Below are 174,945 nucleotides of genomic sequence, written 5' to 3'. Positions count from 1 at the left end.
TTGAGGCGTTCGATGTGTTCGAGCATGTGCCGCGAGTTCGGCTTGACCGGTGACTGGCGTAGCCAGGCCAGCCAGGTCGTCTTGCCGTTGTCCCGGCGCTTGAGCAAGTCGTCGAGACGGCGGCGATGTGCGTCCGACAGCGGTTCGGCCAAGGAATCGTAGATGCGCCGGTTGGCGCGGGTGATCGCCTCGGCGCTCGCCCGCTCGATAGCGTTGAGCGCGGGCAGAATGATCGACTGCCGCCGTAGATGTTCGACCAAGGCGCTGGCCAGCACAATACCCTTGTCGGTTTGCATGGCCAGCTCGGTCAGCGTGTGGACGGCCTGCCGGTAGTGGCTCATGGTGAAGGGCTGGAAGCCGAATACCGTTTGCAGTTCGACCAGATGCTCGCGCCGGGTCTGCTCCCGCTGCCCGTACTCGCCCCAGCTTTCAATGCCGACCTTGAGCTGGTCGGCGACCAGTTTCAGCAAGGGCGGAAACGGCGCCTCATCGACACCAAGAATGACGCCAGGAAAGCGCAGGTAGCAAAGCTGCACGGCGAAGCCCAGGCGGTTGGCCGGGCCGCGCCGCTGCCGGATGATGGCGAAGTCGGTATCGCTGAATGTGTAATGTCGGATCAGGTCGTCCTTGGTGTCCGGCAACGCCAACAGGCTTTCGCGCTCGGCGGCGGACAGGATCGATCGGCGGGGCATCGTCAGGCATCTTTCAGGTATTGGTACAGGGTTTCCCGACTGACGCCGAACTCACGGGCCAGCTTCGATTTCTGTTCGCCAGCCTCGGCGCGATGACGCAATTCGGAGGCGCGCTCAGGGGACAGTGCTTTCTTGCGTCCACGATACGCGCCCCGCTGCTTGGCCAACGCAATGCCCTCGCGTTGCCGCTCACGGATTAAGGCGCGCTCGAACTCGGCGAACGCGCCCATCACCGACAACATCAGATTCGCCATCGGCGAGTCCTCGCCGGTGAAGGTCAAGCACTCCTTGACGAATTCGATCCGTACCCCGCGCTTGGTGAGCGTCTGCACCATACGGCGTAGGTCATCGAGGTTGCGCGCCAGACGATCCATGCTATGCACCACCACCGTGTCGCCCTCGCGGGCGAAGGCCAGCAGGGCTTCCAGTTCTGGGCGCTGGATGTCCTTGCCCGATGCCTTGTCGGTGAACACCTTGTCCACCTGTGTCTGCTCAAGCTGGCGTTCCGGGTTCTGATCGAAGCTGCTGACCCGGACGTACCCGATCCGTTGTCCCTTCAAGATGCTCTCCCGTGCAAAATGTCAGAAAAGAATCTATGACCCTTTGTTGATCGTGTCAACAAATATCAAAACTCACTCTATCCTGACGGATTTCGGGAGCAATCATTGACGCCAGATTAGGGTATAGCTCAGACTGACATTATTATTGCTGCGCCGCCGCAAAGAAGGTAAAATACCCCTTCCAAAAAATCAGCAAGCCAACTATCGGAGTTCCTACCCGTGTAAGCCTCTTTCTCGCTGCGAGCCAGCTTCAACCACTCACCACGCTCGCACGAGGCTGCACGTCCGATTCACTGCGTCTTGCTGGCCCCGGATCACTCGGGGTTCGTTCTCTATTCCGCTGGCCGGGAAGACGCGCTTGCGCTCGCCCCAACTGCCACCACTGGCTGGCAACCACAACGGAATAGAAGAATGATGAAATCCTTACGCCAGGACTGGCTTTCCAATGTCCGAAACGACCTACTAGCGGGCATCGTCGTCGCGCTGGCACTGATCCCCGAGGCGATTGCCTTCTCGATCATTGCGGGCGTCGATCCCAAGGTCGGCCTTTACGCCTCATTCAGCATTGCCGCAATCATTGCCTTTGCCGGTGGTCGCCCTGGCATGGTGTCTGGGGCCACAGGTGCAATGGCGCTGCTGATGGTGACCTTGGTCAAAGACCACGGCCTGCAATATCTGCTGGCTGCCACCGTGCTGACCGGCGTGCTGCAAATTCTCGCGGGCTGGCTCAAGCTCGGCGCATTGATGCGCTTTGTCTCTCGCTCGGTCATCACGGGCTTTGTCAACGCGCTGGCCATCCTGATCTTCATGGCTCAGTTGCCCGAGCTGACCAACGTGACGTGGCATGTCTATGCCATGACGGCGGCAGGTCTGGGCATCATCTACGGCTTCCCCTACATCACAAAGGCGGTGCCGTCGCCGCTGGTCGCCATCGTCGTACTGACTGCCGTAGCGATCTTCCTCGGTCTCGACATTCGCACCGTGGGCGACATGGGCAAGCTGCCCGACAGCCTGCCGGTGTTCCTGCTGCCTGATGTGCCGTTGAACCTCGAAACGCTCAAGATCATCTTCCCTGTCTCGGCCACCTTGGCAGTCGTCGGCCTGCTGGAATCCATGATGACGGCTTCCATCGTCGATGATCTGACCGACTCCAACAGCAACAAGAACCGTGAATGCGTGGGCCAGGGTGTCGCCAATATCGCCTCCGGCTTCCTCGGTGGCATGGCCGGTTGCGCCATGATTGGCCAGTCGGTCATTAACGTGAAATCCGGCGGCCGTGGCCGACTCTCCACGCTGGCCGCTGGCGTGTTCCTGCTGCTGATGGTGGTGTTCATCGGTGACTGGGTGGCCCGCATTCCGATGGCCGCACTGGTCGCGGTGATGATCATGGTGTCCATCGGCACCTTCAACTGGGCCTCGATCCGCAATCTGCGCGAGCACCCCAAAAGCTCCAGCGTGGTGATGCTGGCCACCGTGGTGGTGACGGTCGGCACCCACGACTTGGCCAAGGGCGTGCTGGTCGGCGTGTTGTTGTCAGGCTTTTTCTTCGCGCACAAGGTGGGCCAGATTCTGCGCGTCACCTCTCGCACTGAGGACGAAGGCCGCGTGCGCACCTACACCATCACCGGCCAGGTGTTCTTCGCCTCGTCGGAACGCTTCATCAATGCCTTCGACTACAAGGAGGTCATCGAGAAGGTGCGCATTGACGTGAGCCGTGCCCACTTCTGGGACATCACCGCTGTCAGTGCCTTGGACAAGGTGGTCATCAAGTTCCGCCGTGAAGCCACCGAGGTAGAAGTCATCGGCTTGAACGAGGCTAGCGCCACGCTAGTGGACAAGTTCGCCGTGCATGACAAAGACGGTGCCGACGACATGCTGATGGGCCACTGAGAGGAAACAGGATCATGAAGAACGAAAACAAAGTGCTGGCCTGCGTGGATCAATCCCACTTCGCCGAATACGTGGCTGACTACGCCGCATGGGCCGCTCGCCGCATGGACGCGCCGCTGGAGTTCCTACACGTCATCGACCGCCACCCCGAGCAGGGATCAGGCGAAGATCACAGCGGGGCCATCGGCATCGACGCCCAAGAAAACCTGCTGACCAAGCTCTCCGCAGAAGACGAGGCCCGCACCAAGAATGCTCGTGAACAAGGCCGCATCTTCCTGAACCGCCTGCGCGAACGGGCCACCGCTGCCGGTGCCGCGCTGGTCGATGTTCGCCAGCGTCATGGTGAGCTGGAAGCCACGCTGGCCGAACAGGAAGACGGCGTGCGCCTGCTGGTACTCGGACGCCGTGGCGAAGCCGCAGAAACGACACAGCGCGACTTGGGCCGCAATGTGGAACAGGTAGTGCGGTCCCTGCACAAACCGATCCTGACCGTGACCGAAGGCTTCAAAGAGCCGCAGCGCGTGATGATCGCCTTCGACGGTAGTACCGTGACCCGGCGTGGCGTCGAAATGGTCGCAGGCAGCCCGCTGTTCCGTGGCTTGCCAATCACCCTGCTGATGTCGGGAAAGGAAAGCCAGGACGCACCCAAGCAGCTTGATTGGGCCAAGACCACCTTGGAGGCCTCTGGCTTCAATGTGACCGCCTCGCTGATCCCCGGCGATGCGGAAAACATCATCGCCAAGACGGTCAAGGAGCAGTCCATCGACATGCTCATCATGGGCGCATTCGGTCACTCGCCGCTGCGCACTTTGATGTTCGGCAGCAAGACCGCTGACCTGCTGCGTTCCTCGACCGTCCCCACGCTTCTACTGCGATAGCGAAGGAGTCGCCTCAATGGACATGGAACAGTTCCGCGCTCGACTGCTGATCGAGCAAAGGGAAACCGTTGAGGCAATCCAGCAGGCTCAACAGTCCGCCGCGCCGGTCGAGCTGGATCAATCCTGTGTCGGTAGGGTGTCGCGTATCGACGCCCTCCAACAGCAGGCTCTCGCCCAAGGATTGCGGGAGCGGCTGACCATTCGCAAGCGCAAGGTCGAAGCTGCGCTGGCCCGCCTCGACTCTGGCACCTATGGGCTGTGCTGCGCCTGTCACAGTGATTTGGAGCCGGAACGGTTGAACGCCGATCCTGCTGTTGTGTTCTGCCAGGAATGCGCAACAGAGCGTCAATGACAAAGCCGTATTGATGCCCAACGGTGGAGCCGTTTTGCCTTAACGTGCTTTATTTTCCGTTTTCTGAGACGACCCCAGGGCGCGCAAGCTCGATTGCCTGTCCTGACGCTATCGCTCAAAGGAGCATATTTCGAGGCCATCCGGGACGGTTCAAAGCATGAGGAATATCGGCTGGCCAAGCCCTACTGGTCAAAGCGTCTGGAGGGGCGCTCCTACGCTCAAATCGTGCTGACCCTGGGCTACCCCGCCGCAGACGACCATGAGCGCCGCCTGGTGCTTCCTTGGCGTGGGTACACACGGAAAACTATCACGCACCCTCATTTCGGGCCAGATCCGGTAGATGTCTATGCCATCGATGTGAGCGCGATATCGTAATCCACACAATAGAGCCAGCTCAAGCAGGCAACCAGGCCCGACAACCAGCAAATCCCAACTCACAGAAAGACCTTTATGGAAAACAAGCAACCGAAGATTGTTCAGATCGCGCCTGCAGGAGACTGGTGCTATGAATACAGGCCTGATCCCAATGAGAACTGGAAAACAACGATCCCAGTCGTGCTCTGGGCGCTCTATGAAGATGGCAGCGTGAAAGGGCTTAGAGGTCCAGAAGCTCCAGATGGTCTGACGGTGGAGCTGAAGCCTATCGGGGCAACAAACACCACGGGCCGCTTTGTGACCAAGGCCTGTCCAGAAGGGTCTGGCACTTCGCGCTAAACCGCGCCAGCTCAAAAGAAAAAGCCCGCTTGGCATGCCAGCGGGCTTTTGTATTGGTGCGACAGGTAGATCTAAGGGTGCGGCTTCGGACCTAGAGCGTTAGCTGTTGTAGCGCGCCTCTTCAGCTTGGCTCCACAGAATCTGACAGTTAGATCTGCCATCACGAGGACTTACCGGGTTAGGTACGTAGCGAGATGGATAGCGCCTGCGCCACTCTGTCTGCAGCGTGTTCAGAAACTCACCTGCATGATGGCTGTCTGCATAGCAGAAGTCGCGGTTAGCGTAGTCGCGCCAGAGGTTGAATTGCGTGACCAAATCGTTATCGTCAATTTCCATTTCAGCTCATTTCGTTGTGGTGGTGTCGCACAAAGCTATATCGTCAAAGCAGCACAAAGCTGAAATCAGTGGTGAATCATGTTGGGAAGATCTCGGCCCAATCGACCGCCTACTTTGTCAGGGTAAAAGAGTTCGTCATGCTGGATGGTTCGCATAGCGGGGTTAACTATGCATCTGGCGACTGCGCACAGATCACTCGTGTGGAGCATGAAGGTCACGCAGTCCTTGCGTTCAGGATGTTGGCTAGGGGAAAGATCTGGCCTATCCGGTGGCGCTGTCCAGGCCTCAAAGACGTGCGCCACCATCGGGGAATACTGCAGCATGGCATGGCGCAATCCTGGCACATCCTCCAAGCGGCGAATGACTGTGGGGTAGAGGCGATCAAGCAGACCGTTATCGAAATGCATGCCTATGAGCGTATTGGGGAATCCACCTTTGGAGGTGTAGACCTGCTCGACTTGTTCATACAGGAACTTGTATGCAATGTTGAAAGGGTCATTGCCCAGCATGTTGGCGCGCATGGCCTCGGTTAGTACAGAGCGGCCAGAGTTCTTGGCCTTCGCTTGTCCCATGGAGTTCTTTCAGGAAGTGAGTACGCTTCTAGTCTCCTGGTAGTTCAGAAAATGCAACCCTCTCCAGTAGGCTCAGGACGGGCAGGCTCAGCCTCGGGGCGCAAAAAAAACCTGCACTTGGCAGGTTTCTTGAAGTGGCGCTGGATTGTTCAGTCCTGAGACGCGGTGCTGAGTTCAAGCGCCCCCCGGTAGGTAATCTCAAAGTCGATCTATTTCTTGTTCTATCGAGCTGTGCGCCGCGCGCGAGAAACGCCGTCGATGACTTCAGCAAGTGTGAAATCTACAGTATCGCCATCCTTCAGATGTGCAAACTTTGCCGTCATAGCTTCGCTCACGTCCTGTCCGTACATGCGACGTAATTTGGCAGCATGGATGAAGCCAATCAAAGTTGGAGAGCCGAAATACGCGAAGAAGGAACCGATGATGATTGCGGAATAACGGATGCTCCTGGTGGACTCGAAGAACACATCAGCTGCTGTGGTTCCGTAGAACAAGCCAACAGTGAAAATGAAGAGGAGAGGCCAGAGCGAACTGCATGTGTGCAGTCCAAAGAGACGATAGGCGTGAAATTTTGCTTTGAAGTTCATAGCGGCTCCCTCATATTCCTTGATGTGTTGTTCGATTCTTGCTTAATGGTTGTCACAACGTGGCTTCAGCCAACCAGTTGAAATCCACTTTAAGGGTGCCTCATAAATTGCAACCCTTTCCAGGACCTGAAAGTAGGCAGCGCCAGCAATAGCGTAAAAAAACCTGCCCAAGGCAGGTCGTTCGGGAAGGGAGCACCTGGTTCTAGGCCCGATCGGTAGGGCGCTCGCCCTTTCGCATGCTCCTGAAAATGTCATATCCGAAGAGCAACAGCATCAAAACGATTGTTCCGTACATAGTGACCGTGGACTGCCAGGGCAAGCCATCGCTCTCAACATAGACCAGTCCACCAATTTGTTCTTTCGGGATGATCCTGACCTCGCCAACGCTCGACGGAGAGTCGATTCGATAGTCCCCAGTCAGGATATCGCGGCTCATGCGGCCTTCGAAGACTTGGCCGCTCTTATCGATAAGCTTGGCCTGCTCGTGGACCTGCAGCCGCGCTGCGAGGTTGAGGCCTGTGTAGAAGACAAAGAGGGCGAGAGCAAAAGTAAGAAGGGAACGCATGGATCTATCAGGGGGCACGTTTTCGAGGCTTCTGGGCTGTGCGCTGCACTTTGGCAGCATTCATGGCGTCCTCAGCAGCGCTGTACTCGTCAGGGGTTAGTAGCTTGTCACCAGGACACAGGAACCAGCCCTTGATGCAAGAAAGATCGTGGACCGCGAGCTGGAGGTGTGTGTCATCGAAGATCGCGCTTGATGGGTCAACTTGCTTGCCTTGTTCAAACGCACCCCGCGAAGCTTGAAATGGTGCAGTGTTGACTATCTGAAGTGTGGCTTCTTCCAGTAGCTTCATCTGTGCAGTGGTCAACATAGGTGAACCGCTCACATTCAACCCGAGCGATTGAGAAATCTGCGCGGCCAGGGCAATCGCCTCGGTATTCGCATGCCTGCGTAAGGCATGAACCATCTTGCACACTTCTCGGTCAAAGGCCCTGTGAAGATTCTCAGTGTCGCCCTCAAAGGAGGGCTTATTCTTGGGAGGATCTTCTCCATCGACTTCATAGGCCTTGACCATGATTTCCGCCGCAGAAGAGAAGTTCTCGATACCGCTTTGTGTGGTCAGGTCAAACAGGCGATCAATCTCAATAATTGCCCCAACTACAGCAGGCGTAGCTATGGGGTTGCGAGTGAGCTTGTGTTGAGGCCGCGTGCTGGATGCTGTAGCAAGTTTCAAGGCGCGGGCCGAGTCGCCTTCGAAAAAGTACATCCCATCGTAGAGCCAGTCATAGGAATTGGACGAGGGTAAGGGATTCTTTCGCCTTGCCACGAGCGAATCGCGCACCGTTGCGTCACAACCGTGATACGCAATAAGGATCTGACCCATCAGTTTTTGGACTTGGCAGTCTTCGCGTGAGACAGAGCAAATCCGCCGACGCTGCGCATGAAGTGCAATGCCTCTTGGCCCGTCAACTTGGGCACAACAAAACCGAGGTGGCTGTTCACGGATGCTTTGCGCGCGGCAGCCATTTTCTTCTCGAAACTGCGTGCGACGACATCGGCGTTGTGAGCCTTCTCAGCGGATTGAACGACCACGCTACCGCCAGCGCGGCTCGTGCCCGCTTTTGCTTTGGAGGAAGTGTGTGCTTTTGCCATGTTCATAGTTTGCCACATACGAAAAAAAAGGACAGCTGAATGGCTTGGACAAGCCTACGTTGCGTGTTGCGGCTCTCATGCGACCAGCGCCAGCAGAGCGCGAACGCGGTCCAGCTCTTCTGGGGTGTGGACAGAACCACCGGCATTGATTCTCAGGTAGTGGTTGAGCAGATCTGCGCGCGAATTGAATTCGTAGATGCAGAACTGAAGCGTGAAGCGACGTGGGTCAAAGGGAGTGCCCTTGAGATCCTGTGCTTTGTACTTTCCGAACACTGCGAACTCACCAGCCATAAATTTCCGGCAAGCGGTCAGGCGTTGCAGGCCGTCGATGCACTGGAATTCGTTGTCGTTGATGTCGCCAGCCGTGGTGGACTCGCGTGTCCAGCCGGGGCAGTTGAACATGATTCGGTTGGGCGCGGTCTTTCGAAAAATCGCCTCCACATAGGCAACCTGCTGGGCCTGGGACCAGACATGGCCACGCTGAAAGTCCGGTTCCAGCTCAAAGCAGCCGCTAGGCGTATCGGTGCAGTCTCGCTCAATGGTGGCCAGGGTCTTTTCAATTGAAGCGATGGCACAGTCCATGGTGTATGCCGCATCAGGCAGAGGATGGATGAGGGCGTACATCTCCTGGTGCTCGGGTGGCAGGTTGGCGACAAAGCGGTTTTGGGCGGTGGTCATATGGCACTCGTGTTCACGGCGTTTTGATTGAGCTTACGTGGGGTTGCCAAAATGCAAGTTCGCCGGGAGTGCCGAAGCGACTAGAAGATCTACAGACCCACCAATGGTGCAGGTCGAGTGAATTTGAACTGCAGTCACCAAAGAAAAACAAAGGGCCATTGCGGCCCTCTTGTAACGAACGAGCAGGCTAGACCTCCCCGCCCTCCAGAGCAGTGATCGCGCGTCTTAGTTGTTCTAAGGCCTTCTGCTTAGCTTCAGCTTGCATTGCAGATATCGAATCTTGGTATTTGACCCAGACAGACACATCCACTTCTGTGCCGCGACCGTCAATTTCTTCGTGGAGGTTCACCTTGACTGCCAGTTGTCCATGATAGGGTTCCTTGAAAATCGTGATTTCCATTGCCATTCCTTTAAGTTGCGCTCATGTAAATAGGATTACCTCACAGAATGCTCCGCTAGAGCAGCGGCTTACCTTCTGTCTCACTGGCAGTGATTTCACGCCCAGCTCAGGCAGAATACTAGCTTGTGAGGCATGTTTGACGCGACCGTGCAGCTTCCCTGGTCAGAGAGGCGGGCATAGAAGTTCGTCGTCATCTGTTTTGCAGCTATGCAGCGTATTTCGTATGGATTGAACATAGTGTCTGGTTCCAACTGGGTGTACTGATTGTCGTTCCTAACCCTCCCAATTGGGTTTTATCTGTATTAGTGCTGATATTTTATAAAGATGAATGAAGATAAGTTGAATAAATTCCTAGATATTGGCTTGAAGATATATCGTGTAATAAAACCGAGCTTTCATAATAAAATCACATGGGTTTTGATTTTCTTTGGAATCTCGCTGATGACCTCTAGTTTGCTAGAGGACATTGTTAATCATGTATTAAAAAAACAGTTTGACTTTACCGTCACCGGCGAGAAAGACGTTTTCTGGGGATTCATGCTATGTCTCATAGCACTGATCTACAACATCATCCTGAACATCATCGGTGCCTACAACGAGAAGGCAAACAGGCAGGAAAGGAAAGAGCAACAAGATCTGCTATTGGAGCATGATAGAAAGCTTTACCAGAAATTGGAGCCTAGATTAAAAGAGCAATACTTGCATAATATTATTGTAAATACCGCCACCGATCACGCAATCTATTCGAATCAAGTGACTACCCTGGAAGCATTCGTAAATGCTAACAAAGAGGCTGGCAACAAATTTTTATCACCAGAAATTTCAAGTGCGACACTGAAATTAGTAGAGGATATTGACAACTACTTAAAATTTCAGTAAGAACATTTTGACGCATACCCGTATCATCAGAGAGAGCAAAACTACAGGCTCTGTTTGGCACCTCAATGGAACGTTGATCGAGCAGGGCAGTGGGAGGATGGTGACAAATATGATCCTCTTGCAGACGAAATGCTAAGGTTGCTGAGGACTATGGGAAGTGCTTACGCATCTTGGCGCGCAGCAGTGAAAAAAGTACTCTTCATCTAAATTTGACTGCGGGATAAGCTTAAAGCTACTGCAGCGATTGAACATCCGAAACGGCCAATGAGCAGACGATCAAGAGTGTGACTATTTTGACATTTGAAAAATAACGAGCTGAGGTAATCTCTAAGGTTCATCCCCAGAAGGGGCCTTCAATAGAAATAGTAGAGACATGAAATCTTTAATCATCGCCTTAGGGGCCGCAGTTTTACTTTGTGCATGTGCGTCACAACCCCGTTATGCTTACATCAAAGAGGGCGCATCGGCTCATGCTACGCAGTCGGCACTGGCCAAGTGCGAGTATCAGATCAAGGTTCAAAAGACACCAATTGCTGAACAAGCAGGGCTAAAAAGGCTTTGCATGGAAGGTGAAGGCTACCGCTACAAACGAGTAGGCTAAAACCATCAAGAAAGCGCCCTGAGGGGCGCTTTTTACTTCTCATCGTCAATGAGGATTATGAATTCACAAGCGGATCTTTTAGGCTTATCAAGTCCTCTAGGTGCGGCGTGACATTGGCATCAAGGTATGCATGCATCTTTCTGCTTAGATGATGCTCGCCAGGAAGAACAATGTCCTGCTGAGACGCCCACTCACGAAGCACGCCAACCAACACCATGTTGACATGATGTGCGTCTTCCAAGAACTGGATCAGGAAAGTCAAAAGCCTTTCCCTGCCTACGTCCGAATGCAGGTCCAAACCTCCGGGGGTGTCGTGCAGCCGATGAGCAATGACATTGCGATTTTCGAGAAAGCGATCCAGTTGCACACCGAACTCGGGGAGCAGATCAACCCGCTGACGCAGGACACTGAGAAGTTTCCCCAGGGTGGCTTTCGAGTGCAGACCAAGCAGAGCTTTAACCTGTTCCTCTGTCTGTAGAGGCTGTCCATGAAATGGGAATCGCAAGCATGTTTGCAACAGACGCTCGACGCCTTGTCCAGCGATTACCGCAAGGCCAATCGTCTTCAGAACCTCATCCTGTACAGGCTTGTAGCCTGATTGCATTTCGTCTTTCATTACCTCTCAACCTTATCTAGATTACTTGGCCACTCTGTATTGGCGGAGTGCTGCCATTCGCACATTCGCAAATGCAAGAATCAGGCTGTCGATGCCCCGCGTCAGGGCTTGGCGATCAGCTTGAGCACCATGCTAGTCACCCGATCAGCCATTGCAGTCAGAGCATGAAATCTCTCTGTAGGCTTGAACTACCAATTTCCTATCACACTGAAACTGTGTATTAGTGTCTAGGTTGACCCACTGAGAATGAACAGGTCCGTAGGCTCTTATACGCGATGTATTGGGAGGATCTTGACCATCTATTATTGATTCGAAACTCACTTCATAGCATTTACCGCTTTCCGGCGCGAATGCGGAGCCGGTAATGAAAGGCGAACCGTTCTGCTTAGATGATCTGGGCACATGGCCCACTTGGGTTGGTATTCCGGTTAGTTGAGTGAAAGTGCTCATATATTCTCCTTAGGTCTAACTTGGACTGGAAGACATGCTATTGCATGTTCAGTTCGTCTTTGACGGGTTGAGTTTAGAGGATGATTGATAGAAATGCTGCTTATGTGCAAAGGTGCCGTAACCACCGTGGTTGAGGCCCCTCTGCTTTCAGACAGATCCTTGGTTTGAAGCCATTGGCAAACGGATAGCTTCTGCACTCAGTTCATCGTGAGCGATGCCCACAATAAAAGGAAAGGCCGTCACAGGGACGGCCAGCTAAGATTGGCTCTTCAGGTCAGAGTCGAATTGCGACGATCAGGGCATCAATGTGCCATGGATTCCTCAAGAACCGGAACGTCGATGACTTGCTGGGCTTCTATATCCAAGGTGTTGTCCGCCCAAAGGTTCTGTTCGATGTGGGCCAGGGCCAGCTCCAGGGTGCCATGCGCTATGCGTTCGACAGCGCTGCAGAGCACTTGCTTCACGAGCTGGCAGTTGCCGCGCGCCGGGGAGTACCACAGCTCCCATGCGCAATCGCTTTCATGGCAGGACACGCCGAACTTGACCCATCCGCCCTTGGCTTTGCGTATGAACGGGGCAAACAATCGGATGCCGCTGGCCACAAGCTCAATGGCACCGACTTTATGGCGCGACATGGCAATGGATAGCGCGGTCTGCTTTGTGTCGATCCATTCGCCATTCACTGAAAGGCCCTTATCGCTGGCCAGGGCCGACAGATAGTTGTAGTAGACGTAAGAGCAGCGGGGCTGCAGAAGCACAGCAATATCGGGCTTATCTCCCCAGCTTTGGATTGTCAGCGCCGCGATCTTGGCTTTGATACCGTTGACTTTTTCATCGGCAAGATCTTCCTTGCGTTCAGCTGCACGAAGGCATGCGACGGCTGCGGTGTGCTTGGCCTGGGCCAGGGCGAGCTGGCGATTGAGAAGGTCAAGTTCAGTTGTGATCGTCATGTCATGCTCTCCTGTACTTCTGGAGTAAGGATGTCGTCGATGTCAATGAGCAACTGCGAGCTGTCCCCTTCAGTGGCTACAAAGGCAACTGAGTCGAGCAGGGCGCGCGTGCGTGCCAGCACTGCGCAGGCTTGGCTGGCTCCTGTCTCATTGACATCGCGGCCCCGGATGGCTTCGACCGTGGCAATGGGGTCATAGCCGAGCGCGGCGATACGGTCCGCTTCGGGCCATTCCATCACGTAACCGCACATCAGCTCCGGTCGAGCTAGGGCATAGTCATACAAGCGTAGGGCATCGAAGGCGTTGCGCAGGCCAAATGACAGGGACTCTTCTTCATCACCGAGCCAGTCAGCGATGGCTATGAGTTGTTCTCGCGTATTCATGGATGGTGTGGCTTTCTAGTCGGCTTCGACATGCAACCCGTTAGGGGTGGGGGAGAGGACTTCCGCACCGACAAGACGCGCATGAACCAGGCGGGCGTGCTTGTCGATCACTTCGAATAAAGCTGGCAACTCGGCGTCAGTGGCCCCAAGGGTCTTGGGATGGCCAGTGAGTCCGCGCACGTAGGTGTCGAGAGCATCGAGCACTGCATCACGAGCGCCGTTGACGAACTGGTCTTGGGATATGACCTGGGTGGTTTTGATGGTGGTGATGGGCATGCCCATGCCTTTTTGAGTGGATGACTCTTTAAGCCTAAGAGCCACCTCAAAAATGCAACCCACCGTTGAGGCGATCAGAAGCAACGTTGCAAATGGCCACTACGGGGCAGAAAAGGCGACCAGGACAAGAGCGGCCAACAATAACCAGAGAATTTTCAATGCAGACGAGTTTTCGTTCGGAAGGCGATCAGCGTACATCCTGAGCCAACTGTGCACCCGAGCCTTCAGCAGGTTATCTCATTGATCTGCGACCGGCTTCAATATATCGAAAGAATCAATATTCCAAGTGGTAGGAGACAAACGGCAACCGTAGGCTGTTAGGTTAGGATAAAGTCCAAGATATTCCTGCAATACATCTGCCACAGCACTGGAAGATTGAAGCAAGGGATGTCTCATGCCAAAATAAATCTCCTTAATCGATTCTTCTGGGAGTTCGTAGCAGAAGAGAGTTTTATTTCCCGCTGGAATTTCTTTAAAAGTGCCGCTTGGATTAGTGCCATTCTCATCTCTGTCCGATAAGCACTTCACTACCCTAACCTCTTCTTCGTAAGCCCAGCAGGCAGGCTTTTGGAGAAATGTACGTTGCAACTTCTCTTCGTGGCCAGCTGGATAGTGATGCGTGTGGCCAACTAGAATTGGCATCCCTTTAAACGGTAGCATGGAGTGCGTTGGTCGCGTATGTGTATAGATGATATTGCCGTATTGTGCGGGAACAATACAACGTTGAGAATCAAGAAAACCAGATTTATCTACATCTATGCCTAGCACTACACCGCGATGTTCATCGCCGTAGTGTGCCCACATTAAGGGGTTCAATGGATTTCGCGTTAGACACAGAACCCCGTGATTCTCAGACCAGATGGACTGCTTGGCCCACGATTGAACACTATCGAAAAAAGAAGGAATAGGAAGATCAACCTGCGGTGGATAAGCCGCTGTCAACTCAAAAGGGTCATTAAAAGTATGGGGATTAGAAAACCCAATTGATCGGCCTGCAAGTATTGCTTTGGCTGCATCCGCGCTCATGTACTTATATAAGATCAATCTAGCACTCCCCGCAATTCTTAGAAAAGCCCCATAAGGCTTACTTCATCAGACTCAACTATAGATGACAAACTCCCGGCAAATTGTGCAACCGCGTTAGGTTCGGTCCAGCTTGAATGCTTGTGTTTGAGAGTCAAGGTTTGTCTGTGCAGAAAATTCGCCCGATGTCGATGACAGCGGCAACGGCTAGTAGCACTGGGAGTCCGTACTGGCCGATTTTGCAAACGATGGACCAGATGCTGCCCCTGAAGATGCCCATGTATCCACTGGCTGGGGCTTCATTACTGGAAGGGATCATGAGTTGGGGCGGTTCAGCCAGGTAGGCAAAGAGATAGTAGGCCAGTACAGCCAGCAGCAGATTGGTCCACCAGGGCCAGCTGGCGATGGCCAATGGCACAGCGACGATGAGAGGCTTGTTGGTGTTGGACATGGGCACCTATTTACGGTCTGTTGAGGAATCCAGACTCTAGGAGCGCCGCCATTGCAACCTTCACTGCTGATTTGCCCAAACTGGACAAGTCCGCATTCCTGGTTGATGAAGTGCCAGCAGTAGATTTTTGGCAGATCAACAAGGGGATGGTGATGATCCAGCTCACGGCCAAAAATCTTCATGAATTGCTCACCGAATTGCGCACTATGGACTACCAGGTGCGTTCAAAGGTTGACTTCGGACAGTTGCCGACCTTTGGGGGTGAATGTCCCAAGTACACAGGCAAGGTTTGGAGCTGGGACGAGTCGCAGATCCTGATCGGGACAGGCGTGGGCAGTGGCGATTTCGCTGGAGATCTGAAAATCGTGTCCAGAGCAGAGTTTGAAGGGCATTGAACTATGCAGAGCACTTCAAATTCTCGCGGTCGTACATTCCGTGCGCTTCGACTGGCGAGCAAATCATTCGTGCGAGGCTTTCTTGCTTGGCAAGCGCGGCCTAAGGCGTTTTGGAAGCAGCCATCTATAGCTTGGCCCCGGCGGCTGGACCATCTGGAGCTGGCCGAGTTGGTGTGCCACCGTGGTGGTGTTGTGAACTACAAAGCACTGATGGTGATGGAGGCCGTGATTGTGGAGAACGCTCTTCGAGGCTATGAAACCATGAGCGAGCAAGACTGCGCAGCTGTGCTTTCAGACCAGATTCTGCATAGGGCGCTCAAGCGGCATGTGGGCCGGCAGGCTGTACGGTCGATACATTTCATGCTCCAGCGGGTGCGCTTTGATACTGCGTGTCGGTACTCATATTCCGGTGTGAGTTTTGAGCTGCAGAACCTCTCAAGGCGTGATCAGACCTGAATGATTTCAGCGCTTGCCATCTTTGCCCGCACTTGCGGGCTTTTTTGTGCCAAGTGACAGCGCCCCGTTTGATGCTGCCTGAGGAGTAATAAATTGAACATTGGTCTTCCGAATACATGGCTTTGGGCCAGCTGGATTCGGTCGGATACAGTGCGGGCATGCACGCATTCATCACAGACACATCATTTGACAGCCGCCTTCGATCAACCATTTCGGCAGCATGGGCCGTCTTCGCGCGAAAGGTTGGCAGCACCCTTATTCCCATCAATAAGGAAGCTTCAATGCAGCTTCAGTACGCCTTTGTGCTGAAGCAGCTCTTGCCTATGGCACTTCAACACCCGGATGAACGCGCGGAGATAGAGCTTGAGCCAGGCGTCAACATGGGTACTGGCTCAAACAACATCGATATCCTCGTCCACGGCGCGTCCTCGAACGGTGAGACGAAGATTGCCATAGAGATGAAGTGCTATCGAAAGATAGCCGCATCGGGTCGCACGCGTGGTGCACACGACATATTCATGAAAGATGTCTATGAAGATCTACATGTACTGGAGCAGTATGTAGCTCAAGGTGTCGCATCGCGCGGCGTCGCCCTAGTGATGAACGACCTGGAACGGTTTGTCAATCCAAAAGCCAAAGATGGTAAGTGCTGGACTTATGACACATCGCACGGGCACACTTTTCAGGGGGGACATTTCACTGTGCCAGTTGGAGGGAAGGACGTAAACATCCAGCTTGCGCGGTCCTACACCTTCAATTGGGAAAAGTTCGGTCGGTTCTGGTTCTGTGAACTGGAGGGCAGATGTCCGCAAGAACTGCCCCGGCCTCACATGTCGAGCGTTGAAAGACGCTATCCCATACCTGGAAACGGTAACTATGGGGCGATAGCAGCTGCTGATCAGGCAGGCAGTTAGGTCATCACGTAGCGGAATGATGGCCGTTGATGGCCAACACCCCATCCCCGCTAACCATTCATCTCCCCTGTGTTTCCTGCATAACACCTAAGCGGAAGTTGCCCAAACCGATTTTTCGAACTCGAAAGCAGGAGTGGGCGTAACGCCCCACTCACGTTTTGCAAGTCCGAGATCTTCTGGTCCCAGGAAGAGTGCAACATTCCAACCACTTCGATGTACGGTACTACGGTATGCAACACCATCCAGTGCACCGTCTACGAATTCATAGTCACGAAAGTACTCGGTGACGACTTGAGAGGGAAGATAGTCAATTTGTACTTTATCGCTTCGCTGTACGGGCTTCATGATGTCGTTCGTGAAGTCGTGCAAGAAGCTCAAAGTTTGGGCTAGTTCTGGCGGTTCATCAGAGAATATTCCAGGAATATCCGGCAAGGATCGTAGATCCAGTACTCGAATTGGGCGGGCCGAGCGCCATAGTCCCACTTTCCCTTTGTCTTCGCGTGTTTCCTTTAGTGCTGTTGTGGTGGAAGACGCGAGATAGAACATTGGAATCCCAGATGGGTTCAGGCGATTGCTCTGAAGCGCGAATTGGGGCGGAGGAGGCCCAAAATCGGTCGCTGTCACACGCTTGTGTTTGGGTATATCTGTTCTTGCGCGCCAAAGGCGAATATCAACTGGTAGCTCTGTAATCAATTCGTGAAAATCAATTGAACGAGCAATTTTATTCAGCAGGGATGCTGGGGTGTAGGAGTCTCTATCATCGCTACCTGTAGCATGAAAGAAAAACCTCCGTTTGTGTTTCACTGTCGAGCAAAATGACTCCCAGCTGCTCCACAGGGCATCGTCAAGATCAAGTGTGGCAACGTCCTTATCAGTCCATGGTTCGTCAGTCATGGAACTCGCAATATCCGAGCGCAGGCTGCCTGTATAGTCTCTTGGAAAATCTAGGCCAATCTTGTCGAGCATGTCCCAAGAATCCCAATGTGGACCTAAGTAGCCACCTTCAGCTGAGCAATATGGAAGCTGGTCAACTGCTCTGCCATAGTAGCGCCTTAGGCGCTCCTCAATGTAATCCACAAGAACGTCAAAACCCACGGTAGGGGAGTCATATTTACGACATGCGTTGCATCCGCGAGGACCATTGTTCTCACGTATCCAGCTACGCAAGTCTTTGTCGGAAAAGCAAGAGGAGCAGACACGATTTGTACTCATATGAAAATAGTTTCTTAGAATAAAAGATCACAGCGGACATGGATCTTCCTTATGTATTTCTGAGAGATCCAGAAGGTAACTGCGAAGAGCAATTCAAGGCATCGTTTATCGAAACTTACTTATCGAGGTTTGGAGAATGCTTTGCCATATTTTGACGCCTGTTCAAGCCATACCATTTTATTCTGGTCATAAATTGCGAAAGCGCCATTGGGATTGATGAAGAGTTCAAGTCGAATTAGTTGGTAGGAGCAAGAACCATCTCGTAGATTCTTCTTGCTTTTTCTTTCAAGTACCCACTGTACTGGTGCTAACTCACTTAGTTCTTCAAGAGCTATATCGATTTTGCGCTCTGTATCTTCAATTGAATCTGAGCTTATTCCTTTGAGAAGCCCTTCAAGAATAATCAGAGCATCATCTCTGTAATTAATACGCAGCTGATTTAGATATCTATCATAGATTTCTAGTTTAGAATAATCTCTGGGTGGCTCTAACTTCGTGAATGCGACAGCATCCTCGATTGATGTCGGAAACTTATCAGCTTGAACTGGCATTAAATATATGTCTGTAAATTGGTTCTGAAAGTACGATTAGCTATTCAGCACCCAGGCGACGATAGCGAGCATGAAGCATGTAGCCCAAAAAACTGCTTTATGTGCAGAGTTCGTGTTATTGATGGATTCTTGTGTCTGAAATGTACCTACGTGTCTCTCGTAATTCTTGTGTTCTATTTCGCCGCGAAGTTCACAAGAGCGTTGGGTGGCTTGCGACATTGCACGCGCGGTATTAGAAGTCTTAACCCTGCTCGCTATCGTTGTAGGTGACAGTGTAGAGTTAGTCTTTTCAGAGGCTCCATAGATTGAATTGTGTCGGCTCATGTGATCCCCCGATTAGCTGGACAAGGATTCATATTCTCTCAAAGCTTTTCTAAACTTCGTGAGTATCTTCGCACGAGTCCGCAATTTTGCAAACGTCTTCTCGGCGTCAGCGACAACAGCTTGCACCCATGCTGGTTCACGCTGGAATGAAGACATGTCGTAGGAATCAGACTTTCCCTTTTTTATATGCTTCGAGAGAACTCGAATACTAGATTTTGATTTTTCTTTAGGAATTACGTTATTTCGATGCCAGGAGATCTCCAAAGAGCTATCTTTTATACGGACACGACAGCCCAAATAAGTTTGCTGCTCCTTGGGCATTTCCTTTCGGGCAGTTAGCGAAGTTTGATGGAAGTTGGCAGCAATCACATCTGCTTCAAGAGCAAGAAGTAGCAGCTGCGCTTCCACACCTTCCGCAGTGCTGAGCATGAAGGTCTTGGCTGCGGCCTCAAAGTCGATGTCTACGCGATGCTCCCAGGGCTTCTCAAGTTCAGTTCGGAGGTGTTCGATATGAGCGCTGGGCGGCAGTGAGTTGAAAGAGGGCATAGAGGTTGTTGGGAAAAAAATGTGTCCCTTCCCAAGATACTATCTTCTATGGGCTGGGAGAGCTATTTCCCATAGAAGAGGGCCGGTGCAAGAAAACTACCCTGCAAACGGCTTCTAGTAGATCACCGAGAAGGTCCTAGACTACGTGCCTGGTGCCGGTGTGTTCAGCTTTGCACGAACACTCAAAGAGTGGGAAAAACTTTCTGTTCTCCATATTCTATGGGGAGTGACCAAGCATGGCTGTAATTGATTGGATGCATTGAGTTGAACATCTATAGGCATCTGAGCAAATCTAAGAGGTCCAATGTGGGAAAGAACTCAGTTGTTCCCTTTTTATATGGGAAGCATAGAAAAAATCCCGATCTACTAACAGGGCCTTGAGTCCGCCTCAGGCGCGAAGAATTCGAGCCTAGCAGGAGGGGAGCAGAGATACAGGCCATGATCCTCCAGGCAACTAACGGACTTCAAAGCGACTTTGAAAAGAAAATTTTCCGTTGATAGTTCCATTTTATGCATCTGTGATGCTATGATGCCAAGCGTTACAAGTCGTTTTGAAGTCGTATCAACAGGAGGGAACATGGCGAAAAAAGGTACTGAAGCAGTGGAGAATTCTGAATTTATCCTCGGTATGGATATTGGCTATTCGAATTTCAAGCTGGCCTTTGGCCATCGTGAATCGGATATGACGACATTAGTCCGCCCAGTCGGGGCTGCCCCTCTGTCGCTGATGCCTCAGAAAATTGGAGGCGGCCACGGCTCCGACTTTGTACAGGTCCTGGTGAACAATGAGCAATGGGCTGCTTGTGTTGAACCAGGACGCATCCAAGGCTGGGAGCGGGAATTGCACGCAGACTATCCCAGCACGAACCAATATAAGGCATTGTTCTATGCAGCACTGGCTCTGACAGAGCAACCAGTGATTGATGTGCTTGTGACAGGTCTGCCAGTAGATCAATTTAAAGATGAAAACACCCGTAAAAGACTGAAAGATAAGCTGACGGGTAATCATCAGATTGCAAATCAAACAACGATTGAAGTTAAAAAAGTAGTTGTTGTTCCTCAGCCTGCTGGAGCCTATATGGACATCAGCGAAAGCGTGCAGGAAGATGAAATCGAAGCTGTCATCAATCAGGGCCGTACAGTAGTGATTGATCCTGGATTCTTCTCAGTTGACTGGGTATCTATCGCTGCAGGTGAAATGCGCTATAACTCATCTGGTACATCACTTAAAGCGATGTCTGTACTTTTGGATGATGCGGCAAGCCGAATCAAAGAAGAGTTCGGAGGTCAACTGAGTGTTGAAAAGCTAGAATCTGCAATTGTCTCTGGTAAGAATGAAATCCCTTTGTATGGGAAGATGGTCCCTATCAAGAGCTATGTTGAAGAGGCCATCAAGAAGATCCCAGACCTCGCGCTAACTTCAATGAAGAAGTCCATGCGAGAAGAGGGACTAGATGCTGACGTTATTCTTTTGGCTGGTGGCGGGGCAACCTTTTATAAAGAGGCTGCCAAGCGGATTTTTCCAAAGGCGCACATCATCATGAGTGCGAATCCCGAGTTGGCCAACGCTCGCGGCTTCTGGATGCTGGGTTAAAAGGAGTTGATAGTGTCTAAAGCAGATCAAAATGATTGGGATGGGAAACTATCAAATATTAAGGTTTCCAAGTTCTCGCATCCCGAGCTTTACGGGGACTTGGTAAAAGTCAATCAACGCGACAGAGGGGAAAGATTGCGCACTTTGGCAATGCTTGGCCTTCAATCGTTGAACCTCTCGGCCTTGGTAACTGGTGAACCATTAGCTGTACCCAGAAATGTGGAGCCGGAGAAGAATGGTGATGCTGGTTCAGCTGAGAAAAATGTGCAAGCAACTGAAGAAACCAATCAGCCTCCATCAGATCGAACCGTGGGGAGAGTGAGCGTAAATAAAAGCCGCCGTGACGCATTACTAGGCTCAATGTGATGATGAGGATCAGCGTGTTAGCTAGTCTTGCATGTGCTTTTCTGCCACTGCAGGTAAATGCACAAAATTGGTCTGAGACTGGAAAAGTCATCTACGTTGACGATGGAGATACAGTTGTACTGCTTCGCTCAGATAACTCACGGCTAAAGATACGACTGAGTGATATTGATGCTCCCGAGTCGATGCATGGGCACAAGCGGCCAGGGCAACCGCTCAGTCAAAAGGCTACAGACTATTTGAAGTCATTGGTACATGGGAAGATCGTCAATGCTCACTGTTATGAGTATGACCGTTATAAAAGAGGCGTGTGCACCATCACCATTAGTGGTCAGTCAGTTAACTTAAAAATGGTAGATGCAGGCCTCGCGTGGGCGAATAGAGCCAACCCAAGGTATGTACGTGACACCCGTGTATATGAGGCGGAGGTAGTCGCTAAGAAGCAGGCAGTGGGGGTTTGGAGTCTGCCAAATCAAGTTGCCCCTTGGAGGTGGCGTAAAGACTGCTGGAATGATGCTGCCTGTGAAGGAGCTGAGCAATAAAAAAGAGCGCTAGAAAATCTAGCGCTCTTTTTTTTATGACTTGATCAGGCTGCAATCATTTTTGCTGATTCATTCATCGGGAGACGAGCTGCATCATGGCAAAACGGACACTCAATGTATGTGCGCTGATTGACGCTGGTGAAGTAGGAGCATTTGCAGGAATTACATACTGAAAGAGAAGCCATTTCACTACGAAGTTCAGAGGCCAAGCACCAGGCATCCGTGATCGTGAAAGATGGCCAGCGCCCGTTCTTCATGCTGGGAATTTCATTGCGCAGGGTGTGATAGAGGCGGAACGCTTTGACCAGCTCAGGGATCTGTACAGAGATAGTCACATCGTCCCCTCCCAGGTTGTAGTACAGCTGCATGAGCAAAGATGCCTGGATCTTTGTCGCGCTGTTGTGGATCAGTGTCGTGCCGCTCCGCATGGTGCCGTGGTTTTTTCTTGCTCCAGTACCTTCATCTTGCTCAAAACCACTATAGATGCGGCGCAGTTGTTTGTGCGTAAGGCCGGTTTCGATCATGATGATCTTCGTAATGAATCCAGCTTTAGTCATCTGCCGAGCGAGAAGCAACTGCGTCAGCGACGCCATCTGCGCTTTAGGTGCTATCTGTGTGGTTCTGGACATGTCTTCCTCTTATGCAGTTATCGATTGTTGAATTTTTTTCAGCAGGATGTACTGAAGGTTTCGTCTCCCGGAAATGATTTCGGCAATGATTGATTCGTCGAAACGAAGAGCAAAACTCACTGCGAAATTTGTGGAAATACCGGAAAGCTGAATCAGCGTGGCGTTAGAACACGCACGCACCAGGTTCAGGCCAACGCCAAAGGTCTGTGAAGCTGTTTCCACATCTTTTCGTGCCTGTACGCCCAACTGCACCCAGTAGAGATCTGTGCAATTGCTGGTGTCAGTGATTTCAAATGTCTGCTTGTAGTCTCTGTCTTCTATCCACTGGCAGATCTCGTGTTGGTTGGCGACGAGCTTGAAGCTCAGAACTGTGCCTGATGAAAGGTTTGAAATTGCTTCATCGGACAACTGGGCAGCGAGTTCTACAGTGTGGCTTTTCAGGTTAAAGAGCTTGCCAGCCAGGTCTGGGTTCTGAATGGACACCTTTCTCAGGATGCCCCACAGCGAGGCATCCAGCTCTTTGACTGAAGGATCAGACTCACCATAGGTCAAATCCTCAGCTCGGTCATCCAGCTCTTGAATTATGTTCGTTTGAAACATCAACATGTCATTAACCCAGTCGTTTCAAGTTTCTGTAGATGGCCAAGACCCGCGCGCCGTAGTTACGCGCGCGTTCAGGCTCAGTCCAGTTGTGATAACGGCCAATGCCCAGCTCGATGTCGTCGGGTGACGATTTCAGGGATTCGATGAGAATTTGATTTGCGACCCGCAGATTCGTTGGGGGGTCGAGCAGATCGGCAGCTTGCTTGACGCGGTGCCCATGCCAGAACAAATTCGTTTGGCACATCCCTATATCGATCCTGCGGCCATAAGCCTCAATCCATTCCGCCAGCTTCATTTCTGCTTCTGCTTTGGTCTTGGCGTAATGGGATTGGGTAGAGCGCAGAGTCCATGGCCAGGGGCTGATGTTTCCCTTGCCCCGCCCAAAACCGGATTCAACGAGGGCAATCGTGTAGAGCAGAAGAGGGTCAGTGCCTGTGCTGTTTCCTTGTTGCTCAAATAACGACCCTCGCAACGAATCTGCAACTGAAGAAGTGTTGGTAGACGCGAGAACAGCACCAGCAGAGCTGGCCAGGGGAAAAGTCAGAAGTGAAAGGATATGGCGACGACTGGGCAGGGAGGAGGTCGGTCGGCACAAGTGCAGAGACTGGGGCATGAATGCAGGTTATCCAAAATGCGTTTAGAAGTTCATTTTCCGATACTGTAAAATCGTATCAGAATGTCAAATCCTTGTAATGCAACAGTTAGTCTTTTTTGGGATAGACGTTTTGTTACGAAGGTACACAGTTGCCCGTACCCGAGGCGATGAAAGGCGCGATTCGGCTGAATCGAGATGTCAGATGTGAAAGATGCGCAGGAGAAAGCAGCAAGGAAGGCGACATGGCCAACGATGCGAGGCTGGTGGCAGCAAGGCCACAGATTGATCCCTACCCAGTAGGGAAGCCTTTTCGGCAGAGAGAACCTGCAATGCAGGTGATGTGTGGCACTAGGCCTTGAGGGACTGCACTTCGGCAGTAGCAGCCAGTTGAGCTGAGCAAGCAGCGTGAGGTGGCTGTGAGATCATTATAAGCACAGATGGCCCTAAATGGGCAAGTGGCTTTTGTGGTCAGATTCATGTAATGAAGTTCTGCAAAGCGGCTCCCGAAGTTGCATTTTCTGAACCTGTAGTAAATTAGATGTACATAAAGAGAGAGAGGAACCAATGCTGAATTTCAACAAGATCTTCTTGGTGTATGTCCCCGGAATTGCTTTGCTGTCGCTACCTGTAGCTCCCCTGTTGAGTGTGTACGCGCTGGGTGCATGTGCTCTGTATCTGGCTTTCTTGCTGTTGAAGTTCATCAACAAGTCGATGGTCGCCACGATTCTGATGTGGGTCGGAGCCTCTTACTTCATCGGTGGATTCTTGGCATTGTTCGGCTTCGCAATAATGCGAGGGATATTTGCAACGCTTAAAGGTGGTGTTTCTTCCAGCGATCTGGACTTGCTAGATCCTGTAGTCGCAAATCCACACTTGAGGAAAAGAATATTTCCAGGTCAATAAAAAAAGCCGCTTCTAGAACAGAAGCGGCTTTTTTATAGGTAATTACTTGCCGGGAGTATTCTGAGTTGCGTTCCAGGCCTTCACATCTTTAAGAATAGGTCCCGATTGCCCATCTTTCGATCCTTGGTGCACACCCGCATTGTATATATCCTTATACATGCTGAGTGCGAATCGGTTGTCCTTTTCTGACAAGATTGCTTCACCGCTCGAATTTCTGAGGATTTCTCCTGATGAATCCCTTTGCGCCAAGCTTTCACGAAGACCCTTATAACCGGCATCAAGTCCGGCTTGATCATTGAACTTCGCAGAAGCGAAAATCTCAGCCTGATATCCTGGTAAACCGTGCTTCTCTTGGGCAAAGCGTTTCGTAAGACCTTTCATCTCCGATTTATGATCGTCCAAGAACCTTGCTGCAGTAGTAGCGCCGCCTGAGTACGCTTGGGCGAGGCCTTGAGCCATGAATGCACCCGTTTCCTCAATACTCATATTCTTAGTGTGATCTGAGAAACTTGACTTCCCGGTTCGCCATTCATTGAAAGCATTAGTCGCCTTCGCTGAGACACCCAGCAAGGTATTGCCGAGATAGCCTACGGCTCTTTCGCCTGTACTGCGATTCTTGAAGTCTTCTTGGAACTGTTTGATTCCTTCGCCCTTAGGATCGGCAAGTATCCGGTCATTCTGATCATTCGATGTTTGTATATTGGAAGCAGTGCTCTTCCCGAACTCCATAAATGAACTGCTCAGATCCTTGATTTGATCAAGTGTTCCCATATCGCGTTGAGCAAAACTTGTGGAGCTTGATTTATTTATAATTTGATCTTTAATAAAATCACTTTGTTCATTGGCAACCCCCTCAAGAGCACGGTTTCCGTTTTTAACCAATGTGCCTGTCCTACTTTGATGGTCTGCAACGACGGAGCTTGGCCCACCTGGCTGTCTTTGAGCTTGTGTTGTAACTGAAGACAACTTCCCATCATTAAATTCAGGGGCACCGGCTACTCGTGATCTGATCTCATCAGTATTGACACCTGTGGGTGTTTGTTCTTTGAGGCCGGAATTTCTGTTCGGATCACCGGTGAAATCAAGACTCCTACCAGTAGCTTGACCGATGATACGCATGCCTTCAGCTAATCCAGCGCTGCCATTTCCATTCGCATAGTTGCTTGAGTTTGTCAGTGCTTGAAGCTGTGCTGCGTTGCGGGCTACATTTCTGTCCATGTTGTAGCTATTCGCAAATCTATTCTCCAATGCAATTGCTTCCTGCCTTACGGCTTGAGGTGCATTTTGCACTGCATTGTTCAGCCTGCTCTCAGCTTCAGGAGATGCAGATATTGCACCGCCAAGAGTTTTCATGTCTGTACTGGTTTGCTGCCCCAGTGAACTTTGCATGCTTTGGAGAGAGGTAAGACTTTCAGTTGCAGCGATACTTTCCTGTGCTGATTTAGCAACAAGATTTGATGAACTATCAGACCATGATTTTGTGAATGAGTTACTACCTGAATCTACCGCCTGATGTGTGAGGCCACTTGTCAGGGCTTGAGAATCGGAAGTGGAGAATGTTGCCCCTTGTACAGCCCTCATAACGCTATCTAATCGTCCACCTTCGCTCGCAGTGTTAGATTTATCTGCTGAGAGAGCTGCGCTTAAAGCACCCTGTAGACCTGTACCCTTTGCACCCGCCCCGCCCATTGCAGATAGAGTAAGAGCACCTTTAATAGCGTCTATCGTGGATTCACTTAAACCGTACTGCTTACCAATTTCTCTGGCCTTGCTATCGATCATTTGGCTCTGTTTAGTGCCCATCGATGAGACTGAGCGCCCTAAGGATTGCAGTCTCTGGGACTGTTGCTGCGTGCTTCCGCCTTCGGTTACGCCACGAGAAACTTCTTGCTTGAATGCATCAGACTTCGATTGCTGAATTGCAGAAGCTGAAGAGATTCCGCTTGAAACAGCATCACCAAAATTCATACTTGAATTTAGGTTCTCTGTACCAGTTTTCTGTATTCCACTGAAGGAATTCCCGCTATGCATCGGCATCATGCTAACAAGTGGGCCACTTTGCAACGCATCGGGACTCGATAACTTCTCGTTAATATGATCGCTTCCGTTCACACGACCAGCAAGGCTTGTAAACGCATATGTGCTTCCAGTGACGATGAAGAGAGAAATAATTGGTGTAGAGGCAGCAAGCATGCCGCCAGTCGCAATCCAGTTCTGCAGAATTTCACCGGCTGTGTTTATGGCATAGAATGAATCAAGTCCTGGTAGATTAAGTTGAGCTATCTTATTTGTCGATATCACATGAATGTAGAGATTGACGACTGCGAGGACAGGCATCCAAAGCTGAATCCATAAAACAGTCAGGAAATACTTAATCAGCAAGCCCATACCGAAGCTTCCCATCACCATGAGCATGGCCATTATGGGTGTGAGCGAGTACACGAAACCCTCAAAGAACGCCATCATTGGCCGCGCTACCGTAACGAACATTGACTGCTCAGTAGCCCATTGGGTATTACGTTGTTGTATAGCTTGGTTCACCATTACCGCTGAGCCGAAGTCAAGCATGTCCTTGTATTTTCCAACAACAGCATCGTTGTACAGTGGCTCCAATATAGATGCCTTCAGATATTCGTTTGCAGATGTAGACGCTTGCCCAAGTGCCTGGATAGAGTCTTGAATGCGCGAAGTCGCTTGTCCAATATCAGGTCTGTTCAAGCCGATTGCTGCAGAGATAGCCTGTTGAACACGCATATCTGATATGGAGTCTAATGATGCACTTAGATAAAACCACCCTTCAGAGCAGGTATATTCTTCCCCATCTATTTCCCCAGGATTTAAATAGATTCTTGTTCCGTAGAGTGATGACATGAAAGGAAGAACCTCCGTCACCTTGCCCGTCATCATCGATTCGACGGAAACTAATCCTAAGTCAATTTTTGTAAGAGTACATTCGCGGATATAGTTGTCCCAGCTCTTTCTAATATCCACAGAACCACCGCCCATAGCATCATTCATTGCGACATAAATTCCCGATTTATCAAGATTTCGTCGGGTGTCATTGAGCAGTTTTAAAGATTCTGCAAACTCCGTTCTTGTAATGCTCGGTGCGATTATGCTAAATCCGGTCGTGAATAGATCTGTGACTGTGTACCCGACATTGGAAATTACTCCTCCTGTGAATCCAATTCCTAACGGGACGTTGGCAACTACGCGCACATTCCCATCGTATGCATCTTCAATTGTCACGACTGTAGCGGGACCGAAGAAGCACATGTAGCAAACCCAGCAAACAAAAACTTGCTGAAATTCGGTTTGCTTAGCACCTTGCAATAGCGACTTGACACAAATTATTAGAACGCCGAAAAGCATCCCAATCATGACGGCCTTTTCCAGATCGCCTGCACCTGTGATCATTGCAATGCCAATAAGTATTTGCTCTAGGAACGTCGAGTCACCTATTGAGTAAATCGTGAATGACATCATGATGTTTATGGCTTCGGAGCGGAGGTTAATGTGGAGAGTGCATACTTTTGCTTTCTTGAAATCTCCAGAATTGAGCGATATCGGTCAATAATTTTTGATAAGTCACCGTATTCGCCACGTAGGGCCGAATAGTCACTGTCAAACTTGCTTTTGGAAATATTAATTTCGTCAAGTAGTTGCTTTTTGTTAGCGGAGTCTGAAGAGCTAATTACAGCGAGCGCAACTCTGAAGAAATCATCGACAACCTTCTTCATCATTACTAATGAAATTGCGTCTGCCGAATCATTGGCGAACAAGACCGCAGAGTCATAAGAAACTATTGATAGGTTTCTTATGATCGCACCCATACCACTAGGCATGGAAGTTGTGAATGCTTTCTCAGTTTCAGAAAGAACGCCACTATTGGTTGCATACTTGTAGATTACGCCTGGAGTTGTGCCCCCTCCGTGAAGCAAATCAACAATCTTGGTTCTCATACCTTTGATGGTTACTCTCTTGGTGGTAGGGGAGTAGCATTGATCATCACCATTGCAAGTATAAATTTCAAGATTTCCACCTTGGATAAGGTCTTTAAGAGTAATGAGTCCGCCTGGGAGCGTAATGATCGGGTTGGTATTTTCCTCGCCGGATGAAGTCCCCGTTTTGTCATTCACCATGTCACCAACAACAATCGAGCCTGTCATAGACATGATGGTTTCTAGCAACTCTGTATCGCCGTATGTAAACCAAGAGCTGGCATAATTCTGTTTCATGGTTTTCCACAGAATATTACCAGTCATTCTTTTATAAACTTCAGGCGATTGATCCCTGATTTCCTTAATTGGTGTTTTTCCGCCTGTTTCTTGCTTTGTCGAGAAGAAGTCTTCAAATAGACCATTGGCAGAACCCATGAGCGAAGCATCTGTTTTGTTCTTGAGATCCATGCCGGAAGTCAGGTCATTAACAAACCCTTGCGCAAGTTGGCAAGAATTACCAAGATGCTGGTTGAGTTCCTGAATCTTCTTCTGGAAGGATTCAATCCATTTCGCCCCATCAGGAAATACATTGTCTAGTGCTAATTGGAATGCGTAGCCTTTGGCATTGGCTGCAACCGCTCTCAATAGTTGGACCAACTGCTCTGCATTAATAAAGCTGAATGATCCACCAAATAAATCAACGCCTCCACATCCGGCTTTCCATGATGGGGGTGTGAACGCAACCAAATTCGTATCGTAGATCTTTGATTTGGTAGTGAATCTCCCACCCGAAAGAACGCCGCGACGTTGTGATTCATAAACACCAGGAGGGGTCACATTCGTCATCTGGCCGAAGACGCCATCAAGCTGTGACTGCAGGCCACCAGCGTTTAACAGAGTAGGGGATAGCGATAGAGCAACAGCTGCAACAGATAATTTGAGTTTCATGATATTAATTACTTGGTATTCAGGCGGGTTCTGATGTATTCCATCAGTTTGCTTGGTTCAACAAAATTGGATTTGCCATTTGTCTTTTGCTGAATCCTTTCTAAGTCTTTACCAAAAATCGATGGATCTAGTTTCTCTGCAATGTTGTTATCTGTCGTGTAGATTGGTTTCGTCTTTTTATATTCTTCTTCAGAAACCCAGCCATTCCGTTTTGCAGCAATAATAATTCTGTGCTTCATCTCAGGAAGAGAGAGTGCCCCTTGCCCAATTGGCTCAAATTTCCCACTTGGTGAAACTAAGAACGTTGCAGGAAAATTGACGATATTTAGAGTTTTAGCATGGCCACTATCCGTCTTGAAGTTTGGGAATATGTTGTCTTTGAGTGGTCGTCCAGTTACCGAGATTGGAACGATAGTGAATCCTTGAGCCTCTAGCATCTTCACAATAGAGGCTTGAAGGTTGCTATATTCGTCATCTTTAAAGAAGAAAAAGATGCCAGCACGTTGAGCAATAGAGTCGATGAGGGCACTTTTCTCTTTACCTGCTTCAACATCTAGCTTTTGAGATGCAAATGTCGCTGCAGGACGCCGTGAAATTTCATCCAGATATGGATCACCCAGTACGGCCATCTCAGTAGCATTTGAAAACTGCTCCGACCTATCGATTGCAAATCGCTGGAGATACATGAATGCGCGAACGTTCTCCACTGTCGGGTTGTCCCAGGCCGCATCCTTGTACTTGGGGAGGTTTTCGCGCACCCACGCGGCTGAGAAAGGTGCTGGCCCTTTCTCCAGTGCTGGAGGAACAGATGCAGGCTTTGCAGGTGGTGACTGTGTTGGTGCCGCCTGAGGCTTGGGTGGTGGCTTTGGAGGCTCTTCTTCTTCATCCTCAGGCTCTGGGGCATACCAGAACCATCCTTCGCTCTTGCGGTCGTAGAAGCGAACAGGGGTCTCTTCGATCTGCTGTGCGTATGCTTGCCCAACCCCCATACAGATCGCGTTGGCCAGGGCAATCAGAATGCAGCTACGTTGAAATGCAGTGGTTTTCATCAGTCACAATTCCTCTTGTGACTGATCGTATGGATATGGCTATCTAGGCATGCATCAGCCTCTGCCCTTATAGGGCTGTGCAAGCGCCATAGCTATTCTGAGTGAACCCCTTTAGGCTCAAACCAGATATCTACGCTATTGCTACCTCGGCAGTGGTGATGATCGTGTACTTTTTCGCATGCGAAAAATCATGCTATCTCCATCTCGATTTTTGCCCGTGCTCGCCGTCTTTGAGCGACTTGGTTGAGGATGATTTCAATGATTCCGTTGATGATCAGCACTCGCATGGCGCGAGAAGAGCCAACGTACAACAAATTGATTTCGTCTTCACGAGCCTCTGGCTCCATATCTGGATCGAAGATATCTGGGTAGTCATCAGTCAGTTGAACAGTGTCCCATTCCAGACCTTTACTCCTATGCGCTGTGGTGACAGTGATTGAGGCCTCCATTTCTTCCTCAACAGTGAGGCTCTTGAGGTGATCAATCATTGCAGGGATGTCTTCGGCCGCGTATGTTTCCAGAATTCGCACTGACCGTTGCATCTCATGGTCTTTGGTCTGCTCTGCGGCTTCCTTATATTCCTCATAATCCTTGTAGTCGGCTTTGAGCTTCTTGTTCTTTACGTTTCCGAGTTCACCACGGCTAAAGTGGTGCAGATCTAGGAGATCCTGCACTTTGTAGTTTTCAATGCCTCCGACCCAAAAGATTGATTCGCCGCGAGCTGCAGCTGCAAGAGCGGATTCGAGCACGCCCATCACTGTTCTGGAGACTAAGCATCGATGTTCAGTGCCCATAGGAACGTGGAAAGTAACCGTGTCTGCTTGTCCACGGCCAACCACAGGAACTGTTTCGCCCTTCAGCTCAAGCAGCGCATTCGCAACGATAGCGACGTTGGGGCCGAACCGGAAACTATTGGTCAAGTACAGGCGCGGGACATCATTGAGAAGAGGGTGGTCGAGGGCGTTCACCGCGCCGCGATATCTGAAAATCTGCTGGTGTTCATCGCCCACAAGGGTGAGTTTGCAGCTCTGAGAAAGGACAATCTGGCTTGTGACGGGGTTCGCGTCCTGAGCCTCATCAAAAAGTATGCGCTTGTATTGAAGGCTGAGGTCTGGCATCGAAAGCTGATAGAGCTTCAGATAGCAGTCGTGAACTGTTGGAAATGAGTCGTCAGGGTCGCACATCCGAACCCAAACTCTCTCAGCTGCATCAACCACTTCCGCCTGGTACTGAACCATCTTGGTGGTGAGGTTGGGCTTACCGTTGAATCGAGTGAAATGATCGCTGTAGAACTTCATGTCAGCACTGCACATGAAATTTGTCAGGACATCCAAGACATCCTTCACGAATGCCCAGTTGCTTGTGTCCAGAGCGTTGGCCAGCTCGCGTAAGGGAATGTTCCCGTGATGTGAGATCTTGTGCTTTAGCAGCTTTCCGAACTTGGGGAAGGCAAGCTGATGTGATGTCTTGCAGTCAACCTGTCGCTTTGGGAAGCGCTGTGCAGCTGCATCGCGGATAGCGCGGCTATACGCCAAGTAGAGCATACGCTCGCGGGGGTAAGCTTGGGCGATCTGGAAAAATGTTGTCGTCTTGCCAGATCCTGCCCTCGCTTTCACGACAAGGCGCGAGCCGGAGAACTGAATAATGCGCGCTTGTTCAGCGGTTGGTCTGATTACCATCGGTTTTCTTCCTAGGCGTCTTTGTAGTAGCCGGGAAGAGGGTGCCTTGCCTGAGTCTCAGAATCAAAGATTCGATATCGCGGTTGCGCTTCTGTTCTTCACTCAGCATGTGCTCTAGCATGCCGATCTGCTTGTCCTTGAGGCTCAACTGGCCATTGGCATAGCTAAGCTTATCGAGTGCATCACGCACTTCACCCTTCAGCACCAGCGATTCATCACGAAGCTCAGCAGCCCGCTCTTCCTGGGCCTTGATAGTCGTTTCCAGCTCGATAGTCTGCCTGCGTAAGGCATCGATCTGCGACTGCGAAGAGGCACCGTTTTGGGCTGCTTGGTCATATTTGTCTTGGAGAGCAAGCTGGTCATGTTCCACCATTTGAAGTGCGCGCTCTTTAGCTTGAAGATCTTGTTCAAGCTTCTCTGTCTCTTCTTTGCACTTTGCCAGCTGGTCTTCTAGTTGATCGATTTTCTCGCTGTTGCTGTTGGCCATGTCTATGGCCTGCTGCATGTCTTCATTGATAACTGCCTCGCGGCTCCGCAGCTGCTCGCGCTCGGACTGGACCCGCATTTCGGCTCCGTCCAGCGCTGTGCGCCATAGCTTGCGGACGAGAAAATCGGCTTCCGAAGCCATGAAATCTGGCAAGACCATTTCCTCAGTTGGTGCTTCCTGCAGATTTGCGCTCTCCCACTCCTTCAGAAAGTTGGAGATAGTTGTGTAGCTGCCACCGCCGATGATTTGATGAACAGCCGTGATACGCGGAAGCTTGCCAGCTTTCACAAGCTCATTTTCAGCGGTGAATACGTCCTCTTTCGTAGCTATTCGTCTGGCCATGTCAATCCCCATTGTTTGTAATACCGTATTACCATAATTATCGTATTACGATAGAAAATCGCAACAGAATTTTCAGCAGCTAGTAAATGCGCAACAAAAAAGCACCCCGGAGGGTGCTAAGAAATTTGGAGCTGCTTCAAAGGTAATCGATGACTTCACTGGCCTTGCGTCTGCGCTCATCAGATCTTTTGTCGTAACGCTGTGTCGTTGTAATGCTGGCGTGGCCTAGGTTGTCTTTGACAGTGATGATGTCGATCCCTTTTTCAAAAAGAGTCGTTGCATAGGTTCTTCGAAGGTCATGGGGTGCGACATTCTCAATCCCGGCCTGCAAACTGCGCTCATGCAAGATGTGATAGACGGATTGACTCGACATCCTTTCGGAAGTCATGGCACCGTGGCGACGAATACGGGTGAACATCGGGCCGTCTTGAATGTCAGCAACATCCAACCAGGCAGTGAGGCGGGTCCAAGCTCCTGCTGGGATAAAGGCGATTCGTTCCTTATTTCCCTTGCCAATGACTTTGAGAATTCGATCCTTCCTCACGAGGCTGGTCACATCGAGGTTGACGATCTCCGCTCTACGTAATCCGCAACCCGCCAAGATGGCCAGCATCGCGCCGTCACGAAGGCCAAGCTTTTTTTCATCTTCATCGCAGGCTTGCAACAAAAGCCGAACTTCCTCAGGCCGAAGTGCACGCCCCTTAGGAAGCCGTGAGCCACTGTCACCCTTGACTTCTTTGATTTGCTGGTAGTCCTCAACATTGAGCTGGTGAAGGAACCAGGCTTCCTTGCACACGCCTTTGATGCCTGCCAGATAGGTGTTTACAGTTGCTGGAGCCTTGCCTTTCCTTTGATCAATGTCACTACCGTTTTCGTCAGGCTTGCTGCTGAGCAACGACACTATGGCTAGAACGTGGTGGCGTCGCAGGCTACCCCATGGACAGGAGTGCAGATCAGAAAAGCCAATGATTCTGGCCACGTTGTTGAGAAAGGATTGCATCGTGACCTTGCTCTGGTCCGATTTGAGGGAAAGCAAGTATCTGACCGCAGCGTTCTGTCCTACATCCGGGCGTCCAGGCAAGGCTAAAAATTCATTTTGAAGAGAATCCTCACGAAGGCCGCCAGGAGGCTCTATAGCGAATTTTTTCATTTTTACATCCGACTGCATTGGGTGCTCCATGATGTGCGCTTGTAGGGCTTTCTGACAAGCCCATTTTTTTTGATCACTTCTACTTTTCAAAAGATCTATTTTAATAAGTAGAGCTGTATTTCAAAAGCTCACTGTTATCGTGAGCTATCGGCCATGCGATTTGGTCATGAGCGCACATTCATTCTGTCGCGCCATCACAGAATGCATCAAGTCTGTGCGCTTGGTACAGAGTAAGACTTAGATTGTGGGAGCGCAATAGATTCATACGTTGCTGGCGCGCTTGAACAGTGTGGCCAGGATCTTCATTCCAGTCTTGGCATCCGTGATGACCACATATCTATGGACAGATGAATCGTGCCCCCAGATTTCAACCTCATTGTCAGGTCCATACTTTCTGCGCTTATGCTCGATAACGCGGGGATCGAGTGGGATCTTGTGAAGATCTTCATGCTGCATCCTGTTGATGAGGGAAGCCCATGGGTTCTTCATATCAGCTGCTGAGTGATACTGAACATATCGATCAACGGCATGTTCGGTGATGACCAATTCACCAATCCTGGGTGTCTGAACAATCTCCTGAATACGATACTCTTTGGGATTTATCGTGATCTTTGTGAGTTTAGCGCCATCATCGTGATTGATTGGTGACTCAGATTTGATATTAATTTTGGCACCAGCGAAACGCCCCCCTTCCTGCATGAATGCTGCAAACTTGAGCAGATGCTTCTTATCGGATCTATTGAGGGAGAGCTTCTTTATGGCACCTTTGGATACATTGAGTTCAAATGCTTTTCCGCTATCAGGAATGCGGTCAAAGACAGCTTGATTGAATACCAGATGACGAATAGCTACTAACTCAGCGGCCAACTCGATGTCCTCAATCGGGTGCGTAAACTCTACAGTTAGTACACCGAAGTTACTTATACCTACTCGCCACAAAACAAAAACAGAGCGTTCATCGCTCTGTTTTTGGGAGTAAGTAGTCAAGCGCATCATGGCGACTACCCTTTTGCTTTAGGCTTTATCGTTCGAACTTTTGTCGATCAGCAGATCATCGAGATTGCCGCCTGCAGCGATATGTTCTTTCACCCAGCTAGGCTGCATGCCGCGACCCGTCCAGGTTTTTCCATCCTTGGCATATTTATCCGCGACCTTCCCGCGAGGCTTTCCTGCCGAAGATCCACGAGACTTTGACTGGAGATCTTCGATGGTGATGCCGTAGTCTTCCATCTTGGCTTTGATGTCAGAAATCACGCCCTGCACTTCCTTCAGGCGCATTTCTTCTGCTTGGCGAGAGAGTTCTTCAGCTTGAGCCAGGAGTTCTTTGTACGTTGCCATAAGTATTACCCTTCAGGTTGTGAATTACAGGGCAGAATACTAACTCAAAAAATGATACTGTCAAAGTTAAATTCAAGTAAAGTTGCTCAGAACCAAAAAAAAGCCTTCAACCCCTGTGAGGGCTGAAGGCTTTCTATTAGATAGTGGCGAAAGATCTAGCTATAAAGCTCTTCAAGTTCGCAACCCTAGGGAACCCTAAGATACCTTGCGAGAGCAAGACATCATTCCAGTCAACCCCTTTAGCTTTCGCTGGTATTGGCATCGATGGCATAAGTATGTGAACGTTCAGCCCGAGTGCTTTCGCACGCTGGTACAACACGTTTGCAGCAATTTCGCCACGAACAGACTTATCCTTGTCAGCCCATATCAGCAAGGTATGAACAGACTCAGGAATCTCAAAAGTTTCCATGAGCTGAGCATTGACGGACGACCAAGTAGGTATCTTTGTCGCTCGATATGCAGAGAGTGCCGTCTCCAGTCCTTCAGCTATACCCAGTACTCCCCCGCAAGAAGGATCACCGAGTCTTACTGCAGATCCGTTGACATCCATATCGTCAGGGATGCTCATCATCTTCTTCACCTTCTCTACCTTATGACGCTGGCCAACTGAATCCTTATAGGACACTGCGAGCTTTTTGCCATCCTTATTCAGGTAGGTTCGATGGAGAGTAACAATTTCCCCCTCTGCATTGCGGATAGCACAAACAATCGCTGGAAAAGATCCCAACAGAGTATTCTTGTTATCCACTTCTTCATAGTAGTCCAGGGCAGGATGAAAGCGCATGTCGGCCGCAGCACCTTTGGCCAGCTCATTGAAGAGCACGCCACGGGACTGCAGGTAGAGACGCATGGGTTCAGCGGTCGCAGATGGGAACGCCACACACTGATTCCAGACCTTCTCTATCTTCTCGCTCGCATAAGCCTTCCCTGCCGCTTTCGCGGCCAGCACGTTTGCTGCACGCTGCTGCGCTTCTTGCAACCAACCAGGCGCGGCCAGAGCCTTGTTGATGGGCACGACCTTCTGATGGGCTGCAATTGGCTCAGCACTGACTTCATCCGCAGTTTCTACGGCTTGTTTCGCAGAGGTTACGGCCACAGGTGAACCGTTGCTAACCTGAACATGCTTCACAACGCTGCTTGAAGCCTGGGTGCTTTTCAGACGAGTTTCCCCGATGCGAATCACTTCCCAAGTATTGCGATGAGTCTTGATCTCCTCTTCCGTAATCACACCGTCCTTGTCTTTTTTCTCGACAACAATAGTGACGGGGACGCGCCCCAGATTACTCAAAGTGATACTGTCACCGTAAGTGGCTCCGCTCTCTGCCAGGGCACGCTCAATGTCCACACCCCAAAGGGTACGTTCAAGATTGTTCCTGTAACGCAGAATTGCGTAGAAGCTCAGCTCATTTTCATCCTTGAACTGATACCGCTCTTTACCGAAGGCAATCAAAATTCCATCATAGAACTTTGCTTTCTTTGGGTCATGAGCGGCCACTAATTCAAGTCGCTTTGTTTGAGTTGGTTTTGCAGTTGGAAGCCCCAATGCTTGACCCACTTCATCAATAGTTTCGGAAAATGACCAGTTGCGTAACCACATCAGAACTTCAAATCCATTCGATAAGAAACGGATACTTGGATCATTGTGGAATGCAGCTCCAGTCACGTCAGCATCAGGCATTAGGCGGAATCCATCAGTGCCCCCTTTTATTGGGCAGGGAACATGACGGCCAACTCGCTGAATTGCGTGGCGCAGCTCAGGAGCTAGGTTTGCGAAAATAGCCAGCCAATTTTCATCAGCAGCCTTTTTGACAACTTCTTTATCGTAGTTAGCCATTGTTAGTCCTTAGAAAATTAACTGGAATTGAGGCTTCATTAAAGCCCTGTACAGGGATTTAATGAAACCCCCACACCAGTGGAACCAAGGAGTAGTCCCGCAAGGGACTTATCCCTGGCAGGGTTTTGATTTAGTTCAGGTAGCCAAGCTTACGCATGACAACTTGAACTCCTTCACGGATGCGGTCAGGGGACAGCATTTCTTCACGGCAGAGTACGAGGAACGAAAACGGATGTATTTCGTCTGACATTAGCCATTCGTAGTTCTCTTGCCTGGTTTCAGGGCTTGTCCGCCCATCACCTAGCAATCGAATATTTTCATCAAAAAACGCTGTGCGCAATTTATCGATGTCATCATCAGACCATACGAATTTCTCCGTATTGTCTAAGTTCTCTTCATCGACTTCATCGTGCTCTGAGGTTTCTTGAACATAAGCCCCTGTCTCTGGTGCGCAGATATCGAAATCAAGCGACAAGCTATTTATGAGGCTTTCAACATTCTTATTGCAGGTCTTCAAGGACAAATATGATTTGCCATGTTCACTGTATGAATATTGCTGAGAAGTCATCGTTTGATCCAGAAAATCAAACGACATTTGCCCCAGTTCCGGTTTGTGGATTGAGGGAATCATTGCCATGGCCACACTCCAAAAATGAAGGCCATGCCCCCGTTAGGAGGCATAGCCCCCTTAGGGTAGAAAAATTCACAAGGCTAGCTTGTAAACACCAGTTTCCAGACGTTCGAAGTATTTTGCGTCTTGCAATACCTGTCGGACTTTCGCCCTCCAATGTACGTTCTCTCTGAACTGTGCAAATGGCTCAATAGCTTCGTAAATCTGGTTTAAATCCATAGAGGGTTTCCCTTGCAGGACTCTACGAACAGCTGCTTTCCATGTAGTGGCAATCATATTGACTGCTTTTCGATGGAAATTTGATAGCAGGATCAACGAGTGACTTGCATCACGACGAAAAACTAAAAGCTTTTCGTGCGCAATAAGAACAATGTTGCCTGAATATTGTCGTGAATCACTAATGCAGTTGTGCTGCACTTTGATGATTTCATCGACCAGTTTGCCTGGAGCGATACGCTCCACAAGACTTGAGAGATTGTAGTAATCCCCGTTTCTGCGGAGATTGCCCATCAATATCCCATAGTGTCCTTTTACTTCGCAGGCATCATGAATGTTCATGACAGCAAGCTCTAACGACTCAACAAATTCATTTAGCTTCATGCGGCTCATGTCCCATTTGTGTGGTTCATTGCCCCATTGACTTCCTGAATACTGAATCATGTCCCAGTAAGCTGGGTGCCACCAGATCAGATTCGCTTTCTCTCCCAAGAAGGAAGAGAAGTCATCAGTCAGCAAATTAAAGCCCTGATGAAGGTCTGTGCCCTTGAAGCGCACTCCAAGTGAAGCGGCTACATCGGCGCTCGTTCCGCCTCCAATGCTTGGATCTGCAACGAGGCCATTCTGATCTTTTAGATAGGACTCGATGAAGTCCTTTATGACGTACCCTGAGCAGTTGCCACGGTACTTGTTGTCACCATAGTTTCCCCGGTTTGGGTAGGAACAAATCGAGTTTGAAAACATGCGTGCCTTAATCAATTGAGGGCACGCCACCCATGGGAGTGCATGCACCCCAAGGGTTGATAAAATGCTGTTTGTTTAAGGAAGCCAGCTACTTCACTTTTCGTTCCAAGAAGGAACAAAACCACATTACTAATACCAATGCGGGCATTGGTAATGGGTCTTAGGTCTAGTGGGCCAATTCCGGTTCTTGAACTGGAGTGACGTTCGATTTGACGATCAAGGTTTCGCGTTTCGCCGTTTTGGGATGCTTACGATGCCTAAAATGATGGCCGTTGCTGTCACTTCCCATGTAGTGCCAGCAATCACCAGTTTCTTGGTTCTCGCAAACATGATCGCCAGAATTCAATTCTGCCTCGGATAACCCTCCCCACATCGCTTGCCATTGCTCCGTGTTGCGTTCAATGAAGAACGGGACTTCCTTCATCAGTTCTCTCCTGTCTTTGCTGTATCGCGTAAGTGCATTGTCTGCATAGACAGGAAAAGGCATCACCATGAAGCTGCCCTATTTGGGCAGACCTAAAAAATAGATCAAGCTATTACTGAGTAGCCTTCAGGCAGGCTACTGGACTGGAAACGGGTTGCGTTCATCCCTTGGGGCATTGAAGTCGTAGGTTGGTCGTCTATCGATTTCGAATAGGCTGCGGTCCTTGCCATCTATCCATCTTGGTGGCTTGCCGCGACCGCTCCAAGACTGGCCAGTGTCTGGGTCGTAGTACCTGGCCACGGGTTCCTTCTTAGCTGGCTGCGGGAGTGGGAACACTTGATGCACTGTGAAGCCGAAAGACTGGACCAGCTCTCTTACCTGGATAAGAGCGTCAGTCTCTTCCGAGGCGCGAGCTTGTGCAATTTGCTTGTCTAGCTGGGCAAGCTCAGCTTTCAGTTGACTGTAGGATTTCATGAGAGTGTATGTATGCCCGAGATGGTGATCGACGTGCACTGTGAGCGCAGGCTCTTCATGCATGGGCAAGTCGGTTCAGAAATAAGAAAGGCCACTCCCAAGAGAGTGGCCAGTCTTTTTTGCTGCGTAACGTCAACTACGCTTTATTTTTTACCTTCACGCTTCTCTTCATCGATCTGACGCTGAGCGCCGATCGATCCAACAATCAGGAACACTCCAATGCAGAGCATGCTGATGGCGAGGGGACTGAAGAGGTGATTCATGGTGTGACCTTTCGTAGATGGGTTGTCAGCTACGGCTTATGAAGCCATTTTCTCACGAGTTTTGAGAACTGTCACTGCACCCTCAAGCATCACTGCAAAGGCGATGATGTCACCGATGGCAGTCGCAGTGTCTCCAGCTGCGAAAGAGTCAACAACGGCTTGGGCTACTTCGATGGCGTAGTAAGGAACCACGACACCGGTTACAAGGAAAGTCAGACGAAGCGAAGACGCAATGGCCTTCACCGTCATCGTTACCAGTTGGAAAGTTCCTGCAAGCAGGATGAAGATGTATGGCAGCAGAAGCAGTGCCACATTGATTTTTAGCATAGGCGAATCTCCGTAGAAATTGCCAAGGCGCACCCGCTAGGGTGGCTAAACCCTGGCGGATTGTTGAAAGACACTCATTGATCGAGCATCAAGTTGTCGTCGCAACTCGCAAGACTGAAGCGTCATGGACGCTATAGTTTTTGAGTTGAGATCGGACCTGGTACAAGTCAGCTCGACCGTGAAGCAAGTTCACGAGGCTGACATATGTTGCCGGGATGCGATGGGAGATCGCATTCAGCGTTAAGTGGTGTCTCGGTCATGCCGAGCACTAGAGATGCTGTTTATTTATGGAGGCCAGTTACCTCACACATTGCCCACGAGGGACAAAAAAAGCGCAGATGCAAAGCTTGGCTTGCTGCCTTGCATCTGTGCTCTTCTTCGGGAGTCTAGTGGTGATCGCTGTTCAACGACGTGGCTCAAGTTGCCCTCTTTGGGCGCTGTGACGAAATTTCACCAGAGCGCTTGTGAGCGCCTGGTGTAATTTCTTTAGTTCACTGACAGAGCTTCGGCTGCAGCAGCCTTCTGTCGCCATGGGTAGAGACATAGCGTGTAGTTCTCGCCATCGTCGCTTTTCAGCTCGACGGTATTCCCTGCTATGCGTGCTTTCGAGATGGTTTCCTCTTCAAAGAAGAGCCAGCCGTGGGGTTCGTCAGAGACATCGATTCGCAAGTGCCGCGAGAGGCTGCGATTGTTCTTGATGCCCGTACCGATCCCCTTGGTGATTGCCATCTGTCCGTTCAAGCGCACGATACGTGCATTCTTGATCATTCGGTAGAGTCGTTCGATTTGCATGGTGTCCTCGTATACGGGGCCAACATCCCCAAGGGGCTGTTAGCCCCTGATGGGTTGATTTATGCCGCCAATAGATCCAGCTGCTCGGCCTGCCCCATTGCTGGTGCGGGCAAAGCTGCGACGGTCTGTACCTCAGCGGGTGCTTGGAGGATCGGGCCACACTCCATCCCTGCCTGCGCAAGAACTTCATCTATGGCTTTTTCCATCCGCTCGGCAACGTTTTCCGAATCGCGTCCTGAAGTCAGTGCGTAGACCGGATTGCGTTCGTAGTAGCTATGGCTTTTGCCTCTGCTAAAAGCTTTGAGATAGTCATCAGAATATTTCTCAGCTTGTTCATATTGCTTCTTGAAATGCTCATTTGCATCACCCATGTCCTGGGGAAGCCATTGGCGTATGCGGCCAACGAAGCGATTCAAGCGATCAACAACTTCGTCACTCTTGGGGAAGAAGTGCAGCGTGCCGGTTCCCTTGTAGTAACGATATTCAAAGAACTCTGACGTAAACCGTTCAGAGGTATTGACATTATTTTGTTTAAATGATTGGCGAAGTCCGTAGTAATTACCGGAAATACCGTTCAGATATCCGAATACTTTGTCAATGTCTCCCAGGAACTGTTCGCATTCATAATGCAGAGTTCCACTACTCCACGTATTGAAACGCGGAATAATGAAGCGCTTCTTACGAATACGCATTCCTACCTTGTGCTTCTGGTTAGACTTCCACGACTTGTAAAACACAACGTTGTCAGAGCTGCGTTCAATAATCGTATCAAACAATCCCAGAACCATATCGGTGTAGATAGATCCCATCGACTGAATCATTCCAGCGAGGAACCCGTGAACATTCGATATCGAAAACTCAAGTGCGTATATTGTCTCAGCATCCGCTTCGAGCTTACGTCTTGCGTGGTTCGACAATTTTTCAGTTAAAAGTGTTGATCTGATAATCTGTGCCCAAGCTTTCCGCTTGAGATCTTCATACCTCTTCGAAAATAGCTCCATAGCTTTTTTTCGAATATCAATCGGATCTGGTCTGAAGTCAGACCCTACCCCCTTTGACTGCATTTCGTCTAGCGTCACTCCCAATTTATCTGATGCGTGCTCGAAGATGGCTTCAAACTCAGATGATTGTCGCGCTGCTTCGATAGCCGCGCTAAAGTGATAGTAGGTGTTCTCGATGAAGTTAGCTGGAAGAGCGAGAGTTTTGCAGATATGAGGGTCAAATTCATGACGACTCAAGTTATCTCCCACTTTTAGCCTCTTCAGAATATTGTCCACATCAGCAAATGCTTCCGGGACTTTATTCAAATAGACAATAGCTACCTCAACATCGGTTTTACGTTCCACATCATCAACGAATTGATCTTGATGGAATGACACACTGCCATGCTTCTCGATCAGCTCCACCAAGCGTTTACGCTCGCGCGTGTATGGATTCTTGATGGTCTGAGCATTGATGCACGCACTGATCTCAGCGTCGTAAACCAGATCCCAAGCATGAAGAACATGTTCCGCACCCTGGTTAAAGGGTGGGTTCATGATCACTTGTGTGACGGAGGCCAGAGACTGAACTTCTAAGAAGTCATGTCCTAGAACCGTTACACCCAGCTCGCGCAAGCTCGCATGGTGCTTGATATCGATTTCGACAGCCGATTTCTTTCGGGACGAAGATTTGTATTTGTCGCGCTGGTCATAGGACCAACGACGACGATCAAAGCGCTCTTCCAGGCTTGGATCGAACCAAGGAACTTCAGTGCCTTCCGGCAGTTCCTCGAACCCGTTCTCAGCGTGTCGAAACAACGCACCCTTACCTGCACTGGGATCACACACATGGACGATGGGCCGTTGGAATTGATGCCACAGCAAAGCCGTTGTGTATGCGCCTGTTGGGTAGTACTGAAAATCCATGATCTGCCTCTTGATTGAGAGACAGTCGCCCCAGATGGGGCGAGCTGCCCCAATGGGTGATTAGCTGACGATGAGGTCCATCTGCAGCTGTTGAAATGCAGCCACCTGAGATCCAGGCGTTGCAATGGGCTTAACTTGAATGCTTCGGGTTTGAGCCGTCTGCACATGCTTCCTGCGCACCTTGGCCAAGCCCTTGGTAATGGGCTGACTGATGGGGTGCAGGAGCTTCTTGCCCTCTTCCTTGAGCCAACGTGCATCCCCGCCCACAGAATGAGGGAGGCGCATATCAAGCTTCTTTTTGACGTACACGGTGGCATTCCCGTGGACTGACCATCCATCTTTATCGTTCCAGTAGCCCGCTCCGGTAAGAGCGTTTTCGTTGGCCGAGTAAATGACGAAAGTGCTCATGGCTGCTCCAAAACGTGCTGGAGCAGCGCCCTACCGGGTGTGCCCCGGCTGGGTTGATGGAAGACAAAACCCCACACCCTTTAGGGCGTGAGGTCAGTCACATGGCTGCGATTCAGTAAACAGTTCCCGCGATGAGTTCTGCGCCTGGGTAGGCGTCGAGAGCTTCAGCACGAGCTGCTTTCAGATCCGTGGCCATGGTGTAGTGGAAAGTGAGATCGCGCTCACCCTTTTGAAGCAGAGAAACGCAATACGACTCCTTGACTTCAAAAGCACTAGCCAGCTCGCAACCCCAATCTGCTTCAGCAATAGCCTGAGCGTTGTTGTCTTGAGCGATAGTGATGACGTTTTGCATGTGGGAACTCCGAAATTTTGCGGAGCGCCCCCCTACCGGGGGTGCGACCCCGCTAGGGTTGAAATTGCTGGGTTTCCCCAGCGGCTGAAATGCACTCTTTCGAGCACATAAGGTTGGCCACCTTCAGTCCACGGCAGTCAATGACTTTTCCATGAGCTTGAAGAGTGTTTTCTGCAAGTCTTCGACCGCATCAATGCAAATGCTCCGTGAGAACAAAGTTGCCGGTGCGTTCGTTTGGATGCCGATACCAATGACATCGATTCCGCTACGTTCGCAGAGGTCGATCACTTCCTTTGTGGCTTTAGAGCTGTTCGGCTCACCATCCGTAAGGACGATCAACATCTTGCGGTCTTCGCGTGTTTTGCTCAGTTCGTAGGCTGCATACCAAATGGCTTCAGCCATCGGTGTGCCACCTGAGGGTTCCACTGGAAACCTGCCTGTATTGGCCTGAACTGATTGCCCATGCTTCACAGCACAGACAACAGGAGACTCCGAAGAGTTTGAGAAAAAGGTCACTGCAGGATTCACATGGGCTATCGCATCGAGCGCGAGCGCCAATGCAATGCATGCTTCATCTGTAACATCGGCCAGCGAACGCGAGCTGTCGGACCTAGTAGGACGGGTCATGGACCCGCTTTTATCGCCAAGTATGTGGACCGCTGTATTCGGCTTTCGCTTTTCCTGCGGCTTTGCAAAAACTCGTGTATCACCCGAGACTACGCGATGCAGTCGGTTGATATCCAGGCGTTTGCCACTGCGGGTCGATTGCTTCGCACAACGCAGACTGGCTTGCACCAGGCCGAACAGTTGATTGCGAATTTTCGATGTTGCAGGCCGGACCCGGTTCATCAGCTCAAGGCCTTTGGCCTTGTCATCTGATGCATCAGTTCCCTTGCGAATGGTCTGGTAGGAGGGGTTGCCCTCTTTCCGCGCCACCTGTGACAGCTCCTGCTTCAGAGAATTGCGTGCGCGATCCCCATCCACATCCCCAGCGCCAGCTGAGAGAGCTTGCGTAAGTGCATCCAACTTTTCCTTTGCAGTGCGCGAGGCAATACCAGAATCGTTTTCAGCTCCCTGTTCGGCACCAGCCATGGATCGTTGACCTTGACCTTCACCTGAATCATCGCCCTCATTGGATTGGCCTGGGCCTTTCCCCTGTTGGGAGTCTTCGTGTGTTGAGTCTTGCTGGCCATCAGCTTCATCGGAGTCATCGCCTTCGCCGGAGGACTGTTCGTTCGGAACATTCTGAGGCTGTTGGCTTTGATCCTGATTCTGCTGATCCTGCTGTTGCTGCTCTTCTTCCTTTTCCTTCTCTTCCTCGATCATAGAAATGACCTGATCTGCCAGGTAGCAGATGTCGGAAGTCGATTCAGCATCCACCACCTTGCGGAGAATGGTACTTAATCGAGTGATAACGCCCTGCGGGAAAGTGCGCTCCAGAACAGGCTGCGCAGTCGCCAGATAAGACGCCATCACAGGTTGACCTACGGCCCTCGCTTGCAGCCAGTAGAGGCAGTAACCCACCAGGATCTGAGCTGGATGCTCATCGTCTCTAAGATGGGAGTAGTGACCGACCTTTGCCATGTAGTTCGCAACCTCGTTGAGCGTCGTGGCAGTACCTGGGTACAAGTCCATCATCGCCCGCTCGATGCGGCAATCTTCGAAAGCGTTGGTCAGTTCGGCATGCAGACCTGCGCGGCGCGGTGCACTGAAATCAGTGAATCGCACATGAGCGGCTTCATGCGCTGTGTAGCCCCACACAACATCCATGTTCGGATAATCGTGAGGAACGTTCGGGATAACAATCGTTTTCCCATCCGTATAGGCCACGTCTTGGCCTATACGGACTTTCACACCAAACTTGTCTCCATATGCAGTTGCCACGATGGGCAATGCGGTATAGATCGTATTTCGGTTCTGTTTGGCCATGGGTCTTCCCTCAAGAGGTATGGGGAACCCAGCCCCAAGGGGCTAGGATTCCCCTTGGGTTAAAAATGATGCGCTTAGGACTGCTTAGAAAAAGCCGTCTTCGTCGTCATCACCAATGGTGGCAAGCTGGAAAGAGGCATCGTTGTTGCTGTTTCCAGCTTCAACTTCTGCTTGCTCCTCCTCAACTCCCACTACAACTGCCTGCTGGCCCTCAGTCTGTGCTTGCGCAACAGAATCAGTAGGGACAAAAGTGGCTTCAACGTCGATAACCACTGAGCCTTGTGCAGGCTCGATGGCTTCTGACGAAGTTCCTGCAGGAGCTTCAAGCACTTCCACATCGACACGATGAACCACCTCTGCAGCCTGGGGCTGAATCGATGTCTCTGTGCGCGCGTTCGTGCCAAAGAAGCGGTCGAGGTCGGCAATAAACGCATCAGCTGGATTGCTGGACGCTTGTGCCGGTGCTAGTGCGCTGTCTACGGAGGTAAACAGATCACCCTCTGCAGATTGCGGTTGCATCTCCGCAGTTGAAGAGTCAGAGGCGTAGCTTCGATTCTGGGAGGCTGAGGCCTCCAGAGTCGCCGCTTCTGCCTTGACTGAAATCGCTCCGTTGAGATATTGCTCAATTCGCGCCTTGCTGCTCAGGATGAGCATTGTGGCGGTCAGCTGATGGAAAAACGGACCTGTGACATCGCGGCCAACAGCATACGTTTTGTACCCATTCAACGTTTCATTGAGAAGATCGACAAGCGGTTTGATTTTTGAGTTGAGGAACGACAGCCCATCGAGCTTGTCTCGCAGGTTCTGCAAAGTCTGCTTGGTGCCAATGCCGCATTTGTCGCGGCCCAGCAAGCGGTCTTCATAGAACTTATCTGCTTCCTCTATCAGTTCGTTGATGAGGTCATCGCCCAGGCCATGAACTTTTTCTTCAAGGCGAGTGCTCAGCTCTGCATCATCAGTAGGCGCGATCTTGAAGATCTGGAAATCGAACCCGAGGCGCTTTTCCACAACGGATTGTGGAAGCGCGCCTGAGCGGATTGCCGTCTCATATTGAGGATTTTCCTTGCACCAACTATCTATCGCAGCGTTGTAGTTTGCGATGAAAGTGGTGCGCAGTGCATCGAACTCAGTTTGCACTTCGCCCATTTTTTTGCACACCTCATCCATCTTGGTCAATGGAATTGCTACGCCGTCCATGAACTTCATGCCGATGCGCAGCAATGTGCGTCGAGTCTCTGCTTTGACCCGATGAAAGCCTTTCAGCTGTGCGGGATCGCAGATCTTCTTAGTACCCAGTTGGGCAATTTTTTCAGGTGGGATCTCTCCCCCAGCTCCAAGCTTCAGATCGTCAGCGGTCAGGCGAACCTGCCCGCTCCAAATGTCAAAGTCTGCATGTACAACACACAGCTGAGTCAGATGGTTGATCTTGGTGGAATTGGTTTGTGTCATGGTGCTCTCCGAAAAGAGGTGCACCACTCCCCCAAGGGTGTGACACACCCCAAGGGTTGATAAAAATGCTGTTTGTTTTAGGAAGCCAGCTACCTCACACTTTCGCTCCCAGAGGGAACAAAATCTGCTTTTCAGAAGGGGACTCGCTTGCGCGAATCCCCTGCCAAAAAGACTTCCCTAAATGTAAAAGGATTCAACGTCCAATGATAGGTCCTTGACGGGATCTGTGACCCCTTTGTCAACGATCAGGCGTGGTGCCATATCGTTTGTCAAAGTAACCCGGCATCGCTCGGTTGACTTTCGTCGGTAAGAGTCAATCTCCTGTTGAGTCACGCCTGCAGACTTGTCGGCTAGCAGCTTCTCGTAGTCAATTTTCCCTACCTGCACATAGCGCGTCACCATGACACCGCAATAGTCTGCGTGCATGTAATCGCCCATCATGCCCTGCATCGCAGCGCGTGAGGCCGACTGGCGCTCCTTCATCACCTCTAGGCGTTCTTCCAATTCCGAGATCTGTCCCTGCAGCAAGCGGAACTCCTCGGCTTGATACAACCAGCTGGCCATCTCTTCACCCTGGGGGATGTAGAGGTCGCGCGCTGGGTCCTTTTGCGGCTCTCGTCTCTTAACCACCTTATCCCAGAAGATTGGGGCAACGCCCTCTATCTGAGAGATCAATGCCTGGTCCCGAGGGATGCAGAACACTTCAACTTGGCCATCAAAATAGAAAACCAGCCACCCTCTCTTGGCCCCTGTAACAAGGATCTGATGCTGCACCTGAGGATAGTAAAACTTGAAAGCCTTACTGTTCTGACGCAACGTTGTGACCTCGATCCAGGTAGCCTCTGATGGGCACTTCATTTCCACAGGTTCACTGTCCTTGTTGAGTCCGTCCAAAGACGCCCTCAGCAAGGGGTTGTGCGAAGCCTGGGCACACATGGGCAGCAAGAGATCATCGAAATAGATCTCTGCAGCAGCTCGGGCAGCAGGCTCCATTGCAAGGCCATGCCTCACGAACGGATTACTGCTCAAATCTCGCTCGACCGCATACCCTGTTTTCTCTGCCCACAAGCGCCATTCGGTCTTGTAGGGAGACTGATCGACCAGCACTGCCGCATCGGTTGCTGTAACGCCGCCTTTACGCCAAGCAAGCCACTCTTCAGAGCCTTGAATCAAGTCAATGAATTTCACATGAACTCCATTCTGTTGAAGAAATAGAGAAACCCCGGAGGATTTCTCCCCACGGGGTTGATAAAACCAGCACCTTAGAAGAAGCTGGATTCAGCTTGAGAATCAAGCCCGCCTGGAGGCAGGACAAGATCATCAAGTGGTGGCATCACACGTTCTGAGCGTTCTACCTGACCACTGGCTCTGCGTTGCTGCATCGCTTCATAGTCCTGCTCTGGCGCATGCATGTGCTCCATCTGCTTGTCATGCAGGAAGGTCTTAGCTCGTTCAAGGTTTTCACCTGAAAAGCGTTGCTCAACATATTGATGAGCGACATTCCATGTCTGATTTGGCAGTGTGCGATTCAGCAGTTGCTGTAGCACCGGCTCCAGTTGTTCATGCGTCAACTGCGGGGGAGCATTCCCTTGTGCGCTGGCCACATTCTCAGCAGAGCTAGCAGTACGTTGATCATCCTGTGTTTTCACCACCTTGACGGAGGCTCCAACCACATTCGAATCAGCATCGATGATGCGTTCTGCCTCATCCTGGTCAAAGATTCCAGTAAAGCCGAGTGCCAGACGCCCGCACTGAATGAAAGCCTTATGGCGCAACATCCTTCTAGCGTGCGTTTGCCAAGGGCCATTGATTTGATAGGCACCGTGCGCCCCATTCCTTTGAGTTGGAGGGCGATAGCACTCATCCATGAATTCACGGACACGGGAGGGAACGGTCCTATCCTTACGGTGTATGACCACTTCGATCCACTCGTGAACTGGAAAATTCACACCCGTTACTTCAACCTTGGAATCGGAATAAACCACTTCAAAGCCGTCGTACTGAGGGTGAGCGTTGACAATGTTGCTCCAGCCATCGACGCCAACAACAGGAACGATCCCGTTGTTTTTGTCTGGGTAGGCGTAAATCTCCTTCAAGAAGGGATTCAAACCGTACTGCTCCGCCACGATCATCAGAGCCATCATTTGCTCATTGGTAGGCTGCGCATGCCCTTCTCTTTGTCTGAAGGCAACAGCCTTCAAGGTATCGAAGAGCTTGTGAGGATCAACACCAAAGCGCGCGCCGAAGCGGCCCATCAGTGTTGATTCATTTTGCGAGCTTTGCTCTTGGGACATAGTGACCTCGATTCAATTTGGGCGCTATGTCCCCCACCGGGGATACAAGCGCCCCGTTGGGTTACAGAAATGGACCTAGTGTTTAACCACCGGCCATGTAGTGAAGACGAGCGAACGGAATGTCGTCGTCAGTTCTTCCTCCCCCACCGCCTTGTCCGCGAATGGGTTGGGAATTAGCAGCTCTGGTGGACCCACCAGCTTGCGATCCTTGTCCACGGCCTTGAGCTGGTGCTGGAGCACGAGCTGAGGGACGAGACGAAGATTGCGACTGTTGGGCATAACCATTGCTTGCATGAGAAGGCGCACGAGCTGGAGCCGCTGCACGTTGGTGTGCATGGCTCTGCTGAGCTGGAGCCCCCCCGGAACTTTGATTCGGGCTGCCCAGCATTTGCATGCTGTCGCAGTGAATCTCAGTGATAAAGCGCTCAACCCCGTTTTCTTGATCGACCCACTTGCGCGTGCGCAGTGTGCCTTCCAAATAAACCTGTGAGCCTTTGTGCAGGTAGTCGCGCGCTATTTCAGCGAGTCGGCCACGCAGCACAATCGAGTGCCATTCTGTGCGCTCCCTAGCCTCTTGCGAGGCCTGGTCGGTCCAGTGTTCTGTCGTGGCAACGGAGAAGTTCGCAAAAAGCTGGCCGCTGCCATTGTTGCCGTTGCGGCAAACTGGATCTTTGCCCAGGTTGCCGACGATGATTACCTTGTTGACTGATGCCATGATGGCCTCCGAATTGGTGAAGCAGAGGCCATCCCCGCCAGGGGGTTGAAGCCCCCATTGGGTTTGGTTAGAAAAAAGCGTCCTCAGTATCGTCACAGGACAGATCCATGAAGTTGAAGATTGGCACTGCAAGCCCAAGAGCCACAGCATCCAATCTCACAACATCCCATGGTATGTCCCACTCCAACATGAGTGGCTTCAAGTCATCCAATACGTGGAACGCATAGGATGTGCCGGAATCGTCACTCAGGGAGATCAGATCCGTTGCAAGGCCTGTTTTGTTGATCTCGCTCTGAAGGAAGAACAAGGCCAACAAGAGCGCGTGATCCCCATTCGGAAGCAACTCACCAGCTCCGTCTCGGTAGACGAAATTGAACGAGTTGCCCGTTAGGGTGTTGCCCGAAAGGGAAAGAGTCAAATCGCCAGCGCGTAAGAGCACGCCAACATTCTGCTCATCTCCAATCGGTGACTCGCAGCCCATTTTCAGAGCTGCATTCTTGAGAGCGCTTCTCACAACCTCGATGAACTTGGCTTCAGAGGCTGTGGTAAACACCTTCATGCTCCAACTGATCTTTGGACCAGGGAAGATTTGAGACATGGCGATCTCAAGGCTGGGTGGCCGGGGTATCGTCTTTCCACTGCTCCCCAAAAATGTCCTTGGCCAAGCGAGTTATCGCAGTGGCATCCTCGGGTGTCGCGCGATTGAGCAGTGCCAAATCGAGCGCATATCCCAGAGGGTTAGGAGCACCCTTGAACTTCGTTGAAAGCTTCGCCCAGCGAACCAGCGTGCGCGTTGAGAACGTAATGGCCAGCTGGCCACCTTGTCCGTCCGATCCCATGAAGAGCTTGCGCACATCATCAGCCAGACGAACCATACCCTCAACAATTTGCTTTGGAAGTTTCGGTGATGCTTTGGTAACTATCGCTTCCTCAACTGCCTTCTCTGGATAAGAGACAACAGTAAATCGATAGCGATCCATGGCCGCGAGGTTCTGCATCTGAACACCTTGATATTGCCCAGACACATCACCAGCGCCACGCGAGTTGCCCGTAACAATCACGCGAAACATGCGGTGAGCCTTGATGATTTCACCGCCATTCATGCCAATGACCAGAGGACGCCCTTCAAGGACATCGTTCAGGCCAGCAAGCTCAGCAGGGTCAATCAGATCCACCTCGTTGATTAGAAGGGCATGCCCTTCTCTCATTGCTATTGCCAGTGGGCCATACATGAATTTCATGGATGGGGTTTCACCAGGCTTTTCAGAGACCAAGGCATGGTGCCCAACCAGGTCACACAATTCCATCTTGCCGTTGCCGGTGACTTGTTGTGTAGGCCAGTTGAGCGTGCCAAGAATTTGCAGGATGCCTGATGTTTTCCCCGATCCAGTAGGACCAGTAACAAACAGGGCATCCCCGTCAGGAGAGTTGAGAAAGGCCAAAACCTCACGCAGGAACTCACGACGATGCACAAAGCCCGCCATGACGGAGGGAATGTAAGCATTGGACATATCCACAAAACCGATGGTTTTCGCGGAATTGCCAATCTCTGGCATGCCAAAGATTGTGCTGGTTTGAAAGCTCGCTGTTTGAGCGATGGGTGTAGACATGGTGGACTCCAATTTCGATTGGGCACACTTCACCCTCACGGGCTGGTGTGCCCGTGGGCTATTAACGTCTTTCAGGGAAACGCCATCCGAGGACAGCGCAATCGGTTCAGTACACAAGGATGCCCTTGCGCTGCCAAGCTGGAGTGTCATAGACACTCCAATCAAAAGCAGGCTCTACTGGAATTGGCTCGGGGAAAGCCATTTCAACGGCACCGCGCGTAACGTGCGATGACAGTTGAATGCAGGATTGAACAGAGGTTTTCACGGATGAAAAGGTCGCGTTCAGGAAAGCCGTCTTATCAAAGGATTGAACCTTCGACAATTGGCTAAGTAGTTCAGCCGTAAGGCCGCGCATACCTTCAACGAAAAGCTTGAGAGCGAAGCCGAGGGCTACGATGATCAAGAGCAGAACGAAGAGGAAGGTGATAGCAGTCATGGTATTGCTCCGGTTTGAGGGGCAATACCCCCATCTGGGAGACATGCCCCAGGTGGGTTGAAAGTGCCGAGAGGCACGTTAAGGAAGCTGTTTGTTTATGGAGGCCAGCTACCTCACTCAAGTTGAAGCCGAGGCTGCAACAAAGAGAGGTTTCAGCTTATCGCAAAAGCCCCGGCTCAATGTTGCTCAGATGGCCCAATATGGGCACGTATCTAGTAAAGCTTTTTGAAGGTCCAGCCATATCGTCAGTGCGTCTATCACAAGGAGCACGACACATGGCGACAGAAGCGAATAGCGGTGCAGTCTCTGCAACCGATAACCCTGCAAAAGAGCAACCGAAGGCGGCCAAGCCCAAGGCAGACACGCCTGCACGCGAGCAACAGCGTGATCCTGTTTCCCGCCCCGTTTTCAAGCAGACCGTCAGCTTGAGGAGCGTCCAGGCTCAGCGAGTCATGGACCGCAGCTTTGCTCGTACAACACAAGCCTTCTTCTCCACCGAAGTTATCTTGCGTATCCTTGATCGGGGCGACTTCGTGGATGAAGTTAATGACATGATCAATGTGCAATTGCAGCAGTTCCGCGCGGCAATCGCAGACGCCTTGAACGTCAACAAAGCCAAGGTCAAAGAGGCCGGAATCACTCAGCAACCTGTGTACACCCACGCGCGCGAATTCAATGTGGAGCTGAGCACTCCCCAAAGTGCCCTCTTCCTGGGACTCGTGATGCAGTTGGATGAACTCGTGTCTTACTTCGACAGCCTGTGGTGGGCCACAGTGATCAAGGGCATGGAGCGCTCCAATGAAACCTACAAGTGGCAGCAAATGATGTTCAAGCTCGCTGGGCGTATCCAGGGCATCGAACAACGCGCGCGCAGGTCGGCCAGCAAGCAGGGCAAAGACGCACTGGTAGACGCAGAAGCACCGGCCAGCACCAGCCAAGATGAAAGCCAACACGCCAACGATGATGTTGCTTTGGCCATGGCTGAAGGACAGGCCGAAACCTCTTCGGAGGCCGTCCCGGCCTAACGGTAAACTTGGTTCTCGAATCTGTGATTTAGCCCGCTTCGGCGGGCTTTTTTGCGCTCAGAAGCTTGCATTTTCTTAAGCTACCTTACCATTATGGGTAGTTGTTAACAGAGGGGGATTTGACATGAAATTCAATATTCAAACAGCGGCAGCGCTTGCTTTTACTGCGGCCTTATCTGGCTGTGTGACCATGGAGCAGAAACCTGCCGCTTTTGATGATGGTCATTCGCTGGCATACAACATTGCGCGAGCAGGCGGGCTTGAAACAGGCATAAAAGATGCATCCGCCCCCAAGAATTCCAATACCGGGATGCCCGAGTCCAGCATGTTCAACACCGCTTCCGCAGCCGTGGCATATGCGAATCCAACGGCAGGCTTGTCTAATGCCCAAGGCTTGGGGCTGAATTTAATTGCCAGCGCAATCGCGCCGAACTCGCATGGCGCGCGCAGCAGCATCGTCGCCTGGATGCCTGCTTCTCAAGCAGCTAGCGCAGAAGAGGCTCAATCGAAGATGATTGACATTGTTACTCAGTCTCTGAATGAAAGCCTGAATAAGCAGAATTTGAAATTTAGCAAGACAAGAAAGAGCGAAAAAGGGACTTCGTTCTTCATTGAAGACAGCAACCTCAATTGCGAATCCATCGACCAAGGCTCCGCAAAAGCTTGTGTGATCTATCTGAATATCTTCAAGCCCAGCAAAACTTCAACACCTGAATTCGTCAAGAATGGAGAGAAGGAGTCTTGGGCATTCACATCAAGTCACGGTTTCTATTACAACGCAATGAAAATGGAAATTTCGAGGACGAGCAGCATTAACACATTGGATATAGTTCAGAATACAAGCGTAACTCTTCCAAGTTGGGTATTTATCTACTCCAGTCCAAACGACACATACATTGATAGGTCAAAGAAAAAGAACAGCATGTATCCTCTGATACTGTCAAAAGGCAACGCCTACTACTTTGTTAAGTAGCTCCAATAAAGAAGGCCTTGAGGAATAATCTCAAGGCCTTTTTGCTTTTAATGACCGGAGTTTATTTTACGCTCTGCTTCTTTTCGCTTCTCATCTACGTTAACCCCTTCTAACCGATTCTTGGCTCTTTCAACAGAGTTAACCCTATTTCCGTCATTAAGAATATTCCCAGAGCCTGTCAACTTATCCATCGTCAAGGTTTCAGGTGTCGGATAGTGCCCAGTCTCCCCCAGAATACCGAGCCATTCATCCAGGTTGATCTGATCCCAATCAACCTTTCCAATGTCCTCGATCTTCAATCCATCGCAACTAGGTGCCTTTGCTGTACCGAACCCCAGATTCATTTGTCCACGTATTTGCTCATTCATTATTCGTGACAATGGTGAGTTGTAGCAGCAGTATGACTCTCTTTTCTCGATACAAGCACCTAGCACTTTTGTCTTGCAGTAAGACCCTACATAATGACAACTCTTTAGCGATCTTTTCGCATTAAGTTCAAACTCTTCTTTTTCGCAAGCCCAGATTAGCTGAATCATCATCATTGATACAACATAGACCGTATAAACAGTCATAACAGTGCTGGCGATATTCCCAACCTGCGCCATCATATTTGCTGCATCAGTTGCAGCCTGCTGACTCAACTCACTTGCAGTGCCTGCAGCAACACCGGCTTCGGCTCCTGCCGATGTCATGCCATTCTGAATTGAGTTCTTTATAACATCCTGTATCGTACTTTTGACTGAATCAATAATTTGGTTATAAAACTCTTTAATAGGCGCTGTAAAAGCATCGACCGAGCCACCAATATTCTCTGCAAACGAAGCAAAGGGCTTGGTAACTTCTTGCCAACCTGAAACAACTGGATCACGCAAGACTTGATATGAGCCTCGCACAACACTTCCAGACTCCAAGTTCATGATGGCCGAGTCAAGCTTAGGCATGGCCATGAGCATAGTGATGTAATCAGCTAGCGAGATATTCTCAGGCTTCTCACAACAATTCTGAATTCCGCCAACTGCAATTTTGCATTGGCCAGGTGTACCACTGAACACCTTACAGCCTTCATCCACATTTCCATCACCTCCCTCTTCTCCAGCAGAATCAGAGCACTGCATATCTTGCGCAATAAACTGTGCAGCATTGAGTAAGGCCGCAGCCTTTGCAAAATCACCGTTTTGTTCAGAAGATATATCAAGACACTCTGACCCCATGCATTTAATCGGCCCCGAGCATGAATACTGAGTATTTTTTGTATAGTCGATTACATCAACATCATGACCACAATCATAGGTATCTTCAAAAACATAGCACTTCCCGTTTTCATCCTTTGCTCCATCAAGGCACGAAGTTGAAACAAATCCGCATTTGTTATTATTCTCATACTTTCCGCATGAATTTTGATTTGTACCATCATTATGAGGACAATGCTGTACCCCTTGGGGGTCTGTCCAGCAATCCATCTGACCAACATTGAAATTACATTGAATTTCAGAAACGGAAGCGGACTGCGTTAATGTTGGAAGCCCTTTTATAGGCGATGGAGTCAACGAATTGAAGAATGGATCTCCGGGGCATATACGAACACCTCCAATATCTACACACTCTTGATCGCTTGGTGGACCAACATCAACGCTAATATTCCCAGTACAGAAATTCTGTCCAATTGACTGAGCATCAGCTATGCATGACTCCGATGCCCAGACATCCGGCTTCTGTTTAATCAAACGAAGAGAAAATTTCCCACCAAGAACAAACTTTGTATCACTAGAAACCGATGTATCTTGTATCTGAACTTTACCAATCAGGTTGTTGTCGCATGTAGGAAATTCCAAGACTCGATAATGCACAGTTGAGTCAACAGTTCCACCAAGGCCGTGTTCAATCCAGTCCCACGATCCTACTAAGTCGGTCTTGTAGTTATTGGCACCAGTGCAAACATCCTCAAACTTAACTGTTGGAATGTTCATTGAGAAGGCAATGCCGTCTGTTGGATCAAGCGTATGGCCAGTACCATTTTTTAGATCAAACTCTACAGTAAGCCATGTTCTGCCAAGACCGGCTACAAATACATCGGCAACTTGATGCTCAATACCCATTGTATGGGTAATTTTGCATGCACCTGCTGGCTTAACAATACGCTCGCAACGCTCATATTCGGGGATATGCTTTTTGCTGTTTTTCTTAATGACCTCGCTCGTGCTTGAGCAATCTCCAAAGCTCTTTGTGATTTCATCAATATTGTTGAATGTATCCTTGCTTAGATTCAACATCGGATCATTGGAAAAATCTGGCCTAGATCGATTAGACGCATTAAGCAATATTTTATAAGCGGCACCCGATATAGACGGGTTATCACTCAAAGAGTCTTGGTACAGCGATTTGTCAGTTGTGGAGCCAACTTTATCCATATTGTTGGAGTCGTTATACACTCCTCCTAAGTCGTTGATGCTTGGCGCTGCACCACCTGGAAAATAGTAGTTTTGTGGTCTAGCGTTTGAGCTGCTTGTCGAAGGATAGAGATCATTAATATTGACACTGCTACCGTTCAGATTCAAAGTGCCATTGTTGTTAGAGCTATCCCTACTTCTGACAGTTTCAGATAAAGACTTCCCAAAGCTCTGAGCTTCACGGCCTGCATTAGCCAAGCTGTCATTAGTATTTTTTGTTTGCGCTGATGGGTATATCGGACTAATTGTCAGACCAATAACAAGAAGCGCAGAGATCAATCTCTTCAATATCATTATTTGACTCACTGAACTATTTTGGTATTGCAGCAATCATTCCAACGCCAGACCATGTAAACCGGATCTTGGCCAATTGATGGAATAGTTTTGGCTATTCCCCAAGTCAACGTCGATTCGCCAACAACATGGGACGAATTTGCCTCAGGAATTGGTGCTACAAGATTGAATTTGTACTGAGTTTTTGGAAGCGTAGGAGATATATATCCACCACATAGTGCATCGCTACCCATTGTTTTCCACGACAACCCACGGCGATGCAGAGCTGCAAGAACGCGTGTTTTTAGAAGACTGGATTCACGGATCACACCTCGTCCACCATTCTGATTACCACTCAATGGGTACAACGCACCCCAGGACCCGGCACACCAGAACATTTGCTTGAGTGGCTTCCCTGCAGTTGATGCAATCGCATCCGCTGAACAAGCTGCAGCTGCTATAGGATTTGCTACTGCAGCCGCCTCTGGGTTAGTAAAAAATGCAAGCTCGTCGTTATTCCATGTTGGATCTAATTCGGACATATACATTACGTCCAGATCCATGTACCCATCAGGATTACATTTCTGGTTCACGAACAAGTCCATCATGATCAATAACGGGAAAGCATAGAAATGGTAATGCATGAATGTCCCATCCGAGCCATCATGCGTGCTGTTCGAATGGTTCCCCTGATTCAAACGATCAAACGGAAACCTGATCCCATTCAACACCGATGAACAACCAGGCACACGCTGGAACTCAACGAGTCGCGCAGGCTCCCACATCGAAGTTGTAATCCCTGGCCGGGGGATACCATTTGTGTCTTCACAGGCGCAAAGAGGTGATGTGACGGAATCTTCAGGAAAGCTCCCACCAGGGCCGCTTATTGGAATCCCGGCAACTCGTATCGGAAAAATGCATGACCAACAAATATCCGTGAACAGTTTTGGGCCTATCAAGTCCGCGCTGTAGCAACCTACCTCTGCATTGCTGAGGCTAGACATCATCAACAGCCAAAATGCGACCACTATTCTTTTAATATGCATATGTGCTTTCTTTGACTTCTAACTTCAACGCTTGAATCGGCATGGGCTTATAGTGGATATAGCCTTGCTGAAGGAAAATATTTCTATCGCATGCGAATCTTGCTTGATCAAGTGTTTCAACTTTCTCTGCAATCAAATTAATTCCAGCATCAATAAATATCCGCGCCGCGTTATCAGACATCAGCGATTCAATTCCTGCCACCTCAACCTTGCAATACAGCCATGGGAACGATTTCAATCGGGAAAATGTTGAGTTGCAAACACCAAAGTCATCGATAGCCATTGTTATGGACTCAATGGCCATATCACACCATCGGCGCTCAAGCAGTTCATCAGGAACCTGCTCCGTGATCTCAAGCGTGACTTTCAGTCTTCCACCCTCAATCAATTCTTTAATTGAATCGACCCATTGAATGAAGTGGGCATCATCAAGCAATGTTTGCGCAGAGACATTGATAAAAATATGATCTATCTTCTTAACAATGTCCTCCTTATGAGAAAGCAGGTAATTTATTACCCCTCTGTCGATCTTCCGCCAGTCAATTCGATTCAAATTAAGCTGCCCTGGCGCATGGAGCCTACCGTCTGGAGTCTTCCATCTTGATAGCACCTCAGCACACAGACTAGATCCGTCTGAGACATTCTTGATAGGTTGAAAGACCGGCAAGAAGGTAATCATTTTTGAGTCTCCACCTTCTTGAACTCTGCAACTTCGAATTTTCTGTCTCTCGCTGTAATTACGGAGGGGGTCACACGAAGTTCAAACCTATTTCTAACATCAGGAGTCAGAAGGAAAATTGGAGCGCCAAGTGACTCAGTGATGTTTTTATATGACTTCCAACCGTCTTCAATACTGATCTCAGTAGCAATGTATGAAATTGAAGATACGTTCTTCTCTTTCAAAAGCTCTCTTGCCTTCAACTTCACAAATCGGTTTTGCCAAGGATCATTTGGATTGAAGACTATTACCGCTTGTGTGAATGAACGCAAATTCAATGGATTAATTGAAGTGCCGGACTTCACAATAACTTTCCCGTCTGCTGAAGAAATATCCTTCGCCACCAAGACGGTCGGATCAATTATTCTTTTAGCATCCTCATTCGCCGTAGGCAATGGTATGAACTTCTGATTCTTCCAGAAGTTCTTAATTGCATTTTTCTTTTTCTCATCCCAATCAATCGATGCGATCCTAGCCTTAGCCACTTCGATGATGTCTGGTTCTGATATATCTCTTGTAGGCCCGTAGTTACCTTGTTCGACTTTATTATTCTCGGCAAATTTTCTCTTAAGCCAATCAACAGAGCCAATCCCTGAAACTCTTGACTTGACTTTGTAGTTCTTGCTTTTGTCAGGTTTATTCAAAAGCACCACAGTTGGCACAACGTTGACGTTGAATTCTTGAAATAGCGTCGGATTGATGATGATGCTAGGCATCACCTTCCTGCTCGCTGCCATCGATTGGACTCTGGCGATTCCCTTGGCCAAGCTCTCGCCTGGAGCCACGCCGCGCAGGACGATGACGCTATCTCTACGACCAGCGACATCATCCATCAGCTCTTTCATTGCCGCTTCACCGAGGGAGAACGATGCAAAGACAAGAGAGGTATAGCTATCCGTCTGGTCCTTAGGCTGCTGGCCAGGTGCAGAGCTTTGCCCTGGCGTGCTCATCTGTATGCGCCCCTGTTCTTTCAGCTGTTCGTAGAACTGCCGAGCATCGCTGTCTGCTGCACTCATGTGCTTGTTCTGGAGGGTACTGAGATCCAGCAGGGATGCACCGCTTATCGCTTTGTCCTTGCCTCTCTGCATCATCTCGACATCAGCTGCTTTGAGGTCGGAGGCCATCGATGGGTAAGTAGCTCCAATAAGCAGTAGAAGCGAAATCGCCTTAGAAAATCGGATATGCGCGACCAATTATTTGCTCCTGTTTGATGGTTCCCCAGTAACGTGAATCAAAGCTGGTGAAGCTGCTGCCCATAACCCAGAATTGATCATCCAAAAGCTTCTTCTTTCCCACAAAGTTCTTCTCATTTCCACCAATTTTCATAATCAGTGGCAAACCGCTTGCCAGTGTCCGTTCGTTAACTTTCACATCCATCAGCGGACTCACCTCGACCACATCACCAGGAATTGCACGAAGATATTTAACCATCCAAGTTCCATCCTTAAACAACGGTTGGAGTCCTTTAGCCTTGAATGCGTATATCTTGTCTTTCTCAAGATTATTATTGTTAAGATCAATAAGGTATACCGAATAATTTGGTATACACCTATCTATTTGAGAATCGATTCCAATACGAAATCTAGTCATAAATGCAGCACCGCCAAGAAGTATGACAAGAGCGACTGATGCCATCTTAGGTATATAGACCTTCCAAGCCTGCTTCTTGACAATGAGCTTCATTTAAATAGTTCCTGATCCACAATAATGTCTTGTGGAGCAGCCAAGACGGCCCCGGCATCGATAACTAGATATCCTGCCTCCTTCAGCTTCAGAATTCCATTGTTCGTCTGCACCATGAGCGCATCGACTTCTTGAGGCGTAGCCCCCTGCGGGTAACTAGAGGCCAATTTCGTCAAATCGACAACTGCAATATTTGGAATCTGACTAAGCCTCTTATCAATTTTTTTATCTAGGTAGTAATATCCAGCTGCATTCAAAGCAACCAGGACGACAGAGAAAATTGCGAATGTTGTTTTGGAAATCATTGACGTATCCCTTGCTGGCGTTCTCTAATTACGTGGCGGATAGCTTCTGCATAGCTATTGCCTTGATCAAAAGATCTTTTAATTTGGTTTGTATCAACCGGGTTTGTTGAATAGAGTAGTTTCTGGAAGTCAGGAACAATCAAGCGACCGACTCCAATGCCCGCTTTTGTTTTCAAGAAAATCTCTGAATAGACACCTTGGACTGTGTGCACTGTTAGCAGTGTGTTATATCCACCATCAGACAATGAGAGCCGTTTAGTTGTTCTAACCGACTCTACCGATTCTGCTGTTTGTCCTAGCAGGTACATGCTTGAGGAGTTTTCTGCAATTGCTCGACCAACGGCATTCTCATAAAGGTCATTAATAGATTGAGTGGCAATAATCACAGACCCGCCATACTTTCGGAACTTCCGATAAGCGTGCTCCATGAATACAGCAACCTCGCCCTCCTTCAGCAGGTCCCAAGCCTCATCAATGATGACAACCTTCTTTCTATTCTTTTCTCCCAAGAAAACTTCGTTTTGGATCTGCTGAATAAGTTGCAGAAGAACAACCTGACGCAAATGCTTGCGCCCTTGCAGGTCGTCAAGCTCAACCACTGTTAATTGCGATTGAAACTGAGTAGCAAAATCACCCTTGAAATACTTGCCGTAACTCCCCTTCGATGTAAAGGCGTACAGCTGAGTACCAATATCGCTTAACCGTGTATCACCACTGTTCAAGCATCGTTCCGCAATATCATCGATTTGAGTCTTTTTGCCCTTTTCATGCCAAATTTCGTTAATGACCCGCTTCAATGAAGCTATCTGCCATTCATCAAGCGTTCCCTTGGCAGATGCCATTGCTGCAATATTTGCATTTATTGCATCTTCATCTTCGTCAAACTCTTCAATATTTGCAAATGGCGCTAAGCAAACTTTGGAGTTTTCCCCAAAGTGCACAAACTCTCCCTTTAATGTTGCGCAGAGCTTTTCATATGATCGCCCAGCATCAATAACCCAGACCTGCGCCCCCTCAGAAAGATATGAAGTAATGAGTTCATTTACTTCAAACGACTTTCCAGATCCAGATTCAGCCGCTATGACCAAGTTCTTATTGGTATCGCTGTCATGTAACGACTGGCTCATGATTTGCCCGTTGCGGGATATCAATGTTGCATGGAATGTCCCTGTTCCTTTCCACTCACCAAATATCGGCAACATTGGAACCACTTGCTCTGTGGACATCGTTTTGTAGCGATATAAATCAAGAATTGCCTTGCGATCAGTGCACAATGGGAGATGATTAATAAAAATTGGAAGACAAACAAATTTGTCCTCCATCATTTCAAATCGTGACTCTCGCCAGATATTTCGCGCTTTAGTCGCAGCTTCTTCGGCTCGCTCAGCTGTCGGAGCGAAGATAGCCAACGTGTATGTTGTCTTAATGGGCCTGGAGCCTTCTTTCAACGATTCATACAGAACATCGAAACTGTGCTTTTTATCGGCCAATACAGGAACAAATTTCAGCAGCGGTCCATACGCCTGGTTCACCGTGAATTGCCGCTTGCGTTCAAGTTTCGTTTTTTCCGATTCATGGTCAGGATAGAAAACATTCATACAGATGAAGTAGTTTTCCTTGACCCCTGAATCAGTACCAGCCAGATCCCCGATATATGCCAGTGCATCACCAAAGAACATTTTGTCTGGTGTCTTTTTGGCTGAGAGAACTTTGACGTGATAGTCACCAATGACTAATTTGTTCTTATAGACATCTATTTGCGTATCAAAGTCCAGAAGCTGATCGCATATAGCTTTGTCCTGATCGAGATTGTCATTCTCGTGCTTCCAACTCGCATCAGTGCCCCAATTAAGGATGGTCCCCATCACACGCTTGTATTGAGCTGAAGTCATTGCATGCGGTGCAACACCTATGCTCTGAATTGAAGCTTCACATTTCGTTCGTATCTGTTTCAGTTCCAGATACTCTTTTTCAGTTGGGAAGCGACCTGAGATTGGAATCTTGAAAGATATGATCAATTTTTGATCATGTACGATCCCGTTATCGTAGATACCTCGATCATTCGTGGCCGTTATTCTTTCCCGAGTATGCTTTTTTAAGAATTCAGCACGCTCTTGGATAGTCGCGGATAGAATCTCATGTCGAAATCCATCTCTCAGACCAAGAATTTTGTAGATTTCTTGGCTAATGTCAGGGGAGCGAAACGAGAAAAATTGAGCTATCGTGTTTTTGGGATAGTCCTGTGTCATGAACCCATTAACACGATCTTGTATTTTTTCATCTGCGCCATTGAGAGGCTGACAGATGAACCCAAAGCCTACTGTTTGATCATCACAGATAAATAGCTTTTGATCTTCATCATATGCGAGTACCGGAAAAAGAGTGGCGGCTCTGCATGAGGCAGGAATATATGTGTCGCCTTCAACTTTTCGAATTGTTGCCAGCATTATTTATTCCCCGCAAGCCATTCAGCCATCTTTGCAGGATAGCCTTTCGCATATCGTCCATTGGGAGCTATTACCATAGGGACACCTTCAACGCCCAAAATCTGGGCTGCAATAAGTGTCTTGTCGTACCCTTCAGTATTGCAGTTGGGGATTTGGGCTAAGCTTTGAATTGCATTAGTCGTGAAGGCTTCGAATGTTTTATTCTTATCCTTTGCACAGAATATTTGCTTGGAAAGCACGTTCGATTTATCGCCTAGTGCAGGAACAACAATAAAGCGGAACGTATAGTCTTTCAGCAATGATTTTGATTCGGTCATCAACTTGTGACACACAGCACAGTATGGGTCTACAAATGCCACGACCTCATTTTTCCCTGTACCAATGCTGATTGCGTTCAAGCTTTTGGGGTCGAGGCCAAGTGCTTTGAAGTTGAGAGTTTCAGATGCGTCCCGCATCTGTTTCATAGTGCTCAGCTCTTTTTTGGACCAAAGATCAATTACTTGGCCAGTAAATACGAATCGTCCGTTATCGCTAACGAACATAATTTGCCCCTTACTTTGAATTGCCTGAAGCCCTTTAACAGGCAGCTTCACCATCTCTTCGATGTTCGCCCCACGAGCATCAGTAATCTCAAGTGGTGCTGCATTGGCCATGGACAACGCACCAGACAGAACGGCGAGCAAGAAACTTTTTCGCATGCGAAACCCCAGTTATAGATGCTTCCAGTCTAGTTTTGAGGCTGCTAAAGTCTCTCTTCGGTGGAAGCCCATAATGGGCAACCCAAGCACTTTCACCCGATCCCTGAAAAAGAAAGAGCGCCCCTTGGGCGCTCTTTCGATGTCTTGATTTTGCCGGTTGACTTAGCAGCCGAGGCCGTTGCACATCGTGATCAGGCTTGGCACTGCTTTGTGGGCTACCGGAATGGTTGCCGACATAATGGATTCAATGATCGTTGGCGCGTTGTAGAGGCCCATGCCACCGCCAACGCCCATGGCAAAGGCCATCAAGCTCTGACGTGCAATTCCGCCGATGATGCCCACCAGGATGATTGCTCCCGCCACAATGCGACCCAGCGTACCTTGTGTCCAGTCCTTGAGGGTGTTCCATACATCGTCGAACTCGGAACCACCGCCGCCCGCCAATGCGAAGTCAGGGGTCATCAGAACAACGATGCTTGCCAGTACCAGGCCACCAGCGATCAAATGCTTCTTTTTGACCTTTGCCACGAAATTGCTCTGGCTCAGGGCAATCAGCTTGTTGTGTGTGAGTGTGCTCATGCTTGAACTCCTATTGCTTAATTAAGTCGATTCCGTTTTTGAGAGGCGATTTCTCGCTGTTGCTGTATCTGCTCTTGGCGAATCTCCCTCTCCTCTCGCTGTCTCTCCAGGCGAGCTTCACGCTCTGCACTCATCGCGGTATTGCCGATGCCTGTCGTTGGTGCGTCCAGTGATTGAAGTGGCCTGAGCACTGGATCGGAGGCCGTCATCGGTTCACCGACCACCCAGCGCCTGGGTTCAATTTCTGTGTATATGTATCCAGTAGTGTTCAGATCTCCATTGCTGTCCTCCCATGGAGCAACCCAAATCCGCATGACTTGAGCTGGTGTTCGGATTGGGACCGGGCGATCAGGCAACCTTGGGGCCACATAGTTGTCAACCACATCGTTTGGACTCGCCTGCTTAACGCCCGATTCATTGGATTTACCTACGCCGGTCTTTTGGACCATCTCAGCTTCATGCTGCTCAGCCTCCCTTCCCCTGACCATCGGGGCAGGAACTTGCCCATTGTTGGTAGCGACATAGACATCCCGAGCTGACATGCATTGCACGCCGTTCGGAAGGCCTGGACATCCGTAATCCTCTGCCCCGATATTCATCATCGAGCAGCCACTGAGCAGCACTGCTACAGCGGGAAGAATCACACGTTGAACGGATCGTAAGGACAACTTCATTTTTTGCTTCACCTCCAAATTGCCCGTTTCGGACAATTCATGTTTTTGTTCTAACGCTTGCGCTTCAGGTTGCGGATCTGCAGTCGCGCGCCTCGCGTCACAATCACATCCAATTGACGCCCAGCATCGATCTCAATGACTGGGAAAATACCTTCCGCCATTTCAATATAGAACTTGGCAATTCGATCTAATGCGCTCGATGCCCCCTTAACTGCCGCGCCTTGGAAAAGATCGGAAGACAATGGAGACTGGAATTCGGTTCGATTTGAGCCAGTCGTGTTGATAGTTGGGACCACATTAACGTCCATTGCTTTTGATGCTCCGCCTAAGAAACCAGCAATCAGGCTTTTTGCGACCATCTGTCCTTGTTTTGAAACCAATCGACCTCTTACACCAGCTTTACCATCTTCGCCAACCGCATACGAGTCAAGCCGAGCTTCAATAACTCCGCCATCCTCCCTGATACAAGAGAATGTCTCACCGCGTAAATACGCACGCTCTGAGCTTAGGTCCCCATAGCCAGAGAGAATCATGAAGCACTCCCTGACATCGGCGCGAAACTTGTTAGGCAGAATTGCCTCTTTCTGAATGCGTAGAGTTGATGGGAATGGATCTTTGCGCGCACCTTGACCAGTTGGAGCATCCATACCATTTATCAGCGTTCCAGTAATTATGGAACCTGCTGGCAAATACGACATGGTTTGCGACTCGTCCTCTTTGGGTTTCGACTTCGACTTTTCTTCTGCTTGAGAAATACTTACGATCCGCATTTCTTGCTGCTCTGCATTCAGACCTGCAACCTGCTTGTCGTCACTTTCACCAGTGTCTGTTCCTCCTGGATGATCGTGTTGACGAATTTTCTTGGTGTGGGGAAGAGGTGCGGATTTGAATACCGAGGCAGGGTCGTTGAAGTCCACTTTCTGATCAATATAGCTTTGCTGCACCACAGCTGGTTCCCCACCAGGCTTGCTCCCTCCAGCTTCAGCCCCCTTTCCAGCTTCATCACCTTTGGGAGGGGCAGGATTTTTCGCCTCGACCATATCAATCAAACGGTCAATATCAGCCCTCATGCGAGCGCTCTCAGCCGTATTTTCTTCCGAGGTTGAGTCAGGCTTTTGACTTACTCCCTCTTTCTTTATACGCTCTTGCTCGCGCTCAACTCCCTTCATCCTATTTTCCAGCGCTTTCAGGGAGCCAGAAATTGAGTCGATGCCAACGTCCCGCGTGTTCTTATCAGTCAGGATGCTCTTGATGGATTCATGGCGTCCTCGTTGTTTTTTCTCTTCTGGTGGCGAGGTGGTCAGTGCCATAGCACCAAGGATGACTACACCGATTGCAGATACCGCAACCAGCCGTTTGACCTTGGGGGTCAGCTGCCCCCATTTCTGCATCAAATTCAATTCCGGCCTCCTATCAGGGATGGACGCTGAGACATCGAGCTAGGAGCATGCCCTTGCTTCACTGCCACATAGACCTCTGTGCGCTGTCCTGGCTCCAGCACCTTCAGTGGCCAGCTGGTGATGGCTGCTGTATTCCAGTTTGCACACTGAGATTCACGAAACTCAACCAGATCCTGGCTGTCGTTACGCGCTACGCCGACATAAACATTCAGGTTATGGCCAGCCATGTACTGGCCTGCTGCGAAATCAACCGACAGCCCAGGGATAGAACACTTAGGTGCCTTTGCTGCGAGTTCGCGCGGTGTCGCTGTCATCGTGAACCCTTGAGGGATTTCATTCAGCGCGAGTTTTCTGAACAGCGTTCTGATAGTTTCGATGTAAGGCTGGCTAGTTTCCCAAGCCTCAGCTTTGGCATTTGCACTAGCCCGGACCCCACCCATACCACCAGCAAATGAGCCATCAAGCTTAACGAATACTTCGCGCGGTGGAATTTTGCGTGGAATCATCGTCAAACTTAGTGCTTGCGATTCACTCCCCTTCTCGGTGATGAACATCGTCACAGGGCTTTCTTTAAGAGTAGCGATATAAATTACGTTGTCCTTAATACAGACTTCACCGCATTTATCTTTCTCCCCCCCTCCACCACCGGAACTAAGAGTCGTAGAGGTGATATCGGGTGTACTAAATGGAGTCACAATACGATTTGGATGCCCAATAGCAATTGGAATGATCTGGTTCACCCCTGGCTTCATCGTTATATGTGAACTACTGTTGATATTCCCTGAGAAATTTCCAGAGTCCACACCTGCTTCAGCACCTTGGCCCCTGGCCTTCTGATTGTTAGCCACAGCAGATCGACTTCCTATCGGAGCCGGAACGTTCTCACGCATGACTCCAGCAGGCACCACAGGGATATCATCCATGGCCGGTGTTTTATCTTGTGCATGCACATGACCAGCAATTGCAAGGCTCACGGCCAGCAGGTATTTAGAATTCGCTTTCATCACTCGAATTTCTTTGCATATCATCTTCGTTCTGCTCCTGGATTCTTTTCTCTTTTTCCTCGCGCATCTCTCTTTGTTCTTCTTTGCGCTTCAGATTCGCTTCAATGGTTTTTGTGCGCGGCCGACCGGCGTATGTATCGATGTAGTCAATTTGAGGTGCATACTTGGCAATCTTTATGCGGAATTCATACGTTCTGTCAGTACGCGACTCTTTAGAGCTTGCGCCCTTGGCAAACGAATACCCATAAACAAACACCTTATCCGTTCCCATTTCATATTCAACATGACGCGGTTCAAAACGGAGAGAAACTCGGTCATCTTTGATTTGCCGAGACTGCACCTCAAGAATTTCAATGATTTGAGAGTAAATTTTTGGAGCGAAAAATGGTGTTGTCCGTGTCTTAACAAAGTCCACTGTTGCGGGTGTTACGTTGCCGAACAACTGTGCAAATGCCAATGCCCAAGACTCTTTATATGATCGTGATGCAGATTTCTCACCCAGCCAAGCGTCTTCAGTTAATGTGAATGGGACTATTTCAACAATGGTTTCTTTGGTGAGGACTTTTACGACCAATAAAGCATTGATCGCAATAAGACCCCCCATAAAAACTCGACCCCAATGGATCTCAGTCTGCATCCACGCATACTTCTTCAGGTAATTATTGATGTTCATGCCACGAACGTCCTGATGAATGGGTTGACCATCGAGCGTCCTTTGGAGAAGGCTGCACCAGTCCAATAGAGCATGTGCAACAAATAGCCATCAGGATTGCTGTCCTTGAATCGACGGTAGAGGTTTGTGACAAGCATCCCGGCCAGCACGCAAAGCAGAGCTTTGCCGACCACAACACCCACAACAAGCCCTAGCAGCATGGGAGCTAATTCATCGGCGCTCCAGAGCATCAGATGTGGCGGCTCATCGATACGACGAGGGATTTCAATCAACTTCATGCGAACTTTCTCCTTGACTCGAATTCTTCAGAGTTCAAAGGAAAAACGTGCATGACCAAACGCCCATAGAGGGCAACTCCAGCACTATCGGGCGCTGTAAGAAGCATCGGCTGGCAATCTATCTTTTTCGCATGCGAAAAAGTCTTTCCTTGCCTCAGCCAAAAAAGAAGGGCACCCCAAATGGATGCCCTTCTTATACACGGTTGGATGCTGTTGCTATCAAATTCGCTTCTGGACGTTACCCATGGCCAGACCTATCAAGACGATAGTGCCCATCAGCGCCACAGGGATGATGATCGGGTTCAACGCGATGGGAGCCATAAACGCTGCTAACAGACCGAACACCAAGTAGCTCGCTCCGCGAACTGCATATCGATGCATGACTGGGCTTGAGTAGTCAAAGTTGGTCCGTTTGATTTTCCAGGTCATCAACCCATCGTAGCTCGCCGGAATGAACAAGATCAACATGTAAGGCAACCAGGCCATGAGAAGTGCAAGTCGTGAAAAGAACTGGTATGCGGCATTCATGAATGCATTCAGTCGCCCTTCAACCCAGGCGAACCAATCCTGCCCCATCTTCTCCATTCCACGAGAGCGTTTTTTCTCAGTTTCAGTAGGAATAAGCGTATTCAGCGCACCCTCATAAAACCCGGAATCGAGTATTGCGTAGTTATACCAGCCATTTGCCCTCTTCCTCACCCACTCTCTAGTGTCCTCGCCTAGTGTTTGCTCTACATATTTCTGTTCAATATGTATTTGCTTTTTGGTCCAATCACCTGGAATCAAAAGCAAAATTACTGTTGCTTCAAGGAGAAGCAGAATCACCACCACAAACCACGGTTTGTTCATAATTTACTCTCCGCAATACTTTTTTGATTCTTTCATTGGTGATGTAATCATAGACATACCTTCTACTAATTAAATCATCATCCAAAGTAAAGTCACTGCTCTCATGAATCGTTATCCTTGGCTTATTTGCCATTACCCAGTCAGCAAATGGAATTCCTTGAGAGACATCCCAAGAGCTTCCATTGCTTGAACAGACTTTCACTCGAAGCGCCAGTACTGTTTCATCAATCAAACACTTAAGAAACATTCCAAGGCGTATTGGATCTAGTATTTTTTTCCCGTTGTTTTCAATCAAGAGAACCGCGTACTGCTCCAAAGCTTCTTCAATAATAGTCTGTATTACAGGTTTCTTATCGGCTTGGATTCCTGCAGTTACATACCTTGTTAACTTCTGAAGCACCAATTCAACATCAGGCCAATCAAACTGCAAAACACTTAGTAATTCATTACTTTTCTTACTATTTGCCTTGATTTTTTCAACCATAGTAAAAGGCAAAGTCGTGTCAATCATTGATATGACCTCATAGTTCCGATACTTTTCAGAATTGTTTTTTTTCATATCCTCTTATGAAGTCAATATCGGCAACCTCCCCTTTACCACACGCCCGCCTGAAATCTTCCCTATGAACTCCAGGTTCGGCAGCATCCCCAGCAGCTGAGACGGAAAAAGCTCTGCTTCTTCCTCCATCAGGCGCTCCCCCTGGTTGCCACCATGCATGATTGGTTGATCGCCGTCTGTGTTGTGTCCTTGGTTGCGCATGACGTACTTCACGCGCGTCATAGGTAAATTTTCCGCTATGTACTTTTGCGACTCAGTGTCTGTGACGCGAAGAGCAAAAATATTGTTGATATTACCTAGAACTTGTAGCGCCTTCTCTTGACTGCCCAAGCGTGTTGTGAAATCTGCAATCGTTTGTGTCGCAACAAACAATCGCATCTTTGCTCCCCGCCCTTTGTTGAGCAGCTGAATAGTTGGATCATTGAGGACTTCAGCAGCTTCATCGATAAAAATATTGACTGGTCGGTTATCGACGCCGTAGTTGTAGCGATCACCCGCCACCGCTGTCAGGTCCGACAAGTAAATTGATCCGATTGCACTGCCCACCATGCTGTCTGTGAGCGAGTCCAGCCCGATGTAGGCAACCATGCCGTTGTTGATGATCTTCGCGTTATCAGTTATGGGCCTCTCGTCGCTCAGATCGTTTGGATCTGGCGAGAGCAGTGCCCCGATATCACCGGAAGTCAGCATGTTCATGATGGGCAAGAGGTTCGACACCATCTTGCCGAAGTGGGTGGCGTCATGCTGATACATGTTCAGCAGCCCCTCCAGCTCGGAGCTTGGGAAAGTAGGCTGTATTTCCGCCAGATAGAACTTCATCAGAGCCACAGCCTGTTTGTCGAGACTGGCGTTCTTGACCTTTTCCAAGTACGGTGCGGCCTTCTCTTCCCAATGTGGGTCAACCTTCTCAGAATAGGTCTTAACAGCCTTTACAACCAGGCCTTCAGCACCGCCTTCAAGGTAGCGGCGCAGCTTGATCAAGTTGGGACGCTCGTGGCAGATCAGCAGGCCTTGAACGATATTGTTCAAGGCCTGCCAGCCGAACGACTTGAAGGGATCAGCGCCAGCTTCGCTCGGGATGAGCGCCGCCAGACGGGAAGCAATCTCTGTCCCGCGTGTGAAATTGCGAAGCGGGTCTATTCGCACGGACTCTTCCGGGAAGGCAGGATGGAACTGTATGAAGCGCTCCGGGGTGCCCATCGCTTCACAAGTACGCCGCGCGTTGTCGCGCATCTCCTTATCGCCCTTGGGATCAATGATGATGACCACCTCATTGCGCATGATGGCCTGGGCAATATTCACATCGAATGCGCGCGTTTTGCCACTACCCGTTGTCCCGACCCAAAGTGAGTGCCCTTCTACATGCTTCAAAGGCTGATACAGATCCACCTCATTCGGTTCCACCCCATGAATCCAGGGTTGACCCATCTCCAGTTCTTTGGAAGCTTTGAGGTTCAGCCTCAGCAGCAGCGTTTCGAGCAATGACTTCTGGTTGGTGATGGAAGACCAGTCTCTGCGCAGGATCTCAAAAACGCGCTGTGCGTGGCGGTTTTCCCAGATGAAGCCTTTGCCGAGCCACAGCTCATCCTTGTGTTTGCTGATCATCTTTTGCACCTCTGAAATCTTGATGAATTCCAGTGGTCTGCCCTTAAGGTGCTCTTGCAGCTTGTGAAGCTTGTAGGCCTTCGGAAGTCTGGCCATGGCCATAGTCGCACCTATACCAGCCATCCAGTAGAAAGGCTGCGGGGGCATCTCTGTGACCTGCTGCACACACATTGCTCCAAAGGTGGCCAGCCCCCACCCCATGACCGCGCGCTTTTCATAGTTTGGCCGCCAGGGCATCTCATAGGCCAAAGCATCGTATTCAATTGCCATCTCTATTTCTCCGAATAAATTAATTGGTTTTCGCGGACCTTGAAGCCAAAGCTGCTCATCTTGAAGTGCACCGTCATCAACTCCACGCCTATCAAGTCGTTGGTCATCAGCTGAAGGGTGCGCTTGTCCACCAAAAGCTTTTCTCCCTCACGAATAGGCGCCGATGCAAGCCACGGTCCATTGCCCGCCTTAATCATTTCGATCAACCGTTGGAATGCGCGCTCGATGGGATCAACGCGCACCTCTATCACTTCGCCTGTATCGGGCTTCGCCGCGTTCTGCTTGTCCTTCTTGCCCTTTGGACGAGCTTGTGAATCGGCCCTCTCTTCCGCTCCAGCAGATGGGCTGGATGAGACCTTGGAAATCTCGTGTTCAATGGCCAGGGCTACTGGCGGCTGACTTTCAGTACGCTTTTCATGGGCCGGGATAAATAGTGGAGATTGACGCGGAGCTGCAGCCTCTGCGATGCCCAGGCCTGGATCTGCCCCTCGGCCTTTGGGCTTGACATCACGCAAGGCTGTCTTGGTGCGCTTCTGGCGAACAGGCATCTTGAAGCCCGTGTTCAAGACTGCTTCCGCCAATGCAGCTCCACGCAGCTTGTCCATTGGAGTAGGTTCGCTCGGTGTGACCTCAATGAATTGCACTGGAGCCATCATTGCCAGCTGACAGATTCCAGCTTCTTCCTGCTCTCCTGCTTGAGCGAGCGCCACCCGTATCGCTTCAGATATAGGCTCGCAAAGCACAATGCCCATGTAGCCGTCAAAGTCCCAGACATAGCGGCCTGGAGTTGCTGGATTGATGGAAATTGCTTGTTGCTGGGCCAGTATCTTGATTACCTCAGAGGCATCGCCGCCAATCTTCCTTGCTCCCTCTGGGTAATAGATCGCCGCCTGCTGACCATGCATGAACAAAACTTCCCCAAGGGTCATATCGCGCAGCAATACCGGCATCACGGCAGCCATGATCAATGCCTGCACTTGAGATCCGTATTGAGCCAGTACCTCAGCCAAGCCTCCTGAGAGATCGACAGGGCCAGCTCCTGGCTCCGACTGCGTGCTTATGGGTTCCTCTGAAAGGACAGGCTCGACCACATCGTTGGCCAGACGCATATGCTCAGGCAAAGGGTCAAATCCCAAACCGATATTGAGATCAATCAGCTCTTGGAGAGGGTTGTATTCAGATGGGGGAGGCAAGACGTGCGATGTCTCTGGCATTGAGTCGGGCGCGGTAGCACTTTCCACCGCAGGAGGTCGAGCTGCTGCATGGACGGCGGCTGGGGGGTGTGCATATGGAGGCATTGCAGCCTTATGCACTCCAGCCTTGCCACTGCCCTTCGACTGTTCCTCTGTTCCTAGAGCAGCTGCTGGTCGTCCCCCCTTTGCAGCCTCAGGCTTTGGTCTATCAGCCCTATTTGCTTTGATTTTTGTAGCACTCTTACCTGTCGCCTGCCCTGCACTTTGAGGCATCGAAGACGGAGTATGCGACTCTGTTGCGCTCGGATAATTTGCTGTCAGTACTGCCAGAAAATCATTGGCAGGACCTACAGTTGCAGGAGCATCCACGTCCGGTTTTGAGCCTGTTGCCTGCGCCAGCATCTGCATAGGAGAGACTTCTACCGAACTCACATGGTCATGTTCCGTTTTTGGCGGTGCAGGGGATTCAGCTACAGATGAGTTTGGAGGCGTTGGCAGCGGATCTGGCTTATGTTGCGCTGCAGCTGCTGGCATTGGGGAGGGGACAGGTGCAAACATGTCCAATCCCATCAAGCCTATCCCGGCCAAGGCGGACATGGCATCCTGCTCGGCCTTGAGCACTTCAGCACTGACGCCGATTCCATCTTCATCTACGCCAGCAACCGAGGGCGACTGAATCAAGCCGGGTATCAGCGCCAGCATGTTTGAGTTCGACTCAGAAGGCGGCTGAACAGCAGGCGCACCTTGCGCGCTTACATTAGCTCCTGTGCTTTGAGCAACTGGTGCAGATGATGAAGTGTGGGCTGCGGTCTGTCCTGCCGTTTGAATCGGTATTTGTGCGGGTGCTGGTGCTGTTGTTGCCGCAGCCGACTGCGCCGATTCATCTGGCGGAAAGCGCATATCCTTCCAGTCATTTTCGGTGCTGCTTCCTGGTGCAACGTCTGGAGCATTCAGATCTGTCAGTTGCACGTTGAGAGCGACCTCTTCTGCCGCTGCTTCGCCTGTAACTACCCCTTCGACCGCTGGAGGTGGCTCGGTTGTGAAAACCAAATCAGGAGATTCCAGCCGAAGCATCAGGAGAGGTTTCTCCAACCCCTGGGCCTTCACCAAATCGGGCATGACCTCCCAGTAGCGGTATGTGGCCATATTTCCGTTTTCGGAAACAATGTTCGATACAGCGAAACCACGTTCAACCAGGATATCGGCCAAGGTGTCGGCATCGCGCGGAACGCCCGGTATTTTGTCCTTCTCAACCAGATCCGTGATGTCCTGGGCGGGCTTCCAGACGATGAATACGCCCTGCTTCAAGTGCCAAACTTTTGCGCCCAGCTCGTTCACTTTCCAAGTGCCCTGCTTTACCAATCGGCGTATTGCATCGAACACATATCGCTCGACAGGTACGCCATATGAGAACTCATCGACATTCAGGCGCGACTGCTTCAAGTCACGGGCCACACTCTCCCGGTCAGCCATCAGCATCAGCTTTGTCACAGGCTGATTAACCCCAGTACCTGAGATCGCCTCAAGCATCGCCTCCATGATCTTGGGGCCGCTTTCGCTCAGGAAGCCGCGTGTCTGGTCAGGAAGAATGCGATCTACGGTCAGCAACGAGAACGACTCGTGACGCTTATGCCGTTTGTCGCGCCAGCGAATGAAATAGCGGTCCACGTTGTTCTTGCGTGCCCACTCATAGAGCGAGTCCCCATAGGGGTTCCAGACGATCTTTCCGTTGCGGTCGGTGATCGACACATCGGACAACGGCTTGCCAACGTCATGCAGCAATCCAGAAAAGCAGCTGGCCAGCCTCCATCTTGGCTCGTTGTCACGGCGCTCACGCGGTGTGCCCTCGGTCGAAAAGATAACCCCCTCAGAGGCTTGCGCTGACCAGAACGCCACTTCAAGGCCGTGACGAAACAGCCCTCCGGCCCCACGGTGGTGGTGTGCCTCTGATGCGGGTAGCAGATGGACAAAAGACGCATAGCGCTCGATGACTGGGACAACCAGGCGATGAAAGTCTTCTTTTTTGAAGCCCAGCGCCATGCGAATGCGCTCTACCAATTCAGCTTGGGTAGCCATGACCCGATCCACAGGCGCGACGGGCATGCCTTTGGCGAAAGGGGGATACCTTGGAATGTCCTCTTCATCGATGTCCAAGATCCGCCCGCTTCCACTGGAATGCACATTCGATGGCGCGCGAGAGGACGTAAATATCCCCTTGAGCGTTTTCAAAAATGGAGCGAGTAAATCTGGAGGCATGGACTGTGCTTTAAAACAATCCGCCGATGCTCCCCCAAAAGCCTCCCAAGACAAGATTACGGAGTGGCCCATTACGGGCAAATCGCGCATCAAGGTATCTGGGTACTGACTTCTAGAATTTTTTATCTGATTTCAAAGGAGTCAAGGCGCTATGCGTCCATATCTATCACTGCTTATTGCTGCAGGCGTACTTTCTGGCTGCGCGGCTTTTCAATCCAAGCCCCCGGAGCCTGTTGTCATCAAAGAAGACGACAAGCCCCAGCGCACGCACCGCCATCTGACAGTGGCCTGGGACAATATTGGCCGTGGTGGAGCCGCCCTACACCAACCAGGCTTTGTCGATGTGCTCAGCAATGAGGACTCACAAACGCAAAGCTATACGCCCGCCAAATCCCCAGCTCTCGCGCCAAAGCCCTCCCCGAAAGCGACACCAGCGATCATCGGCCCAAGCATTGACGAGATGCGCGCCCTCCTGAGCAAGTCTGCAGCCAAGCCTGTCCCCACCACGAACAAAACCAGCTATGCCATTTATGAAATGCGCCGCTGGGAGCGCTACTGCAACGCTGGCCAGGGCATGACCGAACAAGATTGGAAGTTCGTCACGCAAGCCAAGGGGGAAGTTCCAGCCGAAGCGATGAGCAGCTGCAGTCGGCCTAACCACAACTATCAGGAGTACAAGGACGCCTGGAAGGCATTTTGTTCTGGCACAACGATTTCAGAATCCCTGCAGGACATTGTTCGCAACTCCACTCGCCCAGCCAGCATCAAGAGCTGCAAGGGCAAGCTGTAAGAGGCTTCAATGTACTTCCAGAACAATCCACGCGATCTGCAGCTGCACGACCGCTTCTGCGGACACAACCCAGTCGAGGTCTGGCGCAATCGCCCCTTGAAACACAAGCTCAAACATAGATTCAATGTTTGCGCTGCTTTCGTCTTAGGCGAGGTCAGCATTCATTCGTTTTGGCTAGGGCTACGTCATCCTGAGTACATGGTTGCGCTGGCCTTGCGCAGACACGTAGCGAACATCAGCCGAGGCATGATTTTCGTATGCCCCGAAGCATTGGCCATGGTGGAAGAGATGCACCGCCCTAGCGCAGCCAACGAGCAAGAGCATCCTCAACTCATCGGGCGAGCGTGAATCATGGATCTGTATATCTGCGAGAAGCCAGCCCAAGGCAAAGACCTTGCAGGAGTGCTGGGCGTGCGCCAGTACAACGATGGCTACATCACAGGCGGCGACATCGCCGTCACCTGGGGCTTTGGCCATCTGTATGAGCAGCTGATGCCCGAGGACTACGACCCACGATATGAAGGCTATGAATCCTGGGATGACCTGAGCCTACTTCCGTTTGTTCCTTCGTCATGGGGTTACAAAATGAAGGAAAAAACGGCCAAGCAGACCAAGACCGTGTTGGGCTTGATCCAGAAAGCTTCGACCGTGTACATCTCTACGGACTTCGACCGTGAAGGTGAGGCCATTGGCAGAATCTTGTTGGCTCAGGCCAACTACAACGGTCCAATAAAGCGGGTGTGTCTTACCGCTTTGGATAACCAGAGCATTAAGAAGGCGCTAGCCAACGTCAAAGACGGCAGTGAAACCCTTCCGCTCTTTCATGCGGCATTGGCCCGAAGCCGCGCAGATTTCCTTGTCGGGATGAACCTGACTCGCCTGTACACCGCATTGGCAAGATCCATTGGCTTCCGCGAGATATTGAACATTGGTCGCGTGCTCACAGCAACGGTCAATCTGGTGTGTGAACGCGAGCGCGCCATCGCAAGCTTCCAACCTACCCCCTTCTGGACCATTCAAGCCCAGGTCAACACGCCCAAGGGGAGCTTCAAGGCCAGCTGGAAACCTCCGCAGGCTCATGCGGATGCCAACGGCAGATGCAATCAAGGGGACTTTGCCCGTGCCGCTGCACAGGCATGCAATGGTGCTGCTGCTCAGATTGTTCGCTCGGAACAAAAGCCAGAGTCGGAAACCGCCCCCCTGCTGTTCGATCTCACATCGCTACAGCAATACGCGAACAAGCGCTGGGGCTACACCGCCGATGAGGTGCTGGCTATCGGACAGGCACTATACGAAAAGCACAAGCTACTGACCTACCCGCGATCTGACAGCCGGTATCTGCCTCAGGATCAGCAGGGAGAAGTGCCTGATGTACTAAGCGCCATGGTCAAAACCGACCCAAGCATTGCAGGCCTTGTGCAGCTGGTCGATCCCGAGCGCAAATGCCGTGTGTTCAATGACTCTAAGGTTACGTCACACCACGGCATCATTCCCACCTTTCAAGCCGGTTCAATCGCCAGCCTGAATGAACAAGAGCGCAATATTTATGACATCGTGCGCCGTTACTACCTGGCGCAGTTTCTACCTGCACATGAGTACCTGCGTTCGGAAATCACAGTCCAATGCGGCCCTCATCTATTCGTGGCCACTGGGAACGTGACCACCAGCCCTGGTTGGAAATCGGCCTTCGGCAGTGACAACGACATCGACCCCCCGGACGAAGAAGTTGCAGATGAACAGGAGGGCACCGGTTCTGCTGCGCTTCCGGCAGTGGTTCCGGGTGATGCCTGCATCCTGGCCAAGACCGAGCTGGGCGAAAAAGTGACGCGCCCGCTGCCCTATTTCACTGAAGCCGCATTGCTTGGCGCGATGGAGAACATTGCGCGCTTCGAAACCAACGAGCAGTTGCGGAAGGTCCTCAACGAGAAATCAGGCATTGGCACCCCAGCCACCCGCGCAGGAATGATTGAGGGTGCAGTGGTGCGCAAATTTTTCGTTCGTAAGAAACGCGCTATACGCGCGACGGACAAGGCCCATGCGCTCATGGCCATCCTCCCACCGGCAATCAAACAGCCGTCGATGACCGCCTTGTGGGAGCAAGACTTGGACCGTATTGAGGACGGGACGATTCCTGTGGCCGCGTTTGAAGCCAAGATTACAAACTGGGTCTGCTCGATGGTCAACCAGCTCAAGGCTGCTGCTCCAGTCCTGTCACAAGCGGACGGCCCGATGGCCAAAGCCTTTGAAGCCGCCATGCCCCAGAAGCACGAATGCGTATTCGGCTGTGGCGGCCAGATGATGCGCTTCAAAGGTTCCAACGGGATGTTCTGGGGTTGTCAGAACGCCGAATGTAAGAAGACCTGCAGCGACAGTCGCGGCAAGCCGCAAAAGCCGCTTGCCAGCGATGAAGACGCACCCGACTGTCCAACCTGCGGCGGGCCTACCAAGCTGCGCAAAGGCAAGCCTAAGGACGGGAAGCGCGCCCAGAACTTCTGGGGTTGCTGCAACTATCCGAACTGCAAAGGGATTCTGCCCTTCGTCAAGCCCAAGCCTGGTGCCAAGGGAAAGCTAAGGATCTTCAATAGCTAAGGCTCTTCTAGGCAAGTTCTCACACATCGACCACGCAGATCCAGGCGGACTTGCATTTTTCCCATGCGCTTTAACTTGTTGTGAAGCTCCAGCTTCACGGCCCCGCCCTCAGCTCCATTGAAGAAACTGCATTCACCTCGAAGAAGGAAATTAATGTCAGCACGTTCAGTCGCTCTCAAATCCAGCGTTGATCTCTGTCCCTGTCCTGCATGTGGCAACCGAACGCACTTCAACCTGCACTCCGAGCGCGGAGGCGAGGAGTTCAGCGAAGTCTGGTTGAGCTGCATCTGTGGCCAGGACCCGCCGAGCACCTTTCGTGTTGAGGACATCTGGGGAGGACTCAGTGTGCCAATGCTGGTCACAGCTATCTATCAATGGAATAGCTGGCAGCGCGCTCCTCTCCCTGGCCAAGGGACTGATCTCGATATGGAGCTTGTCCAAGAATGACCTATTTGCAACGTTTCAAGCCTACAGATGATGACTTCGAGGCCTGCACACATGTGGTCAATGACCGGCCGATCATCGGCGTGAATGCCAAGAACAACAAAGCCAGAGTTCTGGCCATTACCGGAAGCCAGGGTGCTGCAGATGAGCACGAGAGCATCGGGAACGCCTTTCTCTTCGCGGAAGCGGGCACGGTGTTTCATCAGTGCGGCAAATCACCACGCGCAATGCTTGAGGACTACACCGCAATGCTGGCTCTGTTTGACGTTATGCATGCGATAGCCCAGGCCTTGCCTGCGGATGCGCGCGAGCGCGCCGAATCGCTCGTTGGCGTGCTTGAAAAAGCCCACCCGCTACTACCCCGCCCGAATGTAAAAAAAGCTGCCGCAGCCCTTCCTGTGCATTCTGGCTTTGCACCACCCTCAATCACAGCTGAAAGCGCTACATGAATTTCCACCGAGTCATCAACATGACAGTGCTCATCGCGTCAGTACTGCTGCTCGCATGTGCCGCAGTCGCCTTTTACGGCGCAACAAACAGCGCGGATGCGTCAAGTGCCCGCGCCCAGGTGCTTGCCGGAGTCTCGTCGGTTGTTGCCCTGGTGCTGACCTTCATCGCCAAGCTCCAGGCCAACAAGATCATCAAGCTCAAAGTCGCCATCGCTTCATTGAATGTGGAAAAGGCAATTCTTGTGTCGGGCGTCAAACGCTGATTTTTTTGGAAATTTGAATTCTCAATGCTGCTTCATCTCATTCCACGCTTGTACGCCTTCCGCTCAATTGAAGGCGAATGCTCCTTGATCGATTTTGAATGTCCGACGCTCGGCATATTTCTTCGAAATGGACATGAGCTGGTGGCAAGGCGTCCATACCCCAACAAGAACTACCTGGTGGGTTGCCGCAAGGTCGGCCAAAAAGCCATCAACGGACTCTTGATAGAGTCTCCCACTCGCATCAACCAGCTCACGACCATCACACGATGGGCAGTAGGCGCGGAGCGCGTTGTAACCCATAAGGTCCAATACGTGATCTTGGATTCCGAGATGGATGCGATTACTGAGAGCATGGTCCTGTGGCACACAATGTCTCCCAGCCTTGGCGGATTCGGAAACCGTTGGCCATCAGCTGCACAAAATTGGACACCCGCATCAGCTCAACCGCGCATGGAGTTGGTGCCTCGCTACCGTGACGGGAGCATCCAGGACAGTTTGGATGAGGCTGGCCGCATCACAGAGCGTTCTGAGATCTTCCATCTCCACACAGTAGAACGTGAGCGCGTTCTATTCAGAAGTGAGACAGATCTGTACAGCAGGAATCCCACTGCAGAAATGGCATTTACTGCTCCTGCATGAGCTTGTCGCTTGGGCACCCGTCATGCGCAAAAAAGGCCTGCAGCTCCCGATGAGCGCAGGCCTTTGTCATTGGCAGCTACTGAGCGTTACTGCAGCGCGGCTGGCTGCGAACGCCCGCCTGCATCATCGATGCCGATCAGCTGGACATTAGGCTTTTTTGCATCGCCAATGCGGTTCAGCGTCAGGCGATCACCAGTAACCGCTTTCACCTCACCGTCTACCGTCCATTCATAGGACCTCATGCGGCCATCTTCATCTTTGCAGGATGCATAGAAGAGCCAGGAGCCTACTGTTTCTCGCTGTGTCAGCGTGCATGTTGGCAGAGTGTTTTCTTTCACACTGATCCGCACCTTTGCCTCAGCTTCCTCACCCATTTTGCTGCGGATGCTGAACGCTACATCGTGATTACCAGCATTAAGAGTGATTCGGCCATAGTGTCCCGCGACATCCAGCTTTTCACCATTCACGGTGAACGAGCGTGTGTCGATGCGGTCAAGCGGATGGCCACCAGTCACATATGGTCGTAGCAGGACATCCAAGGGGGCGCGGTTGATTGCGTTCGACCCAGAGTACTGAAGTTCCACCTTGTAGGGGGCAGACTCAGCGATTGCCAGATCTTGCTTGATCACAGTCTCATGGCCACGGGCATCTTTCACAACAACGCCAATTTCATACACACCGTCTTCAAGGATCTTGAAGGTGCGCTGTGTCGCCTTGCTAGAGTCCGTAATGACTGCCTTGGTAGGAAGAGTCCAGCTATAGGTAGGCTCTTCAAGGTTGCCACTGAATGCGATAGGCCGGATCTTGACCGTCACCTCTGAAGGTGCAACCTTTGCGGTTCTCTTGATCTCCAAGCCAAAGGTTGGCCACACATACTCCCAAACCTTTGTCTTGAAAACGTAGGTGGACTCAGCCCCATCTTCACGGAAACCTTGTGCCCATGCCGTGTAGGTCACGTTAATCGTTTGCGATGCAAGATCTTCATCACTGGGGGTGTATTGGATGGATGTGCCCTTCTGAACAGTTCCATTCGGTAGAGTGAACTCGCCATCGAACGACAAATCCATGTCTCGATACGGAGGTGTCACCCGTGCAGCCAGTTCATAGGTCTTTCCCTTCTCGACCCGAATTGGGCCATCGACGTAGACGCGCGGCGGCTTCATCTTCAGGAATTCCACAGTTTTTCGAACAACGCTGTAGCCACTCATGTCCTCTGCAGGCGCTTCCTTAGAGCGCGCTCTGGCCACCAAACGCACTCGGGCCACTTCAGACTGCTTGATCTCGAACTGGGTAGATCCTTCATTGAAGGTTTCTCCGTTGTCTACAGACCATTCAACTACTGCATCTCCTGTGTTCATTGGCTTCCCATTGAGCGTTAGGGCAGCTGTGACCTTGGCGGTACCACCCACGTAGAAGGCTTGAGCACCTGTGAGCACAAGTTTCGGTTTGTCGTAAGCAATGACTTCCACTGGCTCCGAATACTTGGACTTCAGCGAATTAGCATTGACCACCTTTGCGCGGACCTGATGTGTACCTTTGTCGAAGACATTCACAAACATGAAGCGTTGTGATTTGTTCTTGACATCGTGCGCCACCCAGCTCTTTCCACCATCAGAACTGACCTCCCAGGCAACATCGCCCACAGCGCGCATATCCAAACGCTCATCGATGCTCAGCTTGAAGGTGTTCGTGAAGGGGGCTTCTCCAGACGTTCGACGGCTAGATATGGCTGATGTGATCTCTCCGCCTCGTGAAATGGTGACGAAGGCACCTTGAGGCGACTCTGCCACTCGCTTGTAGCCAGGTACAGGACTTTCTAGCTCAGCTTCGGCCACGAACCGCAGAGCCGTCGAATCTAAACTGCCAACATCGACATTGAATACAGCCTCGCCAGTTTCAGAGATCGCAACTGGTGCAGCAAGCTCTTCGCGCTTGTTGTAAGTCATGACTCGCACCAACCTCACCTTCCACTTCCCCATTGTCTCGGGGGTATAGGTCGAAGAGGTTGAGCCTCGGTCGCTCATCGTGACCACCACCTTCATGGGCGAGGTGTTAACAGCTGTGTCTGAATCCAGTTTGATGACTGGCTTCACACTTTCGCTGGGCGCTGCATAGACGCTGTACACGACCTCCTGTTTCACACTAGGAAGTGCGGTAAAGGCCGCTGCAACCTTGTACTTCGTGACTTCCCACAGATTACGGGCGTCCGCATTCAATCGTCGAAAGGTCGAATTGTTGGACAGGCCCATCGACTGCTCAATTTTTGCCTGTTCCAAGACTTCAGTACCACGCGCGATGGATAGGTCCAGAGCGGCACGTACCGACTTGATTTCGACATCACCGATGTACCCGCCCGCCATCGGAACAACCAACACGTTTTCAGCGTCTGGTACCAAGCTCTTGGAGTTGATAAGGATCTCGGGCTTAGGTGGGTTCACCGCCGTCAGGTTGATTGACTGCTCATTGAGCTTGATTTCAGCCCCAGTTTTGGTAAACAGACTCACGCGCCAGGAGATCGGGTGCACCCCCTCAGACGAGACAACGCCACGAAGATAGGGCGTGTCAGACCGCTCATCTTGAACCAGCCCTGGTGGGGTCTTGATCCAATCAACAAAGCAATAATTGCTCGCTTGCTCAGTTGACCGAGTGGCAGCATCTTGAATCGCCGCATCTCTGTTCATTGTGAGACTGCATTTGTAGCCATCTTGAATCTTCAGCCTCACACCGGCATCAGTAATTGAATGAACCACATTGGATATATCATCGGTAGCAGCAAGTGATACAGATCCCAAAGCAGATACCGAGTTCACCGATGCTATACCACTCTGCACCTGATTCTTTTTCCCTTTGCTGTCGTACACATACAGCGAAAATGAAACACCCTCCCTTCCGACTTGATTCATACGACCAATGAGGTCAACACCATTCGCCACATCGACCTGAATACTGTCACCAACAGGTTTTGAAAAAAAGTCCACGAGACAAACCGGAGCAAGAAGATTGTTTGCCGCCTTCGCCTTCGTCTCTTGCGTAGTCAGTTGGCACGTTGCTGATGTTTCTGGTCGAAGAGCAACAGTGTAATTCTCAATTCCCTGAACAATGCTACGCGAAGGGAAGGTGACATCTATCTCTGGCTTCCACATCGTTACTTCACCAACAACGATTGGAGAATTCGGGGCGGAAGAGGAAACCAGGATATTCGCAACACCTTTTTTGAATTGAGCACCAGGCTTTATATCAAATGCAATTTTGCTTTCGTTAGAACCAAAGTTGTAGTCCTTGATAACAGTTTTAGTTTCCCCTGGCGAAACTTCAACACCATTAACGCGAACGGGTGCCTCTGAATCTGATCTAAGCGTCAAGAAGATGTCATAGACACCAACAACGTTAGATCCATCTTTCAGTGTAAATTTTTCCGTTTCCAGGATTTTCTTCCCGCCTTCCAGCACGTAATCGCCTTCAAAAGCCGGAATCGAAATCTTTGAAGAATTTCCCTTTAGTGCGATCTGATTCGGCTCATACTTGAAAGTCACACTTTTCTGGACCTCATTTCCTTGACTATCTTGAGCCTTGATGCTTAGAGTATATTTTTCATTCTCCTTCATACTTGGAAACATCACTGGGTATTCCAGAGCATAATTTCCCGCAGAAAGTGAACGCACAGTCAAAAAAACGTTCTCATTGGACGCCCCGCCCTTCAGGTTTACCTCGGTTATTCTGGGGGTTTTGTCCAGTGCATCACTCAAGTTAATCTTGACATCATCAAGTGTCGAAATCGAGGTTCCGGCAACAATGTTCAGAACAGGCGGGGTCGAATCAATCGCATAAACACCATCAACACTTTTTTCGACAGAGTTACCATAATTATCCAATGCTCTCAATGAAAAAGTGTATTCTCCATCAGGAAGAGACTTATATGAAATCGTGAGATTATGGTCGTTACCTGCAGATGTTCTTCCACTGACTTCGGCAATTTCCGTCACCACTCCACTTCTATTATTTTTTGCATCGATATATCCCTTATTTAGTCCCATCCCATATGAGGTTGTGCCTGGCTCATTTACAGTAAAAACAAATTCCTTTATTTCCCGGATATGGGATACAGATGTTATCGTCGGACTCTTCTTATCCCAGTAGAAAAATCGCCCATTTCCTGACAGTGAAAGCTGGCCGTCTGACGCTCTTTTAAATACGCCATTAAATGAGTATGCACCATGCGAATCTGAAGTGTTAAATGGAAAATCAACTTCCATTTCACACGAAACTTCACCAGCCGGAATTACGCATGAAGGCTTACCTTGCGAAACCTGAATGTCATAGCCTCTAGGTGCCTTGATATGAAATCGGAGACGTGAAACTTTGGTATCTGCAGGAACATTTTTATCTTTCGTGTAGAAAGTATTAGCCCCCCAACCATATCCATCAATATATGCCTCCGTGAACTGTGGCTCCGGTGCTGACTGCAAAGGGTCAATCTCAGCATTTGGCACCGCCATTGACTTACAAGCATGTGTTGACGTATTAGTCCACCTATGCGTTTCGTTTGGGAAGTTGCCGAGTTCATTTACAGGCCCATCCATCACCAAGTAAGCATAATCTTCATCTGCTGTCAATACGGTTTTTGCGACTCCCATATTTGCAAAGTAACCGCCCCAGATCGGGTCAAAATCTCTCGATTGATTTTTTTTGACGCGATACAAGGCTTTTGCTGGATTGAACTTAACAATATTCTTTCCGTTGCTTGGACCAACAAATCCCTTCAACGCAGGAATATCAAGAAAGTTGCTTGTTGAATTGGGGTCATAAAGACCCATAAACTCCGGCGTATCAGGACAGGCTGAATTTACATACAACGCTCTTTCTAATGTTGAAGTGTTGCCAGCAATATCATTAATTTTGAACTTGAGTCTATATTTTCCATTATCAACATTGAATGTATTTGCAAAGAAAGTTCTTTTTAAGTCTATAGAATCCGAATTCTCGGCATACTGAGCATCACCAGATTTGACAACAATGCCAGAATTGGATGTCAGAAGTTCATAATTAATTGACTTGACAGAGTTGCTGTCATGAATATTGGATATGGAGACACTGGCTAAACCTGTCTGGTTATCTACTTTCGCAACGGCAATAAGACCATCGGCCATGATGCCGCCACCATAGGGGGACGTGATCGCAATTTCGCCTGCGGTCGGTGGTGTCGTGTCCACAATGACCTGATAACCATCAGTCTGAACCACCTGATTTGACGATGAAAGAAGCTCGGCCTTTACTGTGTACTTGCCTTCCCCTGGTAGCCTTAAAGTCATTACAAACCCGTAATAACTTTTGTTGTTCGCAACAACTCTGTCATTGGGTCCGACAACTGCGCTCGTTTGGGTCGCTATTTGTTTTCCAGTGGCATCAATGGCCGTCAATCTAATCTTCCGATCAATACCAGCACTGACAGTAACCGCTATATCACCGGATGGATTCAAGAAATCAATCGCTGAAGAAGCTTGAACAGTTTTTGTTTTCTTTAAAGTGTCCGTAAATTCATATTGGACAACTTCAGCATTGGCCCCATGTAGAAGGCCAGCTGCTGCAATCAGGAACAATGCACCTGACTTTCTGCGGAAATTCATACGCGTCTCCACGTAACTATGGGAGCTTTCAGTCTAGGATTCGCCCTTTGATTTCCTTGAACACCAAGTTGCCCTTCCTGGGCGGAAATGAAAAAGGCCCGCAGCTCCAAGAGCGCGGGCCTTATTTGGTAGCTACAGAGGCTTACTGCAGCGCAGCTGGCTGCGAGCGCCCGCCTGCATCATCGATGCCGATCAGTTGAACATTGGGCTTCCTGGCATCACCGCTGCGGTTCAGCGTCAAGCGATCACCAGTAACCGCTTTCACCTCACCATCCACAGTCCATTCGTAGGTTTTCATGCGACCATCCTCGTCTTTGCAGGATGCATAGAAGAGCCAGGAGCCGACTGTCTCACGGCTTGACATGGTGCAGGTTGGAGGCTGGTTCTCCTTCACCGAGATATTGAGCTTGGCCGTGGCCTCGCTGCCCATCTGACTCACAACCTTGTACTGAATGTCGTGCTCACCCGCCTGCAGGACGGTTCGGCCATAGAAGCCAGTGACGTTCAGCTTCTCACCGTTCACGAAGAACTCCCGAGTCAGGATGCGATCTTGCGGATGCCCACCCGTCACATAAGGGCGCAGCAGAACGCTCAATGGTGCGCGATTGATCGGGTTAGAACCCGAGTACTTCACCTCTACTGAGTAAGGTGCAGCTTCACCGATCAGGATGGTTTCCTTCAGCTTTGCAACGTTACCTCGCGCATCACGGACAACCACACCGACATCAAATGCGCCAGTGGAATTGAGGACAAAGGTTCGCAGCGTGGGGAACTTGTCGTCGAGCACGGTCGCGCTTGCTGGAATGTTCCAGTCGTAGGTCGGTGATTCAAGGGTGCCCTCGAAAGCAATCGGACGAACTGTCAGCGTGATCTGAACTGGCGACACGTTTGCGCTCTTGCGGATCTGCAGACCGAATGATGGGAACACATATTCCCAAACACGCGAACGCATCGAGTGAGTCCCTTCTGCCCCCTGGTTGCGGTAGCCATCAACCCAGGCGGTGTATTTTGTCTCGACTCGCTCTGCCGACAAGTCAGCTGCAGTGGGCGTATAGGTTGCCGACTCGCCGTTGACGACCTTGCCGTTCGGCAAGGTGAAGGCACCGGCCATCTTCACATCCATCGAAGGGTACGGAGGTGTGATGCGCGCATTGAAGGTGTATGTCTTGCCCAATTCGATTCGTGAGGGACCCGTCACGTAAGGACGGGGCGGCTTCACTGGCAGAAAGTCAATGCTCTTGTTCACGACATCGAAAGCATAGGCATCGCTGCCTGGTGCATCAATGGATCGAGCGCGAACCGATAGCTTGATCCGGGCTTCCTTGGCTGAGGTCAGCTGAAACGTATCTGTACCCTTTGCGTAGGTCTTCCCACCATCCTTAGACCATTCAATCACGACGCGATCTTTGCTGATGTAGTCCTTACCAAATTTGAATTTGGCGCTCATCGTGGCCTTGGAGCCGATGAAGTGCTGCTGCGCGCCAGTCAGTTCAAGCTTGGGCTTGTCATAGGCGATCACATCCACGATTTCTGTGTACTTTTCCTTTGCAGAGTTGATGTTGGTGATCTTGGCCCGGACCTTGTACTCACCTTTCTCGAAGGTACGCATGAACATCATCTTGCGCTGTTCCGGCTGAACGATCTTCTCCCAGCTAGATCCCCGGTTGCTGCTGACTTCCCAGACGACAGCGCCGACCGCACGCATATCAAGAGCTTCATCCAGTGCCAACTTAAATGCTGTCACGAATGGAGCTTCGCCCGAAAGGCGTCGCCCTGTCACGGATGCCCCAATCGCATTACCTCTCAACACAGTAATGAATGTCGGCACTGTTGATTCTTCAGTTCGTTTGTAGCCTTCTATCGGAGATACAAGCACCGCCTCTGCGATGAAGCGCACCGATGCTGCATTCACATTGTCCAAACCAACATTAAACGTGGCCACGCCGTCAACGGTTTCCACATAGTCCGTCATTGGCTCTCGCTTGTTGTAGGTCATGAGCTTGACCAAACGGACCTTCCATTTGCCCATGTTTGCGTTATAGGCCTCTGCAGGCTTATATCGGTCACTCATCGTCACCTTCACCTTCATGGCTTCAGTGTCCACAGCCTGGTTCGAATTCACCGATACAACCGGCCTCATGCCAAGCGATGGGCCTGCCACGATGCGGTAGACCTTCTTGGTCTTCACTTCAGGCAGCAACGTGTAGTTGACGTTGACGGTGTACGGTGTTTCAGTCCAAAGGGGCCGCTCGTCGGTATCAATGCGGCGGTATAGCTGGCTCTTGTCAAATCGGCTTGGCTCCGCAACACCTGACTCAAGAACGTCAGTGCCTCGCATGATGCTCACATCAAGTTGAGATCTCTCAGAAGTGATGGTCACGTCACCTACATAGCCACCCGTGTGAGGCACCACAAGCAGGCTATCGTTGACGACGTGTGGGGAGGTAATCTCTACCGTAGGAACGGAAGGATCAACGACCGTAATAGGCTGTGATTGCTCATTCAGGACAATCTGTTGTCCTGACTTGCTGAACATCGAGATTTTCCACTTCAGCTCAGTCGCGCCCTTGTTCGGGATGTTGCCCTGCAGCAGGGGAACTTCGACTCTCTCAGCTTGGCTCAAGCCTACAGGCAGCTTTGTCCACTCCACCCAGCAGCTTGGGCTTGCTGCGATGTTCATCTTGGTGCTGGCATCGAGCGCGGCCTTCTCAGCGCCTTGCACGAAGAGACACACTGGACCTTCAACCTGCTTGACGCGAGTGTCAATTTCCTGAATCCGACGAGTCACCTTCGAGAGATCGGTGATCGTGGCTATTTTCACCGAACCCATTGGCGATGTGACGTTTAGCTTGCCACTGCCGTTACCAACGAGATACTTGGTGCCGTTGGAGGCATACATGTAAAGAGCAAACGTCATGTCGTTGCTCCCCAGCTTGGATGCCCTACCTTGCAGGTTGATGGTGCTCTTGTCTTTCTCAGTAGATTGGTAATCCCCCTCTGGAATCTTGTCCCAACCCAGCAAACACACTGGGGCTGTGATGGGATCAGCGGTCTTGGCACGGGATTCATCCGTACTCAGGGCACACCGGCTCCCATTAGCAGCGTCATTCACTGCATTCGTTGTGTACACATCAATGCCCTGACGCACGGACGCAGATGTTCCTGTGAGCTTCCCAGCTGGCTTCCAGACGTTGATATTCGCAATGAGGACCGGGGAGTTCGGAGCTGAGGTTGTGACCAGCAAATTGGATGTGCCCGTTTGGCCATCCACTGCTGCAGACACGGACAGGCTGATCTTGCCACCTGTGCTGGCGAAGTCGTGGGCAGGCATCACGACAACAGTTTGGCCAGGTTCGACAACGAAACCGTTGACCTTCAGCGGTACTTTGGCATCCTTGCGCAGCGTGGCCATGATGTCATATCGGCCCGACACAACCGTACCATCGCGCATTGTCACGGGATTGGAGTCGATCACCTCCTTGCCGCTGGCACGCCTGAACTCCGCTGCCAAGGCAGGGATCGACAATATGCCACTCGCGTCTGGCGACATCGTTATTTGGCGAGGTGTGTAGTCGAAGCCGAAGCTCGCTTCTCCTATATTTCCCTGATCGTCTACGCCTTGAACTGTGAGCGTGTAGCTTTCACCTTGTTCAAGACTCGGGAACATGATTGGATACTCCAAACCATAGTAATTCAGTCCCAGTGAGCGTGCCGTTAGATAAACCGTATCTTTTGTAGGTCCTCCCTCAAGCTTGATGCTTGTGACTCGCGGCTTCGCCGTAGTTTCATCATTCACAGTGAAGGTAATATCATCAAGACTTGTCACACCGCTCCCTGATGAAATGATCTTAATCACTGGCTTGGTTGTGTCGTTCGCAATGGTGAATAATTTTGGAGATGGAGCTGCAGTATTTCCCCAGTTATCCGTTGCCCACGCGTAAACATCATACTGGCCAGGGGGTAGACCTTTATAGCTTGTCGTAAATGTATACTTGTTATTTCCAGAAACGACAGATTCATGATTGAAAATAGTTTCTTTTCCAGACTTATCGACAAATCTGAGGCCTGAATGCGGAAGATTTACAGTTCCCCAAAGACTACCTGAATTTCCTTCGAAGAATTCAACAGATACTTTCTTCTCAAAACTATCATGACTGACGAACCTCTGAAATATCGGATCTTCGCCATCATAGGCAAGGGTGATATACCCCGCAGGCACCACCATTCCAGGCATATCTAACCGACTAACATTACTCAGATACTGATACATCACAACTTCGCCTGTGACGTTCCAAGGCGTATTCGTATTGATATAGCAAGACTTCTGATTCGCGGGGACATCACAGGTCTGCTGAGCGACCATCACCCTTTGTACATATGGCCGTGGTTCAACCTCAACTGCGATACCAGTCATCTTGGTATCTCTGGGAATCGTCCTTCCTGGAATATCTTTGAATCCGACTTGGATACGACCATAACCAGCGATGTCAAACTCTTGCTTGATTTTATTATGAGGTGGAGTCGTTGAAGCTGTGAAATTAGCCTGAGGAAGTCTTACATCATCACAAACCCAGAACCCGTCACTGTTCCACCGCAAAAAATCCCCAAATTGTTTATCTGGATTAATAACACCGTCAATCTTGTAGTAAACATAGTTGCTATCACTATGAATAACAGAATGACTAATAACCCCACCAGCATCGGCTACAAAATATCCGCCATAGGGTTGTGTTTCTGTGGCAGATTTGCTTTGGCTTCTTGGAGATCGATAGATGAAGCTACCTGGGTTCTGAGGAAGATTAAAACTTCCAGTAATCTCTCTATATCCCTTTAATTGCTGAACACCATACAGGTTTCCGCCATATGCTGGATCGTAGTATCCAACCGGAATTGGAGTTGCAGGGCAAATACTATCATTATGAAAGATCATCGAAGATGATGAACTATTACCTGCTTTGTCCGTCACAAAGAATGTAATCTTATTCTTTGAGTTTGCCCCCAACGAGTTGAATGCTTTGTCGAACAGATCATTGACATTAGCCCCACCGATGATTGCCTCTTTCAAGCTTTCGTTGTAACCAACATCACCAGTGTTCGTGATCAGGCCGGTTTTCGGCCCATTAATAACTTCAGTCTTGAAGTTGATAGACGATATCCCACTTGCATCTTGGACATCTTTGATACCAATATTTCTTGCTTCGGTTGTACCGAATTTAGGTATCCCATCACCCTGTATTCCACCACCATATGGAACGCTCCAGAACCACTCACCCGTTCTAGGTGGTGTCCTGTCAACAACAAACTCGGTTTGTGTTGTCTGAACAATTTTGTTCGCTGATGACAGAGTGTCTTGACGGGCTACAAAGGTTCCTTCTGAGGGAGAGTTGAACCTCAGAATAGCACCGTAGTAAGACTTTGAATCGACAACAATCTTGCTGTTGAAACCCAACAACTCGCTTGTTTTGCTTTCGACTTCAGCACCAGTATCTTTTCGAAGAATGGTGATTTTCACCTTTCGATCTGTTCCAGCGCTTGCATAAATATCAAGAAAGCTATCGGGGTTTATGTACCTGTTTTCAGCAAGTACTTCTCGCACTTGGCCGTTGGCTTGACTGAACTTGTATTGCAGCACATCTGCGTGCACAGAACCTGCCGCGCCCGCCACTAGGGCTGCGGTAGCGTACAGGACCACCTTTTTTACGCTTTTCATGGAGTTCTCCACGGACTTATAGATGGTGTCAAGGCTAAACACGCATCTTCAATAGTCGGCCCGTGGGGCGGCCCATCTTGGTCAGCAAGTTCCTTCTGCTGAACCAATACGTACAAAAAAACGCTCTTACGGAAAGAGCGTTGTAGATCTCATGTCAATCGAAAAGTAGCGCCTGGTTCAGCTTAACCAGGCTCGCCATCTTTTGGCTTTTGCTGCTGTTGCCTACGTTCTGCGGCTTCAAGATCTCGCTTCTTTTCCGCCTCATTGGCACGCGCTCTTTCAAGCCGCTCTTCTGCCATAGCTTCTTGCCTAACACTGCCATCGCGTCGATTGCAAAAGCTTTCCGTCTCGGAAATGCATTCAGCTCTGGCAGCTTCATATGCCGCACGGGCTTGTTCTACATCTTTACTCATGGTGTTGTCCTCCTTGTTTGTTCGGTGGACGGGTCACTCTACAGAATCAGGCGCGCGAGCGCTGCGCAATACGGAAAACGCTATGCAATAGTAGGCCTTTGTGGACAAACTGCCCCTTCCAAAGAAGGTAGGACAGAGTTTTCGCATGCGAAAAAGAGATCATGCGCAGTGCGCAGCATAGCTCTCCAGCAGCCAACAGGCTGCGCCTTCAATGTCTCCTCAACTTCGGAGACGGTGAATCTTCCCTGGCCACGATGACCTTTAGTGTCACTTCTATAACGAGCATCAAGAGTGCAATGCATCCGACCAGTAGAAATGCATGCAACACAGGCACACCACCCGGCATGTCCTGTGCTACCAATTCAAGAGTACCCCAGATCTGCTGCCACATCAGAAATGCATTCCTTCTATCTGAACATTACCTTGTACGGATCAACACCCGTAAGCATGCGCGCGATCCAACCGGAGGCAGGTAGGCTGACAAAGAACATCGTCAGCATGATCAACACATAAGGAACATCAAATGCAGCTTGTGTGAAGAACACAGCTGCCCACAATACAAATGCAATGCTGACGGAAATTGTTCGCTTCCACATACCCAGTTCCTTCTCCCTGTCTTCCCCGCAACTCTCTCATCGCGTCACAAACCTCTTAAACAACAGACTCACGCTGGCCGTTTGCCTTGATGAGTTCGACCAGCTGCTCTCGGTCAATCGACCAACGCTCAATGGTCGATGTCCCCGTGCCCTTGTATGCGTTGTTGTGCTCAAACTGGATTTCCAGCATGACTGCTTCCTTGCCATGTGGCACGAGGACAATTTCACGCGATGTGTCAACGTGCGTGCTAGATGTCTCATGAAAGTAGTCCACCAATTTGAGCTTGCCGCTCGGTGCTGGATCTCTAGTAACTGCCATGTGATCTCCTTGTATTACTTTGCGGTAGCTTCTGGTCCAGTGGCATCGCCTCGGTGGCTTGGCGCTTGGCGATGTTCATGTGTGTTTGCGCATTCAGTTGCGCTCCGCATGTATCTGTTCCAGCTTATACATATCTTCAACAATAAACTTGTACGTTTCCAAAGTTTGCGCAGGAATTTTCGGTATTTGCTGTGCGACCCTGTGCAAAGTTTCACGACCATTAATCAATCGGCTTTCCTTCAGCAATTCTGCTATTTGCTTTACGTATTGCCAAACCTCGTCCTGTTTAAGGTGCCTAAGTGCGAGTCCAACGTAGTATTCAAATGCCCATTCCTGACCAATTTCAGAAAGATGTATGTTGGCATCTTGCTCATCACCTTTATACCCAAGCAATGCTTCCTGTCTGTCCTCTCCATAAAGGCTCTTGCAATGCAGATAGTCAGCTGCCATGCCAGATGCTAGGGTCATGATTGTGCCAACCCTCGCGGCCACAGCCATGGACATGGGCGTTTGCCACGCTGTATGCCCTTGACCATTTTCCGAAGCTTCGATAGAAATCTCTGTGACGTGAAACCCGCATGACATGGCCATCACAGCGTGGCCAGCTTCGTGATATGCAGTGATTTCGAGCTGCGATCTTTGTGTCATTTTGCTTTCACTGATGCTCTAAAGCGGAATCCTGATCTTATGCGTAGGTCTACTCTTGAAGCCAACTCGCACTGGTCTGGTGAGTCACTGTTTCTCCATCGACAGCTGCCGTAACCACGGCCTCACAATACCCACCCAACTCGACTGTCACGCCACACATTGCTGCCGCATGAGCTTCGCAATAGTTCGGGAAGACTGCGACATCTACGCGTCCAGTGCGGCTATTGAAGCTCACGCGACACGGACCTTCGTGCTCTTCAGAAACATCCGACCAAGCGACACCACCGACCCAGGTTTCGCCACTTCCGGCAATTACTCGTCTGGAATATTGAGGCATGGTGATAGTGCTCCCTTGATCAAGACTTGAGACTCTGGGCACTGATGGCCTTCTCACGCTCAACGCCGCGAAGCAGTTTTTCCAAATCTGCAATTCGGTCAAAAATTTCTTCGGCGCAGGCCTGCGGACAGACTGGACTGATTGCAAAGCTGTGAAGCCGCTCAATAGTGCTGGTCAACACGTTCAGGCGATCAGTTGTCAGGAGAATCGCACCGCTGATGGATGTCACAACATCCATCGTGGTGGGCTGGCTCTTTCCAGCCTGCTCTTCTTTTGGAGTGGGTAAGGTGTGGTTGAACCAATCTTCATGTAGCCCAAGGTCTTGAGCCAGCTTGCGTGCAGCAGCCTCACCAAAAGGGTGAGCTGAACTGGTCATCTGGGATACGCGTGCCTTGCTGATGCCAGTGGAACGCACAAATTCAGCTGCTCGCCCGTAATCATGGTCAATGAGGTAATTTAGGCGGGCTTTACGGTGTGCATCATTCATGGGTTATTTCTCTAAATCTCTGGATCAAACAGAAGTGCATTTCTTAGTCCCAGAATAATGCGAGTGCAACCGCCCCCAGACCAATCAAACCCATTCCAAAACCGAACCAAATTTTGTACCAATCAGAAAGCAGTAGTTCATCTGAAACTAAGCCCGTAACCACAACACCCACGCCCAAAAAAATTGCGACGATACCAACTGACTTAATTCTCGCCTTACGTTGACCCGCAGGGCTTTCCTTTTCAGCGCGAATCGCTGCATCCATTTCATCAGCGATTGCTTGAATCTCTGGATTGTGAAATTTGGCACCTTGCCATTCTTTAGCTGTGACGTATGCCCATGAAATCAGTACCAAGCCAGCTCCCAAGCAAAGCACGAACGGCCAATGACCAAAATTCCAAAGTGCGGTCTGAATGACAACTTCGCCATCTTTTTCAAGAGTCGGCATGTTCAGGCCTGTGCAGCCCAGAAGAACAAGCAGAACGCCGATCATAAATCGGCCCCCTGCCACTCGAAAAATCCAAGCCCAAATACTCATGATGGCTTTCCATTCAGCCCGCCAAGGCAATACGGCCCCATCCCCTGCGCAGGGGAAGTGCTCCATTTTTTCTCGCGCATCGTGCCTTGATCGATCATTTGTAGCTGTCTTGATCTCGCGCCTGGGCGTTCAAATCATCAATTGCTGCATCGGACAGAAGGACGCGCAGATCAGTTGAGCCAAGCATCACATAGTCGTCCGAAATCTCATTGCAACCCGCCTCTTCAAGCAACTTCGTTGCCTTCTTTGTGAGTCGCTTGGGCTTCTGTCCCATCCCAAGCACCAGGACATTGATAGCTTCAATTGTTCGCAAATCAAATTTGCGCACCGATCCATTGGCAACGGAAAAGCCTGCTTCCCGCAACTTCGCTTCACTCTCTTCGAGATCGCGCTGCAGTTTCAGCAAGTGACGCTTTGCAGATGAGGGGGTCATCGATGTTCCTTGCTTACTCGGTGATGGCTTCCAGGCCATCCCATTCAATGACTGCACAGCGAATGCCCACCCCGGCCAACACACGAAGAGCCTGTTCGGGCGTGTCGAATGAAGAGCGCCCATTGGGCCGCATGAGTAAGGCATCGTCGCTAGTGACACTCCACCCGCTCTCCAAATGGAGGATTCGCAGCGTGTCAGGGTCAGCAGCTTGCACGAATGCTTTCAACAATAGCTTTTTCTTCATGTATCTTTCCTGCCTCCTTCAACTCTTCCTGTCGCGCTCTTTTTTTCTTATTGGTGACGTACAACGGACATCCGGTACTCTGCGCCACTGCCATCGATGGCAATGCGTGTCTCTGTGCCAGTGGACACAACTTTCTCAATGTGTTTTTGCCAACCATCACCTGTTTCGATGTCAACAACTACGTGCGCTGTGTTGTCTGCGTTGAACCGCACGACCGTAGCAAAAATTGAGAATGCATCGGGCACACCGAACTCTTTACTGATGACCGGCGTGCCTACGAGTGACACTAAAGCACGCGATTTGACGAAGGCATTTGATGCGCTGTATTTCGCAATGGAAATGGTCGCTTGCGGTAACGTTTCAGCGTCTTGCCATACCTGGTTTGCGCAAATCAGCGTTTTCGAGAAACGACCGCCGAAGGTTCCATTGCTCACATGGGCGCAAGACTCTCCCTCCACCTGTGCGGCATGAACAGCGCTCACGGTCGCAGCAATCAATGCCACCGTGGCAACCGTCTTAACTCGCATCCAACTTCTTTTCATTGACTATCCCTGTCTGTCGATCTTCAAATTATCACTGGCCCGTGCTCTCGTGCTATAGGCCTGCCGTCCTGGCGGCCTGTAGCACGTTCTTCAGAACGCTTCTTGGGGTCTACCGATGTGTGATTTCCTTTGTCAGCTCAGGGGTTGGCTATCTGCTCGCCACACCGTCAGCATGTGCTCAAACCAGCCAGGATCGAGACTATTCACTGCATAGGGAATCGAATCATCTGGGCAAAGCTCGCGCATCCGGCCTGATGCCAGGGCAACATAGCGGCGCTCACCACCAGACAGGACCCCAGTGCGGTCATAGTTGCCAGCCCATGCTTCACGGGCAATTTCGTCCAAGTGCTCAAGTTGAGTCATTCTTCTTTCCTTGATGTCAAAATGAACTAGCTAATTTAGCCAAGATGGCGCGGGCGTTAGCTTTAGCTTCTTGTATGCCGCCATGCATTCCTCGTGAATCATCTTCAAGCATTCCAACGTCTTGCAGAGCTTTTAGCGATTTGTACATTTCTTCGGCTGCGGCGATCTTGTGAGCTTCTTCGCTTGTGCAGTTCAAGAGCATAGGCCTGCTCAGACCTATTAGATGGTGGTACGTAGGCCCCATTCCCTGCGCGGGGCTAACGCTCCATGTAATGTGCTCGCCATGGCCTCTCAGCCAGCTTTGGCACTCTTCATAGCTGCCGGTAAAGCTGGTGCTAAGAATCCAAGCGGTGAATTTACCGTTATGGTTGTCATCAAGTCGAACGGGGTTCATGGTGGCTTTCGGCGCATAGGTGTGCGTCATGTTTTCCTTCTTTATCGCTGGCCGTTTCGCACAGCCTCAATGTCGGCGTAGCTCTGTCCAGCCTCAAGCATCAGCACCGGCCATTTGGAGCCGTTCGGACAACGTGTAATCAGCGAAACTTCAAGGCCCAAATTCTCAATCTGGCGTTTCGCTGCGGCCATGATCTTCATGGCTTCTGCTTGAGCAGCTTCAATTGCTGCCCCGGCTTGCTGACCAACTTCGGCCTGGATTTGTTCAGTAGACATGGCTCTCTCTAGTTTCGCGGGCGAAAGACGGAATTCCTTGATTGCTCGTTTGCTAGGTTGGGTAGCAAGGGGCATTTGCATACTCTCGTGCAGTCACTAAAGCCCATGCGAGCAGGATTGAACTAACTGCACCCATCAAGACACACTTCCACATCGCATAAGGCCACAATCTTGATTGAAAGAGCCATTCCCCGTTGATGTAATCAGGAGCTGTCAAGAAAGTTGCGCTGGTATAGCCTAGAAAGATCATCCCCAAGGTGAATCGAAAGAACGTGTATCTAAAAAAGGCTGCAAAAGGGTTCATTGTTTTCTCCTTAACGGCTCGCAACCGCACCTGTCAACCAAGCTTGTGCCTGTGCCTCGATTTGATCTGAGATTGCCCGCGTCACATCGCCCGCTGGTTTCCTTGATTAAGCACTGATGGATGCAGCCACATAGCGCTGCACCAGCTCAAACACTTCACGCGCCGACTTACTTGGCGCTACATCACCGCCCATCCCCGGCTTAGAGGGCGGCATCCAAACATCGAACGAATCGCCATTCCGATACTTTGCAAGTGGGGAGCGCTTAATCGTGATCCACTTTCCGCCTGGAAGATCAATCGTCAAGCTCTCTTCTCTGGCACCTGCTGTGACTTTCACTTGAGTGCCCAGCGTTGCCAAATCGGCTTTTAGTGCTGCAATCATGAGATTGATGTTTTCCTATCTGGTGCGGTGGTTATCGGCTGCTTTGCCGACGCACTACCTGTGCAGGCAAAAATTTCTGGGGTGGTGCCGGGAATGGCTCACCAGTCACAACATCACGGGTCATTCCGATCATGACTAACTTGCCACGCTTACCCCTTGCAACTGCTTGGGTCACAACGTACTTGGCAGCGCCAAATCTAGGCCGAAGGTAGTTCAGGTGCATTGACTTCAGCGGTTCTTGCCCTATCAGATATTGGTACTCATCCACGATCAGAGGGGCCTCAGCGCCTCGCTTCTCTGTGGGGCGTATCTTTCCTTTTCGGCTAGAGACTTTCATGGCTTTCCTTGATCTATCCGTTTAACTGAGTAAATGCGACAACCAGGCCGGAAGCGCTCACCAGGAACGACAGCAAGCAAGACGGGGCCGCATTCCTCGCTTGATTGAATCCAATGATGAAGCTGACCATCGAAGCGACCACGCAAATTGCGCGATTGATTTCCGCAGGAGCTGGGCCAACTCCAGCGAACAGAACGGCCCCGCTCAAGATGAAGACAACCCATGCGCCGAATTTTGTCGCCATGGTGTTTTCCTTGGTCACAGTCCTAAGAAGTTCGCAAGCTCGATCACATCGGTGGCTGTGTTTGGAATGCCCACACCGACAGCCTCCAATGCATGCTGATTGGCTTCGAAACTCAGGCTGCGAGCCTCGGGATCACAAGACCACCGTTCAAAGGCTATCGCTTCAAATTTCTGATCGCCGCGTTCACGCTTCAGAGGACTTTCTGCCAGCAATACTGCGGCCTCCACGAGGGACGTAAATTCTGCGTCTGTCTTCGCCTTAATCGTCTTCATCTTGGTTCCTCCGTGGAAGCTTTCAAATCTGCAGTGCAAAGACCCAAGGCTTTGCGTTGCCATGTTTTCCTTGCAGACTCAGCGACCCCAGAATGGGTAGTCGCAAAGGTCTTCGTTGTTCTCTATCTGCTCATACGCGCTGGCGTATGACGGCCAAGTAAGCCACGCTGGATTTTCACGACTGGTCAATGGATACCAGAATGCCGCCCCGATAGTCCGGCGTATCGTGAAAGCATCGCCGGTCTGCAGCACGTTGTAAGTACCCATCTCCAGATCAGTACCAGATGCGAAGCGCTCAGGCCTGCGGGGGAGATGCACAGTGTCTGCCATGTTGGTTTCCTCGAATATCTAGGCGCTAATGTCATCGCCTCGTTGATGGGCTTCATACAGTTTGCGCATGTCCATTTTTAAAAATCCGATACCGGCACTGGCCCAGTCTCCCTCGATGAATTCCTCAAGGACTTCAAGGCAGATGGTTGTTGTGTCATAGCACATACGCTCAAACTCGTCGAAGTCTTCTGGCGGAGCAATCAGGAAAAACTCACGTCTACGATTTATCCGGTGATCTGCAAGTCGGTTGTGGGCGATGCGCTCGGCTCTACGCATATCGTGAACCCACCAAATTGCGCTGATATTCATGGGAGTTGCAGTAGCCGTCGTGTGGAGCTGCATCACTCTCTTAAACGGATTTTTGCTAAGCCCAACTTTGATCTCGTTGTGCAACCTGTCATTCCGAAAAATGTAGATGTAGCCAGCCTGTGAAGTTGAATCGGACATATGACTTCCTTGATCGTCAAACCTATTCGCCGTGACCAGCCAGCCAGCGTTTGCACGCCTCGTAACTACCCGTATAGACGGTGCTGAAGATCCAGGCTGTGTAGACGCCATCGCCGTTGGATTCAATGCGTACTGCCTTCATGATGTGTTCGGTCTTTCGCTCACTTCTGCGAGTTGGCCAGCATCGACAGGGCCATGCTCCTGAATCGAATCGCGGCAGGGCCACTTGCCCGTGATGGGATGATGATTTCAAGCACAGCTTCCAGAGTCACATCAAACCATCGAACATCGGCCCCGACCTCGCTCCATGCCAATACCTCATTGATGTAATTGACCGACGCCACCAACACGTCGTCTGTTTGACCAGCTGCGGCGATCCTTCGCTCGTAGCAGCGGGCACATTTCTCAAAGGATGCCGCAACAGTCTCAACAAGGTCGGTGGAGGCACTTCCTGTTGTTGTCCTAGCAAGCTGACGGCAGGCATCTGTTAGCGACTGAGCCATGTGTTTTCCTATGCAATCAGTTGGGCAGATGCACAACAGTCAGAGGCTTGCCGGTGCTCTGCAGAATTTCATCGACTGTGGCTACATGCAGCTTGGCAGCGGCCTTATCCAGCGTTCCCGCCACATAGAGCGGCTGACGATCGCTCACGCGCTTTTTCAGCACTTCGGCCATGTCAATCACTGGTTGTTCGTTCGTCTGTGTCATGTCTGGGTTTCCTATCACTCAATCAATGCTGGGTGCAGGAATATTCGAGCCCTTGGCTCTTGCGGCCTTCAGCGCCTTCGCGTGTGTGTTCCATGCCTCCCATACCGCTGCTGGGCGATGCTTCCCGTCAGAGTCAGCCTTGGGCAAGAGTTCAGGCCCCTTAAAGCCGCACGCATCACAGATTACAAACGATGTTCCGGGGTGGAGTTCAGAAGAAAGGCGTTTCGACTCGCCACATTCTGGACAAGATTCGAACAAGTTTTGCTCGGCCATGGTTTTCACTTTCTGAGATGCTAGGAAACTCCATTTTGGTGCATTTAACGCACCTGTCAAGGCCTTTGTTGCTCCCTCCTTTCTTAGAACTGGCCCCCAGTCCTCAATGACGTAAACCGCTCCATCCTTCTTCAAATTCACACGAGCTTGCTCTACAGCCTGCTCTAACAAGGCGGTAATCGTTTTTTTGTCCAAGCCTGTCGCTGCAGCGATCTGAACAAGCGTGTTGCTGCCCGCATCTATTGCCCCCAGCACTACCAGCATGCGGCGAAGGTCGCCCTTTGGGTACATTGGTGCTGTCATTACACTGCTCCCGCAACGATGCCGATCAAGTCGACTGGATCTGCCTCCACAAGCCGCTTTACTGTGGTCACGCTCTGTACTCCCAAAATTTCGGCAAGATGCCGGTAGTCGTAGCCCCTACGGTACAGCTTCGTAGCAAAAGTGCGGCGCGCAGATTGGGCTGACCCTCCCTCGATGCCCGCATGTGCATGCAGCCTGCTGATATACGCGCCCAACGCGTTGCACGAATAGCTCACAGCGCCAGATGGCAGCGCTTTTTCTGTCAGTCCATAGGCTGACCCTGCCTCAGTCAAAAAAATCGCACTGGCGGGGTCTAGGGCGCGATATGCGCCATGTTTGACTGTGACCCCTTGCTTATTTGACTTCCGCCAAGCAAGGTACTCGTCCAAGGCGTCGCATACGCGGTGATTTGTCCAATACAGTGGGCGCGGCACGCCGTTGTGGGCTACTTCTTCGCGCACCCGGCTTTTCTCGCGCACAGTTCCGTCCGCATTGAGGTAATCGGCCACGGTCAAGCAGGCCAGCTCAGTGACACCCAAGGCGGTGCCGTACAACGTCAGCAGCAGCGCCTTGTCGCGCGTTGGCACACGGCTGTATGCCACTGTCGCTTTCAGCATGTGCTCAAAGTCTCGGTCGCTCACGACCTGGGGTTTAGCCATCTAGCAATTCATTGAAGTTGCGAATTCCCAAGATATTACCCGAGCTATCCAGGTCTTGGCGGTCTGCAGCCCTGCGCCTGGGCCACATCAAGGAAAGTGCGCAACCAAGGCACGCAGGGGCCGCGCTGCCAAAACTGCCCGCGTCACAACGCCTTTTTTGGGAAGGTCTTCGCATGGATAAAAGTTTCACCTATACGTAGGGCAGACACGTTGTCTGCGCATGTTCTCAGGAGCCTTCTCATGCGCAATACCGCCCTATTCCTCGCCCACATCACCGCCCTGGTGCTCACGACCGCAGGAGCCGCTGCAGCCGTCATTGCAGCGTCCGCACTGCTGTGCTTCGTCCTGGCCTAGCCATCTTTCCTTGGTCAGGTCATCCAATGTATTCACGCGTGCGGATGGATATCGTGCGTTTTCGTATGCAAAAACGCAATCCATCTGAAGAGTGAGGGATTGTCTTGAAGAACTGGCGGTAGTCCCAAATTGGGACTATCATGGACGCATGCACATTGTTTCACGGGCTATCTTGACCGCCTTCTACAGCCAACCTAGATATGCCGATTCCCGTGATGCAATAGAAGCGTGGTTCGAAGTGGCGACAAAAGCGCAATGGCGCTCGCCTGCAGATGTGAAAGCCGCATTTGGCAATGCCAGCATCGTTGGCAACAACCGTGTGGTCTTCAACATCAAAGGCAACGACTATCGCCTCATTGTCGCCATCGCATACAAGATGCAATGGGCCTACGTGAAATTCGTAGGCACGCACAAGCAATATGACGCAATCGACGCTGCAACGGTCGATAATTCGAAATGAAAGGAGCCACCATGCAAATCCGCCCTATCCGCTGCGAAGCCGATTACAAGGCCATGCTGGCTGAAGTCTCGGCACTCATTGACCTTGACCCCGATGCCGACTCGCCCGAAGGCGAGCGCCTGGAGGTGCTGGGCCTGCTGGTCGAAGCATACGAGGAAAAGAAGTTCCCCATTGCAGCACCTACCCCGATTGAAGCCATTAGATTCTGCATGGAACAAGGTGGGCTGACCGTGGCCGATATGAAGCCCTACATTGGCTCTCCTAACCGCGTGTATGAAGTGCTCAACGGTACTCGCCAGCTCTCGCTGGCCATGATCCGTCGCTTGATGACGTTGGGCATCCCAGCGGAAGTCCTGGTGGGGCATGAAGACCCGGTGCACACCTGAACCTACTTCCCTTTAAACCCCAAAAGCTGTCCCAGGACAGCTTTTTTTTCGACCCTACTTTTTTGATCTTTCCGAGGTCGGCGCTGCAGCGCGAGGAAACTTGGCGAAGTATGCCGTCATGGATAAAAGCGCGCGCTTTACGTGTTGTGGGCAATGGTGCTCACAGTAAACACGGAGCTTCCTTTGCCTAAATATCTCATCTACTTTCTGTTGGCCATCACTCTCTTTCTTATGAGCACTCCTGCGCTTTAGCGGAAAGTTGACCAACAACCTTTTGGCGTGGTCTTGCGGTCGCCGCCGTGGTCAGGATCTGGCCTAGTGGGTAGCGCCTCGCGGCAGCGCTTAGTGCTCGGCACTGTCTATGGCCGGGGGTTTCATGGTCGGTCGTCGATCAGCTGCTGCAGGGTCGCCAGATGGCCCTGCAGTTCCTCGGTGCCAGTCAGGTGCACTCGGATCTAGCCGCAGGCAGCTGCTGGCCCAGCTGGTGCATATCTTTCCGTTGTTGGCCTGGTGTGCCATGAAAATTCAATGCTGCAACTGACTAAACTCTTATGCTCTGACCTTCACATTTACCGGAATAGAAATGGCGATTTTTCGAGAAAGAGACGGCGACGGGGTTATCACAACAACGTCCATAGGAGAAGACACTTTCATCCTCAAAGGCTCTGGTTCGATCCTAGCTCAAGGGGCTGCAGAAATTTTTGCTAAGAGACACGGGCTGGAGCGTGACTCCATGACGTTCTCCTTCAGAATTCCGAATCGGGTTCTCCATGGCCGAGTCTTGGTTGACTTGAGTGCTAACAAGTATTTTCAGAAAGTCTGACCCCTTCCGGTGCCTCCCTCAGCAAGCCTCTGTAGGAAGGCTGATCAAGCGCCCGTCAAAGGGTATAGAGGTCCCGGAAACACACTTGCAGCATTGATAGGTTTTCATCTTCATCAGAGCCTTCGCGGCTCCTGCAACCGAAAAATCTTCAATGGTTTCAACTCCTCAACAGTGGACTGTCCAGCTTGCCCATACACATGCGCCCTACTCTCAGATCTTCCTGCAGCGCACCCTCCCAGACCATTCGTGGTATTCCGTTGTAGTTGTTGACGTAGCGAAGTTCATGGCTTGCGTACGCAACGGCAATCAGTTGCGGATTCCAGAAATCCAGTTGTGGAGTGACGAAAAGCGTGAGGGCTTATATTCTCACCTGGACCCATCTGGTGTAGGCGTACCCGTGATGCCTCGTGCCTCCATCGAAGAAGTACAAGTCAAGCGCTGGTTTGGCTTGGTGCCACCAAGCATTCATGCAGTCGTCTCATTCACCAATGGACGACACCGATCAGCTTACATGGAGTTCGCTGGCGCTACACAGATGCCTGTTGAAGTGCTCACCGATCAAGTTGATCTTTTTGTTAGGCACTGCACCTGACTACAGATCCTCTATTCTTAGAGTGCGCTCACTCTAAAAAGCAGGAGCTGATTTTTGGCATTGATAGCGCCAAGTCCCAGCCTTTGGGAGTGTGCCTCCATGCTTGCTTTTCCACGAGGCAATTGTTTCGTCCGACAAGATGAATGTATGGGTCATTGCTCCGGTGACTCTGTTTATGTTCAGAACCTGGCCTTTGCCTACAGCTTTGACATGGTGGCTATTGAACTCAATAGTTGCCCCGCCAAATTGAGTCGTCCCGTCCGTGTTTTCAATTCTATTGACGGACTCTTTCAATACGAGAGTGATGCGCTTCGGCTTCTCTACAAGTAGCGACGCTATCCCGTCACCCGAAATGATGTTCAAAATGTGCTCGTCTTCATTCTTGGGAGGCTTTTTGTACAAATCGAGTTTTCCAAGATTCGCGTCAGAAACTTTGTCGCACACGATCAGAACACTGTCTGGAGAGCTTGCGCTTGCGTTAGCAGTTAGCAGGACCCCTATGATGGTCAATAGTGCATGTTTCACACATCCTCCCAGTATGTGTACCTCTATGAATTCATTCTAGATGACTGCGCCTCCACGCATCGAGCTTAAGACTAGGCTCTCATTGAGCACCACTCTAGGTTAGATTGCTCCTTTCAGGGAGGCGATATGAACCATGATTTGTTAGAAGATTCGGCCTGGCGTGGCCCATTGCTGCTTGCAATGCAGCGGGCAATATTGACCGAATTTACTGCAGCCGATTGGCGTGAGATTGGCTATGAGACGGGGCTTCAGGACTACATCACCAAGCATCCGCGCCTTCTGCGTAGTCTGTCCTGGAATGATGCTGACTACAGCAATCATGTATTTGCGGTGCTTGAGCATTTTTCACGGCAGGACATTCAAGCCTTGGTTGCGGTTATCCAACATCCAAAAATTCGTCCCCACCTGGAGCGAGATCAACCGGGAAAGCTGATCTCGATGGGCTACCAAGCAGGGCATGTTCCCCCCGTGGCGCAACATATTTCTGCATCAGAGGCTGTTCGTCTTGCTTTGGCCGATGCGGATAATTTGCTTGCAACCTCTGGGGCACCTAGCACTATTGACCGTCTCCATACCGCTATGCATGGATACCTAAAAACCATGTGCCAAGAAAGCGGAATCGAACTCCCAGACGGTGCAACCTTGACCGTGGCCTACAAGGCATTGCGTGCGCAACATCCTGCGCTGCAATCACTCGGGAATCACGATGGTGATATAGGGAAAATTTTGGCCCCCTTCGCAGCCGTTCTCGATGCCATCAATACCCTGCGTAACCACGGCAGCATCGCTCACCCCAACGAGAGCATTGTCGGTACGCCGGAGGCTGCTTTGGTCGTTAACGCCGTCCGAACGATGTTTCACTACCTGAACCAGAAGCTTAGGCCATCGAGTTGAAGCGTTCTTTGCGTAAGTGTCCTGCCATGCAAGGAAGCTTGAAATCCAGGCCAGTAGCGCTATGGTTAGAAATCCGAGGATAATCCGGGTCAGCGGTTCTGGCAGGAACCCGCCTCTCGACACTGCAAAGCCACCCAGCACTGCCCTCAAGTCCGCAGGCACTTTCGTGTTTGAAGAACGGTGGTCGAGAGACGATTCTTTCCCTCAAACAGGAGAGTTCCATGCCCACTGAGACCACATCGCTCAATACGCTTGAAAGCATCAAGCGCCTCGCAAAAGCTATCAAGAAAGACGCCGGGATCAAGCACTTCGCTGCGCTTGACCAGGCTGCAATGCGCGCGGGTTTCGCCAACTACGCTCATGCACAACGCACCTTGAAGGATGCGCGACCTTCTACAACACATGACGAACCAAGCGTTGCGAATCAGCTCCTAGATCCGAAGTTGCTGCTTGCGACGGAAACCGAGGACGAGGATCTTCCCTCTCTCCCCACGGTCGCGCTGATGCAGATGGTCAAATCTGCTGCTGCCAAATCTGCAGACGGCGTGGCCCATCTTTCGTACTCCGACTTGGCTGCTGCAATTCATGATTCACGTCCAATGTCTGGACGAGAAAAGCAACGGTTGCGTAAGCAGTTCGCTCGGGCGGGGGAAGAAGCTCTGAAGCAAGGCTTGAAGTGGGATTTCGTGCTAACCACCTGAGCGGTCACTTGAGCAACTACGTGTTGCCCATCTTTCCGTGGTCGCGTGACACCCAAGGAATGTGCAGCCCAGAGCACCAATGAAAAAAGCCCAGTCAATCCGACGATTGAGCTGGGCTTGTTAGGAGTCGCAATTACATACCTGAGGTTACGTCATCATGAGCTTTTTCAGCGTGGTTTCCATACGCCTCAAGAGCACGTTTCAATGCCGGAACCTCCTGGGGATCAAAGCACACAAACGGTGCTTCATACCCCGCCTCGGAGGCCATCTTTTCAGCCAGATCGTAATGCTCGCCAAGGTCAATTTGATCTTGGGTTGCAGCAACATCAAAGACGGGCATATCGCTACTGCCACTTGCATTTCTGCATGCAACAACAACCTTGATAGTGCTACTGGTCTGTATGTCTGAAAGACTGATGCCACGGCACTTGGCCAGAGCACAGACCGCATCTTTGTAGCTACGTTGGAATGCACCAAGCTCAGGATGAGCTGGCACGATAAATCCTGACACAGTCACATCAAAAATTGGTCGCTCAGTCTGTCCAAGCAAGTCATGGTATTCGTCCACGGTGAAGACTTTTTGGTTCATTTCTATCTCCTATTGGTAGAGACAGACACAGGCCCTTGGGCTGCATGTGCCCGTCTGGGTTTCTAAATATCGTCAAACAACAGAGTTGGCCTTGGGGCCGCGCTTGCGGGATGCAATGCGGGCTTTCAGGCGTTCATTCGCTTCTTGACGCAGTTGGGTAAAAGTCGGCAGCTTCATTTTCAAGGTGTGCATCTCAGCCAATTCCTCTTGAGTGAGGAAATCGACGGTAGCGCCACCATGCAGAGCTACAAACCTATCGCTAGCCTCACGCTTTCGCCCTTCGCCCAGTGCCGAGATTTCGTCAATCCGCTGAACGACCATTTCTAGGGACTGAGCAGCCGCAGTTGACGTTTGAACAGACATATCAGACATGCCAGATTCCATTTGAGGATGAGCATGCCCCGGAAGGGCAAGGCCCATCCGGGTTTAAACATATCTTCGCTTTCCTGACCTATGAACCCCGCCGCCTTATGGCAGCGTAAAGCTCATAAGCCATTCAGGGCCAAGACGATTGCGAAGTTGACGCAACAGATGCCCATCGGGCATCGTCGCATCCTTTCCCGAAGTCCAAGCGGCTGACAGTCGGCCTTTCCAGTCAGCGCCAGCACGCTTCGCAAAGCGTGAGAGGGCGGCAAGCTGTTCCGGCGTGGGGTCTTCTTCCTGGTCCTCAGATCCCAGTCCAGTGTTCAATGTGTCGGTCACTTCCTTCAGTGCAGAAATCTGCGCTTGAAAAGCGGGGTCGTCACTTGCGCACAGTGGCTCAATATCAACCTTTGCGTGGTTGGCATTGCAGTTCAAACATGCCTTCATCCATTCCACCGTATCAGCCTGGTTCTTGAAGCGATTTTCAAAAGCCGCGCCTGCTGGTGTTGTCACGATGAGCTTTGCAATCACAGTGATGGTTTGGGGTTCGTTGCTAAATGCGTTCATTTCCAATCTCCTAAATTGGAAAGGCGCGGCCCAGAGGGCGACAACGCCCTTCCGGGTTAAACAAAAAGCTTTCGTTTCAGACTGCTACATCAGATGCAAAGCACACCTTCACATAGCCATCCTTATCCTGATATCCAGGCCAGCCCTTGCTGCAACTGCTCATATCGCCTGGGCAATAGTTGCAGTGGCCGCATGAGGCGCAGAGATCGTCATCGCTGATGCTTTTGACACCAGAAGTCTGGATCTTGACCAGCTCACCGCGCAGCAGGTCATAGGCCTTGCTTACAGAGATGAAGTGCTCGCCATCCTTAGCAGGCTCATCGCACTGCTCGTAGACCTTCGCAGTGGTGAAAGCCCCCCAGCAATCGCCTTCCCAAAACCCCTGCCTTTCGTTCTCAAACTCTTCTTCGGAGAAGAGAACGTGCAACTTGGATTCGAGGGTCAGTATTGCGGGCACGAACCCGAGAATGCGGTGCAGTACCGCGTTCACGCTTTCGCCTGGATGCTCCTGATATGCGCCCTTCAAAAGACGCACTTGCATCACTTCAAGGTGCTTGAGCAAGTCCTGTTCATCGGGTACCGGCCAGTCAAGCCCTTGGGGCAAGACATCGCACAGCAAACTAGGCACATAGGCTTGATAGCCCTTGCTTTGCAGCAAAGCATATTGGCCCAATCCTTCGTCGTTGTCGGTGTACCAAACCCACACGGGGTTATCGACAGGCAACATCGAAGGCATCTGTTGACGAAAACCCAGCAGCAGCAAGTGCTTGTCGGATTCCGTCTGTGTGTAAGCATCATGTTCGGTGACAGCATTACTGCCGCCGAACATCGCTTCCATGGCCAGGGACTCCATCATTTTCTGAGGGAGAACCAGACCATGCTTCGCAGTCACAGTGAGCAACCAGCCCGAGTCTTTCGGCCCAGTTTCTGCTAGTGAGGTGTAGTAGACATCACCCTCAGAGCTGATGTTGGCAAAGAACGATTCCGTTGGGCGGTCGTAACCGCATTCAAGAACCAGTTCAACACCATTGACGCTCGTTTGTTTGATGAAGTGCTTGGACATGGGATTCCTTTCGTGGGGAAGTGAAAGGGCACCGCGCCCCATAGGGCAAGACAGCGCCCCATAGGGTTGAAGAAAGTTGGGAAAGAACAGATTCAGCGACTACACATTTGCAGTCGCTACTGGGTCAGACTCCTGAGGAGCCTATTCATTGAGAAACGAGGAACGCGTCCCAGGCCTCGGTGGGCTTGGCTACGGCTTCCACAGCTTGATGGGTCCATCCCTCATCGGGTGGTTTGTGAAAAGAATGCTCACTGGCGATCATCTTCTTTCGCGGGTTGAAGATGCGCGCAGCACCCTTCAGGGCAGCTGTCGCCCATCTGGGTTAGAAAAGGCCGCGAGGCCTGCCAAAAAGCTGTTTGTTTGCGGAGGCCAGCTACCTCACGTTTTCGTTCCGAAAGGAACAAAATCAATCTGCCCAGTATGCCCCTACCGCATGGTCTTCGGCCTCTGCGCATTGGCCCAATCTGGGCGGTGTTTCGTCACGACAAAGCACCGTAGCTCATTGCCAGAATAAAAAAAGCCCAGCCAATCCCTGTAAGGATCGAGCTGGGCTTTTTGCTGTCACAGCAAGGCAATTTGCGCTGTATGGAGCTGGTCGCATCTGTGCTCCAGGTCCAACCAGGCGCGCTGGCCATGCAGTTCATGCTCCTGTCGCCATTGCGAGCGACGCAAGATCTCATCGGTCATCCGGCTTTGGCCAGTGGCGAGAGAAATTGTGCCCATGCGCAAATAGGTCTTGAAGCCATAAGTCCAGTCGCTGCAAGACGGATCGCAATAGCTCGCAATGTAGTCTTCGGCCAGGAACTCCAAAAAGTCTGCTGCTCCCACAGCGTCTACCGAGAAAGCATCCGCCTCTTCGTAGTCACACACCAATGCACCGTTGGAAAGGGATTTGAGGCCCACGTTGCACGAGTCTGCATACATCTCCAGGCCCACATCACGCAGACCGACTGCGCTTTTGATGCCTGTGACCTTGTACCAATCATCGCCCACATGAATGCGGCCCACTTTGGGTACGTCCGTTTTGGGGAAGACTGGTACTACCGGCGCTTCCTCCCATCCATCATTGTTCTGAAGATCCAGATAGATCTTCAAAGCGCTGAAAGGAGGGGCGATTGCGTACAAAGACCAACGAGCATCTATGGCAAAAAGCTGTTGAATGCTGATGATCTGCACACCGGACTTTCTTTCGGCAGTCAGGGTGTAGACCAAGAGCTTTTTCAGGGTGTCTGGCGAGTATGTGTCTGCGCCGATCTCGATGTAGCCATCACTGGCAATCGAGCGGCCCACAAACTGCCGCATGCTCCAGTCATACTGAGTGTTGGCAATCCAGTTGCGTAGCCGGTTCAAGGGTTTCATGAAACCGTAGCGCACCAAGTCAGAATCAATCATCTGCTCTGCTGATCTGTCATGCGGTCCGATGCGAGTGCATGCCCAGCATCCTGTGCGCGCTCCGCACGGTTTGCTACTTCCCGACATTTTCATGTCGGCAACGATCACACACGACGAACCTCCTGCAGCCTTGTAAAGCTCCATGGTGTCGGAGAAATCGCTATAGCTGTCATACACACCAGCTGCACACATCCCCAGATGCTCCCAAACGTCATCGACGGTGTGAAGCAATATTGGTGACGCGCGAAGATGACCTTGATCATTCACCCACATCCCTTCGGCAGACTCCTGACGCTCTTCAATACGCTTATCGCGCGCTGCAGATTCGTTCTGGCGCACACCAGTCATGACCACAGGTGCTTTCCAATCACCGAGATTCGGTGCTGAGCGCATCAGCTGGTTGAGCAGCTTAGTGTTCACCTTGACCTTCAGATCAGTTGAGCAATCCGGGCGACTTGAGGCGAATGCAGGTAGCGCCCGCCCGCCAATCACTCGGACAGGGAAAGAGTCGTTCAGATCTGGATAGCCAAGCAACACCCGAAGATCGAGCTGATGACGCTGTGCAAACAGCTCCATCTTTTTAAGCTCTGCCAGCGCCAACCTTGCAACCACTGGGTTTTCAATGCCAGTCTGACTGTGAACTATGACGATGGGTGGCACCTCATAGCCCTGCGTTTTCAGCTCGGCACCCGTCAGCAAAATGACGCTGGCCAGGACCGAGCTGTCTTTACCTGCAGAGAACGCACCGACACAGATGTGCCGAGCTTTCATAATGTCCGAGACGATACGACGAGCGCGATCCTCAGCTGACTCCAGCCTCACGCTAACAAGCGCCGTGGTGGACCCGACATCACTTGCTGCCTCATGGAAAAGGTCTAGCGTTTTCATTTTGATCTCCTGAATCAAATCAGGGCGATCTCCCCCACAGGGGCTGAATCGCCCCATGGGGTTGAAAAAGACCGCTAAGCGGACTCAAAGGGTTGGATAGGGATCAATCAAGGATGGTTGCCCCTACTCAGTCGGTGAAGGCAATTGATTGCCTGTGTCCTAGCCGAATGCCTTATCAGGCAAGCAGGCACTCTTCGATTTCTGTCCAGCGATATCGCTGCGCAAAACGAAACTCAGGGCTTGAGAAAGCATCAAACCGAACCTCTTGTGCGGCCTTGGCCACATCAGAACTCGGGACTCGCCACAACCCGCTCAGAAAGCGCGAGAACTTTCCATTGACAAGATAGACGCCATCCTTTGAAGGTGGCACGGTCCCCTTGTAGCTGGCCTTGGTTGGAGCCTTGGCACTCTCCCCTTCCAAACTGGTGAAGGAAACGGCCCAGGCCTGCAGCGGTTGAGGTTGTACGTGTATTGACATATCCACTCCGTATGAAATGGACAGACCCCGGCCCAAGGGCAACAGAGGCCCATCCGGGTTTGAAAAAGACCTTGCGGCCAATAAGAAGCTGTTTGTTTGTGGAGGCCAGCTACCTCACCTTTCGCTCCCAGGAGGAACAAATTAGATTTGCCAAGTATGCCTGTGCCACCCCGTACAGCTCAGTACTCGCATTGGGCCAGTTTGGGCAGAAGCTTGCATTCCTGAGGCTCCGGCTATGGTGTTTATGTGAGGCCGATACGGGCCACGAAGAACGACACTTTTCCAGGTACTCAACAATGCAAAACCAAACCACCGCTGAACTGACCGCCCTCGAACTGGCCTTGCGTCAACTCAACAGTAGCGATCTGTGCAGCTTGGTCCGTAACGAACAATCCGCAACGACCTTGAATCAAGTCTTTGAAAACCAGTCCGATCAACTGCAGCAGCTGGAGCTGATGAACAACAAGCTCACACTGGCTCTGAAGCGCGTGACTGCCGTGGCCATCTCCGTTATGTATTCCAGCAAGAAAGATCAGGTCAGCCGCGAGTTCTCGCACGACGAATTGCTGGCAGTGGCCACCACCGCTGAACCCATGCGCCAAAACGGTGTTGCCCAGGAAGCGGTCTACCGTGCAGCATGGTCCCTGGTGCAAGAGCAACAAAGCACCGACTACACGCTGCACTGAGAACCACCGCAAGCCGCACGAAAAACTCGGGCCATGCTCACATCCAGCAAAGCTGGCTTGTGACCATGGCCTTTTTGCTGAGTCACGCATTTTGCTAAACTGTATATATATACAGTACACCGCAAAACCGACATGCAGCCCCACCCTCTTCCCCTACAGCCACTGCCAATCGACGCCAGACCATGCTGGTTGATCGGCGTCTCAGGCGCTGTCAGAGCTGGATTTCCTAGCCCTGCCGAGGACTTTTCCCAGTCTCCAATTGATATCAGCAAGCTACTGATTCCTCATCCCCAGGCGACGTTTTACTTCCGAGTCTCCGGTGACTCGATGGTGCTGGCCGGATTGCATGATCAGGACTATGTACTTGTAGACCGCGCTATACGCCCGGAACCGGGTCATATCGTTGTCGCAGTCTGGGACCAGGATTTCACAATCAAATACCTCCGAAAGCGCGGCTGCTTCTACCTCGAAGCCGCGAACCCCACCTACCCAAAGATGGTTCCCCGCGAAGGACAGACGCTGGAGATCTTCGGCGTTGCACGCACTGGCTTGCACGCGCTTCCCGGTTTCAATATCCGGCCCTCATAGGTGCCCTATGTTCGCCCTTTTAGACGCTCACAACTTTTACGCATCCGTAGAGGGGGACATGCGGCCTGCGCTGCGCTCACACCCCTATGTGATCCTTTCAGCAAACGATGGAGCTGTTGTGGCCCGATCCGAGCTGGCGCGTGCCCTGGGGGTCAAGATGGGAGAGCCGTGGTTCAAGCTCAAGGATCTGCGCGAGCTGAAAGGCTTAATGGGGCTGTCCGCGAACTTCACGCTGTATTCCGACTATTCAACACGCATGCACAGCCTGCTTGCAGGCCTTGCTGAGCACACAAAGCCCTACTCCGTCGATGAGTCCTTCAGCTACCTGGGTGACATGCGCGGCGACCATACAGAGCGGGTCTGGCGCATGCGAGAGCGTGTTGGCCAATGGCTAGGCTTGCCTATGGGTGGGGGCATTGGAAAAACGCTCACGCTTGCGAAGCTGGCCAGCCATATTTCCAAGCAAGCTTTTCGTAGACCAGGCACCTACCCCGCAGAACTGGCCCATGTATGCAACCTTGGCCAGTGTGCGCCCTCCCTACTGCGGGACTGCATGGCGAATACGCCCGTCAACGAGGTGTGGGGTATAGGCCGACGCTACTCTGCGCAGCTGATCGACGGCGGCATTCTCACGGCATTGGATCTGGCCAACATGGATGCGGGCACTGTACGTGCAAGGTGGGGAGTCAATATGGAGCGCACCGTGCGCGAGCTGAATGGCATTGCTTGCATCGATGTCGAAGGCTCTAGCACGCGCCAACAGATCATGTGCTCACGCTCCCTTGCCAAGCCGGTGGAGTCCTGCCACGAGTTGCAGCAGCTGGCCAGTCTGTTCGCATCCAATGCTGCGCGCAAGCTTCGCCAGCAAGGCTCCGTGAGCAAGGCAGTTTCCGTATTTGCGATGAGTAGCCCATTCCGTGATGGCCCGAGATTCGCACGCTCCCGCGTCGTACCCCTAGCCAGAGCGACAGACGACTCCCGCAAGCTTTGTACTGCCGCAGCAGCTGGAATGCGGAGCATCTTTGAAGCGGGCTATGACATCGTGAAGGTAGGCGTCATGCTGATGGACATCAGCTCGCGCGAAGAGGCCATGGCCCAAGGCCAATTGCTGTTTGATGATTGTGCGGACGTAACAAACGAGGGGCCGCTGTCGTCTAAAGAACATGCCCTGATGCTGGCCGTCGATGCCGTCAATGAGCGCTATGGCCGACATTGCCTGCGCACAGCGAGCACCACCGTGAAAAGTTACAGCAGGCAAGAGCTTAGAACCCCGCACTACACGACGAATCTCCAGGATGCGCCAATTGCCAGGGCGTGACTGCAGGAGCTGGTGCTAATTGACCATCGTTCCGATGCAAGATGATCGGCCTGCTTACACAGACCACCGGCAGCAATCGACCCATTGCCGTCCTAGATAGCAACAATGGTGCAGCGCGTTAGTGGCACTTCCATCTTAATTTCATAATCGATCACACCGCTGCGCTTTTGCCGAAAGCCCTGTCGAACATAAACGAACTCTTGCTGAAGCAGATGCAGCTCAATGCGCCAAATCGGAGCGTCAGGAGCAAAGCCGATAGCATCTACAAGAGACTCGGTGTCGTAACTGCCAATCTTGACAGAGCACCAATGAGTTGAACAGCTACTGCCTAGAGGGTTAGGTCGTACAGTCTGCATTCCATTTTTATTGCATTCGAATGTGCTCGGATCAACTCTTGTGTAGTGATAGAACACATATGGTGGCGACGTAGTTGTTAAACGTGAAGGTCCCACATTCCATTCATGATGAACGTAGTTACCCGGAACAAAAGGATCTGCCATGCAATCTCTTCCAAATAGAGAGGCAGTGTAGACCATTCGTAGCGAGCAAAGGAAAGAGCGAATCGACCAGCAGCCTTGTCAGCCTCAACCGGCACAGACGGTCAGTTCAACCGGAATACTCTCGTGACAGCTTGGAGAGCTAGAGAGTTCTTTTGACAAAAAGGTGTGAGTTCCCGGCGGAAGAGCCAGGACCACACACCTGACCGGCTACTCCCAACGAATTTATGCCGTTGGGTAGATTTCTTTCGGCGCATCCGGCCACTCTTTGCGAATAACGTCGAACGAACCTTCGCGCCACAAACGAAGCAGCGCCATGGGATCTTCGCTCTGATTCTCCAGAACATAGTTAAGCAACGCATTCCACATTGGCCCCACCGGCTGCTCAGCAGCTTCCACCAGCTTCACCTCGACATCCGACGCATTCAATCCCCCGCCAAGGTTCCACCATGGAGTCCAAGAACCATCAGCATTTTTGAAGCGTGCCTGGTACTTGCCGCCGTTCGCGCCAATCCTCTTTTCAGTGTTGGGCGAGGTTCGATTTGGAATGCAGCTCATGATTTCCTGTGAAAGTCTGTGAAGGAATCCGAACCTTAGAAGCGTCGAAGCTGTACTCTTCAATGCTGCGCGACCCGTTTTGGGCAAGTTCACGCTCCAAATACGAACCACGCAAAAGGAAGGCCAAGAAATGAGCAACCTAGTCTGTGATTTCTACGATGACGATGGCGCACTGGATGGCCCATGGCACTGGTCTACAGTCCTCTGCCGTGGGTGCTTTGAAAGTCATATGGACTGGCGGGTTCGCGTCAGTCCGACGAGCGAATCCTGGGAAAAGTGTGAGCGCTGCGGGAATCCGCCATGCGAGAGCCTTGATAGTTCCCTGGATGCTGATGACGATGAGCTGCCCTCTCCAGCAGAACCAGAAAAGCCAGAAAAACTGCTTTCACCGTCCCAATCCATCGCTCTCATAATTGGTCACGAACGAATCAGTCATGCTGAGGCGGTGCGCAGGGTCTACGCCTACATCGAGGCGAATGCGCTTCATGATCCTCAAGCTCAACGCATCATCCTGTGCGATAGCATCCTGGAAGCAGCTCTCGGCGTACCCAAAGTGAGTCTATTCACCTTACCAAAACTGGTCCAAAGCAAGCTCCAGTAAGGCAATGGCCGTGGAAAGAGGCGGCAACCAGAGAATCCCAGAACCGTCCTAGATAGATACCCGCTTCGAGGCGATTGTTGCTGGTGGTGCAGTAAAAGCAGGCCGGTCATTGCGTATCTGCATGATGGGCAATTAAGGCCAGCGCCCATACTCAACGCGGTTGCCCCCAGGTCACATCCAGAATCTCTTCAATCTCGGTCACATCGTCTTCGTTCACATAGAACGGAATGACGGCTAAGCCCACGGCCTTTGCTGCGGCGTAGCGATGATTGCCACCGCTGAAAAAAGCTTCATCTTTAACGCGAATCACAAGCGGCGGGGTCATTGGCATCCCACGGCGCAGATGAGCTATCACCTGGGCCAGTCGCCAATCAGACCCGTGTGACCACAGCTCTTTTTCCGTGTCGCGGCGGCAGTAGCGGGCCAGATTTTGATCGAACTCGCGCAGCGGCATGTGACCCAAGCGCAGGCCATTTGGGTACATCTCAAGCATCGCATGCTCGGGCACTCCATCCATTGCGAAGTGCTGGCCAGCTTGGGAATAGTCCCAGTTGAAAACAAGTGCAGGCCACTCATTTACCGGCTTTCCGAGGTACAACGCGCCCTCCTCCTGCAGCGACTTGTTGTATGCCATAGAAGCTTCGTACTCATCCAGAGTCAGGCCACAACTCTGAGCATTCTGTCGGTCGATGATCTTGGCCAAATGGTCCTTGTCTATGCTGGCCAGCAGCTGCTTGAAATCTGAACCCATCCCAACGTCCCTCACCATACGAAGCCACTCATGCCCACAGCCCTTGCATAGAGACTGCAGGCTATGTGTACATCACTCCAGACGAACACCCCGTTTCTCTGGGTGATACGAACTTGACCTGAATGCAAGAAGCGCTGGTAAGAAATGACCAACTTCTTCTGACGGTTGATCAGATGCTCGAAGAGGCTTTCTGCGAACTGCAATTGCTCGACACTCACCTTCACTTTTCCAATTCGAGCAACCGTCTCCCTGGCATGAATACTGAACAACCCCCAATCCGTACTTTCACTCGGTAGCTCTTGCATCACTGCGTGGAAGTGGGCCAAAAACTCCACAATCGTCACGGCTGGAGCCTGGGCCTGGACCGGTGTACGAGCCTTAGGCTTGTGGTCGATGAACGCATTGAACGTGGACACCAGCTTATCAAGCACAACCTGAGAAATGCCAAAACTCTGTGCGTCTGAAGGCAAGAGAACTTGCAAATGCACTACTACCTGCGGAACCAAGTTCGGGGTCTTTGTTGCCAGTGGAACGATGTTGTCGGCCCGCTCCAGTACGAGGGAGCCGTCCTGCCGAATCCACTCCTGAAGCGTGCGTTTGTCACCGTAGCGAATTGTCGCGCCTGGAAGACCCAACTGTTCAAGCGCCGCGCGAAATGCACGCAGCCAAGCAGTGACGCGACCGATTTCGTCCTCCCGAACCCAGCGGCTCAATTTGTGCTTTTCGTACTGCTTGGACATGCTCAGCTGCTCACTGCTCCTAACAGGTCAATCTCATGAAACTTCAGCGCAACCAGATCACGCAACGTTGGAAGTTCGCTCGCCTGGTTGAGCCTTTCAGCAAAAGCCTTGAGCTGGGGATTTTCATGCAAGAACGCCGAATATCTTTCACGATTCAAACTTGCGGGTGTGGAGTCTAGGGCTGCACTGATCGAATCAATCATCTTGCCCATGACGGCCCTCTTCATCCTCTCATGCAGTGCTGCAAGCACCCCAAATACAGCAATCGCAGCCTTGAGAACGGTCAGAAAGTTATCTTCGCTTCCATTGATCAGATCTTTAGCAGCTAACGCTCCGAAAAGCAGGCCGCCGCCGCCAAAAATGGCAGTGTGCATTTGAACCTGTCGATTGGGCTGTCTCAAGTACGTTGCGACCGCCGCATCAAATTCCTTGGGCTTGTGAACCAGGGCATCGATACCCGCGCGCACACCGCCGCCGTATGCGCGCTCTGCAAGTTGCAGGCCGTAATAAACACCCTGCACATCGTTTTCCTCCATGAAACCAACCATCGTCTCTTGCTCGGGTAGCTTGTCCCGTTCGATCATTTCATTCCTCTCCGTTTCTTTGTGACAATCCCAGCAGCCAGCGCCTGATGATTGGGCACCAGCAGTGTATGGGGGGAACCATGAATCAACGCCGACTTTTAGCCATCGTCTCTGTCAATCAAGAGAACCGGGTTCGCTGCATGTTCCCCAACTGCAATCACCCGATCCACAAGCGTATCTACGTGGTGGACGATGCTGGTGACATCAAGCTCATTGGATCTACATGCATTACCAAGGATGGCTATGCTGCAGGTATCGACTTGAGCCAGCCTGCCTATTCCGTATCGTCTGGCAATGGCCGAGAGCTGACTGAGGAAGAGCGCCAGATCCTGATCAGCAATACCCACGAGCTTCTTGCACGCTTGAAAAATGAATACGAAGCCCAGCTGGCCAGTGAGGCTCTGCAGGCACTGGCCATGTCCCAAGCACTTGCTGCAAAAGCTCGCCCTACCAACTCTCCACCGTCCAGGCCTACCCCAGCTGCCATGGCACCAAAGCTGGTCGTTGGGGAGGCTCTGCGCAATGCACTGCCGCCCTGGCCATGGGTTGATCCACTTCGCTCTGTCCTTTTCATACAAATGGCGGACGGGAGCAGCTGGCTGCGCGTGCAATCGAGAGACAGCGGAAGCCATCACCTGATCCCGTATCCAGAATTTGTGGGATGGCAAGACTACCTGCCCAGCCATCTCGGCCATCTCAATTCCACCCGCGACGGAATTGAAGTTCCCAGCATTGGCCCTGCCCTCATGTTTCTTCGCGCTCAGAAACCAGTTTGTGAATCTGTGTGTCGAGGCTTCGCACAGGCACGCCAGATGGCCAGACAGTACCACCCGCATCTTTGATGGGTGCAACGCACTCACGCTGCAGCGCTGAACAATTCACTTTGCCCCACGGGCACAGTCTTGCGCAGCTGCTGCAGTGCGGTCTTGACGCAGTGACCAAACGAATTAGCCCAACGCAAGATCTCACGCCCAGCATGCTCACCGAGCGATGAAGCCGCACCGTAAGTGACGCTTTGTCCCAGCAACTCATTGGCCTTGGTCTGGGGCAGGCCTTCAATCAAATGCTTAGGAATTCCTTTGCACGCTGCATGCTCGATGGCTGTAGGCACGCGCAGCAACTCAGGGTTCGTCGGGTGCTGAATTTTCGGGTCGGTGCTGCGGTTTTTTGTGATGCCCTTAGTCAACGCACCAATGAACGTGTCTTCGGCCTTGAAGACGCGCATCATGAAATTCTTCCCCGCCTCTTTGTCGCGCTCTTGCTTTGCTTTGAGTCCGTCCATCGTTGACCAACGGTCCTTCACGACTTCCTCTGGCTCCAATACATCTGCCAGAGTGCGCGACGAGCACGCTGGCTTGCTGGCCATGGCCTCGAAATTAAAGTCTATCCCACGCGATACAGCCACCATATAGAAGCGCTCACGGGCTTCCAAATCACCGAATTCCGGGCCGCTAAGAACGCGCTCATGCGTCTCATAGGCCATATCGCGCAGTTGTTGACGAAGAATGCATGCACTGGCTGAATTGCCCCAGGGGATCACATTCTCAAAGATGCACACAGATGCGTTCAGCTTGGCCAGGAGGGCAATTGCTCCGGCGACCAGATGCCCCACATCCGGGTGAGCTTCGGGCATGTCTGTACGTCGCTTTGCTCGGCCCGCTTTGGAGGCACCAGAACACGGAAGGCCCATGCAAACAACGTCAACCTCACCGATGCGGTCCATCACCATTTCATCGAAAGCCAGCTCCTGCAAAGGAAGGTTCAATACGATGGTGGAGTCATTGAGTAATTCGTTGTATTCCAACGCTTGTTCTGTGAGGTCTTCGCGGATCTCATTGAAGGCGTGCAGATGCGCCTTGATACCGGCCTTGCGCAGGCCCGCATGTAACGCGTGGTCCAGCACTCCACCGCCGCTGGCTACCCCCGCAGTGGCGAGACTCTTGCCCGCCTTCAAGCGCTCCATCAAACGCTTGACGCGGCGAATCAAACGCAGCTCCGAGGCCATAGGAGAGACAAAGACTTGACGTTCACCGAAGACCACGCGGATGGCCTTGCACCCCATCAGCGGAGCCAGGGCGGTGGAGTCTCGGACATCGATGATGGAATCAATGCGCCCGTCCTTCTTACGCTCACGGCGAGCGACTTTGTTCGTGCCCTGCTCTTGAAGTTTAAGCACGACACCGAGGCCGTAGGGTTCAACAACAAACTGATGTCCAGGCTCAAAGCCCGAGTTGAGAAGTCGCTTGCCCTCAAGCCAAAGACGAGGCGATCCATCGCGCTCACTGAGTTTGCGAGTTGTGACTGTGTGCATGCTCATGGGGAAATCCTTGAAACGATGCAATCAGTCTTTCATAGCCCTGAAAAATGCAAGCGCTACCTATTCGCCAATGCAGAAGCGGGTAGCGCAAGACAAAAGCAGATCGAGGAGGCCATCAGCTTCACTCAGCTATCGCTGGATGCTCTCTGGGTTCACTCCATGAACAGAGCTGTTTTCTCCCTGCTCTATTTCATCCAGAAAAGCATACACATCGAGCAGTCCAGGTTGACCGTCTTCAGGTGATAGATCACGCCCTTCCTCGACTCCTGCGAAGAAGGCATCTGAATCAGCAGTGCCGACCACATACGGGCATGGCACCTTCGGCAACCTGTCAATACGAACACGCAGCGATGCCAGTACACCTTGCATGTATGGCTCGCTGCGTGGAGCGCGCCCAGGCTTGAAAGCCTCATCGAAAACAGCTTGAGCTGTCAGTTCCTTCATGACGTACTTCCTAGCGTATTGCAGGCTTTGCATGGGATGCCGCGTTTCGCAGCTGTGATGGTCCCGAAGATCATGTAATCGCTCTCAGCGCCGCAGCGTCTGCAGGTCATTTTGCACAGCGGCTTGCCTATGTCCTCCGGCTTGCCGGAATCCACTTGGCCAGCATCGCTGACATGCATCAACACGCGAGGCTTCGTGCGCTTAGGTAAGGTTTCTGGGAATAAGTCGTCGATCAACCGACGCGAAACATTCTCCACTGTCGAAGTTTTTCGCATGCGAAAAAGTCGCCTTACTTTCCTCGTGCAAACGGAGCAATTTTCGTAGAAGCTGCTGGCCAGTAGACCATGGGCTTGATGCCCTGTGCAGCGGCTTCTTTCTTGATTGTTGTGGTTGAACCAAACCCGTGCAGATGAAGCTCAGTTGCACCAACTTCCTTGGCCAAAGCAAGAGTAGCGCGGCAGGCTGCGATCTTGGTTTGGTAGACATCCTGCCGAAACTTTTCGGGGTTTGCCTTCGCTGCAGCTTCTTGTTCGTATGGCACGAACCAGTAGCCCGGAGCATCTTCAAAAATGGTGAAAATCGCCTGCTTCATCCCCTCACCTTTTTCAATTTGTGGACCAGCCATGGTAGCTGAACGCAGCTGCAATTTTGCCTGTCTTGTCCAGGGGCAAAGCCTTTTGCATCTCTGCCTTCACACGCTCGCTGTCTCCCATCTCCATGATCGAATCGAATTGGCGCTCACCGAAATCGAAGACCGTGTAGAAGCTATAGCCGGGGTTAGTGAATCCATTCAAGAACAGGCGCAGCATGCACTGCACGCGCTCATTGATATTGTCTTTGCTCAGGTCATAGAAAGACCGTTGATAGAAGTACAGCCAGCATCCCAGCTCAAAGTGATTTTTCGCATGGTCTACCTCATCCATTTCTTCCCAGTGGTCCATGCTCAGGCCTTTGCGCTCAGCGCAGGCGCGCACGTTTTGTGCATCCCTTTTCAGCTGTGCACGGACAGCAGCAGGAATCGGTGCTTTGGCATTGATGTCGATGATGAAGGGCTTGGCCTTGGCACTTGCCTTCGCACCTGGCTGAATTGCTGGTGCGACAAACCCAAATAGATCGGCGGTCTGAAACATGCTGGACTCCTGTTGTGACTGACAACCAGAGTACCGGCATCGTTAAAAATGCAAGACCAAACTCAGTAGGTAGTCGCCACGGCCTCAGCTAGGATCGCTTGCTTTGCCAACTCACGCTCTTCGGCAGAAATGGCACCATAGACCGTTTCGCCGTACCAGTGCCTGAACATCGACATGCTTCCGGCACGGTTGCGCCGTCCGATGTTGAGCTTGAATCGATCATCCTTCAGCGTGTCGTTGTACTTGGAGAACAGAGCATGGCGCTGCTCTGCAGGCATGCCATCAACCATCCCTTGTAGCTCGGTTTGCCGACGCAGCATGACTCGCCTATCGATATCTTCAATCGTCACTGTGTCTTCGACATTAGACCTGCGGGCATCAGGCACTACGTCATCAACTTCGTTGCGAACAGCCGAGACGAAGATAAGCCCCATCACCTTCGCGCAATCGGGGTAGTCCTTGAAATACTTGTGCTCCAAGCTACGCAAGAAATACTTGTGTGGGTGCTTGAGCTGGTACTTTTCAAACTTCGAGCGGTACAGCGTGTGGGCGTATGCGTTTTGTATGTCCTCGATGGAGTACTTACCGAAAAGGCTGAGGATGTCACCGTTAGGGAGAGGCCAGCCTTCAAGGAAGCCACGCATCTGAGCATGCGCAGGTGTTTCGCTGATGCCAGAGAGAACTTCTTGCCGGTTGTTTTTCAGCTTGATCAGCAGACGGACCTGATGAACGAATTTGCCCCGCTTGATGACATCCAGCTCAACGTTGAACCGGGTCTGCATCGAAACCTCATGGATCGATGGAATCAAATATCGCTCGCTGAAGCCGCTCCATGTCTCGGCCTTCTTCGGAATGTCCTTGGCCATGATCAGGCCACGCAGCATTTCCCATGGCATCAGTGCGGAGTGCTGGATACCAGCATCCTGGCAGACGAGTTCGTACAGCCGTACCGAGCACTGAAGCTTGAGAGCGGCCATCTCGCGCTCTTCGAGCAACGCGTATCGATGGTCTTTAGAAAAAAGATGCTCAACATCGCTGTTGATCTTGAAGCGCACTTCGCCAGATTCGTACAGGATGGTCGGCACGAACACAATCCACACCAGCTTGGGATTCTTCAGATCCTTCGACGCCATGTCGAAGTGCATCTTGATCTCCTGCATCGAATTTGCGACTGCAGAGATGTGGGTGCGATTGTTGGTGTTGAGGTTGAGTGCAACCTTCAAATCCGAAAATGGCATCGACCAAAAACCATCAGCATCGCGCTCTTGCGTCTGGACGCACTTGATGATCATGTTCATCAGCTTCTGCTGATGATTTGTCTGCAATGTTGCAGTCAACGAATGGATGAGCGGATAGTTCTTCCTGATGGACTCAGGCCGAGCTTTTGCTGCTCTGACGTTGACGCGGCGAAATCGCTTTTTCGAATCAGGTTCGGGGTCAGGGAAGCCAGACAGGCCAATTTGCCGGTCAGCATCGGTCATCGGCAGATTGAATTCTTCTGCTTCAACGTCTTTGGCCATGGCTTCGCCCTTTTTGTTGCCCTAACCAAGACAAGGAATTTTCCTGATCCTGGAGCCGATTTGAGAAAAATTTATTGATTGCCAACGGATTATCACCCCGGAATTTATTCATTTTTTTGCAGGATTGCAATAGGTGTGCACTTGCTCATCGCGCGCACCGTAAAAACATAGATACCTAGAGGCATAGATACTATAAGGACTTAATTAAGTTGTTTGTTATCAACAACTTATAGAGCAATGACACCCTTTGATTGGTACGAAGAATGCCGGGTATTGGTACTTCAACACCCCTCAGTTGGTACGTTGCAAGCCTTAATTTGTGCTGATAGCTCCCTTGTTTTGGGAAATTTTTGGCGTAAACAGGAAAAAACCGCACCCAGTCCGAATTTTGTCTCGATAGCTTTTCAGCAGCGACCCTTTTAGAGGGATGACTCCCTCAGCCATGCAGAAAAATTGCTCGTTAGCACCCCTCAATTGGTACGGTAGACCCCTTTTTTTGGTTCCTGATCTAACCATGTGGTTTTGTACGTGTGGAACGTCTTCTGTCTGACTCCGTGAGTCGTCGCTGCATTGGTTAGCTATCGGGAAAAATTTTCTTCTGTGCTCTACCGCTGCAACGTTTTTAGAACCCCAGGGAGTCCCGCATTTTTTTGCCTTTGTAAACCGCGAAAGCGCACCGTTAAAAACAATAAAAACTTTAATACGCTAACTACAATAAAGAGAGCGAAAAGCTGTTTGTTGACAATGGGTTGCAGAGGCATAACACCCCCGTATTGGTACGGTAGGCCCCGTCCATTGGTTCGATAACATCCGCTGGTTGGTAGGGTGTCACCCCCGATTTGGGCTCTTACACACCTTAATTTGGGATCATTGGTGTCACCCAAATTTGCTCGATAGCTCCTGTTATTCACAGTTTGGTGCTCCATTTTCTGGAGCACTATCAAGCAAATTTCAGTGTTCATCCCCCCTCATTTGGTACGTATCCCCCCTTCAGTTGGTACGTGTGCTTTTTCGCTATCGCGCCAAAAAATCTGTTTATCCCCCCTGGATTGGTACAACGCCTTCTGCTCTGAGGCGGCACGTTGAGGTGCTTAACTGTGGCCTGATGGCTATGCCCATCTGTGCTAGTGGTGAGCTATCGCATAGGCGTGCAGAGTGCTTTTAGGAAAAAAATTGGCCTCAACCCCCCTCAGTTGGTACGTTGAGCACTTCCACTGGGAAAAAATCGGCCTTAACACCCCTCAATTGGTATGTGCGGTTCTGAGCTGAACAGGTATGCCCTTCATCCCCCCTCAATTGGTACGTTTGGACAGTTTTTTTCCCTTTCCAACGGATGAGCTGAGATCTAGAACGGGGAAAAGCTACTCAAAATGAGCTTTTGATAGGGGTGAAACAGGCGCATTGCCTTAATTGGACAAAAATAGGGGGTGGAAAGCGGGTGCTGATCACTGCCTCTCCTCTGCTGGCTCCCGGCAAACCTATCGGTCAAAATTTCGGGGGGGTTTTTGGGGTTGAGAGTGTCACATGCCCGACATGGTTGCCCAAAATGGGCTATTCGGACAATTTTTGGGGGGGTTTTTGGGGTCAACCAGCGGTTGCCCCTCACCGGCTCCGTGAAGAGCGAAATCCATGGGGTATTTTTGGGGTGATGTGCTCGATGTCGATCCTCACAGCCTTTCACATGCTTCAGGCGAACTGGAGCTGCAGGGTCTGAGCTTGACGCTCCCTAGCTCTGATCTCCATGGACCTTGCCCGTTCTTTGTCTCGTGCGCGCTGGCAGCGTGCTTCATATTCGCCTGTGGCTACGTCCACCACATAGCCGAAGTAGAAAGCCGTCAGCGGGCCTCTCCAGCCCTTCCAGGTGCTACGAATGGCTTCCTGCTGATCAGGAGTAGCGCGGAAGAAATTTCCCCGAGCTTTGCGCCAGCAGCGAGCTTCATGCGCCCGCTGCCGCGCCTCTGTGCTGTCGAGCAGAGATTGACGGCGTGACAGCTCTGCATCAGCGTCAAATGGCTTCGGAGCTGGGAGTTGATCTGAAATAAGCGGATATTTCTCTTGGAGCTTCTTTGCCAAACGTGCTGGCTTTGAGGTGGCCATGGCGAGTCCGCGCTGTGTCCAAGCCGCGCGCTCAAAACGTTCCATTCGTTTGAATTTCATGGTGATGCTCTTCTTTGGGGTAGTGCACTACCCTACCCTGCTTCCCAGAAATGCAACCTGGCATGCGCCAGCCCTCATTCAATGCCAGTTCTGTCAAAAAAAAACCTGCGTGGAGATACGCAGGTTTGCAGGAAATCCTTGGCGGAAGAGTGTTCCGTCAGAACTTTCCATAGTGCTTCAGGAAGTTCTTCATGTCGATGATGCCCCAGTCATCGATGGTGTAGTACCCGTTGGAGCCTCTATCGCCCCCAGAGACACGGACATACCGTACCTGCATGCCAAAGTCAGACCGTAGGAAGCCAATTTGGCGTTTGATTGTCTGCAAAGGGATGCTTGTCGTCTCTTGGAGAACATGCAAGGTAGGCTTCTCGTGCGAACACAGCGCATTGATGAGATCGAATTTACGCTTCGTGTCGCGCGAGATGGTCATGAGCCACAGTTAGTCGGTTGCTTGAACCCCCCGGAGTGTAATCTGTTCGGCCAGCACCTCAGTTACATTTCCAGCATCTGTTTTCACCCAAACGCTGCCATCTTTAAGAGAAATCCGGTCATTCATGACCACGGCATTTGTAACAACGCCGTCAATGGAGACTGAAACTGCCAGGATGATCTGTCCTGGTGTGACAGCTTTGAAGCTCACATTCTTCTGAACACTTGGTTGACTTGGCTTCTTGTGAGCATCGTTGGGCTTGCTGGCCACGGTAGTTTGCGTCTCAGCATCTTGCGCTGCTGGACTGTTCATCTTTGCAGACTTGTCCAGCTCTTTGGCAGTGCTCTCTTGAGAGCTGGCCGTTGAGCCTGACTCGCTGGCAGCACTTGATGCATCAGGCTTGCCCTGGCTGGCATTGAGAGCCTTATCCGCTGCGGACTTGCTGTCGTCGCTGCTGTTGGGCTTTATCTTGCTCTCCTTGGCTTGAGGTCCACGCTTGCCACGTTCCTTCCCATCATCAGCGGTCAGCTCTTTCAAGATGGCGCGGGTGGCAGTGCGAGATAGGCTCTTTTCTTCCTTGGCCAGGGCAACAATCTCGATGGCTCTTTGCGGAGCCAGATCATGAATGCGACTCAGGTTGTACAGCGTCTCGGCATCGTTCGTGACGTCCTCATCGTTCAGCGCGCGAATGAAGCTGGGTATGCTCAGCAGAGACAGGTACAAAGATACAAACGCTGGAGTTTTAGACACACGTTTGGAGATCTGGCCATTGGTCCACCCTGCTTCCTTGAACTGGCTCAGTCCATCAGCGATTTCAAAAGGCGTGAGGTTTTCACGTTGGATGTTCTCTGCCAGCTCTTCCGCAGTGCGGTCCAGATCATCCTGCATCCGCGTATCGATGACGATCTTCATCTGTTTGAGCTTGGCAATTTTGCCTGCTCGCCAGCGACGCTCTCCTTTGAGGATCACATACTTGCCATCCTTGTTCTTGGGAGCAACGTTGATGGCATTGATCTGGCCATCAAGTTTGAGACTTTCAGCAAGCTCTTCCAGGTTCTTGAAGCGCTTGCGCACCTGGGCCTTGGAGACGATATCGTCAATGTCCACGGACAGAGGTTTGCCGTCCTCTTGTTGAATGCCGCGCGTAGCAACAGCGGCCAGTTCGGTTAATGAGGTGATGTTCTTCATTTCTTGTTCACTTTCGACAGCAGCTCTTTAATCACGGCCAGCACTTCTTTGGCGGCAACGTGAGCGTAAGGGAGCGTCCAGATCGGGACCCCATCAGATGTTGCTGTATCCAGGGGGGGACGGTTTCTGATGGTATTTTTGAACACGAGATCCGGGATAGCCGCGCGTATCTTCTCTTCAGCACGCTCATGGCTGAGCGAAGACGTGCGGTCGTTGATGAAGACGCCCAAGATCTCAAGATCGGGATTCGTAGAGTGCTGAACACCGATCAACGTTCTCAGCAGGCCCTCTAGACCATCGTAAGCAAAACCAGACAGCTTGACGGGTGCTACGACATGGGTGCTCATGGCGAGGGCAGCATAAAGCTTGCGGCCGAGGCTAGGCGGGCAGTCGATCAAAACATAGTCGTACTGCTGTAAGAGTTCACGCAAATTCTCACGCGGATTCAATGCGTCTACAAGCGTGAGGCCGGTTTCGATCTCACTGAGATCGTGGTCGTTCTTTAGTGTGTGAATGAGGTCAACACCGCATGGGCAGTGAATGACTTCGATGGGGCCGATGTCCTTTTTAAACAAATCCACCACACGAGTACCGCTGTAAACGGGGACCAGCTCACCCTCAGAATTTGTTTCATGTGGAACAAGTCGGGAGGATGTGTTGCCCTGGGCATCGAAGTCCAGCACAAGAGTCTTTGCTTGTTCTTTGATAGCGAGATAGAAGGCAGTCTGGATGCACACCGTTGACTTCCCCACCCCACCCTTCTGGTTGGAGAAGCTGACGACCTTGGCTTTACCCTTGTGTTTGCGCTTGATGACTTTGTTCATTAGATCGCCCGGTGGCCTCTTGAGTGTTATGTCCAGTCTTTTTCGCATGCGAAAAAAGCTGGGGGAAGTCTGGGCCTACTGGCTCATTCCAGACTGAGTTCTTCCTGATTTTCATTCTTTTCTTCGCCTTTGGGCGTGAGCTGCGGCAGCTTTCCTGCCAGTTCGCGCAGCAAAGCAACATCTTCGCTGGTCAGCTTCATGAGGAACGCCTGTCCATCATCCGATGGTGTGATGCTATCCAGGCGGCTGGTGAGGCCTGAGAGGCTGGTGTGCATGGCCGTCACCATCTTTTTGTTCATCTTGGGGGCGGCAGTCGCTTTCAGGTGCTTCTTCGTCACAAGCGCGCGCTTTTTCTTCGCTGGGTTGGCACCCTCCCCCTCGCCACTTTTGGAATCGTCTGCAGCTTTCACAGGCAGCGCAGCCTTAGCCGTTTTGACTGCTTCGGCCAGGATCTCTACAACGTCATTTCCATGTTCGTTGAACTGCTCCAAAGCCGTTGTCGCAGAGACTTCATTTTTCTGGATCATCACTTTGACAGGCAAAGGCAGATCCAACAGCGAGAGTGCGAAACGAACAGCTTCTGGAGTCACGTTGGAGCGTCTGGCCATCTCTGCAATGCTCCAGCCCCAGCTTTCAAGAAGCTGATATTGCACCGCACAGGACAAAACAGATACAGGAGCGCCGTTGTTGCCGTTGATGACAACCAAAGCCTGTTCAGCGTCGTCACCCTTCATCTCAGTGACGAAAATCTTCTGGATCAGCGCCCCTTCGGCAATGGCCAAATTCAAGCCGCGCTTGCGTGTGTAGCCATCACGGATATAGGCAACGCCGCCAATGACCTTCACCAGGATGTTCGGGACGTACTTGCCTTCCTTATAGGCATCCGCAAACATCCGAACGCGGGCAGCGTTCTCGGGCATTGCAAAGTACTCATCCTCGTCCATGAAGGCGGTGCGAGCATTGAACCCTGGTTGAGGGACCACCAAAGAGTGATGAAGCAGGAAGCCATCGGTGCGCGACATCTCTTCAAGAGGGAGGCTCTTTTCCAGTGCCTTGAGCGAATTGATGGTGTCGGGGTGAGGTTGTTTCTTGGGTGCTGCAGTAGACATGGTTGTATCCCTCCAATTGACAGACTTAATTTATGGTACTGCGATCAAGAAAAATGCAAGGACTTCAGCTACCGATTTTTTCGCATGCGAAAAGCCTTGCTATGCAGTCTATCTAGTCATTGAGTCTGTGTTGTGATCTTTGCGCTATTTGCGAAATTGTTGCGCCCAATCTTCATTGAGGAACCCGTGCTGTACCAACTTCGACGCGACAGAGTAGGGCGAACGTCCTAGTTGAGTAGAGAGGTGATGCACATCGATCTCCACCGCCTTAGCCCTGGCCAGGGTGATAGCATTTTGGATGATGCCCACCTCATTGGGCAACCAGGGCTTGCCGTGGTTGGCGAATTGCTTCTGGTGATTGTGCTCAGCTGGCTTTCCTTTCTGACTCCGTGGCAACTGCTGGGGTGGCTTTGGCTTGTCAGAGTGATGTCGTTCGGCCTGGGACGGGGTAGGGGGGCTGGATACGCGGCTTCGTATCTGTTCCGTCATCAGGCGCTCACAAATCTCCCGAGCCGAATGCAAGACGAAACGCTCCTGCTTGGTTAGGCCGTCTATTTTGACGATTTCATCCAGATCACCCGCCGTAGCCTTCAGGGCGCGGACCAGAGCATTTTTAATACGTGACATGGTGACTCCTTGAGTGGGAGGCTAAGCCACTGCGATAGTGGCCGAGGTCTTCAGTCGGAAGAAGGAGCGCGCAGATAGCCCAATTCCAAGGCTTTGAGCGCGACAGAGTAAGGGGATCTATTCATGCGCTTTGAAAGCAAGGCGATGTCGATCTCAGGTGCACAGATGGAACCCATCGCAGTCAGTAGAAGTGCTTCTTCTTCGAATGCCCAGGCGTCCTTTTTATAGTCGTCCTTCATCGCAGCCTGCAATTGCTCCCATACGAAAGAGTCAACACCGTGCAGGCGCTTTTGCAATGTCAGTTTGAGACAAACGCGCTGTGCGTCTTGGAGAGCCTTACGGTCGGCTGGCTCCAGAACCTCAAGCATTAGCACTTCGCCAAGATCCAGGGCCATTCCTTCGACGTATTCCAAAACTGCCCTCTTGAGCTGAAGCTTGGGTTTCTTGGGTCCGTTCGCAACGGCGATTACGCCAGGGGCATTCATGTTCATGGCTCCTGACTTTTAACTCTTGTCTTGCACAGCGCTTTGTTCACCAGGGCCGTTCTGGCTTTCTGCTTCCTCTTCAGCTTCTGCCTTGAGCTTGGAGACAGCAGCCATCAACGCTTGCACGGGCTGGGCACCAGCCACGAGCTGCATCTTGCCGGTGTGGTTATCGACAACGAAAGTTGCCGGTGTTGCCTTGATACCTTGCGCCGCGGCCTTTTGCATGTGCTCTTGGATTTTTTGCTGGTATTTGCCAGAGCCGACGCATTCGAGGAACTTGTTGCTGTCAGCGCCAATTTCCGTGGCCAGCTCAGCCAGATTGGGCACGCCTTGACCGTTGCCACGCGACTGCACAAACACATCGTTTAAGAAAGCCCAGAAGGCGCGGTTGCCCAGTTGTTCAGAGATGCACTCAGATGCGATGGCCTGATCTGCAGCTGCAGGATTGTGAAAGTCCAGGGGGTAGTGCATCCATTGCCAGTTCACATTGCCTTTGCTGGCGTCCACGAGCTGCTTGGGCGTGTTGTGGAAGCGTTTGCAATATGGGCACTCCAGGTCGGAGAACTCCACCAGTGTGTAGCGCGCATCCATGGAGCCGTAGATGTGCTTGCCATCAGGCACAAATTCGGGAGCGGCAGTGAACTTCTGCAGCTTGCTCTGGGCCATGGCTTTCTGTTTGTCTTCAACGATCTTGTTGAAGGCTTTGGCCACTGCATTGTTGAATTCGTCTTCTGTCTTGAAGCTCACGGACGAGCCTTTGCCGAATGAGCTTGTGATGTCGTTGAGCTTGTAGAGTTGCCAGCCCAGGAAGCCAGCGATGATTAAACCGAAGATGGGTAGAAAGATGTTGATGAATGCATTTCGGAACTGAACCGCTTTAGGTTCAGAAGTTTGAGCGGAAGTAGGGGCGTTCATGTTCATTTGGAAGCGGCTGATTTAGATCTGAGCGGAGCTGAGCAAGCACAGGAAGAGAATGACAACGATCAGGGCTGCGATGACATTTTTTGGCAGGTGCTTCATTGCCAGCGACGGAGTTAGCGAAGGGAGGGGAGGGCGTTGCTGAGTAATGCGCGAGCTTCAACCTTGGCGCGCTGAGACATGCGCTTGAAGAAATCTTCGCTTGGGGTGTAGTCAACGAGCTTGCTGACGCCAATAACGTCACTGGCGACCTGCTCCATGCTACCCAGGCCATCGATAAGGCCCAGGTTCTTGGCTTGCTCCCCGTTCCAGATCAGGCCCGAGAAGATCTTGGGGTCGTCTTGAAGGCGATCACCACGACCAGTTTTTACGCGTGAGACAAACTGCTCATTGGTCTGGGCCAACAATGCCTCCCAGAATTTCTTGATCTCGGGCGAGAGGGGAGAGAAGGGGTCAAGCAGTGCCTTGTGCTCGCCAGCGGTTATCGCGCGACGTTCAATGCCTAGCTTGTCCATGAGGCCGGTGAAACCGAAGGTGGAGCTGATCACTCCGATGGAGCCTACCAGGCTCGCCCGGTCTGCATAAATTTCATTGGCCGAAACAGCGATGTAGTAGCCGCCAGATGCACCGATGTCGTCAATGACCGCATAAACCTTCTTCTCAGGGAACTTGGCGCGTTGGACCAAGATTTCATCGTGGATACGCCCGGAGGGAACCGGGCTACCACCTGGCGAGTTGATTTTGATGATGATGGCCTTGGAATGCTCATTCTTGAATGCTTTCTGAATGGCCGGGATCAGGCGGTCAGAATCAGCCAAAGAGCCAGCAGCAATTTCCCCTCGCACGTTGACGAAGGCGGTGTGCGCCTTTGACTCTTCCGATGAAGACCATGGCCAGTTGCCGCCATTCATTGAGAGGACGATGAAGGCCAACGGAAAGAGAAGAACACCTATGGCCCTCATCATGTTGGCCAGAATGTTCCAGCGATTGTGGCGGCGATACTGGCTGTGTATTTCCCAGATGGCTTGATCGACGGACAAAGGAGGGGTAGGAGCTGACCTTGAAAACAGCTTGAACTTCATGGATTACTTTCTATATTGGCGACGACGCAGACCTTGCTTTCAGTCTTGGGTCTTCATGCCAGGGGTCCGCTAGCTCAGATCAGGTTGAGCTTGAGCAGGCGCATGAGCAAATCGATCACAAGGCCCAGCAAGGGGCTGAGAATCAAAGTGGAAACGAGGGTGGTGAATCCCTTGGCGTTTTCTTCAGCACAGAAGAATTTGTAGGCGAGAGGTGCGATGCCGATCACCCCAGCAAGCGCCGAGCCTGCAATTCCCAGCTCAGGGATGAATACAGCTTGGGCACACACCAGCACACCTGTGACGGTGCTGTATCGGCGCAGAGTAGCTTCCTCCTGAGTAGACAGCTTGAAGCTCTCGGTTTGCAGCTCTTGGTATGACGGTGAGTTAGGCATACAGCCCCCTTGTGAGTGAATGTTTCGGTTTGTTTAAATCCTATGCGCCTTTAAAAAAATGCAAGTTTTCAGCAATGCCCCAAAAGGGCCGATGCACCTACGAAGGCCGGTTTAAGCGCTTAAATTGTTCTGAGAGGACAGAGTAGGACCGCAGGGACACCTTTTTCGCATGCGAAAAAGTAGCCACAACATGCCGCTTTTTCGCATGCGAAAAAGCGAACAGGCCACAGCTCAGCCTGTAGCGATCCGAACGACAGCCCGGTCGCTGAGCAACCGAACCCGGTGATAGACCACAGTTTTGTCATTGACGGAGCCAACAACTGTTCTGATATAGCCGTGGCTAACGTTCGCGGTAGGGTACTTCTGACGTAGAGCTACAGCGTAGACAGACAACTGAACAACGTCTGATTCCATGACCCGGTGGGCCGAACGTGTCTTGGTATCAAGAGGAATGACTTCTCCACCTGGGGCGAGGAATACTTGATCGACACGCCCTTGGATAGGGATGGGGTGAGTGCATGAGATTGCTTCCTCATTCATCAGCACAGATGACCTGCGGAGTTCTCGCGGCATGTTCTCGCCTTGCTGCCAGAAATGCGCGCCACCTGCAATCCTGTGCATCAGTTGCTCGAATGCGGAGAGCGCGAGAGGAACGCCGAAGACGACGATCAGGAATTTAGTTGAGGTGTCCATGTATCCCTCTTGGTGCTGTTGACCTGTCCCTATTTACACAGGGGACGGTTTTGTTTGCTGGGCAGTTTGACGTTAGAGATCAATCCGTCTGTGAGGATGGAGGCAAGTGAAGCTGTGAGCTTGTATGGCTCAACTTCCTTGCCGGAGTAGATGAACCTGGGGTGCATGCCTGGTTGGAAGATGCCATGTGGGATTGCTTCGTCATCCCCGAACCACATGCGAAGTCGGAGATCGACAACATATCCAGCAGGCAGTTGAATCCAGTAGTGCGGTGTGACGTACTTCTTCCGATTGCTCAGCATCAAGTGCCCGGACATGCATTTATGAGGCAGCTTTATTCTGTTGAATAAGTACGAAATAACCCATGTCATGTTGTCGCACTCAATTCGGCAATCATCTAAGGCCAGAAGGCCAAGTTCCGCCTCTTCAAGCCATTCTTGATAGGGCGAGGGCATGATCGGCAAGGTTGGGCAGGCTATAGAAGCCTCTTTCAAAGTCGCTTCCAGATGATTTGTCATTTTTCAGATTGTTTTGATGTAACTTACAAGTGGTGTCTAGGTTGCAAGACACTCTTGTGGCGCGGCCAGATAGCGACTTACAGGCGACTTCTAAATAAGAAATCATGCGATTCTGTTGTCTTTCATTGCTGAATCTACTTCTAGATCGCTTTCAAGTAACTTCGACTCCCTGAGCCGCCTACCAACGGTGATCAACATGGAACAGAGGAACCTACAAGTCGTGTTTCCTCAGAAAAGAATACTTGAATGGAGAAAAATGCAAGCCCAAAGAAAAGGGCACTAATAAATAGTGCCCTTGGGTTATGGATACGCTCAGGATCTAAGCGATTCTCAACCGACCTTCTTTACCTTTACCGCACCAGTGGTCTGGTCACGTTTGACATTGATACGTATGGGCATGAGGTAGGTCTGTGTGCCAGTGGCAGTTCCCAGCGTCACAGACTCGGTGGCGATAACGCCTCCATCGGGAGTAGCTACTTGAATGTTGGCTCGACGCCCATCGGCTCTGCTGTAGTTGGCCACACCGATGTTGTAGTCTCCATCCATGATTCTGTTGGTGTCGCAGGAGGCATAGAAGTGCTCAGGGCCATAGCCAGAGATGTTGTCCACATCAAGGCGACCACTGGAGCCGATTTTGTTGCTGAAGTACACCTTGTTGCCGTTCGGCTCGTAGGTGTGCAGATCGACATCACCAGGACCATCCCAGTCCAGAGTCACAGTAAACAGACCTGGTTGCGCAACTTTAGGAGGAGCTTGGATAGAGCTGAGTGCGTTAATGATATGTCCGTCAATCAGCGGCTTTGTGGGAATCAACTCATTCAAATATATCATTTCAAGTGAATGGCCTTTCCAGTCAGTTGGGCCAGGATTTAGACGCTCAAGCAACCCTGGGATGACCGTATAAACTGGTGGATTGGTAAAAAATAGGTTCAGGCCCTTAATCACCAGATCTTTGTCAGCCACAACATGTGGGCCATGCGTGAAGGGTGACGCAGAGGCAATATGAACCACTTTGACAAAGTTAGAAGTGGTCAGTTTGAGGGCATTTTTATATGCCTCGTGAACGAATAAATTTCCCTGGGAATGGGCGACCATTACCAGTTTTCGACCCTCATTGATCGTGGTTTCGAGTCGTTGGCGGTGTTCGACCTCGGTTTGCCAGATTGCTTCGGTTTCATCACCAATAATCAATGAAGCAAGGTTTGCGATGCCAAACCGTGCAGCAATAGCTGAAGGGACTTGAGTAATTAAGTAATCCTGATAGGAATTAATCCAGTCGGTGAAGCCGTTGAAGACTGTACCAAGCTTATCGAACCAGCTATCACCAGGCTTATTAAGATCGCCACTAATGGCTTGCTGAAACAACTCCCAACGACCAGACAGGTTTTCGTCCTGCTGCAGAACGCGCTGTTCAAAGACTTCGATGAAGTCTCGCCAGCCCTTGGAGTCGTTGAAGTAGTTTTGCACGATCAAGGTTTCGCCCGTAGGGACCGCAAAACGCTTCTCATACTGTTGCGCGCGTAGCAAAGCCGCAGAGCGCTCAGCATCTTGGCGGGTGTTGAGAACACCGTTGAAATAGCCAATGGTGTAGCCATCAAGCGTCTGGCACTGGGCGGGCGCTGGAAGGCCAGTTGCGGCTAGGCCTGCTGTGGAAGAGAGCGCGATAGCGCTTGCCAGGACAACCGAAATTGCTTTTTGGAAAATATTCTTATTCATCGCAGTTACCGTTAAGTTGGCCTGTAAACACCATCCCGTTTGAAGCATGGCTGAAATCCACCATCGCTAGGAGTCGTTTTTTGGTATTAGCAGTAATGGCCGATATCTGCTTGCTGACGAAGTAAGGCTTTATTTCAAGGTCCTTATTTCTTGCTGTTTCGAAAATGCATCCATTGGCACGGGTGTATGCGTTGTTGATGTCGCGCACAGCATCTTTATCGTTCACATCCACAGTGAGCATAGACTGCTCAACTTGAGCGGCTTTGGTGGCCGCTTGACGTATTTCTGCAGGGAATACTTGAGAAATATAGGCGTCGATATCGTCGCGGACACCATTGCTGTCAGAATCAATACCCGTCAATGTATCGTCTCGATTCAATTTTGGCAGTTGGCCTGATTCTTCCAATGCAGCAATCTTTTGGGCAACGGTCAAAGGCTTTTCAGGTTCTTCCGGTTTCCCAGATGAAGCAGATGAATCTCCCCCTCCACATCCTTGCAGGAAAGCAATCACTGCAAGAGTGACAAGTTTATTTTTGAATTTCATGGATGCCTTAGTTTGGTATCAGTTGAATATCGATTAAGAATTACTAATGGTGTTCAAAATCGATTGACGATGATACCAAAAGTTACAGGTGCTCCGTCGCTGATTTGGCCCTTCCTGGGCAATTGCCCGTTCGAGGCTATGAGTGCTTCCAAATATGCTTTGCGCAGCAGCTTGCATTTTTTGAAGTGCTGGTAGTTTTAGTCGGGCAACATTTGAAGTTGCCCTTCATTCTGTTTGAACAATACAAATTGAGAGGGCCGATTAATGATGGATTCCATCGAGGTCATCACTTCAGAGCAAATACCAGAGTTGTTCCGTAACCCACTGGGTATCGGTGACTTTGGCAAGCTCGTCCGAGATCCTGAGATCGATGTCAAGCTGGACAAGCTACTGGGGAGCAATCCCTCTGCTGGACTTGCACGAAGCATTCGCGGAGTGGTGATGTGTTTAGAAGATGCAGACCCGAAAGCCATCTCGGAGAAGCCGTCTAAGTGGTCGAGATTCACTGGGCTGGCCCAGACAAAGCGTGTGCGCTTTGAGGTGGCCAAGATCAACATGGATCAACTGCTCAATGCAGCGACCAAGGAAGCCGCGCTGGTGCGCGATGTCATCGATGTGATTGAGTCTCTGTGCTCTACCTATGGAGCCGAGGCCCAAATCATCAGCAACCACATTGAAGCGGGTCAGAAATATCTGGCTCAAACGCCAGATAGCCAGGGTGGTGCATTGGCATTTGACCTGGAAACGAGCCGAGAGCGCTTTTCTCGCCGGTTGATCAACCTTCAAGCCATGCAGGTTTCCCACGCACAAACAGGCCAGCAGCTCCAACTGCTCAAGTACCAGTTGATCGATGTGCTGGATCGGTTTGACGAAACCGCTCAGGTGCTGGTGCCGCTGTGGCGTCAGAACATGCTGGGCCTGGGCGTGCAAAACCACGTTACGGGCGAGCAGCTGGCCATGGCTATCCAAGCCCATGAAAACCTGCGCAAGAGCTTCGCAGACAACCTCAAGTCCATTTCGGTCACTCAGTAACAGGGAAAAGAATCATGAACACGATTGCGACAAAGACACCGACATCTACATATCCCGTTGAAGTCCATCAGCTGAGCGACAAGCAACTGAAGGTCATGGGTCTGGGTAATGGCGATCTGGAGCACATCGCGCAGCTGGTGCAAGACATCGATCCGATGAATCCGGGAACGGTCAACACCTTCGGAAAGCGAGCGGGTGAACAGACTACGGCATATGCCGACGAACTGTTGAGCCAGGTTCGGAACGGTGAAGTGGGGCAAATGGGCGACCAGCTGGTTGAAGTCGTCGGCATTGCCCAGAAAACCAACATGAACGTACTGACAGGACGGCGCTCTAACCTCCCGGTGATTGGGCCATGGATCGACAAGCTGAAGATGCGCGGAATGCGCCTGCAGAACCAGTTCGAAACATCCAAGGAGCAGATCGACAAGGTGATCACCGAAGTTCAAACGACCGTGGCGGGGCTGAGCAAACGCAATGAAACGCTGGAAGTGATGTTCGACAACGTTCGCAAAGAGTATTACGAGCTGAGCGTGCACATCGTAGCTGGCCGCGTTGCATTGGCGCGCGTGCATCAGCTGATCGAGCAGCGCCAGCAAATTGCGAGCAATCCTGCGGAGCTGCAGGAGTTGTCCGATATGCAGGCTTTTGCGAGCAACCTGGGGCTGCGTATCGGCAACCTCGAAGCGCTTCAGCAATCGTCCCTGCAGATGCTCCCCCAGATCCGTGTGATCCAGTCCACGAACTTCGTCCTGGTGGACAAGTTCAACACCATCACTACGCTGACGATCCCAATCTGGAAGCGGCAGTTTGTGCTGGCCATGGGCCTGAATGAATCGAAAAATGCCGCAGAGCTGACTGTGGCCATCGATGATTTCACGAACAGCATGCTCACACGCGGTGCTGATTTGCTGCACAAGAACGCGGTGGCCACGGCTAAGTCAAATCAGCGCTTGCCTATCGATGTCAAGACTCTGCAGTACGTGCAGGACATGTTGGTGAAGACCGCAAACGATGTGAGCCAGATCCAGCTGGAAGGCAAGAGGGAACGCGAGCAGTCGAGTATGCAGATTGAGCACATGTGTGCGCAGATGAAAAAGCAAATTTCGACCAATAGCCAGAATCTGGGCATCTCTCGCGCAAGCGCAGCCACAGGAGCCTAAATCATGAGCGAGACACGTACCAAAAATTGGGGCGCTAAAGGGGTTGAGAAGACCGTGCTTGAAACGAGCTGGATTGAAGAGGTATCGGGCACATTGTTCCAACGTGCGAATCGCCTCAAGCGCGTTTGGCAAATGGCGGCCATTGTTGTCTTCGTAGCGGCAGCAGTTGCAGCTGTCCTGGCTTGGTTGGGAATGGGGCATGAGCCACTGCGGAGCATCGGCAGTCCCGATATTCCGAAGGCACTGGCCAAAGCCTTGGAGGCGAGCGGACCCGCAGAGACTAGCGGGGCGGTGGATGGGATTCGAACCGGAATGAACTCTTTTTCCACCTTTGTCACCCTGAGCAACCTAGTCAAAGTCGTTGGAGTATTGTCCGCGACAGCTCTGGCCATTAGCGGATTGATATTTGGTCAATTCGCTCGTGTGTTCATGGGGTTGATGCTGATCCCCGCATCCTTTGTTTTCCAGAATGTCATCGAAGGGATTGCTCCTCAACACGATGGACTCGAAAGCAGCTTGTTTTCATCAAGCTCCGAGCGAGCAGAGCACCGCCAGTCCAAGAGCGATGCAAGACAAAAGCAGATCGAGGAGGCCATCAGCTTCGGCCTGCCTGCACGCGTCACCGAGTTGATAGGCAATGCATCTGCTGATGCCCAAGAGTTCGGGCCATATCTTGTTGCGCAGGCACAGCTGAAACAGAAGGATTCTGAGATCAACTGGGATGCCTACCGTGCCAACCTGGATTTGGCACTGGAAAGGGCATCGAATGCAACGCCCGAACTGCAGTACTCCGCAGACGTGCTAGCCATGATGGAGAACAAGGCATGGGGTATGAGCCGAAGTCTTCGCTCCTTCAATCATGAGCAGCAGGAAGCTGAGGCCAAGAGCAGACTCAACCTATGGGCGAATTTGGTTCTGGCTGTATGTGGGCTGATGGCACTGCTGTCCGGTTTTGTGTTTGCTCTTGAGCAATACATGCGCAAGAACCTAAAGACGATTTACAGGCTGTCTGGCGTGTCAGCCAATACCTGAAATCACTTTGAGGCTTGGCCCAGTTTCATGGGCCTTTTTTTTGGGAAGGGCAGGGGATGACAAAGGATGAAATGACCGGAGATCTGTTCCCAGAGAGCGTCCCCTTGCCAGTGGAAAAAGCCAAGGCCAAGCGCGCGTCTCGCCGCGTGCTGATGCATGTGTCGGACGCTGGAACCAGCGAGTCTGGTCAGTACATCGCAGTCATGTCATGTCGGCGCTGCGGCATCTCTACAGGCTGGCTGAGCTTCGACAGCGTGACGGACGTGAAGCGCGGCATAGCATGCGTAGATTGCAACGGAGCAACAAAGTAGATGGTTCGACTACTGGGATTGTGGGTCTGCGCTATGGCGTGGCATCTGTGCAGGCTCATCACCTTGCGGCCAATGTTCGCGCTTTTGGCCGACTCGATAGCGACTGTGAGTTCCTTCAGTCTGGTGTTCTTTGTTGCTGGCTGGAGCAGGCTGTACTTGTCCGGTGGCGCGGACTGGCCACACATGCTCATCAATCTGGTGCTGTTCTACCTGTGCATTGTGATCTGTCTTGAGCGACGGACTCGCAGCTCCAGCTTGGTTTGCGCGGCCCTGGGCTTTAGCGCCGCCGTTGATGTCCTGATGATAGGTCTTTACGCCTCGGGCGCTATCTCCGGCCTGAATCCGGGTGCGCGGCTGATGGTCTTGAAAGTCCTTGGCATAGGCGTGCTGCGCCAGCAATTCCTGCGGTGTCCGCCTGATGTTCAAGCGAACGGATATCGCCGGAGCAAAGCACACCGTTAGCAACTGAGGCGCGGGAGTCAAGTTGTCAGGTTAGGACAGGTGAGTTATGTCACGATGCCAACTTGTTACAAAATGCATCTGACGCGCTAACTGTTTCGCATGCGAAAACCTAAGAGATAGAAAAAGAGGAAGTATGTTGAAGAAGAAGTGGGCGATTCTTTGGGTAGTGCGATACGCACCCATTGAGTTGATTTTGGGCCTCACATTGTTCCTGGCAGGAAGCTTTGGGTTGCACTCTTGCATAGAAGCGAGCAAGACAGAACTGCCCTTTGATACTGTGGTGACAGCATTCGGCATCTGGCCGTGGTTGCTCACATTGCTGGTTGGACTGGGCGCCATCCTGTATGCATGGAACATCGGGGCAGGAGTGAAAATGCTCCATGACAGCTTAGAAAGGGCCACAGCCAAATGAGCATTTATCGACTGAATGGTGTGCATGGAGAGATTGTCACAACCGCATTGCCCAGTGGCGACATGGCGGTGTCCAGCCCCAGCAATGGACCACTTGAGCAGATCGTATTTGATGTGTGCCGGTGGGACGGTAAGCGCAACCCGAGCTACGAAGGCTGGATAGTGCCCCACTCCAAGGTGGGAAAGATCAAAGCCCAGCTGGCTGAGAAATGCACACTGATCCGCGCATGAACGATAGCCAGGGCGGGGTCGTCTCAGAAAACGGACCGCAAAGTACGCTAAGGCGGCTGCAGCGGTCGTAGGGGCCTGAATTTGCCAGCTCCGATCTTGGCGCTGCTGCGCCAGAGGTAATCGCCGGTCAGGTTGATGTGCTCCCAGCCCAGCGGCGACAGGTACTGCAACAGCGCATCATCGACGCCGAGACCGTTTCCACGCAGCGCATGCGCTGCGCGCTCCAGGTAGACCGTGTTCCATAACACGACAGCCGCCGTCACCAAGTTTAGGCCGCTGGCCCGGTAGCGCTGCTGCTCGAAACTGCGGTCGCGAATTTCACCCAGCCGGTTGAAGAACACGGCGCGGGCCAACGCGTTCCGCGCTTCCCCCTTGTTGAGTCCGGCGTGGACACGGCGGCGCAGCTCCACGCTTTGCAGCCAGTCGAGGATGAACAGCGTGCGCTCGATGCGTCCCAGCTCACGCAGGGCGACGGCCAGGCCGTTCTGGCGTGGATAGCTGCCGAGCTTGCGCAGCATTAGTGAGGCCGTCACCGTGCCATGTTTGATCGAGGTAGCCAGCCGCAGGATTTCATCCCAATGGGCACGGACATGCTTGATGTTGAGCGTGCCGCCGACCATCGGCTTGAGCGCCTCATAGGCGGTATCGCCCTTGGGGAGGTAGAGCTTAGTGTCGCCCAGGTCGCGGATGCGCGGCGCGAAGCGGAAGCCCAGCAGGTGCATGAGCGCGAAGACGTGATCGGTAAAGCCCGCCGTGTCGGTGTAGTGCTCCTCGATCCGCAGGTCGGATTCGTGGTAAAGGAGGCCGTCGAGCACGTAGGTCGAGTCGCGCACGCCGACGTTGACCACCTTGGCGTGGAACGGCGCGTACTGGTCAGAGATGTGGGTGTAGAAAGTCCGTCCTGGGCTGCTGCCATACTTCGGGTTGATATGGCCGGTGCTTTTGGCCTTGCTGCCTGTTCGGAAGTTCTGACCGTCCGACGATGACGTGGTGCCGTCGCCCCAGTGACAGGCGAAGGGATGCCGGAACTGGGTGTTGACCAGTTCTGCCAGCGCCGTTGAATAGGTCTCGTCGCGGATGTGCCAGGCTTGCAGCCAGGCCAGCTTGGCGTAGGTCGTGCCGGGGCAGGACTCGGCCATCTTGCTCAAGCCCAGGTTGATCGCATCGGCCAGGATCGTGGTCAGCAGCAGGTTCTTGTCCTTGGCCAGGTCGCCGGATTTCAAGTGCGTGAAGTACCGGGTGAAGCCCGTCCACTCATCGACTTCGAGCAGTAGTTCGGTGATCTTGACGTGCGGCAGGATCATTGCTGTCTGGTCGATCAGCGCCTGCGCGGTGTCGGGCACCGCCGCGTCCAGCGGCGTGATCTTCAGGCCCGACTCGGTGATGATGGCATCCGGCAAGTCGTTGGCCGCCGCCATGCGGTTGACGGTGGCAAGCTGCGCTTCTAGCAGTGTCAGCCGCTCGTACAGGTACTGGTCGCAGTCGGTGGCCACGTCCAGCGGCAATTCGCTGCCCTGCTTGAGGCTGGCGAACTTCTCGTGCGGCACCAGGTAATCCTCGAAATCCTTGAACTGACGCGAGCCCTGCACCCAGATGTCGCCCGAGCGCAGCGAGTTCTTGAGTTCCGACAGCGCGCACAGTTCATAGTAGCGCCGGTCGATGCCGGCGTCGGTCATCACCAGCTTCTGCCAACGAGGCTTGATGAAGTCGGTCGGGGCATCAGTGGGCACCTTGCGGACGTTGTCAGTGTTCATGCCGCGCAGTACGTCGACGGCGTCGAGCACGCCCTTGGCGGCGGGCGCGGCCCGCAGCTTGAGCACGGCCAGGAATTCCGGCGCGTAGCGGCGCAAGGTAGCGTAGCTCTCGCCGATGCGGTGCAGGAAATCGAAGTCATCGGGCTGCGCGAGCTTCTGCGCCTCGGTGACGCTCTGGGCGAAGGCATCCCAGGACATGACGGCCTCGATGGCGGCGAACGGGTTGCCGCCCGACTGCTTGGCGTCGATCAGCGCCTGGCCGATGCGTCCGTACAGTCGCACCTTGGCGTTGATCGCTTTGCCGGACGCCTGGAACTGTTGCTGATGCTTGTGTTTGGCGGCGTTGAACAGCTTGCCCAGAATGCGGTCGTGCAGGTCGATGATTTCGTCGATGACGGTGGCCATACCCTCGATGGCCAGCGCGACGAGGGTGGCGTAGCGCCGTTGCGGCTCGAACTTGGCCAGATCAGCGGGCGTCATCTGGCCACCCTCGCGGGCGATCTTGAGCAGCCGGTTCTGGTGAAGCAGCCGTTCGATGCCAGTAGGCAGGTCGAGCGCTTGCCAGGCTTTCAGGCGCTCGATGTGTTCGAGCATGTGGCGCGAGTTCGGCTTGACGGGCGACTGGCGCAGCCAGGCCAGCCAGGTCGTCTTGCCGAACTCGCGGCGCTTGAGCAGATCATCGAGGCGATGCCGGTGGGGGTCTGTCAGCGGCTCGGACAGCGCTTCGTAGATGCGCCGGTTGGCGCGAGTAATGGCCTCGGCGCAGATGCGTTCAATGACGCCCGGTGACGGGAGCAGCACGCTCTTTTGTCGCAGCCCTTCGATCAACTCCGTCGCCAACACGATGCCTTTGTCGGTCTGCCAAGCCAGTTCATCCAGGCTGTGCACGCTGGGGCGATAGTGCCGCGTTGCGAAGGCCTGGAAACCAAAGATCGATTGCAGTTCCAGCAGGTGCTCGCGGCGCGTCTCGGCGCGCTGGCCGTAGTCCGCCCAGGCTTCGGGTGGCACCTTCAGTTGCGTGGCTACCAGACGCAGCAACGGCGGAAACGGCTCCGTATCTACCGCGAGCATCATGCCGGGATAGCGCATGTAGCAGAGCTGCACGGCGAAGCCCAGGAGGTTGGCTGGACCGCGCCGTTGCCGGATGATCGAGAGGTCGGATTCGCTGAACGTGTAGTAGCGGATCAAGTCCTCCATGGTGTCCGGCAACGCCAGCAGGCTCTCGCGCTCGGCGGCGGACAGGATCGAACGGCGCGGCATGTCCGGCGACTCCCTCTCGAATTCGCTTGGTTACATCTTCGGCGGCCAGTTATGCGTCTCACTCTGGCAGTGCTTGCACCATGCATAGAACGCGTCGTACATCACCATGCCGTGCTTGAGCATTTCATGGTCGTCGCTGAAGTTCTGCGACAAGCCAAGAGATAGCGCGTACAACCCTGTCGACTGCGGCGTCAGGTCAAGTCGGGATGTATCGGCACCGCGAACAATCACGGCGAGCTGTTTGAGGGCAGGGTCATCCATCGCGTACTTGGCCAGGAAGGCATCGAAGCTGCAAAGCTCACCGTCATGGGAAAGTTCCACTCCAGGAATGTCATACGGGACCGCGCCGGTCTCCTGAGCGATGCGCAGCACGTCGCCTGCCGGGACGTAGAGGAACTCGGCATCCGTGTCGATGAACCGCGTCACCATCCACGGGCAGGCAATGCGATCGATCTTCGGGCGTTCGCGGGTAATCCATTTCATGAGAGTCCTCCTGAGGGTTGGTGACTAGCCCAGCGAATAGCCGCTCGTTGCCAGTCGATGTTGGCCATGAATGCATCTACATAGGCACCGGCCTTGGCGCCATAGTCGATGTGATACGCGTGTTCATACATATCAAGCGCCAGGATTGGCAAAGCGCCAGCCAAGGTGTGGCAGTGATCGGCGGCCCACTGGTTGCTCAACTTGCCGTCGCGCGCTGATTGGACCAGCAGCACCCAGCCGGAACCGCCGCCGAGCGCCTTGCCCATCGCCGAGAATTCGGCCTGCCAGCGCTCGACGCTGCCAAAGTCGCGCTCGATCGCCTCGCACAGCGGGCCTACGGGCAACACGCCGTTGCCGCCCAGCGAGTCGAAGTAGATCTCATGCAGCAGCATCGAGTTGTAGGCGATCAGTTCTTCGCGTTTGAGACCGTTCAGCAGGAAGCCGGCTTCCTGCGTGAAGTCAAGGGTGCCGAGCTTGGTGTGGATGGCGTTCAGGCGTTTGACGGCCCCGGAATAGTTGTTTTCGTGATGGCTGGCGATCAGCTTTTCGGACAGACCATTTAGGGTACTTGCGGGGAAAGGCAGCGGTTTAATGTCGAAGGACATGGTGTCACCTCACAAGATCAAGGTCTTCAATATCAGGCCCAGCACCGCACATGCCGCGATGACGTGAATCACGTTTCGCTTGAAGCGGAACAAGGCCACTGCCGCACCGATGGTGATCAGTGCCGACACCCAGTCGAAGTGCCCGGCGAGGCCTTTGGGCCAGAGCACGTGATAGGCGAAAAACACGGCCAGGTTCAGGATCACACCGACCACCGCTGCCGTTATCGCAGTCAGCGGCGCGGTAAACCGGAGATCTCCGCGCGTCGACTCTACGAACGGCCCTCCGGCGAGGATGAAAATGAAGGACGGCAGGAAAGTGAACCAGGTCACCAGCGCGGCTGCGACCGCACCGGCAACGAACAACATATCGGGGCCGAATAGTGCCTGTACATAGGCCCCCACAAAGCCGACGAAGGCCACCACCATAATGAGCGGCCCCGGATTGGCCTCGCCGAGCGCCAACCCATCGACCATCTGCGTGGGGGTGAGCCAACTGTAATGGCCGACCGCACCCTGATAGATGTACGGCAATACTGCATAGGCCCCCCCAAAGGTCAGTAATGCGGCTTTCGTAAAGAACCAGCCCATCTGGGTCAGGGTGTGGTCCCAGCCATAGGTGCCGAGAAGGAATGCCATGGGGATCAGCCACAACAGGCAACCCATCGCGGCAACCCGCAGCGAGCCAGACCAGCGGAACAGGGCGTGCGACGGTATGGGGGTGTTGTCATCGATCAGCGCGGGGCCATAGGATTTATCGGCCGCACGATGCGCGCCGCCGGCCCTGAATTTGTCCGGGGTAACGCGACCGCCGATATACCCTATCAGCGCGGCCCCGGCGACGATGGCCGGAAACGGCACATTCATCGCGAAGATGGCGACGAATGCCCCAGCGGCAATCGCCCACATCAGGCCGTTCTTGAGAGCACGCGAGCCGATCCGATGCACGGCCTGCACGACAACCGCGGTGATGGCAGGTTTGATGCCGTAGAACAGGCCGGAAACCAGCGGCGTGTCACCGAACGCAATGTAAATCCACGACAGCGCGATCAGAAAGAAGAGCGAAGGCAGCACAAACAGGACACCTGCAACTATGCCTCCCCAAGTTCGGTGCATTAGCCAGCCCATGTATGTGGCGAGTTGCTGCCCCTCCGGGCCCGGAAGCAGCATGCAGAAGTTGAGCGCATGCAGAAAGCGACGCTCGCTGATCCAGCGCCGCTGTTCGACCAATTCGCGGTGCATGATCGCGATCTGTCCGGCGGGGCCGCCGAAGCCTATGAACCCGATCTTTAACCACAGGCGAAACGCTTGCCAAAAGCTGACAACTTGTGGGGAGGGAGGCACTGCCACAGCCTCCTTGGTTACGACGGTTTGAGTCATACGGTGAGGGTCCCTTTTTCAAAGCTGGCCAGTAAGCCATCGAACACAGTGGAGGCGATGGCCAATAGTTGATCGTCGTGGTCAACCGTTTCCCGCAAACCGGCCAGTACGCTTTCGATACCAGTGGCCTCTGGCGGCTGGATGCCGCCCACGTCGAGGTAATGCACCACAAGGCCAATCCTTGTGATGGCGGGCTGTTCCAGCCCAAAGCTCGCCGCCAGGACCTCGAACGTGACACGGCTGCCGACATGGCTGAACGTCGCGCCATCGAAGTCGAAGCCCAACGCATCCGGCGGGCAGTCCGCAGGGGTTGCCAACCAAAGGATGCGCGCCTGCGGGTCGATGAAGCGCCGGATCAGCCATGCGCTGGCGAGCCGATCAACCCAAGGACGTGCGCGAGTGGCCCAGGTACGGGCCTGGTAATCCAAACGATCCAAGCGGGTAATAGTCCCCTCTACAGCGTGCGGCTCGTCCGGCGACAGCGTGCGGGCGCAAGCTTGTTCCAGTTCACACAACGCACTGTCCGCTTGACGCTGAGCCTCGCCGGGGTAGAAGTCGATTTCAACCAGCGTAGTAAAGGATTTGCGAAGCTTACGCACCTGCCGCAGCACGTCTTGCACGGTATCCAATGTCAGCGTCTGCCTGAGATGATGGACATCGACTAGCAAGGCAGCAAAATCGTTGCTGCGGTCGAATAATGCGACGAAGTTGACCCCTTCAGGGTCTTCCATACGCAGCACATGAGCGACCCCACCGCCTTCACGCACATCGGAGGCCAAGTTATCCAGCACCGCGCGGCATTCGTCGCGGTCGGGCATCAGGTACACGCCGTCGCGCAGCACCGCAGCGCCGGAGGCTTTGAGGGCACGCCACGTCCGTTGCCGGACGGTCGCGTTTTCAGTAGGCAAGGAAAGGATAAGCGAAAGCAAATTCATTTCGTAGATGTTACTACAATAATGAGATAAGATCTACAAAATAAAGTCTTGAGTAGATTGCAAAAACGGTCATTTGCGCAATCACAATGGAGGTGTCATTTTCAGAAGACGACTGCACCAATTGACGGGGCGTAACGCCAGATGTGCAGGCGACTCCTGACAACGCAATATCAGAAGTCATCTGCACCAATCTCGACTATGCTCAATACTCGTGTGCACCAAAGCGAGGTGTGAGCATGGCGTCAGACACATCATTGATTGCCGAGCAAGGCGTGGCCACCCTGCCCGATGCGGCTTGGGCGCAGGCCCGGCAACGGGCGGAAATCATCGGGCCGCTGGCAGCGCTTGATGTGGTCGGGCATGAAGCCGCCGATGCCGCTGCTCACGCGCTTGGCCTGTCCAGGCGGCAGGTGTATGTCCTAATCCGCCGTGCCCGGCAAGGTGCTGGGCTTGTGACGGACCTGGCTCGCAGCCGATCCGGCGGCGGAAAAGGCAAGGGACGCTTGCCGGAATCAGTTGAGCGCATCATCCGCGAGTTGCTGCAAAAGCGCTTCCTGACCAAGCAGAAGCGTAGCCTGGCAGCGTTCCACCGCGAGGTCGCGCAGGCTTGCAAAGCGCAAAAGCTGCGGGCGCCGGCGCGCAACACCGTGGCTCTGCGGATCGCCGGCCTCGATCCGCTCAAGGCCACTCGCCGCCGGGAAGGTCAGGATGCGTCCCGCAGCCTGCAAGGTGTCGGTGGTGAGCCTCCCGCCGTGACCGCGCCACTGGAACAAGTGCAGATTGATCACACGGTCATCGACCTGATCGTGGTGGACGAGCGCGACCGGCAACCGATTGGCCGTCCGTATCTGACCATCGCCATCGACGTGTTTACCCGCTGCGTGCTCGGCATGGTCGTCACGCTGGAAGCGCCGTCATCTGTTTCGGTCGGCCTGTGCCTTGTGCATGTCGCCTGCGACAAGCGTCCCTGGCTGGAGGGTCTGAACATAGAAATGGAGTGGCCGATGAGCGGCAAGCCCAGGCTGCTCTACCTGGACAACGCGGCCGAGTTCAAGAGCGAAGCGCTACGCCGAGGCTGCGAGCAGCATGGCATCCGGCTTGACTATCGCCCGCTCGGGCAGCCGCACTACGGCGGCATCGTGGAACGGATCATCGGCACGGCGATGCAGATGATCCACGACGAATTGCCAGGGACGACCTTCTCCAACCCTGACCAGCGCGGCGACTACGATTCCGAAAACAAGGCCGCCCTGACGCTGCGTGAGCTGGAGCGCTGGCTCACATTGGCGGTCGGCACCTACCACGGCTCCGTGCACAACGGCCTGCTCCAGCCGCCGGCAGCGCGCTGGGCCGAAGCTATCGCGCGGACCGGCGTGCCAACCGTCATCACTCGCACCACGGCTTTTCTGGTCGATTTTCTGCCCATCATCCGCCGCACGCTGACCCGCACCGGCTTCGTCATCGACCACATCCATTACTACGCCGATGCGCTCAAGCCGTGGATAGCTCGGCGCGACCGCTTGCCTGCGTTCCTGATCCGGCGCGACCCGCGCGACATCAGCCGCATTTGGGTGCTGGAGCCGGAGGGGCAGCACTATCTGGAAATTCCATACCGCACCTTGTCGCACCCGGCTGTCACCCTCTGGGAACAACGACAGGCGCTGGCGAAATTGCGGCAGCAAGGGCGCGAACAGGTGGATGAGTCGGCGCTGTTTCGCATGATCGGCCAGATGCGCGAAATCGTGTCCACCGCGCAGAAAGCTACGCGCAAGGCGCGGCGCGACGCGGATCGACGCCAGCATCTCAAGGCAACGGCAGTTCTTTTCAAAACCACGCCACCACCGGACGCGGACATGGCTGACCCGCAGGCAGACAACCAGCCACCTGCCAAACCGTTCGACCAGATTGAGGAGTGGTAGCCGTGGAAGAATATCCCATCATCGACTTGTCCCACCTGATGCCGGTGGCCCAGGGCTTGGCCCGTCTTCCGGCGGACGAACGCATCCATCGCCTTCGCGCTGACCGCTGGATCGGCTATCCGCGAGCAGTCGAGGCGCTGAATCGGCTGGAAGCCCTGTATGCGTGGCCGAACAAACAACGCATGCCCAACCTGCTGTTGGTCGGTCCAACCAACAACGGCAAGTCGATGATCGTCGAGAAATTCCGCCGCACCCACCCGGCCAGCTCCGACGCCGACCAGGAGCACATTCCGGTACTGGTCGTGCAGATGCCATCCGAACCGTCGGTAATCCGCTTCTACGTCGCGCTACTTGCCGCGATGGGCGCGCCATTGCGCCCGCGCCCACGGCTGCCGGAAATGGAGCAATTGGCGCTGGCACTGCTACGCAAGGTCGGCGTGCGCATGCTGGTGATCGACGAATTGCACAACGTCCTGGCCGGCAACAGCGTCAACCGCCGGGAATTCCTCAACCTGCTGCGTTTCCTCGGCAACGAGCTGCGCATCCCGCTGGTCGGGGTCGGCACACGCGATGCCTACTTGGCGATCCGCTCGGACGACCAGTTGGAAAACCGCTTCGAGCCGATGATGCTGCCGGTGTGGGAGGCCAACGACGATTGCTGCTCACTGCTGGCCAGCTTCGCGGCTTCGCTCCCGCTGCGGCGACCCTCGTCGATTGCCACGCTGGATATGGCCCGCTACCTGCTCACGCGCAGCGAGGGCACCATCGGCGAGCTGGCGCACCTGTTGATGGCGGCGGCCGTCGCTGCCGTGGAGAGCGGTGAGGAAGCGATCAACCATCGCACGCTCAGCATGGCCGATTACACCGGTCCCAGCGAGCGGCGGCGGCAATTCGAGCGGGAACTGATGTGAAGCCAGCGCCACACTGGCCACTGCATCCGGCTCCCAGGGAAGGCGAAGCCTTGTCTTCGTGGCTCAACCGCGTGGCCCTTTGCTATCACATGGAGGTGTCCGAGCTGCTGGAGCACGATCTTGGTCACGGCCAGGTTGATGACCTGGACACCGCGCCACCACTGGCGCTGCTGGCGATGCTCTCCCAGCGGAGCGGCATCGAGCCGGACCGGCTGCGTTGCATGAGTTTCGCCGGCTGGGTGCCTTGGCTACTGGACAGCCTTGATGATCAGATTCCAGATGCATTGGAAACCTATGCGTTCCAGCTCTCGGTGCTGCTGCCGAAACTCCGCCGTAGGACGCGATCCATCACGAGCTGGCGTGCCTGGCTGCCCAGCCAGCCGATACATCGCGCCTGCCCGCTCTGTCTGAACGATCCGGAGAACCAAGCCGTACTGCTCGCGTGGAAGCTGCCCCTGATGCTGAGCTGCCCACTGCATGGCTGCTGGCTGGAATCCTATTGGGGCGTGCCAGGGCGGTTTCTCGGCTGGGAGAACGCCGACGCCGAACCGCGCACTGCCAGCGACGCGATTGCGGCGATGGACCAGCGTACCTGGCAGGCACTGACGACCGGCCACGTGGAGTTGCCGCGCCGACGCATCCACGCCGGATTGTGGTTTAGGCTGCTACGCACGCTGCTCGATGAGCTGAACACCCCGCTTTCGACGTGCGGCACCTACGCGGGGTATCTCCGCCAAATCTGGGAATGCTGCGGGCATCCGCTGCGTGCTGGGCAAAGTCTGTGGCGACCGTATGAAACCCTGAACCCGGCAGTACGGTTGCAGATGCTGGAGGCGGCGGCAACGGCAATCAGCTTGATTGAGGTGAGGGATATAAGCCCGCCAGGCGAGCACGCAAAGCTATTCTGGTCCGAGCCCCAAACCGGGTTCACCAGTGGCCTGCCGGCGAAAGCGCCGAAGCCCGAACCCGTCGATCACTGGCAGCGTGCAATCCAGGCCATTGATGAGGCCATCATTGAAGCACGACACAACCCCGAGACGGCACGCTCGCTGTTCGCGTTGGCTTCCTATGGTCGGCGCGACCCCGCTTCCTTGGAACAGTTGCGCGCCACCTTCGCGAAGGAAGGCATCCCCCCGGAATTTCTGTCACATTATGAGCCTAGCCTACCCTTTGCATGCCTTAGACAGAATGACGGGTTAAGTGACAAATTTTGACGTGCAGAGCTTCCCGATGCAAACTGTCACATAATCGAACGTATATGTGACAGGTACAAGATGCTGATTGGCTACATGCGAGTATCGAAGGCGGATGGCTCCCAGGCGACGGACTTGCAGCGCGATGCGCTGGTCGCGGCCGGTGTTGATCCGGCGCATCTCTATGAAGACCAAGCGTCCGGAAAACGCGAGGATCGTCCCGGTCTGGCGAGCTGTCTGAAGGCACTACGGCCAGGCGACACGTTGGTCGTTTGGAAACTGGATCGGCTCGGGCGCGACCTGCGCCATCTGATCAATACCGTCCATGACCTGACCGGACGCGGCATCGGCCTCAAGGTGCTGACCGGGCACGGCGCGGCCATTGACACCACGACCGCCGCCGGCAAGCTGGTCTTCGGTATCTTCGCCGCGCTGGCCGAGTTCGAGCGCGAGTTGATCGCCGAGCGCACCGTGGCGGGCCTGGCCTCAGCACGGGCACGCGGCCGGAAAGGCGGCCGGCCGTTCAAGATGACCGCCGCCAAGCTGCGGCTGGCGATGGCGGCAATGGGGCAGTCAGAGACCAAGGTCGGCGACCTGTGCCAGGAACTTGGCATCACGCGGCAGACCCTGTATCGGCATATTTCACCCAAGGGCGAGCTACGTCCAGATGGCGAGAAGCTACTCAGCCGAATTTGATGCCGACATGAGGCGACGTAGCGAAAGCGTGGTTTGTCTCAATTTGACGGCGGCGAACCGCAAGCGTTCGGTTCGCCGCTCGTTTCGGTCGCAGTGCTGGCCCGCGCCTGGAAACGTTGATAACACTCCAGCCCGCAGAAGTGCTCGACGTACTCCGCGCCTTCCGGTGTGAAGGCGGCATCGAGCGGAATTTCCTTGCAGCACACGCAGCAACTGGTGGCGGTCGGATCATTTGCATTCATGGTGGCACCCCTCCATTGACTGACGAAGACGGCGAATGCCGCCGCCGGCATCGGCTTTGCGAACAGAAAGCCTTGCCCGCGCTCGAACGCTTGGGCCCTCCGCCGTAGTCCATCCATCCGGCCGGGAAGCGCTCATGATCTTTCCCTGAATGCCCGCAACGCCCGCGCCAGTGACAGAAGAAACAGGCCGGTCAAACCGAGCGCCGTGATGACCCAATACTCGACAAGGAATGCACCGGCGGTTGTGCCGGCCAGCACGGCAGCGAGGATGGACAGGTGGCAGGGGCAAGTCAGCACGGCCAGCGTGCCCCACAGGTAGCCGGTGAACGGTTTGTGCGTCTCGGCCGGCATGCGCTCGGGGCTGTTCATGGCAAACTCTCCGCATGCTGTGCCGGCGCGGTCGGCATGGCGGCCAACTGCACTTCCAGATTGGCCAACGCTTCGCGCCGGCGTTCGACGAACTGACGCAGCACAGCAAGCTGCGCGGCAGTTTCATCGCAGTTCGCCGCATCCAGCGCCCGGCACAGCCGCGCCAATGCGCCGAGGCCGATGCCCGCCTCGAAGGCGGCCCGCACGAAGCACAGTCGCTGCAAGGCGGCGTCATCGAACAGGCCGTAGCCACCCGTGGTGCAGGCGACTGGCCGCAGCAATCCGCGCAGCAGGTAGTCGCGCACGATATGCACGCTCACCCCGGCATCAAGGGCCAGCCGGGACACCGTGTAGGCGTTCATCGAACACCTCCTTTTGGTCGGTTCACGGCAATGCATATACCGTTTCGCCGAGTTCAATCCGCGCGCTGCGAATCCGATGCCGGTGCCGTAGAACATTGGGTCGATATCCGATCACGGTGTCCTAGATGACATGGTCTGCAACAGATGTCGATTAAACTCCTGGCCCAAGCCGAAAGCCTCGTGGACACTGACGATCGCCAATCCTTCCAATCCTTGATGCTTGGAGGCCCAGTCTTCCGCCGTCGGGACAGATGCAAAGAAATGTACATGGCAACAGAAGGACTGACGAACGTCGGCTGCTTCCTGCGGCAATACCAAGGACACCGCCATGCCGGCAGGTTCGACAGCCTGTATCTCGCTGGGTGAAACCGTAAGCGAAACGGGTGCTCCAGTTGCAGCGCAATGCGACGAGACGCGAGCTGTACGGCCGATTAACGCCGGGAGCATCAGGGTGTCCAGCGCGCACCAGGCATACAGCCGGCGGTTGTCAATTTCCAAGACATGCGACGTCTCGCGCAAGGTGAGGACATAGCCGATGATGTTCCCATCGTTGTCGTATTCGGTACTGGTGGCTTGTTCGAGCACAGCCGCCACTTGCTCAGCGGGCCAGCCAAGAGTCCTGGCAAGCGTAGTTCGCGAAATCGGGCGTCCCTTGGCAAGTTCACCCAGTAGCGCGACCAAGAACTCCGCAAAACCTTTGGGCCGGTTGGTCGGGGTGAGACGTTCTAAAATATATGGGGCGAGCTTCATGGTTCCATCTCCTATTTGAATTGGATAGCGTAACCTTACTTCCGTACTCATGTACGGAGTCAAGCGGTATGGAAAATAATTTGGAGAACCTGACCATTGGCGTTTTTGCCAAGGCAGCCGGCGTCAACGTGGAGACCATCCGGTTCTATCAGCGCAAGGGCTTGTTGCCCGAGCCGGACAAGCCCTATGGCAGCATTCGCCGCTATGGCGCGGCGGACGTGACACGGGTGCGATTCGTGAAATCGGCCCAGCGGTTGGGCTTCAGCCTGGATGAAATCGCCGAGTTGCTGCGGCTCGACGATGGCACCCACTGCGAGGAGGCCAGCAGCCTGGCCGAGCACAAGCTCCAAGACGTGCGCGAGAAGATGGCCGATTTGGCGCGCATGGAGGCTGTGCTGTCTGACCTGGTGTGCGCCTGCCATTCGCGGCAGGGGAATGTTTCGTGTCCGCTGATTGCGTCGTTGCAAGGTGGAACGAGCTTGGCAGGGGCTTCCACAGCTTAGCGTGCTTTATTTTCCGTTTTCTGAGGTGCCCCCTACCAGCAACGCACCGCCGAAGACCGGCAGCAGGAGCGCGAGCAATTCCAGATGGTTAACCGGGGCCTGAAAGACCAGATTCAAGACCTGCAAAACCGGCTCATCCAAGCCGAGTCAAGAGCGTCCGAGCTGATAGACACTAATGCGCAATTACAACGACAAACGCATGAGCTCGAACAGGCCAATGCGATGCACAAAAGCACCTTGGATAGGCAAGTGGCCGATATCCAGAACTTGGAGCATCAACTTAACGACGCCTCGGCAAAAAACCGGGAGCGGAAGCATGAAAGCAAACAATTGGCGGATAATATTGCCGCACTCGCAAGCCAGAAAGCAGATGCCGATAAGCAGGTGGCCGTACTATCCCAAGCATTAGAGGTCACCAAAACGGATCTGAAAGCCTCTCAGAATAGAGCGGAAGTTCTGTCCGATGAGAACAAGTTGATTCTTCAGGAAAAAGCGGTGATTCAGGGGCAGTTTAAGCAGCTTCAGGAGTCACTGTCGCGATAAAGGCTTTAGTCAAACATTCATCGAAAAAGCTATATTAATCAATATATTATATACGAAGTGGCTAATTCCAACGCTTTTACCGGCCGGACCTCAAGTAGCTGCACCGGCCGCCATTTCATTCAAAGAGGCCTCGACGACAGTCAAAACTGTTCGACGCACGTCGATCTTCCATCGCACGCGCTCGACGCATCGGTCCAGGCTTTCGCTATCGTCTGCGTCCAATGCTTTGCAAAGTCGCGCCAGTTCGTCGAGCCCAATTCCGGACTCGAAGGCTGCGCGGAGAAACCGCAGCCTTCCGAGTGTTTTGTCATCGAAAATGTTCTAGCCACTTTCGGTTCGCCGAGCAGGGTGCAACAAGCCGCGTATCATGTAGTCGCGCACGACATGCACGCTGACGCAAGCATCATCAGCCAGCTTCGATATCGAGTACGCATTCATACTGGGCTTTCCTCGCAGTCCTCTAGCAGCTTAAGCGCGACATCATGACCAAGGTCGAACGCACTCTCGACAGGCACGACCTCAATCCCTTGGTGGGTCGAAGCCCACGAATTTGCAATAGACGGAGACGCAAAGAAATGCACATGACAGCAAAACGAACAACGAATGTCGGGCGAAGTATCCGGAGTTCGCAGTGAAACCATTGCTTCTGCCGGTTCGACATGAAGCACTGCTTCTGGTGCAACGGTGAGAGTGATCGGCCTACCGGTGGCGGCGCAGCGGGAAGTGACACGGGCAATCTTGCCGGTCAAGGCGGGAAACATCAAGGTGTCCAGCGCACACCATGTGTACAAATGACGGCCATCCACCTCAAAAACGTGAGAGGTTTCACGTAGTGTCAGCCCCAGTCCAATGATATTGGCCTCGTCGTCATATTCCGTACCAGGTGCCTGCTCAAGTACCGTTGCAACTCTCGCTCCAGACCATCCGAGTGCGCCGGCGAGCTTTTCGCGTGATACAGGTCCCCCCATCGCTAGCTGTCGGAGCAGCGCGACAAAGAGCGTTGCGAACTCTTTAGGATGATTGCCAGATGAAAGGCTTTCGGCAATCTTTTTGGAATAAATAGTCTTGTCCATTTTCCACCTGTTATATCGGGCAGCGATCAACCGGGATAAACCTTACTCGGCGGTTACGTCCTGCGCTTAACAAAGACGAATTACTTTGTGCCTTGCCGGCGTTGCCATTCCTCGGCCAGCAGCTGGGCTTGCTGTAACTGTTCGGGCTTCATTTGAGCTGCATAGTCTGCAACGACTTTTGCTGCTGTCGGTTCTCCCGACGCTGCGGCCAGACTCATCCACTGGTATGCCTGCACCTGGTCGGGCGCGATGTCGGTAAGACCCTTTGCAAACAGCTGGGCCAGCCTGACTTGAGCCTGCGTGTGTCCCTGCTCGGCAGCGAGGCGGTACCACTTGAAAGCCTCTGCATCGTTGGCAGGAGCCGCACGCCCATTCTTATACATACCGTCGACTTCACTTCCGTAGAGGCGCCCGAGGTTGAACTGTGCATCGGCTTCACCCTGCTCGGCCGCCCTGCGGAACCACTGGATCGATGCCGCGTGGTTTTGCTTTACGCCCATACCGCATTTGTACGCAAGACCCATGATGTTCTGAGCCATGGCATCGCCAGCCCTGGCCTTCTTTTCCCAATCACTGACGGTCTCTGGCGACAATGTTTCAATCGCGGCGCCGAGCTTAGAAAAATCATAAGCCGCCAACGCTTGGTTTGGCATGCCTAACGTTGCGGTACTTGCCAGTACGATCGTCAAGCACGCGCGTACACGGCGTAATTTAAGTCTGATGTCACAAAACATAAAAACTCCTCTGTCCCTGTTTTGGTGCCCAAGGTTTAGCCGGCACAGCACGATAGCTGTGTCACATCCTTCGAAAAAGTCTGTGCCACCAGTTTGAGACCTTCAACCATGGTGAGGTAAGGGAAAAGCTGGTTAGCCAGATCCTGGACGGTCATGCGGGCCCGGATGGCAATCGCGGCAGTCTGGATGATTTCGCCTGCTTCCGGTGTCACAGCCTGGACTCCGAGAATGCGTCCGGACCCTGCCTCAGCAACAAGCTTGATAAAGCCGCGGGTATCGAAGTTGGCGAGTGCACGCGGCACATTGTCGAGCGTGAGCGTACGGCTTTCGGTTTGCAGACCAATGCGCTGGGCCTCTGCTTCACTGTAGCCTACCGTGGCAACTTGCGGATCGGTGAACACGACTGCCGGCATGGCGTCGAGATCGAGCTTTACGTCGCCGCCGGTCATATTAATGCCAGCCCGGGTACCAGCCGCGGCTGCAACGTAGACGTACTGAGGCTGGTCAGTGCAGTCGCCAGCTGCGTAAATGTTCGAAGCACTCGTGCGCATGCCTTGATCGATCAGGATGCGATGTTGCGAGTCAAACGTCACACCTGCGCGCTCGAGATTCAGGCTTGCGGTATTTGGCGTGCGGCCGGTGGCAACAAGCAATTGATCCACCTTTAACTCGCCCTGCGCGGTCGTCAGGATGAATTGGCGGTCGCAATAGGTCACGGCACTCGCCTGCGTCTGTGTCAGCACCGTGATGCCTTCCGCACGGAAAGCTGCAGTCACGGCCTCGCCAATGGCAGGGTCGTCACTGGCAAACAAGGTGCGCCGGGCCAGGACCGTCACCTCGCTGCCCAAGCGCGCAAACGCTTGTGCCAGTTCCAGTGCTACGACCGAGGCGCCAATTACTGCCAGCCGTTTAGGAATGGCTTCGCTAACCAGGGCTTCGGTGGACGTCCAATATGGCGTTCCTGCAAGACCAGGCAACGGCGGGATGGCAGCGCTTGCACCAGTGGCAATGAGACAGCGATCGAAGGCCACTTCGCGAGTGTCACCTTCTGCCGCTTCCACGATAAGCGTTTGGCCATCCTTGAATCGGGCGCTGCCTCGCACCAGATTGATCGACGGATTGCTTTCGAGGATGCTTTCATATTTAGCATGACGCAGCTCGTCCACACGGGCCTGCTGTTGCGCCAGCAGACGGTCACGCAGGACAACTGGGGGCGTTGCCGACAGTCCCACGTCAAAAGGACTTTCGCGTCGCAGATGAGCGATATGCGCTGCCCGAATCATGATCTTAGAAGGGACGCAGCCCACGTTGACGCAGGTGCCGCCGATAGTTCCCCGCTCGATCAGGGTGACACGGGCACCGTTTTCAGCTGCCTTCAGCGCTGCTGCCACAGCGGCGCCGCCAGTACCGATGATCGCCACATGCAGCTGACCTGCCGGTTTCTCCACCGCGCGCTCGCCGCTCAGCCACTGGGCGGCTTTGCCAAGGAGTCCTGGCTGTTCAACACTGCGCTCTTTGCTTTCAAATTCGTCTGTAGGCGTAGCACCGTAACCAAGGGCGCCCACTGCTGCTACGAGCGCGGACACGTCAAGCCTATTGCCTGTGACTTGCGCCTTGTTCGATGGATAATCGACAGCCGCTCGCGTTACGCCGGGGACCGCCAGCAGCGCGTCCTCAACGTGCCTTGTACAACTTGGGCAAGTCATTCCCGCCACGCTCAAACCAACTTCGTTTAACTCTTGCATTCCGCTCTCTCTTTTATCCGTTGTGCCCAAGCCAACTAGTACGACGCCTCGGTCACTGAATCGGTTGTGCGCTTCAGGGAACAGGCTCCGTGGGTCGTTTACAGGCTGCTCACGCGATGACGACCGGCAGAATCGCCTGAGCGGCATCTCTGCCGTGGTTCTAGCGATGCTGCCGTTATTTGTTGCCTTACTTCTTCAGCTCAGATGGGTAGCCTACATCCGTCGTCGCCTTGCTAAGCGCCTGGACGTTGGTCTTCGCATCGTCAAACGTTACGACGGCAAGCTTGGTTGAGAAGTCGACCTCGGTCTTGCTAACACCGTCGACCTTGCTCAAGGCCTTTTTAATGGTGATAGGACAAGTCGCGCAGGTCATGCCAGGAACGGCCAAGGTGACCGTCTGCGTGGCGGCCCACACCGGGGCAACAGCGGCGGCGAGGGCAAGGGAGGCAAACAGTTTCTTCATGATGAACTCCTGGTTAATAGAAAAATGGAACGACATAGGGAAATCCAAGCGCGACCAGGACCAGCACGGCCACGATCCAGAAAATCAGCTTGTAGGTGGCGCGCACCTGCGGAATCGCGCAGACCTCACCTGGCTTGCATGCCTGCACGGGCCGGTAAATCCGCTTCCAGGCGAAGAACAGCGCCACTAGCGCCGCGCCGATGAACAACGGTCGATAGGGTTCCAGCACCGTCAGGTTGCCGATCCAAGCACCGGAGAAGCCCAGGGCGACCAGTACTAGCGGCCCCAGGCAGCAGGTCGATGCAAGAATGGCGGCCAGCCCGCCGGCGAAGAGCGCACCGCGCCCGTTTTGTGGTTCAGACATACGTTGGCCCTTTTGAATTTGGATTGGATAGCGTAACCTTACTTCCGTACTCATGTACGGAGTCAAGCGATATGGAAAATAATTTGGAAAACCTGACCATTGGCGTTTTTGCCAAGGCGGCCGGGGTCAACGTGGAGACAATCCGCTTCTATCAGCGCAAGGGCCTGTTGCCGGAACCGGACAAGCCTTACGGCAGCATCCGCCGCTATGGGGAGGCGGACGTGGTTCGGGTGAAATTCGTGAAATCGGCACAGCGGCTGGGGTTCAGTCTGGACGAGATTGCCGAGCTGTTGCGGCTCGACGATGGCACCCACTGCGAGGAGGCCAGCAGCCTGGCCGAGCACAAGCTCCAAGACGTGCGCGAGAAGATGGCCGATTTGGCGCGCATGGAGGCTGTGCTGTCTGACCTGGTGTGCGCCTGCCATTCGCGGCAGGGGAATGTTTCGTGTCCGCTGATTGCGTCGTTGCAAGGTGGAACGAGCTTGGCAGGGGCTTCCACAGCTTAGCGTGCTTTATTTTCCGTTTTCTGAGACGACCACAGATCAGAAAAGACTGTGCAGCCGACTCTTGATATTCCGTGCAGTCACCTTCTGAAAATGACAGGAGGCAGCACACCCATAAGGTGTTGTGCGTTGCTAAAACGTATTGCAAAATAAAAACAAATGGCAATAGGAATAAGCAATCATGCGCATCGGTTACGCCCGCGTTTCGACCCAAGAGCAAGACAACCAAGCTCAAATCTCTGCCTTGCAATCGGCAGGGTGTGGGTTGATCTTCCAGGAGAAGGCCTCTGGTGGGCGCTGGGATCGTCCGGAGCTGCATCGGTTGCTTGGCCACCTGCGCTGTCGTTTTCAGAAGACGGCTGCACTGAACGTCAGAAGCCGACTGCACTATAGCAGCGGAGGGGTTGGATCCATCAGGCAACGACGGGCTGCTGCCGGCCAAAAGCGGTCTCTGGTCCCCCGTGTCCGGTCTTGACGACGAGGCACCGTAGTAGTTTAGAACCGGAGGGTTTCGCCATCCTCGGGAATCAGCACCCGTTGCTCAATTTTATGGTCTTGCACAAACTCACGCAGGGCCTTGCGGGTGAGTGACATGTGGTTCACCGCATCCATGTGCACGGCCACGATGGCCGCATGGGGCGCTGCCTTGGTGGCCTGGAGTGTGTCCTGCTTGCCCATGATGATGGGATGCTCCTCAAAGCCACTCACGAGCGCGCTCCCTGTGTTGAGGATCACCACGTCGGGCTTGTGCAGCTTCAGTGCCTGATCCACTTCCGGACGCCACACCGTGTCCCCCGCCACGTAGACCGTCTTTGCCTGCGGCGCCGCAAACACGACCCCCATGACCGGGCCCATGAACGCCGCACGCGCGGGGTCGGCAAACCACAAATCCGTGCCGTGCTGACCGCCGGTCCTGCTCAGCTTCACACCCTTGAAGGTGGTGGAGCCGGTGAGCACGCGGACGTCCTGGAAGCCTTGGCTGCGAATGAGCTTGGCATCCGCTTCGTTCTGCGTGAAGACCGGCAGGCTCTTGGGGATCGCCTTTTGAGCGGCCTCATCCCAATGGTCTGTATGGGTGTGGGTCACGACCACTGCTTCCACGCTGTCCAGCACATCCTTCACTGAAAAGGGCAGCGCGACCAAGGGGTTTCTCAGTTCGCTGCGGTAAGTGCCCGGGAAGCCGGGGAACGCCCCTTGGTCCGACAGCATCGGGTCGACCAGGAAGGTCGTGCCAGCAAAGTCGATCTTCACCGTGGCGTTACGGATCTGCTGCACTTTGACCGAGGTGCCGGTGACGGTTGCCGGTGCAGACCAGGCGGTTGCCGCAAAGGCGCCCAGCGACAGCGAGACCAGCAGGGGAGTGAAAGCTTTCATCGAGAACATGGGGGACACCCGCGTTGAGTTGAAGAGGCCTCCATGGTCGTGTCTCTCGCCCCTTTGTAGAATTGACCCAAGCGTCAATATTCGAAAGAATTGGGCCACTTCACCCAGGAGCTTCATGTCAAAGCGACTTCCCCTCGTGGCCCTCGTGAGCTACCCGCACTTCAGCCCGTTTCACTTTGGCGTGCCGTTCTTGATCTTCAGTGCGCAGTTGCCCGAGCAGGCGCTGTTCGATCTGAAGATCGTCACGCCAGGCGGCACCGCGCTGGCGGCCGAGCGGGCCTTGTTCGTCCAACCCGATGGCGGGCTGGAGTTGCTGGCCAAGGCTGACATCGTCGTGATCCCCGGTTGGCATGATCTGGCCGAGCGTCCTGAGCCCGAGCTGATAGCCGCCTTGCGCCAGGCCCGCCAGCGGGGTGCCCATGTGGTGGGGCTGTGCTACGGCGCGTATGTCCTCGCCTATGCGGGCTTGCTGGATGGCAAACGCGCATCCACACACTGGATGGCGGAGCAGGATTTCAAGCTGCGCTTTCCGCAAGTGCAACTGGACATGAATGCGCTGTATGTCGATGACGATGGCCTGATCACATCGGCGGGAACAGGGGCGGGCCTGGACTGCTGCCTCTACATCGTGCGCAAGTTCTACGGCCAGAAAACGGCCAACAAAGTCGCCCGGATGATGGTGGTGCCGCCTCACCGCGAAGGAGGACAGGCTCAGTTCATTGAACAGCCGCTTGCCCCTTCCACGCAAGATGCCAGGATCAATCAGTTGCTGGACCATTTGCGCCAGCACCTGAACCAGGTCCACTCGGTCGATGCGCTGGCCCAACGCGCCGCCATGAGCCGGCGCACGTTCACGCGCCACTTCAGCAAGGCGACCGGCATGTCGTTGGGAGACTGGCTCATCAACGAACGCCTGCAGCGGACCCGAGAGCTGCTGGAAAGCACCACCTTGCCGGTGGAAGCCATCTCTGACCTGGTCGGATTTCAGAACCCGACCTCGCTGCGTCAGCACTTCAAGCGCAGAAACCAGGTCAGTCCCAGTGAATGGCGAAGAACCTTTGGGCGCGCGTGAGCTTTGTCTGCTCCGGGCGGGACAGCGTCATCCAGCTACCTGCGCCACTGACTCAGCCTTGTCCAGCCGGCCGCGCCGCACGAACAGACTGACCAGCCGTTGACGGATCGCCACCTGGAGTTCCGCCAGTTGTTCCGGCGTGATGCGAATTTCACCCGCTCGACGAGCGCAACACCGGCGCCGCCTACGCCAAGAACCGGCGAATCGAACTCAAACTCACGAACCGCTGAGCGCCGCGTCACCGCGCTGCTGCGCCAGCCAGTCGCGCGGGGCGCAGCCCATGCGCACGCGGAAGGCGCGCGCCAGAGCGTTCGGGCTGCCGTAGCCGACGCGGTCGGCCACCACCGCCACCGGCCGCCCCTGCTTGAGCAGGGTGCAACTGACGTTCATCCGCCAGTCGGCCAGATAGTCGCCCGGCGTGACGCCCACCGCGTCCTTGAACGCGGCGGCGAAGCGCGCGCGTGACATGCCCGCCTTCGCCGCCAGCGCCTCGAGCGACCACGCGGTCTGCGGCGCATCGTGCATGGCGGTTATGGCGCGCGCGAGTTTCGGGTCGGCCAGGCCCGCCAGCAGTCCGGTGGCGCCAAGCCGCCCATCCATCAGATAACGCAGCAACTGGATCAGTAGCAACTCGCACAAGCGGTCGATGGCGGCCTGCCGACCGCACTGGTCGCGCTCGGCTTCGGCAAACAGCAACTCTAGCGTCGGCCCGAGGCCGGGCAAGTCCGCCAACGGAATCAGCAGCATCGACGGCAAGGCCATGGCCAACGGATTGCCCGTCGAAGCGCCCAGGTCGACCTCCGCACACAACTGCTCAGCGGTATCGCCGGGGGCGGCGACAAAACGATGCGACGCCACGCGCGGATAAAACAGCAGGCTCGGCTCGGTAACCAGCAGATCTTCATGCACGGGCGAACGCGCCGTAATCGGGCCGCGCCGCACCAGATGGATATAGCCATGCGGCGCCGCGTAATGATGCTGCCCACAGAAGGCGCCGCTGTGAAAAACGCGCGCCGAAAGCGAGTAGTGCCGGAGCAAGCCGGCCAGTCGATCCGCCATTCCACTCTCCATATAAAGACGATAGGTTACGTATTTGATACTTTACGTGCCATATCGTACCAAACAAAGGGCGATCATGCCCACGTGCTCTTGCACCTCACCCACTACGGAGATAGACATGACCCAAATCGCCCCCCTGACCATCGACACCGCTGACGCCGCTACCGCTGCCACACTCAAGGCCGTCAAAGCCAAGCTTGGCATGGTGCCGAACCTGTTCGCCACGCTGGCCCACGCGCCGGCGGCGCTCAATGGCTACCTCGGCTTGTCCGAAACGCTGGGCACCGGCCGCCTGAATGCCTCCCAGCGCGAGATCGTTGCGCTCGCTGCCGGTCAAGCCAATCGCTGCCAGTATTGCCTGAGCGCACACACCCTGATCGGCAAAGGTGCCGGACTGTCGGCAGAGGCCATCGCCGCGGCCCGCACCGGCCAGGCGGCCAACGCACTTGACGATGCAATCGCCGGCTTTGCCCGCGCGCTGGTCGAGCAACGCGGCGTGGTGTCGGCCGACGCCATGGCCAACTACCGCCGCGCGGGGCTCGACGACGGCCTGATACTGGAAGTGATCGCCAACGTCGCGCTGAACACGCTCACCAACTACACCAACCACATCGCCGACCCCACGGTGGATTTCCCCGTGGTCGCCGTCTGATCTCCATAGGCATATAAGGAGAACACGATGAAAATCGCACTCACCGGCGCTCTGCTCGCCAGCGCCCTCGTCCTGCCACTGGCCGTCACGGCCGGCGACTAAAGGCCTCGGCCGAGCACTACCGCAAGACCGGCAAGTTCTTGGACGGCGCCACGCTGGTGAAAGAGATCCGCAAGCTCGAAACCAGCGCCATGACCACTGGCAACCCTGTGGTCTGGGGTTCCGATGCGGCCGTGTGGTTCGTGATGGTCAAGGACGCCAAAGGCCGTTTCGCCAGCAACCCCTTGTGGGGCGACGGCTGGGGCTGGGCGCTGTTCAAGGCCGACGCCCCCGCCAAGAATGTCGCCGTCAGCTACGAAGCCGACTGCATGGGCTGCCATGTGCCGGCGGCCAAGACCGACCGCGTATTCATCCAGGGCTATCCGACACTGACCCAGCACTGACTTGCTGCCGGGTTACGCTTCGCGCAGGATGGCACCTCCGTCCTGCGCGAGCCACCCTTTCCGGAAGCGCGCCATGCCGACACTCGACGCCTTTCTGACCGACGTCCGCGCCTGCACGCGCTGCGCACCGCATCTGCCACACGGCGTGCAGCCGGTCTTCCAGTTTCACCCGAGTGCGCCCATCCTCATCGCCGGCCAAGCACCGGGGGCCCGGGTCCATGCCTCAGGCGTGCCCTTCGACGACGCCAGCGGCGCGCGTCTGCGCGCCTGGCTGGGCGTGGACCGCGACACCTTCTACGACCCTACCCGCATCGCCATTCTGCCCATGGGCTTCTGTTATCCGGGCACCGGCAAAAGCGGTGACCTGCCGCTACGCCCGGAGTGCGCCCCCCGCCTGGCGCGAAGCCTTCATGCAGCGTTTCGAGCGCCTGTCGCTGGTCATCGTGCTGGGCAGCTACGCCATGGACTACCACCTCGGTACTGGCAAGACGCCGCTCACCCGGGTGGTCGAAGCCTGGCGCGAGCACTGGCCGCAAGCGTTCCCCCTGCCTCACCCTAGCCCGCGCAACAATCGCTGGCTGGTGCGCAACCCCTGGTTCCAACAAGACGTGCTGCCCGCGCTGCAAGCACGCGTCCAGGCAGTCCTCACCGCCAACCCCAAGGAAACCCCATGACCGACGACACCGCCGCCATTACCGAGCTGCTGCACAAGTACTACGACACCCTGGCCTGGGCGAACGGAGACAGGCACCGGCTTTGGAGCGATGAACGACGGCTTCAGGTGCGGTAGCTGACGCCTGGGACCTCAATCACCGTATGACCGGGTCGAAAGCGGTCCTTTCTCTGACAACATCGCCCTAGCCCGCACTCAACCCCCACAACACATCCAGCACATGTTGCGTAGGCCGCTCGACGTCCCCACCACGGTGGGCAATACCAAGTTGACGCCACAATAAGGGCTGTAATGGCCGCATGACGATCCTGGTATCGGGCAATGGCGTGGAGGCTTCATGCGGCAACAACGTCGCACCATAACCGGCCGCCACTAGGCTTTTGATCGCATCGTTGTAGTTCAGTTGAATACGCGGCGTGGGCTGCCGTCCATCACTGGCGAACCACTCCGAGGTCAAGCGCGAAAGCCGAGTAGTTTTGTCATTCAGAATTAATGGCTGGGCGGCCAGCCAACCGGGGGTCACAACATCCGGGCATTCCCAGCGAGCCGGCAAGAAGGCCATGACCGGGTCCCGCCGCCATGGCTCGATCCGCAATTCCTTCACCGGGGTCTGTGGCAGCGCGACCAGACCGATCTCCAAAGAGCCCTCGGCAAGCTTCTTCAAAGTTTCCTGCGACGTGAGCACCGCGACCTGCACATCGATAGCGGGATGGCGTTGGCCCAACGTCTCCAAAGCTTGCGGCATCAACTGTGCGATGGCCCCTGTGGAGGCACCCAGCCGCACACGCCCGGCCAAGCCCTGCACCTGACGCTCCACGTCCTCAAGCGCCTGCTCCGCATCCGCCAACAGGCGCCGCGCGCGCTCCACCAGCGTTTCTCCAATCGCCGAAGGCTGAATGCGCCCACGTGTGCGCGACAACAGCTTTCCGCCAACCCGCGACTCCAGGTCGGCAATATGCAAACTGACCGTGGGTGGCGCGAGGTGCAGCACACGGGCCGCCTCGGCAAACGAACCCAGGTCGGCAATGGCCACCAACGTGCGCAGACGGTCCAGGCTGATTTCGCGCATGAGTCACTCCTTGTTCAGAAAAGCTGAATTTCATCGTTTAGAAATTCAACTTTTCCTATCTTAGCCCCTCACTGAAGATTGGAACTCCTGATTTCCTATGTCCGAGAGCATTCCATGGCAAGTCCTCTTATATTCATCGACGGCGACCACTCCTCGATCTGATCGAACGGTTTGGCCGGCGGCAGGTTGTCTGCCTGCGGGTCAGCCATGTCCACATCCGGCGGTATGGGCTTGGCCGGTGGCTCCGACGTCTTGAGGTGCTGGCGGCGATCAGCGTCGCGCCGCGCCTTGCGCGTGGCCTTCTGGGCGGTGGTCACGATCTCGCGCATCTGCCCGATCATGCGGAACAGCGCCGACTCGTCCACCTGCTCGCGCCCGAGCTGACGCAATTTGGCCAGCGCCTGGCGTTGTTCCCAGAGGGTGACGGCCGGATGGGACAAGGTGCGGTAGTGGATCTCCAGATAGTGCTGACCTTCCGGTTCCAGTACCCAGATGCGGCTGATGTCGCGCGGATCGCGCCGGATCAGGAAGGCGGGCAAGCGCTCGCGCCGGGCAATCCACGGCTTGAGGGCGTCGGCGTAGTAGTGGATGTGGTCGATGACAAAGCCGGTGCGGGTCAGGGTGCGGCGGATCACCGGCAGGAAATCGACCAAAAACGCGGTGGGGCGGGTAACGACGGCCGGGACGCCAACGCGCTCCACGGCCTCGGCCCAGCGCGCGGCCGGCGGCTGGAGCAGGCCGTTGTGCACGGAGCCGTGATAGGTGCCTACCGCCAACGCGAGCCAGCGCTCCAGCTCGCGCAGCGTCAGGGTGGCCATCTTCTCGGAATCGTACTCGCCGCGCTGGCCGGGATTGGAGAAGGTCGTCCCCGGTAATTCGTCGTGGATCATCTGCATCGCCGTGCCGATGATCCGTTCCACGATGCCGCCGTAGTGCGGCTGGCCTGGTGGGCGATAGTCCAGCCGGATGCCATGCTGTTCGCAGCCACGGCGCAGCGCTTCGCTTTTGAACTCGGCCGCGTTGTCCAGATAGAGCAGCCTGGGCTTGCCGCTCATCGGCCAGTCCATTTCCACATTCAGCCCTTCCAGCCAGGGCCGCTTGTCGCAGGCGGCATGCGCGAGGCATAGGCCGACCGAGACGGCGGACGGCGCTTCCAGCGTGACCACCATGCCGAGTACGCAGCGCGTGAACACGTCGATGGCGAGGGTCAAATATGGGCGGCCAATCGGTTGCCGGTCGCGCTCGTCGACCACGATCAGGTCGATGACGGTGTGGTCGATCTGCACCTGTTCCAGCGGCATGGTGACTTCTGGCGGAATGCCACCCGCGCCTTGCAAGGGACGGGCAGCGTCCTGCCCGCCCCGGCTGCGGGCTATTTTCGCCGGGTGTAGTCCGGCAATCCGCTGGGCCACGGTGTTGCGCGCCGGCACCGGCAGCTTCTGGGTTTTGCACGCCTGCGCGACTTCGCGGTGGAACGCCGCCAGGCTGCGTTTCTGCTTGGTCAGGAAGCGCTTTTGCAGCAGCTCGCGGATGATGCGCTCGACCGGTTCCGGCAAGCGCCCCTTGCCTTTGCCGCCGCCGGATCGGCCGGGCGTCAGGTCTGTTACCAGGCCAGTACCCTGCCGGGCGCGACGGATCAGGACATATACCTGTCGCCGGGACAGGCCCAGCGCTTGGGCTGCCTCATCGGCGGCTTCATGCCCGACCACCTCAAGCGCTGCCAGTGGCCCGATGATTTCCGTCCGGTGCCGGGCTTGCGCCCATGCCTCGTCGGGCAGGGTGGCCACGCCTTGCGCGGCAATCGGTGGAGTGTCTGATGTCATGCCCAAACCTCGCTTTGGTGCACACGAGTATTGAGCATAGTCGAGATTGGTGCAGACGACTCCTGATATTGGGCTGTCAGGAGCCGTATGCACACCAGGCGTTACATCCAGTCAGATGGTGCGGTCGTCTTCTGAAAACGACATGCGCAAGGCCGATGTGGTGGTGGTATGGAAACTGGATCGCTTGTCCCGGTCCTTGAAAGACCTGCTGCTGACCTTGGAAAAGATTGAAGAAGCGGGCGCGGGCTTTCAGAGTCTCACTGAATCTATCGACACCACGACACCGGCTGGACGAATGATGATGCAGATCGTCGGTTCATTCGCGGAGTTCGAGCGGGCGATGCTACGCGAGCGCACGCGGCACGGTCTGGAAGCTGCGCGCAAGGATGGGCGCGTCGGCGGCCGACGTCCGAAGCTGACGCAGCAACAGCAAAAAGAGATCGTCGCCCTGATCACGTCGGGGCAGAAGACGGGGGCTGATGCTGCCCGCTTGTTTCGAGTCCATCCTTCCACCGTTGTGCGGCTGCTGGCCAAGCATCGGCAGGGGCCGGGGTAGTCCGGCTTAGCGTACTTTGCGGTCCGTTTTCTGAGACGACCCCTTAACTGCACATTCGGGATATTTCTCTATATTCGCGGTTCAGCAGGCATGTCCCCTTTGAGGGCGACCCGACGACAGGATAATCGACCTTATGGTGCGCAAATATTTCGGCACAGACGGTATTCGTGGCAAAGCCAACGAAGGCGCGATGACGGCGGAAACCGCCTTGCGCGTCGGCATGGCGGCTGGCCGTGTCTTTCGTCGCGGTGACCACCGCCATCGTGTCGTGATCGGCAAGGATACGCGCCTGTCGGGCTATATGCTTGAACCCGCGCTCACAGCCGGTTTCACCTCGATGGGCATGGACGTATTCCTTTTTGGCCCGCTGCCGACAACGTATAGGAAGAATAAACGCCCTTTTCACCCAAGTCCAACAGCTTTGGACCGCAGTTGACTCTTTCGACACCCCTGCGATGCAACCCAATCCGGCTGACGGGGAGCCAGCAACGCTGAAAATTTACCCTCCTCTTTCCCACTAGCGGCTCCTTTTCCGACAACCAGCACGGCGGATCCCTGCCGCGGCGCTGTGAACGCAGCATTTTGATTGGTATCGTTGGCCTTCAGGCTCGTCAGTCAAACAGACCCAGGAGCAGCTCAGCCGGTGGCGCCCGGCTTTCGGGTAACGCCCTGGTCCCGCTGGTTTCGGCTTTGTGCTTCAGGTGATCAAGGATCTGCTTGATCACTATAGGGTCTTCAATGCAGGCGATGACTTTCATGGCGCCGCCGCAGCCGCTGCAGGTCTCGATGTCGATATTGAAAACACGCTTGAGCCGTTGCGCCCATGTCATCGACGCTCGCCGTTGTGCTGGTGTTGCCGGTTCATCAGCCACCCTGACCTTGTTGCCCCTGCCCCGTTTTGCCGGCGTGACCAACGCCCGGTGCCGACTGTTGGGTGCGAACACCCCGTGGAAGCGGGTTAGGTTGACTCTGGGCTTCGGTACCAGGGCGGCCAGCCTTGCAATGAAATCCAATGGTTCGAAAATGACGTGCGTGGTGCCGTCCCGGTACGGCGTCTTGAGCTGGTAGCGCACGTTGCCGCCTCGTGTTAACGACAGCCGCTTCTCGGATACCGCCGGGCGGCTGATGTACCGGCACAGCCGTTCGAGCTTCTTGCGTTCATCGGCCCTGGCCGCCACGCCGGCGTGCAGGCTGGACCCGGCTACCTTGCCAATCCCGTCACCGAACGGATCACCACTGGTCGGCAGAGTTTGCAAAGTGAACACCTTTCGCCCCGCCTGTGAACCGACAGCGATACGGTAAGTGATCGAGTGCCCCAGCAGGGGTGTCATCGGGTCGTCATCCACCGCATCCGAGGCCAGATAGCTGTTTTCGACATCCCGTTCCAGCAGGCCTTGCCGTTCCAGATAGCGACCCACCCGGTGGGCGATGGTGTGCGTCAGCTGGGTGAGCTCTGGGCTGGTCGGCGCCTTGACCCAGCGGAAACGCGCTGAGCCGTGGGATTGCTCGACATACACACCGTCGAGAAACAGCATGTGGAAGTGAACATTCAGATTGAGCGCCGATCCAAAACGCTGGATCAGGGTGACCGCGCCCGTCTTGGCCACTTGGTGGGTATGGCCCGCTTTCTTGACCAGGTGCGTGGCAATGACGCGGTAAACGATGCCCAGCACCCACCCCATGATCTCGGGCCGGCTGGCAAACAGGAAACGCAGCTGAAACGGGAAGCTCAACACCCACTGACGCATGGGTTGTTCAGGCAGTACTTCATCAACCAGCAAGGCGGCACTTTCGGCCATCCGCCGCGCCCCACAGCTCGGGCAGAAACCGCGACGCTTACAGCTGAAAGCGACCAGGTGCTCGGCGTGGCAAGACTCGCAGCGAACCCGTAGAAAGCCATGCTCCAGCCGCCCGCATTGGAGAAATTCTTCAAATTCCCGTTGCACATAGCCCGGCAATTCCTTTCCCTGCTCTGCCATAAGCGCAGCGAATGCCGGGTAATACTCGTCAACGATCTGATAGAGAAGGGTTTGCTCGGGTCGGTGGCTCTGGTAACGACCAGTATCCCGATCCCGGCTGGCCGTCCTGGCCGCCACATGAGGCATGTTCCGCGTCCTTGCAATACTGTGTTTACATACAGTCTATCGCTTAGCGGAAAGTTCTTTTACCCTCAGCCGAAATGCCTGCCGTTGCTAGACATTGCCAGCCAGTGCCCGTCACTCCCACTCTATTGTAAACAAGACATTTTTATCTTTTATATTCAATGGCTTATTTTCCTGCTAATTGGTAATACCATGAAAAATACCATGCTCAGAAAAGGCTTAACAATATTTTGAAAAATTGCCTACTGAGCGCTGCCGCACAGCTCCATAGGCCGCTTTCCTGGCTTTGCTTCCAGATGTATGCTCTTCTGCTCCTGCAGCTAATGGATCACCGCAAACAGGTTACTCGCCTGGGGATTCCCTTTCGACCCGAGCATCCGTATGAGACTCATGCTCGATTATTATTATTATAGAAGCCCCCATGAATAAATCGCTCATCATTTTCGGCATCGTCAACATAACCTCGGACAGTTTCTCCGATGGAGGCCGGTATCTGGCGCCAGACGCAGCCATTGCGCAGGCGCGTAAGCTGATGGCCGAGGGGGCAGATGTGATCGACCTCGGTCCGGCATCCAGCAATCCCGACGCCGCGCCTGTTTCGTCCGACACAGAAATCGCGCGTATCGCGCCGGTGCTGGACGCGCTCAAGGCAGATGGCATTCCCGTCTCGCTCGACAGTTATCAACCCGCGACGCAAGCCTATGCCTTGTCGCGTGGTGTGGCCTATCTCAATGATATTCGCGGTTTTCCAGACGCTGCGTTCTATCCGCAATTGGCGAAATCATCTGCCAAACTCGTCGTTATGCATTCGGTGCAAGACGGGCAGGCAGATCGGCGCGAGGCACCCGCTGGCGACATCATGGATCACATTGCGGCGTTCTTTGACGCGCGCATCGCGGCGCTGACGGGTGCCGGTATCAAACGCAACCGCCTTGTCCTTGATCCCGGCATGGGGTTTTTTCTGGGGGCTGCTCCCGAAACCTCGCTCTCGGTGCTGGCGCGGTTCGATGAATTGCGGCTGCGCTTCGATTTGCCGGTGCTTCTGTCTGTTTCGCGCAAATCCTTTCTGCGCGCGCTCACAGGCCGTGGTCCGGGGGATGTCGGGGCCGCGACACTCGCTGCAGAGCTTGCCGCCGCCGCAGGTGGAGCTGACTTCATCCGCACACACGAGCCGCGCCCCTTGCGCGACGGGCTGGCGGTATTGGCGGCGCTGAAAGAAACCGCAAGAATTCGTTAACTGGGGTCGTCTCAGAATTCGGAAAATAAAGCACGGTAAGCAGTTTGCAGCGCCCGTGCGCGTCGTTACCAGCACCTCAACTGCCCGCTCAATCCTTGGCCAGCACGTCGATGATCGGACAAGTCGTATGGCCGTCCCTCGCGTCGCACTGCTGTACCAGTTCCTCCAGCACCCGCTGCATGGCCACGAGGTCAGCCATCTTCTGCTCGATCAGACCCAGCTTGCGCACGGCCAATTCCTGAGTCTCGCCGCAGGCGCACGCCGCATCCAAGGTCAGCAGTGCGGCCACCTCATCGAGTGTGAAGCCGAGCGCCTGTCCCCGCTTGATGAATCGCACACGCTTGGCCTGCTCGGGCGCATAGCGCCGATGCCCACCTGGCGGCTTGGGCGGCTCACCCAACAGGCCACGTCGCTGGTAGTAGCGAATCGTCTCGATATTCACCCCGGCGGCGTCAGCCAGCTTGCCGATGGTCAGTTCTGTTCCCATCACATTCCCCTTGACTCCGTACTTAGGTACGGGATTTAGAGTAACACTTGGGCAAACAGGTTCAAGGAAAACGACATGGCACGACTCACTGAAAAAGGCTCGTTGATCGCGGGCGTACTGGCCGCCATCGGCGCGTCGGTGTGCTGCGTCGGGCCACTTGTCCTGCTGGCACTCGGCATTGGTGGCTCATGGGTTGGCAGCCTGACCGCGATGGAGCCGTACCGACCCTTTTTCATCGGCATGACGCTGCTGTTTCTAGGACTGGCCTTCCGCAAGCTCTATCTGGTGCCGCAGGTCTGCACGCCCGGCACGCCGTGCGCTGATCCGCGCACACGCCAGCGGCAGCGCCTGACGTTCTGGATCGTTACCGTGCTGCTGCTTGGCCTGTTGGCCGTGCCGTGGCTCGCCCCACTGTTCTACTGAAAGGAGATCCCCATGCGCAAACTGCTGATTGCCCTGTTGGCAGCCGTGCCGCTCGCCGTGCTGGCCACCACCCCGAAAACCGTCACGCTGGCCGTGCAGAACATGACCTGCGAGCTATGCCCGATCACGGTCAAGAAGTCGTTGGAGAAGGTGCCCGGTGTGAGCGCCGTCAAAGTCGATTTCGACAAGAAAACGGCCACCGTCACCTATGACGCCGACAAGACCAAGCCGGAAGCGTTGACCTCGGCCACGACGAACGCAGGCTATCCGTCCACCGTGCAAAGGTGACGCCACGATGAACGCCGTCATCCTCGAATCCGTCCTGACCTGCCCGCACTGCGGCCACGCACAGCAGGAAACCATGCCCACGGACGCCTGCCAGTTTTACTACGAGTGCCCGGCCTGCCATACGCTGCTGCGTCCAAAGCCGGGCGATTGCTGTGTGTTCTGTTCGTTCGGATCGGTACCATGCCCGCCGATCCAGCAGCAGCGTGGGTGCTGCGGTTAAGTCGGGGACAACGGTCGCAATGGCCTGAACTTGCCCGGGCCGATCTTGGCGCTGCTGCGCCAGAGGTAATCGCCGGTCAGGTTGATGTGCTCCCAGCCGAGCGGCGAAAGGTACTGCAACAGCCCGTCATCGACGGTCTGGCCATGGCCACGCAAGGCGTTCGCGGCCCGCTCCAGATAGACCGTATTCCACAACACTATGGCCGCCGTCACCAGGTTGAGGCCGGAAGCGCGATAGCGTTGCTGCTCGAAACTGCGGTCGCGGATTTCACCCAGGCGGTTGAAGAACACGGCGCGGGCCAGCGCGTTGCGTGCCTCGCCTTTGTTCAGCCCGGCATGCACGCGGCGGCGCAGCTCGACGCTTTGCAGCCAGTCCAGGATGAACAGGGTGCGCTCGATGCGTCCCAGCTCGCGCAGCGCCACGGCCAAGCCGTTCTGACGCGGGTAGCTGCCGAGTTTTCGGAGCATCAGCGAGGCCGTCACCGTGCCCTGCTTGATCGAGGTGGCCAGCCGCAGGATTTCGTCCCAATGGGCGCGGACGTGCTTGATATTGAGCGTGCCGCCGATCATCGGCTTGAGCGCCTCATAGGCGGCATCGCCCTTCGGGATGTAGAGCTTGGTGTCGCCCAGGTCGCGGATGCGCGGGGCGAAGCGGAAGCCCAGCAGGTGCATCAACGCAAAGACGTGATCGGTGAATCCGGCCGTGTCGGTGTAGTGTTCCTCGATGCGCAGGTCGGATTCGTGGTACAGCAGGCCGTCGAGCACGTAGGTCGAGTCGCGCACGCCGACGTTCACTACCTTGGTGTGGAACGGTGCGTACTGGTCGGAGATGTGGGTATAGAACGTCCGCCCTGGGCTGCTGCCGTATTTCGGGTTGATGTGGCCGGTGCTCTCGGCCTTGCTGCCAGTGCGGAAGTTCTGACCGTCCGACGATGACGTGGTGCCGTCGCCCCAGTGCTCGGCAAAGGGATGGCGGAACTGCGCGTTGACCAGCTCGGCCAGGGCCGCCCCGTAGGTTTCGTCGCGGATGTGCCAGGCTTGTAGCCAGGCCAGCTTGGCGTAGGTCGTGCCGGGGCAGGACTCGGCCATTTTGGTCAAGCCCAGGTTGATCGCGTCGGCCAGGATCGTGGTCAGCAGCAGATTCTTGTCCTTGGCCAGGTCGCCTGACTTCAGGTGCGCGAAGTGACGGGTAAAACCGGTCCATTCGTCCACCTCCAGCAGCAGTTCGGTGATCTTGACGTGCGGCAGAACCATCGCCGTCTGGTCGATCAACGCCTGCGCGGTGTCGGGCACCGCCGCATCGAGCGGCGTGATCTTCAGGCCCGACTCGGTGATGATGGCATCCGGCAGGTTATTGGCCGCTGCCATGCGGTTGACGGTGACAAGTTGCGTTTCCAGCAGTGTCAGCCGCTCATGCAGGTACTGGTCGCAGTCGGTGGCCACGGCCAGCGGCAATTCGCTGGCCAGCTTGAGGCTGGCGAATTTCGCGGGCGGCACCAGGTAGTCCTCGAAGTCCTTGAACTGGCGCGATCCCTGCACCCAGATGTCGCCCGAGCGCAGCGCGTTCTTGAGTTCCGATAGTGCGCACAGCTCGTAGTAGCGCCGGTCGATGCCGGCGTCGGTCATCACCAGCTTCTGCCAGCGCGGCTTAATGAAGTCGGTCGGCGCGTCGGCGGGCACCTTGCGGGCGTTGTCGCTGTTCATGCCGCGCAGCACCTCGATGGCGTCGAGTACGTCCTTGGCGGCGGGCGCGGCCCGCAGCTTGAGCACGGCAAGGAATTCCGGCGCGTAGCGGCGCAGCGTGGCGTAGCTCTCGCCGATGCGGTGCAGGAAATCGAAGTCCTCGGGTTGGGCGAGTTTCTGCGCCTCGGTGACGCTCTCGGCGAAGGCGTCCCAGGACATGACGGCCTCGATGGCGGCGA

190 protein-coding genes and 5 pseudogenes are annotated in these 174,945 nt (G+C 53.2%); 54 read left to right on the top strand and 141 right to left on the bottom strand.

The genetic code is table 11. The features are described 5' to 3' along the window. Together P353_RS08450 and P353_RS08445 are read right to left on the bottom strand one after the other, a co-directional pair. The coding region (locus P353_RS08450) for a DUF4158 domain-containing protein (RefSeq protein ID WP_034367806.1) at nt 1-692 on the bottom strand (692 nt) is incomplete at its 3' end. A 2-nt stretch (nt 693-694) separates the two neighbouring features. Next, nucleotides 695-1,252, bottom strand: coding sequence for a recombinase family protein (locus P353_RS08445; RefSeq protein WP_029306731.1), 558 nt, complete (start codon nt 1,250-1,252; stop codon nt 695-697). A 411-nt stretch (nt 1,253-1,663) separates the two neighbouring features. On the opposite strand from P353_RS08445, the gene P353_RS08440 reads away from it, so the two are divergent. The 5 genes from P353_RS08440 to P353_RS29140 all read left to right on the top strand — a co-directional run bounded on the left by P353_RS08440 (nt 1,664) and on the right by P353_RS29140 (nt 5,086). Then, on the top strand, nt 1,664-3,142 hold the full coding sequence (locus tag P353_RS08440) for a SulP family inorganic anion transporter (RefSeq protein WP_029306730.1): 1,479 nt from the start codon (nt 1,664-1,666) through the stop codon (nt 3,140-3,142). 14 nt (nt 3,143-3,156) lie between these two features. Continuing rightward, the gene (locus P353_RS08435; RefSeq protein ID WP_029306729.1) at nt 3,157-4,020 is read left to right on the top strand and encodes a universal stress protein; all 864 of its coding nucleotides are present in this window, start codon (nt 3,157-3,159) and stop codon (nt 4,018-4,020) included. Nucleotides 4,021-4,036: 16 nt separating this feature from the next. Further along, nucleotides 4,037-4,372 carry a TraR/DksA family transcriptional regulator gene (locus P353_RS08430; RefSeq protein ID WP_029306728.1) on the top strand — a complete coding sequence of 112 codons (336 nt, stop codon included), beginning with the start codon at nt 4,037-4,039 and terminating at the stop codon, nt 4,370-4,372. 93 nt (nt 4,373-4,465) lie between these two features. Then, nucleotides 4,466-4,747 carry a hypothetical protein gene (locus tag P353_RS29865; RefSeq protein ID WP_034367802.1) on the top strand — a complete coding sequence of 94 codons (282 nt, stop codon included), beginning with the start codon at nt 4,466-4,468 and terminating at the stop codon, nt 4,745-4,747. A gap of 75 nt (nt 4,748-4,822) precedes the next feature. Further along, nucleotides 4,823-5,086, top strand: a complete 264-nt coding sequence (locus P353_RS29140; RefSeq protein ID WP_157839568.1) for a hypothetical protein — start codon at nt 4,823-4,825, stop codon at nt 5,084-5,086. A 99-nt stretch (nt 5,087-5,185) separates the two neighbouring features. Here the strand turns inward: P353_RS29140 and P353_RS29135 are convergent, their stop codons facing one another. The 8 genes from P353_RS29135 to P353_RS08390 all read right to left on the bottom strand — a co-directional run bounded on the left by P353_RS29135 (nt 5,186) and on the right by P353_RS08390 (nt 9,313). Further along, the gene (locus tag P353_RS29135; protein WP_157839567.1) at nt 5,186-5,422 is read right to left on the bottom strand and encodes a hypothetical protein; all 237 of its coding nucleotides are present in this window, start codon (nt 5,420-5,422) and stop codon (nt 5,186-5,188) included. 65 nt (nt 5,423-5,487) lie between these two features. Further along, nucleotides 5,488-5,994 (bottom strand): hypothetical protein, encoded by a 507-nt coding sequence (locus tag P353_RS08420; protein WP_034367799.1) that lies wholly within the window; start codon nt 5,992-5,994, stop codon nt 5,488-5,490. A gap of 221 nt (nt 5,995-6,215) precedes the next feature. Further along, nucleotides 6,216-6,581 (bottom strand): hypothetical protein, encoded by a 366-nt coding sequence (locus P353_RS08415; RefSeq protein ID WP_034367795.1) that lies wholly within the window; start codon nt 6,579-6,581, stop codon nt 6,216-6,218. Between the two features lie 202 nt (nt 6,582-6,783). Continuing rightward, the gene (locus P353_RS08410; RefSeq protein ID WP_034367793.1) at nt 6,784-7,146 is read right to left on the bottom strand and encodes a hypothetical protein; all 363 of its coding nucleotides are present in this window, start codon (nt 7,144-7,146) and stop codon (nt 6,784-6,786) included. 7 nt (nt 7,147-7,153) lie between these two features. Next, on the bottom strand, nt 7,154-7,966 hold the full coding sequence (locus tag P353_RS08405; RefSeq protein ID WP_034367790.1) for a hypothetical protein: 813 nt from the start codon (nt 7,964-7,966) through the stop codon (nt 7,154-7,156). Then, nucleotides 7,966-8,241: a hypothetical protein gene (locus tag P353_RS08400; protein ID WP_034367787.1), complete on the bottom strand. Its 276-nt coding sequence runs from the start codon at nt 8,239-8,241 to the stop codon at nt 7,966-7,968. Before P353_RS08400 ends, P353_RS08405 begins: the two co-directional genes overlap by 1 nt. 69 nt (nt 8,242-8,310) lie before the next feature. After that, a complete protein-coding gene (locus P353_RS08395; protein ID WP_052084796.1) occupies nt 8,311-8,913 on the bottom strand; it encodes a DUF262 domain-containing protein in 603 nt (200 codons plus the stop codon). A gap of 187 nt (nt 8,914-9,100) precedes the next feature. Continuing rightward, a complete protein-coding gene (locus P353_RS08390; RefSeq protein WP_034367783.1) occupies nt 9,101-9,313 on the bottom strand; it encodes a hypothetical protein in 213 nt (70 codons plus the stop codon). Nucleotides 9,314-9,637: 324 nt separating this feature from the next. Between P353_RS08390 and P353_RS08385 the strand changes: the two genes are divergently transcribed. Both P353_RS08385 and P353_RS29130 read left to right on the top strand, forming a co-directional pair. After that, nucleotides 9,638-10,192 carry a hypothetical protein gene (locus P353_RS08385; protein ID WP_034367781.1) on the top strand — a complete coding sequence of 185 codons (555 nt, stop codon included), beginning with the start codon at nt 9,638-9,640 and terminating at the stop codon, nt 10,190-10,192. A 373-nt stretch (nt 10,193-10,565) separates the two neighbouring features. Further along, nucleotides 10,566-10,793 (top strand): hypothetical protein, encoded by a 228-nt coding sequence (locus tag P353_RS29130; RefSeq protein ID WP_157839565.1) that lies wholly within the window; start codon nt 10,566-10,568, stop codon nt 10,791-10,793. A gap of 55 nt (nt 10,794-10,848) precedes the next feature. On the opposite strand, the gene P353_RS28015 is transcribed toward P353_RS29130, so the two are convergent. From P353_RS28015 to P353_RS08360, 6 genes are all read right to left on the bottom strand, one after another. Continuing rightward, nucleotides 10,849-11,409 (bottom strand): hypothetical protein, encoded by a 561-nt coding sequence (locus P353_RS28015; RefSeq protein ID WP_080750485.1) that lies wholly within the window; start codon nt 11,407-11,409, stop codon nt 10,849-10,851. Nucleotides 11,410-12,161: 752 nt separating this feature from the next. Next, nucleotides 12,162-12,809, bottom strand: a complete 648-nt coding sequence (locus tag P353_RS08375; RefSeq protein WP_034367776.1) for a hypothetical protein — start codon at nt 12,807-12,809, stop codon at nt 12,162-12,164. Next, complete coding sequence (locus P353_RS08370; RefSeq protein WP_034367773.1) at nt 12,806-13,192, bottom strand: hypothetical protein; 387 nt, start codon at nt 13,190-13,192, stop codon at nt 12,806-12,808. Before P353_RS08370 ends, P353_RS08375 begins: the two co-directional genes overlap by 4 nt. 15 nt (nt 13,193-13,207) lie before the next feature. Then, a complete protein-coding gene (locus P353_RS08365) occupies nt 13,208-13,468 on the bottom strand; it encodes a hypothetical protein (protein WP_157839564.1) in 261 nt (86 codons plus the stop codon). Between the two features lie 237 nt (nt 13,469-13,705). Then, a complete protein-coding gene (locus P353_RS28010; protein ID WP_198529045.1) occupies nt 13,706-14,494 on the bottom strand; it encodes a DUF2971 domain-containing protein in 789 nt (262 codons plus the stop codon). A gap of 151 nt (nt 14,495-14,645) precedes the next feature. Next, nucleotides 14,646-14,942 (bottom strand): hypothetical protein, encoded by a 297-nt coding sequence (locus P353_RS08360; protein ID WP_034367768.1) that lies wholly within the window; start codon nt 14,940-14,942, stop codon nt 14,646-14,648. Nucleotides 14,943-15,013: 71 nt separating this feature from the next. Here P353_RS08360 and P353_RS27530 point away from each other — a divergent pair, with 71 nt between their 5' ends. Together P353_RS27530 and P353_RS08345 are read left to right on the top strand one after the other, a co-directional pair. Continuing rightward, on the top strand, nt 15,014-15,337 hold the full coding sequence (locus tag P353_RS27530) for a hypothetical protein (protein WP_052084795.1): 324 nt from the start codon (nt 15,014-15,016) through the stop codon (nt 15,335-15,337). Nucleotides 15,338-15,951: 614 nt separating this feature from the next. After that, nucleotides 15,952-16,707, top strand: coding sequence for a hypothetical protein (locus tag P353_RS08345; protein WP_198529044.1), 756 nt, complete (start codon nt 15,952-15,954; stop codon nt 16,705-16,707). A gap of 87 nt (nt 16,708-16,794) precedes the next feature. Here P353_RS08345 and P353_RS28005 read toward each other — a convergent pair whose 3' ends face one another. The 3 genes from P353_RS28005 to mobI all read right to left on the bottom strand — a co-directional run bounded on the left by P353_RS28005 (nt 16,795) and on the right by mobI (nt 19,340). Continuing rightward, entirely contained in the window at nt 16,795-17,919 is a 1,125-nt protein-coding gene (locus P353_RS28005) for a HEPN-associated N-terminal domain-containing protein (protein WP_080750483.1), read from the bottom strand. Between the two features lie 119 nt (nt 17,920-18,038). After that, a complete protein-coding gene (locus P353_RS29125; RefSeq protein WP_157839563.1) occupies nt 18,039-18,470 on the bottom strand; it encodes a hypothetical protein in 432 nt (143 codons plus the stop codon). Nucleotides 18,471-18,806: 336 nt separating this feature from the next. Continuing rightward, nucleotides 18,807-19,340, bottom strand: coding sequence for a conjugative transfer protein MobI(A/C) (mobI, locus tag P353_RS08340; protein ID WP_034367761.1), 534 nt, complete (start codon nt 19,338-19,340; stop codon nt 18,807-18,809). 577 nt (nt 19,341-19,917) lie between these two features. Here mobI and P353_RS08335 point away from each other — a divergent pair. Genes P353_RS08335 through P353_RS30310 form a run of 3 tightly spaced genes read left to right on the top strand, consistent with a single transcriptional unit; the run spans nt 19,918 to nt 21,839 of the window. Further along, nucleotides 19,918-20,934 carry a ParM/StbA family protein gene (locus tag P353_RS08335; protein ID WP_052084794.1) on the top strand — a complete coding sequence of 339 codons (1,017 nt, stop codon included), beginning with the start codon at nt 19,918-19,920 and terminating at the stop codon, nt 20,932-20,934. Between the two features lie 12 nt (nt 20,935-20,946). Continuing rightward, entirely contained in the window at nt 20,947-21,300 is a 354-nt protein-coding gene (locus P353_RS29120) for a hypothetical protein (protein ID WP_148748348.1), read from the top strand. Beyond that, the gene (locus P353_RS30310; protein WP_080750482.1) at nt 21,300-21,839 is read left to right on the top strand and encodes a thermonuclease family protein; all 540 of its coding nucleotides are present in this window, start codon (nt 21,300-21,302) and stop codon (nt 21,837-21,839) included. Before P353_RS29120 ends, P353_RS30310 begins: the two co-directional genes overlap by 1 nt. 44 nt (nt 21,840-21,883) lie before the next feature. Here P353_RS30310 and P353_RS08330 read toward each other — a convergent pair whose 3' ends face one another. The 3 genes from P353_RS08330 to P353_RS08320 are packed head-to-tail and all read right to left on the bottom strand — an operon-like array spanning nt 21,884 to nt 23,684. Then, on the bottom strand, nt 21,884-22,468 hold the full coding sequence (locus tag P353_RS08330) for a FlhC family transcriptional regulator (protein WP_080747442.1): 585 nt from the start codon (nt 22,466-22,468) through the stop codon (nt 21,884-21,886). A gap of 9 nt (nt 22,469-22,477) precedes the next feature. Continuing rightward, nucleotides 22,478-23,068 carry a hypothetical protein gene (locus P353_RS08325; RefSeq protein ID WP_157839561.1) on the bottom strand — a complete coding sequence of 197 codons (591 nt, stop codon included), beginning with the start codon at nt 23,066-23,068 and terminating at the stop codon, nt 22,478-22,480. Nucleotides 23,069-23,078: 10 nt separating this feature from the next. Beyond that, on the bottom strand, nt 23,079-23,684 hold the full coding sequence (locus tag P353_RS08320; protein ID WP_113707699.1) for a transglycosylase SLT domain-containing protein: 606 nt from the start codon (nt 23,682-23,684) through the stop codon (nt 23,079-23,081). A 546-nt stretch (nt 23,685-24,230) separates the two neighbouring features. Here P353_RS08320 and P353_RS08315 point away from each other — a divergent pair. After that, nucleotides 24,231-24,569, top strand: a complete 339-nt coding sequence (locus P353_RS08315; RefSeq protein ID WP_034367755.1) for a hypothetical protein — start codon at nt 24,231-24,233, stop codon at nt 24,567-24,569. Between the two features lie 42 nt (nt 24,570-24,611). Here P353_RS08315 and P353_RS27995 read toward each other — a convergent pair whose 3' ends face one another. The 26 genes from P353_RS27995 to P353_RS08190 form a co-directional block, all read right to left on the bottom strand. Further along, nucleotides 24,612-28,055: a conjugal transfer protein TraG N-terminal domain-containing protein gene (locus P353_RS27995; RefSeq protein ID WP_034367753.1), complete on the bottom strand. Its 3,444-nt coding sequence runs from the start codon at nt 28,053-28,055 to the stop codon at nt 24,612-24,614. 5 nt (nt 28,056-28,060) lie between these two features. Further along, entirely contained in the window at nt 28,061-29,458 is a 1,398-nt protein-coding gene (locus P353_RS08305) for a conjugal transfer protein TraH (protein ID WP_034367750.1), read from the bottom strand. 8 nt (nt 29,459-29,466) lie between these two features. Then, nucleotides 29,467-30,507: a conjugal transfer protein TraF gene (traF, locus tag P353_RS08300; protein WP_034367747.1), complete on the bottom strand. Its 1,041-nt coding sequence runs from the start codon at nt 30,505-30,507 to the stop codon at nt 29,467-29,469. Between the two features lie 188 nt (nt 30,508-30,695). After that, complete coding sequence (locus tag P353_RS08295) at nt 30,696-32,186, bottom strand: UvrD-helicase domain-containing protein (RefSeq protein ID WP_034367745.1); 1,491 nt, start codon at nt 32,184-32,186, stop codon at nt 30,696-30,698. Further along, complete coding sequence (locus P353_RS27520; protein WP_157839560.1) at nt 32,164-33,015, bottom strand: DNA-binding protein; 852 nt, start codon at nt 33,013-33,015, stop codon at nt 32,164-32,166. The genes P353_RS08295 and P353_RS27520 overlap by 23 nt, the downstream gene beginning before the upstream one ends. 136 nt (nt 33,016-33,151) lie before the next feature. Then, the gene (locus tag P353_RS08285; RefSeq protein WP_198529043.1) at nt 33,152-34,183 is read right to left on the bottom strand and encodes a tyrosine-type recombinase/integrase; all 1,032 of its coding nucleotides are present in this window, start codon (nt 34,181-34,183) and stop codon (nt 33,152-33,154) included. Between the two features lie 243 nt (nt 34,184-34,426). Then, a complete protein-coding gene (locus tag P353_RS08280) occupies nt 34,427-35,161 on the bottom strand; it encodes a hypothetical protein (RefSeq protein ID WP_034367742.1) in 735 nt (244 codons plus the stop codon). 18 nt (nt 35,162-35,179) lie between these two features. Then, complete coding sequence (locus tag P353_RS08275) at nt 35,180-35,503, bottom strand: H-NS family nucleoid-associated regulatory protein (protein WP_034367740.1); 324 nt, start codon at nt 35,501-35,503, stop codon at nt 35,180-35,182. Between the two features lie 136 nt (nt 35,504-35,639). Continuing rightward, nucleotides 35,640-37,337 carry a DUF7146 domain-containing protein gene (locus tag P353_RS27990; RefSeq protein WP_034367737.1) on the bottom strand — a complete coding sequence of 566 codons (1,698 nt, stop codon included), beginning with the start codon at nt 37,335-37,337 and terminating at the stop codon, nt 35,640-35,642. A 130-nt stretch (nt 37,338-37,467) separates the two neighbouring features. Beyond that, the gene (locus P353_RS27510; RefSeq protein ID WP_052084791.1) at nt 37,468-37,974 is read right to left on the bottom strand and encodes a hypothetical protein; all 507 of its coding nucleotides are present in this window, start codon (nt 37,972-37,974) and stop codon (nt 37,468-37,470) included. Nucleotides 37,975-38,040: 66 nt separating this feature from the next. After that, a complete protein-coding gene (locus P353_RS08260; RefSeq protein WP_034367734.1) occupies nt 38,041-38,928 on the bottom strand; it encodes a restriction endonuclease subunit M in 888 nt (295 codons plus the stop codon). 166 nt (nt 38,929-39,094) lie between these two features. Further along, nucleotides 39,095-39,352, bottom strand: a complete 258-nt coding sequence (locus P353_RS29115) for a hypothetical protein (protein WP_046462420.1) — start codon at nt 39,350-39,352, stop codon at nt 39,095-39,097. A gap of 135 nt (nt 39,353-39,487) precedes the next feature. After that, nucleotides 39,488-39,826: an H-NS family nucleoid-associated regulatory protein gene (locus P353_RS08255; RefSeq protein WP_034367891.1), complete on the bottom strand. Its 339-nt coding sequence runs from the start codon at nt 39,824-39,826 to the stop codon at nt 39,488-39,490. A gap of 299 nt (nt 39,827-40,125) precedes the next feature. Next, nucleotides 40,126-40,416 (bottom strand): hypothetical protein, encoded by a 291-nt coding sequence (locus tag P353_RS08250; protein ID WP_034367731.1) that lies wholly within the window; start codon nt 40,414-40,416, stop codon nt 40,126-40,128. A 486-nt stretch (nt 40,417-40,902) separates the two neighbouring features. Further along, nucleotides 40,903-41,208, bottom strand: a complete 306-nt coding sequence (locus tag P353_RS08245; RefSeq protein ID WP_131367694.1) for a hypothetical protein — start codon at nt 41,206-41,208, stop codon at nt 40,903-40,905. 59 nt (nt 41,209-41,267) lie between these two features. Further along, a complete protein-coding gene (locus P353_RS29860; protein WP_034367725.1) occupies nt 41,268-43,115 on the bottom strand; it encodes a DUF4942 domain-containing protein in 1,848 nt (615 codons plus the stop codon). A gap of 60 nt (nt 43,116-43,175) precedes the next feature. After that, nucleotides 43,176-43,523 (bottom strand): hypothetical protein, encoded by a 348-nt coding sequence (locus P353_RS08235; RefSeq protein WP_034367724.1) that lies wholly within the window; start codon nt 43,521-43,523, stop codon nt 43,176-43,178. A 112-nt stretch (nt 43,524-43,635) separates the two neighbouring features. Then, complete coding sequence (locus P353_RS08230; protein ID WP_034367722.1) at nt 43,636-43,875, bottom strand: hypothetical protein; 240 nt, start codon at nt 43,873-43,875, stop codon at nt 43,636-43,638. Nucleotides 43,876-43,998: 123 nt separating this feature from the next. Then, nucleotides 43,999-45,804 carry a VWA domain-containing protein gene (locus tag P353_RS08225; protein ID WP_034367719.1) on the bottom strand — a complete coding sequence of 602 codons (1,806 nt, stop codon included), beginning with the start codon at nt 45,802-45,804 and terminating at the stop codon, nt 43,999-44,001. Nucleotides 45,805-45,888: 84 nt separating this feature from the next. Next, nucleotides 45,889-47,253, bottom strand: a complete 1,365-nt coding sequence (locus tag P353_RS08220) for a DUF3150 domain-containing protein (RefSeq protein WP_157839559.1) — start codon at nt 47,251-47,253, stop codon at nt 45,889-45,891. A 177-nt stretch (nt 47,254-47,430) separates the two neighbouring features. Beyond that, nucleotides 47,431-48,441 (bottom strand): YqaJ viral recombinase family protein, encoded by a 1,011-nt coding sequence (locus P353_RS08215; RefSeq protein WP_034367716.1) that lies wholly within the window; start codon nt 48,439-48,441, stop codon nt 47,431-47,433. A gap of 74 nt (nt 48,442-48,515) precedes the next feature. Continuing rightward, a complete protein-coding gene (gene bet / locus P353_RS08210; protein WP_052084789.1) occupies nt 48,516-49,547 on the bottom strand; it encodes a phage recombination protein Bet in 1,032 nt (343 codons plus the stop codon). An 82-nt stretch (nt 49,548-49,629) separates the two neighbouring features. Next, nucleotides 49,630-50,262: a single-stranded DNA-binding protein gene (gene ssb, locus P353_RS27985; protein WP_080750481.1), complete on the bottom strand. Its 633-nt coding sequence runs from the start codon at nt 50,260-50,262 to the stop codon at nt 49,630-49,632. 67 nt (nt 50,263-50,329) lie between these two features. Beyond that, entirely contained in the window at nt 50,330-50,860 is a 531-nt protein-coding gene (locus P353_RS08200; RefSeq protein WP_034367711.1) for a hypothetical protein, read from the bottom strand. A 7-nt stretch (nt 50,861-50,867) separates the two neighbouring features. After that, nucleotides 50,868-51,872, bottom strand: coding sequence for an AAA family ATPase (locus P353_RS08195; protein WP_113707700.1), 1,005 nt, complete (start codon nt 51,870-51,872; stop codon nt 50,868-50,870). Between the two features lie 106 nt (nt 51,873-51,978). Next, on the bottom strand, nt 51,979-52,308 hold the full coding sequence (locus P353_RS08190; RefSeq protein WP_034367708.1) for a hypothetical protein: 330 nt from the start codon (nt 52,306-52,308) through the stop codon (nt 51,979-51,981). Nucleotides 52,309-52,583: 275 nt separating this feature from the next. Here P353_RS08190 and P353_RS29105 point away from each other — a divergent pair, with 275 nt between their 5' ends. Both P353_RS29105 and P353_RS08180 read left to right on the top strand, forming a co-directional pair. Beyond that, on the top strand, nt 52,584-53,333 hold the full coding sequence (locus P353_RS29105; protein WP_157839558.1) for a hypothetical protein: 750 nt from the start codon (nt 52,584-52,586) through the stop codon (nt 53,331-53,333). 124 nt (nt 53,334-53,457) lie between these two features. Further along, on the top strand, nt 53,458-54,306 hold the full coding sequence (locus P353_RS08180; RefSeq protein ID WP_157839557.1) for a hypothetical protein: 849 nt from the start codon (nt 53,458-53,460) through the stop codon (nt 54,304-54,306). A 47-nt stretch (nt 54,307-54,353) separates the two neighbouring features. On the opposite strand, the gene traN is transcribed toward P353_RS08180, so the two are convergent. From traN to mobH, 18 genes and pseudogenes are all read right to left on the bottom strand, one after another. Next, complete coding sequence (traN, locus tag P353_RS08175; protein WP_198529042.1) at nt 54,354-57,083, bottom strand: conjugal transfer mating pair stabilization protein TraN; 2,730 nt, start codon at nt 57,081-57,083, stop codon at nt 54,354-54,356. Next, nucleotides 57,056-58,072 (bottom strand): TraU family protein, encoded by a 1,017-nt coding sequence (locus P353_RS27980; RefSeq protein WP_080750480.1) that lies wholly within the window; start codon nt 58,070-58,072, stop codon nt 57,056-57,058. Before P353_RS27980 ends, traN begins: the two co-directional genes overlap by 28 nt. Continuing rightward, nucleotides 58,062-58,751, bottom strand: coding sequence for an EAL domain-containing protein (locus P353_RS08170; protein ID WP_034367700.1), 690 nt, complete (start codon nt 58,749-58,751; stop codon nt 58,062-58,064). The genes P353_RS27980 and P353_RS08170 overlap by 11 nt, the downstream gene beginning before the upstream one ends. Continuing rightward, a complete protein-coding gene (locus P353_RS08165; RefSeq protein WP_052084787.1) occupies nt 58,748-59,914 on the bottom strand; it encodes a TrbC family F-type conjugative pilus assembly protein in 1,167 nt (388 codons plus the stop codon). The genes P353_RS08170 and P353_RS08165 overlap by 4 nt, the downstream gene beginning before the upstream one ends. Nucleotides 59,915-59,957: 43 nt before the next feature. Further along, a complete protein-coding gene (locus P353_RS08160; protein WP_034367695.1) occupies nt 59,958-60,473 on the bottom strand; it encodes a S26 family signal peptidase in 516 nt (171 codons plus the stop codon). Then, on the bottom strand, nt 60,470-60,778 hold the full coding sequence (locus P353_RS08155) for a hypothetical protein (protein ID WP_034367694.1): 309 nt from the start codon (nt 60,776-60,778) through the stop codon (nt 60,470-60,472). Before P353_RS08155 ends, P353_RS08160 begins: the two co-directional genes overlap by 4 nt. Beyond that, nucleotides 60,775-63,225 carry a type IV secretion system protein TraC gene (gene traC / locus P353_RS08150; RefSeq protein ID WP_052084786.1) on the bottom strand — a complete coding sequence of 817 codons (2,451 nt, stop codon included), beginning with the start codon at nt 63,223-63,225 and terminating at the stop codon, nt 60,775-60,777. The genes P353_RS08155 and traC overlap by 4 nt, the downstream gene beginning before the upstream one ends. Continuing rightward, nucleotides 63,225-63,878 (bottom strand): DsbC family protein, encoded by a 654-nt coding sequence (locus P353_RS08145; protein WP_198529041.1) that lies wholly within the window; start codon nt 63,876-63,878, stop codon nt 63,225-63,227. The genes traC and P353_RS08145 overlap by 1 nt, the downstream gene beginning before the upstream one ends. Nucleotides 63,879-64,085: 207 nt before the next feature. Next, on the bottom strand, nt 64,086-64,502 hold the full coding sequence (traA, locus tag P353_RS08140; protein ID WP_046461893.1) for a TraA family conjugative transfer protein: 417 nt from the start codon (nt 64,500-64,502) through the stop codon (nt 64,086-64,088). Nucleotides 64,503-64,669: 167 nt separating this feature from the next. Continuing rightward, nucleotides 64,670-65,176: pseudogene (gene traV / locus P353_RS08135) on the bottom strand (type IV conjugative transfer system lipoprotein TraV); the annotation flags it as partial. 50 nt (nt 65,177-65,226) lie between these two features. Beyond that, entirely contained in the window at nt 65,227-66,576 is a 1,350-nt protein-coding gene (locus tag P353_RS08130; protein WP_198529040.1) for a TraB/VirB10 family protein, read from the bottom strand. Beyond that, nucleotides 66,573-67,580 (bottom strand): TraK domain-containing protein, encoded by a 1,008-nt coding sequence (locus P353_RS08125; RefSeq protein ID WP_034367686.1) that lies wholly within the window; start codon nt 67,578-67,580, stop codon nt 66,573-66,575. The genes P353_RS08130 and P353_RS08125 overlap by 4 nt, the downstream gene beginning before the upstream one ends. Further along, on the bottom strand, nt 67,564-68,253 hold the full coding sequence (locus P353_RS08120; RefSeq protein WP_046461891.1) for a TraE/TraK family type IV conjugative transfer system protein: 690 nt from the start codon (nt 68,251-68,253) through the stop codon (nt 67,564-67,566). The genes P353_RS08125 and P353_RS08120 overlap by 17 nt, the downstream gene beginning before the upstream one ends. Next, on the bottom strand, nt 68,250-68,531 hold the full coding sequence (traL, locus tag P353_RS08115) for a type IV conjugative transfer system protein TraL (protein WP_034367684.1): 282 nt from the start codon (nt 68,529-68,531) through the stop codon (nt 68,250-68,252). The genes P353_RS08120 and traL overlap by 4 nt, the downstream gene beginning before the upstream one ends. Nucleotides 68,532-68,750: 219 nt before the next feature. Next, nucleotides 68,751-69,380: a DUF4400 domain-containing protein gene (locus tag P353_RS08110; RefSeq protein WP_034367682.1), complete on the bottom strand. Its 630-nt coding sequence runs from the start codon at nt 69,378-69,380 to the stop codon at nt 68,751-68,753. Next, on the bottom strand, nt 69,337-69,891 hold the full coding sequence (locus P353_RS29100) for a hypothetical protein (RefSeq protein WP_198529039.1): 555 nt from the start codon (nt 69,889-69,891) through the stop codon (nt 69,337-69,339). Before P353_RS29100 ends, P353_RS08110 begins: the two co-directional genes overlap by 44 nt. A gap of 54 nt (nt 69,892-69,945) precedes the next feature. Next, nucleotides 69,946-71,814, bottom strand: a complete 1,869-nt coding sequence (gene traD, locus P353_RS08105) for a conjugative transfer system coupling protein TraD (protein ID WP_034367679.1) — start codon at nt 71,812-71,814, stop codon at nt 69,946-69,948. Between the two features lie 2 nt (nt 71,815-71,816). Next, nucleotides 71,817-75,263 carry a MobH family relaxase gene (mobH, locus tag P353_RS29510; protein ID WP_080750490.1) on the bottom strand — a complete coding sequence of 1,149 codons (3,447 nt, stop codon included), beginning with the start codon at nt 75,261-75,263 and terminating at the stop codon, nt 71,817-71,819. A 283-nt stretch (nt 75,264-75,546) separates the two neighbouring features. On the opposite strand from mobH, the gene P353_RS08095 reads away from it, so the two are divergent. The 6 genes from P353_RS08095 (at nt 75,547) to P353_RS08065 (ending at nt 80,437) form a co-directional block, all read left to right on the top strand. Then, nucleotides 75,547-76,053 carry a hypothetical protein gene (locus P353_RS08095; RefSeq protein WP_157839555.1) on the top strand — a complete coding sequence of 169 codons (507 nt, stop codon included), beginning with the start codon at nt 75,547-75,549 and terminating at the stop codon, nt 76,051-76,053. Between the two features lie 9 nt (nt 76,054-76,062). Further along, nucleotides 76,063-76,401 (top strand): hypothetical protein, encoded by a 339-nt coding sequence (locus P353_RS08090; RefSeq protein ID WP_034367673.1) that lies wholly within the window; start codon nt 76,063-76,065, stop codon nt 76,399-76,401. Nucleotides 76,402-76,404: 3 nt separating this feature from the next. Next, complete coding sequence (locus tag P353_RS08085; RefSeq protein WP_052084785.1) at nt 76,405-78,642, top strand: DNA topoisomerase 3; 2,238 nt, start codon at nt 76,405-76,407, stop codon at nt 78,640-78,642. 443 nt (nt 78,643-79,085) lie between these two features. Then, a complete protein-coding gene (locus P353_RS08075; RefSeq protein WP_034367666.1) occupies nt 79,086-79,535 on the top strand; it encodes a hypothetical protein in 450 nt (149 codons plus the stop codon). Further along, on the top strand, nt 79,532-79,798 hold the full coding sequence (locus tag P353_RS08070) for a hypothetical protein (RefSeq protein ID WP_034367663.1): 267 nt from the start codon (nt 79,532-79,534) through the stop codon (nt 79,796-79,798). The genes P353_RS08075 and P353_RS08070 overlap by 4 nt, the downstream gene beginning before the upstream one ends. A 24-nt stretch (nt 79,799-79,822) precedes the next feature. After that, nucleotides 79,823-80,437 carry a DUF6012 family protein gene (locus P353_RS08065; RefSeq protein ID WP_034367660.1) on the top strand — a complete coding sequence of 205 codons (615 nt, stop codon included), beginning with the start codon at nt 79,823-79,825 and terminating at the stop codon, nt 80,435-80,437. A gap of 86 nt (nt 80,438-80,523) precedes the next feature. On the opposite strand, the gene P353_RS08060 is transcribed toward P353_RS08065, so the two are convergent. From P353_RS08060 to P353_RS07945, 22 genes are all read right to left on the bottom strand, one after another. Further along, a complete protein-coding gene (locus P353_RS08060) occupies nt 80,524-86,061 on the bottom strand; it encodes an Ig-like domain-containing protein (protein ID WP_080750479.1) in 5,538 nt (1,845 codons plus the stop codon). A 142-nt stretch (nt 86,062-86,203) separates the two neighbouring features. Continuing rightward, on the bottom strand, nt 86,204-91,771 hold the full coding sequence (locus tag P353_RS27970) for an Ig-like domain-containing protein (protein ID WP_157839554.1): 5,568 nt from the start codon (nt 91,769-91,771) through the stop codon (nt 86,204-86,206). 182 nt (nt 91,772-91,953) lie between these two features. Then, nucleotides 91,954-92,184, bottom strand: coding sequence for a hypothetical protein (locus P353_RS08050; protein WP_131667127.1), 231 nt, complete (start codon nt 92,182-92,184; stop codon nt 91,954-91,956). A 407-nt stretch (nt 92,185-92,591) separates the two neighbouring features. Then, nucleotides 92,592-92,780: a hypothetical protein gene (locus P353_RS08040; RefSeq protein WP_034367645.1), complete on the bottom strand. Its 189-nt coding sequence runs from the start codon at nt 92,778-92,780 to the stop codon at nt 92,592-92,594. Nucleotides 92,781-92,835: 55 nt separating this feature from the next. Further along, nucleotides 92,836-93,099, bottom strand: a complete 264-nt coding sequence (locus tag P353_RS08035) for a hypothetical protein (RefSeq protein WP_034367642.1) — start codon at nt 93,097-93,099, stop codon at nt 92,836-92,838. Between the two features lie 93 nt (nt 93,100-93,192). Further along, on the bottom strand, nt 93,193-93,747 hold the full coding sequence (locus tag P353_RS08030) for a M50 family metallopeptidase (RefSeq protein ID WP_034367639.1): 555 nt from the start codon (nt 93,745-93,747) through the stop codon (nt 93,193-93,195). A 356-nt stretch (nt 93,748-94,103) separates the two neighbouring features. Then, nucleotides 94,104-94,571 (bottom strand): hypothetical protein, encoded by a 468-nt coding sequence (locus P353_RS08025; protein ID WP_034367636.1) that lies wholly within the window; start codon nt 94,569-94,571, stop codon nt 94,104-94,106. A gap of 43 nt (nt 94,572-94,614) precedes the next feature. Beyond that, entirely contained in the window at nt 94,615-95,109 is a 495-nt protein-coding gene (locus P353_RS08020) for a hypothetical protein (RefSeq protein WP_157839553.1), read from the bottom strand. A 94-nt stretch (nt 95,110-95,203) separates the two neighbouring features. Then, on the bottom strand, nt 95,204-95,542 hold the full coding sequence (locus P353_RS08015) for a hypothetical protein (RefSeq protein ID WP_157839552.1): 339 nt from the start codon (nt 95,540-95,542) through the stop codon (nt 95,204-95,206). Nucleotides 95,543-95,555: 13 nt separating this feature from the next. Next, nucleotides 95,556-95,786 (bottom strand): hypothetical protein, encoded by a 231-nt coding sequence (locus P353_RS08010; protein ID WP_034367627.1) that lies wholly within the window; start codon nt 95,784-95,786, stop codon nt 95,556-95,558. Nucleotides 95,787-95,833: 47 nt separating this feature from the next. Beyond that, nucleotides 95,834-96,313, bottom strand: coding sequence for a hypothetical protein (locus tag P353_RS08005; RefSeq protein ID WP_034367623.1), 480 nt, complete (start codon nt 96,311-96,313; stop codon nt 95,834-95,836). Nucleotides 96,314-96,460: 147 nt separating this feature from the next. After that, nucleotides 96,461-96,691, bottom strand: a complete 231-nt coding sequence (locus P353_RS29095) for a hypothetical protein (protein ID WP_157839550.1) — start codon at nt 96,689-96,691, stop codon at nt 96,461-96,463. 16 nt (nt 96,692-96,707) lie between these two features. Beyond that, a complete protein-coding gene (locus P353_RS08000) occupies nt 96,708-97,115 on the bottom strand; it encodes a hypothetical protein (RefSeq protein WP_034367621.1) in 408 nt (135 codons plus the stop codon). An 11-nt stretch (nt 97,116-97,126) separates the two neighbouring features. After that, a complete protein-coding gene (locus tag P353_RS07995) occupies nt 97,127-97,360 on the bottom strand; it encodes a hypothetical protein (RefSeq protein WP_157839549.1) in 234 nt (77 codons plus the stop codon). Between the two features lie 410 nt (nt 97,361-97,770). Further along, nucleotides 97,771-98,046, bottom strand: coding sequence for a hypothetical protein (locus P353_RS07990; RefSeq protein WP_034367616.1), 276 nt, complete (start codon nt 98,044-98,046; stop codon nt 97,771-97,773). Between the two features lie 350 nt (nt 98,047-98,396). Beyond that, nucleotides 98,397-98,627 carry a hypothetical protein gene (locus P353_RS07980; RefSeq protein WP_034367612.1) on the bottom strand — a complete coding sequence of 77 codons (231 nt, stop codon included), beginning with the start codon at nt 98,625-98,627 and terminating at the stop codon, nt 98,397-98,399. Between the two features lie 14 nt (nt 98,628-98,641). Then, nucleotides 98,642-98,899 (bottom strand): hypothetical protein, encoded by a 258-nt coding sequence (locus tag P353_RS07975; protein ID WP_034367610.1) that lies wholly within the window; start codon nt 98,897-98,899, stop codon nt 98,642-98,644. A gap of 348 nt (nt 98,900-99,247) precedes the next feature. Continuing rightward, on the bottom strand, nt 99,248-99,676 hold the full coding sequence (locus tag P353_RS27500; protein WP_052084783.1) for a GIY-YIG nuclease family protein: 429 nt from the start codon (nt 99,674-99,676) through the stop codon (nt 99,248-99,250). 161 nt (nt 99,677-99,837) lie between these two features. Next, entirely contained in the window at nt 99,838-100,179 is a 342-nt protein-coding gene (locus P353_RS07960; protein ID WP_034367604.1) for a hypothetical protein, read from the bottom strand. 16 nt (nt 100,180-100,195) lie between these two features. Next, nucleotides 100,196-100,384 (bottom strand): hypothetical protein, encoded by a 189-nt coding sequence (locus tag P353_RS07955; RefSeq protein WP_034367601.1) that lies wholly within the window; start codon nt 100,382-100,384, stop codon nt 100,196-100,198. An 18-nt stretch (nt 100,385-100,402) separates the two neighbouring features. Continuing rightward, nucleotides 100,403-100,960 (bottom strand): hypothetical protein, encoded by a 558-nt coding sequence (locus P353_RS29505; protein ID WP_198529038.1) that lies wholly within the window; start codon nt 100,958-100,960, stop codon nt 100,403-100,405. After that, nucleotides 100,960-101,619 carry a site-specific integrase gene (locus tag P353_RS07945; protein WP_034367598.1) on the bottom strand — a complete coding sequence of 220 codons (660 nt, stop codon included), beginning with the start codon at nt 101,617-101,619 and terminating at the stop codon, nt 100,960-100,962. Before P353_RS07945 ends, P353_RS29505 begins: the two co-directional genes overlap by 1 nt. A 502-nt stretch (nt 101,620-102,121) precedes the next feature. Between P353_RS07945 and P353_RS07935 the strand changes: the two genes are divergently transcribed. The 3 genes from P353_RS07935 (at nt 102,122) to P353_RS29090 (ending at nt 104,234) form a co-directional block, all read left to right on the top strand. Continuing rightward, entirely contained in the window at nt 102,122-102,433 is a 312-nt protein-coding gene (locus tag P353_RS07935) for a type II toxin-antitoxin system HigB family toxin (protein ID WP_034367592.1), read from the top strand. An 11-nt stretch (nt 102,434-102,444) separates the two neighbouring features. Next, nucleotides 102,445-102,819: a helix-turn-helix domain-containing protein gene (locus tag P353_RS07930; RefSeq protein ID WP_034367852.1), complete on the top strand. Its 375-nt coding sequence runs from the start codon at nt 102,445-102,447 to the stop codon at nt 102,817-102,819. 974 nt (nt 102,820-103,793) lie between these two features. Continuing rightward, nucleotides 103,794-104,234 (top strand): plasmid fertility inhibition factor family protein, encoded by a 441-nt coding sequence (locus P353_RS29090; protein WP_157839548.1) that lies wholly within the window; start codon nt 103,794-103,796, stop codon nt 104,232-104,234. Nucleotides 104,235-104,267: 33 nt separating this feature from the next. Here the strand turns inward: P353_RS29090 and P353_RS07920 are convergent, their stop codons facing one another. Beyond that, nucleotides 104,268-104,759 (bottom strand): hypothetical protein, encoded by a 492-nt coding sequence (locus tag P353_RS07920; RefSeq protein WP_157839547.1) that lies wholly within the window; start codon nt 104,757-104,759, stop codon nt 104,268-104,270. Between the two features lie 126 nt (nt 104,760-104,885). On the opposite strand from P353_RS07920, the gene P353_RS07915 reads away from it, so the two are divergent. Next, entirely contained in the window at nt 104,886-105,653 is a 768-nt protein-coding gene (locus P353_RS07915; protein WP_034367584.1) for an abortive infection family protein, read from the top strand. 221 nt (nt 105,654-105,874) lie between these two features. Then, on the top strand, nt 105,875-106,354 hold the full coding sequence (locus P353_RS07910; protein WP_034367583.1) for a hypothetical protein: 480 nt from the start codon (nt 105,875-105,877) through the stop codon (nt 106,352-106,354). A gap of 133 nt (nt 106,355-106,487) precedes the next feature. Here P353_RS07910 and P353_RS27495 read toward each other — a convergent pair whose 3' ends face one another. The 6 genes from P353_RS27495 to P353_RS07880 form a co-directional block, all read right to left on the bottom strand. Then, nucleotides 106,488-106,943, bottom strand: coding sequence for a hypothetical protein (locus tag P353_RS27495; protein ID WP_052084782.1), 456 nt, complete (start codon nt 106,941-106,943; stop codon nt 106,488-106,490). A gap of 72 nt (nt 106,944-107,015) precedes the next feature. After that, nucleotides 107,016-107,315 carry a hypothetical protein gene (locus P353_RS07900; protein ID WP_157839546.1) on the bottom strand — a complete coding sequence of 100 codons (300 nt, stop codon included), beginning with the start codon at nt 107,313-107,315 and terminating at the stop codon, nt 107,016-107,018. 96 nt (nt 107,316-107,411) lie between these two features. Then, nucleotides 107,412-107,873 (bottom strand): hypothetical protein, encoded by a 462-nt coding sequence (locus P353_RS27490; RefSeq protein ID WP_052084781.1) that lies wholly within the window; start codon nt 107,871-107,873, stop codon nt 107,412-107,414. 76 nt (nt 107,874-107,949) lie between these two features. Continuing rightward, nucleotides 107,950-108,936, bottom strand: coding sequence for a hypothetical protein (locus P353_RS07890; RefSeq protein ID WP_034367578.1), 987 nt, complete (start codon nt 108,934-108,936; stop codon nt 107,950-107,952). A 561-nt stretch (nt 108,937-109,497) separates the two neighbouring features. Further along, nucleotides 109,498-111,216: a hypothetical protein gene (locus P353_RS07885; protein WP_157839545.1), complete on the bottom strand. Its 1,719-nt coding sequence runs from the start codon at nt 111,214-111,216 to the stop codon at nt 109,498-109,500. Nucleotides 111,217-111,391: 175 nt separating this feature from the next. Continuing rightward, nucleotides 111,392-111,694 carry a hypothetical protein gene (locus P353_RS07880; protein WP_034367572.1) on the bottom strand — a complete coding sequence of 101 codons (303 nt, stop codon included), beginning with the start codon at nt 111,692-111,694 and terminating at the stop codon, nt 111,392-111,394. 296 nt (nt 111,695-111,990) lie between these two features. Between P353_RS07880 and P353_RS07875 the strand changes: the two genes are divergently transcribed. From P353_RS07875 to P353_RS07865, 3 genes are all read left to right on the top strand, one after another. Beyond that, on the top strand, nt 111,991-112,380 hold the full coding sequence (locus P353_RS07875; RefSeq protein ID WP_034367569.1) for a hypothetical protein: 390 nt from the start codon (nt 111,991-111,993) through the stop codon (nt 112,378-112,380). 132 nt (nt 112,381-112,512) lie between these two features. Beyond that, nucleotides 112,513-112,968: a LexA family protein gene (locus P353_RS27965; protein WP_080750476.1), complete on the top strand. Its 456-nt coding sequence runs from the start codon at nt 112,513-112,515 to the stop codon at nt 112,966-112,968. A gap of 7 nt (nt 112,969-112,975) precedes the next feature. Continuing rightward, nucleotides 112,976-114,286, top strand: coding sequence for a Y-family DNA polymerase (locus P353_RS07865; protein WP_034367564.1), 1,311 nt, complete (start codon nt 112,976-112,978; stop codon nt 114,284-114,286). Nucleotides 114,287-114,378: 92 nt separating this feature from the next. Here the strand turns inward: P353_RS07865 and P353_RS29085 are convergent, their stop codons facing one another. Beyond that, nucleotides 114,379-114,786, bottom strand: a complete 408-nt coding sequence (locus tag P353_RS29085; RefSeq protein ID WP_157839544.1) for a hypothetical protein — start codon at nt 114,784-114,786, stop codon at nt 114,379-114,381. Between the two features lie 222 nt (nt 114,787-115,008). Continuing rightward, entirely contained in the window at nt 115,009-115,341 is a 333-nt protein-coding gene (locus P353_RS07860; protein WP_034367562.1) for a hypothetical protein, read from the bottom strand. A 130-nt stretch (nt 115,342-115,471) separates the two neighbouring features. On the opposite strand from P353_RS07860, the gene P353_RS07855 reads away from it, so the two are divergent. Then, entirely contained in the window at nt 115,472-115,942 is a 471-nt protein-coding gene (locus tag P353_RS07855; protein ID WP_157839543.1) for an SWIB/MDM2 domain-containing protein, read from the top strand. A 151-nt stretch (nt 115,943-116,093) separates the two neighbouring features. Here P353_RS07855 and P353_RS07850 read toward each other — a convergent pair whose 3' ends face one another. Genes P353_RS07850 through P353_RS07840 form a run of 3 tightly spaced genes read right to left on the bottom strand, consistent with a single transcriptional unit; the run spans nt 116,094 to nt 118,017 of the window. Continuing rightward, nucleotides 116,094-116,693 (bottom strand): hypothetical protein, encoded by a 600-nt coding sequence (locus P353_RS07850; protein WP_052084780.1) that lies wholly within the window; start codon nt 116,691-116,693, stop codon nt 116,094-116,096. 11 nt (nt 116,694-116,704) lie between these two features. Continuing rightward, complete coding sequence (locus tag P353_RS07845; protein WP_034367557.1) at nt 116,705-117,433, bottom strand: hypothetical protein; 729 nt, start codon at nt 117,431-117,433, stop codon at nt 116,705-116,707. A gap of 2 nt (nt 117,434-117,435) precedes the next feature. After that, the gene (locus tag P353_RS07840) at nt 117,436-118,017 is read right to left on the bottom strand and encodes a hypothetical protein (RefSeq protein WP_034367553.1); all 582 of its coding nucleotides are present in this window, start codon (nt 118,015-118,017) and stop codon (nt 117,436-117,438) included. Nucleotides 118,018-118,097: 80 nt separating this feature from the next. On the opposite strand from P353_RS07840, the gene P353_RS29080 reads away from it, so the two are divergent. After that, entirely contained in the window at nt 118,098-118,859 is a 762-nt protein-coding gene (locus P353_RS29080; protein ID WP_157839542.1) for a hypothetical protein, read from the top strand. A 14-nt stretch (nt 118,860-118,873) separates the two neighbouring features. Here P353_RS29080 and P353_RS07830 read toward each other — a convergent pair whose 3' ends face one another. The 19 genes from P353_RS07830 to P353_RS07740 form a co-directional block, all read right to left on the bottom strand. After that, the gene (locus P353_RS07830; protein ID WP_157839541.1) at nt 118,874-120,334 is read right to left on the bottom strand and encodes a DNA cytosine methyltransferase; all 1,461 of its coding nucleotides are present in this window, start codon (nt 120,332-120,334) and stop codon (nt 118,874-118,876) included. A 129-nt stretch (nt 120,335-120,463) separates the two neighbouring features. After that, nucleotides 120,464-120,778, bottom strand: coding sequence for a hypothetical protein (locus tag P353_RS29075; RefSeq protein ID WP_157839540.1), 315 nt, complete (start codon nt 120,776-120,778; stop codon nt 120,464-120,466). A gap of 289 nt (nt 120,779-121,067) precedes the next feature. Further along, the gene (locus P353_RS07820; RefSeq protein WP_131367706.1) at nt 121,068-121,403 is read right to left on the bottom strand and encodes a hypothetical protein; all 336 of its coding nucleotides are present in this window, start codon (nt 121,401-121,403) and stop codon (nt 121,068-121,070) included. After that, nucleotides 121,384-121,908, bottom strand: coding sequence for a hypothetical protein (locus P353_RS07815; RefSeq protein ID WP_052052891.1), 525 nt, complete (start codon nt 121,906-121,908; stop codon nt 121,384-121,386). The genes P353_RS07820 and P353_RS07815 overlap by 20 nt, the downstream gene beginning before the upstream one ends. Before the next feature lie 62 nt (nt 121,909-121,970). Then, the gene (locus P353_RS07810) at nt 121,971-123,428 is read right to left on the bottom strand and encodes a replication initiation protein (protein WP_034396707.1); all 1,458 of its coding nucleotides are present in this window, start codon (nt 123,426-123,428) and stop codon (nt 121,971-121,973) included. 1,686 nt (nt 123,429-125,114) lie between these two features. After that, nucleotides 125,115-125,585, bottom strand: coding sequence for a hypothetical protein (locus tag P353_RS07805; RefSeq protein ID WP_131367707.1), 471 nt, complete (start codon nt 125,583-125,585; stop codon nt 125,115-125,117). Nucleotides 125,586-125,742: 157 nt separating this feature from the next. Continuing rightward, nucleotides 125,743-126,015, bottom strand: coding sequence for a helix-turn-helix domain-containing protein (locus tag P353_RS07800; RefSeq protein ID WP_034367538.1), 273 nt, complete (start codon nt 126,013-126,015; stop codon nt 125,743-125,745). 9 nt (nt 126,016-126,024) lie between these two features. Continuing rightward, nucleotides 126,025-127,203 (bottom strand): ParB/RepB/Spo0J family partition protein, encoded by a 1,179-nt coding sequence (locus P353_RS27480; protein ID WP_052084777.1) that lies wholly within the window; start codon nt 127,201-127,203, stop codon nt 126,025-126,027. Further along, nucleotides 127,200-128,027, bottom strand: a complete 828-nt coding sequence (locus P353_RS07790) for a ParA family protein (protein WP_052084776.1) — start codon at nt 128,025-128,027, stop codon at nt 127,200-127,202. Before P353_RS07790 ends, P353_RS27480 begins: the two co-directional genes overlap by 4 nt. 83 nt (nt 128,028-128,110) lie before the next feature. Continuing rightward, on the bottom strand, nt 128,111-129,136 hold the full coding sequence (locus P353_RS07785) for a chromosome partitioning protein ParB (protein WP_157839539.1): 1,026 nt from the start codon (nt 129,134-129,136) through the stop codon (nt 128,111-128,113). Between the two features lie 144 nt (nt 129,137-129,280). Then, entirely contained in the window at nt 129,281-129,763 is a 483-nt protein-coding gene (locus P353_RS07780) for a hypothetical protein (RefSeq protein ID WP_034367536.1), read from the bottom strand. Between the two features lie 50 nt (nt 129,764-129,813). Then, entirely contained in the window at nt 129,814-130,254 is a 441-nt protein-coding gene (locus P353_RS07775; RefSeq protein ID WP_034367534.1) for a hypothetical protein, read from the bottom strand. 12 nt (nt 130,255-130,266) lie between these two features. Beyond that, nucleotides 130,267-131,169 (bottom strand): DsbA family protein, encoded by a 903-nt coding sequence (locus P353_RS07770; protein WP_198529037.1) that lies wholly within the window; start codon nt 131,167-131,169, stop codon nt 130,267-130,269. Between the two features lie 113 nt (nt 131,170-131,282). Next, nucleotides 131,283-132,248, bottom strand: coding sequence for a signal peptide peptidase SppA (sppA, locus tag P353_RS07765; protein ID WP_052084774.1), 966 nt, complete (start codon nt 132,246-132,248; stop codon nt 131,283-131,285). A 74-nt stretch (nt 132,249-132,322) separates the two neighbouring features. After that, nucleotides 132,323-132,640 carry a hypothetical protein gene (locus P353_RS07760; RefSeq protein WP_046462385.1) on the bottom strand — a complete coding sequence of 106 codons (318 nt, stop codon included), beginning with the start codon at nt 132,638-132,640 and terminating at the stop codon, nt 132,323-132,325. 231 nt (nt 132,641-132,871) lie between these two features. Beyond that, nucleotides 132,872-133,333, bottom strand: coding sequence for a PD-(D/E)XK nuclease family protein (locus tag P353_RS07755; RefSeq protein ID WP_052084773.1), 462 nt, complete (start codon nt 133,331-133,333; stop codon nt 132,872-132,874). Between the two features lie 29 nt (nt 133,334-133,362). Continuing rightward, nucleotides 133,363-133,851 carry a hypothetical protein gene (locus P353_RS07750; RefSeq protein WP_198529036.1) on the bottom strand — a complete coding sequence of 163 codons (489 nt, stop codon included), beginning with the start codon at nt 133,849-133,851 and terminating at the stop codon, nt 133,363-133,365. A 330-nt stretch (nt 133,852-134,181) separates the two neighbouring features. After that, nucleotides 134,182-135,567, bottom strand: coding sequence for a YfaP family protein (locus P353_RS28720; RefSeq protein WP_052084772.1), 1,386 nt, complete (start codon nt 135,565-135,567; stop codon nt 134,182-134,184). Next, a complete protein-coding gene (locus P353_RS07740) occupies nt 135,560-136,111 on the bottom strand; it encodes a hypothetical protein (protein ID WP_157839538.1) in 552 nt (183 codons plus the stop codon). Before P353_RS07740 ends, P353_RS28720 begins: the two co-directional genes overlap by 8 nt. Before the next feature lie 264 nt (nt 136,112-136,375). On the opposite strand from P353_RS07740, the gene P353_RS07735 reads away from it, so the two are divergent. The 5 genes from P353_RS07735 (at nt 136,376) to P353_RS07710 (ending at nt 140,523) form a co-directional block, all read left to right on the top strand. Beyond that, the gene (locus P353_RS07735; protein WP_034367522.1) at nt 136,376-137,143 is read left to right on the top strand and encodes a hypothetical protein; all 768 of its coding nucleotides are present in this window, start codon (nt 136,376-136,378) and stop codon (nt 137,141-137,143) included. 14 nt (nt 137,144-137,157) lie between these two features. Then, on the top strand, nt 137,158-138,306 hold the full coding sequence (locus tag P353_RS07730; RefSeq protein WP_080750473.1) for a toxic anion resistance protein: 1,149 nt from the start codon (nt 137,158-137,160) through the stop codon (nt 138,304-138,306). Between the two features lie 3 nt (nt 138,307-138,309). After that, entirely contained in the window at nt 138,310-139,338 is a 1,029-nt protein-coding gene (locus P353_RS07725) for a hypothetical protein (RefSeq protein WP_034367520.1), read from the top strand. Nucleotides 139,339-139,649: 311 nt separating this feature from the next. Further along, entirely contained in the window at nt 139,650-140,111 is a 462-nt protein-coding gene (locus tag P353_RS07715; RefSeq protein WP_034367514.1) for a hypothetical protein, read from the top strand. A 133-nt stretch (nt 140,112-140,244) separates the two neighbouring features. Then, nucleotides 140,245-140,523: a hypothetical protein gene (locus tag P353_RS07710; protein ID WP_034367512.1), complete on the top strand. Its 279-nt coding sequence runs from the start codon at nt 140,245-140,247 to the stop codon at nt 140,521-140,523. A gap of 277 nt (nt 140,524-140,800) precedes the next feature. On the opposite strand, the gene P353_RS07700 is transcribed toward P353_RS07710, so the two are convergent. The 5 genes from P353_RS07700 to P353_RS07680 are packed head-to-tail and all read right to left on the bottom strand — an operon-like array spanning nt 140,801 to nt 147,167. Beyond that, on the bottom strand, nt 140,801-143,767 hold the full coding sequence (locus tag P353_RS07700; RefSeq protein ID WP_034367509.1) for a Tn3 family transposase: 2,967 nt from the start codon (nt 143,765-143,767) through the stop codon (nt 140,801-140,803). A 30-nt stretch (nt 143,768-143,797) separates the two neighbouring features. Next, on the bottom strand, nt 143,798-144,250 hold the full coding sequence (locus P353_RS07695; RefSeq protein WP_034367505.1) for a chromate resistance protein ChrB domain-containing protein: 453 nt from the start codon (nt 144,248-144,250) through the stop codon (nt 143,798-143,800). Continuing rightward, complete coding sequence (locus P353_RS07690; protein WP_034367502.1) at nt 144,247-144,855, bottom strand: superoxide dismutase; 609 nt, start codon at nt 144,853-144,855, stop codon at nt 144,247-144,249. Before P353_RS07690 ends, P353_RS07695 begins: the two co-directional genes overlap by 4 nt. Nucleotides 144,856-144,864: 9 nt before the next feature. Continuing rightward, nucleotides 144,865-146,232: a chromate efflux transporter gene (gene chrA / locus P353_RS07685; RefSeq protein ID WP_034367497.1), complete on the bottom strand. Its 1,368-nt coding sequence runs from the start codon at nt 146,230-146,232 to the stop codon at nt 144,865-144,867. Beyond that, entirely contained in the window at nt 146,229-147,167 is a 939-nt protein-coding gene (locus tag P353_RS07680; RefSeq protein ID WP_034367493.1) for a chromate resistance protein ChrB domain-containing protein, read from the bottom strand. The genes chrA and P353_RS07680 overlap by 4 nt, the downstream gene beginning before the upstream one ends. Nucleotides 147,168-147,403: 236 nt before the next feature. Between P353_RS07680 and P353_RS07675 the strand changes: the two genes are divergently transcribed. The 4 genes from P353_RS07675 to P353_RS07660 are packed head-to-tail and all read left to right on the top strand — an operon-like array spanning nt 147,404 to nt 151,886. Next, complete coding sequence (locus P353_RS07675; protein ID WP_010791757.1) at nt 147,404-149,086, top strand: Mu transposase C-terminal domain-containing protein; 1,683 nt, start codon at nt 147,404-147,406, stop codon at nt 149,084-149,086. Nucleotides 149,087-149,088: 2 nt separating this feature from the next. After that, complete coding sequence (locus P353_RS07670; RefSeq protein WP_000393453.1) at nt 149,089-149,997, top strand: TniB family NTP-binding protein; 909 nt, start codon at nt 149,089-149,091, stop codon at nt 149,995-149,997. Beyond that, nucleotides 149,994-151,211, top strand: a complete 1,218-nt coding sequence (locus P353_RS07665; RefSeq protein ID WP_011405615.1) for a TniQ family protein — start codon at nt 149,994-149,996, stop codon at nt 151,209-151,211. Before P353_RS07670 ends, P353_RS07665 begins: the two co-directional genes overlap by 4 nt. 60 nt (nt 151,212-151,271) lie before the next feature. Beyond that, nucleotides 151,272-151,886 carry a recombinase family protein gene (locus tag P353_RS07660; RefSeq protein ID WP_010981357.1) on the top strand — a complete coding sequence of 205 codons (615 nt, stop codon included), beginning with the start codon at nt 151,272-151,274 and terminating at the stop codon, nt 151,884-151,886. A 38-nt stretch (nt 151,887-151,924) separates the two neighbouring features. Here the strand turns inward: P353_RS07660 and P353_RS29500 are convergent. From P353_RS29500 to merB (P353_RS07640), 4 genes and pseudogenes are all read right to left on the bottom strand, one after another. Continuing rightward, nucleotides 151,925-152,212, bottom strand: a pseudogene (locus tag P353_RS29500) (DUF3330 domain-containing protein); the annotation flags it as partial. A 48-nt stretch (nt 152,213-152,260) separates the two neighbouring features. Then, the gene (gene merE, locus P353_RS07650; RefSeq protein ID WP_005413392.1) at nt 152,261-152,497 is read right to left on the bottom strand and encodes a broad-spectrum mercury transporter MerE; all 237 of its coding nucleotides are present in this window, start codon (nt 152,495-152,497) and stop codon (nt 152,261-152,263) included. Next, entirely contained in the window at nt 152,494-152,859 is a 366-nt protein-coding gene (merD, locus tag P353_RS07645) for a mercury resistance co-regulator MerD (protein ID WP_000995361.1), read from the bottom strand. Before merD (P353_RS07645) ends, merE begins: the two co-directional genes overlap by 4 nt. 111 nt (nt 152,860-152,970) lie before the next feature. Further along, entirely contained in the window at nt 152,971-153,609 is a 639-nt protein-coding gene (gene merB, locus P353_RS07640) for an organomercurial lyase MerB (protein WP_011405612.1), read from the bottom strand. A gap of 68 nt (nt 153,610-153,677) precedes the next feature. Here merB (P353_RS07640) and P353_RS07635 point away from each other — a divergent pair, with 68 nt between their 5' ends. Next, nucleotides 153,678-154,112, top strand: coding sequence for a mercury resistance transcriptional regulator MerR (locus tag P353_RS07635; protein WP_010981353.1), 435 nt, complete (start codon nt 153,678-153,680; stop codon nt 154,110-154,112). A gap of 84 nt (nt 154,113-154,196) precedes the next feature. Then, the gene (locus P353_RS29495) at nt 154,197-154,655 is read left to right on the top strand and encodes a hypothetical protein (RefSeq protein ID WP_011405611.1); all 459 of its coding nucleotides are present in this window, start codon (nt 154,197-154,199) and stop codon (nt 154,653-154,655) included. Between the two features lie 90 nt (nt 154,656-154,745). On the opposite strand, the pseudogene merD (P353_RS27940) reads toward P353_RS29495, so the two are convergent. From merD (P353_RS27940) to P353_RS07605, 6 genes and pseudogenes are all read right to left on the bottom strand, one after another. Next, nucleotides 154,746-155,093, bottom strand: a pseudogene (merD, locus tag P353_RS27940) (mercuric resistance transcriptional repressor MerD). Further along, nucleotides 155,090-155,728 (bottom strand): organomercurial lyase MerB, encoded by a 639-nt coding sequence (merB, locus tag P353_RS07625; protein ID WP_011405610.1) that lies wholly within the window; start codon nt 155,726-155,728, stop codon nt 155,090-155,092. Before merB (P353_RS07625) ends, merD (P353_RS27940) begins: the two are co-directional and overlap by 4 nt. Before the next feature lie 80 nt (nt 155,729-155,808). Then, entirely contained in the window at nt 155,809-156,462 is a 654-nt protein-coding gene (gene merG, locus P353_RS07620) for a phenylmercury resistance protein MerG (RefSeq protein WP_011405609.1), read from the bottom strand. Between the two features lie 35 nt (nt 156,463-156,497). Next, nucleotides 156,498-158,207 carry a mercury(II) reductase gene (merA, locus tag P353_RS07615; protein ID WP_011405608.1) on the bottom strand — a complete coding sequence of 570 codons (1,710 nt, stop codon included), beginning with the start codon at nt 158,205-158,207 and terminating at the stop codon, nt 156,498-156,500. Nucleotides 158,208-158,394: 187 nt separating this feature from the next. Then, the gene (merP, locus tag P353_RS07610; RefSeq protein WP_011405607.1) at nt 158,395-158,670 is read right to left on the bottom strand and encodes a mercury resistance system periplasmic binding protein MerP; all 276 of its coding nucleotides are present in this window, start codon (nt 158,668-158,670) and stop codon (nt 158,395-158,397) included. Between the two features lie 13 nt (nt 158,671-158,683). After that, nucleotides 158,684-159,034: a mercuric transport protein MerT gene (locus P353_RS07605; RefSeq protein ID WP_001294663.1), complete on the bottom strand. Its 351-nt coding sequence runs from the start codon at nt 159,032-159,034 to the stop codon at nt 158,684-158,686. Nucleotides 159,035-159,105: 71 nt separating this feature from the next. Here P353_RS07605 and P353_RS07600 point away from each other — a divergent pair, with 71 nt between their 5' ends. Together P353_RS07600 and P353_RS29855 are read left to right on the top strand one after the other, a co-directional pair. Continuing rightward, on the top strand, nt 159,106-159,540 hold the full coding sequence (locus tag P353_RS07600; RefSeq protein WP_032490487.1) for a mercury resistance transcriptional regulator MerR: 435 nt from the start codon (nt 159,106-159,108) through the stop codon (nt 159,538-159,540). A gap of 178 nt (nt 159,541-159,718) precedes the next feature. Next, nucleotides 159,719-160,012, top strand: a complete 294-nt coding sequence (locus P353_RS29855; protein WP_113707697.1) for a recombinase family protein — start codon at nt 159,719-159,721, stop codon at nt 160,010-160,012. A gap of 20 nt (nt 160,013-160,032) precedes the next feature. Here the strand turns inward: P353_RS29855 and P353_RS07595 are convergent, their stop codons facing one another. After that, a complete protein-coding gene (locus P353_RS07595) occupies nt 160,033-160,920 on the bottom strand; it encodes an MBL fold metallo-hydrolase (RefSeq protein WP_232776335.1) in 888 nt (295 codons plus the stop codon). 115 nt (nt 160,921-161,035) lie between these two features. On the opposite strand from P353_RS07595, the gene P353_RS07590 reads away from it, so the two are divergent. After that, on the top strand, nt 161,036-161,992 hold the full coding sequence (locus P353_RS07590) for a GlxA family transcriptional regulator (protein WP_034367474.1): 957 nt from the start codon (nt 161,036-161,038) through the stop codon (nt 161,990-161,992). A gap of 216 nt (nt 161,993-162,208) precedes the next feature. On the opposite strand, the gene P353_RS07585 is transcribed toward P353_RS07590, so the two are convergent. Further along, entirely contained in the window at nt 162,209-163,051 is an 843-nt protein-coding gene (locus P353_RS07585; RefSeq protein ID WP_003830784.1) for a helix-turn-helix transcriptional regulator, read from the bottom strand. A gap of 118 nt (nt 163,052-163,169) precedes the next feature. Here P353_RS07585 and P353_RS07580 point away from each other — a divergent pair, with 118 nt between their 5' ends. From P353_RS07580 to P353_RS27930, 3 genes and pseudogenes are all read left to right on the top strand, one after another. Then, complete coding sequence (locus P353_RS07580; protein ID WP_032437899.1) at nt 163,170-163,703, top strand: carboxymuconolactone decarboxylase family protein; 534 nt, start codon at nt 163,170-163,172, stop codon at nt 163,701-163,703. Between the two features lie 158 nt (nt 163,704-163,861). After that, the gene (locus P353_RS07575; protein WP_229006821.1) at nt 163,862-164,146 is read left to right on the top strand and encodes a cytochrome P460 family protein; all 285 of its coding nucleotides are present in this window, start codon (nt 163,862-163,864) and stop codon (nt 164,144-164,146) included. 28 nt (nt 164,147-164,174) lie between these two features. Next, nucleotides 164,175-164,820 (top strand): annotated as a pseudogene (locus P353_RS27930) (uracil-DNA glycosylase family protein). A gap of 183 nt (nt 164,821-165,003) precedes the next feature. On the opposite strand, the gene P353_RS07565 reads toward P353_RS27930, so the two are convergent. Continuing rightward, the gene (locus P353_RS07565; protein ID WP_003465017.1) at nt 165,004-165,888 is read right to left on the bottom strand and encodes a LysR family transcriptional regulator; all 885 of its coding nucleotides are present in this window, start codon (nt 165,886-165,888) and stop codon (nt 165,004-165,006) included. Between the two features lie 95 nt (nt 165,889-165,983). Further along, nucleotides 165,984-167,711, bottom strand: a complete 1,728-nt coding sequence (locus P353_RS07560) for a Mu transposase C-terminal domain-containing protein (protein ID WP_003830779.1) — start codon at nt 167,709-167,711, stop codon at nt 165,984-165,986. Between the two features lie 142 nt (nt 167,712-167,853). Between P353_RS07560 and P353_RS07555 the strand changes: the two genes are divergently transcribed. Both P353_RS07555 and glmM read left to right on the top strand, forming a co-directional pair. Continuing rightward, nucleotides 167,854-168,267 (top strand): recombinase family protein, encoded by a 414-nt coding sequence (locus P353_RS07555; RefSeq protein ID WP_034367465.1) that lies wholly within the window; start codon nt 167,854-167,856, stop codon nt 168,265-168,267. A 133-nt stretch (nt 168,268-168,400) separates the two neighbouring features. Beyond that, nucleotides 168,401-168,643: pseudogene (glmM, locus tag P353_RS07550) on the top strand (phosphoglucosamine mutase); the annotation flags it as partial. Between the two features lie 235 nt (nt 168,644-168,878). Here glmM and P353_RS07545 read toward each other — a convergent pair. Beyond that, on the bottom strand, nt 168,879-170,372 hold the full coding sequence (locus P353_RS07545) for an IS91-like element ISVsa3 family transposase (protein WP_001120888.1): 1,494 nt from the start codon (nt 170,370-170,372) through the stop codon (nt 168,879-168,881). Between the two features lie 418 nt (nt 170,373-170,790). Here P353_RS07545 and sul2 point away from each other — a divergent pair, with 418 nt between their 5' ends. Beyond that, nucleotides 170,791-171,606, top strand: a complete 816-nt coding sequence (gene sul2, locus P353_RS07540; RefSeq protein WP_001043260.1) for a sulfonamide-resistant dihydropteroate synthase Sul2 — start codon at nt 170,791-170,793, stop codon at nt 171,604-171,606. Nucleotides 171,607-171,694: 88 nt separating this feature from the next. Here sul2 and merR read toward each other — a convergent pair whose 3' ends face one another. Beyond that, nucleotides 171,695-172,093 carry an Hg(II)-responsive transcriptional regulator gene (gene merR, locus P353_RS07535; RefSeq protein WP_029306736.1) on the bottom strand — a complete coding sequence of 133 codons (399 nt, stop codon included), beginning with the start codon at nt 172,091-172,093 and terminating at the stop codon, nt 171,695-171,697. 75 nt (nt 172,094-172,168) lie between these two features. Here merR and P353_RS07530 point away from each other — a divergent pair, with 75 nt between their 5' ends. Genes P353_RS07530 through P353_RS27905 form a run of 3 tightly spaced genes read left to right on the top strand, consistent with a single transcriptional unit; the run spans nt 172,169 to nt 173,024 of the window. Then, a complete protein-coding gene (locus P353_RS07530) occupies nt 172,169-172,516 on the top strand; it encodes a mercuric transporter MerT family protein (protein ID WP_029306735.1) in 348 nt (115 codons plus the stop codon). Between the two features lie 12 nt (nt 172,517-172,528). Then, nucleotides 172,529-172,804, top strand: coding sequence for a mercury resistance system periplasmic binding protein MerP (gene merP, locus P353_RS07525; protein WP_029306734.1), 276 nt, complete (start codon nt 172,529-172,531; stop codon nt 172,802-172,804). A gap of 7 nt (nt 172,805-172,811) precedes the next feature. Continuing rightward, nucleotides 172,812-173,024, top strand: coding sequence for a GDCCVxC domain-containing (seleno)protein (locus P353_RS27905; RefSeq protein WP_029306733.1), 213 nt, complete (start codon nt 172,812-172,814; stop codon nt 173,022-173,024). Here the strand turns inward: P353_RS27905 and P353_RS07520 are convergent. Beyond that, nucleotides 173,021-174,945: Tn3 family transposase (locus P353_RS07520; protein WP_034367454.1), on the bottom strand; the 1,925-nt coding region annotated here is incomplete at its 5' end. The genes P353_RS27905 and P353_RS07520 overlap by 4 nt on opposite strands.

It is taken from the genome of Comamonas testosteroni (assembly GCF_000761245.1).
Taxonomy (GTDB): domain Bacteria; phylum Pseudomonadota; class Gammaproteobacteria; order Burkholderiales; family Burkholderiaceae_C; genus Comamonas; species Comamonas testosteroni_C.
The sequence above is the reverse complement of the archived record's forward strand: the minus strand, read 5'-3'. Positions and strand labels throughout refer to the sequence as shown.

Coding starts and splice junctions, on each gene's coding strand:
- P353_RS08125 (WP_034367686.1), bottom strand. CDS start 67,580: ATGAAAGCGAATTCTAAATACCTGCTGGCCGTGAGCCTTGCAATTGCT.
- P353_RS07790 (WP_052084776.1), bottom strand. CDS start 128,027: ATGAACAAAGTCATCAAGCGCAAACACAAGGGTAAAGCCAAGGTCGTC.
- P353_RS07695 (WP_034367505.1), bottom strand. CDS start 144,250: ATGAAATGGATTACCCGCGAACGCCCGAAGATCGATCGCATTGCCTGC.
- P353_RS07980 (WP_034367612.1), bottom strand. CDS start 98,627: ATGGCGACAAAATTCGGCGCATGGGTTGTCTTCATCTTGAGCGGGGCC.
- merD (WP_000995361.1), bottom strand. CDS start 152,859: ATGAACGCCTACACGGTGTCCCGGCTGGCCCTTGATGCCGGGGTGAGC.
- P353_RS07710 (WP_034367512.1), top strand. CDS start 140,245: ATGTTGAAGAAGAAGTGGGCGATTCTTTGGGTAGTGCGATACGCACCC.
- P353_RS07545 (WP_001120888.1), bottom strand. CDS start 170,372: ATGCCTCATGTGGCGGCCAGGACGGCCAGCCGGGATCGGGATACTGGT.
- P353_RS07805 (WP_131367707.1), bottom strand. CDS start 125,585: ATGAAATTCAAACGAATGGAACGTTTTGAGCGCGCGGCTTGGACACAG.
- P353_RS29130 (WP_157839565.1), top strand. CDS start 10,566: ATGAAATCTTTAATCATCGCCTTAGGGGCCGCAGTTTTACTTTGTGCA.
- P353_RS07770 (WP_198529037.1), bottom strand. CDS start 131,169: ATGAACATGAACGCCCCTACTTCCGCTCAAACTTCTGAACCTAAAGCG.
- P353_RS30310 (WP_080750482.1), top strand. CDS start 21,300: ATGATGAGGATCAGCGTGTTAGCTAGTCTTGCATGTGCTTTTCTGCCA.
- P353_RS29135 (WP_157839567.1), bottom strand. CDS start 5,422: ATGGAAATTGACGATAACGATTTGGTCACGCAATTCAACCTCTGGCGC.
- merP (WP_029306734.1), top strand. CDS start 172,529: ATGCGCAAACTGCTGATTGCCCTGTTGGCAGCCGTGCCGCTCGCCGTG.
- P353_RS08035 (WP_034367642.1), bottom strand. CDS start 93,099: ATGGCAGTTACTAGAGATCCAGCACCGAGCGGCAAGCTCAAATTGGTG.
- P353_RS07820 (WP_131367706.1), bottom strand. CDS start 121,403: ATGGCTGGTCCACAAATTGAAAAAGGTGAGGGGATGAAGCAGGCGATT.
- P353_RS08415 (WP_034367795.1), bottom strand. CDS start 6,581: ATGAACTTCAAAGCAAAATTTCACGCCTATCGTCTCTTTGGACTGCAC.
- P353_RS08230 (WP_034367722.1), bottom strand. CDS start 43,875: ATGCAAAACGTCATCACTATCGCTCAAGACAACAACGCTCAGGCTATT.
- P353_RS07755 (WP_052084773.1), bottom strand. CDS start 133,333: ATGGACACCTCAACTAAATTCCTGATCGTCGTCTTCGGCGTTCCTCTC.
- P353_RS08120 (WP_046461891.1), bottom strand. CDS start 68,253: ATGAACATCAATAATTACCTGAAGAAGTATGCGTGGATGCAGACTGAG.
- P353_RS08085 (WP_052084785.1), top strand. CDS start 76,405: ATGGATCTGTATATCTGCGAGAAGCCAGCCCAAGGCAAAGACCTTGCA.
- P353_RS29075 (WP_157839540.1), bottom strand. CDS start 120,778: ATGAAGGAACTGACAGCTCAAGCTGTTTTCGATGAGGCTTTCAAGCCT.
- P353_RS08235 (WP_034367724.1), bottom strand. CDS start 43,523: ATGAGCACTTTCGTCATTTACTCGGCCAACGAAAACGCTCTTACCGGA.
- P353_RS07930 (WP_034367852.1), top strand. CDS start 102,445: ATGCAAATCCGCCCTATCCGCTGCGAAGCCGATTACAAGGCCATGCTG.
- P353_RS29115 (WP_046462420.1), bottom strand. CDS start 39,352: ATGAAGGAAGTCCCGTTCTTCATTGAACGCAACACGGAGCAATGGCAA.
- P353_RS08155 (WP_034367694.1), bottom strand. CDS start 60,778: ATGATTTCCAAAACAACATTCGCAATTTTCTCTGTCGTCCTGGTTGCT.
- P353_RS08025 (WP_034367636.1), bottom strand. CDS start 94,571: ATGAATGATGCACACCGTAAAGCCCGCCTAAATTACCTCATTGACCAT.
- P353_RS08225 (WP_034367719.1), bottom strand. CDS start 45,804: ATGGCCAAACAGAACCGAAATACGATCTATACCGCATTGCCCATCGTG.
- P353_RS07890 (WP_034367578.1), bottom strand. CDS start 108,936: ATGTCCAAGCACTTCATCAAACAAACGAGCGTCAATGGTGTTGAACTG.
- P353_RS07675 (WP_010791757.1), top strand. CDS start 147,404: ATGGCGTCAGACACATCATTGATTGCCGAGCAAGGCGTGGCCACCCTG.
- P353_RS08405 (WP_034367790.1), bottom strand. CDS start 7,966: ATGGGTCAGATCCTTATTGCGTATCACGGTTGTGACGCAACGGTGCGC.
- P353_RS08440 (WP_029306730.1), top strand. CDS start 1,664: ATGATGAAATCCTTACGCCAGGACTGGCTTTCCAATGTCCGAAACGAC.
- P353_RS07730 (WP_080750473.1), top strand. CDS start 137,158: ATGAACACGATTGCGACAAAGACACCGACATCTACATATCCCGTTGAA.
- P353_RS29855 (WP_113707697.1), top strand. CDS start 159,719: ATGCGCATCGGTTACGCCCGCGTTTCGACCCAAGAGCAAGACAACCAA.
- P353_RS08195 (WP_113707700.1), bottom strand. CDS start 51,872: ATGTCTACACCCATCGCTCAAACAGCGAGCTTTCAAACCAGCACAATC.
- P353_RS07880 (WP_034367572.1), bottom strand. CDS start 111,694: ATGTCAATACACGTACAACCTCAACCGCTGCAGGCCTGGGCCGTTTCC.
- ssb (WP_080750481.1), bottom strand. CDS start 50,262: ATGGCATCAGTCAACAAGGTAATCATCGTCGGCAACCTGGGCAAAGAT.
- traA (WP_046461893.1), bottom strand. CDS start 64,502: ATGAGCACACTCACACACAACAAGCTGATTGCCCTGAGCCAGAGCAAT.
- P353_RS07690 (WP_034367502.1), bottom strand. CDS start 144,855: ATGTCCTTCGACATTAAACCGCTGCCTTTCCCCGCAAGTACCCTAAAT.
- P353_RS07900 (WP_157839546.1), bottom strand. CDS start 107,315: ATGTCTGATATGTCTGTTCAAACGTCAACTGCGGCTGCTCAGTCCCTA.
- P353_RS07740 (WP_157839538.1), bottom strand. CDS start 136,111: ATGAAATTCAAAAATAAACTTGTCACTCTTGCAGTGATTGCTTTCCTG.
- P353_RS27990 (WP_034367737.1), bottom strand. CDS start 37,337: ATGGCTAACTACGATAAAGAAGTTGTCAAAAAGGCTGCTGATGAAAAT.
- P353_RS08065 (WP_034367660.1), top strand. CDS start 79,823: ATGCTGCTTCATCTCATTCCACGCTTGTACGCCTTCCGCTCAATTGAA.
- mobI (WP_034367761.1), bottom strand. CDS start 19,340: ATGCCCTCTTTCAACTCACTGCCGCCCAGCGCTCATATCGAACACCTC.
- P353_RS07735 (WP_034367522.1), top strand. CDS start 136,376: ATGATGGATTCCATCGAGGTCATCACTTCAGAGCAAATACCAGAGTTG.
- P353_RS29105 (WP_157839558.1), top strand. CDS start 52,584: ATGGCGACAGAAGCGAATAGCGGTGCAGTCTCTGCAACCGATAACCCT.
- P353_RS07725 (WP_034367520.1), top strand. CDS start 138,310: ATGAGCGAGACACGTACCAAAAATTGGGGCGCTAAAGGGGTTGAGAAG.
- P353_RS27965 (WP_080750476.1), top strand. CDS start 112,513: ATGCAGCCCCACCCTCTTCCCCTACAGCCACTGCCAATCGACGCCAGA.
- P353_RS08395 (WP_052084796.1), bottom strand. CDS start 8,913: ATGACCACCGCCCAAAACCGCTTTGTCGCCAACCTGCCACCCGAGCAC.
- P353_RS07590 (WP_034367474.1), top strand. CDS start 161,036: ATGTCAAAGCGACTTCCCCTCGTGGCCCTCGTGAGCTACCCGCACTTC.
- P353_RS08325 (WP_157839561.1), bottom strand. CDS start 23,068: ATGTTTCAAACGAACATAATTCAAGAGCTGGATGACCGAGCTGAGGAT.
- P353_RS07990 (WP_034367616.1), bottom strand. CDS start 98,046: ATGATTGCAGCACTAAAAGCCGATTTGGCAACGCTGGGCACTCAAGTG.
- P353_RS08160 (WP_034367695.1), bottom strand. CDS start 60,473: ATGAAGCTCATTGTCAAGAAGCAGGCTTGGAAGGTCTATATACCTAAG.
- P353_RS27510 (WP_052084791.1), bottom strand. CDS start 37,974: ATGGCAATGATTCCCTCAATCCACAAACCGGAACTGGGGCAAATGTCG.
- P353_RS28720 (WP_052084772.1), bottom strand. CDS start 135,567: ATGAATAAGAATATTTTCCAAAAAGCAATTTCGGTTGTCCTGGCAAGC.
- P353_RS08320 (WP_113707699.1), bottom strand. CDS start 23,684: ATGCCCCAGTCTCTGCACTTGTGCCGACCGACCTCCTCCCTGCCCAGT.
- P353_RS08145 (WP_198529041.1), bottom strand. CDS start 63,878: ATGGCCAATGCAGCACCACTTGAGATTACTGATGCTCGTGGGGCGAAC.
- P353_RS08315 (WP_034367755.1), top strand. CDS start 24,231: ATGCTGAATTTCAACAAGATCTTCTTGGTGTATGTCCCCGGAATTGCT.
- P353_RS07815 (WP_052052891.1), bottom strand. CDS start 121,908: ATGTTTCAGACCGCCGATCTATTTGGGTTTGTCGCACCAGCAATTCAG.
- P353_RS29140 (WP_157839568.1), top strand. CDS start 4,823: ATGGAAAACAAGCAACCGAAGATTGTTCAGATCGCGCCTGCAGGAGAC.
- P353_RS08335 (WP_052084794.1), top strand. CDS start 19,918: ATGGCGAAAAAAGGTACTGAAGCAGTGGAGAATTCTGAATTTATCCTC.
- merG (WP_011405609.1), bottom strand. CDS start 156,462: ATGTTTTGTGACATCAGACTTAAATTACGCCGTGTACGCGCGTGCTTG.
- P353_RS08385 (WP_034367781.1), top strand. CDS start 9,638: ATGAATGAAGATAAGTTGAATAAATTCCTAGATATTGGCTTGAAGATA.
- P353_RS08165 (WP_052084787.1), bottom strand. CDS start 59,914: ATGGCCTCCGACCTCAAAGCAGCTGATGTCGAGATGATGCAGAGAGGC.
- merB (WP_011405612.1), bottom strand. CDS start 153,609: ATGAAGCTCGCCCCATATATTTTAGAACGTCTCACCCCGACCAACCGG.
- P353_RS08285 (WP_198529043.1), bottom strand. CDS start 34,183: ATGCAGTCGGATGTAAAAATGAAAAAATTCGCTATAGAGCCTCCTGGC.
- P353_RS07875 (WP_034367569.1), top strand. CDS start 111,991: ATGCAAAACCAAACCACCGCTGAACTGACCGCCCTCGAACTGGCCTTG.
- P353_RS29100 (WP_198529039.1), bottom strand. CDS start 69,891: ATGATTGACACGACTTTGCCTTTTACTATGGTTGAAAAAATCAAGGCA.
- P353_RS07660 (WP_010981357.1), top strand. CDS start 151,272: ATGCTGATTGGCTACATGCGAGTATCGAAGGCGGATGGCTCCCAGGCG.
- P353_RS08330 (WP_080747442.1), bottom strand. CDS start 22,468: ATGTCCAGAACCACACAGATAGCACCTAAAGCGCAGATGGCGTCGCTG.
- P353_RS07580 (WP_032437899.1), top strand. CDS start 163,170: ATGACCCAAATCGCCCCCCTGACCATCGACACCGCTGACGCCGCTACC.
- P353_RS07830 (WP_157839541.1), bottom strand. CDS start 120,334: ATGAGCATGCACACAGTCACAACTCGCAAACTCAGTGAGCGCGATGGA.
- P353_RS08400 (WP_034367787.1), bottom strand. CDS start 8,241: ATGAACATGGCAAAAGCACACACTTCCTCCAAAGCAAAAGCGGGCACG.
- P353_RS07700 (WP_034367509.1), bottom strand. CDS start 143,767: ATGCCGCGCCGTTCGATCCTGTCCGCCGCCGAGCGCGAGAGCCTGCTG.
- merA (WP_011405608.1), bottom strand. CDS start 158,207: ATGCAAGAGTTAAACGAAGTTGGTTTGAGCGTGGCGGGAATGACTTGC.
- merR (WP_029306736.1), bottom strand. CDS start 172,093: ATGGGAACAGAACTGACCATCGGCAAGCTGGCTGACGCCGCCGGGGTG.
- P353_RS07860 (WP_034367562.1), bottom strand. CDS start 115,341: ATGAGCTGCATTCCAAATCGAACCTCGCCCAACACTGAAAAGAGGATT.
- P353_RS27980 (WP_080750480.1), bottom strand. CDS start 58,072: ATGCATATTAAAAGAATAGTGGTCGCATTTTGGCTGTTGATGATGTCT.
- P353_RS07885 (WP_157839545.1), bottom strand. CDS start 111,216: ATGAAAACGCTAGACCTTTTCCATGAGGCAGCAAGTGATGTCGGGTCC.
- P353_RS08060 (WP_080750479.1), bottom strand. CDS start 86,061: ATGAATTTCCGCAGAAAGTCAGGTGCATTGTTCCTGATTGCAGCAGCT.
- P353_RS08075 (WP_034367666.1), top strand. CDS start 79,086: ATGACCTATTTGCAACGTTTCAAGCCTACAGATGATGACTTCGAGGCC.
- P353_RS08365 (WP_157839564.1), bottom strand. CDS start 13,468: ATGCCCATCACCACCATCAAAACCACCCAGGTCATATCCCAAGACCAG.
- P353_RS29085 (WP_157839544.1), bottom strand. CDS start 114,786: ATGGCAGATCCTTTTGTTCCGGGTAACTACGTTCATCATGAATGGAAT.
- chrA (WP_034367497.1), bottom strand. CDS start 146,232: ATGACTCAAACCGTCGTAACCAAGGAGGCTGTGGCAGTGCCTCCCTCC.
- P353_RS08420 (WP_034367799.1), bottom strand. CDS start 5,994: ATGGGACAAGCGAAGGCCAAGAACTCTGGCCGCTCTGTACTAACCGAG.
- P353_RS07635 (WP_010981353.1), top strand. CDS start 153,678: ATGGAAAATAATTTGGAGAACCTGACCATTGGCGTTTTTGCCAAGGCA.
- P353_RS08295 (WP_034367745.1), bottom strand. CDS start 32,186: ATGGTAATCAGACCAACCGCTGAACAAGCGCGCATTATTCAGTTCTCC.
- P353_RS07955 (WP_034367601.1), bottom strand. CDS start 100,384: ATGACACAGACGAACGAACAACCAGTGATTGACATGGCCGAAGTGCTG.
- P353_RS08245 (WP_131367694.1), bottom strand. CDS start 41,208: ATGCAAATCGAACGACTCTACCGAATGATCAAGAATGCACGTATCGTG.
- P353_RS07960 (WP_034367604.1), bottom strand. CDS start 100,179: ATGGCTCAGTCGCTAACAGATGCCTGCCGTCAGCTTGCTAGGACAACA.
- P353_RS07810 (WP_034396707.1), bottom strand. CDS start 123,428: ATGGCCAAAGACGTTGAAGCAGAAGAATTCAATCTGCCGATGACCGAT.
- P353_RS07975 (WP_034367610.1), bottom strand. CDS start 98,899: ATGAAGACGATTAAGGCGAAGACAGACGCAGAATTTACGTCCCTCGTG.
- P353_RS07555 (WP_034367465.1), top strand. CDS start 167,854: ATGCGCAAGGCCGATGTGGTGGTGGTATGGAAACTGGATCGCTTGTCC.
- P353_RS08090 (WP_034367673.1), top strand. CDS start 76,063: ATGTACTTCCAGAACAATCCACGCGATCTGCAGCTGCACGACCGCTTC.
- P353_RS08110 (WP_034367682.1), bottom strand. CDS start 69,380: ATGAACAAACCGTGGTTTGTGGTGGTGATTCTGCTTCTCCTTGAAGCA.
- P353_RS07600 (WP_032490487.1), top strand. CDS start 159,106: ATGGAAAATAATTTGGAAAACCTGACCATTGGCGTTTTTGCCAAGGCG.
- P353_RS08280 (WP_034367742.1), bottom strand. CDS start 35,161: ATGATGCGCTTGACTACTTACTCCCAAAAACAGAGCGATGAACGCTCT.
- P353_RS07780 (WP_034367536.1), bottom strand. CDS start 129,763: ATGTCACGTATTAAAAATGCTCTGGTCCGCGCCCTGAAGGCTACGGCG.
- mobH (WP_080750490.1), bottom strand. CDS start 75,263: ATGCCTCCAGATTTACTCGCTCCATTTTTGAAAACGCTCAAGGGGATA.
- P353_RS07910 (WP_034367583.1), top strand. CDS start 105,875: ATGCCCACTGAGACCACATCGCTCAATACGCTTGAAAGCATCAAGCGC.
- P353_RS08005 (WP_034367623.1), bottom strand. CDS start 96,313: ATGCGAGTTAAGACGGTTGCCACGGTGGCATTGATTGCTGCGACCGTG.
- P353_RS08000 (WP_034367621.1), bottom strand. CDS start 97,115: ATGACGCACACCTATGCGCCGAAAGCCACCATGAACCCCGTTCGACTT.
- P353_RS08255 (WP_034367891.1), bottom strand. CDS start 39,826: ATGAAATCCTACAGTCAACTGAAAGCTGAGCTTGCCCAGCTAGACAAG.
- P353_RS07995 (WP_157839549.1), bottom strand. CDS start 97,360: ATGTCTACTGAACAAATCCAGGCCGAAGTTGGTCAGCAAGCCGGGGCA.
- P353_RS08260 (WP_034367734.1), bottom strand. CDS start 38,928: ATGTTTTCAAACTCGATTTGTTCCTACCCAAACCGGGGAAACTATGGT.
- P353_RS27480 (WP_052084777.1), bottom strand. CDS start 127,203: ATGAAGAACATCACCTCATTAACCGAACTGGCCGCTGTTGCTACGCGC.
- P353_RS08050 (WP_131667127.1), bottom strand. CDS start 92,184: ATGAGTAAAGATGTAGAACAAGCCCGTGCGGCATATGAAGCTGCCAGA.
- P353_RS07760 (WP_046462385.1), bottom strand. CDS start 132,640: ATGCCTAACTCACCGTCATACCAAGAGCTGCAAACCGAGAGCTTCAAG.
- P353_RS27905 (WP_029306733.1), top strand. CDS start 172,812: ATGAACGCCGTCATCCTCGAATCCGTCCTGACCTGCCCGCACTGCGGC.
- P353_RS07530 (WP_029306735.1), top strand. CDS start 172,169: ATGGCACGACTCACTGAAAAAGGCTCGTTGATCGCGGGCGTACTGGCC.
- bet (WP_052084789.1), bottom strand. CDS start 49,547: ATGTCCCAAGAGCAAAGCTCGCAAAATGAATCAACACTGATGGGCCGC.
- P353_RS08200 (WP_034367711.1), bottom strand. CDS start 50,860: ATGTCTCAAATCTTCCCTGGTCCAAAGATCAGTTGGAGCATGAAGGTG.
- P353_RS08170 (WP_034367700.1), bottom strand. CDS start 58,751: ATGATTACCTTCTTGCCGGTCTTTCAACCTATCAAGAATGTCTCAGAC.
- P353_RS07595 (WP_232776335.1), bottom strand. CDS start 160,920: ATGTTCTCGATGAAAGCTTTCACTCCCCTGCTGGTCTCGCTGTCGCTG.
- merB (WP_011405610.1), bottom strand. CDS start 155,728: ATGGACAAGACTATTTATTCCAAAAAGATTGCCGAAAGCCTTTCATCT.
- P353_RS07845 (WP_034367557.1), bottom strand. CDS start 117,433: ATGTCCAAGCAGTACGAAAAGCACAAATTGAGCCGCTGGGTTCGGGAG.
- traC (WP_052084786.1), bottom strand. CDS start 63,225: ATGCTGGCAACAATTCGAAAAGTTGAAGGCGACACATATATTCCTGCC.
- P353_RS07785 (WP_157839539.1), bottom strand. CDS start 129,136: ATGTCTACTGCAGCACCCAAGAAACAACCTCACCCCGACACCATCAAT.
- P353_RS08345 (WP_198529044.1), top strand. CDS start 15,952: ATGCACGCATTCATCACAGACACATCATTTGACAGCCGCCTTCGATCA.
- P353_RS08250 (WP_034367731.1), bottom strand. CDS start 40,416: ATGCTAAAAATCAATGTGGCACTGCTTCTGCTGCCATACATCTTCATC.
- P353_RS08010 (WP_034367627.1), bottom strand. CDS start 95,786: ATGAAGAAAAAGCTATTGTTGAAAGCATTCGTGCAAGCTGCTGACCCT.
- P353_RS27490 (WP_052084781.1), bottom strand. CDS start 107,873: ATGAACGCATTTAGCAACGAACCCCAAACCATCACTGTGATTGCAAAG.
- P353_RS07560 (WP_003830779.1), bottom strand. CDS start 167,711: ATGACATCAGACACTCCACCGATTGCCGCGCAAGGCGTGGCCACCCTG.
- P353_RS07605 (WP_001294663.1), bottom strand. CDS start 159,034: ATGTCTGAACCACAAAACGGGCGCGGTGCGCTCTTCGCCGGCGGGCTG.
- P353_RS27995 (WP_034367753.1), bottom strand. CDS start 28,055: ATGATGTCATTCACGATTTACTCAATAGGTGACTCGACGTTCCTAGAG.
- P353_RS29505 (WP_198529038.1), bottom strand. CDS start 100,960: ATGACAGCACCAATGTACCCAAAGGGCGACCTTCGCCGCATGCTGGTA.
- P353_RS29495 (WP_011405611.1), top strand. CDS start 154,197: ATGGTTAACCGGGGCCTGAAAGACCAGATTCAAGACCTGCAAAACCGG.
- P353_RS07915 (WP_034367584.1), top strand. CDS start 104,886: ATGAACCATGATTTGTTAGAAGATTCGGCCTGGCGTGGCCCATTGCTG.
- P353_RS08435 (WP_029306729.1), top strand. CDS start 3,157: ATGAAGAACGAAAACAAAGTGCTGGCCTGCGTGGATCAATCCCACTTC.
- P353_RS08360 (WP_034367768.1), bottom strand. CDS start 14,942: ATGTCCAACACCAACAAGCCTCTCATCGTCGCTGTGCCATTGGCCATC.
- P353_RS29080 (WP_157839542.1), top strand. CDS start 118,098: ATGAATCAACGCCGACTTTTAGCCATCGTCTCTGTCAATCAAGAGAAC.
- P353_RS08375 (WP_034367776.1), bottom strand. CDS start 12,809: ATGACGATCACAACTGAACTTGACCTTCTCAATCGCCAGCTCGCCCTG.
- P353_RS07865 (WP_034367564.1), top strand. CDS start 112,976: ATGTTCGCCCTTTTAGACGCTCACAACTTTTACGCATCCGTAGAGGGG.
- P353_RS08430 (WP_029306728.1), top strand. CDS start 4,037: ATGGACATGGAACAGTTCCGCGCTCGACTGCTGATCGAGCAAAGGGAA.
- P353_RS07855 (WP_157839543.1), top strand. CDS start 115,472: ATGAGCAACCTAGTCTGTGATTTCTACGATGACGATGGCGCACTGGAT.
- merE (WP_005413392.1), bottom strand. CDS start 152,497: ATGAACAGCCCCGAGCGCATGCCGGCCGAGACGCACAAACCGTTCACC.
- P353_RS08305 (WP_034367750.1), bottom strand. CDS start 29,458: ATGAAACTCAAATTATCTGTTGCAGCTGTTGCTCTATCGCTATCCCCT.
- P353_RS27495 (WP_052084782.1), bottom strand. CDS start 106,943: ATGAACCAAAAAGTCTTCACCGTGGACGAATACCATGACTTGCTTGGA.
- P353_RS28010 (WP_198529045.1), bottom strand. CDS start 14,494: ATGAGCGCGGATGCAGCCAAAGCAATACTTGCAGGCCGATCAATTGGG.
- P353_RS08020 (WP_157839553.1), bottom strand. CDS start 95,109: ATGAGTATTTGGGCTTGGATTTTTCGAGTGGCAGGGGGCCGATTTATG.
- P353_RS28005 (WP_080750483.1), bottom strand. CDS start 17,919: ATGAGTACAAATCGTGTCTGCTCCTCTTGCTTTTCCGACAAAGACTTG.
- P353_RS07945 (WP_034367598.1), bottom strand. CDS start 101,619: ATGGCTAAACCCCAGGTCGTGAGCGACCGAGACTTTGAGCACATGCTG.
- sul2 (WP_001043260.1), top strand. CDS start 170,791: ATGAATAAATCGCTCATCATTTTCGGCATCGTCAACATAACCTCGGAC.
- P353_RS07715 (WP_034367514.1), top strand. CDS start 139,650: ATGGTTCGACTACTGGGATTGTGGGTCTGCGCTATGGCGTGGCATCTG.
- P353_RS29860 (WP_034367725.1), bottom strand. CDS start 43,115: ATGGATTTTCAGTACTACCCAACAGGCGCATACACAACGGCTTTGCTG.
- P353_RS07565 (WP_003465017.1), bottom strand. CDS start 165,888: ATGCGCGAAATCAGCCTGGACCGTCTGCGCACGTTGGTGGCCATTGCC.
- merP (WP_011405607.1), bottom strand. CDS start 158,670: ATGAAGAAACTGTTTGCCTCCCTTGCCCTCGCCGCCGCTGTTGCCCCG.
- P353_RS07800 (WP_034367538.1), bottom strand. CDS start 126,015: ATGACCATCTCGCGCGACACGAAGCGTAAATTCGATCTCATCAATGCG.
- P353_RS07585 (WP_003830784.1), bottom strand. CDS start 163,051: ATGGCGGATCGACTGGCCGGCTTGCTCCGGCACTACTCGCTTTCGGCG.
- P353_RS08220 (WP_157839559.1), bottom strand. CDS start 47,253: ATGACACAAACCAATTCCACCAAGATCAACCATCTGACTCAGCTGTGT.
- P353_RS07775 (WP_034367534.1), bottom strand. CDS start 130,254: ATGAACATGAATGCCCCTGGCGTAATCGCCGTTGCGAACGGACCCAAG.
- P353_RS07935 (WP_034367592.1), top strand. CDS start 102,122: ATGCACATTGTTTCACGGGCTATCTTGACCGCCTTCTACAGCCAACCT.
- P353_RS07750 (WP_198529036.1), bottom strand. CDS start 133,851: ATGACAAATCATCTGGAAGCGACTTTGAAAGAGGCTTCTATAGCCTGC.
- P353_RS07840 (WP_034367553.1), bottom strand. CDS start 118,017: ATGATCGAACGGGACAAGCTACCCGAGCAAGAGACGATGGTTGGTTTC.
- P353_RS27520 (WP_157839560.1), bottom strand. CDS start 33,015: ATGGCCAGACGAATAGCTACGAAAGAGGACGTATTCACCGCTGAAAAT.
- P353_RS07850 (WP_052084780.1), bottom strand. CDS start 116,693: ATGGGTTCAGATTTCAAGCAGCTGCTGGCCAGCATAGACAAGGACCAT.
- traD (WP_034367679.1), bottom strand. CDS start 71,814: ATGGCAATTGAATACGATGCTTTGGCCTATGAGATGCCCTGGCGGCCA.
- P353_RS29125 (WP_157839563.1), bottom strand. CDS start 18,470: ATGCCAGTTCAAGCTGATAAGTTTCCGACATCAATCGAGGATGCTGTC.
- P353_RS28015 (WP_080750485.1), bottom strand. CDS start 11,409: ATGAAAGACGAAATGCAATCAGGCTACAAGCCTGTACAGGATGAGGTT.
- P353_RS08370 (WP_034367773.1), bottom strand. CDS start 13,192: ATGAATACGCGAGAACAACTCATAGCCATCGCTGACTGGCTCGGTGAT.
- sppA (WP_052084774.1), bottom strand. CDS start 132,248: ATGAAGTTCAAGCTGTTTTCAAGGTCAGCTCCTACCCCTCCTTTGTCC.
- P353_RS08070 (WP_034367663.1), top strand. CDS start 79,532: ATGAATTTCCACCGAGTCATCAACATGACAGTGCTCATCGCGTCAGTA.
- traF (WP_034367747.1), bottom strand. CDS start 30,507: ATGAAAACCACTGCATTTCAACGTAGCTGCATTCTGATTGCCCTGGCC.
- P353_RS08180 (WP_157839557.1), top strand. CDS start 53,458: ATGAAATTCAATATTCAAACAGCGGCAGCGCTTGCTTTTACTGCGGCC.
- P353_RS08410 (WP_034367793.1), bottom strand. CDS start 7,146: ATGCGTTCCCTTCTTACTTTTGCTCTCGCCCTCTTTGTCTTCTACACA.
- P353_RS08190 (WP_034367708.1), bottom strand. CDS start 52,308: ATGACTGCTATCACCTTCCTCTTCGTTCTGCTCTTGATCATCGTAGCC.
- P353_RS08030 (WP_034367639.1), bottom strand. CDS start 93,747: ATGACACAAAGATCGCAGCTCGAAATCACTGCATATCACGAAGCTGGC.
- P353_RS27500 (WP_052084783.1), bottom strand. CDS start 99,676: ATGTCCGATTCAACTTCACAGGCTGGCTACATCTACATTTTTCGGAAT.
- traL (WP_034367684.1), bottom strand. CDS start 68,531: ATGAAGTTGATTGAAATCCCTCGTCGTATCGATGAGCCGCCACATCTG.
- P353_RS27970 (WP_157839554.1), bottom strand. CDS start 91,771: ATGAAAAGCGTAAAAAAGGTGGTCCTGTACGCTACCGCAGCCCTAGTG.
- P353_RS08275 (WP_034367740.1), bottom strand. CDS start 35,503: ATGGCAACGTACAAAGAACTCCTGGCTCAAGCTGAAGAACTCTCTCGC.
- P353_RS08040 (WP_034367645.1), bottom strand. CDS start 92,780: ATGTGGAAGCGAACAATTTCCGTCAGCATTGCATTTGTATTGTGGGCA.
- P353_RS29090 (WP_157839548.1), top strand. CDS start 103,794: ATGGTTTCAACTCCTCAACAGTGGACTGTCCAGCTTGCCCATACACAT.
- P353_RS29095 (WP_157839550.1), bottom strand. CDS start 96,691: ATGACTCAACTTGAGCACTTGGACGAAATTGCCCGTGAAGCATGGGCT.
- P353_RS08390 (WP_034367783.1), bottom strand. CDS start 9,313: ATGGAAATCACGATTTTCAAGGAACCCTATCATGGACAACTGGCAGTC.
- P353_RS08015 (WP_157839552.1), bottom strand. CDS start 95,542: ATGACCCCCTCATCTGCAAAGCGTCACTTGCTGAAACTGCAGCGCGAT.
- P353_RS07680 (WP_034367493.1), bottom strand. CDS start 147,167: ATGAATTTGCTTTCGCTTATCCTTTCCTTGCCTACTGAAAACGCGACC.